Raw genomic sequence first — 220,226 nt, forward strand, 5'->3', positions numbered from 1 at the left:
AACGCGGCGGCGGCGAGGTGGTCGGCGGCGTTGTCCAGGTCGGCGTCGGGCATGATGATCGCGTGGTTCTTCGCCCCGCCCAGGGCCTGGACCCGTTTGCCGTGCCGGGTGGCGGTTTCGTGGACGTATTGGGCGATCGGGGTGGAGCCGACGAAGGAGATGCCGTCCACGTCCGGGTGCGTCAACAGGCCGTCGACGGTTTCCTTGTCCCCGTGCAGGACCTGGAACACGCCGTCGGGCAGGCCTGCCTGCTTCCAGAGCTTCGCGAGCAGCATGGAGGCGGAGGGGTCCCGTTCGGAGGGTTTGAGGATGAACGCGTTGCCCGTGGCGATCGCCATCGGCGCCATCCACAGCGGCACCATGACGGGGAAGTTGAACGGGGTGATCCCGGCGACGACGCCGAGCGGCTCGCGGAAGGAGAACACGTCGATGCCGGTGGAGACCTGGTCCGAGTACTCGCCCTTGAGCAGGGTCGGGATCCCGCAGGCGAACTCGATGACTTCCAGGCCGCGGCCGATCTCGCCCTTCGCGTCGGAGATGACCTTGCCGTGCTCCGCCGTGACCAGGGCCGCGAGTTCGTCCACGTGGGAGGCGACGAGCTCGCGGAACCTGAACAGCACCGCGGTGCGCTTGGCCAGGGAGAAATCGCCCCACTTCTCGGCCGCGACCTTCGCCGCGGCGACCGTGGCGTCCAGGTCCGCCCGGTTCGCGAGCCGCAGCTGGGCGGACACGGCACCGGTGGCCGGGTTGTACACCGGCTGGCTCCGGTCACCCGCGCCGGCGGTCTCAACACCGTTGATGAAATGCTTGATCATGGTCATGGTGGATCCTTTTCAGAGTGTTCAAGTTGGGAAGGCCGTACCGGGTTCACGCCGGCCGACAGTGGTTCGTTGGTCCGGGTATTTTCAGAGGAGCTAAGAGTAGATTTCCTTGTAGATACCTTCGATCTGCTCAGTGTCCGGAACGAGGGGATTGTTGCTCGGGGAGCCGGAAGCGAGCGCCTGCTCCGCCATTAGAGGGATCTTTTCCTCCCAGGCTGCGCGGTCGATCCCAAAGGCTTCGGGTGTTGGAACGTTGAGGTCGCGGTTGAGAGCGTGCAACTCAGCCACCAAAGACTCGGCGGCATATTGATCCGAACTGCTTGAACTCACTATGCCAAGCGCCCTGGCGCAGTCTGCGTATCTTGGCGCCGCGGCCGACACCGAGAATTCCGTGACAGACGGAAACAACATTGCGTTGGCCAAACCGTGGGCAACATGGAAGTGGGCACCAATCGGTCGACTCATTCCATGAACGAGGGCCACGCTGGAGTTGGAAAATGCGATGCCTGCCTGTGTGGAAGCCAGCATCATGGCTTCCCTGGCCTTCGCGTTCGTTCCGTCCGCGTATACGCGCCGCAAGTTTGGGCCGATAGCCCGAATGGCAGACAAAGCGAAGGCATCGGAAAAGGAGTTGGCTTTCCGACTGACGTAGGCCTCTATCGCATGGGTCAAGGCGTCGATGCCCGTATCCGCGGTCAGCCGGGGCGGCATCGACAGCGTGAGCTCGTAGTCGATAACTGCCGCCACTGGCAGGAACGAGATCCCTGCGCAGAGCATCTTCTCGTGGGTCTCAGAGTCGCTAATGATCGAGAACTGAGTAGCTTCCGAGCCGCTGCCTGCAGTTGTGGGAATAGCGACAACCCGAACAGAAGGCCCGTTGTTGTTCCGGGGCGCCTTGAAATCCCGCATTTGGCCGCCCTGGCGACTGAGCAGGCCGAGAGCCTTGGCGGTGTCAATCGCACTGCCACCACCAAGGCCGATGATGACGTCAGCATCGTGGTCCTGCACTGCTGCGACGCCCTCACTCAGGGAAGCGGTCGTGGGGTCGGGCACAACGCCTGAGAAGATCGCAGCCTCAAAACCGCTTTGCCGGATCGAGTGCATGATCGAATCAACGCTGCCTGTAGTCAGCATGAACGAATCCGTGACGATGAGTGGACGAGTTGCGCCCAGTTCCCTCAGCAGGGTGCCGACTTGACTTACGGCACCTCTTCCAACCTTCATGACTCGGGGAAGAGCGATGTTTGCGACCATGGAACACCTTCGTTTTCCGACCGCCCTCGCATCTGTGCGTCGAAGGCGGTTCCGTGTAAATATCCGTTTCAAGTTTCAGTGCGTTCATAGTCCGAATCAATGCCCAAATGTGCCACCGGCTGTGCATAATTGCACGATAAGCTAATGGGATGATTTCCGCGGATGATCTACGTTTCTTTCTTGAGGTTGCACGGACCGGGAAACTGGTAGCCGCCGCTCGAGGCCTAGGGGTGGATCACACCACCGTGGGACGGCGAATTTCCCACCTTGAGCGAGCGGCTGCTTCCCGGCTTTTCGTACGGTCGACCGGCGGCTGGACGCTCACGGACGCCGGTCAGCGGCTGGCTATACACGCCGAGGCAGTCGAGTCGTCGCTCTTGGCGGCGGCAGAAGAGCTGGGATCTGAGCCGGGCCGTTTGTCGGGAACGGTCCGCATCGCAACCCCGGATGGATTCGGAGCCTTCGTACTGAGTCCCGGGCTTGGAGGCCTAAGAAGCAAACATCCGGATCTTGCCATCGAGATCGTGACGGCGACCCGTTTGAACCTGCTTGCCACGAAGGAGTTCGACGTCGGGATTTCATTGGCCGAGCCCACTATTCGCGGTGTCTCGGCCACAGCCCTGGCAACCTACCCGCTTGGCCTGTATGCCGCACCACAGTACTTGGAATCCAGTGCGACCATTGCAGTCGTGGATGACCTGCAAGACCATTCGGTCATCGGCTACGTCGATTCACTTCTGGATATTCCTGACTTGCGCTTCCTGGACACGGCGCTGCCCGGAGTCCGCCCCGCTATACAGACAAACAACATCACGGGGCAGTGGATGGCCACTGTTGCTGGCCTTGGAGTGGCAGTTCTTCCGTTGTTCATTGGCGAATCCGATCGACGCCTCGTGCGGATTCTTGCGGATACGGTTCACATCCGCAGGAAGTACTGGCTCGCGGTTCCGCGCGAACTCCAGCGTCTGGCGCGAACGAAGGCCGTCCAGAACGCGCTCTTCGACCTCGCGGCCTCCCACCCCTACCTGGAGCCGATACGGTAGGCCGGCCAATACGGCACCCACACCCAAGGAATCGAGTCCCGCTCTGCTTCGATCAGGTGCATGCCGCATCCCTTGAGCCACCCTCGTCGCCCCAGATTTCATATCCTTCTGATCTGTCGACCATTGTTCGGGTGGAGGGACCATCGGCAGCTAGCCAAAGGATGGAGCCGTCCGCCGTAACGTCTTCCACCAATCCAGTGCGTGGTGGAATGTTGCGATGGCGCACTTCCACGACCTGCCCCTTGGCAAGGCCCCAGTCATGTCGAAGTCGGAGATCGCTTCCAATGCCTGCGGCGCGTGCGACGCCGGCGAAGTAGTAATCATTCATAGGTTTCCAACGTTAGGAGCCAGGATGGCCTGGCTGGGTTCTTTTGCACGCCGTATCCGTCCTCGGGTGCGACGAGGGGTGGACGGAGGCCTTGCGCAAGCGAGCTCCTACCGATCATTCCGATCTGGCGGCTGAAAACCAGATATGGCGACCCGCATAGATGGTGCTGAATAGGCTGCCGCTTGGAAGCATCGTTGACGGAGTTCGTTGCGCAGGCTCTCCGATCTGGTTCCGGGCGCCGATACGTGACAACCTGGGCCTGGCAGTCTCAGTCCAGTGCAGAGGTGATGACTCATCACGACGGCGGCGCCATAGAATCTTCGTGCCCATGGGCCCCCTTTCCTTATCCCGCGCTCAGGGCGCTTCTTCTCCGCCTTTTGGTGCGGGTTCTCGAAGCACAAGAAGACTTCCCGCGAAGGCGGGAACATCGGAGTAGAAACTGTGTAGGTCGTCCACTGAATTGAGAGTCTCTCCAGTAAAGGCATCCGATACGTCGGCGCCGGGGGTCAGAAGTGTCGAGTTGACCGTTCCGGAAATGTCTTCGCCGGTGAAGTTCAGAACAGTGACCGCGATGGAGTCTGAGGGAAGCCGGTGAACCATGACGAGCATCCCTGGGTGCGAAACGTCAGGGACGTCGATGAGTTCGCCTTTTGCAAGCTGGAGCTCTTCGCGTTTAGCGAGGATGACGGACAGCTTTCGAGCAAAAGACGTCTCGTCCTTCAGCTGCTCAGGAAGCGTTGCATACAAGCTCCTCCCCTTGGGGAGACCGGATGACGACTCGGCAACACCGGGGTTGACCCCCATCAGGTCGTGCGCACCGCGGTTGATCCACCTGGTATCGCCCGTAGACACCAATTGAGCCACTTTGTCGACATCCACGGAAACAACCCCTAAGAGATCCCAGCCTGAGAGAGCAAAAACCCCAGGCTGCAACGCGTTGTACATCGATAAAAGCAAGTGCACGTCGCGGACCTGATCCACCTGCTCGGTGGTCATGGTTTCGAGGTCCCGTATGCCCAGTGCGGCCGTGATGACGCTCGCGGTGGTGCAAGCGATGCCGTTCGTGGTGAACAGCAGGTTGTACGGCGCGGCCTCTCCCGTGAGGCCGTCCCGGAGATCATTCTGGATCCGCTCAGCGACGCCGGCCCCGGTCAGGTTCTGGCCGAAGAGATTGAAGGTCTCATCCTTATGCCGGGTAGTGAAATGGACGAGTTCGTATGTCAGTTCGTCGTGGTTCTGCAGCCCATGGACCAAGGAGGCCTGATCGACGCCGGCCTCCATTGCCAACCGGAGTGTGAGGCGAAGGAACTCTGTATTTCCGGTAACAAGTGCATGGTGGTAGGCAGGTCTGGTCACGAAGTCGTAGGAGAGATCGGGTCCGTTTACGGAGGTTTCCTTTATGTCGTCGATGGTGAGGTTGAGCTCCTGGAACGTGAAGCCACCGACCTTTCGCACCATGCTCGCGATGAGCTGGTTCGCGGCCTGGGACAGGGGATGCCCCTCTGACCAACCGGGGAGTTCCTCCGCGCTCTTCTCGACGCCGAGAAATCCGTTCGCGTCCAGCCTTAAGGCGCCCGTTCCAAGATCCACCAGCGAGTGGAGCGCGTCGCCGATGACAAGTCGCATGCCTGCAAAAGTCGGGTCCAACCAGTTGATGGACGGCTGTCCGGCTTTGAAATAATGCAAGTAGACCCACCGGCGCATCGTGCCATCCGTGCCGGACACCGCCCGCGTGGCGCTCCAGTTCGTCTCTTTGACGTCGGGCTCATAAAAGATCACGCGCTGCAGTTGGCCAATAATATAGCCTGCCTCTTGAAGTGCCTTCTCGGCGTCGATGCTGATGTTGACCGAGTCCTTGCCTTCGGGGACATCCGGAAGCAGATGCCAGTCAGACTCCGGGATATGGATCATGTGGTAGATCCCGGGATAGTCTTTGTAATTCATTTCCGCCAGACGAAAGTCCGGGCCCTTGCCCGTATGCCCGGGAACGATGTCGTCAACGATCGTTGCGCCATGATCGGTGGCGGCCCTACACATTGCTCGGAATTCTTCTTCGGTCCCGAAAGACGGATCGATGGCCATGCTGATTCGATCGAAGTGTCCGTCCACGCTGGCCGTGTAGTCCCAGCCGGTGATTCCTCCGGCGCGCTTCACGGGTCCCGTATGCAGAGCATGTATGCCGATTTCCTGAAACGCATCCCAAAGGGTGGGTTGCGCCAGCGCCCCCAAGAACGATTGCCCTGGAGCTGTAATAAAGGACAAGGGATACGCGGTGAACCATACCGACGCCCTGTCCAGGGCTGAGCGGGGACTTGGATGTGCGAACGGTTTTTGCCACATGCTCGCCTGGCCGGACAGCTGCCTTGACATGGCATCGGCATCGCCGAGCATGGATTGGTTTCTCAGCCACTCAACATAGACGGCGTTCCGCCCGTCCGGGTCAAACGGCGGTCGCCCCTCATCCAGTGTTTGGCGACGGCGGGCCTTGGGACGGAGCTGACGGGGGCGGGCAGGATAGAACTGCTCGTCGTAGGTAATCTCAGACAAGGCTGCCGTCACGGCCTGGTCGTCGCTCGGTTCTTCCGCTGATTCACGGTTCATGGATTCCGGAGTGTTCATTTGCAGGTAACCTCGTCCCTTCCAGACTTTGCTGTGGCCGTTAGCCTAGGCGAAGGTGTCCGCACTAGACCATGGTTCGGTCCCACGCTGTGGAGCTTGCGCCGGGGATCCGCGCCCTCGCCATTGGTGGACATTGATGAGTCGCTTCCGCGACCCGGTCGGTGGAGCGCCTGCGGTTCGCGCTCCACCCTAGGTATCGCTAGGAAGCCCAGGCCGGCCGTTCTCCTGCAAGGCGAGAGGCCCTGATGTCGCCGGAGCGTGCATGGCCTTCGAAGTTCTCCGCCCGGGCCGCCCTACCGAGTAGTTCGCCAAGTTCGGCACTGGCGGCAACCGAGGTTATCTCCTGGTAGGTTACGGTCTTGATGTATTTCCCTACCCAGAGTCCGCCGGTGTATCGGGCGGCATGGCGGGTCGGAAGAACGTGGTTGGTGCCGATGACCTTGTCGCCGAAGGAAACACAGGTATTTTCCCCCAGGAACAGCGCTCCATAGTTGATCATGCTGTCCAGTGCTTCGCGGGGGTTGGCCGTCAGGATCTGGACATGCTCGCTGGCAAACTCGTCAGCGACGGCGTATGCCTCTTTGAGGTCGTCGACCAGAATCACCTGGCCGTGATCGCGCCAAGCCACTTCTGCGACTGCGCGGGTCGACAAGCCAGCCAGTTGACGGTCGATTTCCTCGAGCACCTGCTGTCCGACCTCTTTCGAGGTCGTCACAAGAATCGCAGGAGAGTCCGGACCGTGTTCGGCCTGGCTGAGCAAGTCAACAGTGATCAGGAAAGGATCGGCCGTTTCGTCGGCGACGATGAGAACCTCGGTGGGTCCTGCGAAGAGATCGATGCCAACTTCACCGAACAACTGCCGCTTGGCCTCAGCGACGTATGCATTGCCGGGGCCGGCAAGGAAGTCCACGGGCCCAATTGTCTCGGTGCCCACGGCCAGGGCTGCGACTGCCTGGACTCCGCCGAGCAAGTAGATTTCGTCTGCTCCAGCCAAGTGCATGGCCGCAATCGAGGCGTCGGGGATTACTCCGCCAGCCGCTGGCGTAGCGGCGGCCACCCTGCGGACGCCGGCAACCTTTGCAGTCACGATGGTCATATGGGCTGAGGCCAGAAGCGGGTAACGACCACCGGGAACGTAGGCACCTACGGCGTCGATCGGGATGTTCTTCTGGCCGAGAATGATGCCGGGTTCGACCTCGGCTTCGAACTCTGTCAGCGACTTGAGCTGCAGCCGGGCGAACCTTTCGACGTTGCGCTGGACAGTCTTGATGTCTTCAACCGTCTGCTCCGGGAGCCGGTCGATAGCCGCATCAATCTCTTCCTGGGAGAGGAGAAACGATGTGGGAGACCACTTGTCAAACTTCTCGGAGTAGGACCGAACGGCTTCGTCGCCGCGTTCGCGAATGTCCGAGATGACGGTTTCGACCGTTTGCCTCACGCCCGAAGACGAGGTGGGGTCCGAGATGGTGACGTCAGCATTCTTGAGGGAAGTGCGCAATGGTTTTCTCTTTCGTTGCTGGAGCCAGAGCGCAAGTAGTGCGTGTGCTCCTCGTTACTTGGAAACCACTCAAGCATAGTATTAAGCTTTGATAAACAGCAGAGTGGGAAGCATTTCCTTATCCTTCGAGATCCAACCGTAGCATCTTGCTAAAGTAAATGCTAGCCTTTCTCCATAATGCAGAAGGTTTACTTATGAATGCACGGCGCGTCCGCACCAGGCCTGGATGTTCAGTCCTGAACTCGTGACGCCCCAGTAACAGCCAGTCTCGGAGTTAGGTGATGGATCATGGATCAGGAACAGCGAACGCGCGTAGAGACAGACCTGTTGGGTGTCCGTGAGGTCCCGGCTGAGGCCTATTGGGGAATCCACACGCTCAGGGCAATGGAGAACTTCCGGCTGGGCGGGGAAACGGTGGGTAGCGCGCCCGGGCTCGTCAGCGCAATCGCAGCGGTCAAGGAATCGGCGGCAAGAGCCAATATGGAACTCGGATTGCTGGACTCGAACTTAGGCGCCGCCATCGTTGCCGCTTGCCAGGACTTGCGATCGGGAAAGTTCGACGACCAGTTTCCGATTCCTTTGATCCAGGGAGGCGCTGGAACCTCAACAAACATGAACGCCAATGAGGTCATCGCCAATCGCGCGCTGGACCACCTCAATGAACCAAGAGGCTCGTACGGTCTCGTCAGTCCCAACGAACACGTCAATATGGGCCAGTCGACGAACGACGTCTATCCAACCGCCTTGAAACTTGCCACTATCCACGGCTGCCATGCCCTCGTCGGCGCACTCGAAAAGTTTCAGACCGCGTGTGAACGAAAGGCGCGGGAGTTTGACCACATTCTGAAGATGGGGCGAACCCAATTGCAGGACGCGGTACCCATGACATTGGGCCAGGAATTCAGAAGCTATGCCGTCACCATCAGGGAGGACGTGGCGCGGCTGACTGAGGCCGTGGTGCATCTGCACGAAATCAACCTCGGGGCGACGGCGATCGGTACCGGATTGAACGCGCATCCCCGCTACGCGTCGATAGTTAGAGAGAAGCTTGAGGCAGTCACGGGATTGCCCGTGACAATCAGCCCCGACCTGGTAGAAGCCACTCAGGACTGCGGCGTCTTCGTTCTGGTTTCCGCCGCAGTGAAAAGGGCAGCCGTCAAGTTGTCCAAGATCAGCAACGACCTTCGCCTCCTGTCTTCCGGACCTCGCGCCGGGTTCGGCGAGATCAACCTTCCTGCCCGACAAGCCGGTTCCAGCATCATGCCCGGGAAAGTGAACCCGGTCATCCCTGAACTGGTGAACCAGGTCGCATTTGAGATCATGGGCGCCGACGTAACAATATCCCTCGCTGCGGAAGCAGGACAGCTGCAACTGAACGCCTTCGAGCCGATCATAGCCTCGAGCCTGTTTCGAAGCATTAACCACCTCCGGATAGCGGCAAACACGCTCGCGGACGCTTGCATCGACGGAATCACTGCCAACGAACAAACACTCCACGACCATGTCGCTCGGAGTGTCGGCGTCGTCACGGCTCTGAGCCCCTATTTGGGGTACCACATGTCCGGCGAGATTGCCGCGGAAGCACTGCGCACCGGCAAGGCCGTTGTTGATCTTGTGTTGGACAGGGCACTCCTCGACCCGGAGCTCCTGGGCCGGCTGCTTCACCCACAGGCAATCGCCGGCGGTGGCATCTTCCCGGGAGAGCAGTAGAGCATCATCTACCCGTGAGCTATAGGATTGACTTATGACCTTGGCCCAACTTGAAGCATTTGTGGCAGCAGCCAGCGGACAGACTTTCACGGCTGCCGCTGCCGAATTGGGCATGAGCCAGCCGGCAGTGTCGGACCTCATCCGCCGGCTGGAAACAGAGTTTGGCGTGCCACTGTTCAACCGCAGTGGCCGGGCTCTCGTACTCACGGCGGCCGGTGAGCAGCTGTTGCCCTACGCGGAGCAGACCATTTTCTCCGCCAAGCAGGGCACCGAAGCAGTAAACGCCCTACTTTCCCTGGGCGGTGGTACCGCAACGTTCGGGCTCCTGCGAAATGCAGAGTTCTACATCCGTCAGGATCTGGCCAAGCGCTTTCGCGAGAAACACCCGAATGTGCGTATCCGCCTCGTGGGTCAGAATAGCGCCGAAACAGTCAGCGATGTCGTTTCGGGACATCTTGAAGCGGGCCTGGTCACTTTGCCGATTGATGACGATCGCCTCGACGTACTTCCCCTGGCCCGGGATGAGGTGGTCTACGTCAGTGCCGTTCCGGAGCGGGTCCAGACACCCCCGGATATCGCCGCGATCTGCAGCGCTCCCCTGATCCTCTACGACGCTCACTACGCTCAGACAGATCCCGCCCGAAAGCAACTCTCTTCCCGGGCTCGACTGCGTGGTTTGTCCCTTAATGCTGGCATTGAAGTCGAGTATCTGTCAGCTGCGCTGTCGCTGGCTGCGGACGGATTCGGCGACACGATAGCCTGCAGGGCTTCGCTTGAGTCCGAGGTCTTCCCGCGTGGGCTTCAGGCTGTCTCCTTGGCTGAGCCAATGTTTGACACTCTGGCCCTCATCAAGAGACGCGGGCAGCTTCTCTCTCCGCCGACCAAGGAGATGGCCCGTTTGGCACATTCAGCGCTTATTGACCACCAGACCTCCGACCATGGCACGGCCGAAATACTCGATGGCGCGCGCGACATTGAAGCGTTTCTGACCGAAAGTCACTGACGACAAAAGTCCGTCGAGTCCAGGTCCATACTTCTCCGCCGCCGATATCGTCACTTTCAGAAATAGGAGTGGCCGGCATCTACTCGATGCCGGCCACTCCTATTGAGACAAGCCAAGTCCTGCAGGAACATAGGGTGGTCCTGGTACGCCCAGCCGACCTCCGCGAGAAATGCGGGGAACCCTTACTGGCCCGCCAATGATCCCGCGACACCTCCGACGCTGAAGAACTTGTTCAGTGTCGCGAAGATGATCGTGGGTGGGAGCAGCATGATGACGGCAACCGCCATAACGGATCCCCAGTCGGTCGAGTGCTGCTGAAAGAAGGTCTGGACGCCGATCGGGAGCGTGAAGGTTCCTGCTGAGCGAAGGAAGATCGATGCGACAAGGTAGTCGTTCCAGGCCATCAGGAAGGTGAAGATGGCTGTCGAGAGGACACCTGGCAGCGAGTTCCGGAGCACGATGTGAAGGAATCCTTTGAACACCGATGCTCCATCGATCCATGCAGCCTCTTCGAGGCTCCCGGGGATCCCGTCCATATAGGAGGCCATCATCCACGTCGCGACGGACATGGAACTCGCGACATACAGAATGGTGATCCCGACGAGATTGTCAGCCAGCCCGATGTGGGAGAAGAGGATGAACAACGGAATCACGGACGTGATCACAGGCAGGGCCTGTACGACGAAGAGCAGGAGGGAATAGCCTCCGACGAGCCGGCCCCTCCCTCGGGATAGAACATAGCCGGCCGGCGCCGCGACTGCTACCGACACCACGACTGTCGCCAATGCAACTTGGAGACTGTTGACCAGCCAGGCGACCGTGCCGCTGCTGCTCAGCACGTTGGCGAAGTTTTCCAGGGTTAGGGAGCCCGTCCCATTGTTCGCCCGGAGGGAGAGGCCAACGGTTCCCGCAATGGGGATGAGGGCGAATGCTGCTAGTGCGACAAGGATCGCAAAGCGCAGCCATTGCCCGCGACTTCCTGCTTCGATGGACCGCCGTGGTGTTGCGATCTTGGTTCTGAGTGTTGCAGTGGTCATTGTGAGGTCGACTTTCGGATCTGTCGGAAGAGCAGCACGGCCACAATGGCCAATGCAAGGGTCATGAGGAAGGCGATGGCAACGCCCGGGCCTGTCTGGAAGTTCTGGAATACGGTCTTGTAGGCCAGGACAACCAGGGTGTTCGTCGCGCCGACCGGGCCACCATGGGTGAGGAGATACACAGTCGGGAAGTCGTTGACGCAGAAGATCGCCATCAAGACCCAGGAGATGTACGTGGGCTTCGCGATGATAGGCAGTGTCATGTAACGGAACTGTTGCCAGGCGCCGGCGCCGTCGATCTTGGCGGCCTCGTAAATACTTTCATCTACGGAGCTCAGAGCCGCGCTCATCATGAGCATCATGAACGGAAAGTTGACCCAGATCTCGAACAGACAGACCGTGATCTGGGCGCCAAGCGGATCGGAGAGGAAGATGGCGTCCCCGAAGCCCAGCGCGTGGAAGATCGTCGGGACAGGGCTGGAACTCGTTCCTATGAGCCAGTTCCAGGACATGGCCGAGACGACAATCGGCACAACCCACGGAAGCAGGAGAATTGTCTTGAGGAGCCCTTTGGCTGGAATCCGGGTACGGAGCAGGAGTGCGATTGCGATCCCGATGATCCAGCTTCCGAAGACGCCTGCGACCGCGAAGACAGCGGTAAATCCCGCTGCTCGCCAGAAGGCAGGATCGGCCAGGACTTTTGCGAAGTTGTCAACTCCGACAAACTCCCCTGGTGAGATCAGGCTCCCGTTATGCAGGGCCTGAAAGGCAGCGTAGGCGATCGGGTACGCGTTCGTGAGGATGAGTATGACGACTGACGGCAAGATCAGGAAGAGCTTGGTTGCAGGCGCGCGGCCGGGACTGCTCCTTCGGCGGCGGTTCAGCGGTTCGTGGGTCGGCGTCCTCACCGTCAAAGGTAGTTCAGTGCGGCGAACGGAGGTGCTCATGGTGTGTGACGGCTTTCGCTATTGCTTCGCTAGGAGATGGCGGCCTTGATGTCGCTCTCAAGCTTGGTCAGGATGGTCTTGGACGGGGTTTTTCCGGCGAGGACGGTCTGGCAGAAGTCCGTCATGGCCTGGCCGCCGTCAATGGTTGCGAGCTTGGCGGTAAGGGCGCTCGATTGAGCCGCGGTCGTCTTGCAAATCGGCTGCCATTTCTCGACGACGGCCGTGTTCTGTGCGTTTGCTTTGAATTCTGGGATCTCGGTGATGGACTTCAGGGCGGGCAGTCCCTGCATGACGCCTTTCTGCCAGAGGGTCTTCATGTTCTTGATGTAGTACGAGGTGAAGGCTTCAGACCCGGCCTGGGATGGTGTGTTCTTGTACATCATGATGTTGTTCACGTAGTACAGTCCCCCGACCTCGCCGCGGTGGGACTTGAGGGGGTCCGTAACGAGGACGTCCTTCTCGTCGCCGACGACGTTGTTGAATGCCGGGCTTTGGAATCCGAGGGCTACCTTTTTATTCGTCCAGAGAGTGGTGAGATCGTCGTCCTTCATGCTCACGGAGCCTGGATCGACGAGACCTTGCTTGACCAGCTCAGTGAGGAAATCAACTGCCTCCGCATTGCGGTCATTGACGATGTCGAGGTCGCCATTGGAGTTGAAGAGGCCACCGCCGTTGTTGATCATCAGGCTCAGCACTGCCATGGGTCCGTAGTTACCGCTGCCGCCGCTGATGCCGAAACCGACATAACCTTTGGCAGAAGCCTTCTTTGCCACGTCCAGCACGTCAGCCCAGGACTGCGGCGGCGTTGCTCCGATCTGGTCCAGGATCGACTTGCGGTACCACAAGACTTGGACGTCGAGGTTCCACGGGATTCCGACGTAACCGTCGGAGGTCTTCATGGCATCAAGTGTGTGTGGGAGAAAGTCGTCGTAGGTGCCGTCCTTCTTAAAGGAATCGATGAGGTTGTCGGCGTAGGCGATGGCACCCTGCTTCGCGAACTGGAAGGCCTGGAATCCACCGCCCGTTGAGACGGCAGGGCCTGTGTTGGAAGCGATTGCGGAGGAAAACGTCTGGTTGAATCCATCCCAGTTGACCTGCTGATAGGACGCTCCAGGCAACCCATCGCCAGGCTTGTAGGCCTGGGTTAGACCTTGGGCCGCGCCCAAGTAGTCCTGATTGCCCCACGGCATATCCCAGAACTTGATAGTGCCACCGCCACCCGCCGAAGCGTTTCCGGCACCGCCGGCGGCGCACGCGCTGATGGAAGCGGTGAGGCTAACAGCCCCCGTGAGGGCGAGGAAACCGCGACGAGACATGGCGGTGGGGGGGAGTATATTCTTCATGGCTTCTTCCTTTTTGCTGGTTGAGGCGGGGCGGGATTGGTCATCTTTGTCCTTGGTTTTCCCGCCTCGCGTGGACATCTGGGTCCGGCTTCGACGACCGCCGGATGCGCGGATCCGGCGGCCGGATCAGGGACCGATCTCTGTTAGGTGCGCACTTTTGAGATCAGCTCGCTGAGGTAGCTGTAGCTCTTTACCGCTGCATCGAGCGAACCGCACTCGACTGAGAGGACCACATCGTGGTCAGCGTCCGCGAGGGTGCGGACGATCCGTTCCCAGTCAATGACCCCTTCCCCGCAGGCGCAGCCAAGCATCCCGCGGACCTTGCCGCGGTATCTCTTGGCATCCTCGACTGAGATGTCTTTGGCGTGCATGTGCGTGACGTTTGACACGATGTCTTCCAGCCAAGCATGGGGATCATTTTCACTCAGGTAGCTGTTCCCGGTATCCAGATTGATCGTTAGGACTGGCGAGTCGATCAGCTTCATCAGGCGGTCCAACCCGGCCGGTGTGGCCGTGTAAGGACCATGGGTTTCGATCGCAATTGCGATCCCGCGAGGTTCGGCGACGAGGGCTGCCTCCTGCAGGGTGTACTTCATCAATGTGAAGTTCTCCTCCTCTGTGGTCCACGTCGGCAAGGGCCCGTCGTCGACCATGATCATCGGCGCCCCGCACTCCGCTGCGTACCGGATGGACTGTTTGAGGTAGTCCACGGCGATGTCGGGTTTGGCCAGGGGGGCATGACTTGAGAGCGATGAAATCTGAAGGCCCCGGCTCTCAGCTGCTTGCTTGAGTTTGAGCGGGTCGTCCAGCATCGAGCGGCTGTGGAAATAGCCGGCCTCGCTGAGCAACTCCCGGCCCCAGTGGACCATCGGTTCGACATAGCGGTAGCCAATTTCTGCTGCACGGTCCATCGCCCAGTCAAATGAGCCGTTTTCGTATCGTGCAAATTCGAGGTTGAGTCCGAGCTTGATGTCACCCATGATGTTTCTCCTGGTTAGAACCCGCGCTGAGCGACGTATTCATCACGGGTGTCACCGTGGTAAGCCGGAACGGTGATGTCCCACCAACCGGTCGGATGCATCTCAGTCCACGGCAGCTCGGTGGCGCTCATGGCCTCAATGACGACCGGCCCGTCGGTGGCGAAGGCACGTTCTATCGCCGGCGCGAGCTTTGCGGGGTCTTCGATCCGCTCGGCGGTGCAGCCCAGGGAACGTGCGAACTCGGCAATGTTGGCAAAGTAGGGCTTCCCGTCAGGAGTGCTCCAATTCGTGACCAAGCGGCGCTCAGCGCCGAACAGGCTGATCTGAAGATCCTTGATGGCTTCCCAGCCACCGTTGTTCAGAACGACGACGACCAACGGTGTGCCGAGCATCACCGCGGTGGACAGCTCGGTGCCTGTCTGGAGGAAGCTGCCGTCCCCGACCATCGCCAGGACCGGTGTCCCGGGAACTGCGATTTGCGCGCCGATGGCAGCCGGGAGCCCGAAGCCGATTCCTGACATGCCGCCGGCCACGATGTTCGTCTTAGGCCCGTAGATGGGGAATTCATTGAATGCCTGGTTGGCCGGATTGCTGGAGTCGGTAACCAGAATGCCGTCCCGGGGCAGTGCCTTGCGGATTTCGACCATTGCCCGTGAATTGGTCATGGGGAGGTAGTCGGTTTCACGCATCGGCCGCAGGTGTTCTTCCCACTTGGCCTTGAGGTCCTGGAGCTCGGCGAAGTACTCGGTGCCGTGGTAGTCGTGTCCGTCGCCCAGTCCATCTCGGATGGCGGCCAGGGAAGTCTTGGCGTCGCCAACGATTCCGACCTCAACCGGGTAGTTCCGGCCGATTTCGAATCCGTCAATGTCAATCTGGACGAGCTTGGTGATGGACGGAATGTTAAAGGTGACGCCTTCCTTGTAGGAGGACGTGATGCGGTCACTGAAACGGCAACCGACGGCGAGAATTACATCGGCCGTGCGGGTGACACCGTTTCCCGGGATGGAGCCCATGTCGCCGCATGGCCAAGCGTAAAGTTCGTGATCCGCAGGGAAGGAGCCTTTGCCCATGAATGAGTGGGTGACCGGAGCGCCGAGTCGTTCAGCGATGGCACGAAGTTCCTCGCTTGCCGCGGCAGCAATGACACCGCCACCGGCGAGGATGACGGGCCGTTTGGCAGACTTGAGGAGTGCCACGGCGGCGGCGATTGCCGTGGCGTCACCGGTTGCGCGGGTCTGGGCGCGGCGGGAACCTGGTATGCGCTTGTAGTCGCCGTATTCGGCCTGCAGGTCCTGCGGGACGTCCACCAGCACGGGACCGCGCCGCCCTTCGTACATCGTGTTGAAGGCTTGGTCCATGACCATCGGGATCTGCTCAAGGCGGCTGGGCTGCCACCAACGCTTGACGACCGGCTCGGCCATGCGCGGGAAATTGTTCCCGTGCGGCCTGTCGATTTCCTGAAGGACTCCGCGGTTTTCCATGTAGGTGTGGACGGCGCCGGTGATCAGGATGAAGGGCTGCGAGTCCGCGAAGGCGGTGACCAGGCCGGTCAAGGTGTTCGTTGCCCCGGGTCCGATCGAGGTGCAGACTGCGGCGATCTTGCCAGAAGCGCGGTAGTACCCGTCAGCCATGTGGGCGGCGCCTTGTTCGTGCATGGCGGGGATCACTTCGATCTCGTCTGCACGGTCAACGAAGGCGTCCAAAAGTGCCGTGTTGCCGTGTCCGGGGACGGCGAAGACACGCTCGACGCCTTCTCGGATGAGGCAGTCGACAATCATCTGTCCACCGGTCAGCTGCTGATCAGTCATTTGTTCTTACTTCCTGTAAATACGGGGGTTAGCGGTAGGAATTCGGGGTCGCGCGTCTCGGAGTGGCGCAGGGCTGCGCCGGGCACGATATGTTCCGCGACACGGAAGGCATTTGCGGCAATGGTCAATGCCGGGTTCATCACTGGAAGCGAGGGAAAGAAGGACGAGTCGACGACGAAGAGGTTCTTGACATCATGGGTCCGGCAGTTGGGGTCGAGCACGGACGACCGCGGGTCATCGCCGGCCCGGATCGTTCCGGCCTGGTGGGAGTTCACTGCAATACCAGTGGTTTCACTGAAGGTCAGTGGATAGCCCATCTTATGGAGAATGCGTTTCATCTCCTTGACGAGGTGTTGGTGTGCCCGAACGTTGTTGGGCTTCCAACTGATCTGGATGGCTTCGTCGTTCCTTAGGGTCACCCTGTTTTCCGGATCCGGAAGATCTTCTGTGAAGAGCCACCAATCCATGCTGTGGCCGGCCGCAATTTCAAGGGCCCATTTTGGAATGAGCGGCTTCTGACCGACCAGCATGGCGCCCTGGAGCTTGCCGATCAATTGGACGTGACCGAGCGGGTACGGAAAATCCGCGTTGCCCTTCAGGTAATAGTCATTGAAGTAGAGCGTCTTTTGGAACTCAACTTTGTTCCTCCTGGGGTGCAAGGCGATCATGATGCTGTTGTTGTGCACCATGTAGTTCCTGCCGACCATTCCCGAAGAGTTGGCGAGGCCGGTGGAGTGTTTGTCGGTGGCGGACCGGAGCAACAGCGCCGCGGAGTTGACGGCGCCGCAAGAAACAACGACCTTTCCGGCCTCGACGACGACGGTCTTTCCGTTGTGGACGATCTGTACGCCCGTGGCGGTTTGGCCGGATTCGTCGGTGAGCACCTTCTCGGCATACGCCTCGGTCAGCAGTTCCACGTTGCCCGTTTGAAGAGCCGGTCGTACACACGCGACGTCGGCATCCATTTTGGCGAGGACGCGACATGGGAAACCGTCGCAAGTGCGGCAGCGGATGCAGGCCCCGCCCTGGCGCCAGTCGATTCCCAACGGGATACTGGACGGAGTCAGTCCCTGTTTGCTCAGCCCATCCGCAACTGCCTGCACCTCAGGTTCGTGCCCGATCGCAGGGTAAGGAAAGGGCTCGTCGCGTGGCAACGTGGGGTCATCGTGTTGGTCTCCATGGACCTTGTACACCCTCTCTGCCCGGGAGTAGTAGGGTGCGATGTCGTCATACGTGAACGGCCAAGCCGGTGAAGTACCGTCCTCGTGTTCGCTCGCGACAAAATCCTCGCGTCGAAACCTCACCAAGGATGACCCGTAAAATTTCGTGTTGCCACCGACGTAGTAGTACGTGCCAGGGCTGAAAGCTTCTCCCGCGTCGGAGTACCACTTTTCAGCATTTTTATACCGGCCGTGCTCAAACACGGCGTCCGGGTCCCAGTTCTGCTTCTCCTGCGGAACGAACCCTCCGCGCTCGATGAGCAATACGCTGACACCAGCGTCCTTCAATGCGTAGGCCAGCGTACCGCCGCCCATGCCGCTTCCGACGATTACGACGTCGTAGCTGGACTTTGCAGGGCCATCGATCTGCAAAGAAGTCTCAACAGTCATTTTGGAATTTACCTCTCGGTTCTGGCCATTGCTAGGCCGGGTGCGTGAGTCTGGACCTGCCAGCGGACTACGAAGTTATGGAGTAGGTCACCACTGAGAGTCACATCACCTATAAGTAAGAGTACACGGATTGTGGATTTACTCAAGCATGAAGTTTGGTTAGAGTCTCCCGGTAGGCGATTTTCTGCAAGTTGGGACGCTCCTCACGTGGCCCTGCTCACATTCTGTTCCATTAGTGTACGATCGTACGCATTAGAAATCTAGTGCACGATCGTACACATCGGAAACAATGTACGAGCGTACACATTCGGAGGGTGCAGAGTTGATGGATATACAGGATCCGCCGGACCGTTTTCCCGCTGATGTAGAGCGGTCCGCCCGTTCGGATGCCACCTTCCGAATCCGACGTTTTGATCCGGATCGTCGGAATCGGATTATTGACGCAGTGCTCGCGGTCATTGCCGACAGCGGTGTCGCCGGCACTAGTTTCCGGAAGGTCGCTACCCGGGCTGATGTTCCCCTGGGCTCAATGACCTACCACTTCAGCGGCATGCATGAGCTCTTGGAAACAGGGTTCGAGCGCTTTGTAAGCCAGTCCCTCGCCCGGCTCGAGGACCGGCTACAACCAGCACGAGATCATCATGACGCAGGCAAAGTCATCTTGGCCATGATTCAAGAAGATGCCACCGCTGATCCCCCGCGATACATGGCCCTGTCTCGCGAATTTCAGGCTTTGGTCATTCGTGAGCCTGCCTTGCGCAACATCGCGAATAAGTGGGTAGAAGGTAGCGCCAAAATCCTGAAACGGTACTTCGACCCAATAACGGCGGAGATTCTGGAGATTCTCATGGACGGCCTGACTCTTCGTAGGGGCGTTGCCCCAAATGACGGAGAACCGCTTGCAGCCGACCCGGTAGCAAGAGTCATCGCTGGCTCGTGGTCCTTGGACCCATCGCGTAATCCCTAGGTGCGCGGTGGCCGCAGCTTGGCTTGCCTTTCAATGCCGCGTCGCCGACTAGCCGCCAGAAGTGCGCAATCGACGGACAGGCATGGACACTGCCGGATGAAGCTCGTCGGAAAAGGTGATCGAAGCGTCAACCGGCGAAGGCGCTACCGGATGCAACGGCGCTTCCCTGAGTAGCTTGTCGACGGCGTTCGACACCAACTCGCGGTCGTCGTCGCGCGGTTCAAAGGCTCGATGGATTGAAAGTCCTTCGACGAGCGCGTCCAGTTGTCGAGCCACATCCGGGTCGAAGTACCTTTCAAAGGCACGGCGGCTGCGCATCATCCAATCGTGAGTGAGGTGCCGGAACTTCGCTTGACGGGCCGCCAGCGTGTAGAGCTCCAACGTCAGAACGAGAGCGTCCCGATCGCCATAGGTATCCTGCATGATCATCTCGACGACGGCCTCCTTGACCGCATCAATCGTCGAAGCCTCGTTCATTCGCCGCTCGAAGCGGTCGCTGATACGGGTGGCAAAACGCGTGAAAGCTTCGTGCAGAAGTTCGTCCATTCCCGCGAAATGATAGGTCATGGACCCCAACGGGACATCTGCAAGGGCAGCCACTTTCCGATGTGAAGTGCCAGCCACGCCCTCGGCAGCAATCAGGTCCAATGTCGCTTCAATGATTCGGTCACGCCGATCCGGATCAACCCGCCGTTTAGCCATTTTCCTTAGCTTTCAATGGACTTGATGACTTTAGCCGGTATCCCCACGGCTACGACATTGGGAGGCAGGTCGCGGCTGACGACTGCCCCGGCACCCACGACGGTGTTTTTGCCGATCGTTACGCCGGGAAGGACGATGACTCCCCCGCCGAGCCACACGTTGTCTTCGATGACAATCGGCTTAGCCGATTCCAGCTTGTCCCTTCGGGGTTGAGCCGCCACGGGGTGGGTCGGCGTCAGTAGTTGGACGTTCGGGCCGATTTGGCAATGGCTTCCAATTGAAATCGTGGCCACGTCAAGAGCAGTGAGGTTGAAGTTAATAAACGTGCCCTCACCGATGCTGATGTTGGATCCGTAGTCGACGAATATTGGTGGCCTTATATGGGCACCTTCGGCCAGGCATCCGATGAGCTCATGTATGAGCGGCTGAGCCGCATCAATGTCCTCAGCGTAGGCAGATGCATATGCCCCGGCCAGGCGGATAGCGCGCTGCTGTCGGGCGAGGATCTGTGGATCATCGGAGATGTAGAGATCGCCCGCGAGCATCCGTTCGTGGTTGCTCCGGGGGTCGTCTCGGAAATACTCGGCCGCCATGTGTACAACTGTACTAAAGAATGGCCACTCGGCGTGGCGGACGAGCTCGCGCGATGAGAAGCATGCCCTGGACTGGGACTACCGCAATGCCTCCGGCCCCCCATCAGGTTCTGTTCGCCTCGAACATCTGGCTGAGCGCCTCGCGAGATGTAAACAGGTGGCCCCGGAGCCCGGCTTGCTGGGCAGCTCGGATATTTTCCTCTCTGTCGTCGATAAAGAGGGCTCGGTGGGGTTCAATCCCGAGCTCGCGGACACACCATTCGAAAGTTTCCCGTTCAGGCTTCGCATATCCGATCTGATAAGACAGTCCTCGGACTTCGAACAGGTCGAGCCACCGGTGCCTTCGCAGAAAGTATTCCCCGATCTCCCGCGGAATGTTGGAGAGCAACGCGAGACGTCGGGTCCTGGACAGGTCCTCCAACAGGGCGATCATCTGATCATCGACGACGGACCAGCTGGCGATGTCATGGTCTATGAGTTGCCCAATCCGGTTCGGATCGAAACTCGCAGCCAATTGGCCAGAAACGGCGGTCCAGTACTGGGTGCCGGTGACCTCTCCGCGATCATACGGCGGACGTTGGTTCCAGTACGCCGCCCAAAAGTCTTCCTCCGGGACCCCTCCGGTGGCCAATAGTGCGTCCCTACCTTCTTGACTTTGATCTTTGGCGATCACACCGAAGAGATCGAAGATCAGTACATCGCTTGAATCCTGTACGGCCATAGCCTTTGCTTGCCTTTCAACTGGGAATCGATGGTTCGGTTGAGCAGGAGACATCTGATGCGGGCGGTTCACCCAAGAATGCGCTCACGTGACGGCCTGCCGGGCAGCGGGCTGAATGCCCCGGCAAGGGCACATCAATCAGGCGCCTTGCTCGCCAAATACATACTTTGTTTCAAAGAGTAGACTGTACGAGTTTCAAATGAAAGCCAGCTATGATCGTTCACTCCTCACTTTGACTCGGCGTCCAGCCTCGGACGGTTCGCGCGCACTCCTGACAGCAGGGTTTGTGGACGATCGTACGCATCCAGAGGATTCATCGAGTAGCACCCATCTTTTGCTTGCCAACTATCAAAAGTTTCCCTTAGTCTTGAGTTGATCTTCATAAGTAAGTCTTTTGTACTTTCGGGGCCGTCCGTCTTCCAACGTCCCGTCAGAAGACCAGGCGTCAGCAGCATGGCCTACGCCCCTCCAAATCAAAGGAATCCGTCGCAATGAACTTTTCTGTCCAGCTTTACAACGTGCGCAGCGCTGTCGAAGACGACCTTCCCGGCACCATCCGGCGCCTTGCGCAGATCGGCTATGACCAGATTGAGCCCTATGACTTTGTTGCCCGCGCTGATGAGCTCGCCCGTGCCTTCGCCGACAACGGCATTTCTGCTCCAACGGGGCATGCGCCGCTGTTGAGCCAGGACCAGGATGAGATCTTCGCCGCTGCGAAGGAACTGGGCATCTCCACGGTCATCGATCCGTACCTGCCTGCCGAGCACTGGCAGAACGCCGAGGACATCCAGGCCACCGCTGCAAAGCTCAACGAGGCGGCGAAGAAGGGTGCCGAATACGGCATCCGCGTCGGCTACCACAACCACCAATGGGAACTTGAGTCCATCATCGAGGGCCAGACGGCGCTGGAGTACTTCGAAGGCCTCCTTGACCCGGAACTGGTCCTGGAAGTCGACACCTACTGGGCAGCTGTTGGAGGCCAGGATCCCGTGGAATTGCTGAAACGGCTGGGCAGCAGGGTTGTGGCCGTTCATATCAAGGACGGTCCCGTGAATATGGACCTCCTTGCCCAATTGCCCGCGGGACAGGGACAAATGGACATCTGGGGAGCCATCAATGCGGTCCCTGGTTTGGAGGTTGGCGTTGTGGAGTTCGATGATTACGCCGGAGACATCTTCGAAGCAATGGAAGCCTCATTGCGGTACCTCGAAGCTGGCGTGAACGCATGAGCGCCGCAACGCACCAGTCCACCCCGTCCGCCCGCCGGGGGCCGGTGGGGGTCGCGGTCATCGGGGCGGGCAACATCAGCAAGGCCTACCTGGACAACCTGACGGTCTTCCCGGACCTGAAGGTCCACGTCATCGCGGATTTGTTCGGGGAAGCCGCGGAGGCCCGGGCGAAGGAATACGGCATCCCCGAGTTCGGTTCGCCGGAGCTGGCGCTGAACCATCCCGACGTCGAGATCATCGTGAACCTGACCATCCCGGCAGCCCATGTCGAGGTGGCCACGGCCGCCGTGAACGCGGGCAAGCACGTCTGGACCGAGAAGCCGTTCTCCCTGGACCGCGAGTCCGGGCTGGCGTTGTTGAAGACGGCCGACGCCGCGGGCATCCGTCTGGGCTGTGCCCCGGACACGTTCCTGGGCGCGGGCCTGCAGACGGCCCGGCGGGTCATCGAACGCGGCGACATCGGCACGCCTTTGACCGCCCTGACCATGTTCCAGACCCCCGGCCCGGAATCCTGGCACCCGAACCCGGCGTTCCTTTTCGCCCACGGCGCAGGCCCGCTCTTCGACATGGGCCCCTACTATGTCACCGCCCTCGTCCAGGCCTTCGGTTCGGTCCGTCGCGTCGCCGCCGTCGGGTCCAAAGCCAAGGACGTCCGCGTGGTCGGTTCCGGGCCCAGGGCCGGGGAGGAATTCCCCGTCGAGGTCCCCACCCACGTCTCCGCGATGCTCCAGTTCGAAGGCGGAGCGTCCTCGCACAGTGTCTTCAGCTTCGAATCCCCCCGCCTGCGGATGGGCTTCGTGGAGATCACCGGCACCGAAGGCACCCTGGAAGTCCCGGATCCGAACTACTTCGACGGGGACCTGAGACTCTGGCGCGCCGGGGCCGAGGAAGCCGAAACGATCCCGGCCACGGGACCGGCCCACGGCCGCGGGATGGGCGTGCTGGACATGGCCCGGTCCCTGCGCGCCGGTGTCCCGCACCGCGCCCAGGGAGCCCTGGCCTACCACGTGGTCGATACCCTGGTCTCCATTTCCGAGTCCGCCGAAACCGGCACCTTTGTAGGCGTCGACAGCTCCGCCGTGACCTCCCAGGCCCTCCCCGAGGACTGGGACCCGATGGCCGCCACCCTCTAGGAATCACCCATGACCAGCCCCGCCTCTACCCCCACCACCCCCCACACCGGCGCCTCCCCTCAGACCGGCGCCTCCCCGGAGGGGATCAATGCGGCACGCAGTACAGGCAGGACACCCCTGGGTGTCGCCGCGATCGGCTACGCGTTCATGGGCAAGGCCCATTCGAACGCGTGGCGGAACGTGGCCAGCTTCTTCGACGTCCCGGCCTTCGAGCAGAAAGTGCTCGTGGGCCGGGATGCGGAACAGGTCGCCGGGGCCGCGGCCAGGTACGGGTGGGCCGAGTCCGCCACGGACTGGCGTCAGGTCATCGAACGCGATGACATCCACATCGTGGATATCTGCGCCCCGGGCTGGATGCACGCCGAAATCGCCATCGCGGCGCTGGAGGCGGGCAAGCACGTGCTCGTGGAAAAACCGCTCGCGAACACCCTGGCCGAGGCCGAAGCCATGACCGACGCCGCGCGTGCCGCACGGGCCCGCGGTATCCAGTCCATGATCGGCTTCAACTACCGCCGCGTCCCGGCCCTCGCCCTGGCCCGCGAGCTCATCGCGGAAGGCAGGCTGGGCACCGTCCGGCACGTCCGCGCCGCCTACCTCCAGGACTGGCTCGCGGACCCCGGGTCACCGATGACCTGGCGGCTGAACAAGGAAACCGCCGGATCCGGGGCGTTGGGTGACATCGCCTCCCACGCGATCGACCAGGTCCTGTACCTGCTCGGGGACACCGTCACCGAGGTCTCCGGCCGGCTGCACACCTTCGTGGACACCCGCCCCGGCGCGGACGGCCCCGAACACGTAACGGTCGACGACGCCGCCTGGGCCACCCTGACCCTCGCCTCCGGGGCCCTCGCCTCCGTGGAAGTCTCCCGCATGGCCACCGGCAAGAAGAACTCCCTCACGATGGAAATCTACGGCGACAAGGGCTCGCTCCTGTTCGACCTGGAAACCATCAACGAACTCGGTTTCCTGGACGCCACCGCCCCCGTCCGGGAGCAGGGCTTCCGCCGGATCCTCGTCAACGAACCCGACCACCCCTACATGGACGCCTGGTGGCCCCAGGGCCACGTGATCGGCTGGGAACACACCTTCACCCACCAGATCCGCGACTTCCTCTTGGCGCTCGACGCCGGGACCCCGCCCTCGCCCTCCTTCGAGGACGGCCTCGCCGTCCAGCACGTCCTGGCCGCCATCGAGGAATCAGCCGACGCCAAATCCGCCATCATCCAGGTCGCCGGCCACTAAACACCGCCAGCTGACAACCGCCCGCCACCAAACACCGCCGGCTGACAACCGCCGTCCGGCTTCCCCCGGCCCCCGAAACTTTTCCCTAGGAGAACCAATGCCCCGCCCGTACACCCTGTTCACCGGCCAGTGGGCCGACCTGCCCTTCGAGGAAGTCGCCAAGCTCGCCTCTGGCTGGGGCTATGACGGCCTGGAAATCGCCGTCTCGGGCGACCACCTGGACGCCTGGCGCTGGGACGAACCCGGCTACGTCGAGTCCAAACTCGCCATCCTGGACAAATACAACCTCAAGGTCTGGGCTATCTCCAACCACCTCAAGGGCCAGGCCGTGTGCGATGATCCCATCGACTTCCGCCACCAGGGAATCGTGGGTGCGAAGGTCTGGGGCGACGGGGACCCCGAAGGCGTCCGCCAGCGCGCCGCCGAGGAAATGAAACACACCGCCCGCCTCGCCCAAGCCCTCGGCGTGGACACCGTCGTCGGGTTCACCGGCTCCTCCATCTGGCAATACGTGGCCATGTTCCCGCCCGTCCCCGAAAAGGTCATCGAGGCCGGCTACCAGGACTTCGCGGACCGCTGGAACCCCATCCTGGACGTCTTCGACGAGAACGGGGTCCGCTTCGCCCACGAAGTCCACCCGTCCGAGATCGCCTACGACTACTGGACCACCGTCCGCACCCTGGAAGCGATCGGGCACCGCCAAGCGTTCGGGCTGAACTGGGACCCCTCGCACTTCATGTGGCAAGGCATCGACCCCGTCTCCTTCATCTGGGACTTCAAGGACCGGATCTACCACGTGGACTGCAAGGACACCAAGCTGCGCCCCACCGGCCGGAACACCGTCATGGGCTCCCACCTGCCCTGGGGCGACCCGCGCCGCGGCTGGGACTTCGTCTCCGCCGGACGCGGCGACGTCCCCTGGGAATCAAGCTTCCGGGCCCTCACCGCCATCGGCTACAACGGCCCGATCTCCGTCGAATGGGAAGACGCCGGCATGGACCGCCTCCACGGCGCCCCCGAAGCCCTCGCCAACCTCAAAAAATACGACTACCCGCCCTCCCAAACCAGCTTCGACGCCGCCTTCAACCAGGACTAAGGACGTTCAAGGAGCGACTGCCTGCCCGTGTGCATTGCCGGTCTTCTTGAATGAGCCCGCGAGCTTCACGATTCAAACCACAACTACTTGCACCCCACCGGCGCTCAGTCGTTCAACCACCTGCTCAGGCACTGCCGCGTCAGTCACCAAGATGTCGATTGACTCCAACGGACAAACTGCGGCCATGGCCGAGCGGGAGAACTTGCTGCTGTCAGCAACCAGAATCGTCCTTCTGGAGGCATCAATGATGGCTCGCTTGACGGCAGCGTCCTGGAGATCGTGCGCCATCACACCATCTTCCGGCGATGCCCCGCACGGCGAAATGATGGCTGTGTCGAACCGAACAGAGCGGAGTGATGCCTCCGCCAGGGGCCCCACTATCGATCCCTCATCATGGCGAACGGACCCGCCGGGGGTAATGAGATTTATCGTGGAGTTTCCGAACAAGGCGCCGATCGCCTGGACTGAAAACGGCATCACGGTGAGCCTGGTGCCGACGAGGACACGGGCTATCTCAACGCAGGTCGTGCCGCTATCGAGGGCCACGGCCTCACCGCTTCGGACCAGCTTGGCAACCGCTGCCGCCAGAAGTTGTTTGGTTTCCGTGACTTCTATTTCCCTCATGGCGTACGGAAGTCCCTCTCCGAGCATCATCATGCTCACCGCACCGCCGCGTGTCCGCCGTAAGACACCGGCCTGGGCAAGGTGTTCCAGGTCGCGGCGAATGGTCACTTCAGAAATGCCAAACTCCTCGGACAGCCCGGCCACGTCGACCTTCCCATCCCTGTTCAGTCGCTCCAAAATGCGCTCGTGCCGTTTGGTTCCATTCATGATCAAATGATACATCGAACATGATCAAACGAAATCTAGTAATGTCTATTAGCAACTTGGGTCTCCACACCGCGAGTCGCCGACCCTATCTAAAGGACTTCCAATGGCTGCATCTCTCAGCAACACTTCCCCGCGACTGCTACGGGCACGATCAGGTGTTTTCGGAGCATTCGCCATCGTCGGGTTCCTCACGGCGATTTGGCTAGTAAACATCCCCGACATCCAGCAACGAACAGGAACTTCCCACGCTGTTCTCGGCGGGCTGATCCTTTTGCTTGGCCTCGGTGCGCTCATCTCGATGCAATTCGCAGGGCTTCTCATCAAGCGCTTCGGCAGCAGAACTCCGACGCTGATGGGCCTTGGCCTTCTCCTGGTCTCAGTGAACCTTCCCGGCATGGCTTCAGATGCCCTTAGCTTGGGCATCGCACTCTTCATTTTTGGACTCGGTCACGGCCTAACAGACGTCGCTATGAACCAGCACGCGGTGGTGGTCGAGCGTGGCTATCGACGGCCGATCATGTCCGCCTTCCACGCGTTCTTCTCACTCGGCGGAGCCTTGGGTGCTGTCACAGGGGCTGCTGGCCAGGCGATCCACCTACACGTGTCATGGATCCTACTGGGCGCCGCCCTGCTGGGCCTGATTGGTACCGCTTGGTCGGCATTCTCGATGCTTCCGAAAGCCTCTGAGGAATTGCTCGATTCACACGAAGACCCCGCTACATCGGGCGAGACAGCCTCCCCAGACCATCCAACGGCACCCAAGCGCAGAATGCTGGCCCTTGCACTACTCGCGTTTTTGGTGCTGCTCTCCGAAGGCGCAGCTAATGATTGGAGCGCACTTCAAACCGTTGAGCATTTGGCCGAACCGGAGGCGGCAGCTGCGTTGGCGTATGGGGCCTTCGCTGCCGCGATGACCCTTGGCCGACTCCTTGCGGACCGTGTTTCACATGCGGTCGGACCCGTCAAGGTCGTGAGATTCGGATCTCTACTTGCGGCAGCCGGAATGCTCGTCGTGGTCGCGTCTCCCTTCTATCCCTTGTCCCTCTTCGGTTGGCTGCTTTTCGGCTTGGGCCTCTCTGGGATCATTCCGCAGGTTTACACTGCGGCCGGGAGTATCGGCCGATCAGATGCGGGCAAGACGCTCTCGCGCGTTGTGAGCTCCGGGTACATCGGGCTTCTAGCGGGCCCCGCGATCATTGGATGGCTGGGCGGCATCTTCGGCCTGACCTTAGCCTTCTTGCTGCCGTTGCTCTTCTGCGTCGTGGGAACATTCCTGGCCTCGACGGTGACCACGGACAACGAAACTCCGGCAGGGCTTGCACTCGCCGCGAGTAGGGACGCGCGAAGCTAGATCGCGCCTGCAAAGCCCAGGACTGAGGGGCTTCGTGACAGAAACGAGTGCCTTACTCCCTGGTTTCCCAGGGGAAGGATGCAACACGCTTCAGCGCCTTCTGAATCTCCCCTGCTTGAGATTCGAGCCCGAGGTCCGCAACATGTCCCAAGCCGTATGTGAGCCACTTCCGCCCGAATTCCCGCTGCTCCATCGACAGGACGGGCTTCCTTGAGAGATCCAGGGCCCTTAAGACACGCTGGCGAGCCGTCGGCCGCCAATCGAACCATCCCTGGATCAGCTCTGCCACCACTTGGACAATGATTTCCGCAATCATTTCATCGCCTCCCAGGTGGAGCCCTGCCAAGGTTCGCTCAGCACTATTATCTGCCCTGTTCTTGCCTCTCGGAGTGCTCTTCTGCCCACGTCCGATCGCTTCTGTAACCGAAAGTCCTAAGCCGGAAACTATAGTCATGACAGCAGGCATCGCGCCGCTGTTTGTGAAATCAATTCGGGGGCCAATCAAACGTAGGCAACCGCGAGATTCGCAGCGAAGACTTTTGCAGAGGGCGTACCTTTTCCGTGGACACAAACGATTAAAAGAGTGCGTACAAAACCGAGCCAGCCCTCGCGAAGCCCGCGTGACAACGGGGCGCGGTACAACCCGGGAAAGAACACATCAATGACACTCACTGCCGAGGCCACACTCACGCTAGAAGAGATCGCCGTCCGCTTCAGCCCCGACGGCATCCCGTTGGCCGTTCGATATGACGGCAGCATCTGGGCCGTGGATCCCGAGGCCGGCGCCGAGCACTGGTTCGGGCACGGAAGCTGGCGGGATGGCAGCGACTCGGCCGCCGCCGACAGCGAAGGCCTCGCATCCGTTGAATACTGGCGGCTACAGGTCCGCCTCAACTCCGACTCCGCATTGCGTACTTTCCATCTGCAGCGGAATCTGAGCTCCCCGGACTGGTTTCTGGCCGACATCACCGACGCTTCCTAGAAACCCCATACTCCGCACGTAGTCGGAGGCCCAGCCCTTCGCCAAAGATACCTGGGGCGGATCATTCCACGACGCCTTCCAGCCCTGGCCGGGTGAAATCGCCATCCACGAGCACTGGGGATCGAGCGGATTCGCCAATACCGACCTCGACCTGCAGCTCAAGCAACACCGCATCCGCCGCATCATCCTGATCGGTCAGTGCAGTCGCTGCTGCCAGTCAGCCGGGACGCGCAGGGCCGGGCCCGGAACGCCTTGATCGAGCGGGTGATGCGCCGGCGGTTCAAGTTCCGGTCCGGCGAAAAATGCAGAGTCGGGATAGCTGAAGAACCAGTCCTCGCCCGGTTCGAAGCTGCGGATGACCGGGTGGCCGCTGGATTGCGCATGCGCCGTGGCGTGCTGCCCCGGCGAGTTGTCGCAGCAGCCGATGTGCCCGCACTGGGCGCACCGCCGAAGGTGCAGCCACCAGCCTCCATTGGCCTCGCATTCAACGCAACCAGGTCCGCTGGGTGCAATCGAAACGTCGATTCCTAGTTCTGCATTCATTGTGGCTTCCCTCGTATCGGAGTGCCTCTGGACCACCAACTACTTTACGCCCGGCTATTTCGCGCCGAAGGAACACTGGCCTCGTCGTCAGCGCGGCCGGCGGGCCGGATCCACCTCCAGCGCGGCTCGGTCCCAGCGGCCCGTCTCCGCGGCCGCCTCGTAGGTGGATTGCAGGAACCGCAACAGCGCCTTGTCGGGGTTCGACGCCGTACGGACGTTCTCATACGGGAGGAGGTATAGCCTGCCGTCATTGTTGTAGGCGACGCCATCTGTGTCGTTCACATATTCGGCGTAGCCGTCGGGCTCGGGATAGGAATAGGCATAGAAGGCTCCTTCGTCCCCTCCCCCGGGCCAAAACCCGCAACTGCTCAGCTCATGGGAGTAGCCCTCCACCATTACCCAGTCTGCGCAGTTCGGGACGCCTCCGGGGTGGGTCGGCGCCGCCCGTCCGGAGAAGCGCGCGTAGGCAAGGTCCATGCCTCCCCAGAAGAAGTGGACGGGACTTGCCTTGCCCCTGAACCGGGACCTGAATTCATTCAGGACCCGGTCCGACTGGACCAATTGCCGCCAGAACAACCCGATGGCCTCGGAGTCGTAGGTGGCATGCTGATGGTCCTCGGCGAATGGTATGGCCGGGTCCACCTCGTTCGGGATACCGCGGATAGACGCCTCGATACCGAGCCGGCCCAAGGCCTCGAATACCTCGGAATGGAACTCGGCCACCGACTTGGCTCCGAGAACGACGAATGCTGAAGTTCCGTTGCTGGAGCGTATGTGGAGCCTGTGCTGAAGGAAGTCGAACTCGATGTCGTACGCACCGCGGCCGTACGGGATCATTGATGTTGTCAGTCCGCGCGGAGTGACGTACAGCGTCACCTGCCACCAGTGGTTCAGCATCGGTGCGTGCGCCATGCGGATTTTTCCGATGATCTGGGTCCACATGTGCACGGTCTCCCGGCTCGCGGTCCAATCATCGACCCGAAGCCGGGGCCATCCAGGGTGAGCCATCTGGCCTCCAAACTGGTCTATCGAGGATGTCCACTCGTCGGCTGCGCACGAATGAAGGTTCGTGGTTGGTAGGGGATGGCTAAGGAGTGCCCGGATGGGGTTTGCGTGGATCTCCCGAAGTCGTGCGGTGGAGCAGGGCCAACGCTCGCGTGACCGATATGTCCGCCCGGGCGACGAGCAACGCTGTCAGCAAGGCTGCGGCAACGTGCGTGTCCAGCATCAAATCCGGTGAGTGCCCGGACGCCACCAAAGGGGTCGCGGTCAGCTGCCCAGGCTGCAAACCCGTCGCTGCATGCTGATGTTGGGCAGGCGCGCCAAGCAAGAAGGTCCCGGAGAGCCGGTCGAAGGCCAGATGCAGAACCTGCTGGGCCAGGCCGCAGAGAACGAGCAATAGCCAACTCGGTAGGTTGATCCGAGCAAGCAGCGAAGCACACATGCTCAGCAGAGCCGTCAGCGCGATCAGCACCGGAAACCCGGGAGACACGCCACCCGAGACCAGGTGGGCCACCAGGCCCAATCCGACTGCCACGGGCCCGACTTCCCATCCCGGGAATCTCGGACGTCGGCGGGATCCCTGCGCAACCATCCCACCCTCTCCCTCCATCATCGGACAGCCGATCGCGCGGAGCACCGCTCCCCCACGCTGTGCTCGGCTTCCCTCCATAGTGCCGCCGTTTCGCACCCGAAGGAACACTTGGCGGGAGCTCACATCCAGACTCCGTGGTCGCTCAGGTAGCGCGAGAGCTGGCGCGCCGTCAGGAAGACCACGCCGCTTGCCGTCTTTTCCTGTCCCAGACAGTCCAGGCGATGAGGGCGGCGAAAACGATCACTGCCAGGACGGCAGAAATCCCCACCATGACATCAATAGGCAGCAGATAGACCAGGACGGCTCGCGTGCTGGCTTCAGCAATCAGTCCCGCACCCCAAACGGCGGAAACCTTTAGGTGCCACCGGTGCGCCGCCGGGTTGCTGTGGAAATCCCGGTCCATCTCCCCGGCACGCTCCGGTCTCCACGTCTTGGCTGCGTCCAATGTCAAGGGATGTCCCAGCGCGGCAAAAGCGAGGAACGAAATACCCATGCCACCGGTGATAGCCGAGTCCTTGAGGAGGAGAAACCGCGGGTCACCAGTGAGGAAAGACAGACCCAGGCCGAGTCCGAAGATGATGACCATCAGCATCGCAAACGGGTTCAGGGAATGTCGCTTCAACGCGGTCCACAACAGCCGGCAGCCGGCGGCCCCGGTCGCCGTCAGCAGCGCGACCCAGTCCGTAGCACCGGCAAGGTGCAGGACGTAGTAGGCAGCCAGCGGTAACCCAACGTCCCACGCCAGGCCGCGGACCAGCGTGCGCATCATCAACACCGGACGTTCCCGTCCCGAAGCCTGCTCAGCGTTCATCAGGGGTGTTCCATCCTTTTCTGGATGCGGCTCTTCAACAGCGCTCCGGCTCCAGCATTCTTCCCAAGAAGACCGACGACCATGCAGTCGGCAGCGCTGTTGCGGGGTATCCCCCGCACCAGTGACGGGGAATCGACGCAACGGGGACCGCACCGAAATCGGTGATCACGGAGCTGCCATCTTCAGCTTCCCTCCGCCCGTGACAGCGAGCTTCACAGGCCAGCAACGCCATGGTAGGTGCGAGCAGGAAACCGCGTCAACAAGCACCGCAATGGCTTGAATCGTCCCCGGATGCTCCTCAATTTCCGGCCAGGATTCGTTCCGCCTCCGGAAGCCACGGGATGCCTTCTTCCAGTTTCGCCACAACGCGTTCGATGAGCTCGTCGATGATCTTCGAAATGGAGAGATCCACCCCATTTTCCCTCAGTATCCGCGCTGTCGCTGGCATAGCCTGCCCGACTGTGGCCCGGGCGTCTAGCGTGGTCCAAACGATTCCATGTTCCTGCGCCAGCTCCGTCTGGGCGGCTAGCCAGTACGGCTTCGTGTCGACGAGCGTGCCGTCCATGTCCCACAGGACCGCCTGCGGGCGGCGCTCGTTGTCAGAGGTCATGGCGGTGTCCGTCTTGGAATGTCTGGCCCAGGGCAATGTGACGTTGATGTGATGGTGCCCGGGGCTGCGCGGTTCGGGACGCTGCCCCGGCGTCGGAGGAAAAGTCTGAGCTTAGCCCGACGACGCTGACTCTGGCCGAGGGCATTCGCGCGCAGTATTTCGCTGGGTGTGGCTACGCCGGGGAGGTGCTGGAGACCGCGCCGGATGCTCTCCTGGAGGACAGCTCGACATGCTCGACGCCGGCGTCCCGGGCCCGCGTGGCGGACCTGACCGCCTCCGCGGGCGCGAGGCAGGCTCGAAGACAACGGATGGTTCGATGAAGCGCGCTATGCCTCCCACGGCGGGGCCTTCCCGATATTCGTCAAAGGCACCGGGCGCGTCGCCACCGCAACAGTCTCCGGACTCCCGCAAAAAGCCGACCACGACCTCGTGGTCGAAGCACCGAAGCCTGGGTGGGTCCTCCTTCTCTTTGTCTTACGCTTCGGGGATGACCATGGCGAAGCGTTCCTCGCGGGCTACGTCAGGGTCCGGTCCGTTGCGCACGCCGGTGTCGAGCGCGTCGATGGCGGCGAGTTCGTCGGCTCCGAGCTCGAAGTTGAACACGTCGAAGTTTTCGGCGATGCGTGCCGGGTTGGTCGACTTCGGGATGGCCGAGCGGCCCTGTTGCAGGTGCCAGCGGAGCATGACCTGTGCGGGACTCTTGTCATGTGCCCGTGCGACGGCGGCGATTGCAGGGTCCTTCATGACGTTCCGGCGCTCCTCACCCCAGCCGGGGTAGAAGGTGATCCCTCCGATCGGGGACCAGGCCTGGGTAAGGATGCCGTGCCCGGCGTCGGCGGCCTGGACCTCCCGCTGGGTGAAGTAGGGGTGAAGTTCGATTTGGTTCACCGCCGGGACGACGTCAGTCGAGTCGAGCAATTGCTTCAGGTGGTGCGGCATGAAGTTGCTGACGCCGATCGCCCGCACTCGCCCATCGGCGAACAGGGTCTCCAGCGCCTTGTATGTGGCGATGGTTTTCTCGAACCGGTCGGGTGCGGGCTGGTGCAGGATGAATAGGTCCAGGTAGTCGACGCCGAGCTTGCCCGTCGCTTTGTCCCAGGCATGCAGGGTCTGCTCGTAACCGTAGTCGCTGACCCAGACCTTGGTCTCGACGAACACCTCCGGACGATCCAGGCCGGAGGCGCGGATGCCTTCACCGACTTCCCGTTCGTTGCCGTAGGCTGCGGCGGTGTCGATGTGCCGGTAGCCGGTGGCCAGCGCGGCCTCGACGGCCGCCGTCGTTTGCTTCGGGGCGCTTTGAAAGACGCCCAGTCCCAGGGCGGGCATTGTGACGCCGTTGTTGAGTGTTAGTTCCATGTCCATGCCTTTCACGGTATGCAGATGTGCGGGATTGTGGGAGGGCACGTCAGTACCCCCTTGAAGTGGTGGTCGGGTGGTTCAGCGGGCGGCTTCGAGCTGCAGCGCCGACGCCGCCTCCCGGGGTATCTTGGCGCGGCGTGCCGCGAGGTCCTCGGGCAGGATGAGGGCCGCCGCGACGGCCAGTGCCACGAGCAGGAGAATGCTGCCGGTCGTGAGGGCGACGCTGACCTGGGCGGCCAGGTGCGCGACGGCGGGCCTCGTGGCCGGGACCGTCGCTGCGGCGGCGACTGCGATGCCAAGCCCGAGGCAGGTGCCGACCTGGTGGAAGGTGTTCACCAGGCCCGATGCCGCGCCGGCGTCGGACGCGGGGGCTCCGATGATGCCGAACGAGGTCAGCGGCGCGAACGCGAGACCCTGGCCGGCCCCGATGAGGACCATCGGCAGGGCAACCCCGGTCAGGTATGCGGAGTCGGTACCGGCCCGGCTGAGCCAGAACATCCCGGCGAGGGTGATCAGGATGCCGGCCACGAGCGGGATGGAACCCGGCATCCTGCCGATGAGCCGCGGGATGCTCATCGCGACGGCGAAGTTGACTGCGGTCATGGGCAGGAATCCGAGGCCGGCCTGCAGGGGGTCGAAGCCGAGCACTTCCTGCAGGAACTGCGTGGTGAAGAAGAAGAACCCGATCATCGCGCCCAGATACAGGAACCGGGCGACATAGGCGCCGGTGCGGCGGCGGCTTGCGAACAGCCGCAGCGGCATGATCGGCTGGGCCGCCGTGCGCTCGATCAGCACGAATACGACCAGGAGCACGACGCCGGCGCTGACGGCGGTGACTGTGATCGGCGAGTTCCAGCCGGCGTCGGCGGTGTTGATGATGCCGAACACGAGGGCGCCGACACCGAGGGTGGCGCTGAGCGCGCCGAAGGCGTCGAAGCGGCCGCGGGCCCGGCCTGTTTCCGGGATGAACCGCGGCGCGAGTGCGATCATCGCGGCGCCGATGGGCACGTTGACGAAGAACCCTGCCCGCCACGAGATCCAGTGGGCCAACGCCCCGCCGATCACCAGGCCGAGGCTCGCGCCTATCCCTGCAGTGGCGCCGTACAAGGCAACGGCCCGGGTCCGTTCACGGCCTTCCGGGAAGCTCGCGGTGAGCAGGGAGAGTGAGGCGGGCGCGACGATCGCCGCCCCGATACCCTGCACGGCGCGGCCGGTGATCGCCCACCAGCCCGCCGGGGCGACGCCGATCAGCAGCGACGCGATCGAGAACACCACCAGCCCGAACACGAAAACCCGCCGGCGGCCGAGTAGGTCTCCTGCCCGGGCTCCGAGGAGCAGCAGGCCGCCGAAGACCAGCGTGTACGCATCCTGCACCCAGGAGAGCTCGCCGGTGCTCAGCCGGAGATCCGCCTGCAGGCTCGGCAGGGCAGTGAAGATGACCGAGTTGTCCAGCAGGATCATGAAGTAGCTGAGGAGGATGATCGCCAGGATCGCTCCCGGGTGGGACGCTGTTGCGGGTTCAGGTTTCATGCTCTCCATGCAACCGTTATTCCTTGCCGGCCGGGAGTCACGGCCGTTCCGGGTAACGCCAGTGCCTCCCTCGTCCCGGCGACCGCGCGTAGCGTGGATGCCATGACACACAGCGACGACGTGCGGAAGTTCCTGACCTCCCGCCGCGCAAGGATCACCCCCGATGAGGCCGGGCTTCCCGTCTACGGCGGCAACCGGCGGGTCACCGGGCTGCGCCGTGAGGAAGTCGCGATGCTCGCCGGGATGAGCATCGACTACTACATCCGCCTTGAGCGGGGAAACCTCTCCGGCGCCTCGGATAGTGTCCTCGAAGCCCTTGGACGTGCGTTGAAGCTCGACGACGCCGAGACGGCCCACCTTTTTGACCTGGCCCGCGCCGCCGCGGCCTCTCCCCGGGTGCGGCGCAGGCACAGCCCGCAGACGGTCCGGCCGAGCGTGCAACGCGTCATCGATGCGATCACGGCCGCACCGGCCTGGGTCCGCAACGACCGCGGGGATGTCCTCGCCGCCAACGAACTGGGCCGTGCCCTCTATCTGGACATGATGGCCGAAGGGCCCACTCCCCCGAACAGCGCGCGCTTCACCTTCCTGAACCCGAAAGCGCGGGAGTTCTTCGCCGACTGGGAACGCGCAGCGGATGACATCGTCGCAGTCCTGCGCTCCACAGCCGGAAAAAACCCGTACGACAAGGACCTCACGGACCTGATCGGTGAACTCTCCACCCGCAGCGAAGAGTTCCGTACCCGATGGGCCCGCCACGACGTGAAATACCACCGCGCCGGCCGCAAACACCTCCACCACCCGATCGTCGGCGACCTGGACTTGAGCTTTGAAGCGCTGGAACTGCCCGCAGACCCGGGACTGCGCATCAACGTCTACACAGCGGACCCCGGGACACCCTCCGAGGACGCCCTGAAAGTCCTCGCCAGCTGGGCCGCCACGCAACGGAACACCGCCGAGGCCGCGGTCAAGGAGAAACGATGAACGAACGTCCACCTATTGTCCTGGTGGTTCCGGTGTGGGGCTGAGTCCCCTCACGGACGGAGGTCGAGCGCGTCTAGCAGTCGTTTCACTGAGCCGCCGAGGTTCCACTCGGTAGCCAGACGCTCGAGTTCAACGCGTGAATCTCCGACGACCGGGCGCAGCAACGCGCGCGCCTCTTCGAGAGTGGGAAGTGCGAGGTCGCGCACGACTTTCACAACAACGGGAGCAACCTCCAGGTAGTCGGCGGAGGCGGCGAGCTTCGACCTCACGGGCGCGGACAGCCCGCTGCCCGGGTCCGCCGCGGCCGCAAGCAACCCGTCGAGCGTGCCGTACTCCGCGAGCAACGACGCCGCCGTCTTCTCGCCGATCCCGGCGACGCCCGGCAGCCCGTCGGAGGCGTCGCCGCGCAGCGTCGCGAAGTCGGCGTACTGCTCGGGCAGCACACGATACTTACCGACGACGACGGCATCGGTCACGATCTCAAGGTTCCTCATGCCTCTGGCCGTGTAGATGACCCGCACCTGGCGGGCGTCGTCGACCACTTGGAAGAGATCGCGGTCACCGGTCACGACGTCGACGGGAAGGTCGGCGTGGCTGGCATAGCTGCCGATGACGTCGTCGGCCTCGTGTGCGGCAGCCCCGACGACGGCGATGCCCGCGAGGCCGAGCACCCTGCGGATCATGGGAACCTGCAGCTGCAGCGCGTCCGGCACCACTTCGACGTCGGGAGCACCCGGCACCTCCTCCGCGACCCGATGCGACTTGTACGTCGGGATCAGGTCCACCCGCCACTGCGGACGCCAGTCCTCGTCCCAGCACGCCACCAGATGCGTCGCCTCATAGTCGGTGGCGAGCCGGGCGATCATGTCGAGCAGGCCGCGAACGGCGTTCACGGGCGTGCCATCGGCGCTGCGGATCGAATCGGGTACGCCGAAGAAGGCACGAAAGTACAACGAGGCCGTATCAAGGAGCATCAGGCGTTGGGGCATAACCGATCATTACATCCATGAACCCCGATCCAGCGGAACCGAGAGCAGAACTTAGCGCTGCTACGGGGCGCGGAGATCCAATCACGCCTCGAGGCGGCCCCTGGAGGCGTGCGGGCGTACAAGATGGTCATCGAACCCCGGGATGAGACACTCCAGCAACGCTCACACGTTGGCTATGAGTGGCTGTACGTACTCAACGGACGTCTGCGTGCCGCCCCCGGCCGAACGCCAGCCGGGTAGCGGCACGCTCCGTGTCCAACGACCCTGACAGTGTCCCGCAAGCCCAACTGAGCGGAGAACCCGAAGGTCGGAAAGGATCCTTACTTGCCTGGGCCCTGGGCCCTGGCTTCAGCATTCCTAACGTGGCGGCGAACCACCGCTGCGGACGCTGCGCTGGCAGCCAGAGCCCCTGCACCGACCAGCGACCACAGGACCAGGTTGGAATCGGCAAGGGTGTTTGCCCCGCCGATTGCGGTGCCAGCGGCAGTAACGCTGGAAACAGCCGCGAGACCGGAATTACCTTTGCCGTTTCCGCCGCCGTGGTGGCCGCCGCCGTCGTTGTTGCCTCCGCCGTTCCCGGAATTCACAACCACGGCTGCCCAGCGCCTGTTGCCGGACGTGGCACCAACGGCGCCGATCGTGTAGTTGCCACCGTCTGTGAAGGTAATGGCGGTGGAGAAAGCGCCCGTGGCGTCTGCGATGACGGTGAAGTTGGACGGAGCGGGCCGCCCGCCGTCCGAAGCCTTCTTGCCACCGGTCCGCTCGAAAGTGATATTGATGGTTTCGCCGGCGATGTAGCCGCTGCCGGAAAAGGTGATGGATTCGCCGCGAGCTATGGTGCCGTCGGAAACGGTTCCATACTCATTGCCCGGCGCCGGGTAGGTGGTGGCTGCCACGGCCGGAGCGGTGCCAGCCAGTGCGATTGTTCCTGCAAGTGCAAGCGCTGCAATGGACTTCTTCATTTGTCCCCCCTGAGACGAATTACGGAGTTCGCTTGATTCTGGGGATATAGATCCCCACGCGATTGCGTGCTGTATTCCCAAATGTCTAGCCAGCGACGACGGTATCATTCACAGCTGCTTAGGTCGATAACAATCAACGAGCGCACCCGCAGAACGCTCCGGCCTGGGCCAGGTCGAAGCGTTCGCTGAAAGCGTCACTTTTCAGGCGGTACTCTCCGCATCACAGGCAACGGTGCCGTGTCGAAGAATCGGTAGTCCCTCGTGGGGAACCGGATTGGTTTTCCCGCGGCTTCTGCTTTCTCCCGGACAAAATCGTGGTCTTCCCGGGAGAGGACAACCTGCCCGTCCGGGTCACGCCCGATGTCCTCCGGCGCGCCCCTGCTGAACTTGGCCGAAATGGCAGAGGGTAGAACCAGGCATGCCGGATTCTCCAAAAGCCATGTTCGGGTCTCGGAATCGAGCCGATCCCACTCATCCTTGAGGCTCACGTTCGTAAACACCGCCTTCCCAGTAGGCATATCCCGAATTTGGATTCCGTCCAGACTACCCCTGCCCTTCAGGCGCTTGATAGGGCCGAGACCGTTGGAAACTTGAAGTTGTCCGTCAACGCGACATGTCCCGCGGCCGGGCTGGCCGCGGGACATGCGCCGGGGGGATGGTTCCTCAGGCGGTGCGCATTTGCCCGGTGGTGATGGGCGAGGGCTTGAAGCCCTTGACCGCCATCCACACGCCAAGCGACAACTCCCAAACGAAGATCGGCAAGGTCGCAAGTCCCGACCACACCGAGAGCCCCTCATTGATGCCGAACATCGTTGAGAACGTCGACGAAAGCAGCAGCGGGCCGCCGATCAGTCCAAGCAAAGGAATGACGCGCGGCACGAGCCCCGAACGGTACATCAGGTACCCGAGCAGCAGCCCGCTCACGCCCGGAACCAGGCTCGGCCCGAGAATGAACGTCCAGTCGCGAACCGCCACGAGCGCCTGGCCTACGGGAACCAAGGCAGGGTCTGCGCCGCCGTTCTGGCGCAAAGTGACCACAGCCAGGAGGCTGACGACGCCGATCACGATCACCGCGGCTTCAAACATCCGGGCGGTGACGAAGCCCAGCGCGATGCCCTCGTTCTGCCGTTTGACGACAGGAAACAGTGCGACGGCGGTACCCACGGCGGAAACAGCGTTGACGAGATCGAGGAAGCAGCCGAAGATGACGGTCGAGTCGGCACCGGGGCCCGTGATGTAGTGCGGATCGTTTAGGACGGGGGAAATCAGGAACAGCGCCGGGATCGAGCTGACGAAGGTGATCAGGTACAAGATGCCTGCGACCATCGCGGTCTTCCGCAGCGGGTCCATCCGGACATGATCGGTTGTTGGGGTTTGGGTTGCGGTTTTCACGGTCTGGTCCTCTTTGGGGATGAAAGTGGGGGTGTTCGACGCCGGCTGGTTAGTGTTCGACGCCGGCTGGCCGGGTTTGGTGGTTCCGGTTTGGGTGATTGCCAAGAGCGGTAGCGCCAAGTCGCGGAGCTTTTGCAGCAGACCGTGGAGCGCGGCTTGGTCTACGGTCCGGGTGCGGATGACGGTGGTTCCGTCGTGTTCGTTGGTGAGGCTCAATCCTTCGAACCAAGCGGCCCAGCGGGAATCAAGATGGCCTTTGACGCGGACTTCGTACTCGACCGGAGTGTCGTCCCGGTCTACCGATCTCGCGTTCATCGCCCCTCCTTCTGCCTTAGTGGAGTTCAGCCGCCTTTGCGGATGACTTCCTTTAGCTTTGAAGGTAGAGGGAGGTGTGGTGAGCGGGGATCACCACATCTGGTGATTGATGTGGTGATCTTTTCGCGACAAGAGATTCAGTTCCTCGGCTCGCCGGACGGCTGAGCGGCGGTTATTCGCGCCGAGCTTGGCGTAGATGTTCTTGGTATGCGTCCGGAGGGTGTTGAGGGAGACGAGCAACTCGCGCGCGATCTCCGGTCCGCTCAGCTCCGAGGAAAGAAGCCGAAGCACTTGCAGCTCGCGTTCGCTCAGGGGCTCCAGTAAGCGTTGCTGTGCCCGGGTGCTGCGCGTTTCGGCCCCGAACGACTCCAAAAGCCTGTCTACGTAGTCCGGGGCGCTCCCTTGGCTCGCGAGCGATTCCAGCAAGTTGGCCATCGCTTCACCCTCATCGACGAACACCGAAACGTATCCCTCTGGTGCGGCGAGCGCTACCGCGCGTTGCAGCGCTGCCAGCGCCCCGCCGTCGTCCGCTTCTTTTTTGCGTGCTAGCGCCATAAGAACCAGAAGTTCGACGACGGTCCCCGTCCTGCCGCCTCCTTCCGCGGCTCGAAGGAGACGGACTAGCAGGGCGATCGCGCGTCCGACGGAGTCCTCCGACAGCTCCTTCCTGTGCTGGGCGAGTAGTGCCCTGGCCAAGGTGATGTGCTCGAACTCGTGCAGGTAGGAGAGCTCATTTTCGGTGGAGATGCCGCGCTCACGCGCCCAGTGGAGAGCGTCGGACGTCCTTCCCTGCGAGATCCACATCCGCGCCCGCACGGCCGCGACCGGATGTACCTCGGGAAAGAAGTCGCCGACGTAGAGGCGCTCGGCCTCGTCGAGTTGCTCAAGCGCGCCGCCCACGTCCCCTTCCGCTTGGAGGATCCGGGCCATCGCGACCCGCGAGCGATACGGGTTTTGGGGCAGCGCGGCGTCCTCGCTGAGCTTCTGGCTGGTCATCACGTGCTTCTTTGCGGCTTCAAGTTCGCCGCGGTCAAGAAGGAGCATGCTCATTCCTACGTGCATGTCGGCCGTTCCCCGGAGCATTTGCTCGGGGTGCCTGCCCGCGATCTCAAGACCCCGCTCATAGATGGCCATTGCGTCGCGGAGCCGGCCTTGGGTAATCCGGATGTCGGCCATGGCGATGGAGCAACCGAGCATGTCCGAGTGGTGACCGGCCCTTTCAAGGCTGTTATAGGAATCGGTCCACAGGCCGTGCGCAACGCCCAGTTTTCCGTTCGTCCAGTGGCCCAGCGCCAATAGCCCTGAAGCCGCTCCGCGCTCAAGATGATCGTCTTTCCCGACAAGGCCGAGCGCGGTGGTTGCGTGCGTCATGGCCCCGGCGACATTCCCGACTGCCAGCGCCTGCGCGGCACGGTAGATCGCGATCGAGCTGGTGAGGTTCCCGCCGTCGCCGCCTTCCGCCGTCGTACGTACCCACTGCTCTGCCTCAAGGAGGCGGGCGTCGACGCCAGTGAGCTCGCCGCTAGCGAGGAGCGCCCCCGCGTAAGCAACGCTCAGCCCGGGCCGCGCGTGTATTAGTTCGCCGGGGAGCGCTTCGAGCCAGCGGCTCAGCGTGGCTTCCTGGCGGTCCTTGCGCATGGCAGGGATCGCGAGCTCGATCAAATCCGCGGCCCGCTCGAAGTCCTTGCCGGCCGTTGCGTGGCGGATAGCTTCCGGAATGTCGCCGTTTTGTTCGTGCCATAGGCTTGCGCGCTCATGCATTTCGTTGATGCGGCCCGGCTGCTCGTCCATGAGCCGTGCCCGCAGCACGTCGGCGAAGAGGTGGTGGTAGCGGTACCACCAGCGGCGATCGTCGAGCGGAACCACGAACAAGTTCCCTCGATCGAGCGACTCAAGCATCGCTTTTCCGTTGTTTTGGCCGGTCAGGGCGTCGCAGAGCGGGCCGTTGAGCCTGTTCAGGATGGAAGTCTGCAGCAGGAAGTTCCTGACGTCGTCGTTCTGGCGCTGAAGTACCTCTTCCACGAGGTAATCGACGATATAGCGGTCATCACCTGCGAAGCCCGCGATGAAGCCGGCGACGTCGTCCCTTCCCTGCATCGAGAGCGCGGCCAATTGGAGCGCAGCGATCCAGCCCTCGGCACGACCTTCGAGGGCGGCGATATCCTTCGCGGTGAGACCCAGTCCCATCACGCCGTTGAAGTACGCAGCAGCTTCCTTCAGTGTGAAGCGGAGATCGGCGGCACGGATCTCGAGGAGCCTGCCGCGTGCCCTGAGCCGCGCGAGTGGCAAAGCTGGATCGGCACGGCTCGCGATGACCAGTTGCAGATGCGCAGGCATGTTCTCGAGGAGAAAGGCCAGCCCCTCCTGCAGGTCCTGATTGTCGATGACATGGTAGTCATCTAGCACCAAGACAAGTCTGTTCGGGATGGCCTGCAACCCGTTGATCAGGACGGTCAGGAACGCTTCAGTGCTCGATTGCGGGGATCGGAGTGTTGCGAGTGCTTGGGCGCCGAGACCGTTCGATGCCTTGTCCAGCGCGGCAACAAGGTAGGTCCAGAAGAGCGTTGGATCGTTGTCCCGCTGGTCGAGCGAGAGCCAGGCGAGCGATCGGCCGTCGGAAGGTGCTTCTGCCAACCACTCGGTCAGCGCCGTCGTTTTCCCGAAGCCGGCGGGGGCTGAGACGAGGATCAGCGTTTGCTCGTCGGCCTGGTTCAGACGGTCGCTGAGCCTTGGGCGCGCCACGAGCGCGCGTCGTGGCACTGGGACGTGAAGTTTGGTCTCGAGCAACGGGCCTGCCATCACGGACCTCCCTCGACAGCCCGGGCACTTTGCCTCGGCCCGGGTGATCCCAGTGTAGTGCCGGAGGAGGTTGGGCTTACATCTTGGGGAACTCGCCTATCGGCGGTAAATCACTGCTCTGTTCCCGAATCTTTCGCGCCCGATAGCAATGCGTAGTATCCCGGAACCCACTGCGGAAGACCGCTGGCGTTCATAGGCACCACTTCGATGTTGACCGGACCGTCCGCAATCAACTTCCAGTCCGAATCCGAAAACACGCTGTGCCGTTCCCTTGCACCGAAATGCCCGGGCCGGGGAAGGTTCTCCAAGGCGCGCTGCAGCTGCAGGGGCATTCCTTGCCTGGTGGCGCCGAGCTCGGCCAGGTAACCAAGGCTATTTCCGCGGAAATTGGTTTCGGCCAGTAACACCCTGCCTCTGTTCCCGACGACGGTTCGCAGGTTGGCGGCCATAGCAGCTTGCTTGCCCGGTTTCAGGACGTGGAAGACTCCGCGGACAAAGACATTGGCGGGCCCCAGCCGCTCCAATAGGAGCTCTCCGGCACCTGCACCCGCGGCATCCAGGACCATGAAGTCGGCATTATGGACGCCTTCCGCTTCCCGGCCGGCCATCTCGATCGCCCCCTTGGATACATCGATTCCGAGAACCCTTGGAAATAGGCCGGCAAGCCAGCGGGTGTGGGTTCCGTTGCCGCACCCGACGTCAACTACCGGGAGATCCGGATCAAAGTGGGCTGCAATCGCATCGGAGTAATGCGCGCGCTCGGCCAGGGAGTCGGAGTCCCAAAGCACGTCTCCGGAACGGCCAGTAGTGCGGATTCCGCGCCAGTATCCTTCCCACGCGGCGTCGGGGTTTCTCGGTGCCCGGGAAGCGAGGCGCACTACTGTGGGGACAAGCAGCATCTGGTCCCAAAGCTTCGACATGCGCTAACTCTACAGACGCCGTGCGGGTCGGCGGAGTTGATCCGGTATTTCCGCGGCCGGTACAGGATATCCGTAGAAGTAGCCCTGCCCGTAGAGGCAACCCATGGCCCCCAGCTGGGCCGCCTGCTCGGCGGTTTCGATGCCTTCCACGGTCGCGTTGAGCCCCGCAGCGAAAATCAGCTGCAGAATGGCAGAGACGAACTTTTGCTGCCGAGGATCCGACTCCATGTCCTTTATGAGTGACTGATCGACCTTCACCGTGTCTGCCGGAAGCGACCTGAGGTAGCTGATGGACGAATAGCCGGTACCGAAGTCGTCAATTTGCAAGCCCACACCGAGCTCCCGGAGCCCGCTGAGGACCAGTTCCTGTCCGGTTTCACGGGACATCAATACGGTTTCGGTGATCTCTAAGATCAAGCGCCGCGGATCCACGCCATACCTGGCCAGCGTGTCCCTGATGTCATCCAGCAAGTCGGTTCGAAGCAGTTCGGCAGCAGAAAGATTGATGTGCAGAGAATAGTCTGGCAAGTCCGGATCTGTTTGCCTCCAGCGCCTCATTTGGGCGAGACCTTCATGCAGCACCCATCGTCCCACCTCAAAGATCAAGCCGGTTTCTTCTGCGATGCCAATGAAGCTGCCCGGCATGATCGTTCCGCGAACAGGGTGATGCCACCGGATGAGGGCTTCGACGCCGATCACGCGGCCGGAAGCCAATTCGACCACCGGCTGATACAGCAGCGCCAGCTCCCCTCCGGCAACAGCGGTTCGCAGTTCGGCAGTTATTCGCGACCGTTCCCGAACGGCGTCGAGCATGTCCGGGTGGAAGAGTTGGACGTTGTTGCGGCCGCGCGCCTTCGCCTGGTACATGGCAATGTCGGCATCGCGCATCAGCGCCTCTGCCCGGTACTCCGGCGTGCCGATGCAAACGCCGATGCTGGCCATCGCCCAAACCGTTTCCATTCCGATACACATACTGTCCTGCAGATACTCCGATGCGCGGTGCGCAATTCGAAGGACCTCCTCTTCAGTAGCCGCGGCAATGAGGATGGCAAACTCATCCCCGCCCAGGCGGGCCACGGTATCCTGTGGCCTGACGGCGGAGCGGAGACGTTTGGCAACTTCCACCAGCACGGCGTCACCGGAGCTATGGCCCAGGATGTCGTTGATGGCCTTGAATGAGTCCAGGTCTAGGATCAACACGGCCGGAGATTTTCCGCGGTCCGTGCTGGACAGGATCGCTTCCTGTATCCGCTCGGTAAGCAGCGTCCTATTCGCAAGACCCGTTAGGGCATCCGTCTTGGCCATCTGTTCCAGCTCAACCTGTGTTCGCCGCAACATAGCCGTGCGGGCGGCCACCCGCTGTTCCAGTTCCGAATGAATGTGGCCCAGTTCCTCAGCGAGCAGGTTGACTCCCGTGATGACAGCATCAATGTCATCACGATGCTCCGACGGCTGAATGCGTGTGTCCAGATCACCGGCAGCCAATCGGACAACACCGTCAACCAACAGCTGGAGACGCGGGTCCTCGACGCTCTTTCTCGAGGTCATGTAATCCCAGGGGACAGAAAACCGCCGGAAGGCGAGCCGTTGATAGGGTCCTTATAAACGCAGCAACTGGCAGAGTTGCCGCTTGGCCTTGACAGGAGCGAGAAGCACAGCCAGGTCTCACGCACCTGCATTAAGCCAGTCCATGGCCTCGCTGCGCGAGGTAAAAAAACGAGTCGGGCAAGGCGGGACGTGCACTCCGAGGAAGAAGTTCGCAAGGACCCGGTCTACAGGCGATGTCCCTAACAAGGCGATGCGCGACGCGCCGCAGGGAATAGACCACACAGCCCTGGCCTCCCGGCTAACGGAAGCGACCGCTGCCATGTCTACAAGCATCGGATGCTGATCCTGCTGGCATAGCTCGTTGACTTTCGCCATGGCCGCGCGGGCATCCTCGACCTGAATGTCGACCCCGGGCAGCCAGCGCAAATGGAGAAGTCCGTCGACGCCTAAGTCGACACTGGCCTTTCCACCGTTCGCAATCTCCGGTACCACGATCACGTCCTCCCCAGGCAGGCCGCCGAACCTTTTCGGCAACTCCCCAAAAAGTACCCCAGGTTCCCAACTTCTCTTGGAAACGACGCCGGGCCGACGCCCCGCGTGTTGACCAGCTCAAGAACGGGCAAGGTACCCCTCCGCACCGGGCTATAGCCGTCCCGAGGTGACAGAGTAGCAATCGCCAATGGCGATAGCGTAGCTTTCCGAGCATTGGTCCTCAAGCCCCCTCGTTGGCTCATCAAAGATGCCCGCCTAGCCGCATTCGAAGAATCATCAGAGCGTGCCCGCGTGGGGATTGCCTCTCGCCGCGGAGGGCGGTGGGACCTACTGTGGAGCTATGGACGCCTCAGCTGCTCACGCCTTTGCGGTTCCGCCGGTATCAGCCCGGCGCGCCACCACTGCCGTTGAAGACGTCATCACCCTCGCGGCCGGCATCTGGCTCCTCACAGGAACCTACGTTGACGGCTGGGCGCACAACAACCTCCGCGACCTCGAGACGTTCCTCACCCCGTGGCACGCAATCCTCTACTCCGGCTTCGCGGCCTGCGCCGTCTGGATCGCCGCCCTGACCTGGCGCCGGCACGCGCCCGGCACGCGGTGGACCGAAGCGATCCCCGCCGGCTACGGGGCCGCGGCAGTCGGGGTCGCTCTCTTCCTGATCTCCGGGGCTGCCGACTTTGCCTGGCATTCGGTGTTCGGCATCGAGCAGGGCATCAAGGCGCTGTTCAGCCCGTCCCATCTGGGGCTCGCCACCGGCGGTTTCCTTATCCTTGGCGCGCCGTTCTCCGCAGCATGGCACTCGCCCGAACGGTCCTGGCCACGGCTGGCGCCCGCCGTCGTGAGCGCCATGCTCTCCGGCATGGTTGCGGCATTCATCCTGCAGGAGTTCGCGGTCTTCGCCCGCCATGGACTCATCCAGACATACAGCTCCGCTGCCGGGGCGCAGCCCGCGGTAACGAATCCGACGTCGTCGTCCATCATCGTCTCCTTGGCATCGTTCTTCGTCTCAACGGCCGTACTCTTCTTGCCCGTCCTCTTGCTGTCACTGCGCTGGCGCTTACACCCCGCGGTGTCCGCGGCCATGGCACTGCTCCCCTCCATAGCCCTGCAGATCATGGTCGCGCTGCGGGACGCCTGGCTCGTGCCGGCTGCCCTCGTCGGTGCAGTTCTCGTCGGAGTGCTATGGGCGGTGGCGCGGCCCGAGCCGGACCGTCACGCAAGGCTCATGACCGCGATGGGCCTCTCCCCTGTCGTGTTCTGGGCCCCGTACTTCGCCGGTGTGGCGCTCCACGACGGGGCACTGAGCTTCTCCCCTGAAATTTGGGGCGGGACGCTCGCCTGGTCCGGACTCGAAATGCTCGCCCTCGCCGTGCTCACCCTCAAAGTGAGAGCCACAGCAGCCACCCAATTCCGACGCCCATAGCCCAGAGCGGTCAACCAACCATCTGCCATCGGCGCTCGACGATATTGACGCAGTGTAGCCCCGCGCTCACGCTTGAAGCATGGCCACCAAACTATCCGGAGTGATCCTCGGGACGTTCCCGGAGCTGCGCTACGAACCCACAGCCAAGCGGATCCGCGCGACTCTGGGCGGGAACGCCGTCGTCGACACCCTGCACGCGTGGCTGGTCTGGGAGCCGAAGCGCATTACCCCGATTTATGCGGTGCCGGAGGCCGAACTGCTAGCAGCGCTCACACCGCCGCGCGACCCTGCGGCCGATGTCCCGGAGCTCGGCGTCAGGCTGTCCGCAGGCTCACCTCCATCGCTGGATCCGCGCACGGGGTTCGGCCGGCATACCACCTCCGGCGAACAACTCGACGTTGTGGCAGGGACGACGACCGCGCCCGGGGCCGCGTTCCGCCCGGACGATCCGGACCTGGCCGGGTATGTCGTGCTGGATTTCGCCGCCTTTCAGTGGCGGGAAGACGACGAGGAGATTATCGGCCACCCCCGCGACCCCTTCCACCGTGTGGACATCCGGGCGTCATCCCTGACCGTGGAGGTCTCCCTCGACGGCGTCACGCTCGCCAAAACGGACGGCGCACAACTCCTGTACGAGACATTGCTTCCCGTCCGCTACTACATCCCGCCCGGGGACGTGCGGCTGGACCTCATGGAGGAGAGCCCCAAGAGGACCGTGTGTCCATATAAGGGCGAAGCCCGCTACTGGACGTACCCCGGAACAGAGGACGGCAGGAATGTCGCCTGGAGCTACGACAAGAGTTTCCGCGACGCCGCACAGATCCACAACCTGGTGAGCTTCTTCAATGAAAGGGTGGACCTGACGGTCGACGGCATCCTGCAGGCCCGGCCGGTAACGCCCTGGTCGCGGCCGCAGGACCGCCGCGAGTGACGGACGGCAGCTCACTGTAGGTACCCCGGCCCGGCTCCCGCACCGTCTGTCATCGCGGTGTTTTGTCGGGACGGACCGGAGTCGCCGTTCAGCGAGGAAGTAGATAGGCCGTGAGGTTCCGGGCCGCGAGGCCGCTCCGGGTCGCGGGCACCAGAAGCGCGGCGGCCAGAACGTGGCCGCGCTGGCGGGGGTTGGCCCGCCTGCGGTGGCGGGATTCGTAGCCACGCAGCGCGGCAGCTGGGTCATCTGGGGTGGCGGCCAAGGCTTCGGCGAGAATGGCGGCGCCCGTCATGGCAAGGCTGGACCCGTCGCCGAACAATGATACGCAGGACGCCGCGTCCCCAAGCAGCGTCACGCGTCCTTGGGACCAGCTGGGCAGCCGCACTTGGCTGATGGCGTCGAAGTACAGGTCCTCGGCGTTGTGCACAAGTTCGCGCAGGTCGGGTATCTCGGGCACCGGCCAGTCGCGTGCGCCGTAGGCTTCGAGAATGATCCGTTGCTGGGCCTGGATGTCTCGGTAGTCGAGGCCGGATGGGCTGCGGAAGATGAACCCCGCACCAGCGGTTCCGCGTACCGGATGGACCGTGAGCGACAAACCCGGTTGGTTGTACATGACCACCGTTCCGGGATCGGCTGCGGGCCGGCCGAGCGAAAGCGTCGCGATGTGGAGGCCGAGATGGCGGACAAAATCGGTTTCGGGACCGAACACGAGAGACCGCACCGTGGAGTGCAGCCCGTCGGCCCCAACCACAAAGTCGAACCGTCGCGGGGACGCGTGCTCGAACGTGACGTCCACTCCGGCACCGTCCGCGTCTAGCGCAGTAACCGAATCCCCGAAGAGGAACTCGACATCTTCTCCGGCGGCCTCGCAAAGGATCGCCGCAAGGTCGGCCCGGGGTATCTCGACATCGTCGCCGCGGGGACGTCCAAGCCGCAGCGGACCGACCCGCCGTCCCGATGGGGTCACGAATACAAGGCCGGACGCCTGGGTAGCGGCATCGCGCAGGCGCGTGAGGATGCCCATCCGTCGCGCTACTTCGGTGGCCGCGCCATGCACGTCCACCGGGCTGCCGCTGGAACGCAATCCACTGGCGCGTTCGACCACGGTCGCCTGGAACCCTTGGCGGGCAAGCCAGTACGCCAGCGTCGGTCCAGCGATGCCAGCCCCGCAGATCAGTACCCTGCGTCGTCCCACAAGCGCCAGCCTATAGTAGACGGATCGATCAGTGTCCGCAGTTCCCTTCGCTATCCCACCCGGAGTAAGCCTAGGACGGATCGGATGAGGCCTGACACCGGGGGTCACGGAAAATTGCCGTCGGATGGGAGACCTGTGACTTATTCCTCTACTTCGGTGTGGACCATTTCGGTAGGTTCACCTTCATGGAGAATGCAGAGTCGAGACCGGACACTGAAGTACTCAGTGTCCATGAGTGCTGGAAGTACCTTCGATCCTCCTCCGTCGGCAGGATTGCGGTCGTCAGAGGCGACAGCCCGGAGATCTTCCCAGTCAACTACCTGCCTGACGAAGGGACCGTAATCTTCCGGACGGGACCCGGTACCAAACTGGATGCCGTCATGGCCGGGCAAAAAATCACGTTGGAGGCCGACGGTTTCAACACCTATGGCACCATCGCCTGGAGCGTCATCCTGAAGGGCTATGCCGAGATTGTCACGAAAGTCGACGAACTGCAGGAGTCTGCCGCCGTTGAACTCTCGCCATGGGAGCCGGGCGCCAAAGGCCATCTGGTCCGGCTAACGCCGGCGGAACTCAGCGGTCGAAGGTTCGTGATCAGCGCACCATCCCAATGATGGCCCCCCACAGGACTTCTCACCCTGATCCAGCCCGCGGCCCCCACTGGCCACAAGAGAGACTCCGAGGCGGGACGTAGAGGACCAAAGCCTCTGGGATCCACTCTGCGTGATTCGCATTCTGGAAGGGTCAGGCCGGTTCAGGCCTGACCGGTTCCAAGACAAGGAGGCAGCTATGACGGACCTAATCAGGTGGTTCGATACCCGTCGGTCACCCATCGAGATGATCGAACGGCTCTTCGAGGGTGATGTGGCGGCATCGGGGATTCGGGTCGAACAATTGGTTGAAGGCACCACCCTGGTCGTTCGCGCCGAACTGCCGGGGATCGATCCGGAGAAGGATGTTGAAATCACTCTTGGCGAAGGGTTCCTTGAAATAAGGGCTGAACGGCAGGAGAAGAAGGAGCAAAAGGACAAGGGCAGCTACCGATCGGAATTCCGTTACGGCTCCTTTGTGCGCAGGCTGCCCCTGCCCGACACTGTCCAACGGGACGACGTTTCCGCTTCATACAAGGACGGCGTGCTCGAAGTGAGGGCTCCGATTCCGGAGAAGGTCCAGCCCTCGTCTGCTCACAAGATCCCGATAACGCGGGAGTAGGACACACGGTCCAGCCGATCGGCCGGACCGTGCTCCGGAGCGAGCGACGGAACGGACCGTGACTTTCGGCCCTACAGCCCGGGACAGCCACCGGTCAGGCTAGCGCAGTACGGACACCTTAATCGCGGGAGGAAAGTAATGGGCGGGGAAGCATCCACAGCCAGGATCGTTGTTGGTGTTGACGGATCGGAAGCCTCCATCGAGGCGCTGAGGCAGGCCCAGAGCCTTGCGCTGCCATTGGGAGCGCAAGTTGAGGCCGTTGCTTATTGGGAGTTCCCTCAGGTCTATGGCGGCTACGTGGCGATGGGTATCGATGACTTCGAGGAAGCCGCCGGGCAGGTCCTCAAGGAATCCTTGGAGAAGGTGTTCGGTCCGGAATTGCCGGACAACCTCGTCTCCCGCGTTGTCCGCGGTCACGCACGGGAATCCCTCATTGAAGCTAGCCGGGAAGCGGACATGATCGTTCTCGGCAGGCGTGGCCACGGAGGATTTGGCGGGCTGCTGCTCGGATCGGTGAGTTCAGCCTGCGTCGCCCACGCCCACTGCCCGGTCCTCGTTGTCCATGCACCGGAAAAGGGTTGAACGCGGTCTGTTGCGGTGAAGGCGACTTCACTGTATGTCAGGTATCAGAGCTGGTCCGGAGCAATGCGCTTTCTTGAGCCGCCGGTTTCAATGATGGCTTCCACCACAACTACCCCAGCTCCGCCGATCCAATGGATGGGGAAGAGCTCGGACGCCACCGCATCCGCGGGGAGCCGAGGCGCTTCGTTGCCAGGTATGCCCCGGCGCCCATGATGTTGAATCCAATGATTCCCAACGCCGGGGTGCATGCGGCGACCCCGGTCAGCAGCACAAGGCATCCGACGATGGCAGCGAAAATGCCGAAAGCCGTTTGCCGGGCCTTGGCCGGCCCGGACGCTGATTTCATCTTGGACGCGAACTTGGGGTCATCGCGTTCCAGTTCCTGGGCGATCTGTTCCAGTGTCTTCTTTTCGTATTCGGAGAGCGCCATCATCAGCCTCCTATGCCGGCGTGGGTGGAAACCATTGCTGCTAGAGCGGGTTGTCGAGCGGGACTGCTTTGAGATATTCAGGGAGCCTCTCGGGTTTGATCGCCAAAGCCGTGACCACAGGGGCGACCGCACCCGGAATCCACCCACTCCAGGCGGCGCCCGTCCAGTCCTGCCAACGAGTCCACTTCTTCTTCTAGATTGTGCTCCTTTGACCGGTTTGGGCTTTTCTGGTGGCTGCCCCGGCGACGCCGGGACGGGGTTCGGGGTGCTTGGCCGCTTCGGGCTCATGCACGACGAGAACGGGGCAATGGGCATGGGCGACGCAGGCTGCGCTGACCGAGCCGAGCAACAGGCCGTTGAACCCGCCGTGGCCGCGCCTCCCGACGACCAGCAGAGAAGCGAATCTGCTGGCGTCGATGAGCGACTCCCGGGCGGCGCCGAGGACGAGCCTGGTCCGGACGTTCCGGGGCAGTTCCGGGCCGAAGGCCTTCGCCATGGCATCCTGGAGGATTTCGGATGCCTGGTGGCTGAATCCGTCCCGCCCCATCATCTCGTAGGCCTCATGCCCCGCGGGGAAGTCCCAACAGATCCAGCCCTCGACGTTCGCCCCAAGTGCCGATGCGAGGCGGTGGGCTTGGCGCAGGGCCTCGATGGACGCGTCGGATCCGTCGACGCCGACGACGATCTTGTCATGCTGGCTGCGCGTGGCCATGATGTTCCTCTCCGTTCCCGCGGTTTCTCTAAGAATGGGCAGAAAATTCGCCGCCAAACAGGGCCGAAAGTCATGGCCCCGGCTTGGGTCCTTCGGCCCTTGTTTACCTTTGGTGGGCAGTGAACAATGACATAGCCGGGCAACCATGACGGACCGGCGGGACCGCGGCCACGGGCTGCCCGACAGGAGGATCATGGAACGCCCAGTATCACCCCAAAGCGGCGCCGGGGCCCTTGGCGCGCCACCAATCCGCGTCTATGTCCTGGACGATCATGAGCTTGTCCGCCGGGGACTGCAGGAACTACTGGAAAGCGAAGGCTTCATGGTGGTGGGCATGTCCGGTTCGGCCGAGGAGGCCGCCCGGCGCATTCCGGCGTTGCGCCCGGACGTCTCGGTACTGGACGCCAGGTTGCCCGACGGCACCGGCATCGAAGTGTGCCGGGAAGTGCGCTCCGTTGACCCCACCCTGAATTGCCTGATTCTCACCAGCTACGACGACGAACAGGCTCTTCGTGGAGCCGTTCTTGCGGGTGCGGCAGGGTACGTCTTGAAGGAAATCGGAGGCACTGACTTGCTCGGTGCACTCCGCCGTGCTGCGCGAGGCGAGTCATTGTTTGATGCGGCCGTGAAGGCGAAGATCATCCAAGGCTTCACGGAGCCTCAGCGCGTGGATCCCAGGGTCGCCTCATTGACGCCTCAGGAGCGGCGGGTCCTGGATTTGGTAGGTCAGGGTCTGACGAACCGGCAGATTGGGGAACAGATGGTGCTGGCCGAGAAGACCGTGAAGAACTACGTGTCCTCGATGTTGGCGAAGCTGGGATTTGAACGGCGCACCCAGGCTGCCGTGTACATTGCCCACGGACCGGAAACGGACACCGGCACCGTCCGCTGACGGACCGGCGGACCGGAATCTCAGCGGACCGGAACCGACCACAACACGGTCGTGCCCTTCGTCGGGGCGCTGGTCACCTCAAATGAACCGCGCAACTCCGCGGCCCGCTGTTCCATGTTCACCAGACCATTTCCGGGGACGGCATCCCTGAAGCCCCTGCCGTCGTCTTCGATGATCAAGGTCAGCATCCCGTCTTCCACCGACACCGAAACACTGATGGCTCGCGCCTCGGAATGACGGACCGCATTGCTGAGGCCTTCGGAGATGACCGCCAGCGCGTTGGTGACGGTCCCGTCGTCGAGCACCGAATCGACCGCCCCGTTGAGCGTCAGGTGCGGGACGAAGGGCAGCGACCTGGTGGCAGTGCGGACAGTCTGCAGTATGCGGCTGCTGAGCAACTCCCGCTCCCCTGAAGAACGCAACGAGTAGATCGTGTTTCGGAGGTCCCTGATGGTCTCATCCAGTTCCGCCGTGACCGCGTCGATCCGGGTCAGGGCAGGCTCGCCTGTCGTAAACCGCCGCAGGCTCTGGATGCTGAGACCGGCCGCGAAAAGCCGTTGGATGACGAGGTCGTGCAGGTCCCGGGCAATGCGGTCCCGGTCCGAGAAAACCACCAACTGTTCACGGAGCCGATGGATACGGTCAAGCTCCAGGCCCAAGGCCACGTGAGAGCCAAAGACGGCGCCCATCTCCACATCCGTCTTCGGGAACGGCCCCGCTTCAGGGGCTCGAACCAGAAACAGAAGCCCATGGTGGGCGCCCTGGGCGCTGAGATCGATTGCCAGGAGCTTACCCGGGGACAGGCCGTCGATCGATCCGAGGATGTCCCCGGCCTCGTCCATGCATGCGGGCGCACCGGTGGCTGCGACTGACCTGATGACGGCGGAATCCATGGGAAGGATGTTCCCCGCGAAATTTGCGCTGCCGTCCCCGGCGGCACCTGCGACGCGGTACGAACCCACGCCCCCGTTCGGAACCAGGATCAGGGACATCTGGGATCCCGATTCCCGAAGCGCCCTCTCCGCAATCAAATCCAGGGCGGCTGTGTCAGGCTCCGCCGTCCGGTCCTCGCCGAGCATCCGGCCAGTCACATCCATGCACGCTTCAAGCCAGGACGCGCGACGGCGGGCGTCCTCATAGAGCCGGGCGTTCTCGATGGCCACGCCGGCAGCAGCAGCCAACGCCACCGCGAGATCCTCGTCTTCCGGCGTGAAATCCCCACCGCCCTCTTTTTCCGTCAAGTACAGATTGCCGAAGACGACGTCACGGACCCTCACCGGGACACCAAGAAAAGACTTCATCGGTGGATGGTTCTCAGGGAATCCGTATGCCTTCGGATGTTGGCGCAAATCATGGAGTCGAAGCGGGGCCGGTTCGCTGATCAACAGACCGAGGACACCGTGTCCGGTGGGGAGTGGGCCAATCCGGCGTGCAAGGTCTTCGTCGATGCCGACCGTGACGAAGTGGCTCAGCGACTTGTTCTCGCCGAGGACACCCAGGGCGCCGTAGCGGGCATGCAGCAGCCGGCAGGCGGACGTGACGACCCGGTCCAGTACGGCGTCCAGGCTCAAGTCTTCGGCGACCGCCACCACCGCTTCCAGAAGTCCGCGCATCTGTTCCTGGGCATCCAGGAGTTCTCCGGCCCGGGCCAGAAAGTCCCTGAGCAGGTCTTCGATCCGTGTCCCGGTGACGTGGAGGCGATCAGCGCGCACGCGATCTGGAATAGAGCCGTTCATAAGCTGCCTTTCGAGCGGTACCGCCCGCGCGGGCATGTACCCGTGTCGTGGCAGGTGGCGAATCCGATGCCAGACTACTCCCGAGTCGGGTGTTCGCCCAGACGCGTGTGAGGCGAGGGTCTTTGTGCCCTGTTTCCCGCTCATGCCCGGGCGTAGCCTCTGCGACATGACCAACAAACCATCAACACCGGAACCAGAGGTCCTGCAACCTCAACAATGCTGGGAACTCTTGCGCGGCGTCTCGGTGGGGCGCCTCGCCGTCTGGGTAGAAGACCACCCCGACATCTTCCCGATCAACTACAAGGTCGACCACGGCACCCTCGTCTTCCGGACCGGAGAAGGAACTAAGCTCCACTCGGCCCTGAGCGAAACACCCGTCGCGCTGGAGGCCGACGGCGTCAACCCGGACACCGGGGTGGCGTGGAGCGTGGTCGTGAAAGGGCAGGCTGCTGCAATCAGGCTCACCCAGGAGGTGCTCGATACGGTCGGGCTGCTCCTTTTCCCTTGGCAAGCGGGCCGCAAAGACCATTTCATTCGCATCGTCCCGACGTCGATTACCGGACGCCGCTTCACCGTCACCCCTCCCCTGACCTGGTGGAGTCCCCTGGATGACGCAACGCGCGCCGGACTCGAATGACGGCGTCGCCCGGCGGGTCTAAAGCCCCTAACGACGGCGGACAGCCACCGGTAGCGTCAGCGTCATGAACCCTCAATCAACGGATGAAATCGAAAGACTGAGTCCAGGCGAATGCTTTGAATTGCTTGGCCGAGCAACCGTTGGCAGGCTGGCCGTTATTGTCGAGGACCATCCGGACATTTTCCCCGTGAACTACGTCGTGGACCACGGATCCATCGTCTTCCGCACAGGCACCGGCACGAAATTCTGGAACACGATGCGCCATCCCTGCGCGCTCGAAATCGATAGTTTCGATGCGGGCACCGGAAAGGCCTGGAGCGTCGTCGCCAGAGGGCAGGCGCACTTCATCGTCGACCTGCGTGAAAAGGCGGCAGCCGATGCCCTCCACCTGGATCCCTGGCAGCCGGGCAGCAAGAGCCACTATCTGCGTTTGACCTTGGATGCCCTCACTGGTCGACGGTTCAAGGCCACCCGTCCCGATATCTGGAACACTCCCCTGTGGGATGCGCGCTCCGAGCTGTTCCACTGACTTTTGCTGCCAGCGTCGCCGACGGTATCTCTTGCCCTACCTTGATGGAGCATCATGAAAGCACTCGTCTATGGCGGACCCGGACAAAAGTCCTGGACGGACGTCCCCGATCCCCACATCGTCAACCCCACCGACGCCGTCGTCCGCATCGATACCACCACAATCTGCGGGACGGACCTTCATATCCTCAAAGGCGACGTTCCGGCGGTCCAAGAGGGCCGGGTCCTCGGGCATGAGGGCGTCGGAACGGTCACCGAAGTAGGTTCGTCCGTCACCGGGCTCAGGACCGGAGACCGCGTCCTCATTTCCTGCATCAAGTCCTGCGGACATTGCGGCAACTGCAAGAAGGGCCTCTACTCGCACTGCTCCGGGGAGGAGGGCCAAGCAGGAACCGGTTGGATCTTCGGCCATCTCATTGACGGCACCCAAGCCGAGTACGTGCGTGTCCCCTACGCGGACAACTCGCTCTACAAACTGCCCCACGGGGTCACCGACGACCAAGCCGTCATGCTCTCCGACATCCTGCCCACGGCGTTCGAAATCGGAGTCCAAGCCGGTCACATCAAGCCAGGCGACGTCGTCGCCGTCGTCGGAGCGGGCCCCATCGGCCTCGCCGCGATAGCCACATCAGGCCTCCACGGCGCCGCCACCATCATCGCCATAGACCCGGACGAAGGGCGCCTTCTCCGGGCCCGGGAGTTCGGCGCAACAGGGGTCGTGAACCCCTCCGGTCCTGCTTGGATCAGCGACGTCATGTCCTACACCGACGGCGCAGGAGTGGATGTCGCCATCGAAGCAGTCGGGATCCCGGACACCTTCGATATGGCCTTGCGGCTCGTGCGCCCCGGCGGGAATGTGGCCAACATCGGCGTGCACGGAAAGTCCGTTGAACTGCGCCTCCAGGACCTCTGGATCCGCAACATCAATATCAGCATGGGCCTCGTCAACACCAACACGACACCGATGCTCCTCCGGCTGGTGGCCCAGCACAAGATCCCGGCCGAGAAGTTTGCGACCCACCACTTCACCCTGGGACAGATCATCGATGCTTACGACACTTTCTCAAGGGCGGCTGAGACACACGCCCTGAAGGTCATCCTCAGCCGGGAATCCCACCACTAGGCAACCCTTGCTGAAGCTCCTTCCCTGAATCGGCACCCAAGGGCGGCGGCTCCCATGGCCACAATTCTGCGCTTTCCGCTCGTAGCGGCCACACTCCTCGCAGGGGCGTGCGTCGGGATACTGCTGGGCCTCGGACAAATGCCAGTGGCACAGGCAACGGCGACTATCTATGCATTGACCATGGCCGCGTACCGTGCCGTGTCGATGCTCCGGGAACTCTTTCGAGGACGGTGGGGCATCGACTTGCTTGCAGTAACGGCCATTGCCAGCACCCTCGTGGTCGGAGAATACATTGCCTCGCTCATCATCGTGCTCATGCTTACGGGAGGAGACGCCCTCGAGGAATTTGCCCACGGCCGGGCAACTCGCGAGCTGAAGAACCTTCTCGAGCGGGCTCCCCGGACGGCGCACCGCGAGACCCCGGGCAACCCTGTGGAAGAGGTTCCCGTGGGGAGCGTCCGTTCCGGAGACACTCTCTTGGTCAAACCCTCCGAAATCGTCCCAGTAGACGGTATCTTGCTCTCCCCTGCCGGGACTTTCGACGAGTCCTCCCTGACCGGTGAAAGCCTTCCAGTTGAACACCGCGAAGGCGACGCCCTGCTGAGCGGCGCCGTCAACGGCGAAGAAGCCGTTCGAATGGTTGCAAGCGCCACCGCCGCAGACTCCCAGTACAGCCGGATCGTGGCCCTGGTCCAAGAAGCCGCGGCGAGCCGCGCCCCCACCGTCAGGCTTGCGGACCGATACGCCGTGCCGTTCACGATATTCGCCTTCCTGCTTGCCGGGATCGCCTGGTTCATCACTCAAGATCCAGAACGGTTTGCCCAAGTGCTGGTCGTTGCAACACCGTGTCCCTTGTTGATCGCCGCGCCCGTAGCGTTCCTTGCCGGCACCAGCCGGGCAGCCCACTCGGGAATCATCATCAAAAATGCTCGTACTCTCGAGCAACTCGCCCGCGTCAGGACAGCGGTCTTCGACAAAACCGGCACACTCACGCATGGCCGCCCCACCCTGCACGACATACAAGTCTCCCTGGTCGCTGCGCAAGGCATGTCCCCCAGCTTGATACTCCAACTGGCAGCGTCCGCTGAGCAGTCTTCCTCCCACGTGCTGGCATCCTCCGTGATTGATGCCGCACGATCCCGCGGCCTGCCCTTGCTTCCCGTCAGCAGCGCCAGCGAGCATGCGACCCAGGGTGTCACGGCAGCCTGCGGTGACCAGACTGTGGTGGTGGGCAAGGCCGACTTTGTCGGCTCGGCCATAACCGGCTTCGAAAAAGCAGTCCTGGCCAGCGGACAACTGGGTGTCTACGTCGGCGTCGACGGGCAATTCGCCGGAACGCTGATCATGAGCGACCCTCTGCGCGGGAACGCGCTGGCCACCTTGGCCCAGCTGCGACGCCTCGGCGTGCGGGAAACCATGCTCCTGACCGGCGACACCCGTTCCACTGCCTCACATATTGCGGCCGAAGCCGGGATAACCCGGGTCCTGGCCGATTGCCTGCCTGCCGACAAAGTGGCGGCAGTCGCTGAGTTGGACGATCGCCCCGTCATGATGGTCGGCGACGGAGTCAACGATGCGCCCGTCCTCGCCGCGGCCGACGTCGGGATAGCGATGGGCGCCAAGGGAGCTACCGCGGCCAGCGAGTCGGCCGACGTCGTCATCATGCTCGATGACTTATCCAAAGTGGCCGTAGCCGTGGACATCGGCCGGCACACCATCCATATCGCACGCACCAGCATCTGGACCGGCATTCTCCTCAGCGTAGGGCTGATGACCATGGCGGCTTACGGCTTCGTCCCGGCCGTGGCTGGCGCTCTCCTCCAGGAACTAGTGGACCTCGCCACGATTCTGAATGCGCTCCGGGCATTGGGACACAGGCGAATGCCGGGCGCCGATTCGTCAGAGCTTGTTCCCCCTTCCCAGCCCCGAAAACTGGACCATGACTTTCGACCCTAGCCTGCCGGCCGGCCGCCCGCCCGCCCGGCCGGCCGGATGGATGGTGCAACAGAGGCCGGTTGCTTCCGCCCGGCGGCTATGTTTGCAAGGCGGGGCGGGTTATCACCGTCGGGCACTGGACATTGAGCAGCACGTGCTGAGCCACGGAGCCGACGAGCACGCGGGCACCGCCCCTTCCTTTGCAGCCCATGACCAGCAGCCGCGCACGGGTACTGGCGTCCAGGAGCGCTTCGGCTGGCGCGCGCTCAAGGTCCAGGATCTTGAGTATGGCCAAATCCGGGTGCCGCCCCTCCAGTCCGTGCACCGATTTGGACAACAGCGCGTGCCCATCGAGTCCAGGTTCTGCAGGCCCGGTCCCGCGCCCCGGTCTCCCGGACGGGGAAGGATCGCGGCCGCTACCGGCGTGGACGATCACGAGTTCTTGTCCCATTCGATGCGCCTCGTCAGCTGCATACTCGACGGCGAGTTCGGAGTCCCGGGAACCATCGACACCAACTACTACGCCGTATGACTCGCGCGTTGAGGGGGCTGGCACAATCGCGACGGCGCAATGGCTGATGACCGCGACCTGAAAGCTGACCGAACCGAATCCTTCGTCGTGGTTGCCGGGGCGTCGATCGGTTCCCACGACGACCATTTCCGCATCCGCAGAAAGCTTGCGCATGGTCTCGGCGGGCTCTCCGGAACTTAGTGTCGTCACGACCTCCAGGGAGGGAAACCGTGCGGCGACCCGTGCTGTCTCGCCTTTCAGCAGGTCCTTGGCTTGTGCAGTCGCGCCGTCGTGGAGGGCCTTCTCCGGGAACGCCCATGGCTCAGGAACGGCATGGACGAGGTTGAGCTGAAGACCAAGATCACGGGCTCGTTCGGCAGCCCAGTCCACGGCAGCACTGCCGACCACCGACCCATCGACACCAACGAGGATCTTTGTCTTCACGAGCGCACGTGCCTTCCTGGAACCAGCTGCAATCTCTTCCCAGTTTCGTCGGCTGCGTCGATGACCTGCAAGGGCCGTAAGACCCTCCCCGCGAACGCATTTTCCGGGTTATGTTCCTCAAGGGGTATCGCGTTCCATGGTCCGGGTGCCGCGTCGTCTTCGTGAAAGGACATCAGCGTGTTGCTCCTTGTTTTGAATCCAGGTTCCTCGTCCTTGAAGTATCAGCTGCGTCGAATCGGAACATCTGAAGCTAAGCCCGGGATCCTGCTGGAGCGGGCCGTCAACAGCCCGCAAGAGGGCACGCTGGATCCCGTCTTCCTTGGCAACGCGTTCGACGTGGTCGATGCCGCCATCCAGGACGTAACCGGCGGAACAAGCCCTGATGCCATTGGGCTTCGGGTGGTCCACGGCGGGGATCGCTTCAGTTCGCCCACACGCGTCACTCCGGACGTCATCGGGACCATCGAGGAATTTGGCGAGTTTGCGCCGCTCCACAACGCGGCAAGCATGGCGTGCATGCGTGCCGCGGCCGCCCGTTGGCCGCGCACGCCCCAGGTAGCCGTTTTCGACACAGCCTTTCACCGAACGATCCCCGACCATGCCTCCCGCTATGCCATTCCGGAGGAGCTTCATACGAAGTACGGGATCAGGCGCTACGGCTTCCACGGGATCTCCGTCGAGATCGTTTGCCGCGACACAGCGGCGTTCCTCGAAGTTCCGGTTGGATCCTTGAATGCGGTGGTGGCGCACCTTGGCAATGGCGCCTCGGTTACCGCTGTACGGGAGGGTCGCAGCGTCGACACGTCCATGGGCATGACCCCTCTGGAGGGGTTGGTCATGGGTACTCGTTCCGGTGATCTTGATCCGTCCATTATCACGCTTCTGCAGCGCCGCGCCTTCGGACCGGACGAAGTCGATGAGCTCCTCAACCATCGGGCAGGCCTGCTGGGCTTGGCCGGATCAGCCGACATGCGCGTAATCCAGGACGCTGCGCGGCACGGCGACCCCCGAGCGATCCTCGCTTGGGACATGGCCGCTTACCGGCTGGCCAAGTACATCGCCGCTTACAACATGGTGGTCGGCGGGGCCGCGGCCTTGGCCCTTACCGGTGGCATCGGCGAACATTCCAGCCGGTTCAGAACCCAGGTTATCTCGCTGCTCGAGCCCCTCGGTCTCTTCATCGACGAACACAGGAACTACTCCGGCGAAACAGGCATCCGCATCATCAGCACCGACGCATCGGCTTTTCCGGTCCTGGTGGTCCCGAGCGACGAGGAACGCGCCATCGCGGAGGCGACAGCCGCCGTCGTACTTTCGGACGGTTCAGCGGATCGAAGCCTCAACGAAGCGTGACCCGGCTAGTGCCAACGGCAAGTGGTCACAGACCCTTAAGCCGGCGACGCAATGGACGCCCCGGCACAACCGCAACAACCGGCGCGCTGAAGCGCGATGCCCGGCGCGAGATGTGGTGGGTATCCGGCCGACGGCGGACGGGCGCCGTGAGCGGGGGCGCTTGCTGCGCAGTCCGGGAGAAGAACCACTGTTTGGCGAATTCCACCAGGACCATGTAGACAACGATCATTCCCAGTAGCGACAGGAAGAACGGCACCGGCAAAGGATCGAAGCCCAGCACGCCCGCCAGCGGTGACAGCGGCAGGAAGATCCCCGCGGCTACCACGCCCAAGGACGCACTCAACAGGCCAACCGAGGGACGGCTGCGCAGGAATGGAACCCGACGGGTCCTGATGGCGAAAATGATGAGGGTTTGCGTGGCGATGGATTCGATGAACCAGCCTGCCCGGAACTCCCCCGGGACGGCGTCGAAGACGAACAGCATGAGCGCGAAAGTGGCAAAGTCGAAGATTGAACTGATCGGCCCGAAGAGGAACATGAAACGCCGGATGAACGCGATGTTCCAGTGCGACGGTGCCAGCAGCTGCTCTTTGTCCACGCGGTCGCCCGGGATGGCCAGCTGGCCGCTGTCGTAGAGCAGGTTGTTGAGCAGGATCTGCCCCGGCAGCATGGGCAGGAAGCTCAGCACCACCGACGCAGTGGCGGCGCTGAACATGTTGCCGAAGTTGCTGGACGTGCCCATCAGGACGTACTTGATGGTGTTCGCGAAGATCCTCCGGCCCTCCATCACGCCTTCGGCAAGGACGCCCAGGTCCTTTTCCAAAAGCACTATGTCGGCGGCGTCCTTGGCGACATCGGTGGCGCTGTCCACGGAGATCCCGATGTCCGCTTTATGAAGGGCCAGGGCGTCGTTCACACCGTCGCCCATGAAGCCCACCGCTCCGCCGCTTTGGCGGAGCAGGGTGATGATCCGCGCCTTCTGCTCGGGCGACACGCGGGCAAAGATGGTGGCTTCCCGGGCGGTTGCGGCCAACTCGGTATCGGACAACGCGTCGACGTCGGCGCCGATAAGCGTTCCGCCGGAAATCACGCCTAGCTCGGAACAAACTTTCTCTGCGACTTTGGCGTTGTCCCCGGTGGCGATTTTCACGGAGATGCCCAGCATCGCCAGCCGTTCGAGGGACTCTTTCGCGTTTGCCTTGGGCCGGTCTAGGAAGACGAGGAAACCGGCCAGGACGAGGTCATTTTCGTCGGCCGGCGTGATGCCGCTCAGCCCCGCGGCTGGGCGGGTGGCCACCGCGACGACGCGCGATCCGGCATCGAACTGTTCGTCCAGCATGGCCTGTACCCTGGGCGAAGTCGGCCCGCAGAGGGCGAGCACATCCTCGGGAGCGCCCTTGGTGACCAGGCGTGCCAGGCCGCCGGCTTCCCGCACCAGAACGCTGGTCCGGCGGCGTTGGTGGTCGAAGTCGATCAGGTCGAGGCGCTCAAAGCGGGCGGGATCAAACGCTGCCGCACCCGCGCTTTCCCATAATGCGGCGTCCAGGGGATTCTGCCCGGCCGTGGATTGTTTGGCCTCGGCATAGTCGGTTTCGGTGGCCAGCAGACCCAAGGTGAGGAGTTCGACGTCGGACACTTCAGGGGAGGCGGGCAGCGCGCCGGTGAAGCTGATGCGCCCCTCGGTGAGGGTGCCGGTCTTGTCGGTAACCAGGATGTCCATGTCGCCCAGGTCCTCGATGCAGACCAGTCGTTTGACCAGGACTTTGCGACGGGCCAGCTGGCGGGTGCCGGTAGCGAGGCTGGTGCTCACGACGGCGGGCAGCAGCTGCGGCGTGATGCCGACGGCGATTGCCAGGGAGAACAGCAGCGACTCGATCAGCGGGCGCTGCAGGAGCAGGTTCGCGATGAAGATGAGCGTGGTGAGCCCGATAGCCACCTGCAAGAGCAGGAACGAGAACCGCTTCAGCCCGAGCTGGAACTCGGTCTGGGGCTGCCGTTCTCCCAGGCCCAGCGCGATACGGCCGAATTCGGCGCGGGCCCCGGTGGCTACGACGACGCCGGTGCAGCCGCCGGACTGGATGACGGTTCCCATGAAGACGCAGGATGCGAGGTCCCCCAGGGACCACCCAGGCGCCACCGGGGCCGGATCCTTCCCGGCTGGCAGGGACTCCCCCGTCAGGATGCTTTCGTCGCAGAGGAGGTTCTTGGTGCCCAGGAGGCGGATGTCGGCGGGAACGATGGCGCCAAGACTAAGGTGTACGACGTCGCCCGGCACCAAGGAGGTCACGTTCACGTCCTGCGTGGTCCCGTCGCGCAGCACGACGGCGCGATGGGTTACCCGGGAATGCAAGGCTTCGGAGGCCCGTTCGGCGCGGAACTCGTTGGTGAAGCCCAAACCCACGCTGACCAGGAGGATCACGCCGATCACGATCGAATTCGTGGCATCGCCCAGGAAGAGGGAAAGCCCTGCCGTAATGATCAGCAGGATGAGGATGGGGCTGGCGAACTGCCGGCCCAACACCGCCCAACCGTTGGCCCGGTGCGTCCGCACGGCATTCGGGCCGAGTTCTGCAAGGCGTTCCGCGGCTTCCTCGTTTGTCAGCCCGGCCGGGCTGGAGCCCAGGTGTTCGAGTACTTCGTCCGGCTGAAGGCACGCGGCCTCGGTGATCGGCAGCTGCATGGAATGCCGCTCCTGGACGTTGATATCTGACATGCCGTATCCGTTCGAATGCTTTGCCTGAGGCAGTCGCCCTTGGATAAGGGTAAGGCTTGGGGAGGGGCCCCTGGGGCGGATGGGAGAGTGTTGTTGCTGGGGTTGTGTCGAGCTGAAGTGCCGCCGCGGCGCGGCCTAGGGCCCTATGGCCCTAACCGCCCCGGTCGTGCATCTGACACCGTGAAGACCAGAACAGTCCAGACGCCAGAAACGCGTGCATTCGGCACGCCGTCGAACCCGGAAGAGGCAAGCCCATGGAAACCGGAACCCCCGTCACCGAAGCGTCGGGCGAAGACTTCGAGCCGCTGCACCGGTACTGGTCCGCGGCCAACTACCTCACGGTGGCCCAGATCTACCTACAGGAAAACCCTCTCCTGAGGGAGCCGCTGCTCCCGCGCCACATCAAGCCCCGGCTCCTGGGCCACTGGGGAACCAGCCCCGGGCTGTCGTTGATCTATGCCCATTTGAACCGCCTGATCAGGCGAACCTCAGCGGAAGTCCTGTTCGTCGCTGGTCCAGGCCACGGCGGTCCCGCCGTCGTCGCCAACCTCTATCTTGAGGGCACCTACTCGGAGATCTATCCCAAAGTTGGGATGGACCTCCAGGGACTCCGGCGCCTTGTCCGGCAATTCTCAACGCCGGGCGGGATCGCGAGCCATGTCGGCCCGGCCACTCCCGGCTCCATCCACGAAGGGGGCGAGCTTGGCTACTCCTTGATGCACGCCACGGGCGCGGCCATGGACAACCCCGGACTGATTGTCGCTTGCGTCATCGGCGATGGCGAAGCCGAGACCGGCCCGTTGGAAGCGTCATGGAAGGCGCCATCCTTCCTCAATCCGGCCCGGGACGGCGCCGTGCTGCCGATACTCCATCTGAACGGATACAAGATCTCCGGCCCGACCGTCCTCGGCCGCAAATCCGACGAGGACGTCGAAGCGCTCCTGAGTGCCCATGGCTGGGATCCGCGCACCGTCTCCGGCGAGGACCCGGTGCTAGTCCACCGCGCCTTGGCCACTGCGATGGACGAGTCTTATGGGCGCATCCGCGAACTGCAATCCACAGCGCGCAGCCAGGGCGTGCACGGCCCGGCGCGATGGCCCGCCATCATCCTGCGGACGCCAAAAGGGTGGACCGGGCCAGCCATGGTGGACGGGCTTCCCGTCGAAGGAACCTTTCGCTCCCACCAAGTGCCCCTGGCAAACGTTCGCGAGAATCCCGAACACCTGGCGCAGCTTGAGGCCTGGATGCGCTCCTACCAGCCCGAAACCCTCTTCGACAGCACAGGCCGGCTCGCCCCCGAATTGGCCGCACTTGCCCCGGGGGGCACCCTCCGCATGGGCGCAACCCGTGCCGGACGCGGCGGGACCGGGACTGTCCTTGATATCCCCGAGCTGGAAGAATACGCGGTACCGGCGGCCCCTAGGGGGTCGGTCGTCCACGAAACCACCAGGCCGCTCGGGGAACTACTCCGGGACATCTACGTCGCGACGGCCCCGGATCCGAGGTTCCGGCTCTTCTGCCCGGACGAAACCAACAGCAACCGGCTCGGGGCTGTCTTCGAGGCCACCGACCGCTGCCTCCTGGAACCGGCCAGGGCCGGCGATCATGCCCGGGCCGAAGACCACGTCTCGCCCGGAGGCAGGGTCATGGAAGTCCTCTCCGAACACCTGTGCCAGGGCTGGCTGGAGGGATACCTCCTCACGGGCCGCCATGGACTGTTCGCCAGCTACGAGGCCTTCGCGATGGTCAGCGCGTCAATGACCGTCCAACACGCCAAATGGCTCCAGCACGCGAGGGAACTTGAATGGCGAGCCCCCATGCCTAGCCTGAACATTCTCCTGACCTCCACCTGCTGGCGCAACGACCACAACGGATTCAGCCACCAAGGGCCCGGACTGATCGACACGGTGTTGTCCCTGTCGGGCACCGTCACCCGCGTCTACCTGCCACCGGACGCAAATACCCTCCTCGTCACCGCCGACCACATCCTTCGCAGCAAGGACTACGTCAATCTGGTGGTCGTAGACAAACAACCGCACCCGCAGTACCTCACCCTGGAGGAGGCGAGGCGCCACGCCGCGGCAGGAGCGTCCATCTGGTCTTGGGCCGGGAACGAGCAGCCCAACGGCGGCGAGCCCGACGGCGCCCGGGCCGTGCCCGACGTCGTCATGGCCTGTGCGGGGGACATCCCCACCCAGGAGACGCTGGCCGCAGCCTGGTTGCTGCAAGAGCATCTGCCCGGACTCGTGGTCCGCGTTGTCAACGTCATGGATGCCATGGTCCTCCCGCCCCGCGACACCCACCCCCACGGCCTTTCCGATGAGAAGTTCGAAGAGCTGTTCACGGCAGACCGAGAAGTCATCATGGCCTGGCACGGCTACGCCCGGGCCCTGCACCAACTCCTGCATGGAAGACCCCGCCCGGAACGGTTCCATGTCCGCGGCTACAACGAACAAGGAACCACAACCACCCCCTTCGACATGGTGGTCCTGAACAAGATGAGCCGCTACCACCTGGTCCTGGAAGCGTTGCGTCGCATTCACCGGCAGGTCGGAGGCGCGGACGAACTGGTCGACTTCTGCCGCAGGCAGCTGGATACACATGCGCGATACATCCGGGAATACTTCGAAGACCTCCCGGAAATACGGGACTGGTCCTGGACGCCGCACCCTTCCTAGCGGGGGAAAGGAAGCTCTTCGGACTGGCCGCCGCGGGCAATATCCTCATTGGTGTCCCTCAGGAATACCGGGCCAAAAAGTCATTGGATCGCCTCGCGATTCTCAACGGCTCGCTCACGCGGGTGGTTCGCGATGGCACGGCGCAGGATGTTGACATGCAAGACGTGGTCCCGGACCCCGCGGAAGCCCTGCTCATTGCCGGCGACGTAGAGCAGCACGGCGAGCCGCTAGCTCCGTTTCGTCAATCTCGCCCCGGGCGAAGCGCTCATTGAGGTTACGTTCGGAATCATCATGGGGCGGCCCTTGGAAACCCCGTCCGCCCGCGTGGCTCCCGTGCAGCAGGAGGACCACCAAGGTGGCAATGCCACCCCAGAACAGCAACATCATCAGCCCCATGGCGATCCAGCCGCCGATGCCGACGCTTCCACCCCATCCATACATCATGGCCAATTTCCTTTTGTTTTGGATTCCGTACCTGCGTCCAGTGTCGCTCGTTTCCGGCCCCTCCCACAGGGCATTTAGTCACACCTCCGGGCCTTTCGGCCCTACAGCAGGAGAAGTGCCCCCAATAGGCTGCTGGGAGTTGCAGGTCTTCATACCCGCGATCGCGTGCCCGAAAGACGAGCTAGACGACATGGGAGCAGACATGTCACTCCCCAGCATGGACGCAGGCCGCGTTGACGGCGGACTGCACGTCGCGGAAGAACTCAGCCAGGAACAGTGTTGGGACCTCCTGCGCTCAAACACGACCGGCCGCTTCGGCTTTGTTGAACAAGGCAGGGTGGTGATCCTCCCCGTGAATTATCTGGTCGATGGCCAGTCCATTTACTTCCGTACGGCCGGGGATGGATCGATCGCCGAGGCGGTCCCGTCGCTCGGGTCGTCCTTTCAAATCGACGATTCTCGTGCCGAGCGGAGCGAGGGTTGGTCGGTGCTGGTCAGCGGGGCCTCGACACGTGTTGAGGACGAGGATCTGCTGAACCGGCTCTGGGGAAAGGTCATGGCCGAGCCGTGGGCCGGCGGAGCACGGAACCTCTTTGTCCGGATCCAGGCACACAGGGTCACCGGACGCCACGTGCATCTGGAATGAGCTTCTGGAGTAAGACTGGAGCCGCTCCACCTTCAAACACCCTTACGGGTAAGGAGACCATGGGTACCGCGGAAGAAATCATCGTCGGATACGACGGGTCCGCCGAAGCTGTCCCGGCCATCCGTTGGGCTGCCCGCCAGGCGGCTCAGCGGAACTGCGGACTGCACCTGGTTCACAGCTCCCTGTGGCCCGCAATCACCCACGACCTCGGTCCGGTGCCGGGCGTCGAAGGCAGCGGGTTGCGACGCGCGGCCGAGGACGTTCTGACCGAGGGCGTGGCACGGGTCAACGACGCGGTTCCTGGATTGGCTGTCAAAACGACGCTGTTCTATGGGTGGCCGGCCGAACACCTCAGGACCCTCTCTACCGGCGCCGCATTGTTGGTCGTCGGCACCCGGGGCGCAGGAGGATTCATGGGGCTGCTGATCGGCTCCGTCAGCCTGGAACTCGCGGCAACAGCCGATTGCCCGGTTGTTGTCGTCCGCGGCGGGGAACACGCCGGTGGGCCGGTCGTCGTCGGCGTCGACTTCGATGATTGGGAACTACCGCTTCGGCATGCCCGAACCCTGGCAGCGTTGGCGGGTGCACCCCTTCGAGTGGTGCATGTCCGCAAGAATCACTGGATTCCGCGCCCCATCCCTGACGAGGGCATCCAGACTCGGGACCAAGCAGAACCCCGCGTCCAGGCGCTTCTCGACTCCGCGGCGCGGAACGCCCACGAAACCATTCCGGGCCTTGATCTCCAGATAAGATCTCCGATCGGCACGTCCATCCCGGGCACTCTTTTGGCGGAGGCTCAGGATGCCTCCGTCATCGTCGTCGGGACCAGAGGACGCGGGCTCGTTCGGGGCACCATCGGTTCGGTCGCCCACGCTGTGCTTCATCACGCCAGCTGCCCGGTCATGGTGGTGCGTCGGCCAACCCCGGACACCCCGTGAAGCAGATGTTGTTCAGTACAAGTCGCTGGGGACCAGATCGTCGTCTTCAGGTCCCCGGTGAATGCGCCTCCCGGTGATCGACGTCGGGACGATCTCAACGAAAACCCGCTTCTTTGTAGAGGTCAATTGTTGGCGCGGAATCCTTTCGGCAGCTTCGGTCTCGGCACCGGACTCCAATTGCCGTGCCGTGCCTTTGACCACGACGCTCCAGACGGATTGCCTACCGACCCCGTCGGCCTCCAAGGCGACTTTGTCGTTGATCGTGAGCGCAAACAGCTTCTCCCCGGGATTCGTCCGGAGGAGGATTTTCCCGTCGTGGGCAACGAAATTGATCGGATAGATCTCGGGTTCGTTGGCGATGCTCAATGCCAACCGCCCCAACGTCGCACCCAAAAGGATATTCCAGCATTCTTCCTCGTTCAGGACTTCCACGGGGTTTGCGGTATCCGGTGACATGGCAGATCCTTTCGATGTGCGGCATTCCAAGCCATTCCAGCATGCACGCGGCCCGCACCATCCAATAGGGCCCTTGGACCCGTGTCTGTTGGCCCGCAAGCTTGTAGCGTCCATATATAGGAAGGCTTCCCATCCAAGGTTCGCCTTTCATCGAAAGAGGCCGTGATGCTCGGAATAAGACAGGCGGATGCCGGAATGCCGGATACCGGAATCTATTTCCAGTGGGGCGATTTCCTGATCCAATTCGGCAATCTGGTGGTCATTGCCACGATGGTCGTGTTGTTCATTCTCGCTTTGGTTCTTCCGTTCCCAGGCCGAAGGAGCCGGAAATGACCGTCCACCGCGGTCCGGTCCCGACTGCCGACGACGGCGAACCACGGTTCTCCACCTGGACGGGAAAAGCCCGGGGCTGGGCGCTACGCCGGCTGCCGCCGGACAAGCTGCTTCCCGAAGACCAGCCGAGTTACGTGTCGTCCTGGATTTACGTCTTCGGCATGGGCGCCGTTGCCGCGTTTGCCTACATCCTCGGTTCCGGTGCCGTACTTGCGCTGAACGGACCCACGTGGTTCCATGCCTCGGCTTTCGGGCGTTTCATCAACAGCACCCATTTGTGGAGCGTTGAACTGTTCTTCATGTTCATGGTGATCCACCTCTGGGGCAAATTCTGGATGGCTGCTTGGCGGGGCGGGCGCGTGCTGACCTGGATCACCGGGATGCTCGCGTTCGTCGTCTCAATCGTCACGGCCTTTACCGGATACCTCCTTCAAAGCAATTTCGACTCGCAGTGGATTGCCTTCCAAGCCAAAGACGCCCTCAACGCGGTCGGTGTAGGGGCATGGTTCAACGTCGCCGATCTGGGCCAGATACTCATGTGGCACATCACACTCCTCCCGCTGGCCGTCGCCGCCATTGTCGCCCTCCACGTTGTTCTCGTGCGGATGCACGGAGTGGTGCCCCCGTTGGAGGCCGCGGCATCCGATGCCCAGCTACGCTCAACAGCGCCAAACCCGGCCACTGAGGGCGAGGACACGAAGTGAGCAAGTCCCTAGCGTCAACGTCGTGGCGCGCACGAAACGACATCGCCAGCAGGCCATGGCCAGGCACGACGCGCGAATACGACCTGTTCAAGGAACTTGTTGTCGGGCTGGCGGTTGTTGGCCTGCTTGTCCTGGGACTCTCTGCGGTTTTCAGCTCGCCGGACGAACCAACGGTGACCCTGAAATCCTGGGCCCAGACCGATCCCGCGGACTTCGTGGCAACAGCCACCACCGAACTCGGAGGCACCAGCGGCACCGCAGGATATGGACCGCCCTACAATTCGACGCCCGATGCCACCCAAAAACTCGGCCCGATCGACCTGCAGAGCCTTTCCGGCGTACGGCTTCCGATCGACACAGCCAACGACTTCGTCATCGGCCCGCTCCAAACCCTGCCGACACCCCCGGCAGCGATCGACGAATGGACGAAGGCAAGCGACGCCCAACACACTGCCTGGACCACCGCGTACGGGGACGCACTCAGCAAGGCCCCGGACAACGACCCGGCGAAAGTTCCATCCGGCGACTACGGCCCGGTGCCGGCCCTCACCGGAGCCCTACTGGCCATGGCGCAGCAAGGCACCCTTGATCCGGTCCTGAGCGCAAAAGGCTCGTTCTACAACACCGACTACAAAGCCAGCATCCTGTTCCTCGGCGACGGCAGCTACTTCCCCGGACTCGCCGACGCCCAGCATCTGACGGGAGACCAGTGGGGAATGATGAATGAAACCGGGAACTACCCCGGCCAGTCGTGGCTGTGGCTCTTCTCCGCCCTCTATCAAGTGGAACCCTTCAAATCATCGCCGAACGCAGATGTCCTCGTCGTGTTTTCCATGGTGATCCTGACACTCCTCCTGACCCTGGTGCCCTTCATCCCCGGACTCAGGTCGCTGCCCCGCCGCATACCCCTACACCGGCTGATCTGGCGGGACTACTACAAGCACCGCTAGACCAACGCACGAACCGCGCTGGAAAACAAGGGCCTTTCGGTCATTCAAAACTTTGTGAAAACTGCGTACGTTTGTGTCATGGACACCGTCATCCAGACTGTCGATTTGCACAAGAACTTCGGGCGCGTCAAAGCGCTCGACGGCCTCGATCTCGAGGTCCACAAGGGCGAGATCCACGGCTTCCTCGGCCCGAACGGCGCGGGGAAGACCACCACGCTGCGCATCCTGCTCGGCCTGGCCCGGCCGTCGTCGGGCAGCGCGAGCGTCCTGGGCCTGCATCCCTGGGCAGACGCCGTCGAACTCCACCGACGCGTCGCGAGCATCCCGGGAGACGTGAGCCTCTGGCCCAACCTTTCGGGCGGAGAAGCCATCGACCTCCTTTCCCGCCTCCGTGACGGCGCTGTAGACCAAGCCACCTACAGGGAGCGCAAGCGTCACCTCTGCGAGCTCTTCGACTTCGACCCGGGCAAGAAGGGCCGCGCCTACTCGAAGGGAAACCGCCAGAAGGTCGCGCTCATTTCCGCCCTCGTCATGGACGCCGAGCTGTATCTCCTCGACGAGCCCACGAGCGGCCTTGACCCGCTCATGGAGGCCGTCTTCACGCGTGAGATCAGGCGGATCGTGCACGAGAACGGCGCCACAGTCCTGCTCTCAAGCCACATCCTCTCCGAGGTCGAGCAGCTCGCCGACCGCGTGAGCATCATCCGAGCCGGCCGGATCGTTGACGGAGGGACGCTCGACGCATTGCGCCACCTCACCCGCACGGAGATCTCGTTCGCCCAGGACAGCGTGGACACCCACGCGCTGGACACGCTGTCGCAGGTCCACGACCTCACCGTGGCCGACGGGCGCGTCAAGTTCGGCGCCGATTCCGATCGCGTCCACGAGGTCCTGCCCCTGCTGGGCAGCCTCGGGGTCAAAGGCCTCCTCGTCGCGCCGCCGTCGCTCGAAGAGCTCTTCCTGCGCCACTATGGCGACACGGTCGCCCCGCCTGCCCCGCAGGTAGCGGACGACGGCGGCACCCACCATCGGCGCCACCGCGCCGGGGCGGGAGCCTGAGATGGGCGCTCTGTGGATCCTGTACCGGCAGAGGTTACGCCGGGACCGCTGGCAGGTGATTGTGTGGGTGCTCTCGATCGGAGCCCTCGCGCTGTTCGCCGTCGCGGCCATAGCTAAAACCTTCGGCGACGACGCGACACGCGCGCAGGTGCTGCAGCTTGCGACCGCGGCTCCCGCGATCCTCGTGCTGCGCGGCCTCCCACGCGGTCCGGCGCTCGATTCGTTTACGTTCTTCGAAATCTTCTCATTCCTGGGCGTCCTTGCCGGACTCATGAATACGTTCATGGCCGTCCGGCACACCCGGGCGGAAGAGGAATCGGGCCGGGCCGAGCTCATTTCCGCGACGGCGGCCGGGCGATGGGCCCCGCTCGGCGCCACTGTCCTTCACGGCATCGTGGCCAACGCGCTCGTCGCCGTCGCGACGGCGCTCGGCTTCATGGCCGGAGGGCTTGACCCTGCCGGCTCGCTCGTGGCTGGCTTCGCGACGGGTGCCGTGGGCTTCGCCTTCCTCGGCGTGGGCCTGCTGGCCTCCGAGTTCTTCAGCACATCGCGGGGGGCCAACGGCATCTCGTCGGCCCTCGTGATGCTCGCGTACCTGCTGCGCGGCTTCGGGGACGCGACGGGACAGGTGAGTCCCGACGGGACGACCATGACGGCCGCGTGGCCGAGTTGGATCTCCCCCATCGGATGGGGCCAGCAAACCTTCGCCTACACGGGCAACCGTTGGTGGCCGTTGCTCCTTCCCCTCGCACTCTGGGCGGTGTGCACCGCCGTCGTCGTGGCTTTGATGGCGCGCCGTGACGTCGGGGCGAGCGTGCTCGCCGGGCGATCCGGACGCGCCGACGCCCGGCCCTGGCTGCGCGGGAGCTTCTCGCTCGCGCTGCGCCTGCAGCAGGGAGCGATCATGGGCTGGTGCATCGGCGGCCTCGCGACGGGCCTCCTCGCGGGCTCGCTCGGTTCCGCGATCCAGTCCTCGATCACCTCCAACCCCCAAATCACTGCCGTGCTCCGCGGCATGATCGAGGCACAGGGCACATCAATGACCAAGCTCCTCGTCGCAGCACTGTTCGAGGTAGCCGGAATACTTGCCGCGGCCTGCGGTCTCCAGGCCGTCCTTCGCCTCCGTCAGGAGGAGGTGGCCGGAACCGCCGAGCCCGTGGTGTCCGAGTCGGTGGGCCGGATACGCTGGCTGGGGAGCTTCCTTGGACTTGGTACCGTCTCTGTCGTGCTTGTCATGGCGTTCACCGCCCTCGGGGCCTGGGTCTCACTGGTCGCCTCCGGAGACACCTCCAACGCAGTCGGCGACGTCTGGCAGACCGCCGTCGACCAGCTTCCCGCAGCACTCATTTACCTTGCGCTGCCCGCCGCAGTGTTCGTTGTCTGGCCCCGCGCCACGATCCCTGCCGGGTGGGCGCTCCTGGGCGTCGGCGTCGTCCTCGGGATCTACGGCGGCATGCTCGGCCTCGACCAGACACTCCGGGACCTTTCGCCGTTTACCCACAGCCCCGTCACCACAAGCACCGGGACCGACTGGAGCGGCGGCTTCTGGATGCTCGGCATCGCCGCGGTCATCACGGCATTCTCGCTCGTGGCCGTCCGCCGCCGGGAGGTGGGCACAGCGTGACAGGTCCCGAGAGCAAGCGTATGCCCGACTCCGCCGAGACATCCGCAGCTGTCCTCACTGCCGCGGGCTTTCCCAAGATGCCGGCCCGCGCCCTCATGGCCCTCGTGGTCTCCGACGACGGCTCGCTGACCGCTGCCGAGCTCTCAGAGATGCTGGGCGCGAGCGCGGCCGCAGTCTCCGGCGCCGTGCGGTACCTGCAGACTGTCGGCTTCGTCCACCGGGTCTCGCGACCTGGCAGCCGGCGCGACCACTACGCCCTCCCCGACAACGCGTGGTACGTCGCCTCCCTACGGCAGAACCCCGTATACAACCGACTCGCCGATCTCGCCGACTCCACCGCGTCAAGCCTCCCTGAAGGATCAGCGGCGAAGGCCCGGGTGGACGAGATGGGCGCCTTTTACCGGTTCCTCATGACCCGGCTGCCCGGCCTCCTCGATGAGTGGGAACACACACGGGCCAAAGACTAGGCTCCTCTGACTCCGCCCGATCCTCAAGCCTGAGGCGGATACGGCTGCGGCGGGTTCGGCGGATATGCCTGCACCAACCGGTCGAATCGCTGACCCCTGGGATTGGCCGGCAGGAGCACAAACACGAGCAGGGCAATCCATCCGAGTACCGGGATCAAGGCCAGCAACAAGAAGAACGCACTGAGATTTGCGTCGTGCAGGCGCCGTGCAGCCAAGGCGAGCGAAGGCACGATCGTCGCCAGGAACCAAAGGCCGCCAAGGGCCGTCGAGGTGCTGGTGTTGCCGCTCCCTGTCGCGCCAACCGCATTGATCACCCCGGAGACGATGGCCGAGGCGAGGACCCACCACCAATACTCACTGCGGCTAGCCCGCCCGTGGAAGACTGTGTACTTCTTCCAGAACCGTTTGACGGCCTCGATCGGCGGGGCTCCATAGTAAGGCAGCTCAAGCGGGACTCCACCTTGGGGAAGATACTGAGGCTGATAGCTGGACATCATTCAAGCCCTTCCATGCAGACTATTCGACACCCGCATGCTAGACCCAGTCGGCCCGTCAGAACAGAGCACAACGCCATGCATCGGACGAGTGACAGCGCCTAGTTCTGCGAGTGCGTTCGGTCCCTGGTAACGGTGGCAGCAAGAGCGTCACCTGCAGGACTTACGGCCCTGCCCGGCTCGGCAAAACGAGCAGAAAATGGTGCCCACAGCACCCGCAAAGAGGGAGTCACATTTCATGGAAGGCGGACAGAGTCATGAAAAAGCCAATCGTTGTCGGCGTGGTTGACACCAAGGCGAGCCATGCCTCGTTGGCTTGGGCGATGGACCGGGCGGCACGACGGAAACTCCCGGTGCAGCTCGTTCACGCGGTCGACAGTCGATGGCTCGACGAATCCGTCGGTTCCAATGAGGTGATCAGGGCCGCAGCAAACGAGCTGCTCAGTAAAACCGCAGCGTATGCAGGCGAATTGGAGCCGACGGTCCAGGTGAAAACCTTTCTGTTTTCCGGGAGCCCCGGGCAGGCGCTCAGGAAGCACTCCAAAGGAGCCTCGATGGTTGTGATCGGAACCGGGCACAACTGGCCTGGAGGACCCGTAGCTGACAGGGCGCTGCAGATCGCCGCCGTCGCGCAGTGCCCTGTGGCAGTGGTCGGGGAACAGGACATGACCGGGCGCCGCGGCATCGTGGTCGGCGCTGACGGTTCCGAAGAATCAACGCAAGCGGTTTCCTTCGCGGCGGCCGAAGCGGACAAGGATAGCCAGGAGCTCGCAGTGGTTCACGCCGTCCTCGCTCCGCCGCTCATTCATCGCGCCATGCCGGCGGCCGACGTTGCCGAGACCATCTTGGAAGGAGAACGAATCGTCCTCGCCGAGACCGTCGCCGGTCTGGCCGAAAACTATCCCGACGTGGTTGTCCATCAGGTTCTGGTGTCCAACAACGAGTCGGCGGAAGCACTCGCGAACGCCGCCGCCGAAGCCAGGTTGCTGGTGCTGGGCAGCCGTGGAAGGGGTAGCTTTAAACGCCTCCTTCTGGGATCGACGGCCCACACGGTACTCAGGTCCCTGCCCTGCCCAACGATCATTACCCGAGTGCGGCGGGTGAAACATACGGCCTAAGCAGCCTGCCCAGTTAATACAATTTTGGCCAGGAGGTCACCGGACCGGCCAAACCGTTTGGACCTCGATCCTCCCCGGACTCTTTGCATCCATCGCGCCCCATCAACTTGTTCACCGCTGACAGGGACCGGAGCGGTTCCCGTCGACACTCCCGGCGCGAGACGTATAGGCGATTCACGAATTCTCTGGGGCTGCTGGTTTTCTCAGCCTCCGTGTGCGATCACGCCAGGGACTGCCGGGTACCGCTCCGACGTAGAATCAGGCCATGGTGATCGAGGAACTGACGGACACAGACACCGGAACTTTTGCCTTCCGCACCTCGACAGGCTCCCTCTACCGGATCGCCCTCGGAGCCTCCCCAAGCCTCACGCGCCTGCCAGCGGACCAAGACCCAGAAGCCGCATACCGAACGGCAGGCGTGTCGGTTCTCAGGAGGGACACCCAGGAGATTCCCCTCCTGGGCATCGGGAAACTCAAAGTAGGCGAAAGGGCCATCCTTTTCCTGGACATCGTCGGTGACGGGATCACGGTCACAACGCGCGACACCAGCGAGGTCCTCAGCATCCACCTTCTCAAGAACCCCCGGTCAAACTAAGCCGCAACCAAGCAATCGCCTCGCGCTCATGCCAGATCGAAGGTGTGTCGTTTTGCTTCGGGACCTTGTGGGACTCCTAGTGAGACACTTCTGGCCGTAGAACAGGTGAATGGTTGACTCGCTAGGTGAAGGCCTCAGTATCGATCGAGCCAGTCGACTGGATAGCCGAGCTCCTCAAGTGAGAGAAGGACGACTTCCGGGTAGAAGGAGTAGACGGTCCAGTCGAAGTAATTGTCGCCCTGGATCGCGATGCCGTCGGAAAACAATCCGCGCGCCCTGAAGACTCTTTTAACTTGTGACCGTTCCACTCGCCACGGGCCCACGAACCGACCAAAACCAAACCGTGCCCGGAACTCCGGCTGCTCCCTCGTGGCTACAAGCTCGATTAAGTGCACCGTGGCATGGAACCGTTGATTGTTGAGTCCAATGACAACTCGGTATTTCTCATTGTCGGCAGGCTCCCCCGGGACGGTATCCGTGCCGCTGACCATATCCTGAGCTCAGGTCTGGGGGATGTGCCGGTAGGAAACGATCGCGAACATGCTGCCCACCACGAACCCGGTTACCGCCGCGATTGTCCCGGGGTCCGTCAAGGGCGGAAAGAGGCTGCAGAACGCATAGGCGAGTAGGCCCGAACTTATCAGCGCCGAGATACCGGTGACGACTGCACGCGTCTTGCGGCTCGCTGCCTCGGTCACCAGGAACCTGGCGCTGATCACAACGCCGGCAACAACCAGCCCAAGGATTGCCAGAACGATCACCTCGAGTACCAGGAAGTACAGACCCCAGACGAGAGCATAAGCATTGAGTTGGCGGCCCCATGCGTAACTTCCGAGGTGAACTAAGGCTCCGACTGCGCCCAACGCCATACCGAGCCAGACCAGCCTGCGCGACGCTTTTCCGGTGCGCCACCACCCAGGTCGGGTGCTTTTCGCCATCATGCGACGCCGCCTGTCGAGGCTTTCCCCCTTTGGGTATCGGCTTTGCCCGAAAGACTTTCGGCCTCCTCTTTTGCAACCTGAATGATCGCGATGTCGAGGATCCGCCGGTCCGAGCCCAGGGCACTCCGATCCGAGTGCCCCGCACGCCACGGGCCGCCCTGATGTCCCTGGCGTGCCGATGCGGATAAATATCAGAAGGCCGCCTTGAGGCCGGATCTCGACCCCGCATCGTCCTTCGAAATCCTGAACCCCATGGCGGTGTGCTCCTACATGAAGTGCACGCCGACGAATGCCAGCGCTGCGATCAGACCCCAAGAGAGCATCGCTGCGATGATGGCCCTGCCACTGGTCTGGAGCAGGGACCGGACCTGCACTGACGACCCAAGCCCGTACAGGGCTGCGGCAAGAAGCAGGTCCTGGACCGTACCGGCAACGTCGAGGACCACTGGCGGCAGGATCCCCAGCGTCCGCAGAACGATCATCGCCATGAACCCGGCCACGAAGAGCGGGATCAGCGGAGGAAGCTTGATGCCGGTATCCCCAGCGCCGTTTGCCGTCCGACGGCGGCGGAAGCGTCCCACCAGTGCGGCACCGGTGACCATCGGCGCAAGCATCAGCACACGGGTGAGCTTGATGATGAGCGCGACGGCGAGGGAAGCCGCGCCCGCCGTCTGCGCCGTTGCCACAACCTGCCCCACATCGTGGACGCTGGCTCCCACCCAGTAGCCGAACTGAACAGTGTCCAGGCCCAGGGGTCCCTTGAGCGCCGGGAGGGCCGCGATCGCCAGCGTTCCGCACAGGGTCACGAGGGCGATTGGGACAACGGTGTCGCGGTGATCCGTTTTGGTGACCCCGCTCATGGCCCCGATCGCGGAGGCGCCGCAGATGGAAAATCCTGTGGCAAGAAGCAGGGGCTGATCGCCCGGAAGTTTCAGTGCCTTGCCCAGCACCATCGTTCCCATGAAGGTCAGCAAGACAATGCCGACCACGATCGCCAGCGTCTTCCAGCCCAGCGCGGCCACGTCGATCAGGCTGAGCTTGAGACCCAGCAGAACGATTCCCAGCCGCATGAACCGCCTGGCGGAAAGCACCAGCCCGGGCTGCAGGACCCCTTCCACGGCGGTACTGATCCCGGGGAGATTCGCGGAAAGAATTCCCAGCATGACCGACACCGTCAGGAAAGGCATCGCCGGTACCGTCGAATGGATCAGCCACGCGACGGCGACCGCGGCCGCTGCCGCCGTCAGTCCGGGCAGCCGCTTGCTCCGCGAGCCCCGGGGAAGCAGCGCACCCTGCCGTCCGTCCTTCAGGGGTGCGGCTATGTCTTGACTCATGCTTGTCTGCGATCCTCCCGGGGCTGGCATGCGCCAGGCTCTGGCTGGATCTCCTGGCTACTCATCTCCCAATTCTCGCTGGAGACCTGGTCCCGAGATAGCCGTCTTCTTTACATAGGGGTATATCAAAATAGCAACACCTATCGCCCTGTTATATGCTTAGCGCATGGCAAAGTGGCCGGATCTGGCCGTACTGGAACTAGTGGTTGGAGTGGACGATTACGGAAGCCTCAGCGCCGCCAGCCGACAGGCAGGCCTAGCTCAACCCAACGCGAGCCGATCGATCAGAGTGTTGGAGCGCCAGCTGGGCATGACCCTGCTGCAGCGCAGTCCAACAGGCTCCACACTCACCCCCCAAGGCACAGTCGTGGCCCACTGGGCGCGAAGAATCCTCGCCGAAACACGGCAGATGTTGCAGGCTACCGATTCCCTGCGCGCTGAGCGGCGGACCGCACTGACGGTAGCCGCGAGCATGACCGTCGCCGAGCACCTGGTGCCCAGTTGGCTTGGCACCTTTGGAAAGCTGCACCCCGAAGTGCGGATACACCTGCTTGTCCATAATTCCGCTCAGGTATTTGAGGATGTGACCAGCGGAGCCTGCGATATAGGTTTCGTGGAATCCCCCACCATCCCCCGCACCTTGCATAACCTCACCGTGGCCCGCGACGAACTCGTCGTCGTCGTCCATCCTAAACACCCGTGGACCCGGCGACGGCAACCCATCTCCATTGCCGAGCTAGCATCAACATCGCTGCTGGTCCGCGAACCGGGGTCAGGCACCCGGATCACGCTTGACCTTGCATTGGCCGAGTACACGCGTGCGGCTCCCTTGCTCGAACTTGGCAGCGCGGCCGCAATCCGTACAAGCGTTTTGGCCGGCATGGGTCCTTCAGTGATGAGCACCCTCGCAGTAGCAGACCAAGTAAAGACCGGAGAACTAAAGATCATCCCGGTCCAAGATCTTGTCCTCCACCGGGCGCTGCGTGCGGTGTGGAACGGCCCCCGTCAACTATCAGGCCCGGAGGCGGAGCTCGTGCGGCTCGTTCGCAGCCCGAGAACATCCCAAAACTAGACCTCACGACCAACGCCCGGACGTGGAAAATCCGGGTCGTTTTTGGCTGTTGTGGCAGCGGCACGGTGCCCGCTCTTCCCTTAGCGGCGGAATTTGAAGGTCTGCGTCTGGCCGCCAAGTCCGGCAGTGTCTAGCGTGAGCGTTGAGCGGCCTTCGGTGTCAGTGCCGAGGATCGCCCCGGAGCCTTCCACTACGGTGGACCATGTTCCTTCGGGCAGCGTCAACGTGACGCTGGAAGCCTTCTGCGTGGGCTCGCTGACCGCCAGACTAAGCACATTTCCGTGCCTGGAGTAGACAACGCACGCGGGACCCGACGCACCAAGTTCCCCCGCTGTTCCGGCCCTCCAAAAGGTTGCTGCGGTGGTCTTTTCGGTCTTGAATTCCACGGACTGGGCTGTGGCATCGTTGCGGATCACCGTGTGGTTGTTGCCTTTTGCGATCTGCGTTGTTTGGGCGACTGATGCCCCTGGAGCCACAACGTAGGCGTAGCTGCCCGGTGTGCTGCCTACGCCGTGGTCGATATAGAGGGTGGCGAAGTTGCGCTGCTGGACGGTGGTGCTGCCGGCAAGGAGGTTGACCGCCGACCAGCTTCCGGAGCGGCTTTCGCGGAGGACCGTGAGCTGCGAGGCACCGAGGATCGCGTAGCCACCGAACCCTTCCAAGTGGACCCATCGATCGTCGTCCAGAACCACTGCGCTGCCGGCCGATTCGGCGATGGTGCCTGACGCCGTCGTGAGGGCGTTGATTCCTTGGTGGAGATTGCGGTGGTCCACAATGCTTTCCACGCGGGCACCGCTCCTGGTGCTGATGTCGGCGCCAAGGCATACGGCGACGTCCCCGCTGACGAACCAGGACTTCCTGGCCGACAAACCGGTGCCACCGGGACCCACCAGATGCTGTCCGACGGCGGCCACGTCGCCCAGGGCCGCGGAGCCCGTCCACTCGTTTGCGGGGCGAGCCGCGCCCCATTCGCCCTCCACTTTGTCCGGCAAGGGCGTGGTGTCCACGGTGGTGCCGGGCAGCCGGTCGTAGTTGGCGGTGGCCCAATAGGCGTCGTCGTATTGGCCCAGGTCAGCCGTGTAGAAATGTGTCATGCCGGAACCGGTATGGTAGCCGCGGTTGTTTTCGCCGTTGCCGCATTCGTACCAGGCAATGCGGTTACTTGACATGGATAAGGACAGTGCCCAGCCGCTCCCGCGGTGGATGGTACGGTCCATGGCGGGGAAGAGCCGGTGCCCCGGGGCCTCCACGGCCGGCGCAACTCCCGTGGCCTGGAGTTCCTTGACCAGGGCGGTCCTGGGCACGCTGGCCCCTGCAAGAATCGGGCGGTAGGTGTTGCGGGTGATCCATCCGGCGCACAGGCCCCGCCATCTTCTGGCAGCGGCGGGATCCATGGCGCGTGCCAGGAGCAGGATGGCCTCAATCGCGGAAGCCCCGAGGTCGTAGCCGGTGTTGGCCTCTCGGCTGATTGTGCGGCCGCGCACGGCATCCGCCATGGCTCCGTTGATGATGAACGGCGCGTACGAACCCTCGACTGCGTCGAGGAAGATGCTGCGGCTTGGATCGGTGATTTCAAAGGCCGTGCCGCCAAGGAGCGCGAACAGCTTGGACAATCCAGTGAGCAGCACTACCCCATACGAACCTGTGTATGCGGTGGTGCTGTGCTGGATGAAGGAGCCGTCCCTGAAGAATCCGTCTCCGCTAGTGACGTATTGCCATACTTGGCTCAGGCCCTTGATGGCGTGCTGAAGCTTCGCGGTATCTTCCCCGGCCAAGGAGCGGATGATGATTGCCTGGCTAAGGTCGACGCGGTTGGCCCCCACGGACGTGACCTTGGCTCTTGGTGCCATGAACTGCTGCCATGGGTCCGGCACGAAGTGGTCGATGGCTGCGCAGTTGGCAGCGATCTCAGCGGCGGACAGTTCGCCGTGAATCAGGACCAACGTATCGGCCAAGGCCCTTGTCACACCGATTTCCCAGTTCCACCAGTTTCCGGATTCTACTTTCGTATCGTTGTAGGCAACGGCATGCGCGTCCGCCAGCCCCGCTTTGATGTCGGCGAGCACGGAGGCATCCCCGAACACTGTGGCTGTGGGTGTCGCCCAGGCGATGGCGAGCTGCTGCAGACGCTGGTAGGTGGCAACAATTTGGACGTCGTTGGCGAGCGACAGATCGGTGAAAACCGAGGTACGGCCTGCCGCCCGGTTGACCTTGGCCAGCGAAGCTGCGGCCTTGTTGTTCAGCGCGGTGATAGCCGTGGCGAAGTCTGAATCCCCCGCCTGGATCACCGTGCGGCCGGTGATCTGGTCTACCCAGCGGCTCCGCAGCGCGGCGAAGTCCGCGGCGCTCGGCTCTGACGCCGCCCAGGAATTTTGGGCAAACATGGAGCTGACCACGGCCGCGAGGGACAGTGTGCCTGCAGCCTGGAGTACCGTTCGGCGTGAGATCTGTGGTGACACGGAGTTGCTCCTAAGTATTTGTGGTGGACGTGCCTCGGCGCCCTGAACGCCGAGGCACAAATGAGAACTAGGCGGTGATGCCGAGATCTTCGGCGCGGACGCGGAACTCGAGGGGGTAGCCCCGGGAAAGCCGGAGGGCTTCCTGGATGGTGCTGGCTGCCATGCGTTCCAGTTCGTTGCCCAGGGAACCGGCGATGTGCGGGGTCAGCAGCACATTTGGGTGCGTGTAGAAGCCGGAGTCCGGTGGCAGGACCCAAGGGCTGGTGACATCCAGCACGGCATAGAGGTCACCGCGCTCCACCCGCGCCAGCAAGGCGTCTTGGTCGACGAGGTCACCTCGGGAGGTGTTGATGAACGTGGCTCCGGGGCGGAGCCGATCGATCCGGCCGGCGTCAATGAGGTTCTTGGTGGAGGGAAGCGACGGCGCGTGGAGGGACACGACGTCGCTGCTCGCCACGAGCTCGTCCAAGGTGACGAGCTCGACGCCGAGCGCGGCCGCCTTGGCGGCGTCGAGGTAAGGGTCGGCCACCACGACGTCCAGCTCGTACGGAGCCAGCAGGCGGATGACGTGGCGCCCGATCTTGGAAGCACCGATGATCCCGACGCGCTTGCGGTAGTTGCCCATATCGGGGAAGAGCTGTTCCGGCAGGACCTCTGCCCGGGCGGTGTGCAGGGCGCGGGCGATCTGAAGGACGCGCTTGTTGGCCAGGACAATCATGGCTACGGTGTATTCCGCGACCGGAATAGCGTTGGCATCCGCGGCGGAACTGACCTGGACGCCGCGTTCCCAGCATGCGTCCGCGACGTGGTGTTTCACGCTCCCGGCCGCGTGCAGGACGTAGCGCAGGCGCGGTGCCACATCCAGGACGGCGTCGTCAATCATGGGGCAGCCCCAGCCTGTGATGAGGATGTCCGCCTCCGCGAGCAGCGCCTTGCCTTCGGGTGCGTAAAAGTCCTGGATGGGCTCAAGGCTCAGGAGGTTCAGTTCAGGCTCGAGGGTGTCGAGGCTGCGTTCCGGGAACAGGGCCTGGGCGGTGTGGGCCGGCATGGCCAAGGCAACGTTGAGGGTCACTTGACGCTCCCTGCCGTCAGGCCGGACTTCCAGAATCGCTGCAGCATGATGAACGCGAGCAGCAGCGGCACGATGGACAGAAGGGACCCAGTGATTACGAGGGGTGTGAATTCCGGCTGCGGTACGGCGTAGCCCTGCCAGATGGAAATACCGACGCTGACCGGGAGCAGTTGCTGGTCCTGGAGCATCACCAACGGGAGCATGAAGTTGTTCCGGACGCCGACGAACTGGAACAGGGCGATGGTGATGTATCCGGGGAGCATCATGGGCAGGCCGAGTGAGAAGAAGGATCGGATGGCTCCGGCCCCATCCACACGCGCGGCTTCGAGCGTTTCGGCCGGGACGTAGGCCGCGGAGTAAACCCGGGCCAGGTAGACGCCGAAAGGGTTGCAGAGCACGGGGATGAGGACGGCCCAGATGGTGTTGGTGATCCCGAAGACCGATGCCAGCAGATACATGGGCAGGACGGTGGCGGTGTTCGGGATGAGGACGCCCACCAGAACGATACCGAAGAAGGAGTCCTTGCCGCGGAACTGGAACTTGTCGAACGCGTACCCGGCCATGACCGAGATGAGCCCGCCAAAGACGGCTCCGAAAGCCGCGTAGAACATGGAGTTCGCCATCCAGCGGAGGAACACGCCGCCGTCTTGGCTCAGGACCGCGACGACGTTGTCAAAGAAGGCCGGGTGCCCGAAAGCGTAGGCCGCCGTTCCGTAGAGGTCCGCGGTGTTTTTTGTGGAGGCGAAGAAGAGCCACAGCACCGGAAGCACCATGTAGGCGCAACCGAGGATCAGGAGTGCGTTCACGGTGAATGTGCTGGCGAACCCGACTCGGGCGGCCCGGCGTCGTTTCAAAGGTGAAGGCGCAAGCGCAGTTCGGGGCCGGGGGAAGGTGGTGGCGCTCATGCTTTGTTCATCCTTGAGCTGAAGCGGGTGACGGCCCAGGACAGCACGGCGGCCATGAGCGCAATGATGATGGAGGCGGCCGCGGCCTGGTTGAGGTTGTGCCGATTGAAGGCCGCGTCGTAGGCCCACATGTTCGGAACCCATGTGCTGGTGACGGACGCCGTGGCCTTGGAGATGATGGAGGGTTCGGTGAACAGCTGCAGCGTGCCGATCACGGTGAAGAGCATGATGACGCTGAGTGCGGGCAGGATCAGCGGCAGCTTGATGCTGAGGGCCGCACGGATTTCCCCGGCTCCGTCAACACGCGCGGCCTCCAGGACTTCCCGCGGAACCGCCTGCAGCGCCGTGAAGAGCACGATCACGTTGTAGCCCGTCCATTCCCACACGGCGATGTTCACGATCGACGGCAGGATCAGGTGGGCGTCCAGGAAGTTCAGCGAAATGCCGCCGGTTTCGAGGACGGAGACGATGGGACTGACTCCCGGCGTGTACATATAGGCCCAGATGAGCGCGGCGATGACGCCCGGCACGGCATGCGGCAGGAAGACGAACAGTTGGAACAGCTTTCGGGCCCGTGCGACGGCGGCATCCAGTAGGAGGGCGAACGCCACGGCGCCGCCTACCATGCAGGGAATGTACAGAGCGCAGTACAGCGCGAGGCGGCCGATGCCGCCCACGAAAGCCTCGGATTGCAGGACCTGCAGGTAGTTCTCGAGGCCGACAAATGCGGTCTTGGCCTCGCCGAAGCCCAGGCCGGACTTCTGCTGGGCGAAGAAGCTCAGCACGATCGAATAGATGACGGGTGCCACCATCGCCAATGCGAAGACGGCAAAGAACGGGGTAAGGAACAGGGCGGCGGTGCGGCCGCCGGTTCCGGAAAGGCCGCGCGGCTTGCGGATGGTGGAAGTGGGTGCGGCCGCAACGCGGCTGGCCGGTTTTGTGGGTGCTAGGTTCACCATAATGAATCTCCTCGCTGGCGGGGTGGCTTGCCATGAAGCCACCCCGCCGGACGGGCCTACTCCTTGACGGAGAGACCATTCTGCTTGAGTCCGCCCACCGTGGCAGTCTGCGCGATTTCGATGCCCTGCTTGACGGTGCCGCCGGTGGTCAGCTTGCCGAAAGCATCCTTCATGGCGGTGTTGGTGAGGTCCCAGTTCGGTCCCCACTGCCAGCCGCTCTTGACGGAGGCGAAGGCCTTGTCGAAGACGGCGTAGATGTCGTTGCCGAAGTAACTCGCGTCGAACGCGCCCTTCGCCACGGGAGTCAGTCCCGGGAACGCCAGGTAGGCCGAGCCGGCACTGCCGCGAGCCTTGACGGCGTCGGGGTTGGTGGTGAGGAACTCGATGAACTTCGCGGCAGCAGCGGGGTTCTTGCTGCCCTTGGGGATGTTGAAGCTGGAACCGCCCAGGAAACCGTTGGATGGGGTGCCCCAGTTCGGCACCTCGGCCGCGATCCACTGGCCAGCCTGGTTGTTTGCTTTCGTACGCGACTGCAGGCCAGGGGCACTCCAGCTCGCGCCGAGGACACCGACAACGGTGCTGCTGGCCAGATCGGCGGACCATTCGTCGCTGAAGGACTGTTCGACCTTGACGATCTTCTGGTCGATCAACTTCTGCCAGTAGTTGGCCACCTTCTGCGTGGCCTCATCCTTGACGCCGATCTTCCAGCTGTCGCCGTCGGTTGAGAACCACTTGGCACCGGCCTGCCAGGCCAGGCCCGCGGTGACGACCGGATCGTTCGGGTAGAAGCTGGCGAGGTAGGCATTCGGTGCCACTGCCTTGACCTTCTGGCCGGCCTTCTCGAAATCATCCCAGGTCTTGGGAACCTCAACGCCTGCTTTTTCCAGCAGGTCTTTGCGGTACCACATGACCATCGGTGTGGTGTCGTAGGGAAGGGCGTAGGTCTTCCCGCCGAGTTGCACCAGTCCGCGGGCTTGGTCCGAGAGCTTGTCCAGCGTGGCGGACTTGTCGATCAGTCCGTCCAGCGGCTGGAGTTGGCCGTTGCTGACGAACTCGGCCAGCTGCGGGTATTCGATGGTGGCCACGTCGGGACCGTTGCCTGCCGTGATGGCGGTGGACAGCTTGGCGTAACCCCCGCTGGCGCCGTTGGGGACGGTTTCGAAGTTGACCTTGATCTTGTTCTGGCTTGCGTTGAACGCTGCGGCGACCTTGTCCATGCCTGCGAGCGAGGACCAGAACGTGATGGTGCCGGCAGGGTCTTGAGCCGGGGTCGGGGTTGCGGACGGTGTGGTCCCGCAGGACGTGATGAGGGCGGCACTGGCCACGAGGCTGGCCGCTCCGAGCAGAAGCTGGCGACGCTTCATTCTGTTCTCCTTTGAAGTTCACGATGCGAAGTCGTGGTGTGCTTTGAAGCACTTAACTCCCAATGAAACGGTCAGCGAGTAAACATATCAACGGAATGAACAGAATTGAACACTAGAACCGGAGTGAGGTTGTCTTGGCCTCCGTCATCCGGCGGCCCCGACGTCAAGCGCCTGGCTCTGCGTGGAATCGCGGATGTTGAGACTGGGAGAAAGACTAAGTCGCTGCAGCGCCGACACACCCCGTCGTTGGGCCCCGATCCTGTTCAGGCACATCAGCAGCGCTTCATGTCCGACGTCGTATTTCGGCGGTGCCACGGCCGTGAGGGGAACGGCCCCGAGTGCCGCGATTTCGTCGTCGTACGCAATGATCGCCAAGTCCTCGGGGATGCGGACGCGGCGATCCTGGCAGGCGCTGGCAAACTGCAGCGCGTCCTCATCGCTGTGCACGATCGCGGCCGTCACGTGCGACTCGGCGCACCAGTCGAGGATCCCGTCCAACACCAGGCGGTGCGCCTGTGGATCGTTCAGCGCGCGGGACACGGGGCGCACCATGGTGGGGTCCTGCGGCGTCCCGGCCCGCCGCATGGCGAGGTGGTAGCCCTCGATGACCTGCGAGGCCGTGGGAGTCTTCTCCCGAACGCACAGCGCAATCCTTCTGTGGCCGATGGACAGGAGATGGTTGACCGCAATCTCCGCCCCGCGCACATGGTCGCTGCGTACGGATTCCAGCCGGCTTTCGTCCAAAATATCCTCTATGGAGCGTTCGACGACGACCACCGGCACCGTGGCCTCAGCCAACAACGCGAGGGTTTCAGTCCCGGCCAATGAAACCTCGCAGGGCGTAACCAGGATGCCGTCAACGCCGTGCTCGAACAGACGGCGGAGCTGTCGTCGCTCTTCGGCGCCCGAGTAGTTGGAAACCCCCAGAACCAGCTGCACGCCCGCTTCATGCGCGGCGGCCTCAGCGCCCCGGATAACCCCCGGAAAATAGTACGACGCCGACGGGACGATCATGCCGATCGTCGCCAGCGGGCGGCTCCCGCCCGGCCGCCCCGACAACGGAGGAACGCCCCCAGGAGCCGAAGGTCCCCGGCGGATCATGCCGGTAGCGCCACGTCTGGCGCTTTCCATGGCGGACCCGGCAACCGGGACGGCACCACCTCGGACGCGTTGCAGAAGCCCCTGCTCCGCGAGCACCGCCAAATCACGACGGACCGTCATCCCTGACGTTCCCATTCTTGCCGCGAAATCCTCAACGCTCAGGGAGCCATGAAAAGCCAACTCCTTCAGAATCTGCAGGTGCCGGTCCTCGGGCAGCATGAGCGTCTCCCATCAAGTTCACTTGTGTTTGATTTGTTCAGTATGAACTAGAGCGGACGCGGGCTTCGAAAGTCAAGGAGAAGAAGGACCGCAAACCTCGGTCGCGGGATGTGTGCATTGTTGTTCAAATGACCTACCAATGCTTGACCCCAGGTTCCTCAGGGACTTCTCCTTGAATCAAGGCACTTTCATCGGAGGAGAAGAATTGATAGTGAAGTGGGCGAAAAGCTCAGCGGCGGCCGCTTTGTTGGTGAGAACTTCGTGAAGGCGAAGGTTGCGTTTTCTACGCTCGGCTGCCCTGAAGCGTCTCTCCAGGAGATTCTGGACATTGCGGCCACCTACGGGGTTCAAGGGCTCGAACTCCGTTCCATGGCAGGACAAGCAGTGCATCCTGGCTTATCCCGTGAAGAGCGCGGCTGGATCCGTAGGCGGATCGACGCGGCAGGGTTGCACGTCGTCTGCGTAGCTACGTACGTACGTGTAGGCAATCCGGGGCAGAGCGACGACCACGTACTCGGCGAGCTTGAGGCTCAGATGCTTCTCGCTCGTGACTTGGGAGCGGCAGGGGTCCGCGTTTTTCCGGGCGGAGCTGGCCCGGATTCGGATGCCCGCATCGCAAGGCGGCTCGCGGCGGCCACCCGCTCCGCACCTGATATCCGAATTTATCTAGAAACGCATGACTCGCATCCTCGAGGAAGCGACGTCCGGCGGGTCATGACCCTTTTGGAAGAGATATGCCCCGGTCATGGCGTCCAAATCATCTGGGACGTTCTCCACCCGGCCACTGCCGGTGAGCTGCCCGCGACGACGTTCGAAGCCATCGGCCCGTGGTTTGGCTATGCGCAACTCAAAGATGCCAACCTGGACGGACGGTTACGGCTCCTCGGTGAGGGCGATATTCCGCTGCACGAAATCCTCGCTCTCCTCGAAGACCGAACCGAGTGGCTTTCATTGGAGTGGGAGCGCCCGTGGCATCCCGAGCTCCCGGAACTGGCCGTGGCCTTGGCCGGAATGAGGCAGTGGTTTGAAAAACTGACGGGGCCTCAAGCAAAAGGCCATTTCGTGCATCCGCTGGAGGATGACCGGAACATGGGTTGACCCGACATAGCTGTCAAAGCCCGGGCCCGCTTCGTGGTCCGCCAGCCGCGTCCGGCAGCGAGCCCAATGCCACCAACGCGCCGGAACATGCCACGATTGAAAACCGACAATTAATCTGTTCTTGACAAATAAAATGTTCGGTAGAAAACTGAGACCAGAGGCTGCAGGCGGCCACCCCACCACTCGACAAGGAGACCGACATGTCCAGAACCACCTCGATCGCACCTAGTGACCAGCCAGTCACGACGAGCCGTCGCGCGCTGTGGCTGCCGGGTCGCAGCATCATCGGCTAACCAGCCTCCTCAGCTGACCCTCACTCAGCCCACCAAGACCTCACCGCGACCACAGCTAGAGCGGCGAGTATGACAACCGATCACAACACACCAAAGGAAAGCGTCATGCGCACTCTGATCAGCACCGCATTTATCTCCCTCGACGGCATCGTGGACAGCCCGGGCGGCGAACCCGGCTACCGCAATTCCGGATGGACCTTCAAGGACATCGAATTCGTCCCCGAGGCATTCGAGATCAAAGAGCGGGAGCAACGGGAATCCACCGCGATCCTGATGGGCAGGGTCAGCTACGAGGCATTCAGTCCTGTATGGCCGGACATGGCCGAGTTCGCACACTACAAGACCATGCCGAAATACGTCGTCTCCACGACCCTCACCGACGACCAACTCGTCTCCAACTGGGGCGAGACGACCATCCTGCGCTCACTCGAGGAGGTCGCCGCCCTCAAAGAGACCGAGGGCGGCCCGATCATCATCCACGGCAGCGCACAGCTGAACAACGGACTCTCGGACGCCGGACTCATCGACCGCTACCACCTCCTCGTTTTCCCGCTGCTCCTCGGCGCCGGCAAGAGACTGTTCAGCACTACCGACAAGGACACCCAGAGGCTGAAGCTCATCGAGCAGGACGCCTACAGCAACGGCCTGCAGAAACAGGTCTTCAACGTCATCCGCTAAGAGAACTCCGGTTATCTAGAGACCATCTAGGCGCCGCTGTCCAGATCCTGCTCGGACGCTATCTGTCCAGGAGGTAGCGGCCATGCAGGATCTCACACCTCTTGACGCTGGACATCCGGCACCATCTCCCACAGCAAATCCTTGCGCCCACCTGACCACCGAGCAGGCCGCATCTCGACCAATAATCCGGGCCAGTCCGGCCCGATCCGACGGCAAAGTGCGCACTTGTGCACGCCTGTTCGACGACCCGTAGCAATGGCTGATGGGCGCCCCTTTCACAAGTAATGACACGCCCGAGGCGTCACTACATCCCGTAGGCTCGGCGGGCTTATCGCCAGAAACTACGGCTTCAAGCCCCGGAGTCGACAGCGTTGAGCCTGGTGTCTTGGCCGTGAAGCACGTTCAGGCGGTAGTCTCGGGGGCTGTAGGCGTATGCATCTTTGAAAATGCGGGAAAAGTGCGCAGGGTTATAGAAGCCCCAACGTTCAGCCACTGCCCGAATAGATTCTGCTTGTCCGAGGGGGTCAGCGAGATCACGACGGCACATTTCCAACCGGCGTTCACGCATCCATGTCGAGACAGTTGTCCCTTGCTCTCGGAAGAGCACCTGAAGATGTCGGGTTGAAATAAAGTGGGCCGATGCGATCTGGTCTAGTCCTAGCTCCGGGTCAGAGAGTTGGGAGATGATGTAGTCCCGGATCCGCATCGTCAATTCCAGATGGGCATCGGAGCGGTGCGGTACTACGACTCCTAGCTTCTCTGAGAATGCCGCCGAAACTAGCTCCACCAGGGAGTGCGCCATGCTCAGGCCCAGGCTGCTTTGAAACGCCTCCAAGTTATCGGCGACACCGACCAGGAAGTGCGCGACGATGGCACCTAGACCATTTTGACCCGAGATTCCCAGGCCTGCGATCTCCGCGAGTGCCCGGGGCGGCAAGTTGATCAGCTGTTGTGGGAACATGACCACAAGAGTTTGTGAATCGTCCGGAAATGTCCTCCGGTACGGGAACGTGGAGTCGTAAACGGCGAAGTCATTCGGCTGCAGTGTTGCCGTGTTGCCGTTTTGTTCGATGGTGCTGGTGCCCTTCAGTTGAAGGGAGATTGAGTAAAAGGGGTCCGCGTTTCCTTGCGCAAGGCGGCGTGTGCGTTCGAGCCTGTGCCTGGTTGCAGTGATGTTGAAGAGCCGGATCCCGTTAACCGTGACGCCTTGGATCGTGGCGTGGAAGCCGTCCACATCGTCGGTGTCAATGGTTAGTGGGAGCAGCCTGGACGCCACCGTCTGTCGCCATTCGTTGAGATCACGGATTTCGCTGCTGGTGATCTTTGCTGCTGCCAATTTGGGTTCTTTCGTATCGGGACAGTAACTGACTATTACTCCCAACGGAGTCTTGATTCGATAGAGGCCACATGGAGCGGACCAATGCATTCTACGGGTTTCGCTGGTTCCTAGGCCGGTCCCGCGAAATCGCGGATACCGCGACGAAGAACACCGCCGTTCTTGGGGTTCGTTGGCGCAACCGCGAACCTTGGTCCAGGATTCTTCCGGCATGCACCCGATCAGTTCCGGTTGCCATCCCCTTGGATGTTTGCGAATCGCCCCCAAGGCGTTTCCGAGAACGCCGAAGAAACCTTCACGTGTTCAACAAATGTCATGCAAGGTTGCTCAAGGCCTGCGTCTACGTTCACTCCGGACAGCGCTTCTCTTTCGGTCCGGCCCGATCGAAGGAGGGGCGCGAAGAACGCGGCGAGTTCCGCCGTCGCGGTCAGGGGCAGGACGTTCGCGACGTACTGGTCGGGCCGAACGACCACCACGACGCCGCCGCGGTCCAGTCCGCGCAGCTCGAAGATGTCTGCCGAGGGGTCGGTGCCGTAGACGTTCTCGAGGTACGTGAGCTTGAACGGTCCGACCTGGGGCTTGAATGCCGCCGGCACGGCCCCGATGTCGACGCCTGTGTGCTCCTGCTGGTAGATCACCTTCACGTCGAACCACGCGTCCCGGTCGGCGCCCGACGGCGTTGCGGCCAGCGGCGAGTCCGGCGAGTTCGCGATCCACCCGGCAAAGTCCGCGACGGGCGAGAGCCCCTCTTGTGCCGTGCCGGCTTCGCTTGCGTCCGCGAAGACGTAGATGCGCCACCGTCCGTCGGCCTTGGCCTGGTGGCCGAGCTGGACCGGGTTGGTATCGCAGACGCGCACCACGGGCGCGGACTTGAAACGCTTGCCGATGATGAATCCCGCGGCCAGGTCCTGGTGTATCGGCTCGGCGATAAGGGCTGAGGGGGCGTAGTGGGTCATGAAGCCGGCAGGGAACTCCGCGGTGCTCACGTAGAAGTTCTCCAGCTCGGTGGGGTCCTCGAACTCCTCGGGTTTCTTCGCCATGAGCGTGGACCACTCTTTGTCGAAGTCGATGAGGTTCTTGGCAACGACCTGGCGCTCGGCCGAGTACGTGGACAACAGGCTCTCCGGGCTGCGGCCTTCGAGCACGTGTCCGAGCTTCCAGGCCAGGTTGAAGCCGTCCTGCATGGAGACGTTCATGCCCTGGCCGGCCTTGGCGCTGTGGGTGTGGCACGCGTCGCCGGCGATGAACACGCGCGGTGTGCGGGTGCCGCGCTCCTCCGGCAGGACGTCGTCGAACCTGTCCGTGAGGCGGTGGCCCACCTCGTACACGCTGTGCCAGGCGACGTCGCGCACATCGAGCGTGTAGGGGCGGAGGATGTCGTTGGCCTTGGCGATGATCTCCTCGATGGTGGTGTTCCGCACGGAGCGGTTGTCGTTCCGGTCCACCTCGCCGAGGTCGACGTACATGCGGAAAAGATGCCCGCCCTCGCGCGGGATCAACAGGATGCTGCCGCCCGTGCCGGACTGGATCGCGCACTTCGTGCGGATGTCGGGGAAGTCCGTGACGGCAAGGACGTCCATGACGCCCCAGGCGTGGTTGGCCTGGTCGCCGGCGAGCGTGCAGCCGATCGACTCCCGCACCTTGCTCCGCGCCCCATCCGCCCCGACGACGTACTTGGCCCGGACAACGCGCTCCCGGCCCTCGTCCGGTCCGGCCGTGTGGTGGAGCGTGACGGTGACGGGGTAGTCGCCCTCGCCGGCGACCTCGAGGCCGCGGAACTCGTATCCGTAGTCGGGGGCCATGCGGGCAGGGGAGTTCGCCATGAACTCGGCGAAGTAGTCCAGCACGCGCGCCTGGTTGACGATCAGGTGCGGGAATTCGCTGATGTCCCCGGTCGGATCGTCCAGGGCGCGGGCGGTCCGGATGATGCGCGAGGGGTCCGCGGGGTCCGGCTTCCAGAACGCCATCTCGGTGATCCGGTACGCCTCGGCAATGATCCGCTCGGCGAAACCGAAAGCCTGGAACGTCTCCACGCTCCGGGCCTGGATACCGTCGGCCTGGCCGATCGCGAGCCTCCCGGCGCGGCGCTCCACAATCCGGGTTGTGACACCCGGGAACTGCGACAACTGCGCGGCGGCGAGCATCCCGGCGGGCCCGCTGCCCACGATGAGCACGTCGACCTCCTCCGGAAGGTCCACGGGCCTGTTGACGCCGACACCGGCGGCCGGCTGGACCCGCGGGTCACCGGACACATAACCATGATGGTGGAACTGCATGGGCTTTCCTCACTTCGTCGTGTGGTTGTTCATCGCCACCCTTTGTGGTTGGGTACTCGGCAATTCAACACGGTATTCAATAACCAATGCGTGGTTCAGATCCGTCCGCTGCCTAGAAGGACCATGCAGTGCGGATTGCCCGAGGTCTTACGTGACGGACTGCCTTCGGTCATAGACTTTCTTGCCTTCAAAGTACGTTGCTTCGACTCTTGTCGCATGAATCTCATGCGCGTCGATTGCGAAGATGTTTTGATCCAACAGGATGAAGTCGGCGGACAGTCCGGGTTTGATCGAACCCGTTACCGCGCCCAGACCCATGGCGGCTGCCGGGTTTCTAGTGAATGCGGCTATGGCATCACTAACAGTCAGCTTCTGTGAGGGGTTGAGTTCGCCAGCTACAGTCGGGTCAATGTTGGCCCTGGTCACAAGTGTTTGAATTCCGATCCATGGGTCCGGAGAAGGCAGTACGCACGGCCAGTCGGAGCCGGCTGCAAGAAGCGCCCCGGAATCAATCAAGTCCTTTGTGGCCCAGCTTGCATTCACAGTCTCAGCGGGGATTTGGTTCCCGATGCTTTCCTGAATGACGCCTGGGTACCAAATATACGGAGAGGCATCAGGTATTACTCCCAGCGCCGCAAATCGTGGAACGTCCGCCGCGTCCACGAACTCGACATGCGCGATCTGGAACACCGGACCCGGCCCGCGCCTTTCGCGCATGATTTCGATTGCGTCGAGCGCCAGCCGAACGGACGCGTCGCCCGTGGCGTGAAGTTTTCCGCTCAGGCCGCGGTCGTAGCAGAGCTCAATGGCTTCGAGGAGCTCTTCAAGGGTCCAGTACGAGGAACCGACGTAACCCGGGTCTTGCTGGTCATGGCAAACATAAGGCCGCAGCATCGCTGTGGTCCGCGTCATCGGAACGCCATCGAGCACAAACTTGACGAAATCCGGGCGCAGATGTTCACTCCTGTATCCGGCGGCAATTCCGAAGAGCTCTTCGCCGACATACCCGGATTCGATAAAGGGGCGCGCAGGCATGGACCCTACAACCCAGGCAGACATCTCACCACTGGTTTCGATGGCCGAAAGCGCCTTCCAGGAATACTCCATGGTCGCGGCGTCTTGAACCGCCGTGATCCCGAAGGAGTTCACGACCTCGAGGGCCTTTTTCAGTGACGCAATGTTGCGAGAGTCGGGATCCGCGATCGAAGAATCAAATGCTGCCTCGGCGTTTGCCGAGGCGAGTTCATGCAGGACCCCGGTAAGCCGACCCGTGGTGTCGCGAACATAGCTTCCGCCTTCAAGATCCGCAGTGTCACCGGTAACTCGCATCAGATCGAGTGCGCGCGTGTTCACCCAGCGGTTGTGCATCGAGTCGTCTCGCAGGAGTACGGGTCTTCCGCCGGCCGCTTCATCGAGCGATGCCAGGTCGTCTACGTTCATCACGGCGTCCATGACGGTGCTGCCGACAATGCCACCGACAATCCACTCATCGGGCCCCAAATTTGCAGACCAGCCCTTGATCTTCTCGAAGATTACCTCTTTCGAGTCGGTGGGCAGAATGGGAAGCTCCCATGCTGCCTGACTACCGCCGAGGCCCAGATGAATATGTCCATCACTCAGGCCTGGTAGAACAAGTTTTCCGCCGGTGTCGAGAACGGTCGTTGTATCAACTGCAAACCCGCGGATTTCGGCCTCTGAGCCGACCGCGACTATCTTTCCGTTCTGCACCGCAAAGGCTTCAACCCACTCAATTTGGGGGTCTGCTGTATAGACCGGGCCCCCGACCACGATGAGCTCAGGGGAAAGGACATCGTTCACGATTCTCTCCTTGGGATTTGATGCGCTTGAACACTGGGTTTTCATTGCCCAGTGTCCTCTGCAAGGTTGCAGGTAGTCTTCGCCTCACGCGCACAGGAGTATTCGCAGGGCGCACAGATATTGCAGCCCGGGCATTGGCGGGCAGAGGTTGGATCTCCCGGCTATCGGTTCGGTGGCTTGGAAATCCCCCGGACGATCCAGTGACAGCCGCGATCGATGAGTGCTCCTATATTTCCCGGTGCAGGATCGCGAGGGCCCGTAGTGAACTCCGCCCGGGCAGCTTTAGTCAACTTCTCTGCGCGCAAAGAAAAGTGCGAGATATAGGTCACATCTACATTAGGTCTATTCGACGAACAACCATTCCTCATTGAAAGCCACCTCCAATGACAAGTCTCATCAAAACCCCTGGAGCCGCAGTGTCGACCTCAAGCCGAGGGACATACACGTACATCGCCGCATACAGCGCCGTGCTTTACACCGTACTCCTCATTGCCCCCGTGATCGCAGGCAAGTTGATAACTCAGTTCGCACTGTCGCCAGTGCAGGTGGGGGCCCTGTTCTCCCTCGAACTAGGCGCCTTCAGCTTGGCAACGGTCCCCGCCTACCTCTGGCTCAATCGCGTAAACCTGCGGACGGCCACCTACGTTTTCACTACTATCGTAATAGCCGGCAACGTCGTGTCCGGATTGCTTGATGACTTCGGCCTGCTGATGGCTACACGCGTGGTTACATCGCTCGCGGCAGGGTCCATTACGGTGATTATTCTTACGTTGAGCGGCAAAACCGCCAACCCGAGCAGAGCGTTTGGCGTTTTCGTCGTGTGCCAACTGGCTATGGGTGCACTGATCCTGGCCGTCTTTCCGGCATTGTTCTCTCAGGCGCCTGTGTCAGCTATCTACTGGACGCTAGCCGGGCTCGACGTTCTCTGTCTACTGGTGGTCAATGGCATCGACGGAAACGCGCTAAGACAGTCGATTCCCCGGGACCACACCCGCGCTAGGGTTCCTGCGGTCAGATTTGCATTGGGCCTGGCCGCGGTCCTGTTGTTCTATGTTGCACTCAGCGGCGTGTGGTCCTTTATCGCACAGATTTCTGCGGGTGCTGGAATCGATCTATCTTCGAGCAGCCTTGTTCTGTCACTCGCCACGGTCGCGGGTATCGTGTCCGCATTGACGGCGACGATTCTCGGCGACACCCCACAAAGGAAGCTCTACCTCATCGCGGGATACGCGGTCATGTCGATAAGCGTCGCTTTGCTCTTTGGAACACCAGGGCTGGCGCGTTTCGCAATGGCCGCCGTCATCTTTAAGTTCGCTTGGACCTTCATCCTGCCCTACCTGCTATCCACGCTTGCTGATCTTTCCGGCGGTGGCCACATCATGAACACAACCAACCTCATGATCGGCGCCGGTTTTGCCATCGGGCCAGTGGTCAGCGGAGCTTTAATCCAGTCCGCCGGGGGCGCGTTTACAGGCATGCTCATGCTCGGCGTAGTCGGTGTGTTGACCTCCTTGGTCTGCATTTTGACAGCACAGCGAAAAGTAGTGCACGCCTGATTCCCGTACGACCAAAAATACCGTAGGCCCCACAGCGCTGCGGAACCCCCGACAATTCAAAGGATAAGAACATGACCTCGATGCTTCCGGGAATGAGCGCGGATGCAGAACTCCCACTGAAGGATTCGGTTGAGAAGGCGATTTCCGCAGTCTCTCGATGGATGGAAGAGTACGGGGACTTCAAGCCGCACCCAACGATGGACGTTAAGGCCGACCTCCTCGCTGCCGTCCACGATGATCTGATCAACAGGCTCCGTGATAACTATCCATTTTTTCATCCTCGTTACATCGGGCAGATGCTCAAACCGCCTCACCCCGCGGCGGTCGTGGCCTACGTCACTGCGATGTTGATTAACCCGAACAACCATGCCCTCGACGGCGGTCCGGCAACGGCCCGAATGGAGAAGGAGGTTGTCGCACAACTAGCCGAAATGTTCGGTTATGAAGAGCACCTCGGGCACCTGACCAGCAGCGGAACGATTGCCAATCTCGAGGCACTCTTTATCGCGCGCGAAATCCACCCGCGCAAGGGCATCGCTTATAGCGCTGATGCTCACTACACACACAGCCGCATGAGCCACCTTCTGGGCATGACCAGCCACTCAGTGCCCGCCGATGCCGCCGGCAAAATGGATCTGGAAGCCTTGGAGACGATTCTGTCCACTGGAACGGTCGGAACAGTTGTCATGACAGCCGGGACAACCGGACTCGGGGCAATTGACCCCATCGATCTGGCACTGCCAATCTGCGAAAGGTACGGGGTGCGGGTGCATGTGGATGCCGCCTATGGAGGGTTCTTCAGGATAATCGCCGACGACTCCGTTGACGGCGTGGCCCGCGCTCCCTTTGAAGCCATCGCTCACGCCGATTCCGTTGTTATCGATCCACACAAGCATGGCCTGCAACCATATGGATGCGGGGCAGTAATCTTCCGTGATCCAAGTGTGCAACGCCACTATGTACATGATTCGCCCTACACCTATTTCACTTCTGAGGATCTTCACCTTGGCGAGATTTCCATCGAATGTTCGCGTTCGGGAGCAGCCGCCGCAGCACTGTGGATGACTTTTCGGCTCCTCCCGCCGACAGAAGAGGGGCTCGGCCAAGTCCTGCGCGCGGGGAGACGCGCGACCGTTGCCTGGGCAGAGCGAATTAGAGCGTCCGAGGAACTTATCCTCTTCCAGGAGCCGGAACTGGATATCCTGACCTATCTACCCGCCGAATCTACGTTGTCAGAAATCGATCGAGTCTCCGGCCATGTCTTGCAGGCCGGAATCGCACTTCCGCCAAGCGAGGCCCTGTATGTTGCTACCTATGACGTTTCGGCTGCAGACATGGCGCTTCGGGGCTTCAGCTTGGAGGCGGACATCGAACGAGGCCGCATCCTACGCAGTGTTCTCATGAAACCAGAGACTGAGGACATCGTCGAAGAACTCAACGAACGTGTCGAGAACCTGGTACGTTCAGCGCACGACAGATCGTGACACTAAGACACGGGACCGTCGGTGGCTTAGACAGCTGCTTGGGCGGGCTGCACTTCGGCCCCTCATGCCCAGCCCTGCTCCGCTGCCGGAACGGACTCCGAGCCCGACAGACACGCCCGGGCATGTTGGCGGAGGCTCGCCTTCTTCCTAGGCTCTCCCCCGCTGCAGCCCCCTGACGAGCGCTTTGCCGACCTCGCGCCAAACGCCCTTCCAGGCCGGTTCCCGTTCCACCTCTGCCGTACCGTCGGCCTCCACCTTGGAGCCGGACTCGGCGGTCTGGGCCGCCTGGGCGGTCTGGGCGGCGAGCCAGTCTCCAAAGTGCGTAATGTCCTCGCCCCGGGACGCCGCGACCGCGTCGCACGCGAAGCCCACTGCGCTTGAACCGTCACTCAGCAGCACGGATCCCAACAGCATGGGTTCGGGCAGCTCCGAGAGGAAGGAGCCCAGGGCCGCCTGGGAGAGCAACCATCGCTCAGCGGCGAGTTCGGCGCCGTCGTCGGAGCGGACCACGCCAGGTTTGGGCGGCCGGGTGTCCAGCGAGACCATCCGGTACCGGGGCGCTGTCCTGACGGGACCGTCCCAGAAAGCGCCAAGCCGTTCCAATTCCGGGACCAACGGCTGGCCCTTCCGGTGGGCGCCCACCACCACCAAGGGCACGACGGCGGCCCCCGCCGCTGCGGGCCACGGCACCCGCCGCGAGGAGGCCGGGGCCGGCGCGGCGCCGGTCGCGAAAACCCCTGGCCTCGCCGGGGTGTACTCGACGCGCCGCGCGATGTCGGCCACGACGGCGTCGTCGAAGGTCCGGCCGACCACCGTCAGGCCGAACTGCGATGCCCCCGGCGCCCCGCCGTCGTCGGTTCCGTCGCTGTCCACCACAATGCCGGCCGGAACAGCTACGGCGCACAGATCGAACAGGTTACAGAAGTTCGTGTACGTGCCCATGCGGGAATTCACGCCCAACGGATCCGCCGCGACCTCTGCCAGCGTCGGATGGAACGGCGCTGTCGGCACGATGAGGGCGTCAAAGCCTTCAAACCGGGACATCGCCTCGCGCTTCAGTTCCTCCAGCGCCCCGGTGTCCGCCACATACTGGTGGGCGGGAACGCGGCCGGCCGCACTGACGATGTCCGCCACGGTCGGATCCAGCCCGACGCCGGAGTCAGCTCCACCGGAAAGTGCGCCGTCGATGAAACTCCCGACGGCGGCATAGCGCTCGGCAACCAGCGCGCCGTCGTATAGCAACCGTGCCGCCTGCAGGAAGACATCGAATTCGATCGGCTCCGCATCCACGCCGGTAGCGCGCAGACGCTCGATCTGGACCCCGAACTCCACAGCCCAGGCGCGATCCAAGGCCGGGAGGTCCGCCGGATAGGCGACACGCGGCTTCGAGGGAGCGGCCAAGCGGATGTCTGTGGGCCACGTCCGGCTCTGCCCGGCCATGACGCCCATCGCGAGTTCGGCGGTCTCCAGGTCCCGGGCGAGGATGGTGGCCGTGTCCCAGGATTGGCAGGCCGGGACTATGCCGGCGGTGGAGACCACGTTGAGGGTGGGTTTGATACCGACGATTCCCTGTAGTCCTGCCGGGACACGGCCGGAGCCGGCCGTGTCCGTACCGATGGCGATGTCCACGAGTCCCAACGCCACAGCCACAGCCGAACCCGAGCTGGATCCCCCGGAGATCCGGTCAGGCCGGCGTGAATCCCGGACTGGACCGTAGGGGCTCCGCGTGCCCACCAGGCCCGTGGCGAACTGGTCAAGGTTTGTCACGCCGAGCACCAGGGCGCCCGCATCGCGCAACCGCGCCACGGCTACCGCGTCCTCCGTCGGCACATAACCGAACCCCGGGCACGCCGCCGTCGTTGTGAGGCCGGCAACGTCCACGTTGTTTTTGACCGCCAGCAGGAGCCCAGCCAGCGGCAGTTCGGAGCCGGATGCCACCGCGGCGTCAATGCGGGCCGCTTCGGCCAGCAACTCTTTTTCTCCGCGGATTTCAATCCAGATCTCGGGCCGGTCCACGTCGTCAATGGCGGCCAACGCGTGCTTGACGCGTTTGGCGGCCGTGGCTGCACCGATCTTTGTCTCCTGGGTGGTCATGCTGCTGCCTCTTCCAGTTCAGGTTCGCTCAGTTCATCCGCGCCCACGAGCACCACGATGGCCTCACCGGCCACCACTTGGGAGCCCGCGGTCGGCAGCACTTGGTGGACCACCCCGTCGCACGGAGCTGACAAGACGGTTTCCATCTTCATGGCCTCAAGGGAAACCAGCGGCTGTCCTTGGGTCACGCGGTCTCCGGGGGCGACGTCCACCTTCCAGACGCTGGCGGCGAACGGCGCCGTAACGAGTGTTCCGCCGTCGGGCACCACTACTTCCCCGGGATCGGGAACGGCGACGGAGGCTACGGCTTCCGCGCGATCAAACTCGCCGGCGTTCTCCCAGGCCCGCCGCTCGATCGCGAATGCCGCCGCCTGCCGCTCCCTGAAGACGCCGATCGATTCGCAGTTCTGCGCGAGGAACGCCTCGTGTTCGGCAAGGGAGAAGGTGCCGTCCTCGATCTCGACACCCCGGCCGCGGCCGGCGGCCATGTCGGCGCGCAGGTCCAGCAGCTCTTCGGGGCTGACGGGGTACCAGGAGATGCGGTCGAAGAAGCGCAGCAGCCACGGTGATCCGGGTTCGAAGGGTGCGGAGTCGGCGTAGCGGGACCATACCTGGGTGGTGCGGCCGACGAACTGGTAGCCTCCGGGGCCTTCCATGCCATAGATGCACATGTAGGCCCCGCCGATGCCCACCGCGTTCTCCGGCGTCCAGGTCCTGGCCGGGTTGTATTTGGTGGTAACCAGCCTGTGCCGCGGGTCAAGCGGCGTGGCCACGGGCGCGCCGAGATACACGTCGCCTAGGCCGAGCACGAGGTATTCGGCGTTGAAGACGGTGTCGAAAACGTCATTCACCGAATCCAGGCCGTTGATGCGGCGAATGAACTCGATGTTCCACGGGCACCATGGAGCGTCGTCCCGGACACCGGTCATGTAGCGTTCGATCGCCTCGCGCGTGGCGGGGTCATCCCAGGACAGAGGCAAGCTGACGGTGCGGCTCGGCACCACGAGCTCGGAACTGGCCGGCAGCGCGGCCTCGATCTCCTGGACGAGGCCCAGCAGCAGCCGGGTGGGAAGGATCGATGGGTCCACCTTGATCTGCAGTGAGCGGATCCCGGGCGCAAGGTCCACCACTCCGGGGATGCGGGCCTGCTCGATGTGCTGGTGCAGGGCATGGACCCGCGCGCGCAGGCCGAGGTCCAGCACCATGTCGCCAAACTCCACCAGAAGATTGTCGTCCCCGGACCGCCGGTACGTGACCGCGGGCCGTCCCTCGCTTCCCGCCACGCGACGCAGCACGCCGTCGTCGCCGTCGCCCTTTGGCGTCCGGGCTCTCACGACGGCGGCTAGGCCGTTTGTGCCGGTGCCGGCACCGCCCGGCAGGATCAGCTGCCGCCCCGGGCCAAGGTCCTTCGCCGACGGAGCCTGGGAGTCCGTCACCGGCACGAAGCGGACTTTATCGCCCGGACGCAGCTGGCCGAGCTTCCAGCGTTCTCCGCTCACCACCGTGACCGGGCAGACGAAACCGCCGAGGCTCGGGCCATCAGGGCCGAGCAGGATGGGGGTGTCGCCGGTGAAGTCCAGGGCGCCCACGGAGTAGGGGGTGTCGTGGATGTTGGAGGGGTGAAGCCCTGCCTCACCGCCGTCGGTACGTGCCCAACGCGGCTTGGGGCCGATCAGCCGCACACCTGTCCGTGCCGAGTTGAAATGCACCTTGTAGTCCGTCGCGAAGAGTTCGTCGATGTCCTCGCGCTTGAAGAACTCCGGGGCGCCGTGTGGACCTTCGACCACCCTCAGTTCCCAGTGGGACGTCAGGGCGGGGCGGCTCTCGACGGGAACCGGCCACGAAGGGAGGTTGTCCGATGGCCCGCCAGCCGAACGCAGCACGTCACCGGCGCGGAGCACGCGGCCGCCGTGGCCGCCGAACTGACCAAGGGTAAACGTGGAGGCACTGCCGAGGTAGTGCGGGACATCGAGCCCGCCTTGGAACAGGACATAGCCGCGCAACCCGGCCGCATCGGCGGAACCGATGTCCAGCAGGCCGCCCGCGGGGACCGTGATGGGTTCCCAGGCTGGGACAGATTCGCCGTTGAGGGTGAGGCTCACGTCGGCCCCGGTCACGCACACGGTAGTGGCGTGGGTGAACCGCAGAGCGGGCCCGGCCATGGTGAATTCCAGGCCCGGGGCACCCTCCGGATTGCCCAGGGCCTTGTTCCCCAAGCGGAAGGAGAGATCATCCATCGGGCCGCTGGGCGGCACCCCGACCTTCCAGAGTCCGGTTCTGCCCGGCCAGTCCTGAACGCTCGTCTGGAGGCCCGGGCGTTCCACGGTGATGCGGGGTTCGGGATCGCCCACGGTGTCCAGGGTTCCTGTGGAATGGTTCGCGGCCCGAACCGCGTCGAGTCCGGTTACTGCGCGCAACATGCCCAGATTGGTCTCGATGCCGTCGATGCGGGTCTGAGCGAGAGCATCTGAGAGGGCGTCAAGCGCGGCATCCCGGCTGTCGCCGAAGGTGATGAGTTTGCCGAGCAAGGGGTCGTAGTTGGTGGACACCTCGCTGCCGGTCTCCACCCACGCGTCCACCCGCACGACGTCGGTGCTCGGGTACTGCGCGTTGGTGACGGTACCCGCACTGGGCTGGAAGTTGCGGGCAGGGTCCTCGGCGTAAATACGGGCCTCGACCGCGTGGCCCGTCACCGGAACGCTTTCCGGGACACCCGCGAGGACAGGCCGTGCTTGGGCCAGGTTGAGCATCCACTCTACGAGGTCAACGCCGGTGATCGCCTCGGTCACCGGGTGCTCCACTTGTAGCCGGGCGTTGACTTCAAGGAAGGAGGCCTCCTTCCGGACGGGATCGTAAACGTACTCAACGGTCCCAGCCGAGCGGTAGCCCACCGAGGCACACAATGCACGGGAACTGCGGTGGAGCTCTTCCCGGAGCGCTGCCGGCAGGTCCGGCGCAGGGGCTTCTTCGAGCACCTTCTGGTGCCGGCGCTGCAGGGAACAGTCGCGATCTCCGAGGCTTACGACCCGGCCTTCGCCGTCGCCGAAGATCTGCACCTCAACGTGGCGGGCGTGTTCGATGTAGCGCTCGGCGAACACTCCCGCGGTGCCGAAACTGGAGCTCGCGAGGCGGGCCACGCGGGCGTAGCTTTCAGTCAGTTCTGCTTCGTTCCGGCATACGGCCATGCCGATACCGCCGCCGCCGCCGGTAGCCTTCAGCATCAGGGGGAACCCGATCTCCCCGGCGGCTCCGATGGCGGCGTTGAGGTCTTCAAGCAGGCCGGAACCGGCAATCATGGGCACGCTCGCTCGCTGCGCCGCGTCCCTGGCGGTGTGCTTGGTGCCGAAGATCCGCAGTTGTTCGGGGGTCGGACCGACGAACACCAGCCCGGCGGCTTCCACGGCCCCGGCGAACCCGGCATCTTCGGAGAGGAAACCGTAACCGGGGTGGATGGCGCCGGCGCCGGTGGAGGCGGCGGCCGCCAGGATGGCGTCGACCCGGAGGTAGGACTCCTTGGCCGGCGCCGGTCCGAGCAGCACGGCTTCGTCTGCGAGGCGAACATGCTTCGCGCCGCGGTCCGCCTCGGAGAATACCGCGACGGTCCGCAGCCCGAGCTTTCGGGCGGACTCGATGATCCGGCAGGCGATCTCGCCGCGGTTGGCGACAAGGAGGGTATCAAAACGGTTCACTGTCATGCCTCCGGGCGGGTGACGATCATGCGCACGGGCGTCGGTTTGAAGCCGTTGCAGGGGTTGTTGATCTGGGGGCAGTTTGAAACCAGGACCAGCACGTCGGTTTCGGCCCGGAGCGCCACGCGCTTACCGGGAGCGGAGAGCCCATCCACGATGCCGAGGGCACCGTCGGGATCGACCGGCACATTCATGAACCAGTTGATGTTGGAGACGATGTCCGGCTTTCCCAGTCCCCATTTGGACCCCTCGATCAGGAAGTTCTCCACGCAAGCATGCTGTTCATGGGTGTGCTGGCCGTAGCGCAGTGTATTTGATTCCTGCGAGCACGCTCCGCCGATGGTGTCGTGGACACCCACCTCGTCAGCCTCCACGGTCATCAGGGCGTCGCCATCGTCCGAGCGGAGGACGGACCCCGTGGTCAGAATGATGGACTGCTGGGCGGCAATGGTGACGGCGGCAGAATAGCGAATGGCGACGTCGGTCGCCGAGTAGAGAAGGCAATCCACGGCCTGGTTGCCCTCGAGGTCCACGATGGTCAGGACATCCCCCGCTGCGACCACGGCCGACCAAGGGCCTCGGGCTTCAACGTATTCGTCAAGGATGACGCGTCCGGACACCAGCGCAGCGGACTGGACGCCTGGCTGGCAGTGGACGTCTGGCTGGGGAGCTGTGGCAGTGGCGGCGGTCATGCGGAGGTCCTCGCTTTGTGGTCGTGTTCGGTGTTCTGCAGCGCCAGAAGCTGCTCGGGGCCCGGTTTTAGCCCAAGTTCTCCCGCGGCGAGTGCCCACAGGTCCTGCGGCGCCTGCCAGGCGACGATGTCCACTGCACTGCCCGTGAAGGTCGGGCGGGGGTCGAGGGGATGGGCGGTGTTGGCGAGGACCAGCACCAGGTCCATGTGGAGCAGGAGTTCGACGCCGGTCCCCGCACCGGCACTGCCGTCGAAACGGATGCCGCCGCCGGGGTCGACCGTGATGCCCTTGAAGAAGGACACCGACGGCGGTAGCTCGCGCTGGCTGATCCCGTGCTTGAGTGCGCCAAGGGTCAGCAACTCGCGGCCGGCCGGTGACGCGCTGTGTGCGCTGCCGGCACCGTACTTGGCCTCGTTGCCGGCCCGGTTTGTGGTACCGGTGAGGGCGTCGTGGCGCCCCGAGGAGTCGGCGACGACGGTGGCCATCAGTCGGCCGGCGTCGGAAAGCAACGGATGGCCTTGCCCGAGGTAAGCCTGCCACGGGACCTTGACGGTATCCGCGACGTTGATGCGCTCGTGGTGGGAGCCGCCGCGGAAGAGAACCGCGTGGACGCAGGCGTCGCCGTCCGTGTCGGTCAGACGGATCCGCGTCCCTCGCGCTAGTTCGATGTGCGTGTAACGACCGAAGGCCAGCGATTCGGCCCACGTGACGGCTTCGCGAGCCCGGGCGTCCAGCCGGGCCGTGAGCCGTTCCGGAGCCGATACGGCGGGCACGTGGATCATGGTGTTGGCAGTTCTGGCGTGCTGTGAGCGTGCATGGGCGCGGGCGCCTGCTGTCGTCGCCGTCCCAACGGCCGTTTCAGTGGTTTCAAGAGTGTGCGTCATGTCAGTTCGTTTCTGCGTGGCGGTTTCGTTTTCGTGTCGGCGTCAGTCGGCCCGTGTGAGGTCAGCTGCCTTCCGCTTCCGCACCCAGATGCCCAGGAGCAGCACGGCGCCCACTATCAGCGGAGCGGAGAACAGCAGTAGTCCGTTGTCGCCAGCGGGGTCATAGACCTCGGGCCGGGGCCAGGCGAGGTTCACCACCATCAGGGCGCCGTAGAGGACTGCGAGCATGTTGACCGGAAGCCCCCAACGTCCGAGCGAGAACAGCCCTTCGGGCATCGTCTTGCCCGTGCGGACCCAGTCTCCGCGCAGCCGGTTGATCAGCAGCGGCACCGTGACCAGCAAGTAGGCGAGGTAGAGCATCACGATGCAGACGCTGCACAGGGACGTGAACAGCGCCGGATTGCCGATGTTGATGGCCAGTACGGCGATCGCGAGCAGGCCCACGATGACTGAAGGCCACAGCGGGGTGCCGCTGCGCGGGCTGACGGAGGACAGTGCTTCCGCCGCGGGGAGCTGGCGGTCGCGGGCCATGGAGAAGACCAGGCGCGAGCCGGCAGTCTGGATGGCGAGGGTGCAGACGAAGATGGCGATCGCGACGTCGACCAACAGGATCTTGCCCCAGAAGGTCCCGAGGACGGCGGTCAGCACGTAGGGCAGGCCTTGGCTGGCCAAGTTGCCGTCATCGAGGCTCGGGGCCGCCATGAGGGCACCGATGATCATCAGCCCGCCGCCGAGTCCGGAGATCAGCAGGGCGGAAATGATGGTGCGAGGCGTTGTGCGCCGCGGGTTCTTGGTCTCCTCGGACAGTTCGCCCGCGGAATCGAACCCGACCATCACGTAGGCGGCCATCAGGCCGGAAACGAGGAACGCGCCCACCGGGCCGAGGTCCGAACCGCTGACGATCTGCGTGTCCTGGACGACGTCGGGGCCGCGCTGCGCCACGGAAACAAGCGCCAGGATCACGGCGGCGACGCCGACCAGTTCGCAAGTGACGCCGATCGAATTGATGTGGGACATGAGCTTCACGCCGACAGCGTTGATGGCCGTGGTTGCGACCAGCAGCACAGCCCCGAGAATGACCGCATTGCTCGCCCCGGTGACTGTATTCAACGCGGGGTCGCCGCCGACGAGCTGAAATCCGTCCCAAAGCTGGGGCAGGACCACCTGAAGGGCGATCGCGGCCGCGGCCGCGGTGATCACTTGGGCGATGGACATGAACCAGCCGGCGAACCAGCCAACCGTTTCTCCGCCGACTCGCCGCGACCACTGGTAGACGGCACCGGAAATCGGGTACCGCGCAGCCAGTTCGGCGAAGTTCAACGCCACCAGCAGCTGGCCGAGCAGAACGATCGGCCAGGTCCAGAAGAAGGCCGGCCCGGCAAAGGAGTACCCGAAACCGAACAACTGAAAAATGGTGGTCAGGATGGAGACGAACGAAAAGCCTGCAGCGAAGGAAGCGTATCGGCCTAGTTTGCGATGCAACGTCGGCTGATAGCCGAGCGACGTCAGGTCTGCATCGTCGGCGTGGGAGGCCGCCGTCGAAAGGGTGGAAGTCATCGGTTTCTCCGTGTCTGGAACGGGGGGAGGGTGACCTCGGAAGCGGTAGTCTCTGACAGCATTCCGTAATACCGGTCAATTGATAGTTTTCCAGCGGGATGTCCCGTTTCCGTTTCGCCAATGTAAAAGGTGGATGACGGCGCATTTCAGGCTTATGAACATATCCTCACCGGAAGGCTGGACTGCCGGACGGCGTCGGAATCGGGCACGTCGGCACCTCAGGCGATGTAAGAATGTGGGGTGACCTCAGCCGGACCGGGCAGACCCCGCAAACAGCAGCCAGTTCGCCCAGGTGCCACCGCTCGGGACGAAATCCTCGATGCGGCGGCCGAGTTGTTCACCAGCCAGGGCTTTGCAAACACCTCCACCAGGGCCATCGCGGACGCTGTTGGAATCCGCCAATCGTCGCTCTACCACCATTTCGCCACCAAGGACGAAATGCTGGCGGAGCTCCTTGACGGCACAGTGGCAGGAGGGCTGGCCTTCGCGAACGCCCTACATGCCAGCCCGCCGCCGCCCAGTTCGCGCGCCGCGGCCGCACGCCTGCACGCCGTGGCACTTTACGACGGAAGCCAGTTATGCAGCGCCCGCTGGAACCTCGGTGTCCTCTACCATCTACCAGAAGCCCGCGCGCCGAGGTTCCAGCGCTTCATGGATGACAGGCAGCGACTCCGGCAGTTGTACCGGGAGCTGGGGCAAGCCGTTGAGGAACTCACCCCGGAAGAGGACCAGCATGGCGCGGCATCGATTGGCGACCTCCTCTTCCGCTTGGTCGAATCCCTGATCAACCTGCGTGCCGATGGTTTGGTAGGCGCCGATTCAGCCCTGCAGACGGCAGACGCGGGCATTGTGCTTGCCGGGATGGCTGCAGACCTGGATGAAGTACGGGACATAAGCGCGGGGCTGATCCGCGAATTCGGGTAGGTCCGCCATCTCAGGGCCTGGAATTCCAGCCTCGAAATGAGCAGGGAATCCGCTTTCCGCAAAACTATTTGGCCAGCTGCGATCTGCCCGCCCTGCGAACCGTGAGATGAAGGTTTTAGTCCTCTCATGACGCTGTGCGTCGGGAAATTAATCTGCGCGTCTCCCAATTACCGCTGGTGTCATGTCCCGTTGTCCGCATGCAGCGGGCGTCCGTAATCTCAATCCATCCACGGCGTCCGAAGGGGCCTCGCGGATCATCCTCTTCACCCCCAACAACTCTCCGTTCCCAGGCCTGGACCACAGTGCAGGCCTCCCCAACCCTGAAGGAATACTTCCGTGTCATCACCTCATGACAACTCGACCACGCGCATCGTCGCGGGCGAGAGCAGCAAGCCCAAGCGCCGCCGCACGCTCGAGATCGGCATCGCCGTCGGGCTCGTCCTGCTGATCGGTGCCGGCGCCGCCGTCGCATCGGTCGTCGCGAAGAACAACGAAACCCAGGCCGCGGCCTCAACGACGTCGCCCGCCGCGGAGCTCCGGCTCGGCTACTTCGGCAACGTCACCCACGCCCCCGCGCTGGTGGGCGTGAGCAAGGGCATCATCGCGGGCAAGCTGGGCGGCACCAAGCTGAGCACCCAGATCTTCAACGCCGGACCGGCCGCGATCGAGGCCCTGAACGCCGGCGCGATCGACGCCGCGTACCTTGGCCCGAACCCGGCCATCAACTCCTTCGTCCAGAGCAAGGGCGCCTCCATCAGCATCATCGCCGGCGCGGCCTCCGGCGGAGCGCAGCTGGTGGTCAAGCCCGGCATCAACACCGCGGCGGACCTCAAGGGCAAGACCCTCGCCTCGCCGCAGCTCGGCGGCACCCAGGACGTGGCGCTGCGGGCCTGGCTGGGCAAGCAGGGCCTGAAGACCAACCCGAACGGCGGGGGCGACGTCGCGATCAACCCGACGGACAACGCCCAGACCCTCAAGCTCTTCCAGGACGGAAAGCTCGACGGCGCGTGGCTGCCCGAGCCGTGGGCCTCGCGCCTGGTGCTCCAGGCCGGCGGGAAGGTCCTCGTGGACGAGAAGGACCTGTGGGACAAGGGACAGTTCCCCACCACGATCCTGATCGTGAGCAAGAAGTTCGCCGCCGACCACCCGCAGACCGTGACCGCCCTGCTCCAGGGCCACGAAGCCTCCGTCAACTGGCTCAACACCGCCTCGGCCGCGGACAAGGCCGCCGCGATCAACGCCGCACTGAAGGCGACAGCGGGCAGCACCCTGCCGGCCGACGTGATCGACCGCTCCCTGAAGAACATCACCTTCACCGTGGACCCGCTCGCGGGAACCTACAAGAAGCTCCTCCAGGACGGGGTCGACGCGGGCATCACCAAACCGGCCGACATCAACGGCATCTTCGACCTCCGCGCCCTCAACAGCGTGACCGGGCAGAAGACCTCCGCAGCCGGTCTCGGGCAGGAATAGCCCGCCAAGTCCCAACTGGCTCGCAATAGTTGTCGTTTTGAGGCCTCATAACGACAACAACTGCAGGGCCCACGCCGCCAGGGTTCCCTGGCCTCGCTTGCGAGGCCAGGGAGGCGGTGGGGACAGTTGGGTGCCTTCCTTTGCTCTCAGGAACGCTACGACCACGACCAGGTCCGGAGTGAGCTGTTACTAGTGCGCCTGCCTCGCTGCTATGGCGAGGAACCTGATGGGCAGGTCCAACAGTTCCAGGGGGCCATGAGGTCCTTCGCCGTCCAGAAGAAGTGAATCCCCGGGTTCCATTGTGTATTCGTACGCACCGTGACCGTAAATCATCTTTCCCGAGAGTATGTAGATGAATTCAGTTCCTGGGTGCTGGAACAGTGGGAAGACATCCGAGGCATCCGTGAGAGTCACCAGGGTCGGCTCTAGCGCGTCCGTGCGGCCCTTGAGGGTGCCCAGAACACGGTACTCATGCCCGTGCTGTGTTCCGCTGCGGACAGTCAGGCTGCCTTGGCCGTCCTTTGTAAACGTCGCGTCCCGGTCAGTGTCAGCGCCCCTGAAAAGTGCTGTGACAGGAATCTTAAGTCCATCGGCAAGTCTTTGCAGGGTGGTCAGCGAACAAGACGTGCTGGCGGTCTCGATTTTTGAAATCATCGCTTTGGACAACCCAGTCCGGGCTGCGAGTTCGGCCGACGAAAGCCCCTCTGCGTTCCGGTAGTGGCGGACTTGGCCAGCGATGATCCGCTCAAGCTTACCGGCCGCTTCTTCGGTCGCGGTCCGGTTGGTCGCGCCTATTTCTTCGCCAAGACTATTCATCATTCAGCCATCATAGGTGGCTACTGCCGTCCTTAACCGAGCACCCGCGCCTCGCCCAACAGACCTGCCAGAATATCTGCCAAAGCCGAGGCCCCTGCTTCAGCGTCCGCGTCCTCGACCAGTTCCTCGGGGGAATGCGAGATGCCGCTGGGGTTCCTGACGAACAGCATGGCGGTGGGGATGTGGGTTGCGAGCACTCCAGCGTCGTGGCCGGCCCCGGTATCCAGGACCGGCGCACCGGGGAGCAGGGCCTGGAGCTGGTCCCGCAGGCCGGTGTCGAAGTGGACTGTGGGGCTGAGCGATTCAGTGCCGAAGGTGACAGTGCAGTTTTCTTCGGCGGCGATGACCTGGGCGTTGAGGTGGATGGATTCGACGAGGGCGGCGGTGACTTCGTCCCTGGGGTGGCGGACGTCGATCCACATGTCGACCCCGGAGGCGATGACGTTGGTGCCTCCGGGGACCGGCTGCAGGCGGCCCACGGTCGCGCGGGCGTCCCTGTAGTTCCTGGCCGTGTCCCGGATGCCGATCATGATTTTGGCTGCGGCGATCATCGGGTCTTTCCGGTCTTTCATGAGGGTGGTTCCGGCGTGGTTGCCCTGACCGTGCACGGAGAGCTTCCACCGCCCGTGGCCCAGGATGGAGGATCCGATCGCCACCGGTTTGCCCAGGTCGACCAGTCCCCTCCCCTGTTCGACGTGGAGTTCAACGAACAGGCCCAGTTGCTGGAGGGTTTTGGGGTCTGCACCGATGTTCCGGGGGTCTTGTCCATTGGCCGCAGCCACCTCGGCGTAGGTATTGCCCTCGGCGTCTTTGAGCTTGCGGGCTTTGTCCGGGTCCAGGGCTCCGGTGAGGAGCCGGGAGCCCAGGCAGGCGACGCCGAAGCGGGATCCTTCCTCTTCCGGGAACACCGCGATCGCCAGGGGCCGGCGCGGCCGGACGCCGCGGGCCTTGAGGATGTCGACGGCGGCCAGTGCCGAGGCGACACCCAAGGGGCCGTCGTACTCGCCGCCGCCGGGAACGGAGTCGAGGTGGCTGCCGGTGACAACGGCGTCCTTGCGAATGCCGGTGGCGGTGTCCCACCAGGCCCAGATGATCCCGTTGTTGTCGGTGGTGACCTCCAAGCCTCGTCGGTTCGCCTGCTCGATGAACCAGCTTCGCAACTCGGTTTCCGCGTGGGAGAAGACGGGCCGGGAGTAGCCGCCGCGGTGCGGGTCCATCCCGACGCGGGAGATGTCCCGCATGAGGCCGGTTACGGTATCTGTTGCCGGTTTGGTCACCGAAGGGGTCATTGGCTGGGTCCGTTTCTGTGGGTGTGTCGTCTGGCTTTCAGGGATTAGTCGGCGCTGAACCGCTTAGCTGGTGCCGATCGGGTCAACTGGCGCCCACCTTGGCGGTTGCGTGGCGGAACCGCGCCGGGATCTTGCCGGTCCCGGTCGCCAGCTCGGCGGCCCATTGCCCGATCAGGGGCGCGAATTTCGCGCCGTGCCCCGAGCAAGGCGAGACGATGGTGAGGCGGCCGGTCTGGTCGATGAGGAAGTCCTCGTTGGGGGTGTTGGTGAACAGGCAGGTGGTTTCCGCGTACGGTTCGGGGTCCAGGCCAGGCAAGTACTTCCGGACGTAGTCCACCACCCGCCGTCGGTTGACCGGGTCCACCTGGCCGGTCTGCTGAAGAGCCGAGGGGATGAATTTGCCGCCGTTGTATTCGGCGACCTTCTGGCCGGCGAAGCCGGCATCCCGGCCTCCAGGCAGCCCGTACGTCTGGATGTCCGAGCTTTTGTGGATGAAGGTGGGCCACGGAGCATCGTCGGAGCGGTAGCGGAAGTGGTAGGCCTGTTCCTGCCGGACGGTGAACTCCGGCAGCCTGGCCAGGAACCCGGTGGGAAGGGACAACTGTCCCAGCAGTGAAGGCAGCCAGCCGCCGGCGCTGATGATGACGTTGCCGGCGTCGAGCGTTTCCCAACCGTCAGAAGACAGCCGGTAGCCGGATCCCCGTTTGTCCACCCGTGCGACGTTCCAACCGGTCAGCAGCCTCGCGCCGAGCTTGACCGCCTGTTCGATCATGGCGTTGACGGAACTTTCGGCGTCGATCACGCCGGCGCCGGGGTGCCAGAGCACGGCTGTGTCGAAGGCGATGTGCGGCCAGCGCTCCCGAGCTTCTGCGGCGCTGAGGAGTTCGTGTTCGACGCCGGTCTCGGCGAGGATCCGGGCGAGCTGCTCCGGTTGCCGCTCGGGGCCGTAGTCCACCGCCCCGAAGGGCGTGATGAGTTCCAGTCCGCTGGCCCGGTGCAGTTCATCCCACAAGGCTTTGGATTCAATGACCGCCCGGGTGTAGAACTCGTCCGGGTAGGCGTAGCGGAAGATCCGGGCGGACCCATGGGAACTGCCGTCGTGGGCCGCCGGCTGCGTGCGTTCCAGGATCGTCACGTCATGGCCCCGCAAGGCCAGCTGCCAGGCCGTGGCGGCACCGGCAAGACCGGCGCCGACCACAACGTATTCGGAAGACTCCGGCATCACTTCGCCCCGGGAATCCAGTTGGTGCCGGCCAAGGGCACCCGCGCCATGGCGGAGGCTTCGATGGTAAGGGCCACGAGGTCCTCGGGTTCCAGGTTGTGCAAGTGGGATTTACCGCAGGCCCGGGCGATGGTTTGGGCCTCCATGGTCAGGACGCGCAGGTAGTTGGCCAGGCGCCGCCCGCCCGCCACCGGGTCAAGCCGGGAGGAAAGCTCGGGATCCTGCGTGGTGATGCCGGCAGGGTCGCGTCCGTCCTGGAAATCGTCGTAGAACCCTGCAGCCGATCCCAACGCAGCGTATTCGGCGGCGTAGCGGGGGTCGTTGTCCCCCAGCGCGATCAGCGCGGCGGTGCCGATCGCCACGGCGTCGGCACCCAGGGCCATGGCCTTGGCGACGTCGGCTCCGGTGCGGATGCCGCCGGAAACAATCAACTGGACCTTGCGGTGCAGGCCCAGTTCCTGGAGCGCTTGGACGGCCTGCGGGATGGCGGCCAGGGTCGGGATCCCGACGTTTTCGATGAAGACCTGCTGCGTGGCGGCGGTACCGCCCTGCATTCCGTCGACGACGACGACGTCGGCTCCGGCCTTCACGGCCAGGGCGGTGTCGTAGTAGGGGCGGGAGGCACCGATCTTGACGTAGATGGGGGTTTTCCAGTCGGTGATCTCGCGGAGTTCGCCGATCTTGATTTCCAGGTCGTCCGGCCCGGTCCAGTCCGGGTGGCGGCTCGCGGAGCGCTGGTCGATCCCCACCGGGAGGGTGCGCATCCCGGCAACCCGTTCGGTGATCTTCTGGCCCAGCAGCATGCCTCCCCCGCCGGGCTTCGCGCCCTGGCCGAGCACGATTTCGATCGCGTCGGCCTTGCGCAGATCGTCCGGGTTCATGCCGTACCGGGAGGGCAGGTACTGGTAGACGAGGTGCTTGGACTGGCCGCGCTCCTCGGGCGTCATACCGCCGTCGCCCGTGGTGGTGGAGGTTCCCACTTCGCTGGCTCCACGCCCCAGGGCCTCCTTGGCGTTGGCGGACAGCGCGCCGAAGCTCATCCCGGCGATGGTGACGGGGGTCTGCAGGTGCAGCGGCCGGGACGCGTGCCGGTCGCCGAGGACGACGTCGGTATCGCACTTTTCGCGGTAGCCCTCCAGCGGGTAGCGGGACATGGAGGCGCCGAGGAAGAGCAGGTCATCGAAGTGCGGGACCTTGCGCTTGGCGCCCCAGCCGCGGATGTCGTAGACGCCGGTGGCGGCTGCGCGCTGGATATCGGAGATGGTTGCGCGGTCGAACGTGGCGGATTCGCGCAGGCCAAGCTCCTCGGCGTGCTGGGCGGGGATACCCCCGGCGGGAAGAACGGTGTCCTGGGGCAGTGAAGTGATGGTCATGGGAGTGTCCTTTAGTACGAGGCCGAGTTGTGGACGCTGAAGTGGTAGAGGTTCCGTGCCGAGCCGTAGCGTTTGAAGTCCGCAGGGTTGTCGGTGCGGCCGGCAGCGGCAAGCAGGCCTTCCAACTCCTCGAGGTGTTCGATGTTCATCGGCTTTTCGATGCAGTCCGCGCCCAGGGAAGCGACGGTTCCCTTGACGTAGATCCGGGCTTCGTAGATGGAGTCGCCCAGCGCTTCGCCGGCGTCGCCGCAGACCACCAGCCGGCCGGCCTGGGCCATGAACGCGGACATGTGGCCGATGTTCCCGCCGACGACAATGTCCACGCCCTTCATCGAGATCCCGCAGCGGGCCCCGGCGTTGCCGTCAATGACCACGAGCCCGCCATGTCCGGTGGCCGCCGCCGATTGGGAGGCGTCGCCTTTCACGTGCACCGTTCCGGACATGATGTTCTCCGCGAGCCCGACGCCGGCGTTGCCGCTGATGGTCACGGTGCCCGTTTTGTGCATCCCGGCGGCGTAGTAGCCGGCATGGCCATTGATGGCGACGCTGATGTCGGCGTCGATTCCGACGGCGAGGCTGTGCTTGCCGCCGGGGTTGGCGACGGTCCAGGACTGGCCGTCGGTGGCCTCGTGCAGGGCCTGGTTCAAGGCCCGGACCGGGCTGTCGGCCAGGTCAATGGTGGCTGTTGGGGTTGTTGTTTCGGGGGCTGTCAGAGTGACCATGTGTAGACCTTTCCGGGTTCCGGTTCAAAGATGCGGGCTGTTTCGATGCCGGGCAGGGACGCCAGGGCACGGTATTCGGACGCCATGGCCACGTAGTCCTCGGTTTCGGCGATGATGGCGGGCTTGCAGGCGATCGGGTCCCGGACCACGGCCATGCTGTCCGCGGTAGTGACGACCAGGGTGTAGAAGCCGTCGAAGGCCTTGCCGAGGTTGATCAGGGCCGTCTCCAGGTCGTCGCCCTGCTGCAGGCGCGAGGCGATGTAGCGGGCGCCGACTTCGGTGTCGTTGTCCGAATCGAACACGACCCCTTCGCGCTTGAGCTCCCGGCGGATGGTGGCGTGGTTGGAGAAGGAGCCGTTGTGGACCAGGCACAGGTCGTCCGCCACGGAGAAGGGGTGGGACCCGCCGGCAGTGACGGCGGACTCGGTGGCCATGCGCGTGTGGGACAGGCCCTGGCTTCCGGCCATGGCCTCCAGGCCGTGCTCGGCGGCGATGTGCATCGGATGGCCCACGCTCTTCATGACCGCCACGTGTTCGCCGCGGCCGATGACGGTGGAGCCCGGGAGGGTTTCGCGCACCGCCTTCACCAGCAGATCGGTCCCGACGGCGGCGCTCACCAAGGTGGTGTCGCCCACTACCCTGACGGCCGGCGTCGCCGACGGCGAGAGCAGGCTTTCCAGTGATTCTGTGATCTCACCGAGCGGCAGGCCTTGGTCTTTGCCGAGGAGGCTGAGGGTGGAAGTGCCCTTCGAGACAAGGCCCGGGGTGTCGTAGACGGCCAGGCCGGCGGAGTCCGGTCCGCGGTCCACGATCTGGCACATCATGGAGGACAGGAGACTGCCCATTTCGGGATGCAGCGAGGGGTTGCGCAGCTGCAGCGCGGCAATTCCGCACATTGGTGTGTCCTTTGCTAGGTGTGAGGGTTGTCAGATCGAGGTCAGGTAAGTGCGGATTTCCCAGTCGCTGACCTGGTTATGCCAGGCCAGGAACTCTTCTTCCTTGGCATCGGCGTAGTACCCGCCGATCGCCGCGTCCCCGCTCAGGCTCGAGAGCATCACCGGGTCCCGACGCAGGGCCTCGACTGCGTGCAGGAGCGTCGCGGGCAAAAGGTGGGCACCCTCGCGTGCTTCGCCGGGGCCGGACGGCGCGCCGGGGTCGGTACGGTTCGTGACGCCGTCGAGCCCTGCTTCGATGGCCGCAGCGATGGCGAGATACGGGTTGGCCGAGCCGTCCCCCGAGCGAAGCTCGATCCGCTTCTCGTCCGGGACCCGGATCATATGGGTGCGGTCATTGCCTCCGAACGAGGCCTTGCGCGGTGACCAGGTCGCTCCGGAGGAGCTGGTGGTCGCGCCCGACCGCTTGTAGGAGTTGACCGTCGGGGCGAGGAACGCTTGAAGGGCCGGCGCATGCTCCAGGATGCCCCCGATAAACGAATAGGCGAGGTCCGAAAGCCCAAGTCCCCTACCGCCGTCGTCCGCGCCATCGTCGTCCCGCGGGAACAGCGCGTCCGCCCCCGACCACAGGGACAAGTGGAAGTGCAGGCCGGTGCCGGTCCGGTCGGTGAACGGTTTGGGCATGAACGTGGCAGTCATGCCGCGCTGTTCGGCGAGGATGTTCAGGATGTAGCGCAGCGTGATCACGCGGTCGGCCGTGGTGAGGGCATCGGCGTAATTGAAGTTCTGTTCAAACTGCCCGGCCGCGTCCTCGTGGTCGTTGGCGTAATTGCCCCAACCCAGGCCGTTCATCGCCTCCGAGATGGAGGTCAGGTGTTCGTACATGCGGGTGACGCCGCGGGCGTCATAGCAAGGACGCGGCGAGTCATCACGGGCGTCGGCAGTGCTCAGGGAGCCATCGGGGTTCTTGTTGACCAGGAAGTACTCGACCTCGGCGCCGACCTTGGCCTGCATGCCCTTCTCCCCCAAGCGGGCGAGCGTGTTTTTCAGAATGACCCTCGGGGCGTAGGGCCAGGGAGTCCCGTCCACGTGCGGGTCGCAGTGGATGATCGCCAGGCCCTCCTTGATGAACGGCACAGGCGTGAAAGAGGTGAGATCGGGTATTGCGATGAGGTCCGAATCCTGCGGCTTCTGCCCGATCAGCCCGGCGGCGTAGCCGGCGAATCCCATCGCGCCGGCCTCGAGCTCGTCCGCGGCTTCGACCGGGACCAACTTGGCGCAGGGCTTGCCGGTCATGTCCACGAAGGTGGCCAACAGGAAGCGCACGTCATGGGCCTTTGCGATGTCGGCCAGGGAAATCTGTCCGGCCTCGGCCGGCAGCCCGGCGTTTGATAGCGCTGATGCGCTCAGTACTGCAGGGGTTGCGACACTTGTCATCGGAACTGTCCTGTTCAATTTGGTGTTACCTAGCGGGAAACGTTGTTGAACCACAGTAGTCAGAGTGATGTTACAGCGGCTCTCCAGGGACGTTAAATCCATGTTTCGCGGTGAGAAGAAAAGTCAGCCGTATGCAACAGATGAACTGACACTGCGGCGACGCAGTTATGTGCCTAATGCGCTCAGCAGCCAGGCCCTCGTTCGGTTGAGGACCCGACTGCTGAGCTGTTGAGTGATTCTGTCCGGGCGAACGGGGGTTAGACGCCTGCCTTTTCTAGACGCCTGCCTTTTCCGGGACGAGGGAGAACGTCGCGATGCCGGTCGCGGGAATCGCATCGGCTGCCGGCGCGGTTCCGCGGAGGTAGGGTTTCTTCCACCGCATGTAGAGCAGGCCGGCGCCGACCACGAGCGCTGAACTCAGCAACGTCAGCCAGTTCTGCCACCATGGCCCGTCCGGAGTACGAGGCCACGCCATGTTGATCATGCCGGTCACTCCCCAAGCGAGTGCCAACACGTTTACGGGCACGCCCCATTTGCCCAGCTTGAACTGACCGCCGGGCTTCCAGCCTTTGAGTCGTGCCCGGAGGGCCGCAAGGACAACCATTTGGAATGCGAGGTAGATTCCCATCGTCGCGAAGGACATGATGGCCATCAGCCCCTCTTCAGAGAATTTCGAAAGCAGGACGATCAAAGCAGGCGCGATTCCGGCCAGGAGCAACGCGAATGGCGGCACTCTGCGGCTCTCGCTAAACCTCGTCCATAGACCGCTCAGCGGCAGCATCCGGTCGCGGCCCATGGCGTAAGTCAGGCGGCTCGTCGCCGCCTGGAAGCTCAGCAGGCAGGAGATGAAGGAGATCATGACGACGGCGAGGACCACTTTGACTCCGACCGCTCCGAAGGCGGATGAGAGGACAGAGTGGACCGGGTCCGCGTCCGCGCCGGACATGACGGCACCGAAGTCCGGAACGGCGAGGAGTAGCGAGAGGCATACGAACATCGACGCCGCTCCCCCGATGTAGATTGTCACCCTCATGGCCTTAGGAATGGTTGTCCCGGGATTTTTGACTTCCTCCGCCACATCGCCACAGGCCTCGAAGCCGTAATACTGGAAAATTCCGATCAAACCGGCCGCGGCAAATGCGGCGAAGTACCCATCGCCTCCGCCCGCACCGAATGTCTGGAAAATGACCGAGATATCCTGGTTTCGGGAGGCGATCAGCAGCCAGCTGCCGACGACGATCGCCCCGCCGAGCTCGGCGATCAGACCGATCATTGCCACGGTATTGAGGATCTTGGTCCCGCAGAGGTTCAACGCGGTGGAGATGGCGATCAGGACGATTGCCGCCGCAATGGTTGTGTCTACTCCGGGTTCGAATCCCAAGAGGTCTGCCACGTACGGACCGGCTCCGTAGCCCACGGTGGCAATGCTCGTCAGCAGGGCGAACAGATAGATCCATCCGCTCATCCAACCCCATTTACGGCCCCAAAGGCGTCGCGACCAAGGGTAGATACCACCGGCCACGGGGTAGCTCGAGACTACTTCGCTAAAGACCTGGGCTACGAGGAACTGGCCGGCGCCCACGATAACAAGCGACCAGATCATCGGCGGCCCACCGATGCCAAGGGAGCTGGCGAACAGGGTGTAGATACCGACAACCGGTGACAGGTAGGTGAAGCCGAGGGACACATTGCCCCAGAACGTTACATCGCGCTCGAATTTCGTCTCATAGCTGTAGCCGAGTTCGCTGAGATGTTCGGCGTCCCCATCCGTCTCTGGCGAAGGGGGGTGGGGGGTTGTGATCGTAGTCATTACACTCCTTGGATCAAGGCAACTAAGGGTTGATACGGCTTGGGAAGGTGAAAGGTCTGGCGTCTTCGTCGGCGGCGAATATCTCAAGGGACCGAAGCCCGAGTTGAATGAGTGGCTCGACGTGGTTTTTCAGATGACAACTGATATGAAACCAGTGTGACTGACAGTGAACCAGCGGTGGGTTTCGGGGTTGTAAATTCCACGTTGCCTCTTGCCTTGGAAGCCTTTGGATCCCGCACGCGCAAGTGAGGCGGGAGGGGATGAGAGCTTCAAGGCCCCCGAGTGAAACGCAGACTTAACGCGGATGAAACCCACCGAGGTCCACTGTGGGTAATCATGGTTTCACAAGGCTAAATCAGGGCCGCGAAGCCACCTTGTGGCAGGCCAACGATTGGCCGGAACCCTTCCAGCTCTCATCAAGATTCCCGTGGCACGGCTGTGCCCGACGCGGGGCAAGACCGGCAGGAGCTACACGGATGCATGTTGCTAGCGACGTCAAAGAGCATCTCTTCGACGTGACCATCGACGGGTCTCTCCGCCGTCCCGGCGAAGTCATGGCCGGCTGGTCGCCACACGACCGGTTCGGCATCGTTGTGCGGGAACCCTTCGGGGCGCTGGGAGCGAGCCTTCTCATCCAGCTGGCCGCGTTGCAGTTCTACGAGGCCCGGACCGGAAGGCGCGACGAAAACCCGCAATACCCCCAGACCTACCTCTTCCACGTCGGCGGCGCCTTCGGAGATCACAGCAGTTTCGATGTCTGGCCCGCCCGGCATGAGGTCATGGTCACCGACGCCCCCTGCGCCCTTTTGGGGGAAATCAATGACAGGGGCATCACGCGGCTGGCGGTGCCTATCGGCCGGGCCAGGCCGCTGGACTACCTCCAGGCCCAAGCGAGCGGCTGGACCGACAGGTCCGCCGCCTTGGATCGGATAAGCAGTGTCCTGGTCTATTCGCCGGACGGCCACGTGCCTGACCACGATGTGACGGTACGCGCGGCCGACCGCCAGCTGGAACTGATGACCAGCTGGAGCCTTGACGCAGAGGGAACCAAGAGGCACTTCGACGGCCTGACGGACCAAGAGCTCGTCGAAATGGAAATCGGGCCGAGCACCGCGACTGACCTGCGGTCATGGACCGCGGCATTCGGCAAGAGAATCAACGAGATCCCACGATCACAACGCAAAGCCCTTGCCCTGCGCAGGCGCCAGGAAATGCCCGGACTTGTCCGTACCGAAACGTTCCGGCGCGTAACTGTGGACGAGGGCCTCGCGCTCCTTTGAACACGGATGTGTACCCCACCCATTCAGAATGGAGTTCTGTAGAAATGACCACGAAAAAATTGCGAGTAGGCATCATTGGTGCCGGCCCCAGCGGAATGGCGCAGCTGCGCGCCTTCGAATCCGCCCGAAGGCAGGGCGCGGACATCCCCGAGATCACCTGCTTCGAAAAGCAAGCGGACTGGGGCGGGCAATGGAACTACAGCTGGCGAACCGGCCTGGATGGCCATGGCGAGCCTGTTCACAGCAGCATGTACCGCCACCTCTGGTCGAACGGGCCCAAGGAATGCCTGGAATTCTCCGACTACTCCTTCGACGAGCACTTCGGACAGACGATTTCGTCCTACCCGCCTCGCTCTGCTCTCTTCGACTACATCGAAGGAAGAGCGGTCAAAAGCGATGTCCGCAAGTACATCCAGTTCAGCACTGCGGCGCGCTGGGTTGACTACGACGACGCCGCACGGGAATTTACGGTCCTGGTCGAAGACCTGGTCACCAAACAGACCCGGAAGCATGTCTTCGACAAGCTCGTCGTCTCTACCGGACACTTCTCTACGCCCAATGTGCCGGAATTCGAGGGCATAGGGACCTTCCCGGGCCCCGTGCTCCACGCCCACGACTTTCGCGGTGCGGAGCAGTTTGCCGGCAAGAACGTTCTCCTGATCGGGAGCAGCTACTCCGCAGAAGACATCGGCATGCAGGCCTATAAGATGGGCGCGGCATCGGTGACGATCAGCTACCGGAGCAAACCGATGGGTTTCCGCTGGCCGGAGGGAGCCCGCGAAGTCCCCACCATAGAGCGCATCGACGGACAGTACGTCCATTTCGCGGACGGCAGTTCGGGACGGTTCGACGCGATGATCCTGTGCACGGGCTACCGCCACAAGTTCCCATTCCTGCCTGGCAGCCTCGCGCTGAGCACGCCCAACGTCCTGTACCCGGCCAACCTCTATAAGGGGATTGTCTGGCAAGGCAACCCCGATCTCTTCTACATCGGCATGCAGGACCAGTACTACACCTTCAACATGTTCGACGCCCAGGCTTGGCTGGCCCGTGACTACATCATGGGGCTGCACGAGATTCCGGGGAGCATTGAGCGGCAGGAGGACATCCAGTTTTGGCTGCAGAAGCAGGAAGCCCTCCACACACACGAGGACGAGGTCGACTTTCAGACCGATTACGTGAAGGACCTTATAGGCCTGACCGACTACCCGCCGTTTGACTTGGACGCGGTTGCAGTCCTGTTCAAGCAATGGATGCATGACAAGGAAGAGAACATCCTGGGGTACCGCGACAGCGTCCACACTTCAGTGATGACGGGGACTACAGCCTCGGCGCACCACACGGCATGGCTGGACGCCATGGACGACAGCATCGAGGCGTACCTTTCCACGCCCGTGATGTCACGGCCCTGACCGGGTCACGTCCCGGATCCAGGGAATTAACATCCCCGAAACCCATCGCAATTGAATTTCAGTAAAACTAGTTTCACCACAGTAAATCAAGCAGAGGACAACACCATGACTACAACTTTGAGCGGCACGATGTCCAAGGGCGGTTCCATCCACAAGGTCGAGAATGGCTTCCTGGACCTGCCGAAAATGGATGAAGAAGGATGCGAGGCGTTCATCAATGACTCCTTTGCGAACCCCGAAGGCTCCTCGATGTGCGCAGGGTTCTTCGAGCTCAAGGCCTCGGAGCCACTCGTCTACGAATACACCTACGACGAGATGAAGCTGGTTGTCCAGGGCGAATTCATCCTCACGGACTTGGCCACCGGAGCCGTCACGCACGCCAAGGAACGCGACGTCCTGTTCTTCCCCAAGGGAACCACGGTGAAGTTCGAGACACCGGACTACGCCCTGGGCTTCTTCACAGGCGACCGTACCTTCGCCCCTTAAGTGATGATTCCACGCCATTCCAGCGTGCCCCGGCCGGGGGCGGTTCCGTCCCCGGCGCGGGCCCGCGAGTACTTCGCAGTATCCTTCGGAAACGAAGGATTCAAAGAATCGGATGCATGGCTGCGGCGGCTGGACCACTCCATCCAGCGCCAGCATGTGGCGTTCCGGACGGGCGACGACGCCGCAGCCGCCGCGCTGCAGGCGCGCCTGGCGTCCGCCGTCGTCGGCATCCGGGTGGTGTTGGCCGGACCGGAGGCCGACGTCTACACCCTCCGGGCCCTTGCACTCAGAATGGGCGCCGTGGACGAGGAAGTGTTCCTGCTGGTGACGCCGGATGGCTCCCGACGGGTCCATTGCCCCCATTGCCAGTCCACGACTGTCACGGACCGACCTGTCGGTGAGGTGGTCGTGTGCACGGGGTGCCAAAAAAGCCTCGTGATCTACCACCACTTCTCACGCCGCACGGCAACGTACCTGGGCTACATGGTGGATGCCGAAGAACGAGCTAAGGAGGATGCCGCATGACAGCGACAGCGGAAGCATCGGCACCCGCGTTTCACGACGCCCTGGAACTTGTCCTCGCGGATGTCACCGACCGGACACCGTCAATCCGGAGCTTCACGTTCCGCGACCCAGCCGGAAACGAGCTGCCTCCCTACGTCCCCGGCAGCCACATAATTGTCCACTCCGGGGACAAGGCCAATGCCTACTCCCTCACCGGCTCGGGTGTACTTCCCGCTGAATACACCATTTCCGTACTGCGGGTCGACAATGGCGGAGGCGGCTCCGCCGCACTGCACCAGCTGGCGCCGGGTGCCCGGCTGAGTGTGTCCCGCCCGCGCAGCGCCTTCGCTCCCGTCGCGACGGCCAGGCACCATTTGCTCATTGCCGCCGGCATCGGCATAACACCCATGCTGTCCCATATGCGCGCCGCAACTGAATGGGGCCATTCCGCATCCCTGCTGTATGCCTACCGGCAGGGCGAGGGAGCCCATCTCGACGACGTTCGGGAACTGTGCGGGGAGAGCCTGCTTGAGTGCACAGACCGGAGCAGTTTCCTGGCTGCGCTCGGCGTCCGGCTCGGCGAACAGCCCCTGGGCACCCACCTGTATGTGTGCGGCCCTCAGGGCTTCATGGATACGGTGCTCAGCGCGGCCGCCGTGGCGGGATGGCCGCCGTCGCGGCTTCATTCGGAACCGTTCGGCACCGCGGACCTGGACCCGGGCCAGCCGTTTAGCGTCACGCTTGGCCGGAGCGGCGCCGTCGTCGATGTTCCTTCCGGCACCTCCCTGCTCAAAGCCCTGGAAGACTCCGGCCACAAAGTGCCATTCATGTGCCGCCAGGGCGTCTGCGGCGAATGCATCCTGCCCGTCCTCCGTGGCACGCCTGAGCACAGGGACCTCTACTTGTCCGAAGCCGAGAAAACCGCCAACAATTCGATAATGTGCTGCGTTTCACGCAGCCGTGATGCCGGACTGGAGATTGACCTTTGATGTTGAGCACGCAGGAATCAACCCTCACGCCGTCCGCCCGGCGCTTCCCATTCCCATTCCGCGAAGACTCCTACCGGTACAGCACCAACGTGGAACCAGCCCCGCAGTTCGTGCCGACGGATGCCGGTGGATGGGGAGACCGGCTGATCGAAATCGATCCGCATTACGGTTCCGAACTGGAGGAACGGGCGGCAATACTCGACCGTGACCCGTCACGCATCGCAATGCTCCCGCATATGGGTCCAGCCGTCTGGGACACCATCACCACCTTGCTGCCAGTGCTGGCTGCCGACTATCCCGATGTCATGTTCTTCACGCGCGAAGGCCGCCGCTGCCATTGGCGCAACGACCTCTTGGGCTTGGATATCGACTTCGTCATAGGGGACGCCTCGACCCTGCCGATGGAGCCCCTCCGCTTCATCGGCAGCCAGATCCAGGACGACATCGCATTGCTGGATCAGCGCGAAGACGCCCTCTGGCTGGACGCCGGCGTGATCACCTTTGCCGCAGACTGGTCGTTAGGCTTCGACGTCGGCATGCGCTTCCTCGAGGTCCACGGCCCGGTGCCCCGGGTCCACGAAGAGCAGATCATTACGCGGGCCCAGCAATTCCTGATGAGGCTCCAGCCCGGAGAGAAGTTCCGGCGGACGAATTGGACCATGACCGTGGACCGGCGTCTCGACACCTCCACGGAGACCTATCCCGAATGGGGACCGGATCGGCTAGAGGTGGTCGACGACCCCGACCTGCCCAAACGGCTCCACCTGCGCGTCGAAGTCCAGCACCTCATCCGGCTGCCGCATTCAGGCGCCATTCTCTTCCTCGTCCGCACCCACATGATCTCGTTGGCCGAAATTTCGGCCGTTCCGGCGTGGCGACAACGCCTCGGCCGGGTGCTGGCCGAGCTGCCCGAGGACATGGCGGACTACAAAGGAATCTCCCGATACCGCGATGCGGCGGCCCAGTGGCTGCTCGGAGGCTGAGACCCATGCCCGGGCACCAAAGTCTGGCGCTTCTTCAGGGGTATTGCTGCGTACAGCAAAGCCGACAGGACCCTCATTAACCGGGCCGCCGGACAGCCAGTCGTTGCTGAGCTCACCGACGCGTTTGCCGAACCGTTCTGGCGCCCAGTTCTCTGAATTCGTCCAACACGGCAATTCCCGAATCCTTTGAATGGGGTTGGCCCGGGATCGACTCCGTCGGCCGCTCGTGACCGTGCGCGAGCAAGAACGCCTTCGTGGTGGACTTCCGTTTCGGGCGTCATCGTGAAGACGATTGAAGCCGCTGCGATGGGCCCAGTGGGCCTGATCGGTTGCCCCCGCGAGGGGTGACCTCTGCGACAGAGGGAGTCAAGCCTCCGAAGCGCTTGGCGAGCCATACGGCTTCTGGCCCTTCAGCACAAACATCGCCGGCTACACCAAGCATGACCAGCAGGTGCAGGGAATGCTGGAGAAGAACTTCCAGAGTCAAGTCGATGCCTTCATTTCCAAGGGAATCCCGGTGATTATCGGCGAGTACGGTCTCCTCGACGGGTACGACAAGAAGGTCGAGCGTGGTGAGGCCCTGAAATTCTTCGAGGATTTCGGCTATCTCGCACGCACTTCGGGCATCACCACCATGTGGTGGGACAACGGTGATCGGTTCGACCGGGTCGCACTCAAGTGGCGTGACCAGGAGGAGTTCGACTACATCAAGACCGGGTGGACCATGCGCTCGGGTACAGCCTCCTCAGACCTCGTGTTCATCGACAGCTCGAGCAAGGTAAAGGACCAGACCGTCGCGCTCAACCTGAACGGCCTCAAGTTCAAGGAGCTCCGCTTCGGTAGCGAGGTTCTGAAGACTGGCCGGGACTACTCGCTCGACGGCGCTACTTTGACCCTCAAGGCGAAGCTGCTCAAGACTCTCCTCGGCGATCGCAGCGTCGGCAACAGCGCGCCGCTTACGGTGGGGTTCTCGGCGGGTATGCCGTGGAAGCTCAACGTGATCAGCTCCGCTGCGCCCGTCGTCCACGCTGCGACAGGAACCAACGCGTCGCTTCCTATCCCTACGGCCTTCAACACGAGCGTGAACGGCGTGGCCCCCTAAAACCGCTAGCCGTTCATGGGACCTTCTGCATGCAGCTTGCCGGCTCCTGGGCCTTCAAGGTGCACTGTGGCCCGGACCACCAGGCTATCCGGGGCGGTGTCCATCTCAACCAGGGTTTCGTGGGCGTTCAGGATGGCGAAGACTTCGGAACCGGCCTCGACCGTCAGTCCCTTGGCTTCCGCCGTCTGCCTGGCATTGTCCAAAGCCTCGCGCTGAAGCTCCTCAACATACTTGCCGTCATCTTCGCGAGCGGCATCGCCGAATGCCCAGCCAAACAAAGTCCCGGTGTTGTCCATGGCAGCGATATTACTCGCAACGGCTCGGGAAGAGGTTTGGTAGCGGATATGCCCACCCGGTCGGACACCGGCGTGGGCTGCCGCCAGCAACGCTGTGAGGTTTTCCTCGGTGACTGGACGGGGGTTGGAGGCAGGGATGGTGGGAAGGATGAGCTGGACAGCTTCGGTTATGCTCTCCTTGGCCAGTCCGAGGTCCTTGAGTGCAGTGGGTGTGCCCAGCGTGTCCTGCAGTGCGTTTAGGCCGTCCAAGGCGTTCTCGGTTCCGAAGGCAGCTGCGATTCTGTGGACTGCACTGGTGGCGGCGGGGGCGTTGAATGCCAGGACATATGGGAGCACGACGGCGTGGGTTTGGGCGTGGGGAAGGTTCCATCTGCCGCCCAGGACATGGCATATCTTGTGGTGCATCCCGGATCCCGCGGACGCGAAGGCAACGGCGGACAGATAGGCCCCGTACAGTGCCTGTTCCCTGCCGCGGAGATCGTTCAGGTTCCTGCCTATAACCGGAAGCGCGTCGTTCAGGGCGCGGATGCCTTCGACGGCAAGCGCCTGGTTGATGGGGTCGGTGCGGGGCGCCCACAAGGAGTCGATGCAGTGGGCCAAGGCGTTCAGGCCCGAGGCGATGCTCAGCTCCCTCGGCAGTGACAGGGTCAGCTCGGCATCGTAAATGACGGTCACGGGCAGCACACGGTCATCGACACCGGTGGTCTTGCGTGCTGCTTCGGTCAGCCCCCACACGTTGGTCGCCTCCGAGCCTGCATACGTGGTCGGAACGGCGAGGATGGGCAGGCCGGTTGTCAGGGCGATGGCTTTGGCGAGGCCCGTGGCGGAGCCGCCGCCGACGCTGACGAGCAGGTCAATGCCGTTCCGGATCGCCGCGTTTCGGGCCGTGTCGGCCTTGTGCAGGGGGACGTGCGGGGCGACGTCGTCATAGCTCAGCGTCACGTTGATGCCGGCCGTGACCTTTTCGGCTTCTGGCCGTTCCCTGGCGGAAGCAATGACCATGACCTTCCTGGCTCCAAGGCGCTTGATCTCCCCGGTGAGGTGTTCGGCCGCCTTACCGGCGCCGAACAGCACCCGCTGGCCCAGGGTGATGTGTTCAAATGTACGTCCCGCGCCCGTTCCGCTCACGGCTTGTAGAAGCGGTCGACGGCGGCCAGGTGCCCGGGCCGGATCGGCGCGGCGTGCTGCTGGTAGTCCGGGTGGCGGCGTATCCAGGCCTTGATGTAGGGACACACCGGGATGATGGTCAGCCCGGCGGCTATGGTGTCGTCCAATGCATGCTTGGCCAGGACCGCGGCAAGGCCCTTGCCCGCGTAGGCCTCGCTGACTTCGGTGTGGTAGAAGATCCTTTCCCTGTCGGCCGGGTCGCTGGCGGGCACGTACTCGGTCTTGCCGATGGCGCTCTCCTCGTCGACGAGCTCGTAGCAGTGGTTGACGGGGACGTGCCGGACGGCGATGGTTTTCTCCGGATCCATTGTGACTCCCGGGTGACGCGTTAGCTGGCGGGGAGAACGAAGGCCGAGTCGATTGTGATGGTGACCTTGTCGCCGACGAGGACTCCGCCGGCTTCCAGGGCGGCGTTCCAGGTGATGCCGAATTCCTTGCGCGAGATCTGTGCGGAAGCGGAGAACCCGGCGCGGGTCGCCCCGAAGGGATCAATCGCCACGCCACCGAACTCAACGTCGAAGGTCACCGGCCTGGTGGTTTCCTTGATGGTCAGGTCGCCGCTGAGGCTGAACTTCTCCTGAGTTCCCTGGACCTCGGTTGCCGTGAAGGTCATGTTCGGGAACTGCTCCACGTTGAAGAAGTCCGGTCCCTTGACATGGGCGTCGCGGTCATTGTTGTTGGAGTCAAACGAGGCGGTCTTCACGCTGGCCTCGACGGACGAGGTGCCGAGGGTGTCGCCGATGACGAGCGTTGCGTCTGCCTCGGCGAACTGGCCGCGGACCTTGCTGATGCCGGCGTGGCGGACGGTGAAGCCTACTTCGGTGTGTGCCTGGTCAAGCATCCAAGTGCCGGGGATGAGTTCAATCGTGGTCACGGTCTGTCTCCTTGGTTGGGTCGTCGCGCGTTGATTTACATGCGTATGCATATAACTATCGCCATACCCTCGGCGCTTGTCAACTGAGAAGATTCTTTTCGGCAAATAATTTGCTGGAAAGCTTTCTAGTGGCAGGCCTCCCTGGTTTCTACCTCAGGGGCCGGGCGACGACCGCCGCGGGACACGTTCGAGCCTCCTGCGCGCAGGGGCGGCCGAGAACCTACAAGGTGGAGTTGGCTTCGCGCAATTCGGCCATGGCATCGGCGACCACTGCCGCCCTATCGGCCCCGAGAACGTCGATGTAGGTTTTGCGGACGATGTCCGCAACCAGGTTCTGGAGTTCGTCGGCCAACTTAACGCCGGCCGCGGTCAGTTCGAGATAGACCACCCTTCGGTCGTCGGCGCAAGGGGTTCGGACGACCAGGTCGCGTTTGGCCAGGCGGTCCGCGATCTTGGTAAACCCGCCCGTACTGAAGGCCGCCTCACGAGCCAGCGCCGCCATGGACATCCTGCGCTCGGGGCTGCGGGTGAGGCGCAGCAGCGTCTCGGCTTCGGCTGGATCCAGGGAGAAAGCGGCGGCCACCGCCCGGTGCAGCTTCCTGTTCGTGATCTGGAAGCCTTCGATAACCAGCCCCCACTGGGTGACCGGATCAAGATTCCGGCCGGCCACCGCTTCCGCATGCTCCGTCATGTCCAATCCTTTCCGTTCCCAATGATACTGCGCCAGAGAAGCTACTTCCGTGGAACCTACTTGCTCAGCACTATCTTGCCGCCTTGACGAATTTATCTTCCTAGGAAATAATTTTCTCGATAGATGCATTTGCATATACATCACCGGCCGGGGGCTTCCTGACCGGATCAGTCCGAACAGGAGGGGTCAACATGACCGCGAATACCTCAGGCTTGCACCACGTCACAGCTATCGCCGGCGATCCGCAGGCCAACATCGACTTCTATATAAGGGGCCTAGGCCTGCGCATGGTGAAGAAGACGGTCAACTTCGATGATCCGTCCACCTACCACTTGTACTACGGCGACGAGTCCGGCCGACCCGGCACCCTCATGACATTCTTCCCGTGGCGGGGCATCGCTCCCGGCCGCATCGGGGCAGGACAGTCGACCTCCACCGCGTTCTCGATCCCGGAAGGCACGCTGGGCTGGTGGCAGGAGCATTTCAAGGCACTCGGCGTCGAATCCACAATCACCCGTGAGTCTGCCGACGAAGAGCGCCTCTCCCTGCGGGATCCGGACGGGCTGCAGCTGGATCTGGTCGCATCCTCCACCAGCGATCCCCGGAACCCCTGGGATTCCGCCTCCGTGCCCGCCGAGTATGCCGTGCGCGGCCAGCACTCCTCTGTGCTCACCGTGGCCGACCCGGACAAGACCGTGGCCGTGCTGACCGAGGACCTTGGCCTGCACCTGGTCGGCACCTCCGGTAACCGCACCCGACTGGCGGCCGGCAACGGCGGTCCCGGAAACCTCATCGACGTCATCGCCGACCCCAAAGCCCAGCCCGGTCTCACCGCAGGCGGCACCGTGCACCACATCGCCTTCAGGGTCCCTGACGCCGCGACCCAGGAGAACTGGCGCCAGGAACTGGTCGGACGCGGTTTCCACGTCACGGACATCCTGGACCGCCAGTACTTCACCTCCATCTACTTCCGCGAACCCGGCGGCGTGCTTTACGAAATCGCAACCGACACCCCCGGCTTCGACGTCGACGAACCGCTCCTCGAACTCGGCCGCTCCCTGAAGCTGCCGCCGTGGCTCGAGCCCTCCCGCGAGGCCATCGAACATTCCGTGGCACGCATCGAATTGCCGGCCGAGAACAACCCCGCCCTGGCTGGACGGTAGTTCGCCGATGAGCACTCAAACCAGCATCGTCACCGGCCGGCCGCATCTTTTCAGCCCCGGCGAGGCAGGGACCCCAGTGCTGCTGATGCTGCACGGCACCGGCGGCAACGAGCACGAGATCGCCTCCCTCGCCGCCGAACTCCAACCCGACGCCGGCGTACTCGCACCCCGCGGCCAGGTGCAGGAGCACGGCATCCTCCGATGGTTCCGGCGCCACGGCGAAGGGCTCTTTGACGTCGACGACGTCATCGCAAGGGCAACAGATCTGGCAGTCTTCCTGGACGCCGCCCGAGAACACTACGGATTCGGCAACAGGCCCGTGATAGCAGTCGGCTTCTCAAACGGTGCCAACATTGCCTTGGCCGCAGCCATCCTGTACCCCCAGACCCTGGATCAGGTCATCGCATTTTCCGGCATGTACCCCTTTGGGGACCGGGAAAATGCGACCGACCTCAGTGGCAGCAGGCTGCTGATCCTAAACGGCGAGTCCGACCCCATGGCCCCGCTTCCCAGCGTCAGGACACTCATCGCCGCCCTCCACCAAAACGGCGCCGATGTAAAACAGGTCCTGCGTCCCGGCGGACACGGCATCGCGCACGCCGATCTCGAAGCCGCAAGACAGTGGCTGGAAGAAGCCAGCAGATAAACGAAAATCTCGATACGGTTTTGACTGAGAGGATGAACCGGAATTAGTGGGCCCAACATGAGCAGAAGGGGATTCAGTTCACGCTTTACCTGACCGGTCCCAAGCTTGCCTTAGCGCGCTACGCCGCTTTGAACTCGATGCAGCGTATTCGCAGGTATTACGCCCGCATTCTCCCTGGGGCCGATGAATTCTTTCCCGTTCCACACGGACAAGACGCACTGAATGAGCTACTTGAGATCGGAAGCCGAGGATCCTGGCGTGGCGTCTTCTTCACGATGTCTACGGCCGGCGTGGCACTTATCAGTTCACCGCTGTCCCTAATTCGCATTATTCTTGCGGGACACCGCCCCCACCGATAGTGGCAGTTGCTCATCTGGCCCCATCGTTAGCTCCTGGCCGGCCAAGTGCTCAAGCCGTCGGTCAAGCTCTCGGGAACGGGGAGATTCATTGCCCTTTTCTGATAACAGGCAAAGGTGCTGTGTCGAAGAATCGGTATTCCCCCATGGGGGCGCGGATTGTTCCGGCGGCTTCAGCTTTCCCCCGGATGAAGTCATGGTCATCTCTGGAGAGCACCACCTGTCCTTTCGGGTCAAACTCAATGTCCCCGCACGGGTCTTTGCGGAATTTCGCCGACATTGCCGGGGGCAGGAGCAGACTTGCCGGATTTTCCAGAAGCCATGTCCGGGTCTCGGAATCGAGCCGGTCCCACTCATCTCTAATGTTCACTGTGACCTTCCTTGACCGCTCGTCACGACTGTCGGGAATGGGATTTAGTTGTGCAGTCCACAACATGCGCCGTGGCCGCCTGTTCCCGGATGTCCCTGACGGCGGCGGCTGCTGTCGCCATGTCTTCGTACGCCTCCGACTTTGCCAGGGTTTCCCCGGCGGAATTGACGAGGTTTATCCGGACCCCTCGCGGTTCAGCGTCTACAAGTTCGAATTGGCCAGGCATCGGTGTCCCCTTCACGATTGGCTGCATTGACGTTCGTGCTGGCGAGCGTCGCCGAAACAATCATTATATGACAACTATGTCAATAATTATGAATTTGACGGAAAAATACCTGTTATTCCTGCGCGGTCAGTTGATCGGGCCGCCGATCGACCATGGTGTGCGCAGCACGCGCTCCGCAAGCAGTCGCCGCTCGCCGATGATAGCCACCTCGGCCGTCACCGCGGCCTCGGCAGCCGACGGGCCAGCGATGAGCCGCAACGGGCCGGGGTCGGCTCCGAGCGCCCCGTCTTCGCCGGTGATCGCGAGCCGGGCAGCGTCCACGCGGAAGGAGACCGTCCGCGATTCACCGGACCCGATCGGGATCCGTGCGTACCCGATGAGTTGTACGGCCGGGCGAACTACGGGGGCCGACGGGAAGGCCGCGTAGAGCTGGTCGACCTCTACGGTGTTATCGCCGTCATTGCGTATCGTCACGGCCGCGTCGAGCGAGCCCCCAGTGCTGAGGTTCGCGGCGGCCCGCTGGATCTCCGCATATCAGGAGCATCGGGAACTCATCAGCACCGGCCGGGTCGTCGCCGACGGCGACTTTGACCCTGACGGGCCGGCCTTGCGCGGTGTCGTTGCCACCGACGGCTCGGAGGCGATCTACACAATCGTGACGCCGCCGCTGTCCGCGGATTCGCGACGTCGGGTCCGCCTGCCAGGACTTTTGGCAGAGGCACGGTACCGCGTCGAGTCCGCCCGCCCAGGCTCGCTCGGCCCCTCGTGGCTGAGCCCGTACTGGCTAGACCAGACCGCTGGTCTCGACTCCGACGCCGGGACCCCGTCCTACTCTGGGAGCCTTCTCCGGGAGGCGGGTCTCGACCTGCCCACCTTCCACCCGGACCGGGCCCTCGTCTTGCGACTGGTCCGCGTCGACGCCTGACCCTTCGCGATCCGCCGCGCCCGCACACCTTCGGTACCGCCAACGACGTCAAATGCGCCCTATTTCAACGGTCTCCTAACCCAGCTTGAGGAAGATGCCTGCTTCAGTGAGTTCGTCGACGAACGCCTGGACCGTGTCGGTTCGATTCCAGTCCCGCTGCAGCTCGCAGGCCAGCTGGGCAATGCTGACCGGCTGGGCGCCAGCCCGTGTGACGCGCGTGATCGCTGTTTCGTGGGCGATGACCGAAGTGCCACCGACCGCGTCAACGACTGGAAAGACCTCAAAGCCCTCGCGCAGCGCATCGAGGGTGGGGAAGGTGAGGCATGCTTCGGTCCAAAGCGCGGCTATGATCAGCTTCTTTCGCGCGGTCGCGCTGACTGCCGCTCGAAATGCCACATCCTCCCACGCGTTGATTGATGTTCTGTCCAACGAGGGCACGCCGGTCAGTAAGTCGGCGAGGGCTGGGATAGTGCCCTTGTTTCGACCAGTGGCCACGTTTACCGTCGATAAGACGATCGGAATATCGAATGTGCGAGCGAGCTTTACCGTCGTAGCGATGTTTCGGATGAGTTGTGCCCTGTCGATCGAGTTGATCGACTGCACTTGTGTTGGCTGGTAGTCGATGACGAGGAGGTCGGAGTTTTCCGGGGTGAGAAGTCCGTCGGTGAGTGGATCGCGGCGAGGCTCGCTAGTCATTTGGGGAGCGCCTTTCGTGCAGGAGATGTTGATGGAGGAATGTCGCCGTGTAGTTGTGTGCGTCATCCAGAGCTGCGCTGGTTCCAAGCCTCTACCCCGGGTTCACTATCGTCAACGTCCCGCAGCAGGAGGCGCACATGTAATGCTGCCGGGGCGGGGAAGAGAATTTCACGGTTGCGCGGAACATATCGCAACTATGCTGAATCTGCTGTCATCGGTGGGCTACGCGCGCCCGAACCCAAGGAGAGTTGGTTGTCATGAGTGAACACTTCGACGTCGTGATTCTCGGGGCTGGCCCCGGCGGCTATGTCGCGGCGATTCGTGCCGCGCAGCTTGGTCTGCGGGTGGCGGTGGTCGAGAAGAAGTACTGGGGCGGCGTGTGCCTGAATGTCGGCTGTATCCCATCGAAGGCCCTGCTGCGCAACGCGGAGCTTGCACATATATTCAATACCCAGGCGGAAATGTTCGGAATCATAGGGGACGTGTCCTTTGACTTTGGCGCCGCCTTCGACCGAAGCCGACAGGTTGCCGATGGACGTGTCAGGGGCGTGCATTTCCTGATGAAGAAGAACGGGATCACCGAATACGACGGCTCCGGATCCTTCACGGACGCCCACAGCATGGACGTGGACCTGAACACCGGGGGAACCGAGACCCTCACCTTCGACCACGCCATCATCGCCACCGGATCAACGGTCCGAATGCTGCCAGGGGTCGTGGCAAGCGCGAATGTCGTGACATATGAGGAGCAGATTCTGGACCGGGAGCTGCCCCGATCCATCGTGATAGTCGGCGCCGGGGCCATTGGCATGGAGTTCGCCTACGTCCTGCGCAACTACGGGGTCGACGTAACGATCATCGAGTTCTTGGACCGAGCGCTCCCGACCGAAGACGCGGACGTTTCCAAGGAAATATTCAAGCAGTACAAGAAGCTGGGCGTCCCAATCCTCACCTCGACGAAGGTGGAAACGGTGCTGGATGAGGGATCATCAGTCACTGTCACCTACACCGGCCGCGACGGTGCGGCCGGAAGCCTCCGGACGGACAAGGTGCTGGTTTCGATCGGGTTTGCCGCGAACGTCAGCGGCTTCGGACTGGAAAGCACGGGGGTGGCTCTAACAACCGACCGAAGGGCGATCGCCATTGACGACTACATGCGGACCAATGTTCCGCACATCTACGCGATCGGCGATGTGACGGCCAAGCTTCAGCTCGCCCATGTCGCCGAGGCACAGGGCGTTGTAGCTGCCGAAACCATCGCCGGAGCGGAGACCATGCCCTTGGGCGACTACCGCATGATGCCGCGCGCCACATTCTGCCAGCCGCAGGTGGCCAGCTTCGGCCTTACCGAACAGCAGGCCCGCGACGAAGGCCGAGACATCAAGGTCACCACATTCCCGTTCACGGCCAACGGCAAAGCGCACGGCTTGGGAGGGCCCACGGGCTTCGTCAAACTGATCGCCGAAACGCAGCACGGTGAACTGCTGGGCGGCCATCTCATAGGGCCGGATGTCTCTGAGTTGCTGCCCGAGCTCACGTTGGCCCAGAAGTGGGATCTCACTGCCACTGAACTGGCACGGAACGTCCACACTCATCCGACCCTCAGCGAGGCCCTGCAGGAAACCTTCCACGGGCTCACAGGACACATGATTAATCTTTGAAAGGTACGGCAGACGGACGTGGCAACTGAGGCAGGTGGAGTCGATGGCTGACCAGATACGCCAGGGCACCGAGCCGTCCACCTGGGCGCCGATGGCCTCGGCGATCTTCCGGGGCCTCTGGTTCGCTCAGCTTGGCTCCAATGTGGGCACTTGGATGCAAACTGTAGGCGCTCAGTGGATGCTGGTCAATGAACCGAATGCGGCCGTCCTGGTTTCCCTGGTGCAAGTCGCGACCACGCTGCCGGTGATGCTGCTGTCCCTGCCTTCCGGCGTCCTTGCCGACCTGCTCGACCGACGTCATTTGCTCATTTCGGTGCAGACGGCGATGGCCCTGACGGCCGGCCTTCTGGCGGTCCTCACCTGGGCCGGGGTGACCACTCCGGTGGTGGTGTTGGTGCTTTTGTTCCTCATGGGATGTGGTCAGGCCCTGACTGCCCCGGCCTGGCAGGCGATCCAGCCGAGTCTAGTGCCAAGGGCGCAGATTCCAGCGGCTGCAGCGCTGGGCAGTATGAACGTCAACGTCGGGCGCGCCGTGGGTCCGGCAATAGCCGGGGTGCTGGTGTCGGTATCGGGCCCGACCCTGGTGTTCGGGCTCAACGCGCTCTCTTTCATAGGGGTCGTTGTGGTCCTCATTGCCTGGCGTGAGAAAAAGCCGGCCGCACAGGCCCTGCCGATGGAACGCCCCGTTGCTGCGTTGGGCTCCGGCCTGAGATTTATCCGCAACGCCCCCGCGGTGCGGCGAATCCTTCTGCGGTCGGTGTTGTTCATCGTTCCGGCCAGTGCCCTGTGGGCGCTGCTGCCCGTTGTTGCTCACGGCGCCCTGCACCTGGAGTCGGCGGGCTACGGTGGTCTTCTAGGTGCACTTGGGCTGGGTGCGGTGCTTGGCGCATTCGGCCTTTCCCGGCTCAGGATGCGGTTCAGCGCCAACGAGCTGATGGCGGCCTCAGCGATCGTTTTCGGTGGCGCGACGGTGGGGCTAGCCTTGGTCCCCTCCGTGATCGTGGTCGCGCTCGTCCTTATTCTTGCGGGGGCCGCCTGGCTGGTGGTGCTCTCCACCTTGAATTCGTCGATGCAGCTGATGCTCCCCAACTGGGTGCGCGCACGGGGCCTGGCCGCATACATGGTTGTCTTCATGGGTGGCCAGGCGGTCGGGTCGCTACTTTGGGGAGGCGTTGCCGGGCTGACGGACACCGTCTGGGCGTTGATCGTATCCGCCATTCTGTTGGGTATTTGTGCCATGTCGGTGGCAACCTGGCCGCTGCCGCCGACTATTGGCCAGCTCGACCTCACGCCCTCGGCGCATTGGCCCGAACCCGCACTGGCCTTTGAACCCGACCCCTCAGACGGCCCGGTCATGGTCCTGAAGACCTATCAGGTCGCTGCGGAAGATATTGATTCCTTCACCTCGCTGATGTGCAAGGTCGGCGAGGCACAACAACGCTCCGGCGCAATGCAATGGGGGCTCTTTGCCGATGGCAACGCCCCCGGCCGTTTCGTCGAGAAGTTTCTGATTCGTTCCTGGGAGGGTCACCTGCGCCAACACCAGGAAAGGAATACCGCCGCCGTTCAGGCCGTTCAGGCGCAGGCAGAAGCCCTGAGCATCGAGAGGCCAACCGTCAGGCACCTCATAGCGGCAACGGCCAACGCACCCCGGGGTGGAAAGTAGCCGGGTCCGCCTCCTGGCGGCACCCGGCCCTACCCGAGCCTTGAGTCGTCCGCGGCCCAGGTTACTCCCAAGCCGTCAGGGGGCCAGGACGCCTTCCGGTGCGAGGGCAGCTGGCGTCCAGCGCAGGTGTGACGTAGTCTGCACATCCGTATCCAGTTCCCTGAGCAGGGAGAGCCGGGGGCGGACTGCATCGGTGCGGCTGCTCGGCGGCTTCCGGCGTCCGGCCCTGAACTGCGGAACCCAGTCTGCTCCGTCGCCTTGGTATTCCTGCTCGGCAGCTGCATGCAGTGTCCACTGCGGGTCGTACAAGTGTGTGCGCCCGAGGGCCACGAGATCGGCGCGGCCCGCGAGCAGGACCGAATTGACGTCGTCGTACGTGGAAATGGCGCCGACGGCGATGACGGCCGCTCCCGCGGGCTCGGCGACTTCCTGTCGGATGCGGTCCGCGAAAGGCGTCTGGTAGCTGCGGCCGAAGGCCGGCTTCTCCTCCTTGGCGATCTGTCCGGTGGAGACATCTATGCCGGCAGCGCCGTGGGCGATAAAGGCCTTGGCTATGGCCAGTGAATCATCGGAGGTGTTGCCTCCTTCGATCCAGTCGGTCGCCGAAACGCGGACGGTCATCGGCTTGTGGGCAGGCCAGACCTTCCGAACAGCGTCGAAGACCTCCAGGGGGAAGCGCAATCTGTTCTCGAGGCTGCCTCCGTACTTGTCGGTCCTGCGGTTGGAGATCGGAGAGAGGAATGACGAGAGCAGGTAGCCGTGCGCCGCGTGAACTTCCAGGAGATCGAAATCGGCCTCGGCGGCCCGGTGTGCGGACTCCACGAAGTCAGCCTTGACACTTTCCATTTCGGCCCGGTCGATCTCGCGGGGGATCTGGTTTCCCGGGCCGTAGGGTAGCGCAGATGGCCCGACCGGCTCCCAGTTCCCTGTCTCCAGTGGCTCGTCGATGCCCTCCCACATCAGGCGCGTGGATCCCTTGCGGCCGGAATGTCCGAGCTGGACACCGATTTTCGCCGTCGACCGCGCGTGGACAAAGTCAACGATGGATTTCCAGCTGTCCCGTTGGTCGTCGGTGTAGAGGCCGGAGCAGCCGGGGGTGATACGGCCTTCGGCGGAGACGCAGACCATTTCCGTCATGACCAGCCCTGCTCCACCGAGTGCCTTGGACCCCAGATGCACCATGTGGAAGTCCCCGGGGATCCCGTCGGTAGCGGAGTACATGTCCATCGGAGAGACCACGATCCGGTTCTTCAGTTCCAGCTCTCCGATGCGGTACGGCTGGAACATGGCCGGGGCGACGGTCGGCAGTCCCTGGAGTTGGGCGAAGTTCCGGTCTACGTCGTCGGCGAATTCAGGGTCGCGGAGCCGCAGGTTTTCCTGGGTAATGCGGCGGGATCGGGTGAGCAGGTTGAATGCGAACTGGGTGGGGTCCTGGTTCCTGTATTGGCCGATCCTTTCGAACCATTCAAGCGAGGCCTGGGCGGCCCGCTGGGTGGATTCGACGACGGGCCGCCGCTCCACCTCGTAGGCGGACAGTGCGGACTCGAGGTCAGAGTGTTCATGAAGGCAGGCTGCCAGGGCCAAGGCGTCTTCCATGGCGAGCTTGGTTCCGGAACCGATGGAGAAGTGCGCGGTGTGGGCCGCGTCGCCGAGCAGGACGATGTTGCCGTGGCGCCAGCTGCTGTTCCGCACCGTGGTGAAGTTCAGCCATTTGGAGTTGTTCGCCAGGACTTCGTGGCCTTCCAGCTCGTCGGCGAAGATGCGGCGGATCTTCTCGATGGCCTTTTCATCAGAGACACCGGGCGGGAAAACCTCGCCGGCGGTTTCGTCAAAGCCGGCCGCCTCCCACACGTCGGGAGACATTTCGACGATGAACGTGGATCCTTCGTCAGAGTAGGGGTAGCCGTGAATCTGCATGACGCCGTAGTCGGTTTCTTTGACGAAGAACTTGAAGGCTTCGAAGACCAGGTCGGTGCCCAGCCACATGAATTTGTTGGCCCGGGGATTGAGGTTGGGGCGGAACGAGTCGGCGTATGTTGCTCGGATCTGCGAATTCACACCGTCCGAAGCGAGCACCAGGTCGTAGCCGGCTTCGAGCTCCTGGATGGGCGGAGCGAGTGTGCTGAACCGCACGTCCACTCCGAGTTCGAGGCAGCGGCGCTGCAGGAGTTCCAGCAGCTCCTTCCGGCTCATGGCCGCGAATCCCTGGCCTCCAACGGTCAGGGTTTCGCCGCGGAAGTGGATGTCGATATCCGACCAGCGTGCGAAGCGGCGACTCATGTATTCGGCCACCACGGGGTCGGCGTTTCCGATGCCGCCCAGCGTCTCGTCAGAAAACACGACGCCGAAGCCGAATGTGTCCGTGGCGGCGTTGCGTTCCCAGAGCGTGATGTCGTGGGCAGGATCAAGCTGCTTCATCAGTGCTGCGAAGTACAGGCCTCCGGGGCCGCCTCCGACGATTGCGATCTTCATGGATCGGGTCCCTTCTAGGCTTGGGTTGCGGCCGCGTCGGCCAGCTGGTCGTTCTCGTTTTCGAGGTACTGCCGCAGCCGGAAATGCTGCAGTTTTCCGCTCGGGTTTCGTGGCAGCTCATCCACGAAGCGGATGTCGCGCGGGTATTTGTACGGGGCAGTCGTCAGTTTGACGAAGTCCTGGATTTCCTTGCGTTTGGCCTCACCGGCCTCCACGCCTTCACGCAGGACGACGAACGCGCACACAACGCTTCCGCGGTCCGGGTCGGGGCGGGCGACGACGGCATTTTCCAGAACGTCCGGGTGCTGGTTGATGGCCGCCTCCACTTCGGGGGCGCCGATGTTATACCCGGAGGAGACGATCATGTCGTCCGACCGTGACTGGTATATGAAGAAGCCGTCCTCGTCCTGGACGAAGGTGTCACCGGTGATGTTCCAGCCGTTCCAGACGTACTTGGACTGCCGCGGATCATCCAGGTAGCGGCACCCGGTGGGGCCGACCACCGCCAGCCTGCCGGGTTGGTGAGGACCCAGTTCGGCGCCGTTGTCATCGAGGATGGCCGCCCGGAATCCAGGGACGGCTTTGCCGGTCGCCCCGGGCCTGCTGTCCTCACCGGGTGCTGAGATGAAAACGTGCAGCATTTCCGTGGCACCGATGCCGTTGACGAGCCGGACGCCGGTTGCATCGTAGACGGCCTGCCACGTTTCTTTGGGCAGGTGTTCGCCGGCGGACACGGCGATGCGCAGGCGGCTCAGCAATTCACCGCGGCCGGCCTTCAGAATGGCGCGGTACGCGGTAGGTGCCGTGAACAGGATGGAGGCACCGGCGTCGGCCGCGTTCTCCGCGAGTTCCACCGGAGCCGCCCGCTCCGTCAGCAGCGCAGAGGCGCCAAACCGCAAGGGAAACACCACCAGGCCACCGAGCCCGAACGTGAAGGCGATTGGCGGAGACCCGGCAAACACGTCGTCCGGCGTTGGCTGGAGGATGTGGCGGCCAAAGGTGTCTGCGATCGCGAGGATATCGCGGTGAAAGTGCATGGTGACTTTCGGGTCTCCCGTAGTCCCCGACGTCGGACCCAGAATGGCGACGTCGTCTGCCGCGGTTTCGACATTCGTGAAGGTTCCGCTCTTGGCAGCGCACCGCTGGACGAAATCTGCTCCGTCCGTGCCGCCGTAAGCCAGGAGGCTGACAGGTTCGCGTTCGGATGCGGAGGCCAGATCTTCCATGAAGCGATGGTCCGAGACTGCGAGGACCGGCCGTGTGAGCCGGATAAGTGTCGCCACCTCTGAGGCCCTCAGCATCGGCATGGTGGTGACGACGACGGCGCCGGCCTTGAGAACACCCAGCCAGGCGGCGACGAGCCAAGGGTTGTTGGGTCCGCGCAGCATGACGCGGTTGCCAGGGAGTACGCCGAAATCTTCGGTGAATACCTGGGCGGCTTGGTTGGAGCGCCGCTGCAATTCAGCGTAGGTCCATACGGTGCCGTCCGGCGTCCGGAGGGCCGGTCGGTCGCCTCCGAATTGCGTTACAGCCTCATCGATGAGAACTGCGGCCGCATTCAGCTGTTCAGGGTATTGGAGCTCGGGGAGGGTGAACTCCAATGCCGGCCAGGTTGAGGCCGGCGGCAGGTGGTCCCGCGTAAATGTGTCCACATGGGCCGATGTGCTCATGCCGCTCCTTCTAGGGTTCTTGCTTCTGATGTCGGATTAGGATCCGGGCCGGATCATGCCTTCTTGGGCGACGGTGGCCAGCAGGCGGCCGTCCCGGTCGAAGAAGTGGCCAAGGGCCATTCCCCGGTTGCTCTGGCCGGAGATGGCCTTCTGCGCGTAGAGGACCCATTCGTCGGCTCTTCCGTCGCGGTGGAACCACATGGAGTGGTCCAGGCTGGCCGTGGTGAGGCCGGGCGAGGACCAGTGCAGGCCCTGGACCCGGAGGAGAGGCTCCAGGATGGTGTAGTCGCAGACGTACGCAAGGGCTGCGCGGTGCAGATTGGAGTTCAGTCGATGGTCGCCGAGCTCGGGCAGGCCATCGAAGGCTTTCACCCAGATGGCCTGATGGGCCTCCCGTCCCCCTTCGACCTCCACGTAGACGGGGCCCGGGACGTGACGCATGTCGAAGCTGCGACCGGTGGACCAGTACTCAGCGGCGGGGCCTTCGACGCCGATGAGGACCTCGGCAGCACTGCGCTGCGATTCCGGATCGAGATCCGCAGGAGTTGCTTCCGCAGGAACAGGGGTCTGGTAGTCGGTGCCGCCTTCCGGAACCTGGAAGGATCCCATCGCAGCGAAGACCGTCTTCCCGTTTTGATAGCCGCGCACGCTTCGTGTGGAGTAGCCGCGGCCATCGCGCAGGTGCTCGACTTCGTAGCGCACGGTTGATCCAACATCCACGGGACGCATGAAGTAGCTGTGCATGGAATGGAGCGCCCGATCAGAGTCAACCGAGCGCATCATGGCAGCGGCCGACTGTGCCACCATGTCTCCGCCGTAAGCCTTGGGCCAGGGAACGTACTGGGTGGTGGCCTCGTATGCTTCCTCGTGCACTTGGGCCGGAACCGGAGTCAGTTCCACGGCGCGGAGAAACGTCGCTGATGTCAGGGTCTGGGCCGGCGTTGTCGCATTCATGGTGTTACGCCCGGCGATAACCGGCGAGGGTATCATCTGCAACATCTTCGAGGTTGACCACGATGTTCTCCGGCGTGCGGGTCGTGAGCCAGACCAGTTCCTCTGTCACGGACATGTTCGCCTCGACATGGGGCATGAACGGAGGAACGAAGACCCAGTCCCCTGCCTTCATGTCCTGGTAATCGGAAAAGTTGTCGCCGTAGTAGATCCGGCCGTGGCCCCGCAATACGTATCCGCCGGTTTCGGCTTCGCCGTGGTGGTGGGGCAAGGAGCGGTATCCGGGGACGTTGGAAACTTGTCCGAACCAGATCTTCGTTGCCGGGGTGTGTTGTATCGAGACGCCGGATACCCGGACACAGTCTCCGGACTGGGCAGTGTTGGTGTCTTCCTGCCCGGCCCGCGTGACGACAGGAACAACTTTGCCGTCGCCTCCCGCGTAGATGGAGTTGTCTCCCTCGGTCCGGTACTGGGTCTCTGTAGTGAGGTCGGTCATGGTCTTCACTCCTTGGTGTTTGTGGTGGGCGCGGGGATGCGTGGGGTGGCCGCGCCATCGTTCGAATGGATACGGATCGGGTTTTCCAGGCGTCCGATGCCTGATATTTCGGTCGTCAGGACGTCTCCCTCCTGCAGGAAGCGGGGAGGGGTCATTCCCATTCCCACTCCCCCGGGGGTACCCGTGAGGACGAGGTCTCCCGGGCGAAGGATGGTGAATTGTGAGATATAGGACAAGAGGCGCGCAGGTCCGAAGACCAGTGTGCGGGTGTTCCCTTCCTGGACGAGTTCGCCGTTCACGTAACCGCGGACCTCAAAGTCTCCAGCGACGTCCTCGGGCGTGAGCATCACCGGGCCGACCGGGGTTGTCGCGTCGAAGGCCTTTCCTTGGAACCATTGCAGGGTGCGGTTCTGCCAGTCGCGCATCGAAACATCGTTGGCCACGGTGTAGCCAGCGATCGCCTCCTTGGCCTGCTCTTCGCCGGCCTTAAAGAGCGGGCTTCCGACGACGACAGCCAGTTCTGCTTCCCAGTCGACCTTTTCGCTTCCCCTGATGTCGATCACGTCGGTTGCGCCCGTCAGTGTGTCCGCGTGCTTGGCGAAGAGCGTCGGGTATTCGGGGAGATCCCGGCCCATCTCCTGGATGTGGTCACCATAGTTCAAGCCGCAGCAGATGACCTTCCCCGCCTCGGGCACCAGTGGCGCAAATATTGCACTACCGGCATCAATCGTCGTCCTGCCGGCTTTCGATCCCCCAACCGCGGCCTCGACGGTAGCGCGCCAGTTCGGATCGGCCAGAAGGGCTCCAACGTTCGGGTAGGACAACGGCAGAAACGCATCGGCGCCAAGCCCGATGACCGCCGTCGTACCGCCCCAACTTGTGCGGAGTGTGGCAAGTTTCATCCGTCCGATTCCCTTCGGTCCGTGCCAGGTTGCGTGAGATTATTGATATGTCGACTTTTTTACGGTCGTCACATATGCTCAAGGTAGCACGACGGAATCGATCCGAACAAGGGTCTTTTTCATCCATAGGAACCACCACTCATTTTCAGGAGGAGCACCATGAGCAAGAGGACCGTCAACCCCGAAACACTGCCCGCGCCGTCCGGTTACGCCCACGGCATCCTCGCCGGAAACGCGGTTTACCTCGGAGGCCAGACCGCACTCGATCGCGACATGCACATCGTCCCCGGCGGCATCGTGGAACAGTTCAGGCAGGCGTTCTCGAACGTCCTGACCACCCTGGCGGAAGCCGGCGGCCAACCCGAAGATCTGGTGAGCGTCACCATCTACCTGACCGATGTGGACGACTACATTGCCAACGGGAGGGAAATCGGGCGGATCTGGCGCGAAATGGCAGGCTCGGAGTATCCCGCAATGGCAGGAATCGGAGTTACCCGCCTGTGGCAGAAGGAAGCCATGATCGAGATCCAGGGAGTCGCCGTCATCCAGGATCGCTGAAGGCCGACTTAAGAATTCCGACGGCGGGGACTCCCCACCCTCGGGACCGGAACCTCCGGTGACGCAGGCACGCTCGGATTGAGCCGCTGGGATCGCCGGAGGTTCTTTTGCGCCGCAATCCGCCCTGCTTGCGCGGGCCTGCTGCTCCGCGTGCTGAGAGGCAACCGCATCCACGACGGCGGCAGGCCAGGGTTGCGCTTTGTCGGACCCGGGCGGGACGTGGGCGACCGTCACTGTACCGAAGGCGGCAAGGCCACCAGGCAGTTCGCCGTGCGGATGACTTCGAACCTCAAAGGCATATGTCATGGAAGCCCTACCCAGCTTGGAAATACCCACTGTTGCAGTGATGCGCTGCCCGAACCACAACTTGGCTTTGAAGTGGATCTCCTGGTGGACGCGAGGCACGCTGGGAAAATAGTCGGGCAGCTGGAGCCTGCGCAGGAAGAGCTCCGCCTCGGCAGACTCCACCCAGCGCATGATCGCCGAATTGTGTTGATGCCCGGACGCATCGGTATCCACCCACTCCACTGTGCGCTCGACACTGGCGCGGGGACTTATGCGGGACATGCGCTCCATAGCGGCTCCTCTCGACATTTCGAACCCCAGGATCGAAACTCCTGACGGTCCTAATTTCTCAACCATAACAATATATAGAGAAGTATTTACGAGCGTCACCATAGCGTCATACACTTGATTCATGCCGCATGTATCGCGGACACAAGAGTGTTCCGTTCTACTTGCATTTCCAAGGAGACGACGATGTCTGGTTCACGCTTTGAAGAAGACAAGGGAAATGCCCACGAACTGTCCGTGAGGGCCTTGCTTGAGGAAGAGTTCAGGGCCGTGTTTGGTGGCAGCACACCTGTTGCAACTGCCTGGGCCGGCCTGACGTTCATCTGACACCGGGGCCTGCCGATGTAGCCTATGACTGTCACTGAAACCCGAACCAATAGAGGTAGTACTGAATGGCCAACGCCGATGCTGTCCCCGACGTTGCCCCGATGCCACGCCATCAACACCTGATCGTTACCGTGTATGGCCTCTACGCCCGCAACCAGGACGGGACATTCGCTGTTGCCGACCTCATCCAGCTTCTAGGCGACCTGGGAGTGGAGTCGGCAGGTGTACGGTCTTCCGTGTCGCGGCTGAAGAAGCGCGGCGTGCTCGTCAGCTTGAAGCGTGGAGGCTCCGCTGCCTACAAGCTTTCACCCGAACTTGAGGACGTCTTCACGGCAGGCGACGAACGTATTTTCGCTCCACGCCGCGCCAAGAAGGACGACGCCTGGCTCGTGGCGTCGTTCTCTGTCCCTGAGGCCCAGAGGCACCTACGGCACAAGCTGAGGACCATTCTGACCCGTATCGGGTGCGGCCAGGTGTCCCCGGGGTTGTGGATCGCACCCGGCAATTTGGCACACGAGGTGGAACAACTACTTCGACGCGCCGGCCTCATGGACTATGTCGATCTGTTCAAGGCGACTCACCTGACCGAGGGACACATCCACGAGAAAGTGGGGCAATGGTGGGACCTGCCCTCGCTTGAAGCGCTCTACACCGACTTCATGGAGCAGCACGAGCCTGTCCTCCAGCGGTGGTTGCAGCACGAACAAGGGGATTCCGAGTCCCCCGAGCTGCTGAAGCAGGCCTTCGCCGACTATGTCCCCATGGTCACCCAATGGCGTCGGCTGCCCTACATGGACCCTGGACTTCCCCAGGAGTACCTGCCCGATAACTGGCACGGCCTCGCCGCCCAGGAACTCTTTACAAGATTGCACGAACTCCTTGGACCCAAGGCCCAGCGCTACGCCTTGTCCGTCGTCGGCGCAAATTAGTCCGGACAGCACGGCCGTCAGAAGGAGCCGGGCCCGTTGTGCCGGTCCCGGCCCCTTCGCTGAATCAACGCCCCTTCGTTGACGGCCCGGCCTGCGGGTTCCAGGCCGATGATGGGTCAGTGGCCTTGGAACGCCTCCGCCAGCCACCAGGATCCGCCATCCGAGGCGATCTTTGCATCGATCACGAGAGGGCGTTCCTGCTTCCCGTTGCGGTACAAAGCAACCCAGTCACGCACCGGCTGGAGGTCATCCACCGTGCGGACCGTGACGCCGTCGGCGCCGTATCCCCTGGCGATGGCTGCCACGTCGGTATCCGGGAAGCACACGGTGCCCAGCTCTGCGTCCCCGTGGTGTTCGGCGAAGTGGTGGACCTCGGCGCCGTAGGCGGCGTCGTTGTAGATGATGCAGACGAGGGGCAGCTTGAGGCGCACGGCGGTTTCCAGTTCCGTGATGCCCATCAGGAACCCGCCATCGCCCGCGCCGAGGACAGGCAGGCGATCCGGGCGGGCGACGGCTGCACCTATGGCCGTGTACAGGCCCAGGCCGATTGCCTGGAAGGCCTGGGTGAAGCAGAAGCCAAACTCGTCCGGCACCGCCAGATATTGACTCGGGTATCCCATGTAGTTGCCCGAGTCGACGGCGACAATCCTGTCTGCCGGGAGGATCGAATCGAGTTCCCGGCTGATCACCCGCGGATCGATGGACGTCGCCGTGGACAGGTCCGGTGTTTCAACGTCCCGCCACCGTGAGCCTTGCTTGATGGTCAACGCGTTCTGCTCGGTGCGGTACTTTTCCGCGGAGGCCGGCTGGATCCTGCGCAAGGCCGCCACGGCGTCCTCCGCCACGAGGGCAGAGTCGCCCAGCACGCCGAGGGTGATCGGCCGGTTGGCGGCCAGGGCTGCGTCTTCGACGTCGATCTGGATCACTTTGGTGCCGGCGGAGATCAGCCTTCCGTGCCGCATGGTCCACATGTTCAAGGTGCAGCCCCATCCGACAATGAGGTCCGCTCCGCTGATGAGCTCCGCAGTAACCGGGGACGAAAAGCCACCGGAAATGCCCAGGTTGTGTGAATCGCCGTTGAACAGGCCGCTTGCGACGGCGGAAGTTGCCACGAGCGCCCCCGCATGCCGGGCCAATGCCAGTATGGAGTCCCTGGCGCCCCCCCCGCCGCGTCCCGCGACGAAGACCGGACGGCGGGCCTCGGCAATCAGGCCCACAAGTTTTTCCACGGCAGCGGCATCGGGCCTGATCCGGGATGGTTCCTGAATCCCAATATCGCCAAGCAGATCCGGCGCCGTTGCGTTTTGCACGTCGAGGGGCAGGTTGAGGACAACGGTGCGACGTTCATTGACGGCGGTCCGGAAGGCCCTCACCGTGTCTGCGATTGCGGTGTCGGCTGAGTGGATCCGTTCGGCCACAGCCCCGACGCTTCGGGCAAGCGCGTCCTGGTCAATCTTGAAGTTCGACCGGATCGCGGCGGTCTGGGTGTCGGCAGTGAGCACGATGAGGGGCGTGCGGCTCTTCGCTGCTTCACCGATTCCCGTGATGGCGTTGCTCAAACCGCAACCCTGGTGGGTTGTCACCACGCCCACCTTCCCCGACATCCTGGTGTAGGCATCAGCCATGGTGGCCGCCCCGCCCTCGTGCCTGGCCGCCGTATAGGGAATCCCTTCCTTGATGAGGGCATTGGTGACCTCAAAGTTGCCGCTGCCAACAACGCCGAAGACGTGTCCGACTCCCAAGCGGGCGAGGGTCCTCCCTACCAGCACGGACACTTGAGCCTTCCCGTTCATGAAGCCTCCACCAAGGCGTAGACACGGCTCGGGCTGCCGGTTCCACCAACGATCGGCAACGGCGCGACCACCAGGGTGGCGCCTACGACCGGGAGGCGGTCTAGCTGCCGGAGCGATGTCACTCCGTATTTGTCCGCCCCGAGGAGGAAGGAATGGACCGGGAACATGGGGTCCATGTTTGCCGCCTGGCCGGCATCGATGCCAACGGTTTCCACGCCGAACCCGCTGATTCCGTCGTTGCCGGCAATCCACTTGGCGCCTGCAACAGAAACTCCGGGAGTATGCGGACCGCTTTCGTCTGCATTGACGAAGTCCGCCGCATTTCGTCCGCGGGCGGACCAGCCGGTCCTGAAGATCACCCAGCAGTTCTCGGGTAGTTGACCGTGCTCTTGTTGCCACTGTTCAAGGTGCTCCGGTTCGAGCAGAAAATCAGGGTCCTGCGCTACCTCGGCCCTCTTGTCGATGACGACGGCGGGGCCCACCAGGCGCCGGGGCTCGATCCGGTCCACCGACTTTCCCTCGCGGCCCGTAATCCAGTGGACAGGTGCATCCAAGTGGGTGCCGGCATGCTCACCGACGGTGACGTTGTTCCACGCCCAGGCGGGTCCGGCGTCGTCGAAATTGCTCAGCGGCGAGAGCGTGAGACCTACAGTGTTGGCGAGCGGCTGCGGCAGGCTAAGTACGGGGGTATCACCGCTGAGGGGTGTCGTAAGGTCGATGACTTCGATCGAGCCATCGGACAGGGCCGCCATGAGCCCGCTGAGGACAGACATTTGTTCTCCTATGGTTTTGATGATTTGTTCAGTCTTTGGGCTACGAGGTGACCTGAGCCGCCGGAAAGCCCGGGACCGGGGTGGGTTGAAGCGCCTATATGCCACAGACCCTTGATCGGGGTCCTGTGTCCTGCGGCCTCAGGGAAGGGACGCCACAGCAGATTCTGGAAGAGCTCAGCAGATCCCCCGTAGGGGTCGCCTTTGACGGCGTTGGGGTTCTCCGAGGCCAGGTCAGTGGGTGCCAGGATGTCCCATGCCAGGACTGAGTCCCGCGTACCTGGCGCGAACTGTTCAATCCGCGACAGGACACGTTCCATGTACTGTTCCTTCAGCTCTACGGACCAACCGTCGTCCACGGCAAGCACCCCTGCGGCATCCCCTCTGGGCGCGAAGGGCACTTCCTGCAGTTGCACCCAGAGCGTCGCCTTGCCACGGGGGGCCCGTGAAGGGTCGAGTACGCACTGCTGCCCTACCACCACGGTCGGTTCCGCCGGCAGCAGACCCGCTTCGGCCTGGGCGCACGCTATGCCTGTACTGTCGGAGCCGCTGCTCACGTGCACGAGGGGAACCGTGTTCAGCCTGGCGTCCAGCCATTCCACGGGTTTGTCCAGAGCGAGGTGGATCTGCATTGCGCCGCGGCCGTTCTGGTACCGTACGGCGGCTTTGGCTGTGCCGTCCGGTGCTTGGCTGAGCAGCCGGGAGTACAGGGCTTGCGGAGAGACGTTGGCAAGGACCGTATTCGTGTCGATGGGGCCGTTGGACGTCTTGAGGCCCACAACTTTGCCGGCTTCCATGAGGACTTCGTCCACATCTGTATCCAACAGAATCCGTACGCCTTTTTCACGTAGCAGGGACTCAAAGGCGGCAACAAAGTTCGAGGCACCACCTTTGACCACGGGAAGGCCATGGGTGTGCATGCTCATGGCCATGACGGGCAACATGACGCCGCCAGTGGCCTGGTCTGGGCCAAGGCCGGCGTGGAGCAGCCATGGGGACCAGAGCTGGTCTGCCTCCCACCCGTCGAACCGGCTCCTGAGGTAGTTCCGTCCGCTCATCACGGAGTCCCGCACGAACGCCTCCGTGCCCTTGATCTTCCCTCGCTTCAAGGCGCCGAAGGCGATTTTCAGGACCTGCTTGAAGGATCGAAGTTCAGCGCCGAATGCACCGAAAACGGTCCCGGCGTTGCGGCCGAGGTCTTCCAGCATCGTGAGGTAGGCGCCTTCGTCCTCCGGGGCATGGAGCCCCGCCGCAGTGACACTCGGGTCGCGGTGGGCTATGGCAACCCGGTGTGCGCCGGTCCGGGCGTCGCCAGCCACGCTGGCTGTTACGGCGCCGTCCGTGTTGCAGTATTCCAGCCCCCTGGCATGCAGTTCCCGTCCCAAGGACTGATAGGCGCCTCCCGACACGAACAAGGGATGCCAAGAGGAAAAGGTGTCGTGGACAAAGCCCGGCAGTGTCCGTTCCGAGGAGTGGATGAAGCCGCCGAGCCTGTCCTGCCGTTCGATCAGGCACACCTGCTTCCCCGCGAGGGCGAGCTCCGCTGCGGCCACCAGGGAATTGATCCCTGAACCGATGATCGCTATTTCACTGGAGGTCATGCGGTGCCTCCTCTCTCAGAAGTCCGGATGGCTGGCGGTGGCGTGGTACTTCCCGCCGTGGAACACCAGGGGCGCTCCGCCCGGGTTTTCGTATTTCTCCACCTCGCCCACGTAGATCACATGGTCGCCGGCGTCGTGCCGGGATACGGTCCTGCACTGGAAAGTGGCCACCGCCCCGTCCAACAGTGGAACTCCCGCAATTCCTTCCGATGTCTCGGCTCCCTCGAACTTGTCGATAGAGGGAGTGGCGAATTGCCGCGACAGCACGTGCTGGTCGCTCGCAAGGATGTTGATCGCGAAATAGGTGGATTCCTCAAAGTCGGTGAGGCTTGGAGCCCGTTTGCTGGGGCACCACAGCACCAGAGGGGGTTCCATGGAGACGGAGGTGAAGGAGTTGGCGGTCATGCCCACTTTCCGTCCGTCCGCCGCAAGGGTGGTGACCACGGTGACGCCGGTGGCAAACTGTCCAAGCGCGCCCCTGAAGTCCCTCAGGTCAAAGGCGGCGGAGTCTTCCGATTTCTTGGACTGCACGAAATCTTCCGCTGCCGCGGGGTCAAACCACCATGGATGGAAGGTTCGGGGATCATCAAATCCGGCCGCGATGCTTGAAGCCAGGGCAGGATGCTCCGAGGCCTCGCCCAACGCCGCCTTTTGGTGTTCCCTGCGTGGCTTGAGCATGTCATTCGTCCAGGTGACCGCCCATTGACCCCAGCCACGCCAGAATTCGTCGAAGGTCCTTTCCATCCATTTCCGGTCGAAGGCTTCCTGCCCCCTGCGAACGATGGAGTCCAGGTAGTACCGGGAAGCCAAGGTTGCGTTGTTTGAGCCTTGGCCCGTGAGCGGGTCGTTGAGCAGCACCGCATCTCCGAGGCCGAAAACCAGTCCGCCGTTGCCCAACTCCCCCACTGCGGAACGCACGGTAGGGGTGATGCGTCCCAGGAGAGTCGCACCTTCGTCCGTGAGGACTGCATCCGCAAAGTTCTTTGCTTCATGCGGGAAGTGTTCCTCCAGGATTTCCAGTGAACGCTGAAGCTGCTCGTCCGGCGTGCGGACGTCGCTCCAGCGGTCCATGGGACCACCCACGACTCCCTCGAAGACCATCATTTGGCAGGGCCCTGAGATGGTCAGTCCGGGAAAAGTGAAGAACTCCCCGACCCCGGGCACCATGGACATGCGAATGCTGTCATCGCGCTGCCCCGGCAGCTCTCCGGCACCGGGCTCTTGTTCCGCCCCAGGCTGCTCCCCGCCCGGGTTGCCAACGCTGACATAGTTGAGCGCGAGGACCCGCTGCGGACGATCGAAGGGTGACTTGGCCTTGTCCCTGGGAAAGATCTGGCCGATCTCGCCCTTGCCGGTGCTGACGATGACCAGTTCGTAGTCGCGTGCGAGTTCCTCGAGCACGTGCGGAGTGACCTTCTCGATTCGGAAGTCGCCGCCGGCGGCTACGAATGCCTCGATCCACGCGGCACTCTTGATCCGCTGGTCGATCGAGCGTGCCGGCGCATCCAAGGGGGCCTCCCAGTCAATCGGATCCGCCGAGCCTCCCCCGTCGACCCGCACTCGGATGGCATTGATGGCGGGCACCGCCCCGCTGTCATAGAGTCCGCTTAGCGCCGGGCCCAGCTGGGCCTCCGCGGCGAGGGCGGTGGCAAACATGCACTGGCTGGACATGACCTTGCCCGTCCGGATTTGGGTGGCTGAGCGATCCGAGAAGAGCGTAATCGCGTACCCCTCCCGCTGCAGGCCCAGGGCCAGCTGGGCGCCGGATTCGCCCGCACCGATAATTGCAATCGTTCGCATTTCCAGACTTCCTTCACACGACGTTGTTCAGCAAATTGCCAGAGGGCGTGGCTAGGAGACCCTGGCGGCGTCGACGCTCGCCAAGTAGGCGGCCGCCTTGTCCGGGGACATGAACCACTCCTGGAAGTCCGGCGGGTTGTTGAATCCGTTCACGAACCTGTTGGCGATTTCCGCCGACTGGTTCGCTGCACCAAAAAGCTCCAGGACATGCGGCGGGGGCGGCGCGAGGAGGGCATTTGTCCATTGGGCTACGTGCTTGGCGTAATTCCAGTAGCTTTCGAAGGTGGCCTGCATGAAGGCAGCGTCGAAGACGCCGTCACCGTGTTCTTTGATGCTCTTCAGGTAGGAAGCTGCGCATTTGCTGGCGTTATTGGATCCTTGGCCGGTAATTGGATCGTTGAGGACCACGACGTCGGCCAGGCCCAGCACCTGCTTGCCGCTGGGCAACGTAGCGATGGGGTGGCGGACCGTCGGCGGGAACCGTCCCTGCAGGAAACCGTTCGAATCGGTGAGTTCGACGCCGGAAGCACGGTCTGCTTCCCACGGGAGGAAGGCTTTGAGGATGTTCTTGGAGGTTTCCAAGTGCTCCTGCGGCGTGAGGCCTTTCCAGCAGTCCATCGGGCCACCTGGAATGCCTTCGAAGACCATGATTTCGCAGGGTCCCGTGGTTGTCAGCGCGGGGAAGGCGAAGCATTCCCCGACCCCGGGGATGAGGTTGAAGGAAACGGCAGAATATTCCTCCCGGGGCGTCATGCCGTTCACGTACGTCAGCGCAAGTGCTCGCTGCGGTGCGTCGTAGGTGCTTCGCCCGGCGTCCCGGGTGAAGAGCTGCGCAATTTCGCCCTTACCCGCTGCGACAATGACGAGATCCGATTCCCGTGTGTATCTTTCGAGTTCCTCTACTCCCGCATCCTCAAATATCAGTTCGCCGCCTCGTTGAACAAAGGCTTCCATGAAGCGCGGGAATTTCACTCGCTGGTCAATCGACTTGGCAGGGTTGTCCAGCCGGGAGGCCCAGCCAATGGCCTTCTCTCCCGGATTTTCAGGATGGGGAACGGTGAACGAGATCCCGTCGACAGTCGGGGCGTCCGGCCAGAAATCCAGTTCAAGGCTGCGTTCGTGTTCCAGCGCGTCGTGGAAAATGCACTGGCTTGAGGAGACCTTGCCCTCCCGGATTTCCTCGGGAGTTCGGTTGGAAACCATGGTTACGGCGAACCCGCCATCCAGCAGCCCGATTCCCAGTTGCAGCCCCGACTGCCCTGCTCCAACGATGGTGATGTGACGTTGTGTCATGTTGTTGCCCCTTTGTCCTTAGATCTTCTCGGCATGTCTGGATGATTTGGGTCCCGCTGCCGCGAACACGGTATGGGAATCTAGCCCAACTGGGAGCGGGAAACTAGTTGATGGCCGGCCTTGGCGCCGGTTTGGGCAAGTTTGTTCCCATCCCTGGCGCGGTTCGTGAACCACCTTGACGTTCTTCACTTGCACTCACCTCTCTTCAGCCGCGAGCAGGGGTATGGTCTCCTCGGCACGTTCCGGGCCCAACGCGGAGTACCCGCCGTCGACCGCCCAGTCAGCACCGGTGACGAAACTTGCCCGATCACCTGCGAGGAAGGCGACGACGTCGCCGATCTCCTCAGGACGGCCAACCCTCTTCAGCACATGAAACGGCGCGGCAACAGAATCCGTCTTGCCGATGTTTCCGTTGCTGAGGGTATCCATGATGTTGCTCCAGACCCACCCCGGACTCACCGAGTTGACCCTGATCCCGTCCTCGGCGAAATCGACCGCCATGCTTCTGGTCAGCTGAACAAGGGCCGCCTTGCTGGCGGGGTAAAGCCATCTCCCCGTCTGGGCAACGGAACTGGAGATCGAAGTGAAGTTCACGATGGCGCCGTGCCGGGAGGCCTTCAGGTGGGGCCGCGCGGCCTTGGCAGCCATCACAGCGCTGACCAGGTTGACGTTCAGTGCTTCAAGCCAGTCGCTCCGGCCGGATTCCGCACCGTCGTCCTTATAGGTGCAGGCCAGGTTCACGAGGATGTCGACGCTGCCGTGCCGTGCGACAGTTTCATCCATGAGGCGGGACAGCGCCGCATCGTCAGTGATGTCGGTCTGCGAAAAGTGGATGCCGCCGCCCAGGGCATCCACCTGGGCGCCTCCTGCGGCGTCAATATCTGCGACGACGACGGCGGCGCCCGCGTCGCGTAGTGCGGCAGCTACGCCCTGGCCGATCTTTGTCACGCCTCCGGTAACGATTGCGGTCCTGCCTGAGAGTCCGGACATCGCCAAACCTTTCATCGGTAATCAGTGGGATGGTTGATTGCTTGGGTGGGACGGTCGCCTACTTCGCGGACGGTCTTGGGATTGGCCGTGGGTGAGTCCGTTCCCACTCCACGCGCCGCTCGTGCACGAGCTTGACGTTCTTCATTTCCGCTCACCTCGCTAAGGTGGATTCGTTGTTGCTGTTGTATGACCTGCGTCATACTTGTCCTAGAAGTGACTCTATTCACACCCTGAAAACCGGTATATCCACTTGGCGCAGGGCACATCCGAAAAGCGAAACCCTGGGAAAGTCGGTGCCAATGGTCAGGATTCTTCCGCGCGACGTCTTGAGGGGCCTCCCCACGGTCGCCACGACCGACGTCGATGACGCACACGAGAAGATTGCCAATTTGTTCTGCGGCCACGACCTCGTTCCTCGCACGCGTGGAACGTCGGTGGACATGAAGCTACGCTCCCTGCACAGAGGCGACGTCGGAATCGAGTACCTGGACTACGGTGCGGACGTCCGGATCGACCCCCAAGGCCTGGAAAACTTCCATCTGATCCAGATTCCACTGGCGGGGCACGCCCGCATGGACGTGGGCTCAAGCACCGTGGATTCCAGCCCCAGGGTCGCGACCGTTCCACCCGTCGATCGCCCTTTTTCAATGGCCTGGGATCAAGGAACCCCCCATTTGATCGTCTACGTGCGCCGCCTGGCACTCGCTACCGTGGCCGAACAGGTCTATGGTGAGGCTGCCAGCAAGGCGGTGGACTTTGGCTATTCGATGAACCTCGCCACAGCCGCCGGACGCGCTTTCCTGAGATCCGTCGTCGAACTCCACGACGACATGATCAGCGAGGCCGACGGCGCCGCGCCCGTTTTTGTCCAGAAGCTTCTGGTGGACACCATGCTGTCCCGACTGCTCATGGCGATGGACGACGCCCCCGCGGAAAGCGGTGACCGCAACCCGGATTCTGAGAGCAGATTGATTCGGCGCTTCAGGGAGCTCCTGGAACATCATTCATCGGAGGATCTTGCCGTCCCGGACATAGCGGAGAACCTCGGGGTTTCGGTCCGCACCCTTCAACTCGCCCTACGCTCCGAGACAGGGGCAACGCCGTCGGAACTGCTGCGGAGGGTACGGCTGGACCGCGCCCGGGAAATGCTTCTCGAGGCCGAGCCGGGCGAGCAAACCATCATTTCGATAGCCGAGCGCTGCGGATTCTCCCATCAGGGACGTTTCTCTGCTTTGTATCTGGACACCTTTGGGGAACTGCCCTCGGAAAGTCTGCGGCGGTAACAGAGAACGCTTCCGCGATGGCACGGGACCGGTGAACTCATGCCGGAAAAGATGATCGCGCTGATCGGCATTCCGAGGCAGCGCGCCATGTCGGCAGGGACACCGCGGCACAGGATCCGAGTCAGTGACGAACTGCGGAACGAAGCCCACCGCAAAGCAGTGCGGGAAGGCACGTCCGTGTCCGAACTCATCCGCACCCGGCTCCGTGACTACGTCTCGGCGCCGGCCGAGCACCGGCACACCATCGCCGACTCCCTCGTCTACTTGGTCCCTAACCATTTCAACGACCTGCACGGCCCCGCGACCGGAACCATGGAACTCCCCCTGCACCTGGCTGATGGTTTCCTCCTCGCCGGCGGCCAGGCCCTGATGAGATAACCCTTCACGCCTTGAGGTTTGGCTGGGATCCGGCTTCGGCCGACCGGGCCAGGATTGTCCACAGATAGCGGATGGCACGCTCAACGCCTTCCTCGTCCACGCCGGCGATAAGTTGGAGCACCAGGCCGTCAAGGGCCGCGAAGGCGGCCTGCGCCGCCCCCGAATCACTGCCTAATCCCAGGCGGCCAAGTCCGGCCGATAGCGCCGAAATGTAGCTTTCGTAGAGGTGGCGGACCGCGCCAGCGAGTTCCGGACGCCGTCTTGCCTCCAGGATCATTTCGTACTGGAACGTCTGCAGGTCAGGGTTTTCGCGTATGAGCGCCATGAGGCTGCGGCAAAAATCGTCTTCATTCGAGGGCAGGTTCTCCAGCCCGGACAGGCCAATCGACCGGCTGACCGACCACTCCAGCGCCGCCTCGATCAGGGCATCCCGGCTACCGAAGTGATGGGCCACGAGCGAGTTGTTCACGCCGGCGATCTCGGCGACGGCACGGTACGTCAGACCCCGCAACCCCTTCCGTGCCACCACGTGAATAGTAGCGGCGAGCAGGGCTTCCCTGCCGGTGCCATAACCGGCACTGACGAACTCTTCCATAAGGCAGAGTCTAATGCCCTTCGAAACAGTCTTGACGGCATAGCTAAGCAGATGCTTAGATGTGATTCTCACCACAACTAAGCATCTGCTTATTTTCAGCATCAACACCAAGGAGACACCATGTCCACACCCACGTCCGCACTTGAATTCACCGTCCACGACGCCTTTGACCCGGAAAAGTATGAGCCGTTCGACCTGGGACGGGTGCAGTGGGTCCGCCGGCCGGGCGACGGGAACCGCCCCGCCCTGTCCGCCGGATTCTGGCACGTGACACCCGAGGAAGCACCGGAGCCCTTCGATTTGCTGATCGAGGCCGACGAGACCATCCACATCATCGAAGGACACCTCCTGATCGAAGTTGAAGGAAGCGAGAGCTTTGACCTGAAGCCAGGTTCGGCTGCGTCCTTCAACAAGGGCGCCCGGACCCGCTGGAGCGTCGTTGAAACCACCACCGAGTTCTTCGTCTACTCCTAACCCGGCTCCCCGAATAGGACCACCAAAGGCATGATCATGAATGAATCCATCTCCTGGACCGAACACGCAGACGTCGTCATTATCGGTGCTGGCTTTGCAGGTCTGACGGCCGCCCGCGAACTGCGCCAGGCCGGCCGCTCCGTGATCGTTGTGGAAGCGCGTAACCGCATCGGGGGGCGGACTTGGCTCGACACCCGATTGGGCCGCCCGCTCGAGATTGGCGGCGCCTGGGTGCACTGGACCCAGCCGTACGTCTGGGCAGAAATGAAACGGTACGGCCTGGGGACCGTGCAGAGTCCGGTCCCGGAGACCGCCTATTGGTGGGCGGACGGGAAGCGACACCAGGGCGACCCAGAGCAACTGCTAGGTGATATCGACGCATCCAACCGTAGGCTCATGGACGAATCACGCCGGTATTTCCCAGAGCCCTTCATCCCGTGGGCGAATCCGGAAATCAGGGAAATTGATGCAACGCCACTGCCGAAGAAGATCGCAGAGCTGCAGATCACCGACTATTCCAAGGACATCCTGGAATCCTTCTGGGCACTGAACTTCAACGGACCCCTAGACGATGCGGCATTTACGCAGGCCCTCCGCTGGGTCGCGCTCACCAACGGGGACTGGATGGTCAGCTTTGAAGCGTGCGCCACGTTCAAAATCCAGGGCGGCACCGAGGCGCTCATCCAGGCCATGGCCGCGGGCACAGACATCCGGCTGAATGAGACGGTGGTTGCGGTCGAACACGACGAGGCGGGCGCTACCGTCAGGGCCGCGGACGGCTCCATCTATCGGGCGAATCACGTGGTCTGCACTCTACCCCTGGGCGCAATGCATAGGATCTCCTTCGAGCCACCGCTCCCGGAATCCAGCAAGAAGGCCGTTTCCGAGGGGCAGGTCTCCCAAGGCATCAAAGCCTGGATCAAAGTCAAAGGAACGCGGAAGCCATTTGTTGCACTGGGGTCCGCCGGTTGGCCGCTTAACTTTGCCCAGACAGAGTATGACCAAGACGAAGACACCATCCTTGTGGCCTTTGGCCCCGATTCCTCAAAGCTGGACGCCTCGGACCTCGGCCAGGTGCAAGCCGCCATCGACCTACTAGTCCCCGACGCGGAAGTTCTCGAGGTCGCAAGCCATGACTGGACGGCAGACCCCCTGTCCGGGGAGACGTGGCCCATGCATCGCCCCGGATATCTCACCGAGGCTCTGGCCGTTTTCCAGAAACCACAGGGCCGCCTCCTCTTCGCCGGCTCTGATTTCGCCGCCGGCTGGGGCGGTTTCATCGACGGAGCCATCGAGAGCGGCCTCGAAGCAGCCCGCACCATCCAAGACGCCACGCCGGTTTAACATGAAGTGCCGCAATGACGGCCGGGACTAAATGCTCAGCTGGTGGTTGCCGGGCGCCGGGATTCGCCGGAGGCGTCGCTGGAATTCGGCAGCCCGGACACCAGCTTGCCCACTTGGATCACGGCCGACCTGATTTTCGCGGGGTCGGTGATCGTGAGGAACTGGAGCATGAGGCCGTCCAGGGCGGCAAAGATGGCCAGGGACGCTTCGCCGGTGGTGTCGAGACCGCGCTGGCTCAACGCCTCTTCGACGGTGCCCACGTAGGTCTTGTAAAGCCGTTCCACCATCGCCAGGATCTTCGGGTTGCGCCTGGACTCGAGGAGCATTTCAAACTGGAAGAGCTGCAGTTCGGGTTCAGCCGACACCGTAGCCATGAGCGAGTCGGCGAATCCTTCATCAAAGTCCGCGATACCGGCCAGTCCCGTCTCCTCGATGGAGCGCTGAACGGCCCACTCCATGGTGGCAGCCAGAAGTCCCTCGATGGATCCGAAGTGGTGGGTAACAAGCGTATGGTTCACGCCGGCCCGAGCGGCCACCGCGCGATACGTGACACCCCTGAGGCCTTTTTCTGCGACGACGTCGATCACCGCCGCCAGAAGCGCGTCGCGGCCGTCTCCGTACGGCAACCTCCGTGAATGCTGGCTCATAAGGCGAGTCTAGCCTCGTCGGCTGGCACCGAAAGGCCGTTGACAGAGAAAACTATACAGATGTAGAGTTCTGGATGTGGCGGGGATCACTCCCAGGGTCGCAGTCCTCGAAAAGAGCTTCGGACCTACCCGCTACCGCGCATTGGCGCGCGAAAGCAGGGCTTTCTAAATTTCCCCTTCAGCATCGGCGTTTCCGCCATTTGCGCTTCTGAAAGAGCCATCTCATGAATCAAGAACAAGGCGAGACCTCGGCAGGTCTCGGATTAGTAGAGCCGATGTCCAACGTGCCCACAGTGCGATTGAAGCCGAACAAGCTCGGCGTCATCGCTGTCGCCTTTTTTCCATCGCCGCGGCCGCTCCCATGGCCGCCGTTGTAGGTGCCAGCCCGGTGCTTTTCTCGGCAAGCGGCCCCGGGACCCCGGTGATTTACACCATCGCGGCCCTGCTCGTTGCTCTGTTCTCGGTCGGATACCTGCGGATGAGCCACCACATCACCAACGCAGGAGGCTTCGTCGCCTACATTGCAAAGGGACTGGGCAACAAATGGGCCACCGCCGGGGCCGGCATCGCCATCCTCACCTATCTCAGCCTGCAGATCGGTCTCTGGTCCCAGTTCGGGGTCTTCGCCCAGCAACTCGTTGAAAGCCTCACCGGAATCGGCATACCCGTCTACGTTTGGATCGTCGTCGTCCTGGCATTGACGGCAGGACTGACGATGAAGGGCGTCGACGCGAGCCTAAAGGTCCTGGGAGTTTTGATCCTTGGAGAAACCCTCGTGGTCGCGGCCCTGGTGTTTTCCCTTATTGCCCAGAAGGGGCTGGGAATCTTCACCTTCGAGGGCTTCACGGCATCGAACGTCTTCGGTCCAGGCCTGGGGATCTCGATGCTTTTTGCCTTCGCCTGCTTCACGAGTTTTGAAGCCACGGTGGTCTTCGCCGAAGAGGCGAAAAATCCAAGGCGGACTATTCCCCGGGCGGCATACCTCGTCATCGCCTTCGTCGGGGTGTTCTACACACTGTCCACCTGGGCCATCAGCGGTTCCATCGGAATAGACCACATCCAACAAGAGGCAAGCGACAACCCCGCGGGCATGATCTTCGACCTCGCCAATGCCAGCGCCGGCCCATGGCTAAGCGTCGCCATGCAGATCCTTGTGGTCACGAGCTTCATCGCCATGCTCCTGGGCCTGTCCAACATGTTCTCCCGGTACCTGTTTGCGCTTGGCCGGGCCGGAGCCCTGCCCGCCAGGCTTTCCTCCGTCTCCAAAACCGGAGCGCCGTCCTTCGCCGGCCTCGTCAACGCCTGGGTCGTCCTGATCGTGATCAGCGCCTTCCTGCTGACCGGAGCCGACCCCATCGGCATCGTCTTCTCCTGGTTCGTCGCCTTGGGCACGGCCGGCTTTATCACCATCCTGCTGCTGACATCAGTCGCGATCGTCGCGTTCTTCGCCCGAAACGGCATCCGGGACAATCTCTGGGTCACCGTGATCGCCCCGTCACTGTCCGTCCTGGCCTTCATCGTCATCGGATACCTGACGCTGGATAACTACGACGCCCTGCTCGGCGGTGCAGGAGGAGTCGCGCGCTGGCTCCTTCTTGGCATACCGATCTTCCTCGCGGCTGGACTCGTACGGGGAACGCAAAAACCCTCGATCGACTACGCCGCGGAAATCCTCTAGCGACCGACATCAAGCCCTTCATGAATACCAAAAGGAACGACACCATGACCTCAACGGAACTTCAGGACTACATCCCCGAAGACCAGTGGCCCCCGGTATCCGCCATGCTGGACGGCTTCGGAGACCAGACCCTCCCGGCCTCCGAAGCGCTTGCAGGCACCGTCCTCCGCCTCCCGGCAGAGGACGGGTCCACCACTGAATACGGGTTCGAGGATGCATCTTCTCTCACCTGGCGCGTCTCAGGAGGTGACGCCAATCAGAGCGGCACAGCCACCTACAAGGCCATCGAGGCACGCCCCGGAATCTTCATCATTGACTTCGTCCGGGGCCAAGGCGTCGACGCCGAGAACGTCACCATCATTCTCGACCGCAACACCGGGGCCGTCACCGCCGGCGTTTCCACGTTCGTCACCGTCGACGGCAAAACCCGAAGCACCACCGAATTCAGCCACACGAACACACTTGGCACAGCCGCCACACACCAACGCTCCACCGGGTTGGTCGGAAAACGGATCTTCTACCGCTACAGCGACGTCGAAACCTACGAACACATCTACCTGAACCCGGGCACCTTCACCTGGAACTGCATCCGGGGCGGCGAGGCAGGACTCGCCGACACCGACCGCTGCATGACCTGGGACGTCGCGGATGACCTGTACATCTTCTTCTGGACAGAGAAAGTCATGACCGTCGAGGCCGTGCTGCTGGTCGATCTCCGGGAACAACGCTCGATCGGACGCATGTTCGGATGGGACGATCCCGCCGCGGAACCCGTGATCCTGCCATTCAACTCCCGGCTGAGCGTGCTGAATACCACTGAATACCCGCAGGACACCCACAAACACTAACTGGATATCGAGCCAAGGCTTCACTTAGCTACTCGAAGAGGAGTACCCCATGGAAACGTACGATTCAATGCTCGCCAGGATCTCCGCGGCCCCCGGCCAAGGCAGCCGCACCATCCTGGACCCAGCCACGGGCGAACCCGTTGGGCAGGCGCCCGTGCACACTGTCGACGACCTCGAGCACGCAATCGCCGCCGCAGCAGCCGCCCAGCCGGCGTGGGCCGCTCTGGGCCACGACGCCCGGTCCGCCGCGCTCCTGAAGGCCGCCGACGCCGTCGAACGCTCCGCCGAAGAACTCGCCCGCCTGCTCTCCCGCGAACAAGGCAAACCGCTCAACGGCCCCAACGCCCGCTTCGAAGTCGGCGCCTGCGCCGCGTGGCTGCGCGCCACCGCCGCGACCCCGCTCGACCCCGAAACCATCGTCGACGACGGCGAAACCCGCGCCGAACTGCACTACCGGCCCATCGGCGTCGTCGGCGCCATCGGCCCCTGGAACTGGCCCATGATGATCACCATCTGGCAGATCGCCCCTGCCCTGCGCATGGGCAACGCCGTGGTCGTCAAGCCGTCGCAAAACACGCCGCTGAGTGTGCTGGCGCTGGCCGCCGTTATCAACGACGAACTACCCGAAGGATTGCTTTCCGTAGTCAGCAGCGGACGCGACGTCGGCGCCCGCCTGGCCGAACACCCGGCTATCGGCAAGGTCATGTTCACCGGTTCGACCGCCGCCGGCAAGTCGATCATCAAATCCTCGGCCGACACCATCAAGCGCCTCACCCTGGAGCTCGGCGGCAACGACGCCGGCATCGTCCTGCCCGACGCCGACCCCAAAGCGATCGCCGAAGGCCTCTTCTGGGGCGCCTTCATCAACACCGGCCAGACCTGCGCGGCGCTCAAACGCCTCTACGTCCACGACGACATCTACGACGTGGTGTGTTCGGAACTCACCAAAGTCGCCGCCGCGATGCCCATGGGCGTTGGCCTCGACGAGGCGAACGTGCTCGGACCCCTGCAGAACAGGCAGCAGTATGACATCGTCGCCCGGCTCGTCGACGCCGCCCGCGACTCCGGCGCCCGCATCCTGCTCGGCGGCAATCCGGACCCGGGCCAGCCCGGCAACTTCTACCCCACCACCCTCGTCGCCGACATCGACAACAGCAACCCCCTCGTCGCCGAAGAGCAGTTCGGCCCCGCCCTGCCCATCATCCGCTACAGCACGGTGGACGAAGCAATCCAGATGGCCAACGGGGTCGACGTCGGACTCGGCGCCTCCGTTTGGTCCCCCAACCTCACCGCCGCCCGCGAGGTTGGAGCACGCCTCGAAGCGGGCACGGTCTGGATCAACAAACACGGCGCCGTGGACCCCCGCATTCCGTTCGGCGGGGCCAAACAATCCGGCTACGGCCTCGAATTCGGCGTCGAAGGCCTCAAAGCGCTGGGCATTCCCCAGGTGATCAACGGCTGATGAACACGAACCCACACCCCGTGGCCATTGTCACCGGTGGAGGCACAGGTATCGGAGCAGCGTCAGCGGCGGCCCTTCGCGCCCAAGGATGGGACGTTGTAATCTGCGGGCGTCGCTCCGAGAACCTGGCAGCCGTTGCCGCGTCTACCGGCGCCGTCCCCTTCGTGGCTGATGGCGCATCGAACGCTGACATCCACCGGCTTGTTGAAACCACCGTTGGCCGGTTTGGATCCATCGATGGCCTGGTGCTGAATGCGCGCATCGTCCGGGCCGGCGCTGTGGGGGACCTCGAACCCCGAGACTGGGATGACATGGTCCGCACCAACCTGACAGGCCCCTTCCTCCTGGCCAAGGCAGCAATGCCGCACCTCATTGAAGCCCGAGGCGCCATCGTCGGAGTCGCATCTGCTGCGGCGCTCAGGGCCAGCGAAGGCATCGCCGGCTACAACGCAAGCAAAGCGGGGCTGGCCATGCTCATCCAGTCTGTCGCAGTGGACTACGGACCATCCGGCGTCAGGGCGAATGCTGTATGCCCAGGATGGACCCGGACGGAAATGGCAGACCGGGAAATGGCGGAGTACGGGGCAGAACTTGGACTGGAACCCCAGGACGCATACTCTGTCTCCACCTCCTTCGTGCCAAGTCGCCGGCCGGCCGAGGCATGTGAGGTGGGACGGGTCATCGCGTGGCTGCTCTCAGATCAAGCGTCGTACATCAACGCCGCCGTGTTGCCGGTCGACGGCGGCATGATCGCCGTCGATCCTGGTTCCCTCGCCCTTGATCCACGCGTCAAAATTACCAATGTTCAGACGACCCGATCCCAAGGAGCGCCTAACCTTCAGCGCTAATCGACATACGAACGCTAACTGAGTGAGATGATCCCGGGCGGCCACGTCAGGCCGCCCGGGGTCATCCGACCTTCGTTTCGCGCGAGAGGCCTATGGCCCGCCACCTACAACAAAGGCGATTTTGGGTGGCCGAGCCCTTGCAAGCAGCACCTCAAGGCCTTGTGGGGATCCCCCAGTGAGACACACTCGGTGAGACACTTCTGGTCGTGTAACGGGTGAAAATGCGCATGCCGAAGACTGCTTCGCTAACCACCAAACGCCAAACGCCGGACACACGGACGCATCGCTGATGAATGATGCCGGCGAACTGGCTCAGCTCGGATGCGGCCGACGGACCAGGTTGATTGCCGTAACGCAGGCCCCCTGGGCGTCCTGCTAAATCCGGCATCATCGCGGCGATGGCTTTCGTGCGGCCTGGATCCAAGGTCGGCCACGTTGCGCTCATCTGCGGCGGCTGTCGAATCCAGGTCTCACAGGAGCACGACAGGTTGCCTCTGTATCGTCCTGCGGATGTGTGTACAGCCGAAACCCACCGCGGTCACGGATGATGTGCCGAGCAGGCGACTCACCACGAAACGGGCGAAAGCGGAGACCGTGGCCATCTTCGCCGTTTTCGCCCTCTACGCGGCCTTCCTGCTGAAGCTGCTTCTCTTCTCTCGTGTACCGGGTTCGGAAAGATCGATCAATCTCATCCCGTTCGCAAGTATCGCGGAATACGCGTTCAGCCACTCTCCCGGGACCGAGAGAGTGGCGTTCGCCAACGTCGTCGGGAACATCCTGACCTTCATCCCGCTCGGAGTCTACGCATCGTGGCTCCGACATCGGGCGGCCGCATGGCCGACCATACTCACGGTCGCCTCGGTCAGCGTCGCCGTGGAGATCATCCAAAGCGTGTTTGCGGTTAGAGCATCGGACATCGACGACGTGATTCTGAACTGCGTCGGAGGACTCATCGGAATGCTCGCATTCTGGCTGCTCTCCGCGATCCTGCGCGAGCGATCCCGGGAACGGACCGCAATGGCCGTGATTTCACTGCTTTCGATGCCCGTCTGGGTCTACTTCTTCTTCATCATCCGACTACACATGTGAATACAACCATAATCTGGCCTCCGAGCAGAGCGGCCCTAGGGTTGCTAGGCCCCTTTGAAGCCCCCGGATGGGGTTGTCTAGTGCCGCGGGGAATCGTTTTGGTATCTATGAAGCGTGGCACGTGATTGAGCCGCTGTTTCCAGCATGGAAGGGTTGCTGAGCGAGGAGCGGGAAACCGGCCGGCAACTGGGCAACACGCCGCAGGCGTTCAGCCACTTTGCCGTGGTCATGAGCGCGCTGGCCCTGCACGAGGGCAGCGTGAAACGCTGCGACGTACCGGTGCGGGACACTGAGACCGACTAGCGCAAGAAGTCCGGGTTGAAGGAGTTGAGGTCGACGTGGATTCCGCCGATGTCCTGGCCGAGTTTTTGCTGGACACCGACACGCATGTTCCCCGGCACGTTCCAGCCGCCGTAGGAAACCGGCGCGGGCGAAAGAAGGTCTGGAGTCCAATGCGCGTAGTCGAAGTCATGGAAATCCCCGTCCCACAGCGGAAGATCCGAGAACTCGCTGCTATCGCCCATTATCAAGGGCCAGTGCGTGTGAATGCCGTAAACAATGGGCCGCACGCCCATGTCCCGGATTCCGTCCACCATGTTCCTGGTAATGGGTGGTTCGCCTAGCTCGACGTCCAGTGCAAAGAACTCCAGCTGCTCACGGTACGGACCGGTGGCCTCTATGCCGCCCTCCCAGCATTCCGCGTTGCGGGTGTAGACGGCAATCCTGAGTCCGGCGTCCAGCGCCATCTTGAGCTGCGTTTGTGTCCGGTCCCATGGAGTACAGGTCCCCCACGCGGTTGAATGCATCACGTACAGACGGAAGCCCGCATTGTAGGCACTGACGAACCAGCCCGGGTCGGTGATGGTGGCGGTGGTGTCCAGGACTTTCACCGACGCTTCCGCCGAATGCGCCGCGGGGGCAGCCAGGGCGCTGGCCACGGCCAGGAGCGAGGCCAACACCACTGTCAGTATCTTCCTCTTTTTCATCGGGTCTCCCGGGTGGTCCTCCCGCACAGTGTAGGACTCCCGGGGCTGAAGAGGAATAGCCCGCCGTCTGGCGGGATTCCAGGCCCGCGCCGGCCTGCCGCACAGTTACATTGGGTTCAACTGGAAGCCGCCGCGCGCGGCGTGCTTCCATCGTTATGGAACCAAATTGCAGCAGGCCCAAGGGGCCTGGTACCCCTGAAGCTGCCATAAGGTGCCAAACGCCGGGGCATCGCAGAGTCCAGTTGGACCCCGGTCCCGGCTCCCAAAGTTTCGGCCTGGCCCCGTCCCGCCGTTCACAATCCGAAGCGTCACGACCAGTTGGAATTACCCAACTTCAGTTGACCACATGGGATCAACTGAAGTTGGACACCGAATCAATTTCCGCGGGCACTCTTCTGCCCATTTGACGTGAGAAGGGCCTACAAATGTTTCCGGGGCCGATGGGCCCAGAAACAGTTGACATTGCCGGGCCTCGTCAATGTCGTCGAGATCGGTGACATAGCTAGCGATGACTACAAAGCAGCTGATGAAAGCTGCTTCGAAGGCGCTGAATGCCGGCGTCATCCAACTCCCGGACGCCGTGGATGACCAGCGGTTCCCGCCATGCCATGCCGAGTCGCCGCGCTGTTGCCTTTAACGGCACAAGCATTGCTTCGTACTCCCAGCCATGGAGGCCGTTTGGACCGTAGCCGTCGAAGGCGCCGCCAGTGGTTGTGACAATCCGGAGCGACTTACCCGCCAGCGCTCCGGGAGTGCCGGTCCCGTAGGCCCAACCCCGGGTCAGGACCTCGTCCAGCCAGCGTTTGAGAATTGAAGGCATGGCGTACCAATAGGTGGGGTATTGCAGCACGATGTGCTCTGCCCCCGCGATCGCGTCCTGTTCGGCCTGGATATCAATGGAGTCCGTCCCATACAGCTCGGAAAGGACCCGGGTGTGAACCTCCTCAATGGACTTTGACTCCTCGAACAACGCGGCGTTGATGCGTGAACTGCGCAGGTCCGGGTGGCCGACGATAAGTGCTGTCTTCATGCTCTGATCCAACGACTCACTCACTTTCCTGCACAGGTGCCTTCTCGGCCAGTTCCGGTCGAGTAACCGGGTGCCCATCGATGGACTCGTAAAGGCTCTTGGAGCGCGCCAGTCCGTCCATCAGGCTGGCCGGTCCCCTGAAAGGCAGGCCGCCGATGTGCCAACCGTCTGTGTGCAGTTCCTCAATGAGCACCCAGACCACCTCGCGGAAAGCTTCAGATCCTTCGAACTTCACCATGACGTCCGTGAGGGCTGCCGCCATCCGGTGCTTTTCATCTTCCGTGAAGACGCCGTCGACGAGCTTGACATTTACGAACGGCATTGCGTTCTCCTCTTTGTAGGTGCTCCGGATTGCCCGGATATACCAAGCTTTGACCACGGGCGGCGTCGGCGGACCCGCGAATGCCGTCAATCACCCCACAGATACCGTCAGGGTGTCTCGGAGGCAGATGGGGAGGTCCCGGGAACCATCAGGGCTGCGACAGGAGGCGTTCCAGATACAGCGAGGGACTCATTCCGATCTTCTGCGTGAAGACCCGCCTCATCGTCTCAGCACTTCCAAATCCGCTTGCGGCAGCCGCGGCGGCGACGGTGGCTCCCCTCTGGAGCATTGCCTGAGCCGCTTCGATCCGCACCGTTTCGACGTATCGACCAGGGGTGGTGTTGGTCCCCTCTTGAAACAGCCGCGCAAGGCTGCTGGCGCTGAGATTCGTCAAGGCAGCCATAGCGTCAATCGAGTAATCCGCGCCGGGATCGGCCGTAATGCGGTCCAAAAGCTTTCTGAGGACGCGGTCCCGGGGAACGCCCACCCGGACGGCGACAGAGCGCTGGGATTGCCCTCCCGGCCGTTGATTGAAAATGACCATTTGACGGACCACGGCCCGGGCAACGTCCGGGCCGTAGTCCTCCTCAACCATGAACAACGCCAGGTCCGTCCCGGAACTGATGCCCGCCGAGGTGATGAACGAACCGTCCTGCACAAACAACGCATCAGGCACGACACGCACCAGCGGATATGACCTCCTGAACCGTTCGACCTGGGTCCAATGAGTGGTCGCGTTCCGGTAGTTCAGCAAGCCCCCGTGTGCCAGGAGAAATGCACCGGTACAGACGGAAGCGACCCGCCCGGCATCATTCGTTACATGGGAAACTGCCTCGACAAGTTCCTGCCCGAAAGGCCTGGACACCATCCCATATGCGCCCGGAACGATGACGGTGTCCAAGGCGCCTGTCTCTCCGGCTGCGGCCTCGGCGGTCAAATAGTGTCCGTTGGAAGCTTGCTTGGCTTTGCCGTCGCTGGAAACCAAGACAGTGTCGTAATGGGCCCCAAAGGCATTCGCATGATGAAACACGTCAGCGGGCCCGGCAACATCGATCATTGTCACGTTGTCATGGATCAAGAACCCGATAGCCCGGCTTCGATCACTCACTTCTCACCGTAGTCTCTCCAAAACGTGGCGCTGCGCACAGCGTACGCCAACAGGCACGCGTCTGGATGCCCTTCAATAATCATCAAACTTGACCCGTAAGTTCGCGCCGGACGACACTCGATGCAAGCACAGGACGACTCAAACACCGTCATCATGCCGATGTTGCTCATCACCCTTCCGGGTTGAAGAGATCCGTAACCTTGTTACCCAGTTCCGCTTTGGTTTCTATGCATTCACTGATTGCTTCGGTGCCGGTTCTTAAATTGTAAGTCTCAAAACCACGGTATTAGCAGTGGATGCGGAACCCCGTTTCCTTGAGAAATCGACGCTTTCGGCTTCTTGCCCATCGGCCCCGCTATCAGAACGACAACCCAAGACTGACAGGCAGCCTGGACTGTCAGCGGCGAATCAATGCGGATGTACCCGACCACCGAGACGGCGCCCCCAACACCCTGCCAAACCAACGGCCACCAACAAAAACGAGCCCAGAATGGCCCAATAGAAAGGTGATCTGTGCACAGTCAGAGGGCCGAGGCCCCCTGCCGGAAGCGTCACCGATGTCCTGATACAGAACTATCACCCATGCCCAGTCCGACATTTTTCACGGAGACGCATGTCCGCTATTGCAAATGCGGCCTGTCCGAGCAACCGGGGAAACGTCTCAATCGTCCTGTCCTCCCCCTTGCGACATCCAGTAATCGTTGATCGCCTGAACGGCCTGCTCCTTCGTCATGCGGGCAACATCTCGTTCATTCATTCCAACGGTGTGGGTGAGTTGCCAGACCAGCGCCAGGGGAATAGCCGAAGCAGGAGGGGCTGCCAATCCGCGGGCAGGCAAGGCTCCGTCATCGACGCATGCCCAAAACTCATCCTCACTGACTTCGAGCTGGTCTTGAAGAATATGGTTCCAGATCGAACTTGAATACGTGGTGAGATCAACCGGGCGGGAAATCCGGGTCCGCAAGATCCGTCCATCTTGCAGACTCAACCGGTAGGTCGCGTGATGGCGCACTGGTTTCCCGCGGGCATTCGTCACGAGTTCCCAGCGCTCGGTTAGACAGAACTTCTCATGGTCGTCCCGTCCGCCCACGCGTCGGACGCTCATGCCACCGAGCCGGTGAGCCAGGCGGTCAATTGCTGATCGGTGCACAGGTCAATGAGCTGAACCAAGGCCCAGTTCTCGCGGTGATTGGGCGCCGCGTGCAAATGGTCCTCCCAATCCTCCGCGTAGTCCCGCAAAGCATCGACGAAGTCCGCCAAGGCATCAGCCAGTTCCGTGGCCTCAGCGGCAAAAGGCCGCCCCGGCATGAAGACAGACCATGCTCCGTCCTCATTCACGACCTGGACATTGGCGACGACCGTCAATTCCAGATACCGGCGCAAGCTCTCTCCATTGACGACGGCGGCCGTAGCTCGGTCGGGCCGCCGTATCGTGGACAGCCCTCCCCGCTCGCTGGCATCGAGGATCGTCTTCAACGAATCCCGTGCTTGGGTAAACCCGTAGACGTGTCCACCGACTCTCTCACGTGCGGGGGTGCTCATCTATCAATCATCCGCACGTACATCAGGTACGTCAAGTACGTCTACGTCTGCGTCGTGTCCGTGCCGGTACGGCCCAGTTCAACGGCAAAAGTGGGCATTGTGTTCGCACGATCTAGTCCTCGAGCGCTCCGTTGCAGAGCCTGTTGACTACTTCAGTGAGCATCGCCAGGCCTGCAACGATGTCCTCGTCCTTGGTGTATTCGTGCTCATTGTGGGAGATGCCGTCGACGCTGGGAACAAAGAGCATCACCGTGGGAACGATGTCCTTCATATTGGTGGAATCGTGCCCGGCCAAGGTCATGACTTCCTTGTTGGACAGCCCCAGGTCGGCGGCAACCTTGGCGGCGAGTTCGACGCCCTCGGGCTGGTAAGGAGTGACCGGCCACGAGTGCGAATGGTGCTGTTCCACGGAAACGTTGGCAAGCGCCTCGATTTCCGCAATGCGCTCGTGCAGCAGGGCATCGGCCTGGGCGAGTACGGATTCGTCGGCACTCCGCAGGTCCAACAGCAGGCTGACCCGGGACGGGACCACAACGGGCGAGTTGGGGTAGACGTTCAATTGCCCCACCGAGGTGTGGAGCGCTCCGGGGAACCGGTTGGCGATGTCCCTAGCGGCGACCACCAGCATCGAAGCTCCCAAAAGGGCGTCCTTGCGGTCCGCGATGACGGTGGAGCCGGTGTGTGCTTGCTCGCCGTGGACCACGAATTCGTACTTATTGGCCGCCCAGTTGGAGGAAACCAGGCCAATCGTGATGCCTTCCCGCTCCATGCTGCGGCCTTGTTCGATGTGGATTTCGGCGCAGTATGCCGCTTCGGGGCCTTCGAAGGCCCCGCGGCATGCGATGGCATCGAGGGCGTCCTGCACGGAAATCCCGGCAGCGTCCATGGTGGCCAGCGCCGTGTCCAGCGGGAGCTTGCCGGTGTACACGGAAGACCCCATCATGGAGGGCTTGAAGCGGCTGCCTTCCTCGTTGAACCAGTTCACGACGGCGATGTTGAACTTGGGTGCCTCAGCTCCGGGCGCGTTCCACTGGTCAACCAGCCGGAAGGCCGCATGCGCGGCGGCCAGGACTCCGTAGGCACCGTCGTAACGTCCCGCGGTCGGCTGGGAATCCATGTGTGAGCCAACCACAACGAACGGAGCTCCCGCGACGGCCTCGTAGAGTCCCCACTGGTTGCCGATCTGGTCAAAACGGACTGTGAAGCCCCGGGCTTCCAGCAGGCTCGTGAGCCAGTGCCGCTGTTCGCCGTCGGGCTGGCTGGCAGCCTGCCGGTCCACGCCGCCGTTCGCGGTGGCGCCGAAAGCGCTCATGGTGTGGAAGTCCTGGACGAAGTCCGTGTCCTGGGCGGTGAATCTGGTGGTGGAAGTCATTGGTTCCCCTATGAACTGTGTTGAATCTAAGAAGAGTGCTGAATCTGTGAACTGTGTTGAAGCGCGGTCAAAGTGTTGTGGGTGAAACGGCCGCCGACGGCTGTCGCGAGCACCTGCAGCTCTGCAATATTGCCGGCGTCAAGCGGCGAGCCGGACAGGACGGTGAAGTCGGCAAGCTTGCGCGGGGCCAAAGAGCCCTTTACGGCCGGCATCCCTGTGGCCGCGGCCGCTCCCGTGGTGTAAGCGGCTAGTGCCTCGTACGGGGAAAGCCGCTCCGCCGGGTTGCCGAACACCGCACCGGAGGATGTCCTCCGGTCCACGAAGGCCTGCATTCCGCGGAGAACGTTGCCGTCTGCGACGGGACGGTCGGAGCTCCCTGCCAAGGTCACCCCAGCGGACAGGAACGACGACGCGCGGTAGGCCCAACGCAGTCGCTCGGGACCGAGCGACGCCGACATGCCGTCGCCGCCCTCATGGAAGAAGCTGGCCTGCGGCGTCACTGCAAGGCCAAGGGCGGCAAGCCGTTCGAGCTGTTCCGGCCTGGTCATGGAAGCGTGCTCGATCCGGTTCGGCAAAACGCGCGGTCCGTACTTCGAGTCGCACTCCGCAAGAATGTCGATCGCGAGGTCCACAGCCCGGTCTCCGATGGCGTGCGCCGCGACAGACCACCCGGCAGCATAAGCGGCCTCGATCCGTTCCCGCAGCAGGGCAGGTTCGGCTTGGAAGTAGCCCGTGTTGCCGGTGTTGTCCTTTTGCCCGTGACTGCAGTATTCGTGGCTGACCGCGGCGGTTTCGCCAAGGAGCGAACCGTCGAGGAAGACCTTGGCGGGGCCAAGGGAGAGGTACTCGTTGCCGAACCCACTTGTGATGCCCAAATCCAGGCATGCAGCACCTGAACCGTCGTCGCCATGACCGCCAAGCCGGTGCAAAACGTCCAGCACCGGCATCACTTGGGCTCTCGCATGGAGTTTGCCGTTGGCCGCGGCCCGTTGGTACGCGGCGAGTTCCACCGGGCTGTGCCCGATCCAGCCGCCGCCCACGCCCGCTTCGGTGAAGCTCGTGATGCCCTCGGAGGCATAGTGGCGCGTGGCCCGCTCCAGGGCTGCCTCGATCTCGCCGACCGAGTACGGCAGGATCAGCTCCTGGATCAGCGCCTGCGCCGTCTCCTGTACGAGTCCGGTGGGACGCCCCGCCGCGTCGCGGACGATCACGCCGCCCTCGGGATCCGCGTACGACGGCGACTCGGCACCTGCCAGCCGCAGCGCGGCTGTGTTGACCACGGCCATGTGCCCGGAGTTGTGCCGCATGAAAAGCGGCTGCTCCCCCGTAATGCGGTCAAGTTCACGGATGTCCGGGAACTCGCCGCCGTGCTGCTGCTGGCTGAAGCCCGTGGCCATGAGCCAGGCCTTTGCCTTAACGCCAGCGGCGTCGTTGCCGGAAGCGGAGACAGCATCTTCCAGCAACGCGTACAACTCCCCCAGGCCCCGCGCCTTGGACACATCCAGCTCGGCCAGGCCCAGCCCGAACCACGTGGTGTGGCAGTGCGCATCGATGAAGCCCGGTGTGACGGTGGCACCGCCGAGGTCGAGGATCTCTGCGGTGGCGAGGCCATCCAGGTCTTCGTCGAGTCCCACCACAAGGCCTTGCCAGATACCCAGCGAGCGTGCGCAGGGACGGTCCGGGTCCATCGTGATGATGTTGGCGTTGCGTAGGAGCAGATCGAGTTTCATGCCAATGGCCTAGCGGTGCGAGGTGGTGACGGACTTGATCCGGGTGTAGTCCTCCAGCCCGAAGACGGAGAGGTCCTTGCCCGTGCCGGAGTGCTTGAAACCGCCGTGAGGCGCCTCGGCCGGAATGACTTGGTGGCAATTGATCCACACGGCGCCGAAGTCGAGCTCATTGGACACCCGAGTGACCACGCCGTGGTTGTTGGACCAAACGCTCGAGGCCAGGGCGTACTTCGTCCCGTTGGCCAGCTCAAGCGCCTCTTCCTCGGTGGCGAAAGGTTGGACCGTGACTACGGGGCCGAAGATCTCGTCGCACACCACCTCGTCAGTCTGGAAGACGCCGTCGATCACCGTCGGTTCGAAGTAGTACCCAGTGCCGGTGCGCTTCCCGCCGGACAGGACGGTGGCGTTGGCCGGAAGCCGGGTCATGAAGCCCTCCACGCGCTCCAGCTGCGCGGCGCTGTTCAGCGGCCCGAGGTCCGAACTGTCATCGCCGAGGGTCAGCGCGGCGGCCGCAGCGCCAAGGGCCTTGGCGAACTCCTCGTGAATGTGCGCGTGAACCAGGACCCGGGTCACGGCGGTGCAGTCCTGGCCCGCATTGAAGAACGCGCTCAGGGCCAGTTCGCGGGCTGTCTGCTGGACATCGACGTCGGCGAAAACGATCGCCGGTGCCTTTCCGCCCAGCTCCAAGTGGACATCCTTCAGCGTCTTGGCCGCGGCGGACATGACCTGAGCGCCTGCCCTGGTGGAACCCGTGATGGACACCATCTCCGGGATCTCGTGGTCCACCATGGCGGCACCGGCCTTGCGGCCTCCACAGACGATGTTCACCACGCCCGCCGGGTACACCTGCTGGGCCAGCTCGCCCAGGATCACGGTGGACCAAGGAGTGGTGTCAGCGGGCTTCAAGACCAGCGTGTTCCCGGCCGCCAGCGCCGGGCCGATCTTCCAGACGGCCATCATGAACGGGTAGTTCCACGGGGTGATCTGCGCGACCACACCCAGCGGTTCGCGCCGGATGGTGGACGTGAAGCCCTGCACGTACTCGGTGGACGCGGTGCCGGACACGACGCGGCAGGCTCCGGCGAAGAAGCGCAATTGGTCCGCGCCACGCAGGATCTCCAGTTCGCGGGTGACGGCACGCGGCTTGCCGGTGCACGCAACCTCGGCGTCCAGCAGCCGGTCCACGTTGGCTTCGATGAGGTCAGCGAGCTGCAGCAGCAGCGCCTGGCGCTCGCCCGGCGTCGTGCGCTTGTAGCTCTTGAAAGCGGCGGCAGCGGCTTGGAAGGCGAGGTCGACGGCGGCCGAGTCACTATCCGGGGCCGTGCCGACCTGTGCCCCCGTCCGTGGATCGAAGAAGGGCAGGCTCGCCGCGGCGTCGACCGCTTGGCCGTTGATGATGTTCTTGAGCGTGATCACGTGGGGCTCCAGTCAGTTGCTCTTGGGGGAACGGGTGGTGGGGTCCTGCGGGAGGTGCAGCACGGCAGGAAGGCCGGAGTCGACGGCGCGGCGGAACGCGGCGGCGAAGTCTTCCGCCCTGTCCACGCGCTCGCCGTAGCCGCCGTAGGAGCGGGCCAGTGCCGCGAAGTCCGGGTTGGTCATGTGCGTGCCGGATGGGCGGCCCGGGTAGTGGGCTTCCTGGTGCTCGCGGATAGTGGCGAAGATGCCGTTGTCCACTACCAGCACAATGAACCGTGCTCCGTGACCCATGGCCGTCGCGATTTCCTGGCCGTTCATCATGAAACAACCGTCGCCAGCCACTGAGATGACCTGACGGCCGGGGTATGCCAGCGAGGCCGCAACGGCTGCCGGGATTCCCATGCCCATGGCTCCGTTGCGCGGAGCGGCAAGGGAGTTGGCGCTGTCGTGCTTCAGGTAGCGAGCCGGCCACAGGGCGTGGTTGCCCGCGCCGAAGGTGAGGACGGCGTCGTCGTCCATCTCTTGCTTGAGGATCTCCATCACGACGCCGAGATCCACTGTGTTTGTGTCCACTCCGTGGACCCCGTCGGGCTGGGCCGCAGAGAACTTGAGGTAACTTGCCCGGGCATCCTGGAACCAGCCCGCGGCAGGCCGCACGGCAGAGTCAGTGTCCGCGATGGCCAGCGAAAACGCCGAAACGTCAGCAGTGAGGTGCTGGTCCACTCGGCCGAAGTGGCCCAGCAGGTCCGGGTCCGGGTTGACTACCACGGTGGTGGCCTTGAGGCCTCGGGTATAACCGTCGGAGAGGACGTCGCCGCGGACGCAACCGAGGAAAACGAGCAGGTCGGCGTCGTCCAGGAGGGCCGCGGTGACGTCGCTGCGGCCGTAGCCGAGGAAGCCGGCGTAGGACTCGCTGCTGTGCGGGACGGCGTCGTAGGCGCGGAAATCGGCCACGACCGGGACGTTGTGGCGTGCCGCCCAGGCGGCCAGGGCGTCCCCGGATTCTTTCGTCCAACCTTCGCCACCCACCACGATGAGCGGTTTGTTGGCCGCGGCGAGCCGCGTTTCCAACTCGGCCAAGGCCGCGGCTGAGGGACCGGGACGGGAGACCTTGCGCGGCTCCACGGTGTCTTCATCAATGGTGTGCACCAGCACATCTTCGGGCAGCCCGATGACCACAGGACCTGGGCGTCCGCTGAGGGACGTGAAGATTGCGTCGTCCACCACGCGGGCGGCGGAAGCGGCGTCGTCGAGCGTGACGACTTTCTTTGCGGTGCTGCCGAACCAGGCGTTGATGTCGAATTCCTGGAAGGATTCCCGGCCGCGATCCGCCACGGGGATGAGGCCCACGAACAAAATCATGGGTGTCGCGTCCTGGTGTGCCGTATGGATAGCGATGAACGCGTTGGCGGCACCGGGGCCGCGCGTCACCATGGCGACGCCGGGGAGTTCCGTGAGGCGGCCCTCGGCCAGCGCCATGAAACCTGCTCCGCCTTCGTGGCGGGTCACGATGGTCTCGATCGAGGAGTCGTGGAGTCCGTCCAGGACATCCAGGTAGCTCTCGCCGGGGACGCCGTAGACCCGTTTGATGCCTGCGCGTTCAAGCTGCTCGACGATGAGGTGGCCTGCTGTAGTGGTGCTCAATGCTTCATTCCTTCTTCTTTGATACTCAGGCCGGGCAGGAAGATGCCGGACAGAGCGGTCAGTACGGAAACAATCAGGAGAATGATGGCGCCGGGCCAATATGAGTTGCCGTTGGCGGCCACCAGCGCTGTGGCGATCAGGGGCACGAAGCCGGAGATGACGCCCGCGGTATTGGAAGTGATGGCGACGCCCGTGTAGCGGACCTTGGTGGCGAACAGTGCCGTCAGCGCCGTGCCCGAGACGGCGTACGGGATGGACAGTACAGCGACGCCGATCATCATGCCGACGACCACCAGGACGGAGTTGCGGCTGTCGATGGCCAGGAAAACAGGGACCGCAATGAAGGCCGAGGCCACACCGCCCCACAAGATGACTTTGCTGGCACCGAATTTTTCGCCCATCCTGCCAGCCCAGACCAGGGCTCCGATTTCGAGTGCGGCAGCGAGGAGGGTGCCCAGGAGAAGCAGTTCGGACGGCAGCTTCAGGACCTTGGTGCCGTAGAAGACCACAAAGCTGGTGATGAGGTAGAAGCCGCCGATGCCGAGCAGTGCCGAGCACATGCCCACCAGGATCTGGCGCCAACTGTTCTTCAGCACGCCACGGATGGGGGCGTGCTCGGTCTCGCCGGATTCCATGAGGGCTTCGAATTCGGGCGACTCGCTGAGCCTGCTGCGGATCCACATGGAGATGGCCAGGAGAGGGATAGCTGCGATGAACGGAATGCGCCAACCCCACGCGTCGAAATTGTTCTGACCCACGAGGAAGAGCATGCCGAAGAAGCCTCCGGAGGACAGGATGGTGCCGATCGGTGAACCGATCTGCGGCAGCGCCGCATAGCGGGCACGCTTGGCAACCGGGGCGTTTTCGACGGCGATGATCACCGCGCCGCTCCATTCGCCACCGACGGCGAGGCCCTGCACGATCCGCAGGGCCACCAGCAGGATAGGCGCGGCCAGGCCGATGGTCATGTAGTTCGGCAGCAAGCCGATCAGGCCGGTGACGACGCCGATTCCGACGATGGTGACCATGAGGATCTTCTTGCGGCCCACTTTGTCGCCGAGGGCGCCGAAGATGAACCCACCGATGGGACGGGCTACGAACCCGACGGCGAGCGTGGCGAAGGAGCCCATCGCCGCCACGAACGGATCCTGCGAGACGAAAAATTGCGCGTTGAACACCAGGGCGGCCGCGGTGGTGAAGAGGAAGAAGTCGTACCACTCCAACGCTGTGCCTACGAGGGCGGCGAGGGCGACCTTCCTGGTAACCCTCTCATCGACTGTGCGGGGCATCCCGGGAGTCAGATCCGCTGGGGCGCTGCCTGCGCTGCTGGCCATGATTACTCCAAAAGATTCGAACGATGCCGTGAAAACCGGGGAACTGCCGGTTGTGATTGGTCTCACTCGGCAGTGACTACTCCCATAGTGCCAGTAGATCCGCCCAAAAAGACTAGCTCTGCGCCACGGAATATTGGCCATAGAATGTGTAAATGCACAATGTGGAGAATACCGGCGACGCCGCGCGATGGGGTGAGCTCGTGGAAGGGCTGCACGGGCGGCTGGAGGAACTCGTCGAGCTCTTCGTGACGCGCGTCCAGGAGATCCCCGAATATGCCGACAATAGGGTGAGCCTCCCGGAACTGCGGAACACGGCACGTGAAACTTTCCGGCGCCTCATAGACGGACTGCGGGACGAGAGGTTCCGCCATTCGAACTCCCACGGCAGCCAGGATTCACTGGCGCGCTTCTCTTCGGAACTGGGCGCCAAACGGGCCCGTGCCGGAATTTCGCCCGAGGCCCTGATTTCAGCCGTGCGCCTCGATTTCAGCATTCTTTGGGCAGATCTCCTGCAAATCTCCGACACGGAGGACGCAGTGCTCCTGACATCCCATGTAGACCAGGTGTGGCGCGTGGTCGATGAGTTTGCCACCCAAACCCACTCGAGCCATTCGAGCGAACGGGTCCGCATGGCCCAGGAGGAATCGAACATCCGCCGGGAGTTCATCGCCCGGTTGTTCAGCAAGTCCGAGCTATCGGCAGACACCATCAGCCAGGCCGCGGCAGCCCTGGTCACGGACCCGGAAGCAAGGTTCTCCATCGTGGCCGCGAGTGGGGACGCGGCTTCCAAACTACGGACTATTGCCACCCAAGGGGGCTGGCTCCAACCGTCCCAACGCCTCTACGTCCACGAATTCGGCGGCAGCACCTACGTGTTCTGGGCGTTGCCCCGGGCCTACGGCGGAGGATCCAGTGGCACCCCGCGGCAAGACGAAGGACCTGCCTACGTTCCCGCTCCCATCACCGGAATACCTTGCGGTTATGTCGAGGGATTTTCCGGCCTGCGCGCCCTGCCCTCCGCAGCACGGACAGCAGAGCGCCTCGCCCTGCTGCTCCAGCCCGCGGACCGAGGCCCATTGACGGCCGCAGCTGCGTGGGCCCGGCTCGCAAAGCAGCAACTCCAGGATGCGGGCCTGGACCTCTGGGCCGATCTTGAGTCCGCCCTCTCGGAATGCCGCGACGGCGAGCGCGAGCGGCTGACCGAGACGGTGCGCCATTTCCTGCACACAGGCAACATCACCACCACGGCGCAGGAACTGTTTTGCCACCGGAACACCATCCTCAACCGGCTCAACCGTTTCCAGGAGCTCACTGGCATCGATCTGGCCGTGCCGGCGCAAGCGGCCCGGCTAGTGGTGGCCTGGGCCTGAGGTCTATCACAAAGGAAAGTTGCCGTTGTGTGAACACACATTTTCTGTCGTTTTTTGCTGGAAATTCAGCCATTGAAGTGTGGTACGCAACACAGGATAGTTATCTGCATCCTCACCCGGGCACTCGCCCCCACACTCATCTGGAGCTTCTCATGGCCCAAACGGTAGATACCGCCTCCGTGTCCGCAGCCAGGCTTGACCTGGCCAAGATGCGCAAAATCGCCCTCGCCAGCGTCATCGGCACCACTGTCGAGTGGTACGACCTGTTCGTGTTCGGAACAGCGTCCGCCTTGGTCTTCAACAAAATCTTCTTCCCCAGCTTCGACCCGATCGTCGGCACCATGCTGGCCTTCGGCACCTTCGCCTCGGCCTACATTGCCCGCATGGTGGGCGCCATCATCTTCGGCCACTTCGGTGACCGGCTCGGCCGCAAATCCATGCTCCTGATCTCCCTTCTCACCATGGGAGCGGCAACTTTCGCCATCGGCTTGCTGCCTGACTACAACACCATCGGCATCATGGCGCCGCTGTTGCTGCTTCTGCTGCGCGTCATCCAAGGCCTGGCGTTGGGCGGCGAGTGGGGCGGCGCGGTACTCATGACCGTTGAGCATGCTCCTTCCGCCCGCCGCGGTTTCTACGGTTCCCTCGTTCAGGTAGGCGTTCCCGCAGGCACCTTGATCGCCAACGTCGCGTTCCTGATCGTCGCTTCCACCGTCAGCTCGGACGCACTGCTCAGCTGGGGTTGGCGCATCCCGTTCCTGGCCTCCTGCCTGCTGGTGGCTGTCGGCATCTACATCCGCCTCCACATCGAGGAAACCCCGTCATTCCAGGCCGTCAAGACCGCCGGCGCCAAGGCGAAAATGCCCTTTGCCGCCCTCATGGCCAAGTACTGGAAGCAAGTTGTCCTCGGCGGCATCGCCACCCTCTCTACCGGGAGCACCTTCACCCTGCTGGTTGCCTCCGGCGTTTCCTACGGCAAGAAGGACCTCGGCCACTCTGAGAGCCTCATGCTCTGGGTTGTCCTGGCTTCCTGCGCACTGTGCTTTGTGCTCATCCCCTTCTTCGGGAAACTCTCGGACAAATACGGCCGCAAGCCGATCATCTACGCCGGCGTGGCCGCTGAGGCGTTGTTCGCATTCCCGATGTTCTGGCTCATGGACACCAAGTCCGTACCCCTGTTGTTCGTCGCCTACCTCGGAATGATGACAGCCTTCGCAGCCAACTACGGTCCCATCGCCACGTTCCTGGCCGAACTCTTCGGTTCCAAGGTCCGCTACTCGGGATTGTCCGTGGCCTACATGCTCTCCGGCCTCCTCGGCAGCGCCGCTACCCCGTTCATCACCACCTGGCTCCTTGGCCTGACGCACCAGAGCTCATCCATTGCCTGGTACATCACAGCCGCGGCGCTGATCTCCTTGGCGGCACTGTTCGTCCTGACGGAAACCCGCCACGGCAACATCGACGCCGTCGACGTCGCCCCGGTGGATGCAGCGGACGCGGCCGCGAAGTGAGCGATTCCCCAGCGACGAACCTGGCCACCATCACGCGGCTCGGCGAGGTCCCCGGCCAGGCAGCCGCCGTCGGACCTTTCTCCCACGCGGTCATGGCCAACGGTTTCGTGTTCACCTCCGGCCAGATCCCGGCCATCACCGGTTTGGACGACCAACCGGAGACCTTCGAAGGACAAGTCCGGCAGGCGATCGAAAACCTGCGTGCGGTACTGGAGGCAGCAGGTTCCAGCCTGGCGCACGTGGTCAAGGTCAACACATACTTGACCAGCCAGGACCACCTCGAGGAGTACAACCGCGTCTACACGGAGTACTTCGGCTCCGCGAAGCCCGCGCGCACTTCCGTCTGTGTGAGCCTCTGGGGAGTATCCCTTGAGATTGAATGCGTGGCGGTGCTCGCATGAGCCAGGCATCTACGGCGGAGCTTCGGTCCTCGGCAGGCCTGTTGGCCCGGCTTGCCGAGGTCAGCTACCCCACTATCGGACACTTTCTTGAGGACGGATTTGTTGATCCGGCGATCCAGTCTCTGCTCGACGGCGTAAAGGTGGCCGGGCCTGCGGTGACAGTCCGAATCGTTGACAACGATGCGATCGCCATGAACCGTGCACTCCTAGAGCTGTACCCCGGAGCCGTGCTGGTGATCGACATGGATGGCGACCACCGTCACGCCCCCGTCGGCGCAGTGACGGCAGCAGCTGCCAAGGCCCGTGGCGCGGCCGGCATAGTTGTAGACGGCCGAGCCACGGATCTGTTGGAGTTGCGGAGCACCGGACTGCCGGTCTTCGCCCGCGGGACCTCGTGCCTCACCACCAAGCGGCTGCACGGCAAGGAATCATCGGTCAACGTTCCCGTGTTGTTCGGCGGAGTCGAGGTTCATCCCGGAGACTGGGTGCTGGGTGACGATAATGGCGTGATCGTGCTGACCCAGGAGGAGGCGACAGCGGTCTTGGAGCGGGCACTGGCCTCGGACGCGGCCGAGCCGGAACTGCTGGCACGAATCGCCGCGGGTGAACCACTCGAAACGCTGCTCGTGCACTGAATCGCCTGACCGCCACACGCCGCCTTGCGACGCGCTGCTGCAGCACGCTCGACTTGTCCAGAGACGGAGGCTCAAAGCCACACAGGAGTGTGTGGCTTTGAGTCGTCTCCACGCCGCGGCCTTCGTGATGCCAGCACGGGAATAGCGACTCCGGAACCTGCGACCCTATCCCCCAATGGCAAGCAGCGCCAACGCACTGTCCCGTGGCTTTTGAAGGTCCAGGCCTGTGTAACCTTCAAATGCCGCCAGCCTGTTGACAACGGTGTTCCGGTGGCAGGCGAGCCTGTCTGCCACGGCTACGAGGCTGCCGAGCTCCAGGAACGCTCGAACCGCTTCCAGGAGGCGTTCCCGCTCCGGGTCGCTACATCGACCAAGCGCCGAAAAGACCAGGGTTTCAGGGTTACAGCCCACTTGCGAGAGTCGGTGTGCTGTGATGGACAGCCAACGGTCCCTGAGCGTGAAGACTCCCTTGCTGCCCATGGGCAGGTCTTTCATGATTTCCCGGGCGGCGCTGACTGCTGTGCGCACTCCTGTTATCCCGTTGGCGTGCGGTGCCACGGCGACGGCCACATCGTCGAACAGCGCGGCCTCCTGATAACTCAGCTTTTCGTTGGAGTCCACCGTTCGGGGCCGGATGACAAGAGTGTGGTGCCCTTGGTCATAGGTCAGCACAGGAAAGTCCCGCGGCGGACGCGCCCGGACCCGCCTCCTGATCAGCAGGCCGTCGTTCCGGTCGATGGCCGCTACAAGAAACATCGCGTGAGGGTTGATGCGGAGGGCACCGGCTATGCGTGACAACTCAGTTGGGGACGGCTCGGCCGGCGCCAACAGTTGGGTCAGATACTGCTGTTGAAGATCGGCATCGGCGCCCTCAATTTCCTCCAACTCCCTCAAATACCGCTCTTGGACGCTGGACGCGAAGCGGTCGACAGTCGCCCACACGACTTCCGCCTTCCTTACCAACAACGCAGGGTCTGCGCGCAGCTCCGGTGCGGACAAAGCATCCCAGAGCACCGAGAAATCGAGGCGAATCGCCCGGACCAGGCTGTCCAGCGGAACGCCCTGACGTGCCCTCCGGGCGCCAAGTTCGGAGGCAAAGACCGAAAGTGCGCCAATATCCTCGGCACGGCCGCCGAGAGCCGAGAGCATGGCAGAGAAGGAGCTGAAACTGCTGCGACGCAGGTCTTCAAGTGTGAGGCCGGAATCGGCGTAGGCGGGATCGGGAAGAATCCGGGTCAGGAAATTCTCGACGAGGCCAGGAAGCTGCCTGCCCACGGCATCGACCAAAGTCAGCCACTGCTCATCGTCCGTCATGTCGCCCCTCCCACAGCATCTCCATACATCCTCGCGGAACCGGACGCCACGGCCCATGTACGTTCGTACATTTTTTGCATGCTTTTACGTTCGCCCCTGTCATGGGCAATCATCCATCGCCTTGGGACGATCGAAATCAGCTGCTCCTGTGGCAGCCCAACACTTTCACGCGCCAGGAGTTTCCATGACCACCATTGATCCAGTCGAGGAGCGGACAACGGCCGTCCGCCCCGACGAGCAATCCGGCTACAAGAAGGGCCTTTCCAACCGCCAGGTCCAAATGATCGGCATCGGCGGCGCCATCGGCACGGGACTCTTCCTCGGCGCCGGCGGACGCCTGGCCTCAGCCGGGCCCGTCCTCCCCGTTGTCTACGCGATCTGCGGAGTGTTCGCCTTCTTCATCCTCCGCGCCCTCGGCGAGCTGGTCCTGCACCGCCCGTCATCAGGCTCCTTCGTCTCCTACGCTCGGGAGTTCTATGGCGAAAAGGCAGCGTACATCTCCGGGTGGGTGTACTCACTGTCGTGGGCGCTCACCGCGATCGTGGACATTACCGCCGTCGCCGTTTACCTGAACTACTGGACCGCGTTCAGCAGCGTCCCGCAATGGATCCTCGCGCTGGCGGCCCTGCTCGTGGTCACCGGCGTCAACCTCATCTCCGTGAAGCTATTCGGCGAACTGGAATTCTGGTTCGCCATTATCAAGGTTGGCGCGCTCGTGGCGTTCCTCCTGGTGGGCGGCATCTTCCTCGCCGGCAACTTCCCGGTCGCCGGACACCAGCCCGGGCTCTCCCTGATCACCGACCACGGCGGCCTGCTGCCCAACGGGCTACTCCCCGCGGTCATCATTGTGCAGGGCATTGTGTTCGCTTACGCCGGCATCGACATGATCGGCGTAGCCGCCGGCGAAACCAAGGACCCTAGGAAGATCATGCCCAAAGCGGTCAACGCGGTCATCTTCCGGATCGCCATCTTTTATGTGGGCTCCACTGCCCTGCTGGCGATGCTGCTTCCGTATACCTCCTATAAGGCCGGGGAGTCCCCGTTCGTAACCTTCTTCGCCAGTATCGGCGTGCCCGGTGCGGGCGACGTGATGAACTTCGTGGTCCTCACCGCCGCGCTATCCAGCCTCAACGCCGGGCTCTACTCCACCGGGCGGATCTACCGCTCCATGGCCCAGACCGGGACGGCACCCCAATTCATGAAACGGATGAGCCGCGGCGGGGTGCCCTACGGCGGAATCCTCTTCACCGCTGCCTTCACTCTGCTCGGCGTGGGGCTCAACGCAGTTGTTCCAAAGATGGCCTTCGAAATCACCATCAACGCCACCGCGCTAGCCATCCTCTGCACTTGGGCAACCATCATTTTGTGCCAACTGAAACTGTACAAACTGTCCAAAGCGGGACTGATGCCGCGGCCAGCCTTCCGGCTCTTCGGTGCGCCTTGGACCTCCTACCTGACCTTGGCGTTCCTGGCAGCGGTGCTCGTCCTGATGCTGTTTGATTTCCCGATCGGCACGTACACGGTGGCCTCCCTAGCAATCATCATCCCGGCCCTTATGGCCGGCTGGTACTCCGTGCGAAGGCGCGTCAACGAACTTGCCAGGACCCGGCCGCCGACCATCGCCATCCCGGTAGCGGGGGGCCACAGCCCAGCAATCACCGGCCCAGTCTTCCACCACGCGGCTCAACAACGAGGAGCACACACCATGACCACCGCAGCAACGCGTCCCGCCAACGCCCTGACCCAAAAACCTGCCGACATCAGCCGGGTAGCGAGCGATGACGCTGCGTCCTTCCTCCGCGACTTCCGCAGTCTCTCGACCATCGGCGAAACACCCGGCCACGGCGTGGACCGCCAAGCCGGCACTGCGGCGGACGCACAAGCACGTGCCTGGTTCACCTCCCTCGCCTCCCAGTACGGGTTCCGCACGGAAACGGACCAAGTTGGAAACCTCTTCGCGCTGATCGAATGGAACCCCGGCGCACCCTACGTCCTCGTGGGCTCGCACCTGGACAGCCAGCCGACCGCCGGGAAGTACGACGGCGCGTACGGCGTTGCCGCGGCCCTTCACGCCGCCCGCAGGCTGGCGGACCGGGCAGCCTCGAAATCGTCCGACGGCGGCAACGCGCCAGCGGTTCCCAAGTACAACCTTGCCGTCGTTGACTGGTTCAACGAGGAAGGCTGCCGCTTCGCCCCGTCCATGATGGGAAGTTCCGTCTACACAGGAAAGCTCCCCGCCGACGTCGCGCTGTCCGTTACGGACACCGCGGGTACCAGCGTGCGCGAAGCCCTTACCGAAATCGGGCACCTAGGAAGCGGCGATGGCCCCGCTGCCGCCGCCTATGCGGAGATCCACATTGAACAGGGCCGGTCGATGGAGGACTCCGGCACCACGATCGGCCTGGTCCACGCCTGCTGGGCCGCTGCGAAATACACGGTTACCGTCCACGGCGAGCAGGCACACACGGGTTCAACCGTCATCGCCGACCGCAAAGACGCCCTGCTGGGGGCGTCGCGCCTAGTGGTTTTGCTGAGGGAAATCGCGGACCACTCCAGCGGTGCCGTGCTGCACACCTCCGTGGGTCAGTTGACGGTGTATCCGAACTCGCCCGTTGTGGTGCCGTCCCGGGTGGACCTCGTGATGGACTTGCGGACCGCCGATGAGGGCGTCCTGGCCGCTGCCAAGGCCCTGCTCCGCTCCGGTATCGCCGCCATCGAGACGGAGGCCAACGTCAGCATTGAGGTCGAGGAGTCCCACGCCTGGGGCATCAACCCCTACCAACCCGCGGGTGTGGCCTTGGCCGCCGAATGCGCAGCCGAACTGGGCCTCAGCAACCGCCGAGTGTTCACGCTCGCCGGGCACGACTCAATCAACATGAAGGATGTCGTCCCTACGGTCATGCTGTTCGTTCCCAGCGTGGACGGCATCTCCCACAATGAGCGCGAATACACGAACGACGACGACGCCTGCGCCGGCGTAGACATGCTGACCCGCGTAGTTGAGAGGCTGTGCAACGGAGACCTCGACGATGCCGCGTCACCCGAACCCGGCTCCCGGCTGGAGGGCAACAAGTGACTGGCCGGATCAAGGTGGCCGTCCTCCAAGCGACCGGTCTGGTCAACTCACCGCAGCAAAACCTGAACAGGCTTGCTGCCCGAGCGCAGGAAGCAAAGGCACTGGGCGCGGACCTTCTGATAACCCCCGAACTGTTCATCAGCGGTTACGCTCCCGGCCTAGTGAACAGCACCGACGGGACAGTCCAGCGGCGGCAGATCGCCGACATCGCCTTATCCGCAGGCCTGGCGATCGTGGGTTCCACAGTCGAACACGACCGGGAGCGGCGCTACATCTCGGCGTCCTTCTTTGATCGCGACGGTGCCGAACTGACCCGCTACCGCAAGCAGCACCTCTTCGGGGCAGTCGAGAAGGAAGCGTTCGACGCCGGGGAGGCACCCCCCGCCGTCGTCCGCTTCGACGGAGTCAACGTTGCCCTCGGAATCTGCTTCGACATCGAGTTTCCCGAGTTCGCGCGTGCCGCGGCAGTCGCGGGAGCGGAACTGCTCTGCATTCCGACGGCGGTCCCCTTGCGTGAAGGCGGCCAGTCCGACGCACACCCGTTCGACACCAGGCTGATTCCGGCGATGGTGGTCCCCACCCGAGCCCTCGAAAGCCAGCTGTTCATTGCGTACGCCAACCACACCGGCCCGCACTTCGCCGGCCTGAGCACCATCGCCGATCCGTACGGGCGGCACCTTGCGGCCGCCGGTGACCATGCCGCGCTCATCGTCGCGGACGTTGCCGTGTCCACTCTTCGCCAGGCCCGGCTGGACACCGACTACCTCTCCCCGTTCATCAACAGCGCAGCCAGCGCCCACCCCCAATAAGGACCCACGTGACCATCGCAGCCACCAGCACGCCGACTGCAAAACTGAGCATGCTCATCCCAGATTTCCCGTTCCCCTACGATGACTACATCACCCATGAAGCGGGAATCGGTTCCGTCCCGGCCGACATGTACGGCACAGAAGTGGCCGTTGTGGGCGCCGGGCTGTCAGGGCTCGTCGCAGCCTACGAACTCATGAAAATGGGACTCAAGCCGGTTGTGTACGAGTCCTCAAGGATCGGAGGACGCCTCCGTGGAGGCACCCAGCCGGGCAAGTCCGGACCGGTGGCGGACCTGGGCGGGATGCGCTTCCCAAAGACCGGCACCTCGTTCTTCCACTACGCGGATCTTGTTGGCATCGAAACCCAGCCGTTCCCCAACCCGCTGACGCCTGCTGCCGGAAGCACCGTGATCGAACTTGGCGGCACGGCCCACTATGCCGAGAGGCCCGACGATCTGCCTGGGTTCTTCCGGGACGTGTCCAACGCGTGGGACGACTGCCTGGAGGAACGCGCCCACTTTGGCGCCATGCAGGAAGCCATCCGCACCAGGGACCTCGCCACCATCAAGAGGCTCTGGAACGAATTGGTTCCCCGCTTCGACGACATCTCCTTCTCCGGTTATCTGGCCACGTCAAAGGCGTTCGCGTCCCTCCCGTTCGAATACCGGGAGGCCTTCGGCCAGGTCGGGTTCGGAACGGGCGGCTGGGACACCAACTTCCCGGACAGCATCCTGGAGATCCTCCGCGTCGTGTACGTGGATGCCGACGCGGACCAGCACCGGATCATCGGCGGGGCGCAGCTCCTGCCGGAACGTCTTTGGAACCATGCCCCCTCCGACCTGGCGCACTGGCCAGAAGGCACAAGCCTCGCGTCCCTTCACGGCGGGCACCCGCGGCCCGGCGTCGCGTCCATCCGGCGCCTTCCTGGCAGTGGGGGCGCAGCTGCAGCGGTCGAGGGACCCATCGCCGTCACGGACAAGTGGGGACAGTCGCGGGAGTATCCGGCGGTCATTGCGACGTGCCAGAGCTGGCTGCTCTCGGCGCGCATCGACGTCGACGAGTCGCTCTTCAGCCACAAGCTCTGGACGGCGATCGAGCGTAGCCACTACATGCAGTCCTCCAAGACGTTCGTAGTGGTCGATAGGCCGTTCTGGAAGGACATCGACCCGCAGACCGGCCGCCAGCTCATGAGTACCACGCTCACAGACCGGCTCACGCGCGGCACCTACCTGCTGGACAACGGCCCCGACCAGCCCGCCCTGATCTGCCTGTCCTACACCTGGAACGACGACGCCCTGAAGTGGTTACCGCTTGATGCCGACGAGCGAGTCCGGCTTATGCTGCACTCCCTGAAGCAGATCTATCCCACCGTGGACATCGCCTCGCACATCATCGGGGATCCAATCACGGTCTCCTGGGAAGACGACCCCAACTTCATGGGTGCCTTCAGTGACAACCTCCCAGGGCATTACCGCTACCAGGAGCGGCTTTACACGCACTTCATGCAGGAAGGAATGGACCCGGCCCACCGCGGCATCTATCTGGCCGGCGACGGCATCTCCTGGACCGGCGGCTGGGCCGACGGAGCCGTGACTACGGGCCTCAATGCCGTGTGGGGCGTCATGACGCAGCTGGGCGGCAAGACCAATCCGGAGAACCCGGGCCCGGGCGACCGCTTCGACGAACTCAAACCCGTTCGGCTTCCCTGACCTCCCCGGGCAGGCCGTTCATCGGCCCCGACTCACGCATCGGCCGTATGGGGCCCCGTCTTAAAGGGGCTCCATACGGCCGTGCCCATGCCAATGGGTAGCACCGGATGAACGGCCGGCTCTGGGCGGTTAGTCGGCGCGGGGCCTTGACGCCGCCAGTCGGCTCGAATCGGGCAGTGTTGCCACGAAAACGTCCGTCGCGCTGACGTCCGCCAGTGCCTTGCGCCGGGTGTCGTCGAGGTATCCGACGTGGTTTTGGAATGCCGCGCGGGCGGCTTCCGGGTCCTGGTCTGCTATTGCCTGGTAGATGGCCGTGTGTTGCGCCCAAACGGCTTCGCGGTCCAGCAGATCGACGAACACGGTGTTGGTGGCCGGCCGCATGAGATGCACCGACATCATGGCGAGTTCCAGGATCTGGTTCTTTGCGGCCCTGGTGATCGCTGTGTGGAACTCAATGTCCAGCTGGAGCCATTCATCGAGATCGAGATCGGGGTTCGAAGCGAGGTGTATCGGTTGGTGGATGGCCTCGAGGTCGTCCTCGGTGCGCCGCCGTGCGGCCAGGTCGACGCACTGCATTTCCAGCACCCAGCGGGCCTCGTCCACGTCGTGCAGGGAGACGTTGCCGGCCCGGTACCACAAGCGGATCGCGTCACTGAGCTGTTCGGCGACGGTCTCAGCATCAGGCACCGCAACATAGGTCCCTCCCCGGCTTCCGCGGGAAGAGACGACGAGTCCTGTTGCCGCCAGGATCTTCAGGGCTTCCCTTGCGGTGGCGCGCGCAACATCGAATGATTCCGCCAGCTCCAACTCAGAGGGCAGCCGCTCCCCCGGCAGCCATTGGCCGACGCTGATCGCGCTTCGCAGCTGGCGGGCAATTTGCCCGGACGCGTCCTTGCGGCCGAGCTGAACCGGCACGAACTCTTCTGGCATCGCTAAACGCACCTTGCCTTCATATCGGTGGAAACCCCTTTACAAGGAAAGGATACTCCTTGCATAATGTCCAAAGTTAGACATTGACTTTTCCCCCCCAACGATCGTTGCGGGAGCCACCCGATCCACCCCTTGGAGAAACCGATGAGTTTGAAGATCAGCACAGCGTTGGGGATCGCTGCACTCGTGTCCGCTATTTCCCTCAGCGCCTGCACCGCACCTCCCAAAACCGCAACGGATACCCCCGCCACAGCCGCAGCATCGGGATCGGCGGCCAGCACCGAAGCCATGAGCAACACCCTTAAGTTCGTCGATGCCGGGACCAAGGCGCCAGCCGGGAAAAAAGTGGCCTACCTGGCAGAATGCGCCGCCGCCAATGCCTACTGCCAGACCCGGCAGAAGGGGGCGCAGGAGACAGCCGCCAAAATGGGTGTCCAATTGACCGTCTTCGACGCGAACTTCGACCCGGCGGCCCAGTTGCAGCAAGTCCAGGACGCCGTGCAGCGGGGATTCGACGGATACATCTTCTCGCCCGTCGCGGACGCCCCCGGATGCTCGGACTTCCACCTGCTCCAGGCCAGCGGCAAGCCCGTCAGCACCATCAACAGCCCCATGTGCGGCAACCCCGACTACACACCGGAGACTGCCGGATTCGTCGGCATGCAGACCACCCGGTTCTTCACCGAGCACGTCGAAAACGCCTTCAAGTCCTGCACCGCGTCCTGCAATGCGGTCGCCGTCGGAGGCTTCGTCGGATCAGACCTGTTCACCCGATGGGAGACCGCCATCAAGACAGCGGCCGCGAAATACCCGAACATCAAGGTTGTCTCCGACCAGCCGGGAAACTTCGACCCCGCCAAGGCTCTCTCGGTGGTCCAAGACGCGATCAGCGCGAACGGCAAGATCGACCTCGTAATTTCCTCCTGGGATGACATGACCCGCGGTGTGGAACAGGCCGTACACGACGCCGGGAAGATCCCCGGGAAAGACGTCCGCATCTACAGCGTGGGAGGCACCACGGCAGGCGTGGCCAAGGTAACCGGCGGGGCTTGGACGTCAACATCGGTGCTGCTCCCCTACGAGGAATCCTCCTACGGTGTCGCCCAGCTTGTCCGTGCCCTTTCCAGCGGCGAAAACACCCCAGGGTTCGCTTACCTGGCCCAGGCACCCGCCGTCACTCAGGGACCAGGCTCGATCTTCATCACTGCAGCCAACGCCAGCAAATTCCACCCGGAGTACTGACATGCGGACCCACGCTCCATCCACCGCCGCCGACGCGCTCGTCGTCCGCGGATTGAACAAGCAGTATGGGGATGTCCAGGTCCTGAGGAACGTCTCCCTCACGGTCAGGGCAGGTGAAGTCCATGCCCTTGTCGGGGAAAACGGTGCAGGAAAATCTACGCTGATCAAAACCGTGGCCGGCGCCGTCCACCAGGACAGCGGAACGGTCAGTATCTGGGGCCAGGAGCTCGACGGCGGCCAGCCCGGCAAGGCTGCCGCCGCGGGTCTCGCGGTGATCTACCAGGAGCTGACCATTGTTCCGGAAATGACAGCACTGGCCAACGTGTTGCTCGGAAGGCCACCGCGAAGGTTTGGATTCATCGACCGCCAGGCCGCCCTCGCCCAATACCGGGAGGCCGCCGCAGCGGCCGGCACCTCCATACCCGCAGCCACCCGTGCCGGAGACATCTCCACGGCCAACCAGCAGATGCTCGAAATCATGAGGGCCCTGGCCAGCCACCGGCGCCTGATCGTCATGGATGAGCCCACCGCCTCGCTCGGCCCGGAAGACAGCCGTTCCCTCCACAAAGCCATCAAGGAACTGACCTCCGCCGGATGCTCGGTTGTCTACATATCCCACAACCTCGACGACGTCCTGGACATCGCCGACACGGTCACCGTGCTACGCGAGGGCGCCGTGATCGACAGCAGAGCAACAGCCGACTGGGATAAACCTTCCCTGATCGTCGCGATGCTCGGCGGCACCCCGGCCGAGGTCCAACCCACCGCCCCGGGACACACCAAGGGCAGGATCGCCCTGAGCGTCCGCGGACTCACGGCCCCCGGCGTCGATCTGCCGGCACTGGACCTCCGCGAAGGCGAGATCATCGGCCTGGCCGGACTCGTCGGTTCAGGACGCACCAGGTTTCTGCGGACCCTGGCCGGCGCGAACCGGCACACAACCGGGACCCTCACGCTCGACGGAAAGCAGGTTCCATGGCCCCGTTCCCCCCGGGACGGCATCCGGCGCGGGATCGCCCTGGCCCCGGAGGACCGAAAAGAACAGGCCCTTGTCCTGAACCGCAGCGCTGCGTGGAACATTGCCCTGGGCCAATTCACCAAAGCATCGGGCCGCCGTCCCTTCCAGACCGGCGCCCTCGCGGGATGGGCAAGTTTTGGCGCTGCGCGGATGGGGTTCCACCCGAACCGACTGAACGCCCCAGCGGGAACCCTGTCGGGCGGAAACCAGCAGAAGCTCGTCCTGGCCCGATGGCTGGACCGGGGCCTGCGCTGCCTACTCCTGGACGAACCGACACGAGGCATCGACATCGGCGCCAAAGCCCAGATCTTCGCCACGGTCCGCAAGCTGGCCGACGAAGGACTGTGCGTCATCTGGTGCAGCAGCGACCTGGACGAAGTCACCCGCTACAGCGACAGGATCATTGTCCTGGCCTCCGGCCGGGCGGTCGCGGAACTACCGGCGGGCTCCACCGTCCAGGACATCCTCACCCACACTTACACCGCGCCGGCGCCCGGAAGCGTCGGGCCCACAACAACAGATATGGCAGCATCATGAGCACGACAACACTTCAAAAGAACAGGATGTCTCCGCCCGGGCAGACGCCCCGGATAGGTCCAACCCTGCGCCGTTACGGCGTCCTGGCGGCCTTGCTGGTCCTGGTCGCCCTCATCAGCATCGCCCAACCGGGCTTCCTCGCCGGCGGTAACCTGATGAACATCGTCAGCCAGTGGGCCCCCGTGGCCATCATGGGAATCGGCATGACGTACGTGGTCATCACGGGCGGATTCGACCTCTCCGTCGGGGCCATCTACTCCCTTACTGCCGTCATCGCGGCGACCGTCGGCCGGACGGAAGCCCCGATCGTGGCCTTCGCAGCAGCAGCCGGAGCCGGCATCGCGGCAGGAGCCATCAACGGCTGGATCGTCACCGGGCTGAAGGTCAACCCGTTCATCGCCACCCTGGGAAGTTCCCTGATCATCTCCGGCACCACCCTGGTCATCACGGGAAACCGGGCCGTCATCGTGAGCTTCGCCCCGTTCCAGGAACTCGGCAGCGGACGGCTCGCAGGGATCCCCTACTCGGGTATCCTCCTGCTCGTCCTGCTTCTGCTGGCAGGCTGCATCCTGGCCTTCACCCCGTACGGGCAATCCGTCTACGCGGTCGGAGGGAACCAGGAAGCCAGCCGTCTCGCGGGCATCCGAACGCGCGGCGTCGTGGCCAGCACCTACACACTTTCGGGGCTGTGCGCCGGCATCGCCGGTGTCGTCACGGCCTCGCAACTGGGTTCGGCACAACCGAACCTCAACCCGAACCTGGTCTTCGATGTCCTGACTGTTGTCATCGTCGGCGGCACGTCCTTGACTGGAGGAAAAGGCGCCATCTGGCGGACCGCCGTCGGGGTGGCAATCCTGGCCACTCTCCAGAACGGCTTCAACCTCCTGGACATCGATTCGTACTACCAGAACATCATCAAGGGCATCATCATCATCGCCGCCCTGACCAGGCTCCCCGGAATCCGGCCAGCACTCAGACTGCGCCGCCCCAGCTCCTCCAAATAAGAACCAGAACCCACCAAGGAATCACCATGACCATCACAACCGTCGAAGAACTGACCATCACCCAAGTCCATGATGCGCTCCTCGCAGGAACCTTCACCGTGCGCGACCTCGTCGAGGCGTACCTGGAACGCATCCGCACCCTCGACGCCGAGGGACCGGCACTGAACTCCATCGTCACCGTCTCGGACACCGCACTCGAGGAAGCCGACGCGCAGGACGCCTACCTCGCCGCGAACGGCAAACTCTCCGGCCCACTGCACGGGGTTCCGGTGGTGGTCAAAGACCAGATCGAAACCGCCGGAATACCCACAAGCTTCGGCAGCGCCGCAACCGGCGCCTACACAGCCGCCCAGGACGCGACCGCGATCGCCCAGCTGCGCGCAGCCGGCGCGATCATCCTGGCCAAGACCACCATGCCGGACTTCGCCACCTCCTGGTTCTCCACTTCCTCGCGCAGCGGAATCACCCGCAACCCCTACGACCTGGCCCGCGACCCGGGCGGATCCAGCAGCGGCTCCGCAGCCGCCGTCGCCGCCAACCTCGCCCTCGTGGGCATCGGCGAAGACACCGGCGGGTCCATCCGGCTGCCGTCTTCCTTCTGCAACGTCGTCGGACTCCGCGTCACCCCGGGGCTGATCAGCCGGACCGGGATGTCCTCCCTCGTTGTCCCGCAGGACACGGCCGGGCCGATCACCCGAACCGTCACGGATGCCGCCGTCGTCTTGGATGCACTGGTCGGCTTCGACCCGAAAGACCCCTACACCGTGGCGTATGCCATTGCCCGGCACTCCGGCACCTATGCCGAAGCCGTGGCCAAGGACGGCCTCGACGGCAAACGCATCGGTGTGCTGCGCCAGGCCTTCGGTCCGGATTCCGACGCCGAATCGGGTGCGGTCAACGACGTCATCCGCCAGGCACTGGCCAATGTGGAAGCGGCTGGCGCCGAGCTGGTCGATGTGGAGGTGCCGAACCTGAACGACTACGTCGCCGATACCTCGGTGTACTTCTCACGGTCCCGGCAGGACATGAACGCCTTCATCGCCAAACGGCCCGAGCTCGGCGTCAATTCGATCGAACAGCTTCACACGGAGGGCAAGTTCCACGAGAAGCTCGACCTGTTCGTCGGGATTGCGACCGGACCGGCGACGGCAAAAGACGACCCCACCTATCCGGACCGGGTTGCCCTCCAAGGCGACTTCCAGCGGGTGGTGGCGGGAATCATGGCCGAACAAAGGCTTGACGCCATTTGCTTCCCCGACGTCAAACTCGCAGCCCCGAGCCACGAAGACATCTTCGCCGACCGCTGGACCTGCCTGACTTACCCGACCAACACCGTCATCGCGTCCCAGCTATTGTTCCCCGCCATCACCGTTCCCGCCGGATTCACCAGCGGCGGGCTGCCCGTCGGACTGGAAATCATGGCCCTCCCCTACTCCGAACCGCAACTGCTCGGACTGGCACACGGGGTCGAGAAGGCTACCGCGGCACGCAAGGCACCCAACCTGTCCCGGGTGACAGCGTGAAAGGCAAGACCTTGATCCCCCAGCTGACACTCAACTCGGACATGGGCGAGTCCTACGGGATCCACTCCTTCGGAAACGACGAAGCCCTCCTGCCCCTCGTCGACTCCATCAACGTCGCCTGCGGCATGCATGCAGGAGACCCTGGCACCATGAACCGCATCGTCACCCAGGCAGCCTCCGCCGGTGTCCGCATCGGCGCCCACCCCGGCCTGCCGGACCCCGTAGGCTTCGGACGACGCGAAATGGCTTTGCGGAAAGACGAGGTCCGGGACTTGGTCCGTTACCAGGTCGGTGCCCTATGGGGATTCCTCGACTCCACTGGCGTACCCCTGAACCACATCAAGCCCCACGGAGCCTTGTTCGCCATGCTCTCCAGAAGCGAGGAACTGATGGACGCCCTCTGCGATGTCGCTGAGCAATTCAACGTGCCGGTCTACGGACTCCCGGGAACCTGCCACGAAACAACCGCGGCACGCCGGGGAATCCCGTTCATCGGCGAACTGTATGTGGACCTTGACTACAACGCCGACGGCACGGTGATTGTCAACCGCTCAAGCCACGAATCCGGGATCGCGCAAGCCGTTCAACGCACCCACCGATACCTGGAGAAGGGAACGATAGCTTCGGTGACGGGTGAAACCGTCACCGTCAGGGCGGACACCATCTGTATCCACTCCGACCAGGCAAATTCCGTTGAACTGGCCACCGCAGTCCGGGACGTCCTCAACACCTGATCCGCGCCCACCAAGCCCGCCAAAGCCGGGTGCCTGCCAAACCCAGGCACCCGGCTTCGCCGTATCAAGAACTCGGTTGGTGTTTTAGTGGATATTGCCTCTAATTGATCGGTGCAGGGGGCTGTTCACCGCTGAGCACGGCGAGTGCGTTGTCGGCGGCCAGCATCGCCATCGCGGTGCGCGTCTCCACTGTGGCGGAGCCCAGATGCGGCACGAGCACCGCGTTCTCCAGCTCCAGCAATTCGGGATGGACCTGGGGCTCACGCTCGAAGACGTCCAGCCCGGCACCGGCGATGACGCCCTCGCGAAGTGCAGACGCGAGGGCTGCTTCGTCGACGATCGGTCCGCGCGCGGTGTTGACCAAGAACGCCGAGCTCTTCATTGCAGCGAGTTGCTCGGCGCCGATCAGATGATGCGTGGCAGGCCCGTACGGGCAGTGCAGCGAGACGACGTCGGACATAGCCAGCAACTCGTCGAGGTCGACCCGCCGTGCGCCCAGCTCGGCGGCGATCACCGGATCGAGCTCACTGCGCGACTGATAGACGATTTCCATGCCGAAGGCCTTGGCCCGGCGCGCGGTCGCCTGCCCGATGCCGCCCATGCCGACGACCCCGAGGATCTTCCCTTGCAGGCTGGACCCGAGCAGGAAGAACATCCCCCACTTCCAGGCCTGGCCGGAGCGGATGAGCCTCTCCCCCTCGCCGAGACGGCGGGTCGCCATGAGGATGAGGCCCATGGCGATGTCGGCTGTGGCGTCCGTGAGCACCCCTGGCGTGTTGGTGGCTACGATGTCCCGTTCCGTGCAGGCCGGGACGTCGATGTTGTCATAGCCCACCGCGACGTTCGCGACGACCTTGAGCTGCGGGCCGGCGGCGTCCAGCAGCTCGGCGTCGATGCGTTCAGTGAGCAGGCTCACCACGGCATCTGCCCCGGCGACGCGGCGCAGGAGCTCCTCGCGGCCGATCGACTCCGAACCCGTCCACGCATCGACCTCGTGCTCGGCGCGAAGCTTTTCGATCGCGGTTTCGGGAATACGTCCCGTGACGACGACCCGGCTCATGCCGTCTCGATCCACTCGCGCAGGCGGCCCAGGCCCTCGCTGATATCCGGCACCTCGATGCCCGAGTACGCGAGTCGGATGTACTGCCGCTGCTCACCGGGCAGGCGGCGGCCGAAGTGCTCACGCGTGCAGAAGGAAACGCCGGTCTTGTACAGGGCATCGCCGGCGAAGTCTCCGACTGCCGTGTATCCCATGCGCTCCATCGCCTCGGTGACATCAGGGAACAGGTAGAACGTCGATTGCGGCACGGCGACGCGCATGCCCGGGATGGAATTCACGAGCTCGCAGGCAGTGTCCCGACGCTTCTGCAGGACGTCAAGCATCTGCTGCACGGATTCCTGGGGGCCGCGGAGTGCTTCGACGCCGGCCCACTGCACGTAGTGCGTCGTGCACGACTCATCGTTGGTGTTGAGCGTGCTGAGCACCTTGGCGATCTCGAGCGGTGCGACGGCGCAACCGAGACGCGAGCCGGTCATCGCGAACTTCTTGCTGAACGTGTACAGGATGACGGTGCGCTCGGCCATGCCCGGAAGAGATGCGATTGAGCTGGAAACGCCCTCGTAGCGGGTCTCGAAGTACGCCTCGTCGGAGAGCACCCACAGGTCGTTTTCGATCGCGAGCTGTGCGATGGCCTCCCGCTCGCCCGCCGTCGACTCGGCCGAGATCGGGTTCTGCAGGTCGTTGTAGATGATGGCGACGGTGTTCGGGGTGATCGCGGCCCGGATCTGGTCGAGGTCGATCGAGAAGCCCTCGCTCGTGGGCAGGTAGCGGTATGGCACGGCCGTGCCGCCAAGGTACTCGATCTGCGATTCGTAGATCGGGAAGCCGGGGTTCGGGTAGAGCACTTCCTGGCCGGGGTTCATGACCGCCTGCAGGAACTTCGTGATGACGGGTTTGCCTCCCGTCATCACCACCACGTTGTCGGGCGAGAACTCGATGCCACGGCGCGGGCCGATGTCATCGGCCAGTGCTTCGCGCAGTTGGGGAATGCCGGGGCCGGGGCAGTAGCCCGTGTAGCCGTCCGCGATTGCCCGGTTCATTGCTTCCACGATGTTCCCGGCCGTGGGGATGTTGATGTCACCAAGATGGAAGGGGTACACACGGTTCCCCTTCGCCTTCCAGGCGGCCGCGGCCTGGGCGACGCTGAAGGCGGTTTCGGTGCCCAGTCGTTCGAGCCGGTGCGCGAGTTGCTGCATACTGTTCCACTCCTCGTTGAGTTGACTATCAATTCTCCAGCGAATTTCAGATCAAGTTTAGGACTAATATATCAAACCATGAATTAAGATATACGAACAGTCTCAAGGGGAACAAAGGTTCTTATTTACGAGACAAGTCGTCCTCTGGCGCGAGGTCCGGGACGGGCGTAGCGTCGGTTACATCCACGCGGGAGCAGCGAAAGTCAGCCCGCGCCCCGCGCGGCCCATAATGCATTCGTATGAAGGAGCCGGCAGTGGCTGGATGGAATGCTGACACGGCGGCTGGACCCCTTGGGTCAGGCACAGTGACTTTGGTTGAAGGATCGTCCTTCTGCATTTCATCGGCCAATGGAGACATCCATCCCGAACTCCCGCACGGGGTCTTTCACCTGGATACCCGCATCCTTTCCCGCTGGAATCTCACTATCAACGGCAAGCCCCTCGAACCCCTGGCTGCTGAAACAAAGGAACCGTATCGGGCCCTATTCGCTGGCCGCCTGCAGCTCTCGGATGGGTATGCGGACAGTCCATTGATCGTGGAACGGCTGCGTGAGGTGGGGGCAGGGATCCGGGAGCGGATCACCATCCGCAATTACTCGGCTGAGCCGGCTGGGTGCCAGATTGTGCTGGCCATTGAGGCGGATTTCGCCGACTTGTTCGAAGTGAAAGAGGCACGGATCCAGCGGCGCTGGGCGGAGACACGCGATCAGGACGGCGACTCGCTGGAAATCCAGGCCTGGTGGCAGGACGTCAGGAAGGGCGTAGTCGTCAAGGCGGATGGGGCCAATGCCACGGCCGACGGGCTGACATTTGAGATAGTGGTCCCGCCCTATGGGCAGTGGAGTACTCGATTGAATGTTGTGCCCACGGACAACGGCGCTCGCCCCGACGCACCGTTTGTTCATCCGGCGCCTGGCGAAATGTCTCCGAGTGACCGGCGTCGTCAAGAGTGGGTGGCGAAGATTCCGGCGCTGCAGATGGGCAACCGTTCCATCCAGCGGACGCTGCGGCGGAGCTACGACGACTTGGGAGCGCTGAGAATCGAGGACCCTGGGCATCCTGAACGGGTGGTTGTCGCCGCCGGAGCGCCCTGGTTCATGACCCTGTTCGGTCGTGATTCGCTCTGGGCTTCGGAAATGTCGCTTCCTGTGGATCCTTCCTTGGCACTGGGAACTCTGAAGACGCTGGCTGACCGCCAGGGCACCGTTGTGGACGTGATGAGCGAAGAGGAGCCCGGCAAGATCCTGCATGAGGTGAGGCTCGATGTCTCCAGCGGGCTGGCGCTGGGCGGCAAATCCGCCTACTACGGAAGCGTCGATGCAACTCCGCTGTTCGTGGTCGTGCTGGGGTCCGTCAGTCGCTGGGGTTTTGACAAAGAGACCATCGCCACCCTGTTGCCCAACGCTGACCGTGCCGTGGAGTGGATCCGCGAATACGGGGACCGGGACGGGGACGGCTTTGTCGAGTATGAGCGCCTCAACGATCATGGGTTGGTCAATCAGGGATGGAAGGATTCCTGGGACGGCATCAACTTCGCCGACGGAACCCTCGCGGAGCCACCGATCGCACTGTGCGAGGTCCAGGCCTACGTCCACGGCGCATACGTGGCGCGCTCCTGGATGGCATACGACGCCGGCGACCTCGCCTTGGCAGCCGAGCTTCGAGACCGGGCCGCGACGCTGAAGCGGCGGTTCAACGAACAGTTCTGGCTCCCGGACAAGGGGTACTACGCCATCGCGTTGGACCGCGATAAGCGGCCGGTGGATGCCTGCGCTTCCAATATGGGCCACTGCCTCTGGTTCGGCCTTGTGGATGAGGACAAGGCGCCACAAATGGTCGAGCGTCTGATGTCCCCGGAGATGTTCAGCGGATGGGGCGTACGGACCCTCGCCAGCGACATGCGGGCGTATAACCCTGCCAGCTATCACAACGGGTCGGTCTGGCCCCACGACAACGCGCTCATTGTGGCAGGGCTGCTTCGGTATGGGTTTGTGGAAGAGGCACAGCGGATAGCGACTGCCCTGCTGGAAGCGGCCGAATACTCGGGCGGTCGATTGCCGGAGCTGTTCTGCGGCTTCAGCCGCGACCAGTTTGCCGAACCCGTGCCCTACCCCACGGCCTGTTCGCCACAAGCTTGGGCCGCCACCACACCGATCCTGCTGGTGACCAGCCTGATGCGCTACGACGCACACATTTCCCAAGGGGGGCTATGGCTGGACCCTGTCCTGCCGGATTCCTACGGCAAACTGCACATCACGAACGCGCCTATGGGCTCCGGCCGGATCACCATCGACATATCCGGTTCAGCAGCCTCCGTTCAGGGCATACCGGAGGGCTTGGTGCTCCACCGCGGGCAACGGCCGTGGATAACCGATCTCGTGGAGCAAGCCAAACTGCATCCGGAAAAATAGGGAATGGAGGACCAGCCGGTCACCGCGAAAGGCGAGCGACCGGCGTCGTACATAGCGGCAGCGCAAGGCGCCGGACGGTGTGATCCGGCAGCGCAAGGCGCCGGACGGTGTGATCCGGCAGCGCGCGTAAAAGGGCCCCCGCCCCCAGACCGATACAAAGCCGCGGCAGCGGGTCGCGGGGAATAGCGCGCAGAGGATCAGCGCCGTCCGGCGCCAACCAACCGCGCCGTCCGCACCCGAAAGAGGTGCGCCGCAGCCCGCGGCGGGCGGGAGTGGTCTTCCCTAGGCAGCAAACAGCGCTGAACGGACGGCCTTTTCGAAGCCGTCGACGTGAATTCGCGCCAGTTCCGCAGCCCTGGCCTCGTCGCCGTCGATCACCGCACCGAGAAGATCAAGGTGTTCATGCACGTGGCGGGAAAGATCAGGCAGGCGATCGAGGACCATGCACCAGATCCGTGTCGCCAGGTTGTCGTAGCGGATCAGCACATCCTCCAGGTGCGGATTTGCCGCTGCCGCATAGATCCCCTGGTGCACGCGGGCATCAAGTCGGAGCGTCTCCACCACGGAGGCGCCGTCGACCTCGAATGACTCGACTGCACGCATCACGGAGCGCAAGTTCTCCCTGGCTGCCGGTGTCGCAACCCGAGCCGCCCGCGCGGCCGCCAGTGGTTCGAGCTGGGCGCGGATCTCCGAAATAAACGCCAGATCGGTCACCTCTACGCGCGTGGCGAAAGTTCCCCTTCGCGGATAGCTAATGACCAGACGGTCCAACTCGAGGCGCTTCAACGCTTCCCTCACAGGAGTGCGCCCCATGCCAAGGTCCCTCGCCAGCGCATCGTCGTTCAACAAGTCGCCCGGCCTGATGTCCAGCGTCAGGAGCCTGTCGCGTATCCGCTCGTAGGCCACTTCAGCCAGGGACCTCGGACTGGCGGCATCCACCACTTCCAGCGCTTCAAATACCACGGTACCGACCTTTCGCGTCCAGCCAAACGGACTATTGACCTCACTCGAACTCCAGTATACGCTAGTTCCCAGTCTGATATATCAGTAGCTAACTTGAAAATATATCTTTAGGAGGAGACATGACGCTCGTGGAGACGACTCCAACACAAAGCACACTTCCGCAGGCGAGTGCCTCTGAAGACGACCATTCCCGGAAGTTCGTGCTCACCCTGTCATGTATTGAACGGGCCGGCATCGTACAGGCGGTCACCACCTTCCTGTTCGAACGTGGTTTCAACATTGAAGAGCACCAGCAGTTCGACGACGGACTCCGCCAGACACTGCACCTGCGCACAGCGTTTTCCGGATCCCCGGAGTACTCACCGGAAGCGCTCGAAGAAGAGTTCCGGGCCATCGCTGAGCGTTTCGACATGAAGTTCAGCTTCCATGACCAGACCAAGCAGCGCGTCCTCGTCATGGTGTCCAAGTTCGGGCACTGTCTGAACGACTTGATTTTCCGCTGGCGCGGGGGCAGCCTGGGCGGGGACCTGGTGCTGGTAGTTTCCAATCACGAAACCCACCGGGCCATGGCCGAGGCTGCCGGGCTTCCATTCGTACACATTCCGGTGACCCCGGACACCAAGGCGGATGCGGAGCGGCGCCTGCTCGAACTGGTAGACGAGTACAACATCGATTTGGTGGTTCTCGCCCGCTATATGCAGGTTCTGTCCGACGAACTGAGCCGCGCCCTGGAGGGCCGAGCGATCAACATCCACCACTCATTCCTGCCCGGCTTCAAAGGTGCCCGTCCTTACCACCAGGCGTACGACCGCGGCGTCAAGCTGGTGGGTGCCACGGCGCACTATGTCACCGCGGATCTTGATGAGGGACCGATCATCGAACAGGAAGTGATCCGCGTAGACCACAGCTATGGGCCGACTGCCCTTTCCACGGTCGGGCAGGATGCCGAGGCGCTCGCGCTTTCCCGCGCCGTGCGCTGGCATTGCGAGCACCGCGTGCTGTTGAACCAAACCAGCACCGTCGTCTTCCGCTAGCCGACGCCCAACAACAAGCAGCAGCAGTAGCCCACACACGAGAAATAGCAGGAGAAACCACATGGCATCGACGCCACGCATTGTCATCATCGGAGCTGGGATCGTCGGCACCAACCTGGCAGATGAACTGGTAGCCCGCGGCTGGAACAGCATCACTGTCCTGGACCAGGGACCGTTGAACATGCCGGGGGGCTCCACGTCCCACGCCCCGGGGCTGGTCTTCCAGACCAACGCCTCCAAGACCATGGCAACCTTCGCCAAATACACGGTCGAAAAGCTCCTGTCACTCACCGAGGACGGCGTCAGCTGCTTCAATCAGGTAGGCGGACTGGAAGTCGCCACCACCGAGACCCGCCTCGCCGACCTCAAACGCAAGCTCGGCTTCGCTGCATCCTGGGGAATCGAAGGCAAGATCCTTTCCCGCGAAGAGTGCAAGGAGCTCTACCCGCTCATCAACGAGGAAGACATCCTTGGGGGCCTCCATGTACCCAGTGACGGGCTGGCCCTCGCCGCCCGCGCAGTCCAATTGCTGATCAAGCGCACAGAGGCAGCCGGGGTGGAGTACCGCGGCTCCACCACCGTGACCGGGATCGAGCAGACCGGCCGCCGCGTCACGGGAGTCCGTACCTCCGACGGCGTCATCCCTGCGGACATCGTTGTCTCCTGCGCAGGCTTCTGGGGTGCCAAGATCGGCGAAATGATCGGCATGTCCGTCCCCCTTCTGCCGTTGGCCCACCAATACGTCAAGACAACTCCGGTGCCGGCACAGGAAGGCCGCAACGAACTACCCAACGGCGCTTCCCTGCCGATCCTGCGCCACCAGGACCAGGACCTCTACTACCGCGAGCACGGCGACCGCTACGGCATCGGCTCCTACGCCCACCGCCCCATGCCAGTGGACGTCGAGGAACTCGGCAGCTACGCGCCGGACAGCATCAGCGAACACAACATGCCTTCCCGCCTTGACTTCACCCTGGAGGACTTCCTCCCGGCCTGGGAGGCGACTAAGCAGCTGCTTCCGGCCCTGGCGGAAAGCGACATCGAAGACGGCTTCAACGGCATCTTCTCCTTCACCCCCGACGGCGGCCCTCTGGTGGGCGAATCCAAGGAGCTCGATGGCTTCTTCGTCGCGGAAGCCGTGTGGGTGACCCACTCGGCCGGCGTTGCACGCGCTGTCGCCGAATTGCTGACCACGGGCAAGTCCCGGATCGACCTGGGCGAATGCGACATCCACCGCTTCGAAGACGTCCAGCTCACCCCCGAATACGTCAGCGAAACGTCCCAGCAGAACTTCGTGGAAATCTACGACGTCCTGCACCCGCTCCAGCCCAAGCTCTCCCCCCGCAACCTCCGCGTCAGCCCTTTCCACGCCCGCCACAAGCAACTGGGAGGATTCTTCCTCGAATCCGGCGGCTGGGAACGCCCCTACTGGTTCGAAGCCAACGCCGAACTGCTGAAGGAAATGCCGGCCGAATGGCAGCCCCCGGCCCGCGATGCCTGGTCCGGAATGTTCAGCTCGCCCATCGCTGCGGCCGAAGCGTGGAAGACCCGCACCGCGGTGGCAATGTATGACATGACACCGCTCAAGCGCCTTGAGGTCTCCGGCCCCGGAGCACTCAAGCTGCTCCAGGAACTGACCACCGCGGACCTGGACAAGAAGCCAGGCGCGGTGACCTACACGCTCCTGCTGGACCACGCCGGCGGCATCCGAAGCGACATCACGGTGGCCCGCCTGGGCGAAGACAGGTTCCAGCTCGGGGCCAACGGAAACATCGACACCGCATACTTCGACCGGGCCGCGCGCCACCAGACCGAAAGCGGGTCCGCCAGCGACTGGGTCCAGGTGCGTGACACGACGGGCGGCACCTGCTGCATCGGTCTCTGGGGCCCTCTCGCCCGGGACCTCATCAGCACGGTCAGCACCGACGATTTCTCCAACGACGGCCTGCGCTACTTCCGGGCCAAGAATGTGGTCATCGGCGGAGTCAACGTCACCGCCATGCGCCTGTCCTACGTCGGGGAGCTCGGCTGGGAGCTTTACACCAGCGCGGACAACGGCCAGCGCCTCTGGGACGCGCTGTGGAAAGCGGGGCAGCCCTTCGGTGTCATCGCGGCCGGCCGGGCCGCTTTCAGCTCGCTCCGGCTTGAAAAGGGTTACCGCTCCTGGGGCACCGACATGACCACAGAGCACGACCCCCTCGAAGCAGGCCTCGGATTCGCTGTGAAGATGGCCAAGGACAACTTCGTCGGAAAGGCCGCTTTGGAAGGCCGCACCGAGGAAAACTCCGCCCGCCGCTTGCGCTGCCTGACCGTCGACGACGGACGCAGCATCGTCCTGGGCAAGGAACCGGTTTTCTACAAGGACCAGGCAGTCGGCTACGTCACCAGCGCCGCCTACGGCTACACCGTTGCCAAGCCGATCGCCTATGCGTACCTCCCGGCGGCCGTCTCCCTCGGTGACTCCGTCGAGATCGAGTACTTCGGACGACGCATCCAGGCCACCGTCACGCCCGATCCGCTGTACGACCCGACGATGACCAGGCTCCGCGGCTAGCACCACGGCCATCCAAAGGCTCGCGGTCCGGACTCATCCTCGCAACCAGAGTCCGGGCCGCTGTCTTTCCCCTCGACTCTTCTACCGCCCCAGCTCTCCAAGCCCAGCCTCGGAAGACCCAGCCCAGGAAGACCCATGATCAGTTCAGAAACAATCAACAATTACCTCACCAGGCTCGCATCACGGCAACCCACCCCCGGCGGAGGCGCAGCCGCTGCGCTTCACGCCGCCCAAGGGGCCGCCCTCGTTGCAATGGTCGCCAGGTACACCACGGGCGCCAAATACGAGCAACACGCCGCACTGGTCTCAAGGATCATCGCGGCCGCCGACGAACTTGTGGACGAAGCCCTGCGACTTGCGGACGCCGACGAACTAGCGTTCCAGGCTGTCATTGATTCCTACAAGCTGCCCTCCGGGACCGAGGCCCTCAACGAAGCGCGGTCGGCAGCAATCCAGGATGCCCTCGTTCACGCTGCACGGACCCCGGCACAGCTGATCAAGGTCTCAGGAGCCGTCGTCGAACTGGCCACGGAACTGTTCGACGCGGCAAACGCCAACGTGATCAGCGACATCGCAGCCGCCGCGGACGCTGCCCGCGCGGCCGCCACCACGGCGCGCGTCAACATCGACATCAACATTGTGGCCATCGAGGACGGCGCGACCCGTGCCCGGCTTGCCGAGCAGACCGACGGGATCGAAGAGAAGGTCGTCCTTGCGGCAGACTCGCTCGCGAAGCGCGTGCGCGAAAGGATCCTCGGTTGAACGCCACCCTGCTTTCCGGCAAGCCATTGGCCGCGCTCATCCAGCAAAGGGCCCGGGATGAGGCACGGAACCTAGAAAATGACGGAGTGCGCCCGGTCCTCGCGGTGGTCGTGGCAACAGACGACGAGTCCACGCATTGGTACGTCCGCTCCATTGAGCGCGCGGCCGAACGCGCGGGAATCGGCTGCCGGATTCTCGACCTCGGCCACGACGCCACAGAGCAAGTCCTGGCCAGCGTCCTGAAACACCTCAGCGCGGAACCGTCCGTCAACGGAATCATCTTGCAGGCGCCCCTGCCCGCCGGGGTCAGGACCGATGCCCTGGTCAGCCACATCGCACCGGAGAAGGACATCGACGGCGCGAACCCGCTCAGCCTCGGCCTGCTGGCCGTGGGGCAACCCGCCTTCGCACCTGCTACGGCCCGGGCCGTCGTCGAGATCCTCGACTACTACGACATCCCGGTGCCGGGCCGGAACGTCGTCGTCATCGGCCGTTCCGCCGTCGTGGGCAAACCGTTATCACTGCTCCTGCTGGAACGCGACGCCGCGATCACCGTCTGTCATTCCAAGTCGGGTCCGCTCGAGAGATACACGCAGACTGCCGACATCGTCGTGGTCGCGGCCGGGCGGACCGGCCTGCTCACCGGCGCCCACGTTTCCTCCGAGTCGGTAGTGATCGACGTCGGCACGAACGTCCTGCCCGACGGATCCCTCGTGGGAGACGTGGACGAAGCCAGCGTGCTGGGCGTCGCCGCAGCACTGACGCCCGTTCCCGGCGGCGTCGGCACCGTCACCACATCGCTGCTGCTCCTGCACACAGCCGAGGCCGCAAGGGAACAGTTCCGCTCGTTGATCGCCGGACCTGTCGGCTGACACAAGGGCAAAACCATGCCCGGCCCCGAGGGCAACGGTGCCGGGCATCCGGGACACTCAGTTTTGCTAGAGGACCGCCCGGATCAGGTTCTCGAAGTCGGTAACGTGCTTGGCGGTCAGGTCTGCAGCCGCTTCTGCCTCGCCATCGGCAATGCGTTCAAGCAGCTCCACGTGCTGGGCGATGTGTTCGGAAACCGGGGGGAGCTTCTCCAGCACGAGACTCCAGATACGGGTCGCCAGGTTGTCGCAGCGAATCAGGACATCCTCCAGATGCCGGCTGCCAGTCGCCCGGTAGATGCTGCGGTGCACTCTCATGTCCAAGCGCATGAGGTCCCGCTGTGCCAGGTGGCCGGCCAAGAGCTGCCGAACCTCCCGGGCAAGCTCCCTTAGCTCCTGCCGCGTCCGGTCCGAAGCCATTCGAGCGGCACGTGCAGATGCCGCAGGCTCCAAAAGCTGACGAATCTCGGAGATTTCAGCAAGGTCCGTAATATCCACGCCCGCGGCAAAGGTTCCCCTGCGTGGATAGGCCACCACCAGGTGGTCGCTCTCCAGCCTCTTCATGGCTTCCCGGATAGGCGTTCTTCCAACACCAAGCCGGCGCGAGATCAAATCATCATTCAAGGGCTCCCCAGGCTTGATATCAAGAACGATGAGCTCATCACACAGCACCCGGTACGCATACTCGGCATAGGACTCGTCATCCTGCCTCGCAGGCAGCTCCGACTCCCCCATGACCGATAACTTGCCGCTGCTCTCCACGTCTGATCCTTCCCGTTAGGTGACGGCGCCTTGACTCACCGGCCCCGTGAACATATTATCCCTACAACTAATATATCAATACGAGCGGGATAAGAATGTCACGAACTTCCTCCTCCTCACCGCCAGACCTCTCTATCCGGCCAAGATCTGAAGGTAAAGCCCATGGCCTCAAAAGCCCCCCGTGAAAATATCGACGAGTCAAAGCTGACTGTCACCAAACCCAAGTCAAAGGCCGTTGGCCTCCCTGCCGTCACGAACGCGCTGAAAATCTCCCTCGAGCAGATGGGCCCCCTGCGCAGCGTCCAAACTTTGCTGGCGGTCAACCAGGTGGACGGGTTTGACTGCATGGGCTGCGCCTGGCCGGAACACGACAAACGCCATACAGCCGAGTTCTGCGAGAACGGTGCCAAGGCCGTCGCGGAAGAAGCCACACGGCGCCGCGTCACGCCGGAGTTTTTCGCATCGCATTCCATAGCTGAGCTGAAGACGAGGGACGACTACTGGCTGGGGCAGCAGGGGCGGCTGACGCATCCCATGCTCCTGGACGAGGGCGCAACGCACTACAGGCCCGTGGATTGGGACGATGCCTTGGAGCTCGTCGCACAGGAGATCAGGGACATGGACAACCCGGACCAGGCGGTGTTTTACACCTCCGGCCGGACGTCAAACGAGGCGGCCTTCGCCTACCAGCTCCTCGTGCGCGGCGTGGGGACCAACAATCTTCCGGACTGTTCCAACATGTGCCACGAGTCCTCCGGTTCGGCCCTCGTCGAGACCATCGGCATCGGTAAGGGCTCCGTGAGCCTCAAAGACGTGGAAACGGCGTCGTTGATCTTCGTTGCGGGCCAAAACCCTGGCACGAACCACCCGCGCATGCTCAGCTCATTGGAGAAGGCCAAGAAGAACGGTGCGGTTATCGTGTCCGTGAATCCACTTCCTGAAGCCGGGCTGCTCAGATTCGAAAACCCGCAGAACCCCGTTGGCATGCTGGTTGGCACCGAACTGACCGACGACTTCCTGCAGATCAGGGCCGGCGGCGATCAGGCGCTTTTCCAGGGACTGGGCAAATACCTGCTGGAGGCCGAAGGTGCTGGAAGGACCAGCCCGGGCCTACAAACCGTACTCGACCATGACTTCATCAACAATCACACCGTCGGCCTCAATGCCTACCTGAAGCAACTGGAAGATGTTGCGTGGGAGGACATCCTCGAAGCGACCGGGCTGACGATGGACCAGATCAAGGCTAGCGGTGAGCGCCTGCTGGCTTCTAAGGCGACCATTGTCTGCTGGGCCATGGGCCTGACACAGCACAAGCATTCCGTGCCCACGCTCCGCGACGTCGTCAATGTCCTCCTTCTCCAGGGCAACATCGGCAAGCCCGGGGCCGGAGTCTGCCCCGTCCGCGGACATTCCAATGTCCAGGGTGACCGCACCATGGGCATCTTCGAGCAAATGCCGGAGAAATTCCACGACAGGCTGGACCACGAGTTCCAGTTCCTTTCCCCCCGGGCCCATGGCTACGACACCGTCGCGGCCATCCGGGCGATGCGGGACGGCAAGGTCCGGGTTTTCGTCGGGATGGGCGGCAATTTTGTGCGGGCGGCCCCGGACTCTGAAACCACGGAGCAATCCCTGGCCAACACCCGTCTTACGGTCCAGATCTCCACAAAATTGAACCATTCCCACTTGGCGACGGGGCGGCGCGCCCTGATCCTTCCCACGCTCGGACGCACCGAGAGGGACACGCAGAGGACAGGTGACCAAAGAGTAACCGTGGAGGATTCCATGAGTGCCGTCCACGCGTCCCGTGGACGGCTCAAGCCCGCGAGCGAGCACTTGATGTCAGAAGTGGCGATCGTCTGCAACCTGGCCCACCGGCTCTTCACGGACCGCGAAGGCCATCCCCTGCCCAACACGCCCAAGGCCGCTTGGCTCGCGCTCAGGGACGACTATTCGCTGATCAGGAAACACATCGAAGCGGTACTCGACGGTTTCGAGAATTTTGAGGAGAAGATCCAGAACCCGGGAGGCTTCGTCCTCCCCCACCGGCCCCGGGATGCGAGGGAGTTCGACACCGCTTCCGGCAAGGCCCACTTTACGGCGAACGACTTGGAGTACCTCCGCGTCCCGGAGGGCCGCCTCATCCTCCAGACGCTGCGCTCCCACGACCAGTACAACACCACCATCTACGGCAAGGACGACCGCTACCGTGGCATTCACGGCGGTCGCCGAGTGGTCCTCGTGAACGAGTCCGATGTGGCCGAACTGGGTTTCGAGAACGGCGACATGGTTCACCTGGTATCCGAATTCCGGGGCACCGAGCGACGGGCCGAGAATTTCCGCATCGTTTCCTATTCGACGCCAAAGGGCTGCGCCGCAGCCTACTACCCGGAGACCAACGTCCTCGTGCCGCTGGACTCGGTAGCCGACGTCAGCGGAACCCCGACGTCAAAGTCAGTCATTGTCCGCCTCGAGCCGGCAAGCGCAGGCAGCCATGAGTGATAGCCGGACCGCGGTTGCGGTGTCCTCCCCGGGGGTTGACCGTCCGCGGGTGGAACGGGCCGTCCGGGAATTCCTCCTGGCCGTTGGCGAAGACCCGGACAGGCCCGGCCTGGTTGAGACCCCCGCGCGCGTCGCCCGCGCTGCGGCGGAAATGTACGGCGGCCTCCACGAAGACCCCCTCGCCGTGCTGGACAAGACGTTTGACCTTGGCCATGAAGAACTCGTCATCGTCAAGGACATACCCTTTTACTCGACCTGCGAGCATCACCTGGTCCCGTTCCACGGCGTAGCCCACGTCGGATACATCCCCTCCCCGGATGGATTCGTCACGGGGCTGAGCAAACTCGCCCGGCTGGTGGACACCTTCGCTCGAAGGCCCCAAGTTCAGGAGCGGCTCACGACGCAGGTGGTTGATGCCCTGGTCACTTCGCTTCGGCCCCTCGGTGCGATCGTCGTCGTCGAGTGTGAACACCTGTGCATGTCCATGCGGGGCGTCAGAAAACCGGGGTCAAAGACCATCACCTCCGCGGTGCGGGGCGAGCTCCGGCTGCCGGCCGCCCGCGCAGAAGCACTGAGCCTGATACTCGGCCGCTGAAAAACCTCTGGACATGACCCGTTCGGCTCACGTAACATATTTCTGATATATCTTTAATCTAGGATCGACATATCAGCGTGGTTGCCTCTCTCATCCCCTGAACCGGTCTTGGGGAATCGCGTTTCCCGTAAGCGGTGCTTCGGTGGCCTGAATGCCTGGGGAGGTGAGCGCCGGAGCACCGCTTACGGGCAACGGGCAACCGTTGGCAACGGTTTCAGCGAACGTCCAACCACTGAATCAAAACACCATGAAATGGCCCTTAGGAGTGTCCATGTCAGGAAACAGAGCAGTCGCATACAAGGAACCTGGCGTAGTCGAGATCATTGACACCGACTACCCGACGTTCGAGCTCAAGGACGGCCCCGGCGTCAACCCCGCCAATGTCGGCCGGAAGGTGCCCCACGGAGCGATCCTGCGCACAGTGACCACAAACATCTGCGGCTCCGACCAGCACATGGTGCGCGGCCGCACCACTGCACCGCGGGACCTGGTCCTCGGTCATGAGATCACCGGCGAAGTGGTGGAAGTTGGCCCGGATGTGGAATTCATCAAGGTGGGCGACATCGTATCGGTGCCTTTCAACATCTCCTGTGGCCGCTGCCGGAACTGCAAGGAGCGCAAGACCGGCATCTGCCTGAACGTCAACCCGGACCGGCCAGGCAGCGCCTACGGCTACGTCGACATGGGCGGATGGGTCGGAGGGCAGGCCGATTATGTTCTGGTGCCTTATGCGGACTGGAACTTGCTGAAGTTCCCGGACCGGGACCAGGCCTTGGAGAAGATCATGGACTTGACCATGCTCTCGGACATTTTCCCCACCGGCTTCCACGGAGCAGTCACGGCCGGGGTCGGTGTCGGCTCTACCGTCTATATTGCTGGCGCGGGTCCGGTCGGCCTGGCGGCCGCCGCCGGCGCGCAACTGCTCGGCGCAGCAGTGGTCATTGTCGGTGACATCAACGAAAACCGCCTCGTCCAGGCCAGGTCATTCGGTTGCGAAACCGTCAATGTCTCCAAGGGCGACCCCAAGGACCAAATCGAGCAGATCCTCGGCGTGCCCGAAGTGGACTGCGGCGTGGACGCCGTCGGATTCGAAGCCCGCGGACACGGCAAGGACGCCTCGCACGAAGCGCCGGCCACGGTGCTGAATTCCCTCATGGACATCACGGCCGCCGGAGGCGCCCTGGGCATCCCTGGCCTGTACGTCACCGGCGATCCAGGTGGAATCGACGACGCTGCCCAGCACGGTTCCCTCTCGCTCTCCCTAGGCACCGGATGGGCCAAATCCCTGTCCTTCACCACAGGCCAGTGCCCCGTGATGAAGTACAACCGGCAACTGATGATGGCTATCCTGCACGACAAAGTCCAGATCGCCAAAGCCGTCAACGCCAAGGCCATCGCGTTGGAGGACGCTCCCCGCGGGTATGCCGAGTTCGATGCGGGAGCCGCCACGAAGTACGTGCTGAACCCCAACGGTTACGTCAAGGCCTAGCCGCCACGATTTAGGGGCCGGACCTAATCTGGCCCGCTCCCCGAAGGAACGGCGTTAAGGCCCAAGAAGGTGCCTTATCGCCGTTCCCGGGGAACAGCATCCCATTCGGAAAGCCTTCAGATAGGGGCACGGCTTGCCTGCTCACGATTTAGCCGATCGAGGCGGTCAACCGCGTCGGCCTTCGGGTCCACTGGCTGCTCGAAAGTCCGCGACGAGCTGGTCAGAGGCCCGCCGACTGGCATTCGATTGCGCCTCCCCCATCCCGGCGATGCCCGTGCCCCTGGCGGAAACCATCGGACGCACGCTTGCGCGAGCCGTCACAACGAGTCAAGACCTACCGCACTACGCATCCTCGGCCATGGACGGCTGGGCCGTCAGTGGCAGCGGACCCTGGACCTTGGTGAAACCGGGTCAACCCCTGGCACCGCACCATGCCAGCCCTATAGCCACCGGCGGACTGGTGCCTGTCGGTACCGACGCCGTATTACGCCGCGAAAGTGGCCAGACAAGCGATGACATAGCGGGTGTGCCCACGCTGACCCTCGGCTCCGAAGCAAGGCCCGGCGAACCGCGAAGCGGTCAGCATATCCGCCAAGCAGGCGAGGAAGCCGCTGCAGGCGAAGTGCTGATCCCCGCAGGCACCGTACTCAATCCCGCCCATATCGCCCTTGCCGCGATCGCCGGCCACGACGAGCTACACGTCTTTGGCAAGCCACGAGTCGCGATCCTTTTGACGGGCTCGGAAGTGGTCACCTCCGGGACGCCCGCGCCGGGACAGGTCAGGGACGCATTCGGCCCGCAGTTGGGCACGGTCCTTGCAATGCTGGGAGGCGACCCGGTGGGACAGCGAAGAATCGGGGACTCATATCAGGAGTGGCTCGCCGCCCTCAGCGATACGGGCACCCGCCCGGCGGAGCGGCCCGACGTCGTGATCACCACAGGCGGAACCGGCCGTTCCGGAACGGACCACTTCCGCAACGCCATAGCCGCGCTAGGCGGGAGGCTGCTGCTGGACGGCGTCGCCATGCGTCCCGGACATCCCGCGGTACTGGCCGAACTGCCGGACGGGCGCTTCGTCGTCGGACTGCCTGGAAACCCGCTGGCCGCCATGATGGCACTGATTACCATTGGTGCGCCCCTGATCGCGGCATTAGGACACCGTCCGCTTTCGAACCTCAGCCTGGTAGCGTCCGGTACCGCGATTGGCGCCGATCCGGGCCGCACCCGCCTTATGCCCTTCCGCTTTGACAACGGGCTGGCATCCCCTGCCCATCACACTGGCCCGGGAATGATGAGGGGACTCGCCTGGGCCGATGGTGTCCTGGCTGTGCCTCCTCACGGCGCCCAGCCAGGGGACCCGGTTCCCGCCCTGCCACTCCCATGGACCCCGTCCCTGACCGCCGGCTCGGCGGGAAGCCACCTGTTCAATGCCCCTACGGTTCCGGTCTAGGATTTAGAGAAACAAGAGGGAGGTTTCAGCCTCTTGTTTCGCCGCAGAAAGACGTAGGTATGGCTCATGGCCACAATTGACTTTGACTCCGAAAAAGGCGGAAACGGGCAGCCCGGTGGTGTGCAGTCCGTTGACCGTGCCCTCCAGATCCTCGAAATCCTTTCCCGTGACGGACACGCCGGCGTGAGCGAAATCGCCGAGGAAATCGGCATCCACAAATCCTCGGTCTCTCGACTGCTGGGCTCGTTGGTGAGCAGGGAGATGGTCCATCAGAACAGCGACCGGGGAAAGTACCAGTTGGGCTTCGGCATCCTGCGGCTCGCCAGTTCGATTCCCGGCCGGCTCAGCCTGGTCCGCGAGGCCCGGCCCGTGTTGGAGAGTCTTGCGGACGAGTTCAAGGAGACCGTGAACCTCGCTGTCCTGAGATCGAACTATGCCGTTAACGTGGATCAGGCCATGGGACCGTCGTCGTTGGCCACTTATGACTGGGTGGGCGGCTTGACGCCGCTCCACGCCACCTCAAGCGGGAAGGTTTTGTTGGCTGCACTGTCCGCCGACGAACGGGACCGCATCCTGACGGAAGCGGGGTTTTATGCCAGGACTCCCCGCACTATCACCAATCGGGAAGACCTCGAGAAGCAGCTGATCGATGTGGCCCACGATGGATATGCGGAGACACGCGAGGAACTGGAGATCGGCCTGAATGCGATTGCGGTTCCGATCTACAACCACTTGGGAACCGTCATCGGAGCCGTCAGCATCTCCGGACCCGCGTTCCGGTTTGACCCGCAGAAGATCCCCGGACTTATTGACGCCCTTCGTCAGGCCGGAATCCGGATCAGCGTGCAAATGGGCTACACGCACCGATGACCCCGGGCACTGGGGCACGGGGTCATCGGTAAATGGCTGGCGGGGATATCTACCTCCAGGAATCCGACGAGACCCCAGCCTCCCTCCCGGTATCACCGTGGACTGTCACGCCTAGCAGCCACGCGTGACAGCCAAGCACTGCAGATGCATCATCAATAGAGGGGTAGTGATAGCGGAAAGAGCAGAACAGCATGAGCACGCACACCGCGACAGAAGAGACCCCCAGCTCCAACGCGACTGAGTCCGCGCTCAAGGTCGATGGACTATGGAAGATCTTCGGTCAGAAGTCCGATGGGATCATCGGCACCCCGGACGAGCACCTCTCGCGCAAGGAGCTCCAAATCAAGACCGGCTGCGTCGCAGCCGTCAAAAACGTCTCGTTCGAGGTGGCCCCTGGGGAGGTCTTCGTGGTCATGGGACTCTCCGGCTCCGGCAAATCGACGCTCGTACGCCTGCTCACCCGACTGATCGAGCCGACGGCAGGAAGCGTCACGATCGGCGGCGAGGACGTTATCCACGCGAGCAAGGCCCGCCTCCGGGCGATGCGCCGGACCCACATGGCGATGGTATTCCAGCAGTTCGGCCTGCTCCCGCACCGCAAGGTGATCGACAACGTCGCCTACGGCCTCGAAGTCCGCGGGGAGGGCAAGTCCCAGCGCCGCGCCCGGGCCCAGGACATGGTCGACCTCGTCGGCCTGACCGGGTACGAGAATTCGTTCCCCGACCAGCTCTCTGGCGGCATGCAGCAGCGCGTCGGCCTTGCCCGGGCACTCGCCGTGGACCCGCGGGTCCTGCTCTTCGACGAGCCGTTTTCCGCCCTTGACCCGCTCATCCGCCGCGACATGCAGAACGAGGTCCGCCGCCTGCACGAGGAGGTGGGGAAGACGATGGGCTTCATCACCCACGACCTCCAGGAGGCCCTCAAGCTCGGTGACCGCATCCTCATCATGCGCGACGGAGAGGTCGTCCAGATCGGAACCCCCGCCGACATCGTCGCCAACCCCGCTGACGACTACGTGCGCGACTTCGTCTCGGATGTCCCCCGCTCACACGTGCTCACGCTGCGCTATGTGGTTCGGCCCCCGCGCGAGGGCGAGGCCCTCGACGGGCCCGTGATGCAGGCCGACCGCATCGTGCGCGAAGCCGCCCGGCAGGTCCTCCACTCGGAGCTGCCTGTAAGGGTTTTCGACGGCGAGGAGTTCCTCGGCATCGTCGACGACGAGGATATCCTCCGCGTCGTCGTCGCCGAGGAGCCGTCCCCGGCTTCCCACCAAGGCGGCGCCGGGTGAGCGTCGCCACAGAGCGGGCCAACCGTCGACGACGGTCTGGGGGCGTGCGTCCCGACTCACCCGGAGGACGAACCCCTGCCACCTCGTCCGGAGGCCCTGCTGTCCTGGGATTCTGCCGACGTCATTGGCGCCCGGTCTCGCTCGTGGGGATTTGCGTCGCCTGGCTCGTGCTCTGGGCCACGCTCAAGGGCCTGGACACCCTCGAGTTGGGCGGCGCAGACAAGACGGACTTCCAACTCTGGCTGAACAGCGTCCGCGACGCCTTTGACAGCGCCCGCACCAACTCCTTCGTCTTCCAGCACATCGTCCAGCCGATCACGGACGGAGTCAACGGGCTTGTCACCTCTCTCCAAGGTATCTTCAGCCAGGCCTCGGACGGACGCCCGGTGCCGGAGATCGGCTGGCTCGGCGTCGTCGCACTCCTCGCCTGGCTGGCCCTGGCGTTCGCCGGCGTGCGCTCGATGCTCCTCGTCGGCGTGTGCGTGCTGCTCTTCGGGTTCTTCGGCTACTGGGCACAAAGCATCGACACGCTCATCGTCACGTTCTTTGCAGTCGGCATCTGTACAGTCGCGGGCCTCCCGCTAGGCATTGTCATGGCCCGAAGCCGCCGAGTCTCGGCCGCGGTCTCACCTTTGCTTGACCTCATGCAGACCCTGCCGTCGTTCGCCTACCTGGCCCCGCTCGCATTGGTCTTCGGCATCGGTCCCGCCGCCGCGATTGTCACGACCATCATCTACTCGCTCCCGCCGCTCGTGCGCATCACCGAGCACGGCATCCGAGGGGTCTCACCGGCCACCCTCGAGGCCGTCACGTCCATGGGCAGCACGCCCTGGCAGGCCCTCGTGAAGGTGCAACTTCCCATGGCCCGGCGCACTATCGTGGTCGGCATCAACCAGTGCACGATGGCGGCGCTCTCGATGGCCACCATAGCCGCGCTCATCAACGGCCCTGGCCTGGGCACGCCGGTGCTCCAGGCGCTCCAGTCGCTCGACGTCGGCTCGGCGTTTGTCTCCGGCCTTGCCATCGTGCTCATGGCGATCATGCTCGACCGCACCACGACGAGCGCCTCCGAACGCTCAGGCATCGAAGCCCGCATACTGCGCGGGTCCGGAATGGCTCAGGCCGGCACATTCGGGGGCCAGCAGATGCGTCGGACCGTTATCATCGCAGGCGCCGTCGTCGCCGCTGTGGCCATATATCTCTCGCACATCTATCTTGCGCTCTCGAAGTTCCCGGCTTGGCCCGACCTCGGCGCCCCACTAGCGAAGGCCGTCTCTACCGCCACTGACTGGACGGTCGGCACGTTCTCAGGCTTCACGGAATGGCTCAAGAACACCGTCACCGCGCTTCTCGTCGACCCATTCCAGTCGGTGCTCGCACAGTCCCCGTGGTGGGCCATGGCGCTCGTGCTGCTCGGAATCGCGTTCGTGCTCGCCGGCCGGCGGGCCGCCACAGTCACGATCGTGTGCGAAGCCGTGATCCTCGGAACCGGGCTGTGGAATGAGAGCATGAAGACGCTCGCGACCACGCTCGTAGCCTCGTTCGTTGTGGTCCTCGTCGCCGTCTGCCTGGGCGTCTGGATGGGTCGGAGCAAGCCCGCCGACTCGGTCATCCGACCCGTGCTCGACGCCTTCCAGACCATCCCGTCCTTCGTATACCTAGTGCCGGCCCTCGCCCTCTTCGGTCCCACACGATTCACGGCGATCGTCGCCGCGTTCGCTTACGGCGTGCCCATCGCGACGAAGCTAGTTGCGGACGGGATCCGAGGTGTATCGCCAGTTGCCGTGGAGGCCGCGGAATCGCTCGGAACAACGTCGTGGCAGATGATCGCGAAGGTCCAGCTCCCCATGGCCCGCGCGGCAGTAGTCCTCGCCGCCAACCAGGGCTTGCTCTACGTCCTGTCCATGGTCGTCGTCGGCGGACTCGTCGGCGGCGGAGGACTCGGCTATCTCGTAGTCGCCGGTTTCTCCCAGAGCCAGCTCTTCGGAAAGGGTCTTGCCGCCGGCATCGCCATCACCGCGCTCGGAGTCATGCTCGACCGCATCACCCAACACGCCACTGCCCGCTTCGGCAGCACCCGATAGAGGAAAAGCCGTGAAGAAATCACTGACGGACCCTGGCCTAAAGATTAGGAAGAGAGCGTCTGCCGCAATTGTCCTCACCGCGGTCCTCGCGCTCACGGCATGCTCCGGCGATATCCCTAGCGCAACCCCGCCAAGCGGAAAGAGTGCATGCGGCACGTTCAACGTCGCCGTAAACCCTTGGGTCGGCTACGAGGCGGACGCCTACGTCGTAGGGACCGTGGCCAAGGAAAAGCTAGGCTGCACCGTAAATTACAAGACCCTCAAGGAAGAGGTGTCATGGCAGGGCTTCGGCAGCGGCGAGGTAGACACCGTCCTTGAGAACTGGGGCCACCCCGAGCTCGCGGACAAGTACATCAAGCAGCAAAAGACTGCGGTCGACGCCGGGCCGACCGGCAACACCGGCGTGATCGGCTGGTACGTGCCGCCATGGATGGCCAAGCTGTACCCGGACATCACGGACTCCAAGAACCTCAACAAGTACGCTGACTTGTTCAAGACCTCCGAGTCCGGAGGCCAAGGCCAACTCCTCGACGGCGACCCCTCCTTTGTCACCAACGACGCAGCCCTCGTGAAGAACCTTGGCTTCAACTTCAAGGTCGTGTACGCGGGCAGCGAACCAGCGCTCATCCAGGCCTTCCGGCAAGCCGAGCAGAACAAGACCCCGCTGATCGGCTACTTCTACGAGCCCCAGTGGTTCATGGCGGAGGTCCCGCTCGTCAAAGTCAACCTCCCTGCCCACACGCCCGGCTGCGACGCCGACGCGGCCAAGGTCGCCTGCGACTACCCCAAGTACGACCTCAACAAGATCGTATCGACCAAGTTCGCCAACTCCAGTAGCCCCGCGTATTCTCTCGTCAAGAAATTCACGTGGACGAACCAGGACCAGAACACGGTTGCCGGGTACATCGCCAAGGACAACATGAGCCCGGATGCCGCCGCCCAGAAGTGGATCGACGCGAACTCGGACAAGGTCGCCGCCTGGCTCAAGTAGGTTCGTTGTTCCCAAGGACCATCGGCCGCAGCCGAAGGACTATACGCAACAAGAATCACGATAAGCAACACATTTGCGCAACATCCCTTGACAATCACTGTGATCTAACGCACTCTGTTGCTTATGGCGAATTCTGTTGTTCCATGCGGAACAATTAGGAATTGGCGCTACCGGTATTTGCGAGTCCCTTCCCAAATGAAGGAGACGTGCTTCATGCCCAAGGCCTGCGAGGGAAGCACTACGCCTATCCACCGACGAACCGAACCTGTCACAAGGTGCCGGCCGACGGCCACATATGAGCCAATTGCAATATTGAGCAAAAGGAACCGTTATGACCCAGAAACCGAAGCTCCTCAGACACAGGCGGCTAGAGGTGTCCGACGTCAACGTCGTCAACCAGCCGATGCTCAAGAAGGCACTCGGCGGTACGATCGTCGGCAACACCATGGAATGGTACGACGTCGGCGTGTTCGGCTACCTGATAACCACCATGGGCCCCGTCTTCCTCCCGGAAGCTGACAGGTCCGTCCAAACCTTATTCCTGCTCGGCACCTTCGCCGCAACATTCATCGCCCGCCCGCTGGGCGGTGTCATCTTCGGTTGGCTCGGCGACAAGATTGGCCGCCAGAAGGTGCTGGCGGCGACGCTCCTGCTGATGGCGGCAAGTACCTTCGCCGTCGGACTCCTTCCCGGCTACGCTCAGATCGGCGTATGGGCCGCCGCCCTGTTGGTGATCCTGAAACTCGTCCAGGGCTTTTCCACCGGCGGCGAGTACGCAGGCGCCACTACCTTCGTCTGCGAATACGCACCCGATAAGCGGCGCGGCTTCTTCGCGAGCTTCCTGGACATGGGCTCGTATCTCGGCTTCGCATTGGGAGCCGCGATCGTGTCCGTGCTGCAACTGTCTCTGGGCCAGGCAGCCATGGAGGAATGGGGCTGGAGGCTGCCCTTCCTGATCGCCGGGCCGCTCGGTGCGATCGCCGTCTATTTCCGGAACAAGATCGAGGAATCCCCCCAGTTCCAGGCAACCCTCGACGCCCAGCAAGCACTTTCTGCAGATGCTGCCGCAGCCGACAAAGCCGTGGCCAAGGGACCCCTGCCAATCATCAAAGCTTACTGGCGCCAAATTATCCTCGCCATGATCCTTGCCGCCGCTGCCAACACCGTAGGTTATGTCTTGACGTCCTACATGCCGACGTACCTGACCGAATCCAAAGGCTACGACCCCATCCACGGCACGCTGCTAACCATTCCCGTGATGGTGATAATGGCAGCCTGCATTCCGCTGACCGGGAAACTGTCCGACCGCATCGGCCGCCGCCCCGTCCTCTGGGTCGGTGCCGGAAGCACCATCGTGTTCGCTATCCCGGCATTCCTGCTGATCGGCGTCGGCAATGTCTGGTCCACGCTCGCTGGCCTTGCCCTTGTCGCCTTCCCCGTGACGTTCTATGTCGCAAACCTCGCCTCGGCGCTTCCCGCGCAGTTCCCGACGTCGGGCCGCTATAGCAGCATGGGCATTGCCTACAACTTCTCCATGGCGCTTTTCGGCGGCACAACGCCATTCATCGTCCAAGGCCTGATCGAGGCCACGCACAATGACATGGCCCCGGCATACTACCTCATGGGCACTTCCATCATCGGTGCGATCGGCATCTACTTCCTGCGCGAATCCGCCCGGCGGCCGCTGCCCGGCTCCATGCCGAGCGTTGATACTGAGGCCGAGGCCCGCGAGCTGGTCGCTACCCAGGACAACAACCCGCGGATCGACCTGGACGGAATGCCGTTCCTGGAGGATCTGGCATTCGAAAATACGGCCAGACCTTCACTGCGATGATTCTCGAGGACTGAACTAATGCCCCGGAACTCGGCCGACGGCGTGAGTTCTCCGACCGGCTGACCTGGCCGGACCGCACGCACGGTTCGGCCTGGTCAGCTCCGTGCCCCTGCCTGCAGCCCCCAAAAGAAAGAAACCAAATGAATGATTCTCAGTCGCAGGAAAACGTACTTCGCATCTCAGGTGCTGGCAGCGATCCGATAGTCCTCAACTTCGAAGCCTCCGAATCCGTCACGGTCCGGCTGCAAATCGACGCCAAGTGCAACTGCCAAGACGAAAGTGGCGCCGCCAGCCGGCCGGGTTCGTATGCCTATAGCGATCCGGCGGGCCGAACGAAGCCAAGCAACGTTATCGATGCTCCATCGTGGCCTGGAAACATGGGTGTTTAGCTGAACATGCCCCAGCCGCGGAGCGGAAGCGATCACGCAGGGTCGCCGATGCTGAGACGGCCGTCCGGAACTCCGGCGGGCCTGTTCGACCGTTACGGACGCCGGGCCACCGACATGCGCTTGTCCCTGACGGACAAATGCAATCTCCGATGCACGTAC

At 63.2% G+C, this 220,226-nt stretch carries 193 protein-coding genes and 6 pseudogenes; 95 read left to right on the plus strand and 104 right to left on the minus strand.

Annotated features, from left to right (window positions below; all coding sequences use genetic code 11):
• Together ACFVTG_RS10655 and ACFVTG_RS10660 are read right to left on the minus strand one after the other, a co-directional pair.
• Positions 1-821 (minus strand): aldehyde dehydrogenase family protein (locus ACFVTG_RS10655; protein ID WP_390280222.1); only part of this gene is annotated, 821 nt, incomplete at its 3' end.
• Positions 822-914: 93 nt separating this feature from the next.
• Positions 915-2,075: an iron-containing alcohol dehydrogenase gene (locus tag ACFVTG_RS10660; protein ID WP_284756009.1), complete on the minus strand. Its 1,161-nt coding sequence runs from the start codon at positions 2,073-2,075 to the stop codon at positions 915-917.
• A gap of 149 nt (positions 2,076-2,224) precedes the next feature.
• Here ACFVTG_RS10660 and ACFVTG_RS10665 point away from each other — a divergent pair, with 149 nt between their 5' ends.
• A complete protein-coding gene (locus ACFVTG_RS10665) occupies positions 2,225-3,118 on the plus strand; it encodes a LysR family transcriptional regulator (protein ID WP_390280225.1) in 894 nt (297 codons plus the stop codon).
• Between the two features lie 682 nt (positions 3,119-3,800).
• On the opposite strand, the gene treS is transcribed toward ACFVTG_RS10665, so the two are convergent.
• A complete protein-coding gene (treS, locus tag ACFVTG_RS10670) occupies positions 3,801-6,065 on the minus strand; it encodes a maltose alpha-D-glucosyltransferase (protein ID WP_390280227.1) in 2,265 nt (754 codons plus the stop codon).
• A gap of 199 nt (positions 6,066-6,264) precedes the next feature.
• On the minus strand, positions 6,265-7,563 hold the full coding sequence (gene hisD, locus ACFVTG_RS10675) for a histidinol dehydrogenase (RefSeq protein WP_390280229.1): 1,299 nt from the start codon (positions 7,561-7,563) through the stop codon (positions 6,265-6,267).
• Between the two features lie 288 nt (positions 7,564-7,851).
• Here hisD and ACFVTG_RS10680 point away from each other — a divergent pair, with 288 nt between their 5' ends.
• The gene (locus ACFVTG_RS10680; protein ID WP_390280232.1) at positions 7,852-9,273 is read left to right on the plus strand and encodes an aspartate ammonia-lyase; all 1,422 of its coding nucleotides are present in this window, start codon (positions 7,852-7,854) and stop codon (positions 9,271-9,273) included.
• 34 nt (positions 9,274-9,307) lie between these two features.
• Positions 9,308-10,276: a LysR family transcriptional regulator gene (locus tag ACFVTG_RS10685; protein WP_284756013.1), complete on the plus strand. Its 969-nt coding sequence runs from the start codon at positions 9,308-9,310 to the stop codon at positions 10,274-10,276.
• A gap of 182 nt (positions 10,277-10,458) precedes the next feature.
• On the opposite strand, the gene ACFVTG_RS10690 is transcribed toward ACFVTG_RS10685, so the two are convergent.
• The 6 genes from ACFVTG_RS10690 to ACFVTG_RS10715 all read right to left on the minus strand — a co-directional run bounded on the left by ACFVTG_RS10690 (position 10,459) and on the right by ACFVTG_RS10715 (position 18,001).
• Positions 10,459-11,313: a carbohydrate ABC transporter permease gene (locus ACFVTG_RS10690; protein ID WP_284756015.1), complete on the minus strand. Its 855-nt coding sequence runs from the start codon at positions 11,311-11,313 to the stop codon at positions 10,459-10,461.
• Complete coding sequence (locus ACFVTG_RS10695; protein ID WP_390280234.1) at positions 11,310-12,260, minus strand: carbohydrate ABC transporter permease; 951 nt, start codon at positions 12,258-12,260, stop codon at positions 11,310-11,312. The genes ACFVTG_RS10690 and ACFVTG_RS10695 overlap by 4 nt, the downstream gene beginning before the upstream one ends.
• A 29-nt stretch (positions 12,261-12,289) precedes the next feature.
• Entirely contained in the window at positions 12,290-13,603 is a 1,314-nt protein-coding gene (locus ACFVTG_RS10700; RefSeq protein WP_390280236.1) for an ABC transporter substrate-binding protein, read from the minus strand.
• 143 nt (positions 13,604-13,746) lie between these two features.
• A complete protein-coding gene (locus ACFVTG_RS10705) occupies positions 13,747-14,583 on the minus strand; it encodes a sugar phosphate isomerase/epimerase family protein (RefSeq protein ID WP_284756019.1) in 837 nt (278 codons plus the stop codon).
• A 14-nt stretch (positions 14,584-14,597) separates the two neighbouring features.
• A complete protein-coding gene (locus tag ACFVTG_RS10710) occupies positions 14,598-16,391 on the minus strand; it encodes a thiamine pyrophosphate-binding protein (RefSeq protein ID WP_390280238.1) in 1,794 nt (597 codons plus the stop codon).
• Positions 16,388-18,001, minus strand: coding sequence for a GMC family oxidoreductase (locus ACFVTG_RS10715; protein ID WP_390280240.1), 1,614 nt, complete (start codon positions 17,999-18,001; stop codon positions 16,388-16,390). The genes ACFVTG_RS10710 and ACFVTG_RS10715 overlap by 4 nt, the downstream gene beginning before the upstream one ends.
• Positions 18,002-18,326: 325 nt before the next feature.
• Between ACFVTG_RS10715 and ACFVTG_RS10720 the strand changes: the two genes are divergently transcribed.
• Positions 18,327-18,968 carry a TetR/AcrR family transcriptional regulator gene (locus ACFVTG_RS10720; RefSeq protein WP_390280242.1) on the plus strand — a complete coding sequence of 214 codons (642 nt, stop codon included), beginning with the start codon at positions 18,327-18,329 and terminating at the stop codon, positions 18,966-18,968.
• A 48-nt stretch (positions 18,969-19,016) separates the two neighbouring features.
• On the opposite strand, the gene ACFVTG_RS10725 is transcribed toward ACFVTG_RS10720, so the two are convergent.
• The 3 genes from ACFVTG_RS10725 to ACFVTG_RS10735 form a co-directional block, all read right to left on the minus strand.
• Positions 19,017-19,670 (minus strand): TetR/AcrR family transcriptional regulator, encoded by a 654-nt coding sequence (locus tag ACFVTG_RS10725; protein ID WP_390280244.1) that lies wholly within the window; start codon positions 19,668-19,670, stop codon positions 19,017-19,019.
• Between the two features lie 5 nt (positions 19,671-19,675).
• Positions 19,676-20,263, minus strand: coding sequence for a sugar O-acetyltransferase (locus ACFVTG_RS10730; protein WP_284756026.1), 588 nt, complete (start codon positions 20,261-20,263; stop codon positions 19,676-19,678).
• A gap of 103 nt (positions 20,264-20,366) precedes the next feature.
• Positions 20,367-20,984, minus strand: a complete 618-nt coding sequence (locus tag ACFVTG_RS10735; protein ID WP_390280246.1) for an HAD family hydrolase — start codon at positions 20,982-20,984, stop codon at positions 20,367-20,369.
• 491 nt (positions 20,985-21,475) lie between these two features.
• Between ACFVTG_RS10735 and ACFVTG_RS10740 the strand changes: the two genes are divergently transcribed.
• The 4 genes from ACFVTG_RS10740 (at position 21,476) to ACFVTG_RS10755 (ending at position 25,684) form a co-directional block, all read left to right on the plus strand.
• Positions 21,476-22,213, plus strand: a complete 738-nt coding sequence (locus tag ACFVTG_RS10740) for a sugar phosphate isomerase/epimerase family protein (protein ID WP_390280249.1) — start codon at positions 21,476-21,478, stop codon at positions 22,211-22,213.
• The gene (locus ACFVTG_RS10745) at positions 22,210-23,346 is read left to right on the plus strand and encodes a Gfo/Idh/MocA family protein (RefSeq protein ID WP_390280251.1); all 1,137 of its coding nucleotides are present in this window, start codon (positions 22,210-22,212) and stop codon (positions 23,344-23,346) included. The genes ACFVTG_RS10740 and ACFVTG_RS10745 overlap by 4 nt, the downstream gene beginning before the upstream one ends.
• Positions 23,347-23,493: 147 nt before the next feature.
• The gene (locus ACFVTG_RS10750; RefSeq protein WP_390280549.1) at positions 23,494-24,588 is read left to right on the plus strand and encodes a Gfo/Idh/MocA family protein; all 1,095 of its coding nucleotides are present in this window, start codon (positions 23,494-23,496) and stop codon (positions 24,586-24,588) included.
• Between the two features lie 97 nt (positions 24,589-24,685).
• Positions 24,686-25,684, plus strand: a complete 999-nt coding sequence (locus ACFVTG_RS10755; RefSeq protein ID WP_390280253.1) for a sugar phosphate isomerase/epimerase family protein — start codon at positions 24,686-24,688, stop codon at positions 25,682-25,684.
• A gap of 72 nt (positions 25,685-25,756) precedes the next feature.
• Here ACFVTG_RS10755 and ACFVTG_RS10760 read toward each other — a convergent pair whose 3' ends face one another.
• Positions 25,757-26,515 carry a DeoR/GlpR family DNA-binding transcription regulator gene (locus ACFVTG_RS10760; protein ID WP_390280254.1) on the minus strand — a complete coding sequence of 253 codons (759 nt, stop codon included), beginning with the start codon at positions 26,513-26,515 and terminating at the stop codon, positions 25,757-25,759.
• A gap of 103 nt (positions 26,516-26,618) precedes the next feature.
• Here ACFVTG_RS10760 and ACFVTG_RS10765 point away from each other — a divergent pair, with 103 nt between their 5' ends.
• On the plus strand, positions 26,619-27,866 hold the full coding sequence (locus ACFVTG_RS10765; protein WP_390280256.1) for an MFS transporter: 1,248 nt from the start codon (positions 26,619-26,621) through the stop codon (positions 27,864-27,866).
• Positions 27,867-27,918: 52 nt separating this feature from the next.
• Here ACFVTG_RS10765 and ACFVTG_RS10770 read toward each other — a convergent pair whose 3' ends face one another.
• Positions 27,919-28,320 (minus strand): hypothetical protein, encoded by a 402-nt coding sequence (locus tag ACFVTG_RS10770; protein WP_284754877.1) that lies wholly within the window; start codon positions 28,318-28,320, stop codon positions 27,919-27,921.
• Between the two features lie 207 nt (positions 28,321-28,527).
• On the opposite strand from ACFVTG_RS10770, the gene ACFVTG_RS10775 reads away from it, so the two are divergent.
• Together ACFVTG_RS10775 and ACFVTG_RS10780 are read left to right on the plus strand one after the other, a co-directional pair.
• On the plus strand, positions 28,528-28,848 hold the full coding sequence (locus tag ACFVTG_RS10775; RefSeq protein ID WP_284754878.1) for a hypothetical protein: 321 nt from the start codon (positions 28,528-28,530) through the stop codon (positions 28,846-28,848).
• Between the two features lie 94 nt (positions 28,849-28,942).
• A pseudogene (locus tag ACFVTG_RS10780) lies at positions 28,943-29,104 on the plus strand (hypothetical protein); the annotation flags it as partial.
• On the opposite strand, the gene ACFVTG_RS10785 reads toward ACFVTG_RS10780, so the two are convergent.
• The 5 genes from ACFVTG_RS10785 to ACFVTG_RS10805 all read right to left on the minus strand — a co-directional run bounded on the left by ACFVTG_RS10785 (position 29,044) and on the right by ACFVTG_RS10805 (position 32,406).
• Positions 29,044-29,391 carry a UBP-type zinc finger domain-containing protein gene (locus ACFVTG_RS10785; RefSeq protein WP_284754879.1) on the minus strand — a complete coding sequence of 116 codons (348 nt, stop codon included), beginning with the start codon at positions 29,389-29,391 and terminating at the stop codon, positions 29,044-29,046. The pseudogene ACFVTG_RS10780 and the gene ACFVTG_RS10785 sit on opposite strands and share 61 nt — an antisense overlap.
• An 87-nt stretch (positions 29,392-29,478) precedes the next feature.
• The gene (locus ACFVTG_RS10790; RefSeq protein ID WP_390280259.1) at positions 29,479-30,399 is read right to left on the minus strand and encodes a DUF5996 family protein; all 921 of its coding nucleotides are present in this window, start codon (positions 30,397-30,399) and stop codon (positions 29,479-29,481) included.
• Between the two features lie 79 nt (positions 30,400-30,478).
• Positions 30,479-30,928 (minus strand): hypothetical protein, encoded by a 450-nt coding sequence (locus ACFVTG_RS10795; RefSeq protein WP_390280261.1) that lies wholly within the window; start codon positions 30,926-30,928, stop codon positions 30,479-30,481.
• A 226-nt stretch (positions 30,929-31,154) separates the two neighbouring features.
• Positions 31,155-31,796 carry a VC0807 family protein gene (locus ACFVTG_RS10800; protein WP_390280263.1) on the minus strand — a complete coding sequence of 214 codons (642 nt, stop codon included), beginning with the start codon at positions 31,794-31,796 and terminating at the stop codon, positions 31,155-31,157.
• A 298-nt stretch (positions 31,797-32,094) separates the two neighbouring features.
• Positions 32,095-32,406, minus strand: a complete 312-nt coding sequence (locus ACFVTG_RS10805) for an HAD family hydrolase (protein WP_390280265.1) — start codon at positions 32,404-32,406, stop codon at positions 32,095-32,097.
• 330 nt (positions 32,407-32,736) lie between these two features.
• Between ACFVTG_RS10805 and ACFVTG_RS10810 the strand changes: the two are divergent.
• Positions 32,737-32,835 (plus strand): annotated as a pseudogene (locus ACFVTG_RS10810) (heme-binding protein); the annotation flags it as partial.
• 45 nt (positions 32,836-32,880) lie between these two features.
• Here the strand turns inward: ACFVTG_RS10810 and ACFVTG_RS10815 are convergent.
• Positions 32,881-33,762 (minus strand): aldo/keto reductase, encoded by an 882-nt coding sequence (locus ACFVTG_RS10815; protein WP_390280267.1) that lies wholly within the window; start codon positions 33,760-33,762, stop codon positions 32,881-32,883.
• Between the two features lie 81 nt (positions 33,763-33,843).
• The gene (locus tag ACFVTG_RS10820; protein WP_390280269.1) at positions 33,844-35,304 is read right to left on the minus strand and encodes an MFS transporter; all 1,461 of its coding nucleotides are present in this window, start codon (positions 35,302-35,304) and stop codon (positions 33,844-33,846) included.
• A gap of 93 nt (positions 35,305-35,397) precedes the next feature.
• On the opposite strand from ACFVTG_RS10820, the gene ACFVTG_RS10825 reads away from it, so the two are divergent.
• The gene (locus ACFVTG_RS10825) at positions 35,398-36,279 is read left to right on the plus strand and encodes a helix-turn-helix transcriptional regulator (RefSeq protein WP_390280271.1); all 882 of its coding nucleotides are present in this window, start codon (positions 35,398-35,400) and stop codon (positions 36,277-36,279) included.
• 50 nt (positions 36,280-36,329) lie between these two features.
• Here ACFVTG_RS10825 and ACFVTG_RS10830 read toward each other — a convergent pair whose 3' ends face one another.
• From ACFVTG_RS10830 to ACFVTG_RS10865, 8 genes are all read right to left on the minus strand, one after another.
• A complete protein-coding gene (locus ACFVTG_RS10830; RefSeq protein WP_390280273.1) occupies positions 36,330-37,268 on the minus strand; it encodes a 5'-3' exonuclease H3TH domain-containing protein in 939 nt (312 codons plus the stop codon).
• 320 nt (positions 37,269-37,588) lie between these two features.
• Positions 37,589-38,230 carry a hypothetical protein gene (locus ACFVTG_RS10835; protein WP_390280275.1) on the minus strand — a complete coding sequence of 214 codons (642 nt, stop codon included), beginning with the start codon at positions 38,228-38,230 and terminating at the stop codon, positions 37,589-37,591.
• A 194-nt stretch (positions 38,231-38,424) separates the two neighbouring features.
• On the minus strand, positions 38,425-38,748 hold the full coding sequence (locus ACFVTG_RS10840) for a hypothetical protein (RefSeq protein ID WP_284754890.1): 324 nt from the start codon (positions 38,746-38,748) through the stop codon (positions 38,425-38,427).
• 145 nt (positions 38,749-38,893) lie between these two features.
• A complete protein-coding gene (locus tag ACFVTG_RS10845) occupies positions 38,894-39,937 on the minus strand; it encodes a DUF4386 domain-containing protein (protein WP_390280278.1) in 1,044 nt (347 codons plus the stop codon).
• A 90-nt stretch (positions 39,938-40,027) separates the two neighbouring features.
• Positions 40,028-42,736, minus strand: coding sequence for a LuxR C-terminal-related transcriptional regulator (locus ACFVTG_RS10850; protein ID WP_390280280.1), 2,709 nt, complete (start codon positions 42,734-42,736; stop codon positions 40,028-40,030).
• A gap of 110 nt (positions 42,737-42,846) precedes the next feature.
• Positions 42,847-43,656: a class I SAM-dependent methyltransferase gene (locus tag ACFVTG_RS10855; protein WP_390280282.1), complete on the minus strand. Its 810-nt coding sequence runs from the start codon at positions 43,654-43,656 to the stop codon at positions 42,847-42,849.
• 9 nt (positions 43,657-43,665) lie between these two features.
• On the minus strand, positions 43,666-45,204 hold the full coding sequence (locus ACFVTG_RS10860) for a putative bifunctional diguanylate cyclase/phosphodiesterase (RefSeq protein ID WP_390280285.1): 1,539 nt from the start codon (positions 45,202-45,204) through the stop codon (positions 43,666-43,668).
• A 117-nt stretch (positions 45,205-45,321) separates the two neighbouring features.
• Positions 45,322-45,696, minus strand: a complete 375-nt coding sequence (locus tag ACFVTG_RS10865) for an STAS/SEC14 domain-containing protein (RefSeq protein ID WP_284754896.1) — start codon at positions 45,694-45,696, stop codon at positions 45,322-45,324.
• Between the two features lie 340 nt (positions 45,697-46,036).
• On the opposite strand from ACFVTG_RS10865, the gene ACFVTG_RS10870 reads away from it, so the two are divergent.
• A complete protein-coding gene (locus tag ACFVTG_RS10870) occupies positions 46,037-47,122 on the plus strand; it encodes a hypothetical protein (protein ID WP_390280287.1) in 1,086 nt (361 codons plus the stop codon).
• A gap of 79 nt (positions 47,123-47,201) precedes the next feature.
• Positions 47,202-48,053: a DUF427 domain-containing protein gene (locus ACFVTG_RS10875; RefSeq protein WP_390280289.1), complete on the plus strand. Its 852-nt coding sequence runs from the start codon at positions 47,202-47,204 to the stop codon at positions 48,051-48,053.
• Between the two features lie 88 nt (positions 48,054-48,141).
• Here the strand turns inward: ACFVTG_RS10875 and ACFVTG_RS10880 are convergent, their stop codons facing one another.
• On the minus strand, positions 48,142-49,248 hold the full coding sequence (locus ACFVTG_RS10880) for an FAD-dependent monooxygenase (protein WP_390280291.1): 1,107 nt from the start codon (positions 49,246-49,248) through the stop codon (positions 48,142-48,144).
• 185 nt (positions 49,249-49,433) lie between these two features.
• Between ACFVTG_RS10880 and ACFVTG_RS10885 the strand changes: the two genes are divergently transcribed.
• The 3 genes from ACFVTG_RS10885 (at position 49,434) to ACFVTG_RS10895 (ending at position 51,042) form a co-directional block, all read left to right on the plus strand.
• A complete protein-coding gene (locus ACFVTG_RS10885) occupies positions 49,434-49,862 on the plus strand; it encodes a pyridoxamine 5'-phosphate oxidase family protein (protein WP_284754901.1) in 429 nt (142 codons plus the stop codon).
• 175 nt (positions 49,863-50,037) lie between these two features.
• Positions 50,038-50,460, plus strand: coding sequence for an Hsp20/alpha crystallin family protein (locus ACFVTG_RS10890; protein ID WP_284754902.1), 423 nt, complete (start codon positions 50,038-50,040; stop codon positions 50,458-50,460).
• Positions 50,461-50,598: 138 nt separating this feature from the next.
• On the plus strand, positions 50,599-51,042 hold the full coding sequence (locus ACFVTG_RS10895; protein WP_284754904.1) for a universal stress protein: 444 nt from the start codon (positions 50,599-50,601) through the stop codon (positions 51,040-51,042).
• A gap of 109 nt (positions 51,043-51,151) precedes the next feature.
• On the opposite strand, the gene ACFVTG_RS10900 is transcribed toward ACFVTG_RS10895, so the two are convergent.
• Positions 51,152-51,475, minus strand: coding sequence for a DUF3040 domain-containing protein (locus tag ACFVTG_RS10900; RefSeq protein WP_390280294.1), 324 nt, complete (start codon positions 51,473-51,475; stop codon positions 51,152-51,154).
• 190 nt (positions 51,476-51,665) lie between these two features.
• Entirely contained in the window at positions 51,666-52,184 is a 519-nt protein-coding gene (locus ACFVTG_RS10905; protein ID WP_390280296.1) for a universal stress protein, read from the minus strand.
• A gap of 193 nt (positions 52,185-52,377) precedes the next feature.
• Here ACFVTG_RS10905 and ACFVTG_RS10910 point away from each other — a divergent pair, with 193 nt between their 5' ends.
• Positions 52,378-53,076: a response regulator transcription factor gene (locus ACFVTG_RS10910; RefSeq protein ID WP_284754910.1), complete on the plus strand. Its 699-nt coding sequence runs from the start codon at positions 52,378-52,380 to the stop codon at positions 53,074-53,076.
• Between the two features lie 20 nt (positions 53,077-53,096).
• Here ACFVTG_RS10910 and ACFVTG_RS10915 read toward each other — a convergent pair whose 3' ends face one another.
• Complete coding sequence (locus ACFVTG_RS10915) at positions 53,097-54,812, minus strand: GAF domain-containing protein (RefSeq protein ID WP_390280298.1); 1,716 nt, start codon at positions 54,810-54,812, stop codon at positions 53,097-53,099.
• 166 nt (positions 54,813-54,978) lie between these two features.
• Between ACFVTG_RS10915 and ACFVTG_RS10920 the strand changes: the two genes are divergently transcribed.
• The 4 genes from ACFVTG_RS10920 to ACFVTG_RS10935 all read left to right on the plus strand — a co-directional run bounded on the left by ACFVTG_RS10920 (position 54,979) and on the right by ACFVTG_RS10935 (position 59,056).
• Entirely contained in the window at positions 54,979-55,449 is a 471-nt protein-coding gene (locus ACFVTG_RS10920; RefSeq protein ID WP_284754912.1) for a pyridoxamine 5'-phosphate oxidase family protein, read from the plus strand.
• A gap of 64 nt (positions 55,450-55,513) precedes the next feature.
• The gene (locus ACFVTG_RS10925) at positions 55,514-55,978 is read left to right on the plus strand and encodes a pyridoxamine 5'-phosphate oxidase family protein (protein WP_390280300.1); all 465 of its coding nucleotides are present in this window, start codon (positions 55,514-55,516) and stop codon (positions 55,976-55,978) included.
• 54 nt (positions 55,979-56,032) lie between these two features.
• Positions 56,033-57,100, plus strand: coding sequence for a zinc-dependent alcohol dehydrogenase family protein (locus ACFVTG_RS10930; RefSeq protein ID WP_284754914.1), 1,068 nt, complete (start codon positions 56,033-56,035; stop codon positions 57,098-57,100).
• 54 nt (positions 57,101-57,154) lie between these two features.
• On the plus strand, positions 57,155-59,056 hold the full coding sequence (locus ACFVTG_RS10935; RefSeq protein ID WP_390280302.1) for a heavy metal translocating P-type ATPase: 1,902 nt from the start codon (positions 57,155-57,157) through the stop codon (positions 59,054-59,056).
• A gap of 76 nt (positions 59,057-59,132) precedes the next feature.
• On the opposite strand, the gene ACFVTG_RS10940 is transcribed toward ACFVTG_RS10935, so the two are convergent.
• Together ACFVTG_RS10940 and ACFVTG_RS10945 are read right to left on the minus strand one after the other, a co-directional pair.
• Positions 59,133-59,990 (minus strand): universal stress protein, encoded by an 858-nt coding sequence (locus ACFVTG_RS10940; protein WP_390280304.1) that lies wholly within the window; start codon positions 59,988-59,990, stop codon positions 59,133-59,135.
• Entirely contained in the window at positions 59,987-60,163 is a 177-nt protein-coding gene (locus tag ACFVTG_RS10945) for a hypothetical protein (RefSeq protein WP_284754919.1), read from the minus strand. Before ACFVTG_RS10945 ends, ACFVTG_RS10940 begins: the two co-directional genes overlap by 4 nt.
• A 4-nt stretch (positions 60,164-60,167) precedes the next feature.
• Between ACFVTG_RS10945 and ACFVTG_RS10950 the strand changes: the two genes are divergently transcribed.
• A complete protein-coding gene (locus ACFVTG_RS10950; protein ID WP_390280306.1) occupies positions 60,168-61,343 on the plus strand; it encodes an acetate/propionate family kinase in 1,176 nt (391 codons plus the stop codon).
• A gap of 25 nt (positions 61,344-61,368) precedes the next feature.
• Here the strand turns inward: ACFVTG_RS10950 and mgtA are convergent, their stop codons facing one another.
• A complete protein-coding gene (gene mgtA, locus ACFVTG_RS10955; protein ID WP_390280308.1) occupies positions 61,369-64,056 on the minus strand; it encodes a magnesium-translocating P-type ATPase in 2,688 nt (895 codons plus the stop codon).
• Positions 64,057-64,310: 254 nt separating this feature from the next.
• Here mgtA and ACFVTG_RS10960 point away from each other — a divergent pair, with 254 nt between their 5' ends.
• Positions 64,311-66,734, plus strand: coding sequence for a phosphoketolase (locus ACFVTG_RS10960; RefSeq protein WP_390280310.1), 2,424 nt, complete (start codon positions 64,311-64,313; stop codon positions 66,732-66,734).
• Positions 66,735-66,926: 192 nt separating this feature from the next.
• Here the strand turns inward: ACFVTG_RS10960 and ACFVTG_RS10965 are convergent, their stop codons facing one another.
• Positions 66,927-67,178 carry an SHOCT domain-containing protein gene (locus ACFVTG_RS10965; protein ID WP_390280312.1) on the minus strand — a complete coding sequence of 84 codons (252 nt, stop codon included), beginning with the start codon at positions 67,176-67,178 and terminating at the stop codon, positions 66,927-66,929.
• Between the two features lie 202 nt (positions 67,179-67,380).
• Here ACFVTG_RS10965 and ACFVTG_RS10970 point away from each other — a divergent pair, with 202 nt between their 5' ends.
• On the plus strand, positions 67,381-67,824 hold the full coding sequence (locus tag ACFVTG_RS10970) for a pyridoxamine 5'-phosphate oxidase family protein (protein WP_284752599.1): 444 nt from the start codon (positions 67,381-67,383) through the stop codon (positions 67,822-67,824).
• A 59-nt stretch (positions 67,825-67,883) separates the two neighbouring features.
• Positions 67,884-68,762, plus strand: coding sequence for a universal stress protein (locus ACFVTG_RS10975; RefSeq protein ID WP_390280314.1), 879 nt, complete (start codon positions 67,884-67,886; stop codon positions 68,760-68,762).
• Between the two features lie 12 nt (positions 68,763-68,774).
• On the opposite strand, the gene ACFVTG_RS10980 is transcribed toward ACFVTG_RS10975, so the two are convergent.
• Positions 68,775-69,218, minus strand: a complete 444-nt coding sequence (locus ACFVTG_RS10980) for a pyridoxamine 5'-phosphate oxidase family protein (RefSeq protein ID WP_390280316.1) — start codon at positions 69,216-69,218, stop codon at positions 68,775-68,777.
• A gap of 165 nt (positions 69,219-69,383) precedes the next feature.
• Here ACFVTG_RS10980 and ACFVTG_RS10985 point away from each other — a divergent pair, with 165 nt between their 5' ends.
• From ACFVTG_RS10985 to ACFVTG_RS11010, 6 genes are all read left to right on the plus strand, one after another.
• A complete protein-coding gene (locus ACFVTG_RS10985) occupies positions 69,384-69,551 on the plus strand; it encodes a hypothetical protein (RefSeq protein WP_390280318.1) in 168 nt (55 codons plus the stop codon).
• Positions 69,548-70,255, plus strand: a complete 708-nt coding sequence (locus ACFVTG_RS10990) for a cytochrome b N-terminal domain-containing protein (protein WP_390280320.1) — start codon at positions 69,548-69,550, stop codon at positions 70,253-70,255. Before ACFVTG_RS10985 ends, ACFVTG_RS10990 begins: the two co-directional genes overlap by 4 nt.
• The gene (locus tag ACFVTG_RS10995; RefSeq protein WP_390280323.1) at positions 70,252-71,205 is read left to right on the plus strand and encodes a hypothetical protein; all 954 of its coding nucleotides are present in this window, start codon (positions 70,252-70,254) and stop codon (positions 71,203-71,205) included. Before ACFVTG_RS10990 ends, ACFVTG_RS10995 begins: the two co-directional genes overlap by 4 nt.
• 78 nt (positions 71,206-71,283) lie before the next feature.
• On the plus strand, positions 71,284-72,264 hold the full coding sequence (locus ACFVTG_RS11000) for an ABC transporter ATP-binding protein (RefSeq protein ID WP_284752594.1): 981 nt from the start codon (positions 71,284-71,286) through the stop codon (positions 72,262-72,264).
• Position 72,265: 1 nt separating this feature from the next.
• Positions 72,266-73,888: an ABC transporter permease gene (locus ACFVTG_RS11005; RefSeq protein WP_390280325.1), complete on the plus strand. Its 1,623-nt coding sequence runs from the start codon at positions 72,266-72,268 to the stop codon at positions 73,886-73,888.
• Positions 73,885-74,355 (plus strand): GbsR/MarR family transcriptional regulator, encoded by a 471-nt coding sequence (locus ACFVTG_RS11010; RefSeq protein ID WP_390280327.1) that lies wholly within the window; start codon positions 73,885-73,887, stop codon positions 74,353-74,355. Before ACFVTG_RS11005 ends, ACFVTG_RS11010 begins: the two co-directional genes overlap by 4 nt.
• A 23-nt stretch (positions 74,356-74,378) precedes the next feature.
• Here the strand turns inward: ACFVTG_RS11010 and ACFVTG_RS11015 are convergent, their stop codons facing one another.
• Entirely contained in the window at positions 74,379-74,852 is a 474-nt protein-coding gene (locus ACFVTG_RS11015; protein ID WP_390280329.1) for a DUF805 domain-containing protein, read from the minus strand.
• Between the two features lie 254 nt (positions 74,853-75,106).
• Here ACFVTG_RS11015 and ACFVTG_RS11020 point away from each other — a divergent pair, with 254 nt between their 5' ends.
• Together ACFVTG_RS11020 and ACFVTG_RS11025 are read left to right on the plus strand one after the other, a co-directional pair.
• Positions 75,107-75,967: a universal stress protein gene (locus ACFVTG_RS11020; protein ID WP_390280330.1), complete on the plus strand. Its 861-nt coding sequence runs from the start codon at positions 75,107-75,109 to the stop codon at positions 75,965-75,967.
• Positions 75,968-76,232: 265 nt separating this feature from the next.
• Positions 76,233-76,562 (plus strand): hypothetical protein, encoded by a 330-nt coding sequence (locus ACFVTG_RS11025; protein WP_390280332.1) that lies wholly within the window; start codon positions 76,233-76,235, stop codon positions 76,560-76,562.
• A 134-nt stretch (positions 76,563-76,696) separates the two neighbouring features.
• Here ACFVTG_RS11025 and ACFVTG_RS11030 read toward each other — a convergent pair whose 3' ends face one another.
• The 3 genes from ACFVTG_RS11030 to ACFVTG_RS11040 form a co-directional block, all read right to left on the minus strand.
• Positions 76,697-76,828: a hypothetical protein gene (locus tag ACFVTG_RS11030; RefSeq protein ID WP_390280334.1), complete on the minus strand. Its 132-nt coding sequence runs from the start codon at positions 76,826-76,828 to the stop codon at positions 76,697-76,699.
• 234 nt (positions 76,829-77,062) lie between these two features.
• Complete coding sequence (locus ACFVTG_RS11035; RefSeq protein WP_390280336.1) at positions 77,063-77,503, minus strand: hypothetical protein; 441 nt, start codon at positions 77,501-77,503, stop codon at positions 77,063-77,065.
• Between the two features lie 266 nt (positions 77,504-77,769).
• Complete coding sequence (locus tag ACFVTG_RS11040) at positions 77,770-78,837, minus strand: YeiH family protein (protein WP_390280338.1); 1,068 nt, start codon at positions 78,835-78,837, stop codon at positions 77,770-77,772.
• Positions 78,838-79,003: 166 nt separating this feature from the next.
• On the opposite strand from ACFVTG_RS11040, the gene ACFVTG_RS11045 reads away from it, so the two are divergent.
• Positions 79,004-79,909, plus strand: a complete 906-nt coding sequence (locus tag ACFVTG_RS11045) for a LysR family transcriptional regulator (protein WP_284752585.1) — start codon at positions 79,004-79,006, stop codon at positions 79,907-79,909.
• 80 nt (positions 79,910-79,989) lie between these two features.
• Here the strand turns inward: ACFVTG_RS11045 and ACFVTG_RS11050 are convergent, their stop codons facing one another.
• From ACFVTG_RS11050 to ACFVTG_RS11075, 6 genes are all read right to left on the minus strand, one after another.
• Positions 79,990-82,368: a polysaccharide lyase 8 family protein gene (locus tag ACFVTG_RS11050; protein ID WP_390280340.1), complete on the minus strand. Its 2,379-nt coding sequence runs from the start codon at positions 82,366-82,368 to the stop codon at positions 79,990-79,992.
• Between the two features lie 67 nt (positions 82,369-82,435).
• Positions 82,436-83,440 carry a hydroxyacid dehydrogenase gene (locus ACFVTG_RS11055; RefSeq protein WP_390280342.1) on the minus strand — a complete coding sequence of 335 codons (1,005 nt, stop codon included), beginning with the start codon at positions 83,438-83,440 and terminating at the stop codon, positions 82,436-82,438.
• On the minus strand, positions 83,437-84,345 hold the full coding sequence (locus ACFVTG_RS11060; RefSeq protein ID WP_390280344.1) for a carbohydrate ABC transporter permease: 909 nt from the start codon (positions 84,343-84,345) through the stop codon (positions 83,437-83,439). Before ACFVTG_RS11060 ends, ACFVTG_RS11055 begins: the two co-directional genes overlap by 4 nt.
• A complete protein-coding gene (locus tag ACFVTG_RS11065; RefSeq protein WP_284752581.1) occupies positions 84,342-85,304 on the minus strand; it encodes a sugar ABC transporter permease in 963 nt (320 codons plus the stop codon). The genes ACFVTG_RS11060 and ACFVTG_RS11065 overlap by 4 nt, the downstream gene beginning before the upstream one ends.
• Before the next feature lie 56 nt (positions 85,305-85,360).
• Entirely contained in the window at positions 85,361-86,668 is a 1,308-nt protein-coding gene (locus ACFVTG_RS11070; RefSeq protein WP_390280346.1) for an ABC transporter substrate-binding protein, read from the minus strand.
• 144 nt (positions 86,669-86,812) lie between these two features.
• Positions 86,813-87,988: a substrate-binding domain-containing protein gene (locus tag ACFVTG_RS11075; RefSeq protein ID WP_390280348.1), complete on the minus strand. Its 1,176-nt coding sequence runs from the start codon at positions 87,986-87,988 to the stop codon at positions 86,813-86,815.
• Between the two features lie 216 nt (positions 87,989-88,204).
• On the opposite strand from ACFVTG_RS11075, the gene ACFVTG_RS11080 reads away from it, so the two are divergent.
• Both ACFVTG_RS11080 and ACFVTG_RS11085 read left to right on the plus strand, forming a co-directional pair.
• The gene (locus ACFVTG_RS11080; RefSeq protein ID WP_390280350.1) at positions 88,205-89,086 is read left to right on the plus strand and encodes a sugar phosphate isomerase/epimerase family protein; all 882 of its coding nucleotides are present in this window, start codon (positions 88,205-88,207) and stop codon (positions 89,084-89,086) included.
• Positions 89,087-89,484: 398 nt separating this feature from the next.
• Positions 89,485-90,057, plus strand: coding sequence for a dihydrofolate reductase family protein (locus ACFVTG_RS11085; protein WP_390280351.1), 573 nt, complete (start codon positions 89,485-89,487; stop codon positions 90,055-90,057).
• Positions 90,058-90,406: 349 nt separating this feature from the next.
• On the opposite strand, the gene ACFVTG_RS11090 is transcribed toward ACFVTG_RS11085, so the two are convergent.
• From ACFVTG_RS11090 to ACFVTG_RS11100, 3 genes are all read right to left on the minus strand, one after another.
• A complete protein-coding gene (locus ACFVTG_RS11090; protein ID WP_390280353.1) occupies positions 90,407-91,393 on the minus strand; it encodes a helix-turn-helix domain-containing protein in 987 nt (328 codons plus the stop codon).
• Positions 91,394-91,614: 221 nt separating this feature from the next.
• Entirely contained in the window at positions 91,615-93,669 is a 2,055-nt protein-coding gene (locus tag ACFVTG_RS11095) for an FAD-binding monooxygenase (RefSeq protein WP_390280355.1), read from the minus strand.
• Positions 93,670-93,816: 147 nt separating this feature from the next.
• Complete coding sequence (locus ACFVTG_RS11100) at positions 93,817-95,487, minus strand: amidohydrolase (RefSeq protein ID WP_390280357.1); 1,671 nt, start codon at positions 95,485-95,487, stop codon at positions 93,817-93,819.
• A gap of 383 nt (positions 95,488-95,870) precedes the next feature.
• Here ACFVTG_RS11100 and ACFVTG_RS11105 point away from each other — a divergent pair, with 383 nt between their 5' ends.
• Positions 95,871-97,043 carry an MFS transporter gene (locus ACFVTG_RS11105; protein ID WP_390280359.1) on the plus strand — a complete coding sequence of 391 codons (1,173 nt, stop codon included), beginning with the start codon at positions 95,871-95,873 and terminating at the stop codon, positions 97,041-97,043.
• Between the two features lie 71 nt (positions 97,044-97,114).
• Positions 97,115-98,527 (plus strand): pyridoxal phosphate-dependent decarboxylase family protein, encoded by a 1,413-nt coding sequence (locus ACFVTG_RS11110; protein ID WP_390280361.1) that lies wholly within the window; start codon positions 97,115-97,117, stop codon positions 98,525-98,527.
• Between the two features lie 147 nt (positions 98,528-98,674).
• Here the strand turns inward: ACFVTG_RS11110 and atzF are convergent, their stop codons facing one another.
• From atzF to ACFVTG_RS11135, 5 genes are read right to left on the minus strand one after another with little or no spacing between them, the layout of a single operon-like run.
• Positions 98,675-100,621: an allophanate hydrolase gene (gene atzF, locus ACFVTG_RS11115; RefSeq protein ID WP_390280363.1), complete on the minus strand. Its 1,947-nt coding sequence runs from the start codon at positions 100,619-100,621 to the stop codon at positions 98,675-98,677.
• The gene (uca, locus tag ACFVTG_RS11120) at positions 100,618-104,316 is read right to left on the minus strand and encodes an urea carboxylase (protein WP_390280365.1); all 3,699 of its coding nucleotides are present in this window, start codon (positions 104,314-104,316) and stop codon (positions 100,618-100,620) included. Before uca ends, atzF begins: the two co-directional genes overlap by 4 nt.
• The gene (locus ACFVTG_RS11125) at positions 104,313-105,002 is read right to left on the minus strand and encodes an urea amidolyase associated protein UAAP2 (RefSeq protein ID WP_390280367.1); all 690 of its coding nucleotides are present in this window, start codon (positions 105,000-105,002) and stop codon (positions 104,313-104,315) included. The genes uca and ACFVTG_RS11125 overlap by 4 nt, the downstream gene beginning before the upstream one ends.
• Positions 104,999-105,886, minus strand: a complete 888-nt coding sequence (locus tag ACFVTG_RS11130; RefSeq protein ID WP_390280369.1) for an urea amidolyase associated protein UAAP1 — start codon at positions 105,884-105,886, stop codon at positions 104,999-105,001. Before ACFVTG_RS11130 ends, ACFVTG_RS11125 begins: the two co-directional genes overlap by 4 nt.
• 42 nt (positions 105,887-105,928) lie before the next feature.
• Complete coding sequence (locus ACFVTG_RS11135; RefSeq protein ID WP_390280371.1) at positions 105,929-107,443, minus strand: amino acid permease; 1,515 nt, start codon at positions 107,441-107,443, stop codon at positions 105,929-105,931.
• A 240-nt stretch (positions 107,444-107,683) separates the two neighbouring features.
• Between ACFVTG_RS11135 and ACFVTG_RS11140 the strand changes: the two genes are divergently transcribed.
• Positions 107,684-108,367, plus strand: coding sequence for a helix-turn-helix domain-containing protein (locus ACFVTG_RS11140; RefSeq protein WP_284752604.1), 684 nt, complete (start codon positions 107,684-107,686; stop codon positions 108,365-108,367).
• Between the two features lie 336 nt (positions 108,368-108,703).
• On the plus strand, positions 108,704-109,840 hold the full coding sequence (locus ACFVTG_RS11145) for an ABC transporter substrate-binding protein (protein WP_390280373.1): 1,137 nt from the start codon (positions 108,704-108,706) through the stop codon (positions 109,838-109,840).
• A gap of 189 nt (positions 109,841-110,029) precedes the next feature.
• Here the strand turns inward: ACFVTG_RS11145 and ACFVTG_RS11150 are convergent, their stop codons facing one another.
• The 8 genes from ACFVTG_RS11150 to ACFVTG_RS11185 all read right to left on the minus strand — a co-directional run bounded on the left by ACFVTG_RS11150 (position 110,030) and on the right by ACFVTG_RS11185 (position 119,402).
• Positions 110,030-110,659, minus strand: a complete 630-nt coding sequence (locus tag ACFVTG_RS11150; protein ID WP_284755540.1) for an XRE family transcriptional regulator — start codon at positions 110,657-110,659, stop codon at positions 110,030-110,032.
• 29 nt (positions 110,660-110,688) lie between these two features.
• The gene (locus tag ACFVTG_RS11155; RefSeq protein WP_390280375.1) at positions 110,689-111,945 is read right to left on the minus strand and encodes an allantoate amidohydrolase; all 1,257 of its coding nucleotides are present in this window, start codon (positions 111,943-111,945) and stop codon (positions 110,689-110,691) included.
• Positions 111,946-112,027: 82 nt separating this feature from the next.
• Positions 112,028-113,167: an FAD-dependent oxidoreductase gene (locus ACFVTG_RS11160; RefSeq protein WP_390280377.1), complete on the minus strand. Its 1,140-nt coding sequence runs from the start codon at positions 113,165-113,167 to the stop codon at positions 112,028-112,030.
• Positions 113,167-114,540 carry an FMN-binding glutamate synthase family protein gene (locus ACFVTG_RS11165; protein WP_390280379.1) on the minus strand — a complete coding sequence of 458 codons (1,374 nt, stop codon included), beginning with the start codon at positions 114,538-114,540 and terminating at the stop codon, positions 113,167-113,169. The genes ACFVTG_RS11160 and ACFVTG_RS11165 overlap by 1 nt, the downstream gene beginning before the upstream one ends.
• Positions 114,541-114,551: 11 nt before the next feature.
• Entirely contained in the window at positions 114,552-115,262 is a 711-nt protein-coding gene (locus ACFVTG_RS11170) for a protein glxC (protein WP_390280381.1), read from the minus strand.
• Entirely contained in the window at positions 115,250-116,158 is a 909-nt protein-coding gene (locus tag ACFVTG_RS11175; protein WP_390280383.1) for a glutamine amidotransferase, read from the minus strand. Before ACFVTG_RS11175 ends, ACFVTG_RS11170 begins: the two co-directional genes overlap by 13 nt.
• A 30-nt stretch (positions 116,159-116,188) precedes the next feature.
• Complete coding sequence (glnT, locus tag ACFVTG_RS11180) at positions 116,189-117,592, minus strand: type III glutamate--ammonia ligase (protein ID WP_390280385.1); 1,404 nt, start codon at positions 117,590-117,592, stop codon at positions 116,189-116,191.
• A gap of 274 nt (positions 117,593-117,866) precedes the next feature.
• The gene (locus ACFVTG_RS11185; RefSeq protein WP_390280387.1) at positions 117,867-119,402 is read right to left on the minus strand and encodes an APC family permease; all 1,536 of its coding nucleotides are present in this window, start codon (positions 119,400-119,402) and stop codon (positions 117,867-117,869) included.
• A 476-nt stretch (positions 119,403-119,878) separates the two neighbouring features.
• On the opposite strand from ACFVTG_RS11185, the gene ACFVTG_RS11190 reads away from it, so the two are divergent.
• From ACFVTG_RS11190 to ACFVTG_RS11225, 8 genes and pseudogenes are all read left to right on the plus strand, one after another.
• Complete coding sequence (locus tag ACFVTG_RS11190; protein WP_390280389.1) at positions 119,879-120,682, plus strand: hypothetical protein; 804 nt, start codon at positions 119,879-119,881, stop codon at positions 120,680-120,682.
• 44 nt (positions 120,683-120,726) lie between these two features.
• Complete coding sequence (locus ACFVTG_RS11195; RefSeq protein ID WP_390280392.1) at positions 120,727-122,094, plus strand: NAD(P)-binding domain-containing protein; 1,368 nt, start codon at positions 120,727-120,729, stop codon at positions 122,092-122,094.
• A 51-nt stretch (positions 122,095-122,145) separates the two neighbouring features.
• Positions 122,146-122,580 carry a cupin domain-containing protein gene (locus tag ACFVTG_RS11200; RefSeq protein ID WP_390280395.1) on the plus strand — a complete coding sequence of 145 codons (435 nt, stop codon included), beginning with the start codon at positions 122,146-122,148 and terminating at the stop codon, positions 122,578-122,580.
• Between the two features lie 3 nt (positions 122,581-122,583).
• Positions 122,584-123,105, plus strand: a complete 522-nt coding sequence (locus ACFVTG_RS11205) for a dimethylamine monooxygenase subunit DmmA family protein (RefSeq protein WP_284755545.1) — start codon at positions 122,584-122,586, stop codon at positions 123,103-123,105.
• Positions 123,102-124,073, plus strand: coding sequence for a PDR/VanB family oxidoreductase (locus ACFVTG_RS11210; RefSeq protein ID WP_390280398.1), 972 nt, complete (start codon positions 123,102-123,104; stop codon positions 124,071-124,073). The genes ACFVTG_RS11205 and ACFVTG_RS11210 overlap by 4 nt, the downstream gene beginning before the upstream one ends.
• Positions 124,073-125,056 (plus strand): DUF3445 domain-containing protein, encoded by a 984-nt coding sequence (locus tag ACFVTG_RS11215; protein WP_390280401.1) that lies wholly within the window; start codon positions 124,073-124,075, stop codon positions 125,054-125,056. The genes ACFVTG_RS11210 and ACFVTG_RS11215 overlap by 1 nt, the downstream gene beginning before the upstream one ends.
• A gap of 406 nt (positions 125,057-125,462) precedes the next feature.
• A pseudogene (locus ACFVTG_RS11220) lies at positions 125,463-125,699 on the plus strand (cellulase family glycosylhydrolase); the annotation flags it as partial.
• Between the two features lie 81 nt (positions 125,700-125,780).
• Positions 125,781-126,158: a X2-like carbohydrate binding domain-containing protein gene (locus ACFVTG_RS11225; protein ID WP_284755544.1), complete on the plus strand. Its 378-nt coding sequence runs from the start codon at positions 125,781-125,783 to the stop codon at positions 126,156-126,158.
• Between the two features lie 353 nt (positions 126,159-126,511).
• Here ACFVTG_RS11225 and ACFVTG_RS11230 read toward each other — a convergent pair.
• From ACFVTG_RS11230 to ACFVTG_RS11245, 4 genes and pseudogenes are all read right to left on the minus strand, one after another.
• Positions 126,512-127,582, minus strand: a pseudogene (locus ACFVTG_RS11230) (maleylacetate reductase); the annotation flags it as partial.
• Positions 127,579-127,929, minus strand: coding sequence for a GNAT family N-acetyltransferase (locus ACFVTG_RS11235; RefSeq protein WP_390280404.1), 351 nt, complete (start codon positions 127,927-127,929; stop codon positions 127,579-127,581). The gene ACFVTG_RS11235 and the pseudogene ACFVTG_RS11230, both read right to left, overlap by 4 nt.
• Before the next feature lie 20 nt (positions 127,930-127,949).
• Positions 127,950-128,462, minus strand: coding sequence for a YceI family protein (locus ACFVTG_RS11240; protein WP_390280551.1), 513 nt, complete (start codon positions 128,460-128,462; stop codon positions 127,950-127,952).
• Positions 128,463-128,715: 253 nt separating this feature from the next.
• The gene (locus ACFVTG_RS11245) at positions 128,716-129,186 is read right to left on the minus strand and encodes a MarR family winged helix-turn-helix transcriptional regulator (protein WP_390280407.1); all 471 of its coding nucleotides are present in this window, start codon (positions 129,184-129,186) and stop codon (positions 128,716-128,718) included.
• 191 nt (positions 129,187-129,377) lie between these two features.
• Between ACFVTG_RS11245 and ACFVTG_RS11250 the strand changes: the two genes are divergently transcribed.
• Together ACFVTG_RS11250 and ACFVTG_RS11255 are read left to right on the plus strand one after the other, a co-directional pair.
• Positions 129,378-130,349, plus strand: a complete 972-nt coding sequence (locus tag ACFVTG_RS11250; RefSeq protein ID WP_390280409.1) for a ring-cleaving dioxygenase — start codon at positions 129,378-129,380, stop codon at positions 130,347-130,349.
• A gap of 7 nt (positions 130,350-130,356) precedes the next feature.
• Positions 130,357-130,995 (plus strand): alpha/beta hydrolase, encoded by a 639-nt coding sequence (locus ACFVTG_RS11255; RefSeq protein ID WP_390280411.1) that lies wholly within the window; start codon positions 130,357-130,359, stop codon positions 130,993-130,995.
• A gap of 444 nt (positions 130,996-131,439) precedes the next feature.
• Here ACFVTG_RS11255 and ACFVTG_RS11260 read toward each other — a convergent pair whose 3' ends face one another.
• From ACFVTG_RS11260 to ACFVTG_RS11270, 3 genes are all read right to left on the minus strand, one after another.
• Entirely contained in the window at positions 131,440-131,721 is a 282-nt protein-coding gene (locus ACFVTG_RS11260) for a hypothetical protein (protein ID WP_390280413.1), read from the minus strand.
• A gap of 22 nt (positions 131,722-131,743) precedes the next feature.
• Complete coding sequence (locus ACFVTG_RS11265) at positions 131,744-131,974, minus strand: DUF1508 domain-containing protein (RefSeq protein ID WP_390280415.1); 231 nt, start codon at positions 131,972-131,974, stop codon at positions 131,744-131,746.
• A 99-nt stretch (positions 131,975-132,073) separates the two neighbouring features.
• Positions 132,074-132,421 (minus strand): fibronectin type III-like domain-contianing protein, encoded by a 348-nt coding sequence (locus ACFVTG_RS11270; RefSeq protein ID WP_390280417.1) that lies wholly within the window; start codon positions 132,419-132,421, stop codon positions 132,074-132,076.
• A gap of 22 nt (positions 132,422-132,443) precedes the next feature.
• Between ACFVTG_RS11270 and ACFVTG_RS11275 the strand changes: the two genes are divergently transcribed.
• Positions 132,444-132,872, plus strand: coding sequence for a GH36 C-terminal domain-containing protein (locus ACFVTG_RS11275; protein WP_390280419.1), 429 nt, complete (start codon positions 132,444-132,446; stop codon positions 132,870-132,872).
• Positions 132,873-132,947: 75 nt separating this feature from the next.
• Here the strand turns inward: ACFVTG_RS11275 and ACFVTG_RS11280 are convergent, their stop codons facing one another.
• Entirely contained in the window at positions 132,948-133,568 is a 621-nt protein-coding gene (locus ACFVTG_RS11280) for an isochorismatase family protein (protein WP_390280421.1), read from the minus strand.
• 257 nt (positions 133,569-133,825) lie between these two features.
• Here ACFVTG_RS11280 and lpdA point away from each other — a divergent pair, with 257 nt between their 5' ends.
• Positions 133,826-135,229, plus strand: coding sequence for a dihydrolipoyl dehydrogenase (gene lpdA, locus ACFVTG_RS11285; protein WP_390280423.1), 1,404 nt, complete (start codon positions 133,826-133,828; stop codon positions 135,227-135,229).
• Positions 135,230-135,272: 43 nt separating this feature from the next.
• Complete coding sequence (locus ACFVTG_RS11290; protein ID WP_390280425.1) at positions 135,273-136,895, plus strand: MFS transporter; 1,623 nt, start codon at positions 135,273-135,275, stop codon at positions 136,893-136,895.
• Between the two features lie 75 nt (positions 136,896-136,970).
• Here ACFVTG_RS11290 and ACFVTG_RS11295 read toward each other — a convergent pair whose 3' ends face one another.
• From ACFVTG_RS11295 to ACFVTG_RS11315, 5 genes are read right to left on the minus strand one after another with little or no spacing between them, the layout of a single operon-like run.
• On the minus strand, positions 136,971-139,367 hold the full coding sequence (locus ACFVTG_RS11295; RefSeq protein ID WP_390280428.1) for a bifunctional salicylyl-CoA 5-hydroxylase/oxidoreductase: 2,397 nt from the start codon (positions 139,365-139,367) through the stop codon (positions 136,971-136,973).
• A gap of 14 nt (positions 139,368-139,381) precedes the next feature.
• Positions 139,382-141,037, minus strand: coding sequence for an AMP-binding protein (locus tag ACFVTG_RS11300; protein WP_390280430.1), 1,656 nt, complete (start codon positions 141,035-141,037; stop codon positions 139,382-139,384).
• Positions 141,038-141,073: 36 nt separating this feature from the next.
• On the minus strand, positions 141,074-141,991 hold the full coding sequence (locus ACFVTG_RS11305; protein WP_390280432.1) for an acyl-CoA thioesterase: 918 nt from the start codon (positions 141,989-141,991) through the stop codon (positions 141,074-141,076).
• 4 nt (positions 141,992-141,995) lie between these two features.
• Positions 141,996-142,484, minus strand: coding sequence for a cupin domain-containing protein (locus ACFVTG_RS11310; protein WP_390280433.1), 489 nt, complete (start codon positions 142,482-142,484; stop codon positions 141,996-141,998).
• 5 nt (positions 142,485-142,489) lie between these two features.
• The gene (locus ACFVTG_RS11315; RefSeq protein ID WP_390280435.1) at positions 142,490-143,386 is read right to left on the minus strand and encodes a fumarylacetoacetate hydrolase family protein; all 897 of its coding nucleotides are present in this window, start codon (positions 143,384-143,386) and stop codon (positions 142,490-142,492) included.
• A 159-nt stretch (positions 143,387-143,545) separates the two neighbouring features.
• Between ACFVTG_RS11315 and ACFVTG_RS11320 the strand changes: the two genes are divergently transcribed.
• A complete protein-coding gene (locus tag ACFVTG_RS11320; RefSeq protein ID WP_390280437.1) occupies positions 143,546-143,944 on the plus strand; it encodes a RidA family protein in 399 nt (132 codons plus the stop codon).
• A 177-nt stretch (positions 143,945-144,121) separates the two neighbouring features.
• On the opposite strand, the pseudogene ACFVTG_RS11325 reads toward ACFVTG_RS11320, so the two are convergent.
• Positions 144,122-144,643, minus strand: a pseudogene (locus ACFVTG_RS11325) (acyl-CoA thioesterase); the annotation flags it as partial.
• Between the two features lie 60 nt (positions 144,644-144,703).
• Here ACFVTG_RS11325 and ACFVTG_RS11330 point away from each other — a divergent pair.
• Positions 144,704-144,844, plus strand: coding sequence for a hypothetical protein (locus ACFVTG_RS11330; protein WP_390280439.1), 141 nt, complete (start codon positions 144,704-144,706; stop codon positions 144,842-144,844).
• 65 nt (positions 144,845-144,909) lie between these two features.
• Positions 144,910-145,773: a PaaX family transcriptional regulator C-terminal domain-containing protein gene (locus ACFVTG_RS11335; RefSeq protein WP_390280441.1), complete on the plus strand. Its 864-nt coding sequence runs from the start codon at positions 144,910-144,912 to the stop codon at positions 145,771-145,773.
• 116 nt (positions 145,774-145,889) lie between these two features.
• On the opposite strand, the gene ACFVTG_RS11340 is transcribed toward ACFVTG_RS11335, so the two are convergent.
• The 6 genes from ACFVTG_RS11340 to ACFVTG_RS11365 form a co-directional block, all read right to left on the minus strand.
• Positions 145,890-147,566 carry a thiamine pyrophosphate-binding protein gene (locus tag ACFVTG_RS11340; protein ID WP_390280442.1) on the minus strand — a complete coding sequence of 559 codons (1,677 nt, stop codon included), beginning with the start codon at positions 147,564-147,566 and terminating at the stop codon, positions 145,890-145,892.
• Positions 147,563-148,339 carry a cyclase family protein gene (locus ACFVTG_RS11345; RefSeq protein WP_390280444.1) on the minus strand — a complete coding sequence of 259 codons (777 nt, stop codon included), beginning with the start codon at positions 148,337-148,339 and terminating at the stop codon, positions 147,563-147,565. Before ACFVTG_RS11345 ends, ACFVTG_RS11340 begins: the two co-directional genes overlap by 4 nt.
• An 8-nt stretch (positions 148,340-148,347) precedes the next feature.
• Positions 148,348-149,937: a phytoene desaturase family protein gene (locus ACFVTG_RS11350; protein ID WP_390280446.1), complete on the minus strand. Its 1,590-nt coding sequence runs from the start codon at positions 149,935-149,937 to the stop codon at positions 148,348-148,350.
• A gap of 15 nt (positions 149,938-149,952) precedes the next feature.
• The gene (locus tag ACFVTG_RS11355) at positions 149,953-151,737 is read right to left on the minus strand and encodes a flavin reductase (protein WP_390280448.1); all 1,785 of its coding nucleotides are present in this window, start codon (positions 151,735-151,737) and stop codon (positions 149,953-149,955) included.
• 51 nt (positions 151,738-151,788) lie between these two features.
• Positions 151,789-153,030 carry a styrene monooxygenase/indole monooxygenase family protein gene (locus ACFVTG_RS11360; protein WP_390280449.1) on the minus strand — a complete coding sequence of 414 codons (1,242 nt, stop codon included), beginning with the start codon at positions 153,028-153,030 and terminating at the stop codon, positions 151,789-151,791.
• A 195-nt stretch (positions 153,031-153,225) separates the two neighbouring features.
• On the minus strand, positions 153,226-154,020 hold the full coding sequence (locus ACFVTG_RS11365; protein WP_390280451.1) for an SDR family oxidoreductase: 795 nt from the start codon (positions 154,018-154,020) through the stop codon (positions 153,226-153,228).
• A 299-nt stretch (positions 154,021-154,319) separates the two neighbouring features.
• Here ACFVTG_RS11365 and ACFVTG_RS11370 point away from each other — a divergent pair, with 299 nt between their 5' ends.
• A complete protein-coding gene (locus ACFVTG_RS11370) occupies positions 154,320-155,303 on the plus strand; it encodes an AraC family transcriptional regulator (RefSeq protein WP_284753020.1) in 984 nt (327 codons plus the stop codon).
• 39 nt (positions 155,304-155,342) lie between these two features.
• Positions 155,343-155,681 carry a hypothetical protein gene (locus ACFVTG_RS11375; protein WP_390280453.1) on the plus strand — a complete coding sequence of 113 codons (339 nt, stop codon included), beginning with the start codon at positions 155,343-155,345 and terminating at the stop codon, positions 155,679-155,681.
• A 4-nt stretch (positions 155,682-155,685) separates the two neighbouring features.
• Here the strand turns inward: ACFVTG_RS11375 and ACFVTG_RS11380 are convergent, their stop codons facing one another.
• Positions 155,686-156,276 carry a TetR/AcrR family transcriptional regulator gene (locus ACFVTG_RS11380; protein ID WP_390280455.1) on the minus strand — a complete coding sequence of 197 codons (591 nt, stop codon included), beginning with the start codon at positions 156,274-156,276 and terminating at the stop codon, positions 155,686-155,688.
• Positions 156,277-156,396: 120 nt separating this feature from the next.
• Here ACFVTG_RS11380 and ACFVTG_RS11385 point away from each other — a divergent pair, with 120 nt between their 5' ends.
• Together ACFVTG_RS11385 and ACFVTG_RS11390 are read left to right on the plus strand one after the other, a co-directional pair.
• A complete protein-coding gene (locus ACFVTG_RS11385) occupies positions 156,397-156,750 on the plus strand; it encodes a cupin domain-containing protein (RefSeq protein WP_390280457.1) in 354 nt (117 codons plus the stop codon).
• A gap of 36 nt (positions 156,751-156,786) precedes the next feature.
• Complete coding sequence (locus tag ACFVTG_RS11390) at positions 156,787-158,094, plus strand: flavin monoamine oxidase family protein (RefSeq protein WP_390280460.1); 1,308 nt, start codon at positions 156,787-156,789, stop codon at positions 158,092-158,094.
• A 35-nt stretch (positions 158,095-158,129) separates the two neighbouring features.
• On the opposite strand, the gene ACFVTG_RS11395 is transcribed toward ACFVTG_RS11390, so the two are convergent.
• On the minus strand, positions 158,130-158,741 hold the full coding sequence (locus tag ACFVTG_RS11395) for a TetR/AcrR family transcriptional regulator (protein WP_390280462.1): 612 nt from the start codon (positions 158,739-158,741) through the stop codon (positions 158,130-158,132).
• A gap of 361 nt (positions 158,742-159,102) precedes the next feature.
• Here ACFVTG_RS11395 and ACFVTG_RS11400 point away from each other — a divergent pair, with 361 nt between their 5' ends.
• The 6 genes from ACFVTG_RS11400 (at position 159,103) to ACFVTG_RS11425 (ending at position 164,969) form a co-directional block, all read left to right on the plus strand.
• Positions 159,103-160,419, plus strand: coding sequence for an APC family permease (locus ACFVTG_RS11400; protein WP_390280464.1), 1,317 nt, complete (start codon positions 159,103-159,105; stop codon positions 160,417-160,419).
• Positions 160,420-160,463: 44 nt separating this feature from the next.
• Positions 160,464-161,267: a MoaF C-terminal domain-containing protein gene (locus tag ACFVTG_RS11405; RefSeq protein ID WP_390280466.1), complete on the plus strand. Its 804-nt coding sequence runs from the start codon at positions 160,464-160,466 to the stop codon at positions 161,265-161,267.
• Positions 161,268-161,316: 49 nt separating this feature from the next.
• Positions 161,317-162,729, plus strand: a complete 1,413-nt coding sequence (locus ACFVTG_RS11410; protein WP_390280468.1) for an aldehyde dehydrogenase family protein — start codon at positions 161,317-161,319, stop codon at positions 162,727-162,729.
• Entirely contained in the window at positions 162,729-163,577 is an 849-nt protein-coding gene (locus ACFVTG_RS11415; protein ID WP_390280470.1) for an SDR family NAD(P)-dependent oxidoreductase, read from the plus strand. The genes ACFVTG_RS11410 and ACFVTG_RS11415 overlap by 1 nt, the downstream gene beginning before the upstream one ends.
• Before the next feature lie 510 nt (positions 163,578-164,087).
• The gene (locus tag ACFVTG_RS11420) at positions 164,088-164,666 is read left to right on the plus strand and encodes a VanZ family protein (protein ID WP_390280472.1); all 579 of its coding nucleotides are present in this window, start codon (positions 164,088-164,090) and stop codon (positions 164,664-164,666) included.
• 144 nt (positions 164,667-164,810) lie between these two features.
• Positions 164,811-164,969: a hypothetical protein gene (locus tag ACFVTG_RS11425; protein ID WP_390280557.1), complete on the plus strand. Its 159-nt coding sequence runs from the start codon at positions 164,811-164,813 to the stop codon at positions 164,967-164,969.
• On the opposite strand, the gene ACFVTG_RS11430 is transcribed toward ACFVTG_RS11425, so the two are convergent.
• From ACFVTG_RS11430 to ACFVTG_RS11480, 11 genes are all read right to left on the minus strand, one after another.
• Positions 164,966-165,652 carry a hypothetical protein gene (locus ACFVTG_RS11430; protein WP_390280474.1) on the minus strand — a complete coding sequence of 229 codons (687 nt, stop codon included), beginning with the start codon at positions 165,650-165,652 and terminating at the stop codon, positions 164,966-164,968. The genes ACFVTG_RS11425 and ACFVTG_RS11430 overlap by 4 nt on opposite strands.
• 502 nt (positions 165,653-166,154) lie before the next feature.
• Positions 166,155-166,682, minus strand: coding sequence for an NAD(P)H-dependent oxidoreductase (locus ACFVTG_RS11435; RefSeq protein WP_390280476.1), 528 nt, complete (start codon positions 166,680-166,682; stop codon positions 166,155-166,157).
• 16 nt (positions 166,683-166,698) lie between these two features.
• On the minus strand, positions 166,699-167,004 hold the full coding sequence (locus ACFVTG_RS11440) for a tautomerase family protein (protein ID WP_284753033.1): 306 nt from the start codon (positions 167,002-167,004) through the stop codon (positions 166,699-166,701).
• 148 nt (positions 167,005-167,152) lie between these two features.
• Positions 167,153-168,112 (minus strand): GlxA family transcriptional regulator, encoded by a 960-nt coding sequence (locus tag ACFVTG_RS11445; RefSeq protein ID WP_390280478.1) that lies wholly within the window; start codon positions 168,110-168,112, stop codon positions 167,153-167,155.
• 661 nt (positions 168,113-168,773) lie between these two features.
• Positions 168,774-169,202 carry a cytotoxic translational repressor of toxin-antitoxin stability system gene (locus tag ACFVTG_RS11450; RefSeq protein WP_390280480.1) on the minus strand — a complete coding sequence of 143 codons (429 nt, stop codon included), beginning with the start codon at positions 169,200-169,202 and terminating at the stop codon, positions 168,774-168,776.
• A gap of 11 nt (positions 169,203-169,213) precedes the next feature.
• A complete protein-coding gene (locus ACFVTG_RS11455) occupies positions 169,214-169,654 on the minus strand; it encodes a hypothetical protein (RefSeq protein ID WP_390280482.1) in 441 nt (146 codons plus the stop codon).
• 112 nt (positions 169,655-169,766) lie between these two features.
• Positions 169,767-171,026: a M20 family metallo-hydrolase gene (locus ACFVTG_RS11460; RefSeq protein ID WP_390280484.1), complete on the minus strand. Its 1,260-nt coding sequence runs from the start codon at positions 171,024-171,026 to the stop codon at positions 169,767-169,769.
• Positions 171,027-171,052: 26 nt separating this feature from the next.
• Positions 171,053-172,756 carry an amidohydrolase gene (locus ACFVTG_RS11465; protein WP_390280486.1) on the minus strand — a complete coding sequence of 568 codons (1,704 nt, stop codon included), beginning with the start codon at positions 172,754-172,756 and terminating at the stop codon, positions 171,053-171,055.
• A gap of 9 nt (positions 172,757-172,765) precedes the next feature.
• On the minus strand, positions 172,766-174,172 hold the full coding sequence (locus ACFVTG_RS11470) for an aldehyde dehydrogenase family protein (protein ID WP_390280488.1): 1,407 nt from the start codon (positions 174,170-174,172) through the stop codon (positions 172,766-172,768).
• Between the two features lie 12 nt (positions 174,173-174,184).
• Entirely contained in the window at positions 174,185-175,816 is a 1,632-nt protein-coding gene (locus ACFVTG_RS11475) for a thiamine pyrophosphate-dependent enzyme (RefSeq protein ID WP_390280490.1), read from the minus strand.
• Positions 175,813-177,150, minus strand: a complete 1,338-nt coding sequence (locus ACFVTG_RS11480; protein WP_390280492.1) for an MFS transporter — start codon at positions 177,148-177,150, stop codon at positions 175,813-175,815. Before ACFVTG_RS11480 ends, ACFVTG_RS11475 begins: the two co-directional genes overlap by 4 nt.
• A 152-nt stretch (positions 177,151-177,302) precedes the next feature.
• On the opposite strand from ACFVTG_RS11480, the gene ACFVTG_RS11485 reads away from it, so the two are divergent.
• The 4 genes from ACFVTG_RS11485 to ACFVTG_RS11500 all read left to right on the plus strand — a co-directional run bounded on the left by ACFVTG_RS11485 (position 177,303) and on the right by ACFVTG_RS11500 (position 181,067).
• On the plus strand, positions 177,303-178,520 hold the full coding sequence (locus ACFVTG_RS11485) for a helix-turn-helix domain-containing protein (RefSeq protein WP_390280494.1): 1,218 nt from the start codon (positions 177,303-177,305) through the stop codon (positions 178,518-178,520).
• Between the two features lie 152 nt (positions 178,521-178,672).
• Entirely contained in the window at positions 178,673-180,031 is a 1,359-nt protein-coding gene (locus ACFVTG_RS11490) for an MFS transporter (protein ID WP_390280496.1), read from the plus strand.
• Positions 180,028-180,432 carry a RidA family protein gene (locus ACFVTG_RS11495; RefSeq protein ID WP_390280498.1) on the plus strand — a complete coding sequence of 135 codons (405 nt, stop codon included), beginning with the start codon at positions 180,028-180,030 and terminating at the stop codon, positions 180,430-180,432. Before ACFVTG_RS11490 ends, ACFVTG_RS11495 begins: the two co-directional genes overlap by 4 nt.
• On the plus strand, positions 180,429-181,067 hold the full coding sequence (locus ACFVTG_RS11500; protein ID WP_284753045.1) for an RraA family protein: 639 nt from the start codon (positions 180,429-180,431) through the stop codon (positions 181,065-181,067). Before ACFVTG_RS11495 ends, ACFVTG_RS11500 begins: the two co-directional genes overlap by 4 nt.
• Before the next feature lie 165 nt (positions 181,068-181,232).
• On the opposite strand, the gene ACFVTG_RS11505 is transcribed toward ACFVTG_RS11500, so the two are convergent.
• Positions 181,233-182,381: a helix-turn-helix domain-containing protein gene (locus ACFVTG_RS11505; protein ID WP_390280501.1), complete on the minus strand. Its 1,149-nt coding sequence runs from the start codon at positions 182,379-182,381 to the stop codon at positions 181,233-181,235.
• A 184-nt stretch (positions 182,382-182,565) separates the two neighbouring features.
• On the opposite strand from ACFVTG_RS11505, the gene ACFVTG_RS11510 reads away from it, so the two are divergent.
• Genes ACFVTG_RS11510 through ACFVTG_RS11520 form a run of 3 tightly spaced genes read left to right on the plus strand, consistent with a single transcriptional unit; the run spans position 182,566 to position 187,975 of the window.
• Positions 182,566-185,457, plus strand: coding sequence for an allantoate amidohydrolase (locus ACFVTG_RS11510; protein WP_390280503.1), 2,892 nt, complete (start codon positions 182,566-182,568; stop codon positions 185,455-185,457).
• Positions 185,454-186,266: a nitrilase-related carbon-nitrogen hydrolase gene (locus tag ACFVTG_RS11515; RefSeq protein ID WP_390280505.1), complete on the plus strand. Its 813-nt coding sequence runs from the start codon at positions 185,454-185,456 to the stop codon at positions 186,264-186,266. Before ACFVTG_RS11510 ends, ACFVTG_RS11515 begins: the two co-directional genes overlap by 4 nt.
• A 50-nt stretch (positions 186,267-186,316) precedes the next feature.
• On the plus strand, positions 186,317-187,975 hold the full coding sequence (locus ACFVTG_RS11520) for a flavin monoamine oxidase family protein (protein WP_390280553.1): 1,659 nt from the start codon (positions 186,317-186,319) through the stop codon (positions 187,973-187,975).
• Between the two features lie 129 nt (positions 187,976-188,104).
• Here ACFVTG_RS11520 and ACFVTG_RS11525 read toward each other — a convergent pair whose 3' ends face one another.
• Positions 188,105-188,905, minus strand: a complete 801-nt coding sequence (locus tag ACFVTG_RS11525; RefSeq protein WP_390280507.1) for a FadR/GntR family transcriptional regulator — start codon at positions 188,903-188,905, stop codon at positions 188,105-188,107.
• A gap of 144 nt (positions 188,906-189,049) precedes the next feature.
• On the opposite strand from ACFVTG_RS11525, the gene ACFVTG_RS11530 reads away from it, so the two are divergent.
• From ACFVTG_RS11530 to ACFVTG_RS11550, 5 genes are read left to right on the plus strand one after another with little or no spacing between them, the layout of a single operon-like run.
• On the plus strand, positions 189,050-190,147 hold the full coding sequence (locus ACFVTG_RS11530; protein ID WP_390280509.1) for a sugar ABC transporter substrate-binding protein: 1,098 nt from the start codon (positions 189,050-189,052) through the stop codon (positions 190,145-190,147).
• A gap of 1 nt (position 190,148) precedes the next feature.
• Complete coding sequence (locus ACFVTG_RS11535) at positions 190,149-191,702, plus strand: sugar ABC transporter ATP-binding protein (RefSeq protein ID WP_390280511.1); 1,554 nt, start codon at positions 190,149-190,151, stop codon at positions 191,700-191,702.
• Positions 191,699-192,706 (plus strand): ABC transporter permease, encoded by a 1,008-nt coding sequence (locus tag ACFVTG_RS11540; RefSeq protein ID WP_390280513.1) that lies wholly within the window; start codon positions 191,699-191,701, stop codon positions 192,704-192,706. Before ACFVTG_RS11535 ends, ACFVTG_RS11540 begins: the two co-directional genes overlap by 4 nt.
• 26 nt (positions 192,707-192,732) lie before the next feature.
• On the plus strand, positions 192,733-194,229 hold the full coding sequence (locus tag ACFVTG_RS11545; protein ID WP_390280516.1) for an amidase: 1,497 nt from the start codon (positions 192,733-192,735) through the stop codon (positions 194,227-194,229).
• A complete protein-coding gene (locus ACFVTG_RS11550) occupies positions 194,226-194,963 on the plus strand; it encodes a 5-oxoprolinase subunit PxpA (protein WP_390280518.1) in 738 nt (245 codons plus the stop codon). The genes ACFVTG_RS11545 and ACFVTG_RS11550 overlap by 4 nt, the downstream gene beginning before the upstream one ends.
• A gap of 100 nt (positions 194,964-195,063) precedes the next feature.
• On the opposite strand, the gene ACFVTG_RS11555 is transcribed toward ACFVTG_RS11550, so the two are convergent.
• Together ACFVTG_RS11555 and ACFVTG_RS11560 are read right to left on the minus strand one after the other, a co-directional pair.
• Positions 195,064-196,023 carry a 2-hydroxyacid dehydrogenase gene (locus ACFVTG_RS11555; protein ID WP_390280520.1) on the minus strand — a complete coding sequence of 320 codons (960 nt, stop codon included), beginning with the start codon at positions 196,021-196,023 and terminating at the stop codon, positions 195,064-195,066.
• On the minus strand, positions 196,020-197,219 hold the full coding sequence (locus ACFVTG_RS11560) for a pyridoxal phosphate-dependent aminotransferase (protein ID WP_390280522.1): 1,200 nt from the start codon (positions 197,217-197,219) through the stop codon (positions 196,020-196,022). The genes ACFVTG_RS11555 and ACFVTG_RS11560 overlap by 4 nt, the downstream gene beginning before the upstream one ends.
• Before the next feature lie 254 nt (positions 197,220-197,473).
• On the opposite strand from ACFVTG_RS11560, the gene ACFVTG_RS11565 reads away from it, so the two are divergent.
• Entirely contained in the window at positions 197,474-199,630 is a 2,157-nt protein-coding gene (locus ACFVTG_RS11565) for a glycogen debranching N-terminal domain-containing protein (RefSeq protein WP_390280524.1), read from the plus strand.
• 282 nt (positions 199,631-199,912) lie between these two features.
• Here ACFVTG_RS11565 and ACFVTG_RS11570 read toward each other — a convergent pair whose 3' ends face one another.
• Positions 199,913-200,593 (minus strand): GntR family transcriptional regulator, encoded by a 681-nt coding sequence (locus tag ACFVTG_RS11570; protein ID WP_390280526.1) that lies wholly within the window; start codon positions 200,591-200,593, stop codon positions 199,913-199,915.
• Positions 200,594-200,712: 119 nt separating this feature from the next.
• Between ACFVTG_RS11570 and purU the strand changes: the two genes are divergently transcribed.
• From purU to ACFVTG_RS11590, 4 genes are all read left to right on the plus strand, one after another.
• Positions 200,713-201,627 carry a formyltetrahydrofolate deformylase gene (purU, locus tag ACFVTG_RS11575; RefSeq protein WP_390280527.1) on the plus strand — a complete coding sequence of 305 codons (915 nt, stop codon included), beginning with the start codon at positions 200,713-200,715 and terminating at the stop codon, positions 201,625-201,627.
• Between the two features lie 61 nt (positions 201,628-201,688).
• Positions 201,689-204,181 (plus strand): FAD-dependent oxidoreductase, encoded by a 2,493-nt coding sequence (locus tag ACFVTG_RS11580; RefSeq protein ID WP_390280529.1) that lies wholly within the window; start codon positions 201,689-201,691, stop codon positions 204,179-204,181.
• 135 nt (positions 204,182-204,316) lie between these two features.
• Complete coding sequence (locus ACFVTG_RS11585; protein ID WP_390280531.1) at positions 204,317-204,943, plus strand: cyclodeaminase/cyclohydrolase family protein; 627 nt, start codon at positions 204,317-204,319, stop codon at positions 204,941-204,943.
• A complete protein-coding gene (locus tag ACFVTG_RS11590; protein WP_390280533.1) occupies positions 204,940-205,815 on the plus strand; it encodes a bifunctional 5,10-methylenetetrahydrofolate dehydrogenase/5,10-methenyltetrahydrofolate cyclohydrolase in 876 nt (291 codons plus the stop codon). Before ACFVTG_RS11585 ends, ACFVTG_RS11590 begins: the two co-directional genes overlap by 4 nt.
• A 66-nt stretch (positions 205,816-205,881) precedes the next feature.
• On the opposite strand, the gene ACFVTG_RS11595 is transcribed toward ACFVTG_RS11590, so the two are convergent.
• Positions 205,882-206,547: a GntR family transcriptional regulator gene (locus tag ACFVTG_RS11595; protein ID WP_284753075.1), complete on the minus strand. Its 666-nt coding sequence runs from the start codon at positions 206,545-206,547 to the stop codon at positions 205,882-205,884.
• A gap of 189 nt (positions 206,548-206,736) precedes the next feature.
• Between ACFVTG_RS11595 and ACFVTG_RS11600 the strand changes: the two genes are divergently transcribed.
• The 10 genes and pseudogenes from ACFVTG_RS11600 to ACFVTG_RS11645 form a co-directional block, all read left to right on the plus strand.
• A complete protein-coding gene (locus tag ACFVTG_RS11600) occupies positions 206,737-209,076 on the plus strand; it encodes an FdhF/YdeP family oxidoreductase (protein WP_390280536.1) in 2,340 nt (779 codons plus the stop codon).
• On the plus strand, positions 209,069-209,671 hold the full coding sequence (folE, locus tag ACFVTG_RS11605) for a GTP cyclohydrolase I FolE (protein ID WP_284753066.1): 603 nt from the start codon (positions 209,069-209,071) through the stop codon (positions 209,669-209,671). The genes ACFVTG_RS11600 and folE overlap by 8 nt, the downstream gene beginning before the upstream one ends.
• Before the next feature lie 271 nt (positions 209,672-209,942).
• A complete protein-coding gene (gene fdhA / locus ACFVTG_RS11610) occupies positions 209,943-211,160 on the plus strand; it encodes a formaldehyde dehydrogenase, glutathione-independent (RefSeq protein ID WP_284753067.1) in 1,218 nt (405 codons plus the stop codon).
• A gap of 190 nt (positions 211,161-211,350) precedes the next feature.
• A complete protein-coding gene (locus tag ACFVTG_RS11615) occupies positions 211,351-212,610 on the plus strand; it encodes a molybdopterin molybdotransferase MoeA (protein ID WP_390280555.1) in 1,260 nt (419 codons plus the stop codon).
• Positions 212,611-212,676: 66 nt separating this feature from the next.
• Positions 212,677-213,480 (plus strand): IclR family transcriptional regulator, encoded by an 804-nt coding sequence (locus ACFVTG_RS11620; protein ID WP_284753068.1) that lies wholly within the window; start codon positions 212,677-212,679, stop codon positions 213,478-213,480.
• A 191-nt stretch (positions 213,481-213,671) separates the two neighbouring features.
• Complete coding sequence (locus tag ACFVTG_RS11625; RefSeq protein ID WP_390280540.1) at positions 213,672-214,769, plus strand: glycine betaine/L-proline ABC transporter ATP-binding protein; 1,098 nt, start codon at positions 213,672-213,674, stop codon at positions 214,767-214,769.
• Entirely contained in the window at positions 214,766-216,853 is a 2,088-nt protein-coding gene (locus tag ACFVTG_RS11630) for an ABC transporter permease (RefSeq protein WP_390280543.1), read from the plus strand. The genes ACFVTG_RS11625 and ACFVTG_RS11630 overlap by 4 nt, the downstream gene beginning before the upstream one ends.
• Before the next feature lie 10 nt (positions 216,854-216,863).
• The gene (locus tag ACFVTG_RS11635) at positions 216,864-217,844 is read left to right on the plus strand and encodes an ABC transporter substrate-binding protein (protein ID WP_390280545.1); all 981 of its coding nucleotides are present in this window, start codon (positions 216,864-216,866) and stop codon (positions 217,842-217,844) included.
• 331 nt (positions 217,845-218,175) lie between these two features.
• A complete protein-coding gene (locus ACFVTG_RS11640) occupies positions 218,176-219,678 on the plus strand; it encodes an MFS transporter (RefSeq protein ID WP_390280547.1) in 1,503 nt (500 codons plus the stop codon).
• 395 nt (positions 219,679-220,073) lie between these two features.
• Positions 220,074-220,226: pseudogene (locus tag ACFVTG_RS11645) on the plus strand (GTP 3',8-cyclase MoaA); the annotation flags it as partial.

The organism is Arthrobacter sp. NPDC058127 (assembly GCF_042884555.1).
In the GTDB taxonomy this organism is placed as follows: domain Bacteria; phylum Actinomycetota; class Actinomycetes; order Actinomycetales; family Micrococcaceae; genus Arthrobacter.

Bases quoted from the DNA above. Each gene is read 5' to 3' on its own strand.
- ACFVTG_RS10660 (WP_284756009.1), bottom strand. From the start codon at position 2,075: ATGGTCGCAAACATCGCTCTTCCCCGAGTCATGAAGGTTGGAAGAGGT.
- ACFVTG_RS10665 (WP_390280225.1), top strand. From the start codon at position 2,225: ATGATTTCCGCGGATGATCTACGTTTCTTTCTTGAGGTTGCACGGACC.
- treS (WP_390280227.1), bottom strand. From the start codon at position 6,065: ATGAACACTCCGGAATCCATGAACCGTGAATCAGCGGAAGAACCGAGC.
- ACFVTG_RS10680 (WP_390280232.1), top strand. From the start codon at position 7,852: ATGGATCAGGAACAGCGAACGCGCGTAGAGACAGACCTGTTGGGTGTC.
- ACFVTG_RS10685 (WP_284756013.1), top strand. From the start codon at position 9,308: ATGACCTTGGCCCAACTTGAAGCATTTGTGGCAGCAGCCAGCGGACAG.
- ACFVTG_RS10690 (WP_284756015.1), bottom strand. From the start codon at position 11,313: ATGACCACTGCAACACTCAGAACCAAGATCGCAACACCACGGCGGTCC.
- ACFVTG_RS10695 (WP_390280234.1), bottom strand. From the start codon at position 12,260: ATGAGCACCTCCGTTCGCCGCACTGAACTACCTTTGACGGTGAGGACG.
- ACFVTG_RS10700 (WP_390280236.1), bottom strand. From the start codon at position 13,603: ATGAAGAATATACTCCCCCCCACCGCCATGTCTCGTCGCGGTTTCCTC.
- ACFVTG_RS10705 (WP_284756019.1), bottom strand. From the start codon at position 14,583: ATGGGTGACATCAAGCTCGGACTCAACCTCGAATTTGCACGATACGAA.
- ACFVTG_RS10710 (WP_390280238.1), bottom strand. From the start codon at position 16,391: ATGACTGATCAGCAGCTGACCGGTGGACAGATGATTGTCGACTGCCTC.
- ACFVTG_RS10715 (WP_390280240.1), bottom strand. From the start codon at position 18,001: ATGACTGTTGAGACTTCTTTGCAGATCGATGGCCCTGCAAAGTCCAGC.
- ACFVTG_RS10720 (WP_390280242.1), top strand. From the start codon at position 18,327: ATGGATATACAGGATCCGCCGGACCGTTTTCCCGCTGATGTAGAGCGG.
- ACFVTG_RS10725 (WP_390280244.1), bottom strand. From the start codon at position 19,670: ATGGCTAAACGGCGGGTTGATCCGGATCGGCGTGACCGAATCATTGAA.
- ACFVTG_RS10730 (WP_284756026.1), bottom strand. From the start codon at position 20,263: ATGGCGGCCGAGTATTTCCGAGACGACCCCCGGAGCAACCACGAACGG.
- ACFVTG_RS10735 (WP_390280246.1), bottom strand. From the start codon at position 20,984: ATGGCCGTACAGGATTCAAGCGATGTACTGATCTTCGATCTCTTCGGT.
- ACFVTG_RS10740 (WP_390280249.1), top strand. From the start codon at position 21,476: ATGAACTTTTCTGTCCAGCTTTACAACGTGCGCAGCGCTGTCGAAGAC.
- ACFVTG_RS10745 (WP_390280251.1), top strand. From the start codon at position 22,210: ATGAGCGCCGCAACGCACCAGTCCACCCCGTCCGCCCGCCGGGGGCCG.
- ACFVTG_RS10750 (WP_390280549.1), top strand. From the start codon at position 23,494: ATGGGCAAGGCCCATTCGAACGCGTGGCGGAACGTGGCCAGCTTCTTC.
- ACFVTG_RS10755 (WP_390280253.1), top strand. From the start codon at position 24,686: ATGCCCCGCCCGTACACCCTGTTCACCGGCCAGTGGGCCGACCTGCCC.
- ACFVTG_RS10760 (WP_390280254.1), bottom strand. From the start codon at position 26,515: ATGAATGGAACCAAACGGCACGAGCGCATTTTGGAGCGACTGAACAGG.
- ACFVTG_RS10765 (WP_390280256.1), top strand. From the start codon at position 26,619: ATGGCTGCATCTCTCAGCAACACTTCCCCGCGACTGCTACGGGCACGA.
- ACFVTG_RS10770 (WP_284754877.1), bottom strand. From the start codon at position 28,320: ATGACTATAGTTTCCGGCTTAGGACTTTCGGTTACAGAAGCGATCGGA.
- ACFVTG_RS10775 (WP_284754878.1), top strand. From the start codon at position 28,528: ATGACACTCACTGCCGAGGCCACACTCACGCTAGAAGAGATCGCCGTC.
- ACFVTG_RS10785 (WP_284754879.1), bottom strand. From the start codon at position 29,391: ATGAATGCAGAACTAGGAATCGACGTTTCGATTGCACCCAGCGGACCT.
- ACFVTG_RS10790 (WP_390280259.1), bottom strand. From the start codon at position 30,399: ATGGCTCACCCTGGATGGCCCCGGCTTCGGGTCGATGATTGGACCGCG.
- ACFVTG_RS10800 (WP_390280263.1), bottom strand. From the start codon at position 31,796: ATGAACGCTGAGCAGGCTTCGGGACGGGAACGTCCGGTGTTGATGATG.
- ACFVTG_RS10805 (WP_390280265.1), bottom strand. From the start codon at position 32,406: ATGACCTCTGACAACGAGCGCCGCCCGCAGGCGGTCCTGTGGGACATG.
- ACFVTG_RS10815 (WP_390280267.1), bottom strand. From the start codon at position 33,762: ATGGAACTAACACTCAACAACGGCGTCACAATGCCCGCCCTGGGACTG.
- ACFVTG_RS10820 (WP_390280269.1), bottom strand. From the start codon at position 35,304: ATGGAGAGCATGAAACCTGAACCCGCAACAGCGTCCCACCCGGGAGCG.
- ACFVTG_RS10825 (WP_390280271.1), top strand. From the start codon at position 35,398: ATGACACACAGCGACGACGTGCGGAAGTTCCTGACCTCCCGCCGCGCA.
- ACFVTG_RS10830 (WP_390280273.1), bottom strand. From the start codon at position 37,268: ATGCCCCAACGCCTGATGCTCCTTGATACGGCCTCGTTGTACTTTCGT.
- ACFVTG_RS10835 (WP_390280275.1), bottom strand. From the start codon at position 38,230: ATGAAGAAGTCCATTGCAGCGCTTGCACTTGCAGGAACAATCGCACTG.
- ACFVTG_RS10840 (WP_284754890.1), bottom strand. From the start codon at position 38,748: ATGCCTACTGGGAAGGCGGTGTTTACGAACGTGAGCCTCAAGGATGAG.
- ACFVTG_RS10845 (WP_390280278.1), bottom strand. From the start codon at position 39,937: ATGAACGCGAGATCGGTAGACCGGGACGACACTCCGGTCGAGTACGAA.
- ACFVTG_RS10850 (WP_390280280.1), bottom strand. From the start codon at position 42,736: ATGGCAGGCCCGTTGCTCGAGACCAAACTTCACGTCCCAGTGCCACGA.
- ACFVTG_RS10855 (WP_390280282.1), bottom strand. From the start codon at position 43,656: ATGTCGAAGCTTTGGGACCAGATGCTGCTTGTCCCCACAGTAGTGCGC.
- ACFVTG_RS10860 (WP_390280285.1), bottom strand. From the start codon at position 45,204: ATGACCTCGAGAAAGAGCGTCGAGGACCCGCGTCTCCAGCTGTTGGTT.
- ACFVTG_RS10870 (WP_390280287.1), top strand. From the start codon at position 46,037: ATGGACGCCTCAGCTGCTCACGCCTTTGCGGTTCCGCCGGTATCAGCC.
- ACFVTG_RS10875 (WP_390280289.1), top strand. From the start codon at position 47,202: ATGGCCACCAAACTATCCGGAGTGATCCTCGGGACGTTCCCGGAGCTG.
- ACFVTG_RS10885 (WP_284754901.1), top strand. From the start codon at position 49,434: ATGGAGAATGCAGAGTCGAGACCGGACACTGAAGTACTCAGTGTCCAT.
- ACFVTG_RS10890 (WP_284754902.1), top strand. From the start codon at position 50,038: ATGACGGACCTAATCAGGTGGTTCGATACCCGTCGGTCACCCATCGAG.
- ACFVTG_RS10895 (WP_284754904.1), top strand. From the start codon at position 50,599: ATGGGCGGGGAAGCATCCACAGCCAGGATCGTTGTTGGTGTTGACGGA.
- ACFVTG_RS10900 (WP_390280294.1), bottom strand. From the start codon at position 51,475: ATGATGGCGCTCTCCGAATACGAAAAGAAGACACTGGAACAGATCGCC.
- ACFVTG_RS10905 (WP_390280296.1), bottom strand. From the start codon at position 52,184: ATGGCCACGCGCAGCCAGCATGACAAGATCGTCGTCGGCGTCGACGGA.
- ACFVTG_RS10910 (WP_284754910.1), top strand. From the start codon at position 52,378: ATGGAACGCCCAGTATCACCCCAAAGCGGCGCCGGGGCCCTTGGCGCG.
- ACFVTG_RS10915 (WP_390280298.1), bottom strand. From the start codon at position 54,812: ATGAACGGCTCTATTCCAGATCGCGTGCGCGCTGATCGCCTCCACGTC.
- ACFVTG_RS10920 (WP_284754912.1), top strand. From the start codon at position 54,979: ATGACCAACAAACCATCAACACCGGAACCAGAGGTCCTGCAACCTCAA.
- ACFVTG_RS10925 (WP_390280300.1), top strand. From the start codon at position 55,514: ATGAACCCTCAATCAACGGATGAAATCGAAAGACTGAGTCCAGGCGAA.
- ACFVTG_RS10930 (WP_284754914.1), top strand. From the start codon at position 56,033: ATGAAAGCACTCGTCTATGGCGGACCCGGACAAAAGTCCTGGACGGAC.
- ACFVTG_RS10935 (WP_390280302.1), top strand. From the start codon at position 57,155: ATGGCCACAATTCTGCGCTTTCCGCTCGTAGCGGCCACACTCCTCGCA.
- ACFVTG_RS10945 (WP_284754919.1), bottom strand. From the start codon at position 60,163: ATGTCCTTTCACGAAGACGACGCGGCACCCGGACCATGGAACGCGATA.
- mgtA (WP_390280308.1), bottom strand. From the start codon at position 64,056: ATGTCAGATATCAACGTCCAGGAGCGGCATTCCATGCAGCTGCCGATC.
- ACFVTG_RS10960 (WP_390280310.1), top strand. From the start codon at position 64,311: ATGGAAACCGGAACCCCCGTCACCGAAGCGTCGGGCGAAGACTTCGAG.
- ACFVTG_RS10965 (WP_390280312.1), bottom strand. From the start codon at position 67,178: ATGATGTATGGATGGGGTGGAAGCGTCGGCATCGGCGGCTGGATCGCC.
- ACFVTG_RS10970 (WP_284752599.1), top strand. From the start codon at position 67,381: ATGTCACTCCCCAGCATGGACGCAGGCCGCGTTGACGGCGGACTGCAC.
- ACFVTG_RS10975 (WP_390280314.1), top strand. From the start codon at position 67,884: ATGGGTACCGCGGAAGAAATCATCGTCGGATACGACGGGTCCGCCGAA.
- ACFVTG_RS10980 (WP_390280316.1), bottom strand. From the start codon at position 69,218: ATGTCACCGGATACCGCAAACCCCGTGGAAGTCCTGAACGAGGAAGAA.
- ACFVTG_RS10985 (WP_390280318.1), top strand. From the start codon at position 69,384: ATGCTCGGAATAAGACAGGCGGATGCCGGAATGCCGGATACCGGAATC.
- ACFVTG_RS10990 (WP_390280320.1), top strand. From the start codon at position 69,548: ATGACCGTCCACCGCGGTCCGGTCCCGACTGCCGACGACGGCGAACCA.
- ACFVTG_RS11000 (WP_284752594.1), top strand. From the start codon at position 71,284: ATGGACACCGTCATCCAGACTGTCGATTTGCACAAGAACTTCGGGCGC.
- ACFVTG_RS11005 (WP_390280325.1), top strand. From the start codon at position 72,266: ATGGGCGCTCTGTGGATCCTGTACCGGCAGAGGTTACGCCGGGACCGC.
- ACFVTG_RS11015 (WP_390280329.1), bottom strand. From the start codon at position 74,852: ATGATGTCCAGCTATCAGCCTCAGTATCTTCCCCAAGGTGGAGTCCCG.
- ACFVTG_RS11020 (WP_390280330.1), top strand. From the start codon at position 75,107: ATGAAAAAGCCAATCGTTGTCGGCGTGGTTGACACCAAGGCGAGCCAT.
- ACFVTG_RS11025 (WP_390280332.1), top strand. From the start codon at position 76,233: ATGGTGATCGAGGAACTGACGGACACAGACACCGGAACTTTTGCCTTC.
- ACFVTG_RS11035 (WP_390280336.1), bottom strand. From the start codon at position 77,503: ATGATGGCGAAAAGCACCCGACCTGGGTGGTGGCGCACCGGAAAAGCG.
- ACFVTG_RS11040 (WP_390280338.1), bottom strand. From the start codon at position 78,837: ATGAGTCAAGACATAGCCGCACCCCTGAAGGACGGACGGCAGGGTGCG.
- ACFVTG_RS11045 (WP_284752585.1), top strand. From the start codon at position 79,004: ATGGCAAAGTGGCCGGATCTGGCCGTACTGGAACTAGTGGTTGGAGTG.
- ACFVTG_RS11060 (WP_390280344.1), bottom strand. From the start codon at position 84,345: ATGAGCGCCACCACCTTCCCCCGGCCCCGAACTGCGCTTGCGCCTTCA.
- ACFVTG_RS11065 (WP_284752581.1), bottom strand. From the start codon at position 85,304: ATGGTGAACCTAGCACCCACAAAACCGGCCAGCCGCGTTGCGGCCGCA.
- ACFVTG_RS11070 (WP_390280346.1), bottom strand. From the start codon at position 86,668: ATGAAGCGTCGCCAGCTTCTGCTCGGAGCGGCCAGCCTCGTGGCCAGT.
- ACFVTG_RS11075 (WP_390280348.1), bottom strand. From the start codon at position 87,988: ATGCTGCCCGAGGACCGGCACCTGCAGATTCTGAAGGAGTTGGCTTTT.
- ACFVTG_RS11085 (WP_390280351.1), top strand. From the start codon at position 89,485: ATGCGCACTCTGATCAGCACCGCATTTATCTCCCTCGACGGCATCGTG.
- ACFVTG_RS11095 (WP_390280355.1), bottom strand. From the start codon at position 93,669: ATGCAGTTCCACCATCATGGTTATGTGTCCGGTGACCCGCGGGTCCAG.
- ACFVTG_RS11105 (WP_390280359.1), top strand. From the start codon at position 95,871: ATGACAAGTCTCATCAAAACCCCTGGAGCCGCAGTGTCGACCTCAAGC.
- ACFVTG_RS11110 (WP_390280361.1), top strand. From the start codon at position 97,115: ATGACCTCGATGCTTCCGGGAATGAGCGCGGATGCAGAACTCCCACTG.
- atzF (WP_390280363.1), bottom strand. From the start codon at position 100,621: ATGACCACCCAGGAGACAAAGATCGGTGCAGCCACGGCCGCCAAACGC.
- uca (WP_390280365.1), bottom strand. From the start codon at position 104,316: ATGACAGTGAACCGTTTTGATACCCTCCTTGTCGCCAACCGCGGCGAG.
- ACFVTG_RS11125 (WP_390280367.1), bottom strand. From the start codon at position 105,002: ATGACCGCCGCCACTGCCACAGCTCCCCAGCCAGACGTCCACTGCCAG.
- ACFVTG_RS11130 (WP_390280369.1), bottom strand. From the start codon at position 105,886: ATGACGCACACTCTTGAAACCACTGAAACGGCCGTTGGGACGGCGACG.
- ACFVTG_RS11135 (WP_390280371.1), bottom strand. From the start codon at position 107,443: ATGACTTCCACCCTTTCGACGGCGGCCTCCCACGCCGACGATGCAGAC.
- ACFVTG_RS11150 (WP_284755540.1), bottom strand. From the start codon at position 110,659: ATGATGAATAGTCTTGGCGAAGAAATAGGCGCGACCAACCGGACCGCG.
- ACFVTG_RS11155 (WP_390280375.1), bottom strand. From the start codon at position 111,945: ATGACCCCTTCGGTGACCAAACCGGCAACAGATACCGTAACCGGCCTC.
- ACFVTG_RS11160 (WP_390280377.1), bottom strand. From the start codon at position 113,167: ATGCCGGAGTCTTCCGAATACGTTGTGGTCGGCGCCGGTCTTGCCGGT.
- ACFVTG_RS11165 (WP_390280379.1), bottom strand. From the start codon at position 114,540: ATGACCATCACTTCACTGCCCCAGGACACCGTTCTTCCCGCCGGGGGT.
- ACFVTG_RS11170 (WP_390280381.1), bottom strand. From the start codon at position 115,262: ATGGTCACTCTGACAGCCCCCGAAACAACAACCCCAACAGCCACCATT.
- ACFVTG_RS11175 (WP_390280383.1), bottom strand. From the start codon at position 116,158: ATGTGCGGAATTGCCGCGCTGCAGCTGCGCAACCCCTCGCTGCATCCC.
- glnT (WP_390280385.1), bottom strand. From the start codon at position 117,592: ATGACAAGTGTCGCAACCCCTGCAGTACTGAGCGCATCAGCGCTATCA.
- ACFVTG_RS11185 (WP_390280387.1), bottom strand. From the start codon at position 119,402: ATGACTACGATCACAACCCCCCACCCCCCTTCGCCAGAGACGGATGGG.
- ACFVTG_RS11190 (WP_390280389.1), top strand. From the start codon at position 119,879: ATGCATGTTGCTAGCGACGTCAAAGAGCATCTCTTCGACGTGACCATC.
- ACFVTG_RS11195 (WP_390280392.1), top strand. From the start codon at position 120,727: ATGACCACGAAAAAATTGCGAGTAGGCATCATTGGTGCCGGCCCCAGC.
- ACFVTG_RS11205 (WP_284755545.1), top strand. From the start codon at position 122,584: ATGATTCCACGCCATTCCAGCGTGCCCCGGCCGGGGGCGGTTCCGTCC.
- ACFVTG_RS11210 (WP_390280398.1), top strand. From the start codon at position 123,102: ATGACAGCGACAGCGGAAGCATCGGCACCCGCGTTTCACGACGCCCTG.
- ACFVTG_RS11215 (WP_390280401.1), top strand. From the start codon at position 124,073: ATGTTGAGCACGCAGGAATCAACCCTCACGCCGTCCGCCCGGCGCTTC.
- ACFVTG_RS11225 (WP_284755544.1), top strand. From the start codon at position 125,781: ATGCGCTCGGGTACAGCCTCCTCAGACCTCGTGTTCATCGACAGCTCG.
- ACFVTG_RS11235 (WP_390280404.1), bottom strand. From the start codon at position 127,929: ATGGATCCGGAGAAAACCATCGCCGTCCGGCACGTCCCCGTCAACCAC.
- ACFVTG_RS11240 (WP_390280551.1), bottom strand. From the start codon at position 128,462: ATGCTTGACCAGGCACACACCGAAGTAGGCTTCACCGTCCGCCACGCC.
- ACFVTG_RS11245 (WP_390280407.1), bottom strand. From the start codon at position 129,186: ATGACGGAGCATGCGGAAGCGGTGGCCGGCCGGAATCTTGATCCGGTC.
- ACFVTG_RS11250 (WP_390280409.1), top strand. From the start codon at position 129,378: ATGACCGCGAATACCTCAGGCTTGCACCACGTCACAGCTATCGCCGGC.
- ACFVTG_RS11255 (WP_390280411.1), top strand. From the start codon at position 130,357: ATGAGCACTCAAACCAGCATCGTCACCGGCCGGCCGCATCTTTTCAGC.
- ACFVTG_RS11265 (WP_390280415.1), bottom strand. From the start codon at position 131,974: ATGCAGCCAATCGTGAAGGGGACACCGATGCCTGGCCAATTCGAACTT.
- ACFVTG_RS11280 (WP_390280421.1), bottom strand. From the start codon at position 133,568: ATGACTAGCGAGCCTCGCCGCGATCCACTCACCGACGGACTTCTCACC.
- lpdA (WP_390280423.1), top strand. From the start codon at position 133,826: ATGAGTGAACACTTCGACGTCGTGATTCTCGGGGCTGGCCCCGGCGGC.
- ACFVTG_RS11290 (WP_390280425.1), top strand. From the start codon at position 135,273: ATGGCTGACCAGATACGCCAGGGCACCGAGCCGTCCACCTGGGCGCCG.
- ACFVTG_RS11295 (WP_390280428.1), bottom strand. From the start codon at position 139,367: ATGAAGATCGCAATCGTCGGAGGCGGCCCCGGAGGCCTGTACTTCGCA.
- ACFVTG_RS11300 (WP_390280430.1), bottom strand. From the start codon at position 141,037: ATGAGCACATCGGCCCATGTGGACACATTTACGCGGGACCACCTGCCG.
- ACFVTG_RS11305 (WP_390280432.1), bottom strand. From the start codon at position 141,991: ATGAATGCGACAACGCCGGCCCAGACCCTGACATCAGCGACGTTTCTC.
- ACFVTG_RS11310 (WP_390280433.1), bottom strand. From the start codon at position 142,484: ATGACCGACCTCACTACAGAGACCCAGTACCGGACCGAGGGAGACAAC.
- ACFVTG_RS11315 (WP_390280435.1), bottom strand. From the start codon at position 143,386: ATGAAACTTGCCACACTCCGCACAAGTTGGGGCGGTACGACGGCGGTC.
- ACFVTG_RS11320 (WP_390280437.1), top strand. From the start codon at position 143,546: ATGAGCAAGAGGACCGTCAACCCCGAAACACTGCCCGCGCCGTCCGGT.
- ACFVTG_RS11330 (WP_390280439.1), top strand. From the start codon at position 144,704: ATGTCTGGTTCACGCTTTGAAGAAGACAAGGGAAATGCCCACGAACTG.
- ACFVTG_RS11335 (WP_390280441.1), top strand. From the start codon at position 144,910: ATGGCCAACGCCGATGCTGTCCCCGACGTTGCCCCGATGCCACGCCAT.
- ACFVTG_RS11340 (WP_390280442.1), bottom strand. From the start codon at position 147,566: ATGAACGGGAAGGCTCAAGTGTCCGTGCTGGTAGGGAGGACCCTCGCC.
- ACFVTG_RS11345 (WP_390280444.1), bottom strand. From the start codon at position 148,339: ATGTCTGTCCTCAGCGGGCTCATGGCGGCCCTGTCCGATGGCTCGATC.
- ACFVTG_RS11350 (WP_390280446.1), bottom strand. From the start codon at position 149,937: ATGACCTCCAGTGAAATAGCGATCATCGGTTCAGGGATCAATTCCCTG.
- ACFVTG_RS11355 (WP_390280448.1), bottom strand. From the start codon at position 151,737: ATGCGAACGATTGCAATTATCGGTGCGGGCGAATCCGGCGCCCAGCTG.
- ACFVTG_RS11360 (WP_390280449.1), bottom strand. From the start codon at position 153,030: ATGACACAACGTCACATCACCATCGTTGGAGCAGGGCAGTCGGGGCTG.
- ACFVTG_RS11365 (WP_390280451.1), bottom strand. From the start codon at position 154,020: ATGTCCGGACTCTCAGGCAGGACCGCAATCGTTACCGGAGGCGTGACA.
- ACFVTG_RS11370 (WP_284753020.1), top strand. From the start codon at position 154,320: ATGGTCAGGATTCTTCCGCGCGACGTCTTGAGGGGCCTCCCCACGGTC.
- ACFVTG_RS11375 (WP_390280453.1), top strand. From the start codon at position 155,343: ATGCCGGAAAAGATGATCGCGCTGATCGGCATTCCGAGGCAGCGCGCC.
- ACFVTG_RS11380 (WP_390280455.1), bottom strand. From the start codon at position 156,276: ATGGAAGAGTTCGTCAGTGCCGGTTATGGCACCGGCAGGGAAGCCCTG.
- ACFVTG_RS11385 (WP_390280457.1), top strand. From the start codon at position 156,397: ATGTCCACACCCACGTCCGCACTTGAATTCACCGTCCACGACGCCTTT.
- ACFVTG_RS11390 (WP_390280460.1), top strand. From the start codon at position 156,787: ATGAATGAATCCATCTCCTGGACCGAACACGCAGACGTCGTCATTATC.
- ACFVTG_RS11395 (WP_390280462.1), bottom strand. From the start codon at position 158,741: ATGAGCCAGCATTCACGGAGGTTGCCGTACGGAGACGGCCGCGACGCG.
- ACFVTG_RS11400 (WP_390280464.1), top strand. From the start codon at position 159,103: ATGGCCGCCGTTGTAGGTGCCAGCCCGGTGCTTTTCTCGGCAAGCGGC.
- ACFVTG_RS11405 (WP_390280466.1), top strand. From the start codon at position 160,464: ATGACCTCAACGGAACTTCAGGACTACATCCCCGAAGACCAGTGGCCC.
- ACFVTG_RS11410 (WP_390280468.1), top strand. From the start codon at position 161,317: ATGGAAACGTACGATTCAATGCTCGCCAGGATCTCCGCGGCCCCCGGC.
- ACFVTG_RS11415 (WP_390280470.1), top strand. From the start codon at position 162,729: ATGAACACGAACCCACACCCCGTGGCCATTGTCACCGGTGGAGGCACA.
- ACFVTG_RS11420 (WP_390280472.1), top strand. From the start codon at position 164,088: ATGTGTGTACAGCCGAAACCCACCGCGGTCACGGATGATGTGCCGAGC.
- ACFVTG_RS11425 (WP_390280557.1), top strand. From the start codon at position 164,811: ATGGAAGGGTTGCTGAGCGAGGAGCGGGAAACCGGCCGGCAACTGGGC.
- ACFVTG_RS11430 (WP_390280474.1), bottom strand. From the start codon at position 165,652: ATGAAAAAGAGGAAGATACTGACAGTGGTGTTGGCCTCGCTCCTGGCC.
- ACFVTG_RS11435 (WP_390280476.1), bottom strand. From the start codon at position 166,682: ATGAAGACAGCACTTATCGTCGGCCACCCGGACCTGCGCAGTTCACGC.
- ACFVTG_RS11440 (WP_284753033.1), bottom strand. From the start codon at position 167,004: ATGCCGTTCGTAAATGTCAAGCTCGTCGACGGCGTCTTCACGGAAGAT.
- ACFVTG_RS11455 (WP_390280482.1), bottom strand. From the start codon at position 169,654: ATGAGCACCCCCGCACGTGAGAGAGTCGGTGGACACGTCTACGGGTTT.
- ACFVTG_RS11460 (WP_390280484.1), bottom strand. From the start codon at position 171,026: ATGACTTCCACCACCAGATTCACCGCCCAGGACACGGACTTCGTCCAG.
- ACFVTG_RS11465 (WP_390280486.1), bottom strand. From the start codon at position 172,756: ATGAAACTCGATCTGCTCCTACGCAACGCCAACATCATCACGATGGAC.
- ACFVTG_RS11480 (WP_390280492.1), bottom strand. From the start codon at position 177,150: ATGGCCAGCAGCGCAGGCAGCGCCCCAGCGGATCTGACTCCCGGGATG.
- ACFVTG_RS11485 (WP_390280494.1), top strand. From the start codon at position 177,303: ATGCACAATGTGGAGAATACCGGCGACGCCGCGCGATGGGGTGAGCTC.
- ACFVTG_RS11490 (WP_390280496.1), top strand. From the start codon at position 178,673: ATGGCCCAAACGGTAGATACCGCCTCCGTGTCCGCAGCCAGGCTTGAC.
- ACFVTG_RS11500 (WP_284753045.1), top strand. From the start codon at position 180,429: ATGAGCCAGGCATCTACGGCGGAGCTTCGGTCCTCGGCAGGCCTGTTG.
- ACFVTG_RS11505 (WP_390280501.1), bottom strand. From the start codon at position 182,381: ATGACGGACGATGAGCAGTGGCTGACTTTGGTCGATGCCGTGGGCAGG.
- ACFVTG_RS11510 (WP_390280503.1), top strand. From the start codon at position 182,566: ATGACCACCATTGATCCAGTCGAGGAGCGGACAACGGCCGTCCGCCCC.
- ACFVTG_RS11520 (WP_390280553.1), top strand. From the start codon at position 186,317: ATGCTCATCCCAGATTTCCCGTTCCCCTACGATGACTACATCACCCAT.
- ACFVTG_RS11525 (WP_390280507.1), bottom strand. From the start codon at position 188,905: ATGCCAGAAGAGTTCGTGCCGGTTCAGCTCGGCCGCAAGGACGCGTCC.
- ACFVTG_RS11530 (WP_390280509.1), top strand. From the start codon at position 189,050: ATGAGTTTGAAGATCAGCACAGCGTTGGGGATCGCTGCACTCGTGTCC.
- ACFVTG_RS11535 (WP_390280511.1), top strand. From the start codon at position 190,149: ATGCGGACCCACGCTCCATCCACCGCCGCCGACGCGCTCGTCGTCCGC.
- ACFVTG_RS11540 (WP_390280513.1), top strand. From the start codon at position 191,699: ATGAGCACGACAACACTTCAAAAGAACAGGATGTCTCCGCCCGGGCAG.
- ACFVTG_RS11545 (WP_390280516.1), top strand. From the start codon at position 192,733: ATGACCATCACAACCGTCGAAGAACTGACCATCACCCAAGTCCATGAT.
- ACFVTG_RS11555 (WP_390280520.1), bottom strand. From the start codon at position 196,023: ATGAGCCGGGTCGTCGTCACGGGACGTATTCCCGAAACCGCGATCGAA.
- ACFVTG_RS11560 (WP_390280522.1), bottom strand. From the start codon at position 197,219: ATGCAGCAACTCGCGCACCGGCTCGAACGACTGGGCACCGAAACCGCC.
- purU (WP_390280527.1), top strand. From the start codon at position 200,713: ATGACGCTCGTGGAGACGACTCCAACACAAAGCACACTTCCGCAGGCG.
- ACFVTG_RS11580 (WP_390280529.1), top strand. From the start codon at position 201,689: ATGGCATCGACGCCACGCATTGTCATCATCGGAGCTGGGATCGTCGGC.
- ACFVTG_RS11585 (WP_390280531.1), top strand. From the start codon at position 204,317: ATGATCAGTTCAGAAACAATCAACAATTACCTCACCAGGCTCGCATCA.
- ACFVTG_RS11595 (WP_284753075.1), bottom strand. From the start codon at position 206,547: ATGGGGGAGTCGGAGCTGCCTGCGAGGCAGGATGACGAGTCCTATGCC.
- ACFVTG_RS11600 (WP_390280536.1), top strand. From the start codon at position 206,737: ATGGCCTCAAAAGCCCCCCGTGAAAATATCGACGAGTCAAAGCTGACT.
- folE (WP_284753066.1), top strand. From the start codon at position 209,069: ATGAGTGATAGCCGGACCGCGGTTGCGGTGTCCTCCCCGGGGGTTGAC.
- fdhA (WP_284753067.1), top strand. From the start codon at position 209,943: ATGTCAGGAAACAGAGCAGTCGCATACAAGGAACCTGGCGTAGTCGAG.
- ACFVTG_RS11620 (WP_284753068.1), top strand. From the start codon at position 212,677: ATGGCCACAATTGACTTTGACTCCGAAAAAGGCGGAAACGGGCAGCCC.
- ACFVTG_RS11625 (WP_390280540.1), top strand. From the start codon at position 213,672: ATGAGCACGCACACCGCGACAGAAGAGACCCCCAGCTCCAACGCGACT.
- ACFVTG_RS11640 (WP_390280547.1), top strand. From the start codon at position 218,176: ATGACCCAGAAACCGAAGCTCCTCAGACACAGGCGGCTAGAGGTGTCC.